Origin of the sequence: Pseudomonas sp. B22(2017) (assembly GCF_002113105.1) — a bacterium.
Lineage (GTDB): Bacteria > Pseudomonadota > Gammaproteobacteria > Pseudomonadales > Pseudomonadaceae > Aquipseudomonas > Aquipseudomonas asiatica.
Map to the genome: position 1 here is coordinate 167,073 of NZ_NEJN01000001.1, position 223,573 is coordinate 390,645.

The 223,573-nt window shown below is 62.9% G+C and carries 227 protein-coding genes, 5 pseudogenes and 1 riboswitch (2 of these 233 only partly in view); of the genes and pseudogenes, 138 read left to right on the forward strand and 94 right to left on the reverse strand.

Annotation, left to right across the window (positions count from 1 at the left end; genetic code table 11):
* Positions 1-287: pseudogene (locus CAG18_RS00855) on the reverse strand (DUF2252 family protein); its annotated part reaches 328 nt to the left of the window's first position; the annotation flags it as partial.
* A gap of 287 nt (positions 288-574) precedes the next feature.
* On the opposite strand from CAG18_RS00855, the gene CAG18_RS00860 reads away from it, so the two are divergent.
* The 11 genes from CAG18_RS00860 (at position 575) to CAG18_RS00910 (ending at position 15,250) form a co-directional block, all read left to right on the forward strand.
* A complete protein-coding gene (locus CAG18_RS00860) occupies positions 575-1,144 on the forward strand; it encodes an acyl carrier protein (protein ID WP_085719838.1) in 570 nt (189 codons plus the stop codon).
* A gap of 11 nt (positions 1,145-1,155) precedes the next feature.
* On the forward strand, positions 1,156-2,430 hold the full coding sequence (locus tag CAG18_RS00865; RefSeq protein WP_085719840.1) for a beta-ketoacyl-[acyl-carrier-protein] synthase family protein: 1,275 nt from the start codon (positions 1,156-1,158) through the stop codon (positions 2,428-2,430).
* A 157-nt stretch (positions 2,431-2,587) separates the two neighbouring features.
* Positions 2,588-3,514: a beta-ketoacyl synthase gene (locus CAG18_RS00870; protein WP_178075688.1), complete on the forward strand. Its 927-nt coding sequence runs from the start codon at positions 2,588-2,590 to the stop codon at positions 3,512-3,514.
* Positions 3,511-4,809: a beta-ketoacyl-[acyl-carrier-protein] synthase family protein gene (locus CAG18_RS00875; RefSeq protein WP_085719844.1), complete on the forward strand. Its 1,299-nt coding sequence runs from the start codon at positions 3,511-3,513 to the stop codon at positions 4,807-4,809. Before CAG18_RS00870 ends, CAG18_RS00875 begins: the two co-directional genes overlap by 4 nt.
* Entirely contained in the window at positions 4,806-6,011 is a 1,206-nt protein-coding gene (locus CAG18_RS00880; protein WP_085719846.1) for a beta-ketoacyl synthase N-terminal-like domain-containing protein, read from the forward strand. Before CAG18_RS00875 ends, CAG18_RS00880 begins: the two co-directional genes overlap by 4 nt.
* A gap of 43 nt (positions 6,012-6,054) precedes the next feature.
* Complete coding sequence (locus tag CAG18_RS00885; RefSeq protein WP_015270140.1) at positions 6,055-8,925, forward strand: aminotransferase class III-fold pyridoxal phosphate-dependent enzyme; 2,871 nt, start codon at positions 6,055-6,057, stop codon at positions 8,923-8,925.
* A gap of 9 nt (positions 8,926-8,934) precedes the next feature.
* Entirely contained in the window at positions 8,935-9,672 is a 738-nt protein-coding gene (locus tag CAG18_RS00890) for an SDR family NAD(P)-dependent oxidoreductase (protein ID WP_015270141.1), read from the forward strand.
* On the forward strand, positions 9,669-10,433 hold the full coding sequence (locus CAG18_RS00895; protein WP_015270142.1) for an SDR family NAD(P)-dependent oxidoreductase: 765 nt from the start codon (positions 9,669-9,671) through the stop codon (positions 10,431-10,433). The genes CAG18_RS00890 and CAG18_RS00895 overlap by 4 nt, the downstream gene beginning before the upstream one ends.
* 2 nt (positions 10,434-10,435) lie before the next feature.
* Positions 10,436-11,719 carry a DUF1302 family protein gene (locus CAG18_RS00900; protein WP_054572920.1) on the forward strand — a complete coding sequence of 428 codons (1,284 nt, stop codon included), beginning with the start codon at positions 10,436-10,438 and terminating at the stop codon, positions 11,717-11,719.
* A 51-nt stretch (positions 11,720-11,770) separates the two neighbouring features.
* Entirely contained in the window at positions 11,771-12,607 is an 837-nt protein-coding gene (locus CAG18_RS00905; RefSeq protein ID WP_015270143.1) for an outer membrane lipoprotein-sorting protein, read from the forward strand.
* Between the two features lie 33 nt (positions 12,608-12,640).
* Complete coding sequence (locus CAG18_RS00910) at positions 12,641-15,250, forward strand: RND family transporter (RefSeq protein WP_015270144.1); 2,610 nt, start codon at positions 12,641-12,643, stop codon at positions 15,248-15,250.
* A gap of 69 nt (positions 15,251-15,319) precedes the next feature.
* Here the strand turns inward: CAG18_RS00910 and CAG18_RS00915 are convergent, their stop codons facing one another.
* The 6 genes from CAG18_RS00915 to CAG18_RS00940 form a co-directional block, all read right to left on the reverse strand.
* Entirely contained in the window at positions 15,320-15,703 is a 384-nt protein-coding gene (locus CAG18_RS00915; RefSeq protein WP_003256870.1) for a MerR family transcriptional regulator, read from the reverse strand.
* 164 nt (positions 15,704-15,867) lie between these two features.
* Complete coding sequence (locus tag CAG18_RS00920; protein ID WP_039612922.1) at positions 15,868-16,446, reverse strand: NAD(P)H-dependent oxidoreductase; 579 nt, start codon at positions 16,444-16,446, stop codon at positions 15,868-15,870.
* A gap of 370 nt (positions 16,447-16,816) precedes the next feature.
* Positions 16,817-17,914, reverse strand: a complete 1,098-nt coding sequence (locus CAG18_RS00925; RefSeq protein ID WP_256573328.1) for an alkene reductase — start codon at positions 17,912-17,914, stop codon at positions 16,817-16,819.
* Between the two features lie 18 nt (positions 17,915-17,932).
* Complete coding sequence (locus CAG18_RS00930) at positions 17,933-18,721, reverse strand: SDR family oxidoreductase (protein ID WP_085719850.1); 789 nt, start codon at positions 18,719-18,721, stop codon at positions 17,933-17,935.
* A gap of 46 nt (positions 18,722-18,767) precedes the next feature.
* Positions 18,768-19,766, reverse strand: coding sequence for an NADP-dependent oxidoreductase (locus CAG18_RS00935; protein ID WP_085719852.1), 999 nt, complete (start codon positions 19,764-19,766; stop codon positions 18,768-18,770).
* A gap of 30 nt (positions 19,767-19,796) precedes the next feature.
* Entirely contained in the window at positions 19,797-20,660 is an 864-nt protein-coding gene (locus tag CAG18_RS00940) for an alpha/beta fold hydrolase (protein ID WP_143492623.1), read from the reverse strand.
* 176 nt (positions 20,661-20,836) lie between these two features.
* Between CAG18_RS00940 and CAG18_RS00945 the strand changes: the two genes are divergently transcribed.
* Complete coding sequence (locus CAG18_RS00945; protein ID WP_232880906.1) at positions 20,837-21,274, forward strand: helix-turn-helix domain-containing protein; 438 nt, start codon at positions 20,837-20,839, stop codon at positions 21,272-21,274.
* A 520-nt stretch (positions 21,275-21,794) separates the two neighbouring features.
* Here the strand turns inward: CAG18_RS00945 and CAG18_RS00950 are convergent.
* Positions 21,795-22,400: a TetR/AcrR family transcriptional regulator gene (locus tag CAG18_RS00950; RefSeq protein WP_085719860.1), complete on the reverse strand. Its 606-nt coding sequence runs from the start codon at positions 22,398-22,400 to the stop codon at positions 21,795-21,797.
* A gap of 334 nt (positions 22,401-22,734) precedes the next feature.
* Between CAG18_RS00950 and CAG18_RS00955 the strand changes: the two genes are divergently transcribed.
* The gene (locus CAG18_RS00955; protein WP_054064768.1) at positions 22,735-23,586 is read left to right on the forward strand and encodes a LysR family transcriptional regulator; all 852 of its coding nucleotides are present in this window, start codon (positions 22,735-22,737) and stop codon (positions 23,584-23,586) included.
* 14 nt (positions 23,587-23,600) lie between these two features.
* Here CAG18_RS00955 and CAG18_RS00960 read toward each other — a convergent pair whose 3' ends face one another.
* Positions 23,601-25,055 carry an MFS transporter gene (locus CAG18_RS00960; RefSeq protein WP_085719863.1) on the reverse strand — a complete coding sequence of 485 codons (1,455 nt, stop codon included), beginning with the start codon at positions 25,053-25,055 and terminating at the stop codon, positions 23,601-23,603.
* 177 nt (positions 25,056-25,232) lie between these two features.
* On the reverse strand, positions 25,233-26,198 hold the full coding sequence (locus tag CAG18_RS00965; RefSeq protein WP_143492613.1) for a DMT family transporter: 966 nt from the start codon (positions 26,196-26,198) through the stop codon (positions 25,233-25,235).
* A gap of 6 nt (positions 26,199-26,204) precedes the next feature.
* On the opposite strand from CAG18_RS00965, the pseudogene CAG18_RS00970 reads away from it, so the two are divergent.
* The 4 genes and pseudogenes from CAG18_RS00970 to CAG18_RS00985 form a co-directional block, all read left to right on the forward strand.
* Positions 26,205-26,828, forward strand: a pseudogene (locus CAG18_RS00970) (LysR substrate-binding domain-containing protein); the annotation flags it as partial.
* 71 nt (positions 26,829-26,899) lie between these two features.
* Positions 26,900-27,202 (forward strand): helix-turn-helix transcriptional regulator, encoded by a 303-nt coding sequence (locus CAG18_RS00975; protein ID WP_003256877.1) that lies wholly within the window; start codon positions 26,900-26,902, stop codon positions 27,200-27,202.
* A 63-nt stretch (positions 27,203-27,265) separates the two neighbouring features.
* On the forward strand, positions 27,266-28,237 hold the full coding sequence (locus CAG18_RS00980) for a zinc-dependent alcohol dehydrogenase family protein (protein ID WP_085719865.1): 972 nt from the start codon (positions 27,266-27,268) through the stop codon (positions 28,235-28,237).
* Entirely contained in the window at positions 28,234-28,539 is a 306-nt protein-coding gene (locus CAG18_RS00985; protein WP_085719867.1) for an antibiotic biosynthesis monooxygenase, read from the forward strand. Before CAG18_RS00980 ends, CAG18_RS00985 begins: the two co-directional genes overlap by 4 nt.
* Before the next feature lie 34 nt (positions 28,540-28,573).
* Here CAG18_RS00985 and CAG18_RS00990 read toward each other — a convergent pair whose 3' ends face one another.
* The gene (locus tag CAG18_RS00990; RefSeq protein ID WP_085719870.1) at positions 28,574-28,933 is read right to left on the reverse strand and encodes a hypothetical protein; all 360 of its coding nucleotides are present in this window, start codon (positions 28,931-28,933) and stop codon (positions 28,574-28,576) included.
* A 193-nt stretch (positions 28,934-29,126) separates the two neighbouring features.
* On the opposite strand from CAG18_RS00990, the gene CAG18_RS00995 reads away from it, so the two are divergent.
* On the forward strand, positions 29,127-29,435 hold the full coding sequence (locus tag CAG18_RS00995) for a chorismate mutase (RefSeq protein WP_085719872.1): 309 nt from the start codon (positions 29,127-29,129) through the stop codon (positions 29,433-29,435).
* Positions 29,436-29,481: 46 nt separating this feature from the next.
* On the opposite strand, the gene CAG18_RS01000 is transcribed toward CAG18_RS00995, so the two are convergent.
* The gene (locus CAG18_RS01000) at positions 29,482-30,099 is read right to left on the reverse strand and encodes a LysE family translocator (RefSeq protein ID WP_085719874.1); all 618 of its coding nucleotides are present in this window, start codon (positions 30,097-30,099) and stop codon (positions 29,482-29,484) included.
* 364 nt (positions 30,100-30,463) lie between these two features.
* Entirely contained in the window at positions 30,464-31,378 is a 915-nt protein-coding gene (locus CAG18_RS01005) for a LysR family transcriptional regulator (protein WP_085719876.1), read from the reverse strand.
* 14 nt (positions 31,379-31,392) lie between these two features.
* Here CAG18_RS01005 and CAG18_RS01010 point away from each other — a divergent pair.
* Positions 31,393-31,926: pseudogene (locus CAG18_RS01010) on the forward strand (lipoyl synthase); the annotation flags it as partial.
* 15 nt (positions 31,927-31,941) lie between these two features.
* Here the strand turns inward: CAG18_RS01010 and CAG18_RS27155 are convergent.
* The 4 genes and pseudogenes from CAG18_RS27155 to CAG18_RS01030 form a co-directional block, all read right to left on the reverse strand.
* A pseudogene (locus CAG18_RS27155) lies at positions 31,942-32,115 on the reverse strand (glutathione-dependent formaldehyde-activating protein); the annotation flags it as partial.
* A 15-nt stretch (positions 32,116-32,130) separates the two neighbouring features.
* On the reverse strand, positions 32,131-33,264 hold the full coding sequence (locus CAG18_RS01020) for an aminotransferase class V-fold PLP-dependent enzyme (protein ID WP_085719878.1): 1,134 nt from the start codon (positions 33,262-33,264) through the stop codon (positions 32,131-32,133).
* 361 nt (positions 33,265-33,625) lie between these two features.
* Entirely contained in the window at positions 33,626-34,087 is a 462-nt protein-coding gene (locus CAG18_RS01025; protein ID WP_085719880.1) for a type II toxin-antitoxin system YhaV family toxin, read from the reverse strand.
* Positions 34,087-34,404 carry a type II toxin-antitoxin system PrlF family antitoxin gene (locus CAG18_RS01030; protein ID WP_085719882.1) on the reverse strand — a complete coding sequence of 106 codons (318 nt, stop codon included), beginning with the start codon at positions 34,402-34,404 and terminating at the stop codon, positions 34,087-34,089. Before CAG18_RS01030 ends, CAG18_RS01025 begins: the two co-directional genes overlap by 1 nt.
* 355 nt (positions 34,405-34,759) lie before the next feature.
* On the opposite strand from CAG18_RS01030, the gene CAG18_RS01040 reads away from it, so the two are divergent.
* Complete coding sequence (locus CAG18_RS01040) at positions 34,760-36,232, forward strand: DUF262 domain-containing protein (protein WP_085719884.1); 1,473 nt, start codon at positions 34,760-34,762, stop codon at positions 36,230-36,232.
* A complete protein-coding gene (locus CAG18_RS01045; RefSeq protein ID WP_218191468.1) occupies positions 36,232-38,190 on the forward strand; it encodes a DUF262 domain-containing protein in 1,959 nt (652 codons plus the stop codon). The genes CAG18_RS01040 and CAG18_RS01045 overlap by 1 nt, the downstream gene beginning before the upstream one ends.
* 83 nt (positions 38,191-38,273) lie before the next feature.
* On the opposite strand, the gene CAG18_RS01050 is transcribed toward CAG18_RS01045, so the two are convergent.
* The gene (locus CAG18_RS01050; RefSeq protein WP_039612947.1) at positions 38,274-39,188 is read right to left on the reverse strand and encodes a LysR family transcriptional regulator; all 915 of its coding nucleotides are present in this window, start codon (positions 39,186-39,188) and stop codon (positions 38,274-38,276) included.
* 206 nt (positions 39,189-39,394) lie between these two features.
* Here CAG18_RS01050 and CAG18_RS01055 point away from each other — a divergent pair, with 206 nt between their 5' ends.
* From CAG18_RS01055 to CAG18_RS01085, 5 genes are all read left to right on the forward strand, one after another.
* Positions 39,395-40,417: a zinc-dependent alcohol dehydrogenase family protein gene (locus CAG18_RS01055; RefSeq protein WP_015270146.1), complete on the forward strand. Its 1,023-nt coding sequence runs from the start codon at positions 39,395-39,397 to the stop codon at positions 40,415-40,417.
* Positions 40,418-40,930: 513 nt separating this feature from the next.
* On the forward strand, positions 40,931-42,316 hold the full coding sequence (locus tag CAG18_RS01065) for a hypothetical protein (protein WP_085719889.1): 1,386 nt from the start codon (positions 40,931-40,933) through the stop codon (positions 42,314-42,316).
* Complete coding sequence (locus tag CAG18_RS01070; RefSeq protein WP_085719891.1) at positions 42,316-43,671, forward strand: GntR family transcriptional regulator; 1,356 nt, start codon at positions 42,316-42,318, stop codon at positions 43,669-43,671. The genes CAG18_RS01065 and CAG18_RS01070 overlap by 1 nt, the downstream gene beginning before the upstream one ends.
* A 311-nt stretch (positions 43,672-43,982) precedes the next feature.
* Entirely contained in the window at positions 43,983-45,632 is a 1,650-nt protein-coding gene (locus CAG18_RS01080; RefSeq protein WP_085719895.1) for a VRR-NUC domain-containing protein, read from the forward strand.
* Entirely contained in the window at positions 45,629-47,890 is a 2,262-nt protein-coding gene (locus CAG18_RS01085) for an ATP-dependent DNA helicase (RefSeq protein WP_085719897.1), read from the forward strand. Before CAG18_RS01080 ends, CAG18_RS01085 begins: the two co-directional genes overlap by 4 nt.
* Before the next feature lie 172 nt (positions 47,891-48,062).
* Here the strand turns inward: CAG18_RS01085 and CAG18_RS01090 are convergent, their stop codons facing one another.
* Positions 48,063-49,244, reverse strand: coding sequence for an NnrS family protein (locus tag CAG18_RS01090; protein ID WP_085719899.1), 1,182 nt, complete (start codon positions 49,242-49,244; stop codon positions 48,063-48,065).
* Between the two features lie 214 nt (positions 49,245-49,458).
* On the opposite strand from CAG18_RS01090, the gene xerC reads away from it, so the two are divergent.
* The 9 genes from xerC to ureG all read left to right on the forward strand — a co-directional run bounded on the left by xerC (position 49,459) and on the right by ureG (position 56,353).
* Positions 49,459-50,373, forward strand: a complete 915-nt coding sequence (gene xerC, locus CAG18_RS01095) for a tyrosine recombinase XerC (RefSeq protein ID WP_015270152.1) — start codon at positions 49,459-49,461, stop codon at positions 50,371-50,373.
* Positions 50,374-50,766: 393 nt separating this feature from the next.
* Positions 50,767-51,600, forward strand: a complete 834-nt coding sequence (locus tag CAG18_RS01105; RefSeq protein WP_085719901.1) for an urease accessory protein UreD — start codon at positions 50,767-50,769, stop codon at positions 51,598-51,600.
* Between the two features lie 9 nt (positions 51,601-51,609).
* Positions 51,610-51,912, forward strand: coding sequence for an urease subunit gamma (locus CAG18_RS01110; protein WP_003256923.1), 303 nt, complete (start codon positions 51,610-51,612; stop codon positions 51,910-51,912).
* Positions 51,913-51,931: 19 nt separating this feature from the next.
* Positions 51,932-52,249: an urease subunit beta gene (locus CAG18_RS01115; RefSeq protein WP_085719903.1), complete on the forward strand. Its 318-nt coding sequence runs from the start codon at positions 51,932-51,934 to the stop codon at positions 52,247-52,249.
* A complete protein-coding gene (gene ureC, locus CAG18_RS01120; RefSeq protein WP_013972449.1) occupies positions 52,246-53,949 on the forward strand; it encodes an urease subunit alpha in 1,704 nt (567 codons plus the stop codon). The genes CAG18_RS01115 and ureC overlap by 4 nt, the downstream gene beginning before the upstream one ends.
* 10 nt (positions 53,950-53,959) lie before the next feature.
* Positions 53,960-54,481 carry an urease accessory protein UreE gene (gene ureE / locus CAG18_RS01125; protein WP_085719905.1) on the forward strand — a complete coding sequence of 174 codons (522 nt, stop codon included), beginning with the start codon at positions 53,960-53,962 and terminating at the stop codon, positions 54,479-54,481.
* Between the two features lie 17 nt (positions 54,482-54,498).
* Positions 54,499-55,044 carry a HupE/UreJ family protein gene (locus CAG18_RS01130; RefSeq protein WP_025339423.1) on the forward strand — a complete coding sequence of 182 codons (546 nt, stop codon included), beginning with the start codon at positions 54,499-54,501 and terminating at the stop codon, positions 55,042-55,044.
* Positions 55,044-55,718 (forward strand): urease accessory protein UreF, encoded by a 675-nt coding sequence (locus CAG18_RS01135; protein ID WP_039612955.1) that lies wholly within the window; start codon positions 55,044-55,046, stop codon positions 55,716-55,718. The genes CAG18_RS01130 and CAG18_RS01135 overlap by 1 nt, the downstream gene beginning before the upstream one ends.
* 11 nt (positions 55,719-55,729) lie before the next feature.
* Positions 55,730-56,353 carry an urease accessory protein UreG gene (gene ureG, locus CAG18_RS01140; protein WP_010953755.1) on the forward strand — a complete coding sequence of 208 codons (624 nt, stop codon included), beginning with the start codon at positions 55,730-55,732 and terminating at the stop codon, positions 56,351-56,353.
* A gap of 183 nt (positions 56,354-56,536) precedes the next feature.
* Here ureG and CAG18_RS01145 read toward each other — a convergent pair whose 3' ends face one another.
* From CAG18_RS01145 to mcpP, 11 genes are all read right to left on the reverse strand, one after another.
* Positions 56,537-57,265 carry a thioredoxin family protein gene (locus CAG18_RS01145; protein ID WP_061552168.1) on the reverse strand — a complete coding sequence of 243 codons (729 nt, stop codon included), beginning with the start codon at positions 57,263-57,265 and terminating at the stop codon, positions 56,537-56,539.
* Positions 57,266-57,359: 94 nt separating this feature from the next.
* Positions 57,360-59,561 (reverse strand): LTA synthase family protein, encoded by a 2,202-nt coding sequence (locus CAG18_RS01150; protein ID WP_085719907.1) that lies wholly within the window; start codon positions 59,559-59,561, stop codon positions 57,360-57,362.
* 135 nt (positions 59,562-59,696) lie between these two features.
* A complete protein-coding gene (locus CAG18_RS01155) occupies positions 59,697-60,977 on the reverse strand; it encodes a transporter (protein WP_015270160.1) in 1,281 nt (426 codons plus the stop codon).
* Positions 60,978-61,023: 46 nt separating this feature from the next.
* Complete coding sequence (locus tag CAG18_RS01160; RefSeq protein WP_085719909.1) at positions 61,024-61,776, reverse strand: hypothetical protein; 753 nt, start codon at positions 61,774-61,776, stop codon at positions 61,024-61,026.
* Between the two features lie 46 nt (positions 61,777-61,822).
* Positions 61,823-62,503, reverse strand: a complete 681-nt coding sequence (locus tag CAG18_RS01165) for a C39 family peptidase (RefSeq protein ID WP_085719911.1) — start codon at positions 62,501-62,503, stop codon at positions 61,823-61,825.
* A gap of 62 nt (positions 62,504-62,565) precedes the next feature.
* Complete coding sequence (locus CAG18_RS01170) at positions 62,566-64,017, reverse strand: heme utilization protein (RefSeq protein WP_085719913.1); 1,452 nt, start codon at positions 64,015-64,017, stop codon at positions 62,566-62,568.
* A 48-nt stretch (positions 64,018-64,065) separates the two neighbouring features.
* Positions 64,066-64,644 (reverse strand): adhesin, encoded by a 579-nt coding sequence (locus tag CAG18_RS01175; RefSeq protein WP_085719915.1) that lies wholly within the window; start codon positions 64,642-64,644, stop codon positions 64,066-64,068.
* Between the two features lies 1 nt (position 64,645).
* On the reverse strand, positions 64,646-65,080 hold the full coding sequence (locus tag CAG18_RS01180) for a hypothetical protein (protein WP_015270165.1): 435 nt from the start codon (positions 65,078-65,080) through the stop codon (positions 64,646-64,648).
* Positions 65,081-65,378: 298 nt separating this feature from the next.
* Positions 65,379-65,948, reverse strand: a complete 570-nt coding sequence (locus CAG18_RS01185) for an AAA family ATPase (RefSeq protein WP_085719917.1) — start codon at positions 65,946-65,948, stop codon at positions 65,379-65,381.
* Positions 65,945-66,511: a nicotinamide riboside transporter PnuC gene (pnuC, locus tag CAG18_RS01190; protein ID WP_015270167.1), complete on the reverse strand. Its 567-nt coding sequence runs from the start codon at positions 66,509-66,511 to the stop codon at positions 65,945-65,947. Before pnuC ends, CAG18_RS01185 begins: the two co-directional genes overlap by 4 nt.
* Before the next feature lie 185 nt (positions 66,512-66,696).
* On the reverse strand, positions 66,697-68,331 hold the full coding sequence (gene mcpP, locus CAG18_RS01195; protein WP_015270168.1) for a methyl-accepting chemotaxis protein McpP: 1,635 nt from the start codon (positions 68,329-68,331) through the stop codon (positions 66,697-66,699).
* Between the two features lie 299 nt (positions 68,332-68,630).
* On the opposite strand from mcpP, the gene CAG18_RS01200 reads away from it, so the two are divergent.
* The gene (locus tag CAG18_RS01200; RefSeq protein ID WP_085719919.1) at positions 68,631-69,461 is read left to right on the forward strand and encodes an undecaprenyl-diphosphate phosphatase; all 831 of its coding nucleotides are present in this window, start codon (positions 68,631-68,633) and stop codon (positions 69,459-69,461) included.
* On the forward strand, positions 69,454-69,867 hold the full coding sequence (locus tag CAG18_RS01205) for a DUF1294 domain-containing protein (RefSeq protein ID WP_085719921.1): 414 nt from the start codon (positions 69,454-69,456) through the stop codon (positions 69,865-69,867). Before CAG18_RS01200 ends, CAG18_RS01205 begins: the two co-directional genes overlap by 8 nt.
* A 322-nt stretch (positions 69,868-70,189) precedes the next feature.
* On the opposite strand, the gene CAG18_RS01210 is transcribed toward CAG18_RS01205, so the two are convergent.
* The gene (locus CAG18_RS01210; protein ID WP_085719923.1) at positions 70,190-70,549 is read right to left on the reverse strand and encodes an MmcQ/YjbR family DNA-binding protein; all 360 of its coding nucleotides are present in this window, start codon (positions 70,547-70,549) and stop codon (positions 70,190-70,192) included.
* Complete coding sequence (locus tag CAG18_RS01215) at positions 70,542-71,444, reverse strand: LysR substrate-binding domain-containing protein (protein WP_015270172.1); 903 nt, start codon at positions 71,442-71,444, stop codon at positions 70,542-70,544. The genes CAG18_RS01210 and CAG18_RS01215 overlap by 8 nt, the downstream gene beginning before the upstream one ends.
* A gap of 133 nt (positions 71,445-71,577) precedes the next feature.
* On the opposite strand from CAG18_RS01215, the gene CAG18_RS01220 reads away from it, so the two are divergent.
* On the forward strand, positions 71,578-72,189 hold the full coding sequence (locus CAG18_RS01220) for an FMN-dependent NADH-azoreductase (RefSeq protein WP_049277030.1): 612 nt from the start codon (positions 71,578-71,580) through the stop codon (positions 72,187-72,189).
* A 154-nt stretch (positions 72,190-72,343) separates the two neighbouring features.
* On the opposite strand, the gene CAG18_RS01225 is transcribed toward CAG18_RS01220, so the two are convergent.
* From CAG18_RS01225 to CAG18_RS01235, 3 genes are all read right to left on the reverse strand, one after another.
* A complete protein-coding gene (locus CAG18_RS01225) occupies positions 72,344-73,546 on the reverse strand; it encodes an NAD(P)/FAD-dependent oxidoreductase (protein WP_085719925.1) in 1,203 nt (400 codons plus the stop codon).
* A gap of 69 nt (positions 73,547-73,615) precedes the next feature.
* Positions 73,616-74,215 carry a helix-turn-helix domain-containing protein gene (locus tag CAG18_RS01230; protein ID WP_015270174.1) on the reverse strand — a complete coding sequence of 200 codons (600 nt, stop codon included), beginning with the start codon at positions 74,213-74,215 and terminating at the stop codon, positions 73,616-73,618.
* A 39-nt stretch (positions 74,216-74,254) separates the two neighbouring features.
* Complete coding sequence (locus CAG18_RS01235) at positions 74,255-76,207, reverse strand: FAD-dependent oxidoreductase (RefSeq protein ID WP_085719927.1); 1,953 nt, start codon at positions 76,205-76,207, stop codon at positions 74,255-74,257.
* 176 nt (positions 76,208-76,383) lie between these two features.
* Here CAG18_RS01235 and CAG18_RS01240 point away from each other — a divergent pair, with 176 nt between their 5' ends.
* The 6 genes from CAG18_RS01240 (at position 76,384) to CAG18_RS01265 (ending at position 80,445) form a co-directional block, all read left to right on the forward strand.
* Positions 76,384-77,427 carry an ABC transporter substrate-binding protein gene (locus CAG18_RS01240; RefSeq protein WP_085719929.1) on the forward strand — a complete coding sequence of 348 codons (1,044 nt, stop codon included), beginning with the start codon at positions 76,384-76,386 and terminating at the stop codon, positions 77,425-77,427.
* Positions 77,428-77,450: 23 nt separating this feature from the next.
* On the forward strand, positions 77,451-78,206 hold the full coding sequence (locus tag CAG18_RS01245) for a class II aldolase/adducin family protein (protein WP_054573126.1): 756 nt from the start codon (positions 77,451-77,453) through the stop codon (positions 78,204-78,206).
* 140 nt (positions 78,207-78,346) lie between these two features.
* The gene (locus tag CAG18_RS01250) at positions 78,347-79,231 is read left to right on the forward strand and encodes an EamA family transporter (RefSeq protein ID WP_023663280.1); all 885 of its coding nucleotides are present in this window, start codon (positions 78,347-78,349) and stop codon (positions 79,229-79,231) included.
* A 114-nt stretch (positions 79,232-79,345) separates the two neighbouring features.
* Positions 79,346-79,666 carry a YbjQ family protein gene (locus CAG18_RS01255; RefSeq protein WP_015270179.1) on the forward strand — a complete coding sequence of 107 codons (321 nt, stop codon included), beginning with the start codon at positions 79,346-79,348 and terminating at the stop codon, positions 79,664-79,666.
* A gap of 138 nt (positions 79,667-79,804) precedes the next feature.
* Complete coding sequence (locus tag CAG18_RS01260; protein ID WP_003253897.1) at positions 79,805-79,993, forward strand: hypothetical protein; 189 nt, start codon at positions 79,805-79,807, stop codon at positions 79,991-79,993.
* A gap of 140 nt (positions 79,994-80,133) precedes the next feature.
* A complete protein-coding gene (locus CAG18_RS01265) occupies positions 80,134-80,445 on the forward strand; it encodes a hypothetical protein (protein ID WP_023663278.1) in 312 nt (103 codons plus the stop codon).
* Positions 80,446-80,491: 46 nt separating this feature from the next.
* Here CAG18_RS01265 and CAG18_RS01270 read toward each other — a convergent pair whose 3' ends face one another.
* Together CAG18_RS01270 and ampC are read right to left on the reverse strand one after the other, a co-directional pair.
* On the reverse strand, positions 80,492-80,824 hold the full coding sequence (locus CAG18_RS01270; RefSeq protein WP_003253895.1) for a hypothetical protein: 333 nt from the start codon (positions 80,822-80,824) through the stop codon (positions 80,492-80,494).
* 301 nt (positions 80,825-81,125) lie between these two features.
* A complete protein-coding gene (gene ampC, locus CAG18_RS01275; protein WP_085719932.1) occupies positions 81,126-82,268 on the reverse strand; it encodes a class C beta-lactamase in 1,143 nt (380 codons plus the stop codon).
* A gap of 119 nt (positions 82,269-82,387) precedes the next feature.
* Between ampC and CAG18_RS01280 the strand changes: the two genes are divergently transcribed.
* A complete protein-coding gene (locus CAG18_RS01280; protein ID WP_085719934.1) occupies positions 82,388-83,380 on the forward strand; it encodes a bile acid:sodium symporter family protein in 993 nt (330 codons plus the stop codon).
* 113 nt (positions 83,381-83,493) lie between these two features.
* On the opposite strand, the gene CAG18_RS01285 is transcribed toward CAG18_RS01280, so the two are convergent.
* Both CAG18_RS01285 and CAG18_RS01290 read right to left on the reverse strand, forming a co-directional pair.
* The gene (locus CAG18_RS01285) at positions 83,494-84,087 is read right to left on the reverse strand and encodes a DUF4157 domain-containing protein (protein ID WP_085616665.1); all 594 of its coding nucleotides are present in this window, start codon (positions 84,085-84,087) and stop codon (positions 83,494-83,496) included.
* Positions 84,074-84,637, reverse strand: coding sequence for a TetR/AcrR family transcriptional regulator (locus CAG18_RS01290; protein WP_015270183.1), 564 nt, complete (start codon positions 84,635-84,637; stop codon positions 84,074-84,076). The genes CAG18_RS01285 and CAG18_RS01290 overlap by 14 nt, the downstream gene beginning before the upstream one ends.
* Positions 84,638-84,726: 89 nt before the next feature.
* On the opposite strand from CAG18_RS01290, the gene CAG18_RS01295 reads away from it, so the two are divergent.
* Positions 84,727-85,458 (forward strand): SDR family oxidoreductase, encoded by a 732-nt coding sequence (locus tag CAG18_RS01295; RefSeq protein ID WP_015270184.1) that lies wholly within the window; start codon positions 84,727-84,729, stop codon positions 85,456-85,458.
* A 31-nt stretch (positions 85,459-85,489) separates the two neighbouring features.
* Complete coding sequence (locus CAG18_RS01300; RefSeq protein ID WP_015270185.1) at positions 85,490-86,101, forward strand: 2-hydroxychromene-2-carboxylate isomerase; 612 nt, start codon at positions 85,490-85,492, stop codon at positions 86,099-86,101.
* Between the two features lie 94 nt (positions 86,102-86,195).
* On the opposite strand, the gene CAG18_RS01305 is transcribed toward CAG18_RS01300, so the two are convergent.
* The 4 genes from CAG18_RS01305 to CAG18_RS01320 form a co-directional block, all read right to left on the reverse strand.
* Positions 86,196-86,741 carry a cupin domain-containing protein gene (locus CAG18_RS01305; protein WP_003248033.1) on the reverse strand — a complete coding sequence of 182 codons (546 nt, stop codon included), beginning with the start codon at positions 86,739-86,741 and terminating at the stop codon, positions 86,196-86,198.
* Between the two features lie 81 nt (positions 86,742-86,822).
* Positions 86,823-88,028: an MFS transporter gene (locus CAG18_RS01310; protein WP_015270186.1), complete on the reverse strand. Its 1,206-nt coding sequence runs from the start codon at positions 88,026-88,028 to the stop codon at positions 86,823-86,825.
* An 84-nt stretch (positions 88,029-88,112) separates the two neighbouring features.
* Positions 88,113-88,646, reverse strand: coding sequence for a cytochrome b (locus tag CAG18_RS01315; RefSeq protein WP_015270187.1), 534 nt, complete (start codon positions 88,644-88,646; stop codon positions 88,113-88,115).
* Positions 88,643-89,695, reverse strand: coding sequence for a catalase family peroxidase (locus CAG18_RS01320; RefSeq protein WP_015270188.1), 1,053 nt, complete (start codon positions 89,693-89,695; stop codon positions 88,643-88,645). Before CAG18_RS01320 ends, CAG18_RS01315 begins: the two co-directional genes overlap by 4 nt.
* Before the next feature lie 124 nt (positions 89,696-89,819).
* On the opposite strand from CAG18_RS01320, the gene CAG18_RS01325 reads away from it, so the two are divergent.
* A complete protein-coding gene (locus CAG18_RS01325; RefSeq protein ID WP_013972484.1) occupies positions 89,820-90,341 on the forward strand; it encodes a sigma-70 family RNA polymerase sigma factor in 522 nt (173 codons plus the stop codon).
* Positions 90,338-91,090: an anti-sigma factor gene (locus tag CAG18_RS01330; protein ID WP_061552185.1), complete on the forward strand. Its 753-nt coding sequence runs from the start codon at positions 90,338-90,340 to the stop codon at positions 91,088-91,090. The genes CAG18_RS01325 and CAG18_RS01330 overlap by 4 nt, the downstream gene beginning before the upstream one ends.
* 308 nt (positions 91,091-91,398) lie before the next feature.
* Here CAG18_RS01330 and CAG18_RS01340 read toward each other — a convergent pair whose 3' ends face one another.
* Positions 91,399-92,406, reverse strand: coding sequence for a GlxA family transcriptional regulator (locus tag CAG18_RS01340; RefSeq protein WP_013972486.1), 1,008 nt, complete (start codon positions 92,404-92,406; stop codon positions 91,399-91,401).
* A 160-nt stretch (positions 92,407-92,566) separates the two neighbouring features.
* Here CAG18_RS01340 and CAG18_RS01345 point away from each other — a divergent pair, with 160 nt between their 5' ends.
* Positions 92,567-93,037: a hypothetical protein gene (locus CAG18_RS01345; RefSeq protein ID WP_054573118.1), complete on the forward strand. Its 471-nt coding sequence runs from the start codon at positions 92,567-92,569 to the stop codon at positions 93,035-93,037.
* A 224-nt stretch (positions 93,038-93,261) separates the two neighbouring features.
* A complete protein-coding gene (locus tag CAG18_RS01350; RefSeq protein WP_013972488.1) occupies positions 93,262-93,474 on the forward strand; it encodes a PLDc N-terminal domain-containing protein in 213 nt (70 codons plus the stop codon).
* Positions 93,475-93,518: 44 nt separating this feature from the next.
* Here the strand turns inward: CAG18_RS01350 and CAG18_RS01355 are convergent, their stop codons facing one another.
* Positions 93,519-93,842, reverse strand: coding sequence for a hypothetical protein (locus tag CAG18_RS01355; protein WP_015270192.1), 324 nt, complete (start codon positions 93,840-93,842; stop codon positions 93,519-93,521).
* A 210-nt stretch (positions 93,843-94,052) separates the two neighbouring features.
* On the opposite strand from CAG18_RS01355, the gene CAG18_RS01360 reads away from it, so the two are divergent.
* Together CAG18_RS01360 and CAG18_RS01365 are read left to right on the forward strand one after the other, a co-directional pair.
* Positions 94,053-94,463 carry a RidA family protein gene (locus tag CAG18_RS01360; RefSeq protein ID WP_054573119.1) on the forward strand — a complete coding sequence of 137 codons (411 nt, stop codon included), beginning with the start codon at positions 94,053-94,055 and terminating at the stop codon, positions 94,461-94,463.
* 108 nt (positions 94,464-94,571) lie between these two features.
* Complete coding sequence (locus tag CAG18_RS01365) at positions 94,572-95,444, forward strand: DMT family transporter (RefSeq protein WP_085719938.1); 873 nt, start codon at positions 94,572-94,574, stop codon at positions 95,442-95,444.
* Here CAG18_RS01365 and CAG18_RS01370 read toward each other — a convergent pair.
* Both CAG18_RS01370 and CAG18_RS01375 read right to left on the reverse strand, forming a co-directional pair.
* Positions 95,441-96,160, reverse strand: coding sequence for a TorF family putative porin (locus CAG18_RS01370; RefSeq protein WP_054573121.1), 720 nt, complete (start codon positions 96,158-96,160; stop codon positions 95,441-95,443). The two genes, CAG18_RS01365 and CAG18_RS01370, sit on opposite strands and share 4 nt — an antisense overlap.
* An 81-nt stretch (positions 96,161-96,241) precedes the next feature.
* Positions 96,242-96,493, reverse strand: a complete 252-nt coding sequence (locus CAG18_RS01375) for a hypothetical protein (RefSeq protein ID WP_015270196.1) — start codon at positions 96,491-96,493, stop codon at positions 96,242-96,244.
* 122 nt (positions 96,494-96,615) lie between these two features.
* Between CAG18_RS01375 and CAG18_RS01380 the strand changes: the two genes are divergently transcribed.
* The 4 genes from CAG18_RS01380 (at position 96,616) to CAG18_RS01395 (ending at position 101,091) form a co-directional block, all read left to right on the forward strand.
* Entirely contained in the window at positions 96,616-97,275 is a 660-nt protein-coding gene (locus tag CAG18_RS01380; protein WP_015270197.1) for a VIT1/CCC1 transporter family protein, read from the forward strand.
* Positions 97,276-97,465: 190 nt separating this feature from the next.
* Positions 97,466-98,923 carry a DUF3300 domain-containing protein gene (locus CAG18_RS01385; protein ID WP_085719940.1) on the forward strand — a complete coding sequence of 486 codons (1,458 nt, stop codon included), beginning with the start codon at positions 97,466-97,468 and terminating at the stop codon, positions 98,921-98,923.
* On the forward strand, positions 98,920-99,813 hold the full coding sequence (locus tag CAG18_RS01390) for a DUF2950 domain-containing protein (protein WP_085719942.1): 894 nt from the start codon (positions 98,920-98,922) through the stop codon (positions 99,811-99,813). The genes CAG18_RS01385 and CAG18_RS01390 overlap by 4 nt, the downstream gene beginning before the upstream one ends.
* A 237-nt stretch (positions 99,814-100,050) precedes the next feature.
* Entirely contained in the window at positions 100,051-101,091 is a 1,041-nt protein-coding gene (locus CAG18_RS01395; RefSeq protein ID WP_256573329.1) for an RHS repeat-associated core domain-containing protein, read from the forward strand.
* Between the two features lie 480 nt (positions 101,092-101,571).
* Here CAG18_RS01395 and CAG18_RS01405 read toward each other — a convergent pair whose 3' ends face one another.
* On the reverse strand, positions 101,572-102,435 hold the full coding sequence (locus CAG18_RS01405; RefSeq protein WP_015270202.1) for a LysR family transcriptional regulator: 864 nt from the start codon (positions 102,433-102,435) through the stop codon (positions 101,572-101,574).
* Positions 102,436-102,527: 92 nt separating this feature from the next.
* Here CAG18_RS01405 and CAG18_RS01410 point away from each other — a divergent pair, with 92 nt between their 5' ends.
* A complete protein-coding gene (locus CAG18_RS01410; RefSeq protein ID WP_085719948.1) occupies positions 102,528-102,956 on the forward strand; it encodes a multidrug/biocide efflux PACE transporter in 429 nt (142 codons plus the stop codon).
* Between the two features lie 230 nt (positions 102,957-103,186).
* Here the strand turns inward: CAG18_RS01410 and CAG18_RS01415 are convergent, their stop codons facing one another.
* On the reverse strand, positions 103,187-104,206 hold the full coding sequence (locus tag CAG18_RS01415) for a branched-chain amino acid aminotransferase (protein ID WP_013972500.1): 1,020 nt from the start codon (positions 104,204-104,206) through the stop codon (positions 103,187-103,189).
* Positions 104,207-104,679: 473 nt separating this feature from the next.
* Positions 104,680-104,893, forward strand: a riboswitch (cobalamin riboswitch).
* 99 nt (positions 104,894-104,992) lie between these two features.
* Between CAG18_RS01415 and cobW the strand changes: the two genes are divergently transcribed.
* From cobW to CAG18_RS01435, 4 genes are all read left to right on the forward strand, one after another.
* Positions 104,993-106,060 (forward strand): cobalamin biosynthesis protein CobW, encoded by a 1,068-nt coding sequence (gene cobW, locus CAG18_RS01420; RefSeq protein ID WP_015270204.1) that lies wholly within the window; start codon positions 104,993-104,995, stop codon positions 106,058-106,060.
* Between the two features lie 3 nt (positions 106,061-106,063).
* Positions 106,064-109,825 carry a cobaltochelatase subunit CobN gene (cobN, locus tag CAG18_RS01425; RefSeq protein WP_085719950.1) on the forward strand — a complete coding sequence of 1,254 codons (3,762 nt, stop codon included), beginning with the start codon at positions 106,064-106,066 and terminating at the stop codon, positions 109,823-109,825.
* Position 109,826: 1 nt separating this feature from the next.
* The gene (locus CAG18_RS01430; protein WP_015270206.1) at positions 109,827-110,849 is read left to right on the forward strand and encodes an ATP-binding protein; all 1,023 of its coding nucleotides are present in this window, start codon (positions 109,827-109,829) and stop codon (positions 110,847-110,849) included.
* Between the two features lie 101 nt (positions 110,850-110,950).
* The gene (locus tag CAG18_RS01435; RefSeq protein ID WP_013972505.1) at positions 110,951-111,517 is read left to right on the forward strand and encodes a VWA domain-containing protein; all 567 of its coding nucleotides are present in this window, start codon (positions 110,951-110,953) and stop codon (positions 111,515-111,517) included.
* Between the two features lie 107 nt (positions 111,518-111,624).
* On the opposite strand, the gene CAG18_RS01440 is transcribed toward CAG18_RS01435, so the two are convergent.
* Positions 111,625-111,891: a hypothetical protein gene (locus CAG18_RS01440; RefSeq protein ID WP_013972506.1), complete on the reverse strand. Its 267-nt coding sequence runs from the start codon at positions 111,889-111,891 to the stop codon at positions 111,625-111,627.
* A 342-nt stretch (positions 111,892-112,233) separates the two neighbouring features.
* Between CAG18_RS01440 and CAG18_RS01445 the strand changes: the two genes are divergently transcribed.
* Complete coding sequence (locus CAG18_RS01445) at positions 112,234-113,559, forward strand: sigma-54 dependent transcriptional regulator (RefSeq protein WP_061302356.1); 1,326 nt, start codon at positions 112,234-112,236, stop codon at positions 113,557-113,559.
* A gap of 124 nt (positions 113,560-113,683) precedes the next feature.
* On the opposite strand, the gene yghU is transcribed toward CAG18_RS01445, so the two are convergent.
* A complete protein-coding gene (gene yghU / locus CAG18_RS01450; RefSeq protein WP_085719952.1) occupies positions 113,684-114,526 on the reverse strand; it encodes a glutathione-dependent disulfide-bond oxidoreductase in 843 nt (280 codons plus the stop codon).
* Between the two features lie 200 nt (positions 114,527-114,726).
* On the opposite strand from yghU, the gene CAG18_RS01455 reads away from it, so the two are divergent.
* Positions 114,727-115,773 carry a dienelactone hydrolase gene (locus CAG18_RS01455; protein ID WP_085719954.1) on the forward strand — a complete coding sequence of 349 codons (1,047 nt, stop codon included), beginning with the start codon at positions 114,727-114,729 and terminating at the stop codon, positions 115,771-115,773.
* Here the strand turns inward: CAG18_RS01455 and CAG18_RS01460 are convergent.
* The 3 genes from CAG18_RS01460 to CAG18_RS01470 all read right to left on the reverse strand — a co-directional run bounded on the left by CAG18_RS01460 (position 115,735) and on the right by CAG18_RS01470 (position 119,914).
* Entirely contained in the window at positions 115,735-116,928 is a 1,194-nt protein-coding gene (locus CAG18_RS01460) for an MFS transporter (RefSeq protein ID WP_085719956.1), read from the reverse strand. The two genes, CAG18_RS01455 and CAG18_RS01460, sit on opposite strands and share 39 nt — an antisense overlap.
* Before the next feature lie 185 nt (positions 116,929-117,113).
* Positions 117,114-118,700, reverse strand: a complete 1,587-nt coding sequence (locus CAG18_RS01465; RefSeq protein WP_013972511.1) for an ABC-F family ATPase — start codon at positions 118,698-118,700, stop codon at positions 117,114-117,116.
* Positions 118,701-118,735: 35 nt separating this feature from the next.
* The gene (locus CAG18_RS01470) at positions 118,736-119,914 is read right to left on the reverse strand and encodes a tyrosine-type recombinase/integrase (RefSeq protein WP_085719958.1); all 1,179 of its coding nucleotides are present in this window, start codon (positions 119,912-119,914) and stop codon (positions 118,736-118,738) included.
* On the opposite strand from CAG18_RS01470, the gene CAG18_RS01475 reads away from it, so the two are divergent.
* On the forward strand, positions 119,899-120,132 hold the full coding sequence (locus tag CAG18_RS01475; RefSeq protein WP_178075682.1) for a hypothetical protein: 234 nt from the start codon (positions 119,899-119,901) through the stop codon (positions 120,130-120,132). The genes CAG18_RS01470 and CAG18_RS01475 overlap by 16 nt on opposite strands.
* Positions 120,133-120,345: 213 nt before the next feature.
* Positions 120,346-121,281, forward strand: a complete 936-nt coding sequence (locus tag CAG18_RS01480) for a YaaC family protein (RefSeq protein WP_158090329.1) — start codon at positions 120,346-120,348, stop codon at positions 121,279-121,281.
* 17 nt (positions 121,282-121,298) lie between these two features.
* Here the strand turns inward: CAG18_RS01480 and CAG18_RS01485 are convergent, their stop codons facing one another.
* The 4 genes from CAG18_RS01485 to CAG18_RS01500 all read right to left on the reverse strand — a co-directional run bounded on the left by CAG18_RS01485 (position 121,299) and on the right by CAG18_RS01500 (position 124,971).
* Positions 121,299-121,697, reverse strand: a complete 399-nt coding sequence (locus CAG18_RS01485) for a phage protein NinX family protein (protein ID WP_085719965.1) — start codon at positions 121,695-121,697, stop codon at positions 121,299-121,301.
* A 187-nt stretch (positions 121,698-121,884) separates the two neighbouring features.
* The gene (locus CAG18_RS01490; protein ID WP_085719967.1) at positions 121,885-122,148 is read right to left on the reverse strand and encodes a hypothetical protein; all 264 of its coding nucleotides are present in this window, start codon (positions 122,146-122,148) and stop codon (positions 121,885-121,887) included.
* The gene (locus CAG18_RS27205) at positions 122,145-122,639 is read right to left on the reverse strand and encodes a hypothetical protein (RefSeq protein ID WP_256573330.1); all 495 of its coding nucleotides are present in this window, start codon (positions 122,637-122,639) and stop codon (positions 122,145-122,147) included. The genes CAG18_RS01490 and CAG18_RS27205 overlap by 4 nt, the downstream gene beginning before the upstream one ends.
* 271 nt (positions 122,640-122,910) lie before the next feature.
* Positions 122,911-124,971, reverse strand: coding sequence for a DNA cytosine methyltransferase (locus tag CAG18_RS01500; protein ID WP_085719969.1), 2,061 nt, complete (start codon positions 124,969-124,971; stop codon positions 122,911-122,913).
* Positions 124,972-125,088: 117 nt separating this feature from the next.
* Between CAG18_RS01500 and CAG18_RS01505 the strand changes: the two genes are divergently transcribed.
* Positions 125,089-125,511 (forward strand): hypothetical protein, encoded by a 423-nt coding sequence (locus CAG18_RS01505; RefSeq protein ID WP_085719971.1) that lies wholly within the window; start codon positions 125,089-125,091, stop codon positions 125,509-125,511.
* A gap of 355 nt (positions 125,512-125,866) precedes the next feature.
* On the opposite strand, the gene CAG18_RS01510 is transcribed toward CAG18_RS01505, so the two are convergent.
* Entirely contained in the window at positions 125,867-126,460 is a 594-nt protein-coding gene (locus tag CAG18_RS01510) for a hypothetical protein (protein ID WP_085719973.1), read from the reverse strand.
* Positions 126,461-126,562: 102 nt separating this feature from the next.
* Between CAG18_RS01510 and CAG18_RS01515 the strand changes: the two genes are divergently transcribed.
* Positions 126,563-126,922, forward strand: coding sequence for a hypothetical protein (locus tag CAG18_RS01515; protein ID WP_085719975.1), 360 nt, complete (start codon positions 126,563-126,565; stop codon positions 126,920-126,922).
* Here the strand turns inward: CAG18_RS01515 and CAG18_RS01520 are convergent.
* From CAG18_RS01520 to CAG18_RS01550, 7 genes are all read right to left on the reverse strand, one after another.
* Positions 126,906-127,268 (reverse strand): hypothetical protein, encoded by a 363-nt coding sequence (locus tag CAG18_RS01520; protein ID WP_085719977.1) that lies wholly within the window; start codon positions 127,266-127,268, stop codon positions 126,906-126,908. The genes CAG18_RS01515 and CAG18_RS01520 overlap by 17 nt on opposite strands.
* An 81-nt stretch (positions 127,269-127,349) precedes the next feature.
* Positions 127,350-127,808: a hypothetical protein gene (locus tag CAG18_RS01525; RefSeq protein WP_085719979.1), complete on the reverse strand. Its 459-nt coding sequence runs from the start codon at positions 127,806-127,808 to the stop codon at positions 127,350-127,352.
* Complete coding sequence (locus CAG18_RS01530) at positions 127,805-128,074, reverse strand: hypothetical protein (protein ID WP_085719981.1); 270 nt, start codon at positions 128,072-128,074, stop codon at positions 127,805-127,807. Before CAG18_RS01530 ends, CAG18_RS01525 begins: the two co-directional genes overlap by 4 nt.
* Before the next feature lie 18 nt (positions 128,075-128,092).
* Positions 128,093-128,476: a response regulator transcription factor gene (locus tag CAG18_RS01535; protein WP_085719983.1), complete on the reverse strand. Its 384-nt coding sequence runs from the start codon at positions 128,474-128,476 to the stop codon at positions 128,093-128,095.
* A 126-nt stretch (positions 128,477-128,602) separates the two neighbouring features.
* Positions 128,603-128,827 (reverse strand): hypothetical protein, encoded by a 225-nt coding sequence (locus CAG18_RS01540; protein WP_085719984.1) that lies wholly within the window; start codon positions 128,825-128,827, stop codon positions 128,603-128,605.
* Positions 128,828-129,168: 341 nt separating this feature from the next.
* Positions 129,169-129,447, reverse strand: coding sequence for a DUF1654 domain-containing protein (locus tag CAG18_RS01545; RefSeq protein ID WP_049798432.1), 279 nt, complete (start codon positions 129,445-129,447; stop codon positions 129,169-129,171).
* Between the two features lie 115 nt (positions 129,448-129,562).
* Complete coding sequence (locus CAG18_RS01550; protein WP_038410363.1) at positions 129,563-130,219, reverse strand: LexA family transcriptional regulator; 657 nt, start codon at positions 130,217-130,219, stop codon at positions 129,563-129,565.
* 105 nt (positions 130,220-130,324) lie between these two features.
* Between CAG18_RS01550 and CAG18_RS01555 the strand changes: the two genes are divergently transcribed.
* The 37 genes from CAG18_RS01555 (at position 130,325) to CAG18_RS27215 (ending at position 158,045) form a co-directional block, all read left to right on the forward strand.
* A complete protein-coding gene (locus CAG18_RS01555) occupies positions 130,325-130,555 on the forward strand; it encodes a YdaS family helix-turn-helix protein (RefSeq protein WP_080563748.1) in 231 nt (76 codons plus the stop codon).
* Positions 130,556-130,691: 136 nt separating this feature from the next.
* Positions 130,692-131,549: a replication protein gene (locus CAG18_RS01560; protein WP_085719988.1), complete on the forward strand. Its 858-nt coding sequence runs from the start codon at positions 130,692-130,694 to the stop codon at positions 131,547-131,549.
* The gene (locus tag CAG18_RS01565) at positions 131,539-132,351 is read left to right on the forward strand and encodes an ATP-binding protein (protein WP_085719989.1); all 813 of its coding nucleotides are present in this window, start codon (positions 131,539-131,541) and stop codon (positions 132,349-132,351) included. Before CAG18_RS01560 ends, CAG18_RS01565 begins: the two co-directional genes overlap by 11 nt.
* Before the next feature lie 37 nt (positions 132,352-132,388).
* Positions 132,389-133,714 carry a site-specific integrase gene (locus CAG18_RS01570; protein WP_085720415.1) on the forward strand — a complete coding sequence of 442 codons (1,326 nt, stop codon included), beginning with the start codon at positions 132,389-132,391 and terminating at the stop codon, positions 133,712-133,714.
* Positions 133,686-134,006 (forward strand): hypothetical protein, encoded by a 321-nt coding sequence (locus CAG18_RS27210; protein WP_371807307.1) that lies wholly within the window; start codon positions 133,686-133,688, stop codon positions 134,004-134,006. The genes CAG18_RS01570 and CAG18_RS27210 overlap by 29 nt, the downstream gene beginning before the upstream one ends.
* Positions 134,007-134,017: 11 nt before the next feature.
* Positions 134,018-134,359 (forward strand): antiterminator Q family protein, encoded by a 342-nt coding sequence (locus CAG18_RS01580; protein WP_085719991.1) that lies wholly within the window; start codon positions 134,018-134,020, stop codon positions 134,357-134,359.
* A 56-nt stretch (positions 134,360-134,415) separates the two neighbouring features.
* Positions 134,416-134,904, forward strand: coding sequence for a hypothetical protein (locus CAG18_RS01585; protein ID WP_085719993.1), 489 nt, complete (start codon positions 134,416-134,418; stop codon positions 134,902-134,904).
* A 222-nt stretch (positions 134,905-135,126) separates the two neighbouring features.
* Positions 135,127-135,447, forward strand: coding sequence for a phage holin family protein (locus tag CAG18_RS01590; protein ID WP_085719995.1), 321 nt, complete (start codon positions 135,127-135,129; stop codon positions 135,445-135,447).
* 11 nt (positions 135,448-135,458) lie between these two features.
* Positions 135,459-136,190, forward strand: a complete 732-nt coding sequence (locus CAG18_RS01595; RefSeq protein ID WP_085719997.1) for a hypothetical protein — start codon at positions 135,459-135,461, stop codon at positions 136,188-136,190.
* Between the two features lie 174 nt (positions 136,191-136,364).
* Positions 136,365-136,910: a terminase small subunit gene (locus tag CAG18_RS01600; protein WP_256573331.1), complete on the forward strand. Its 546-nt coding sequence runs from the start codon at positions 136,365-136,367 to the stop codon at positions 136,908-136,910.
* The gene (locus tag CAG18_RS01605) at positions 136,873-138,942 is read left to right on the forward strand and encodes a phage terminase large subunit family protein (protein WP_371807308.1); all 2,070 of its coding nucleotides are present in this window, start codon (positions 136,873-136,875) and stop codon (positions 138,940-138,942) included. The genes CAG18_RS01600 and CAG18_RS01605 overlap by 38 nt, the downstream gene beginning before the upstream one ends.
* On the forward strand, positions 138,930-139,157 hold the full coding sequence (locus CAG18_RS01610; RefSeq protein ID WP_085720418.1) for a primosomal replication protein PriB/PriC domain protein: 228 nt from the start codon (positions 138,930-138,932) through the stop codon (positions 139,155-139,157). The genes CAG18_RS01605 and CAG18_RS01610 overlap by 13 nt, the downstream gene beginning before the upstream one ends.
* An 8-nt stretch (positions 139,158-139,165) precedes the next feature.
* Positions 139,166-140,710 (forward strand): phage portal protein, encoded by a 1,545-nt coding sequence (locus CAG18_RS01615; protein WP_085720417.1) that lies wholly within the window; start codon positions 139,166-139,168, stop codon positions 140,708-140,710.
* Entirely contained in the window at positions 140,640-142,724 is a 2,085-nt protein-coding gene (locus CAG18_RS01620; RefSeq protein ID WP_178075684.1) for a ClpP-like prohead protease/major capsid protein fusion protein, read from the forward strand. Before CAG18_RS01615 ends, CAG18_RS01620 begins: the two co-directional genes overlap by 71 nt.
* A gap of 66 nt (positions 142,725-142,790) precedes the next feature.
* The gene (locus CAG18_RS01625) at positions 142,791-143,105 is read left to right on the forward strand and encodes a DUF2190 family protein (protein WP_085720006.1); all 315 of its coding nucleotides are present in this window, start codon (positions 142,791-142,793) and stop codon (positions 143,103-143,105) included.
* Positions 143,106-143,140: 35 nt separating this feature from the next.
* Entirely contained in the window at positions 143,141-143,491 is a 351-nt protein-coding gene (locus CAG18_RS01630; protein WP_256573332.1) for a hypothetical protein, read from the forward strand.
* Positions 143,466-144,029, forward strand: coding sequence for a hypothetical protein (locus tag CAG18_RS01635; protein ID WP_085720011.1), 564 nt, complete (start codon positions 143,466-143,468; stop codon positions 144,027-144,029). Before CAG18_RS01630 ends, CAG18_RS01635 begins: the two co-directional genes overlap by 26 nt.
* A complete protein-coding gene (locus tag CAG18_RS01640) occupies positions 144,026-144,586 on the forward strand; it encodes a phage baseplate assembly protein V (RefSeq protein WP_085720013.1) in 561 nt (186 codons plus the stop codon). Before CAG18_RS01635 ends, CAG18_RS01640 begins: the two co-directional genes overlap by 4 nt.
* Before the next feature lie 7 nt (positions 144,587-144,593).
* Positions 144,594-144,896: a hypothetical protein gene (locus CAG18_RS01645; RefSeq protein ID WP_085720015.1), complete on the forward strand. Its 303-nt coding sequence runs from the start codon at positions 144,594-144,596 to the stop codon at positions 144,894-144,896.
* 59 nt (positions 144,897-144,955) lie between these two features.
* The gene (locus CAG18_RS01650; RefSeq protein WP_085720017.1) at positions 144,956-145,165 is read left to right on the forward strand and encodes a hypothetical protein; all 210 of its coding nucleotides are present in this window, start codon (positions 144,956-144,958) and stop codon (positions 145,163-145,165) included.
* A 4-nt stretch (positions 145,166-145,169) separates the two neighbouring features.
* The gene (locus tag CAG18_RS01655; RefSeq protein WP_085720019.1) at positions 145,170-145,496 is read left to right on the forward strand and encodes a GPW/gp25 family protein; all 327 of its coding nucleotides are present in this window, start codon (positions 145,170-145,172) and stop codon (positions 145,494-145,496) included.
* Positions 145,493-146,473, forward strand: coding sequence for a baseplate J/gp47 family protein (locus tag CAG18_RS01660; RefSeq protein WP_085720022.1), 981 nt, complete (start codon positions 145,493-145,495; stop codon positions 146,471-146,473). Before CAG18_RS01655 ends, CAG18_RS01660 begins: the two co-directional genes overlap by 4 nt.
* Positions 146,470-147,192: a phage tail protein I gene (locus CAG18_RS01665; RefSeq protein ID WP_085720025.1), complete on the forward strand. Its 723-nt coding sequence runs from the start codon at positions 146,470-146,472 to the stop codon at positions 147,190-147,192. The genes CAG18_RS01660 and CAG18_RS01665 overlap by 4 nt, the downstream gene beginning before the upstream one ends.
* Entirely contained in the window at positions 147,189-147,875 is a 687-nt protein-coding gene (locus CAG18_RS01670; protein WP_085720027.1) for a phage tail protein, read from the forward strand. Before CAG18_RS01665 ends, CAG18_RS01670 begins: the two co-directional genes overlap by 4 nt.
* A gap of 7 nt (positions 147,876-147,882) precedes the next feature.
* Positions 147,883-148,623: a hypothetical protein gene (locus CAG18_RS01675; RefSeq protein ID WP_085720029.1), complete on the forward strand. Its 741-nt coding sequence runs from the start codon at positions 147,883-147,885 to the stop codon at positions 148,621-148,623.
* A gap of 7 nt (positions 148,624-148,630) precedes the next feature.
* Positions 148,631-149,092, forward strand: coding sequence for a hypothetical protein (locus CAG18_RS01680; protein WP_085720031.1), 462 nt, complete (start codon positions 148,631-148,633; stop codon positions 149,090-149,092).
* A gap of 91 nt (positions 149,093-149,183) precedes the next feature.
* The gene (locus tag CAG18_RS01685) at positions 149,184-150,362 is read left to right on the forward strand and encodes a phage tail sheath family protein (RefSeq protein WP_085720033.1); all 1,179 of its coding nucleotides are present in this window, start codon (positions 149,184-149,186) and stop codon (positions 150,360-150,362) included.
* A gap of 12 nt (positions 150,363-150,374) precedes the next feature.
* Positions 150,375-150,884 carry a phage major tail tube protein gene (locus CAG18_RS01690; RefSeq protein WP_085720035.1) on the forward strand — a complete coding sequence of 170 codons (510 nt, stop codon included), beginning with the start codon at positions 150,375-150,377 and terminating at the stop codon, positions 150,882-150,884.
* A gap of 32 nt (positions 150,885-150,916) precedes the next feature.
* Positions 150,917-151,216, forward strand: a complete 300-nt coding sequence (locus CAG18_RS01695; RefSeq protein ID WP_085720037.1) for a phage tail assembly protein — start codon at positions 150,917-150,919, stop codon at positions 151,214-151,216.
* Between the two features lie 126 nt (positions 151,217-151,342).
* Positions 151,343-154,372 carry a phage tail tape measure protein gene (locus CAG18_RS01700; protein ID WP_085720039.1) on the forward strand — a complete coding sequence of 1,010 codons (3,030 nt, stop codon included), beginning with the start codon at positions 151,343-151,345 and terminating at the stop codon, positions 154,370-154,372.
* A gap of 9 nt (positions 154,373-154,381) precedes the next feature.
* A complete protein-coding gene (locus tag CAG18_RS01705; RefSeq protein WP_085720041.1) occupies positions 154,382-155,227 on the forward strand; it encodes a phage tail protein in 846 nt (281 codons plus the stop codon).
* Complete coding sequence (locus CAG18_RS01710) at positions 155,202-155,408, forward strand: tail protein X (protein ID WP_178075685.1); 207 nt, start codon at positions 155,202-155,204, stop codon at positions 155,406-155,408. Before CAG18_RS01705 ends, CAG18_RS01710 begins: the two co-directional genes overlap by 26 nt.
* A 60-nt stretch (positions 155,409-155,468) precedes the next feature.
* Positions 155,469-156,521, forward strand: coding sequence for a phage late control D family protein (locus CAG18_RS01715; RefSeq protein WP_085720047.1), 1,053 nt, complete (start codon positions 155,469-155,471; stop codon positions 156,519-156,521).
* 26 nt (positions 156,522-156,547) lie between these two features.
* On the forward strand, positions 156,548-157,096 hold the full coding sequence (locus CAG18_RS01720) for a glycoside hydrolase family 19 protein (RefSeq protein ID WP_085720049.1): 549 nt from the start codon (positions 156,548-156,550) through the stop codon (positions 157,094-157,096).
* On the forward strand, positions 157,093-157,596 hold the full coding sequence (locus tag CAG18_RS01725) for a DUF2514 domain-containing protein (protein ID WP_085720051.1): 504 nt from the start codon (positions 157,093-157,095) through the stop codon (positions 157,594-157,596). Before CAG18_RS01720 ends, CAG18_RS01725 begins: the two co-directional genes overlap by 4 nt.
* A 12-nt stretch (positions 157,597-157,608) precedes the next feature.
* Positions 157,609-157,818 (forward strand): hypothetical protein, encoded by a 210-nt coding sequence (locus CAG18_RS01730; RefSeq protein ID WP_085720053.1) that lies wholly within the window; start codon positions 157,609-157,611, stop codon positions 157,816-157,818.
* Positions 157,819-157,838: 20 nt separating this feature from the next.
* The gene (locus CAG18_RS27215) at positions 157,839-158,045 is read left to right on the forward strand and encodes a hypothetical protein (RefSeq protein ID WP_085720419.1); all 207 of its coding nucleotides are present in this window, start codon (positions 157,839-157,841) and stop codon (positions 158,043-158,045) included.
* Here CAG18_RS27215 and CAG18_RS01740 read toward each other — a convergent pair.
* Positions 158,008-158,727 carry an SOS response-associated peptidase family protein gene (locus tag CAG18_RS01740; protein ID WP_085720055.1) on the reverse strand — a complete coding sequence of 240 codons (720 nt, stop codon included), beginning with the start codon at positions 158,725-158,727 and terminating at the stop codon, positions 158,008-158,010. The two genes, CAG18_RS27215 and CAG18_RS01740, sit on opposite strands and share 38 nt — an antisense overlap.
* Before the next feature lie 103 nt (positions 158,728-158,830).
* Here CAG18_RS01740 and CAG18_RS01745 point away from each other — a divergent pair, with 103 nt between their 5' ends.
* Complete coding sequence (locus tag CAG18_RS01745; protein WP_061305543.1) at positions 158,831-159,259, forward strand: LexA family transcriptional regulator; 429 nt, start codon at positions 158,831-158,833, stop codon at positions 159,257-159,259.
* Entirely contained in the window at positions 159,249-160,523 is a 1,275-nt protein-coding gene (locus CAG18_RS01750; RefSeq protein WP_084850717.1) for a Y-family DNA polymerase, read from the forward strand. Before CAG18_RS01745 ends, CAG18_RS01750 begins: the two co-directional genes overlap by 11 nt.
* 422 nt (positions 160,524-160,945) lie before the next feature.
* On the opposite strand, the pseudogene CAG18_RS27425 reads toward CAG18_RS01750, so the two are convergent.
* Positions 160,946-161,314: pseudogene (locus CAG18_RS27425) on the reverse strand (integrase).
* Positions 161,315-161,460: 146 nt separating this feature from the next.
* On the opposite strand from CAG18_RS27425, the gene CAG18_RS01765 reads away from it, so the two are divergent.
* Positions 161,461-161,820, forward strand: a complete 360-nt coding sequence (locus tag CAG18_RS01765; protein WP_085720059.1) for a DUF6713 family protein — start codon at positions 161,461-161,463, stop codon at positions 161,818-161,820.
* A gap of 39 nt (positions 161,821-161,859) precedes the next feature.
* On the opposite strand, the gene CAG18_RS01770 is transcribed toward CAG18_RS01765, so the two are convergent.
* Entirely contained in the window at positions 161,860-162,534 is a 675-nt protein-coding gene (locus tag CAG18_RS01770) for an SOS response-associated peptidase (protein WP_085720061.1), read from the reverse strand.
* Between the two features lie 490 nt (positions 162,535-163,024).
* Here CAG18_RS01770 and CAG18_RS27005 point away from each other — a divergent pair, with 490 nt between their 5' ends.
* The 7 genes from CAG18_RS27005 (at position 163,025) to CAG18_RS01800 (ending at position 176,914) form a co-directional block, all read left to right on the forward strand.
* Positions 163,025-163,180 carry a hypothetical protein gene (locus CAG18_RS27005; protein WP_158090330.1) on the forward strand — a complete coding sequence of 52 codons (156 nt, stop codon included), beginning with the start codon at positions 163,025-163,027 and terminating at the stop codon, positions 163,178-163,180.
* 307 nt (positions 163,181-163,487) lie between these two features.
* On the forward strand, positions 163,488-163,820 hold the full coding sequence (locus tag CAG18_RS01775; protein WP_085720063.1) for a hypothetical protein: 333 nt from the start codon (positions 163,488-163,490) through the stop codon (positions 163,818-163,820).
* A 130-nt stretch (positions 163,821-163,950) separates the two neighbouring features.
* Complete coding sequence (locus CAG18_RS01780) at positions 163,951-164,262, forward strand: hypothetical protein (protein ID WP_085720065.1); 312 nt, start codon at positions 163,951-163,953, stop codon at positions 164,260-164,262.
* A 408-nt stretch (positions 164,263-164,670) separates the two neighbouring features.
* Positions 164,671-172,314 carry an Ig-like domain-containing protein gene (locus CAG18_RS01785; RefSeq protein ID WP_085720067.1) on the forward strand — a complete coding sequence of 2,548 codons (7,644 nt, stop codon included), beginning with the start codon at positions 164,671-164,673 and terminating at the stop codon, positions 172,312-172,314.
* Positions 172,314-173,585, forward strand: a complete 1,272-nt coding sequence (locus tag CAG18_RS01790) for a TolC family protein (protein WP_085720069.1) — start codon at positions 172,314-172,316, stop codon at positions 173,583-173,585. Before CAG18_RS01785 ends, CAG18_RS01790 begins: the two co-directional genes overlap by 1 nt.
* Entirely contained in the window at positions 173,575-175,737 is a 2,163-nt protein-coding gene (locus CAG18_RS01795) for a type I secretion system permease/ATPase (RefSeq protein ID WP_085720071.1), read from the forward strand. The genes CAG18_RS01790 and CAG18_RS01795 overlap by 11 nt, the downstream gene beginning before the upstream one ends.
* The gene (locus tag CAG18_RS01800) at positions 175,727-176,914 is read left to right on the forward strand and encodes an HlyD family efflux transporter periplasmic adaptor subunit (protein ID WP_085720073.1); all 1,188 of its coding nucleotides are present in this window, start codon (positions 175,727-175,729) and stop codon (positions 176,912-176,914) included. Before CAG18_RS01795 ends, CAG18_RS01800 begins: the two co-directional genes overlap by 11 nt.
* Positions 176,915-176,923: 9 nt before the next feature.
* Here the strand turns inward: CAG18_RS01800 and CAG18_RS01805 are convergent, their stop codons facing one another.
* Complete coding sequence (locus CAG18_RS01805; RefSeq protein WP_085720075.1) at positions 176,924-177,781, reverse strand: LysR family transcriptional regulator; 858 nt, start codon at positions 177,779-177,781, stop codon at positions 176,924-176,926.
* A gap of 90 nt (positions 177,782-177,871) precedes the next feature.
* Between CAG18_RS01805 and CAG18_RS01810 the strand changes: the two genes are divergently transcribed.
* The 3 genes from CAG18_RS01810 (at position 177,872) to CAG18_RS01820 (ending at position 180,262) form a co-directional block, all read left to right on the forward strand.
* Positions 177,872-178,285, forward strand: a complete 414-nt coding sequence (locus CAG18_RS01810) for a VOC family protein (protein ID WP_085720077.1) — start codon at positions 177,872-177,874, stop codon at positions 178,283-178,285.
* A gap of 27 nt (positions 178,286-178,312) precedes the next feature.
* Entirely contained in the window at positions 178,313-179,581 is a 1,269-nt protein-coding gene (locus tag CAG18_RS01815) for a cation:dicarboxylate symporter family transporter (protein ID WP_085720079.1), read from the forward strand.
* A 258-nt stretch (positions 179,582-179,839) separates the two neighbouring features.
* The gene (locus CAG18_RS01820; RefSeq protein WP_015270222.1) at positions 179,840-180,262 is read left to right on the forward strand and encodes an anti-virulence regulator CigR family protein; all 423 of its coding nucleotides are present in this window, start codon (positions 179,840-179,842) and stop codon (positions 180,260-180,262) included.
* Positions 180,263-180,290: 28 nt separating this feature from the next.
* Here CAG18_RS01820 and CAG18_RS01825 read toward each other — a convergent pair whose 3' ends face one another.
* A complete protein-coding gene (locus CAG18_RS01825; RefSeq protein WP_080604868.1) occupies positions 180,291-180,512 on the reverse strand; it encodes a hypothetical protein in 222 nt (73 codons plus the stop codon).
* A 164-nt stretch (positions 180,513-180,676) separates the two neighbouring features.
* On the opposite strand from CAG18_RS01825, the gene CAG18_RS01830 reads away from it, so the two are divergent.
* Positions 180,677-181,006 carry a hypothetical protein gene (locus CAG18_RS01830; RefSeq protein WP_015270223.1) on the forward strand — a complete coding sequence of 110 codons (330 nt, stop codon included), beginning with the start codon at positions 180,677-180,679 and terminating at the stop codon, positions 181,004-181,006.
* A gap of 1 nt (position 181,007) precedes the next feature.
* Here CAG18_RS01830 and osmE read toward each other — a convergent pair whose 3' ends face one another.
* Positions 181,008-181,364 carry an osmotically-inducible lipoprotein OsmE gene (gene osmE / locus CAG18_RS01835; RefSeq protein ID WP_015270224.1) on the reverse strand — a complete coding sequence of 119 codons (357 nt, stop codon included), beginning with the start codon at positions 181,362-181,364 and terminating at the stop codon, positions 181,008-181,010.
* Between the two features lie 80 nt (positions 181,365-181,444).
* Entirely contained in the window at positions 181,445-182,680 is a 1,236-nt protein-coding gene (locus CAG18_RS01840; RefSeq protein ID WP_085720082.1) for an NADH:flavin oxidoreductase/NADH oxidase family protein, read from the reverse strand.
* A gap of 111 nt (positions 182,681-182,791) precedes the next feature.
* On the opposite strand from CAG18_RS01840, the gene CAG18_RS01845 reads away from it, so the two are divergent.
* Positions 182,792-183,220: a MerR family transcriptional regulator gene (locus tag CAG18_RS01845; RefSeq protein WP_054571973.1), complete on the forward strand. Its 429-nt coding sequence runs from the start codon at positions 182,792-182,794 to the stop codon at positions 183,218-183,220.
* Between the two features lie 157 nt (positions 183,221-183,377).
* Here the strand turns inward: CAG18_RS01845 and CAG18_RS27220 are convergent, their stop codons facing one another.
* On the reverse strand, positions 183,378-183,584 hold the full coding sequence (locus tag CAG18_RS27220; RefSeq protein WP_015270227.1) for a hypothetical protein: 207 nt from the start codon (positions 183,582-183,584) through the stop codon (positions 183,378-183,380).
* A 229-nt stretch (positions 183,585-183,813) separates the two neighbouring features.
* Here CAG18_RS27220 and CAG18_RS01855 point away from each other — a divergent pair, with 229 nt between their 5' ends.
* The 7 genes from CAG18_RS01855 (at position 183,814) to CAG18_RS01885 (ending at position 190,277) form a co-directional block, all read left to right on the forward strand.
* Complete coding sequence (locus tag CAG18_RS01855; protein ID WP_015270228.1) at positions 183,814-184,794, forward strand: quinone oxidoreductase; 981 nt, start codon at positions 183,814-183,816, stop codon at positions 184,792-184,794.
* A gap of 13 nt (positions 184,795-184,807) precedes the next feature.
* Positions 184,808-185,656 (forward strand): TauD/TfdA family dioxygenase, encoded by an 849-nt coding sequence (locus CAG18_RS01860; protein ID WP_013972530.1) that lies wholly within the window; start codon positions 184,808-184,810, stop codon positions 185,654-185,656.
* 54 nt (positions 185,657-185,710) lie between these two features.
* Positions 185,711-186,763, forward strand: coding sequence for a 3-keto-5-aminohexanoate cleavage protein (locus CAG18_RS01865; RefSeq protein WP_075045141.1), 1,053 nt, complete (start codon positions 185,711-185,713; stop codon positions 186,761-186,763).
* A 220-nt stretch (positions 186,764-186,983) separates the two neighbouring features.
* The gene (locus CAG18_RS01870) at positions 186,984-188,297 is read left to right on the forward strand and encodes an MFS transporter (protein WP_085720084.1); all 1,314 of its coding nucleotides are present in this window, start codon (positions 186,984-186,986) and stop codon (positions 188,295-188,297) included.
* Positions 188,294-188,947 carry a DsbA family oxidoreductase gene (locus CAG18_RS01875; RefSeq protein ID WP_015270231.1) on the forward strand — a complete coding sequence of 218 codons (654 nt, stop codon included), beginning with the start codon at positions 188,294-188,296 and terminating at the stop codon, positions 188,945-188,947. Before CAG18_RS01870 ends, CAG18_RS01875 begins: the two co-directional genes overlap by 4 nt.
* On the forward strand, positions 188,944-189,270 hold the full coding sequence (locus CAG18_RS01880) for a Rieske 2Fe-2S domain-containing protein (protein WP_025338995.1): 327 nt from the start codon (positions 188,944-188,946) through the stop codon (positions 189,268-189,270). Before CAG18_RS01875 ends, CAG18_RS01880 begins: the two co-directional genes overlap by 4 nt.
* The gene (locus CAG18_RS01885; protein WP_085720087.1) at positions 189,267-190,277 is read left to right on the forward strand and encodes a YeiH family protein; all 1,011 of its coding nucleotides are present in this window, start codon (positions 189,267-189,269) and stop codon (positions 190,275-190,277) included. Before CAG18_RS01880 ends, CAG18_RS01885 begins: the two co-directional genes overlap by 4 nt.
* An 82-nt stretch (positions 190,278-190,359) precedes the next feature.
* On the opposite strand, the gene CAG18_RS01890 is transcribed toward CAG18_RS01885, so the two are convergent.
* Entirely contained in the window at positions 190,360-191,418 is a 1,059-nt protein-coding gene (locus tag CAG18_RS01890) for an AraC family transcriptional regulator (RefSeq protein ID WP_085720089.1), read from the reverse strand.
* A 307-nt stretch (positions 191,419-191,725) separates the two neighbouring features.
* On the opposite strand from CAG18_RS01890, the gene CAG18_RS01895 reads away from it, so the two are divergent.
* The 8 genes from CAG18_RS01895 (at position 191,726) to CAG18_RS01935 (ending at position 203,472) form a co-directional block, all read left to right on the forward strand.
* Positions 191,726-192,304, forward strand: a complete 579-nt coding sequence (locus CAG18_RS01895; protein WP_015270235.1) for an alpha/beta hydrolase — start codon at positions 191,726-191,728, stop codon at positions 192,302-192,304.
* A 74-nt stretch (positions 192,305-192,378) separates the two neighbouring features.
* Positions 192,379-194,334 carry a DUF1302 domain-containing protein gene (locus CAG18_RS01900; protein ID WP_015270236.1) on the forward strand — a complete coding sequence of 652 codons (1,956 nt, stop codon included), beginning with the start codon at positions 192,379-192,381 and terminating at the stop codon, positions 194,332-194,334.
* Positions 194,335-194,372: 38 nt separating this feature from the next.
* Positions 194,373-195,731 (forward strand): DUF1329 domain-containing protein, encoded by a 1,359-nt coding sequence (locus CAG18_RS01905; protein ID WP_015270237.1) that lies wholly within the window; start codon positions 194,373-194,375, stop codon positions 195,729-195,731.
* A gap of 21 nt (positions 195,732-195,752) precedes the next feature.
* Entirely contained in the window at positions 195,753-196,748 is a 996-nt protein-coding gene (locus CAG18_RS01910) for a YCF48-related protein (RefSeq protein WP_085720091.1), read from the forward strand.
* A gap of 15 nt (positions 196,749-196,763) precedes the next feature.
* Positions 196,764-199,229, forward strand: coding sequence for an RND family transporter (locus tag CAG18_RS01915; RefSeq protein WP_085720093.1), 2,466 nt, complete (start codon positions 196,764-196,766; stop codon positions 199,227-199,229).
* Positions 199,222-201,000 (forward strand): acyl-CoA dehydrogenase C-terminal domain-containing protein, encoded by a 1,779-nt coding sequence (locus CAG18_RS01920; protein WP_015270240.1) that lies wholly within the window; start codon positions 199,222-199,224, stop codon positions 200,998-201,000. Before CAG18_RS01915 ends, CAG18_RS01920 begins: the two co-directional genes overlap by 8 nt.
* 11 nt (positions 201,001-201,011) lie before the next feature.
* On the forward strand, positions 201,012-202,652 hold the full coding sequence (locus tag CAG18_RS01925) for a fatty acid--CoA ligase (RefSeq protein WP_085720420.1): 1,641 nt from the start codon (positions 201,012-201,014) through the stop codon (positions 202,650-202,652).
* 319 nt (positions 202,653-202,971) lie between these two features.
* Positions 202,972-203,472 carry a methylated-DNA--[protein]-cysteine S-methyltransferase gene (locus tag CAG18_RS01935; protein ID WP_015270242.1) on the forward strand — a complete coding sequence of 167 codons (501 nt, stop codon included), beginning with the start codon at positions 202,972-202,974 and terminating at the stop codon, positions 203,470-203,472.
* A gap of 4 nt (positions 203,473-203,476) precedes the next feature.
* Here CAG18_RS01935 and CAG18_RS01940 read toward each other — a convergent pair whose 3' ends face one another.
* The 3 genes from CAG18_RS01940 to CAG18_RS01950 form a co-directional block, all read right to left on the reverse strand.
* Positions 203,477-203,719 (reverse strand): hypothetical protein, encoded by a 243-nt coding sequence (locus CAG18_RS01940; RefSeq protein ID WP_015270243.1) that lies wholly within the window; start codon positions 203,717-203,719, stop codon positions 203,477-203,479.
* Entirely contained in the window at positions 203,716-204,459 is a 744-nt protein-coding gene (locus CAG18_RS01945; RefSeq protein WP_015270244.1) for a carbon-nitrogen hydrolase family protein, read from the reverse strand. The genes CAG18_RS01940 and CAG18_RS01945 overlap by 4 nt, the downstream gene beginning before the upstream one ends.
* Before the next feature lie 76 nt (positions 204,460-204,535).
* A complete protein-coding gene (locus CAG18_RS01950; protein ID WP_015270245.1) occupies positions 204,536-205,051 on the reverse strand; it encodes a DUF3016 domain-containing protein in 516 nt (171 codons plus the stop codon).
* Between the two features lie 75 nt (positions 205,052-205,126).
* Here CAG18_RS01950 and CAG18_RS01955 point away from each other — a divergent pair, with 75 nt between their 5' ends.
* Positions 205,127-205,834 (forward strand): metallophosphoesterase, encoded by a 708-nt coding sequence (locus CAG18_RS01955; protein ID WP_061302341.1) that lies wholly within the window; start codon positions 205,127-205,129, stop codon positions 205,832-205,834.
* On the opposite strand, the gene CAG18_RS01960 is transcribed toward CAG18_RS01955, so the two are convergent.
* Together CAG18_RS01960 and CAG18_RS01965 are read right to left on the reverse strand one after the other, a co-directional pair.
* Entirely contained in the window at positions 205,800-206,414 is a 615-nt protein-coding gene (locus CAG18_RS01960; RefSeq protein WP_085720096.1) for a LysE family translocator, read from the reverse strand. The genes CAG18_RS01955 and CAG18_RS01960 overlap by 35 nt on opposite strands.
* Positions 206,415-206,618: 204 nt before the next feature.
* Entirely contained in the window at positions 206,619-207,437 is an 819-nt protein-coding gene (locus CAG18_RS01965; RefSeq protein ID WP_085720098.1) for an AraC family transcriptional regulator, read from the reverse strand.
* Positions 207,438-207,568: 131 nt separating this feature from the next.
* Between CAG18_RS01965 and CAG18_RS01970 the strand changes: the two genes are divergently transcribed.
* Positions 207,569-208,195: a LysE family translocator gene (locus CAG18_RS01970; RefSeq protein WP_054571959.1), complete on the forward strand. Its 627-nt coding sequence runs from the start codon at positions 207,569-207,571 to the stop codon at positions 208,193-208,195.
* On the opposite strand, the gene CAG18_RS01975 is transcribed toward CAG18_RS01970, so the two are convergent.
* The 6 genes from CAG18_RS01975 to CAG18_RS02000 all read right to left on the reverse strand — a co-directional run bounded on the left by CAG18_RS01975 (position 208,192) and on the right by CAG18_RS02000 (position 215,128).
* Positions 208,192-208,467, reverse strand: coding sequence for a peptidylprolyl isomerase (locus CAG18_RS01975; RefSeq protein WP_013972552.1), 276 nt, complete (start codon positions 208,465-208,467; stop codon positions 208,192-208,194). The two genes, CAG18_RS01970 and CAG18_RS01975, sit on opposite strands and share 4 nt — an antisense overlap.
* A 202-nt stretch (positions 208,468-208,669) precedes the next feature.
* On the reverse strand, positions 208,670-210,625 hold the full coding sequence (locus CAG18_RS01980) for an acetoacetate--CoA ligase (protein ID WP_085720100.1): 1,956 nt from the start codon (positions 210,623-210,625) through the stop codon (positions 208,670-208,672).
* A gap of 143 nt (positions 210,626-210,768) precedes the next feature.
* Positions 210,769-211,248, reverse strand: a complete 480-nt coding sequence (eco, locus tag CAG18_RS01985; protein ID WP_085720102.1) for a serine protease inhibitor ecotin — start codon at positions 211,246-211,248, stop codon at positions 210,769-210,771.
* A gap of 55 nt (positions 211,249-211,303) precedes the next feature.
* Entirely contained in the window at positions 211,304-212,074 is a 771-nt protein-coding gene (hbdH, locus tag CAG18_RS01990) for a 3-hydroxybutyrate dehydrogenase (protein WP_015270252.1), read from the reverse strand.
* A 10-nt stretch (positions 212,075-212,084) separates the two neighbouring features.
* Positions 212,085-213,476 (reverse strand): GntP family permease, encoded by a 1,392-nt coding sequence (locus tag CAG18_RS01995; protein WP_085720104.1) that lies wholly within the window; start codon positions 213,474-213,476, stop codon positions 212,085-212,087.
* A gap of 269 nt (positions 213,477-213,745) precedes the next feature.
* Positions 213,746-215,128, reverse strand: a complete 1,383-nt coding sequence (locus tag CAG18_RS02000) for a sigma-54-dependent Fis family transcriptional regulator (protein WP_015270254.1) — start codon at positions 215,126-215,128, stop codon at positions 213,746-213,748.
* Positions 215,129-215,271: 143 nt separating this feature from the next.
* Here CAG18_RS02000 and CAG18_RS02005 point away from each other — a divergent pair, with 143 nt between their 5' ends.
* Positions 215,272-216,177 carry an RHS repeat-associated core domain-containing protein gene (locus CAG18_RS02005; protein ID WP_085986362.1) on the forward strand — a complete coding sequence of 302 codons (906 nt, stop codon included), beginning with the start codon at positions 215,272-215,274 and terminating at the stop codon, positions 216,175-216,177.
* On the opposite strand, the gene CAG18_RS02010 is transcribed toward CAG18_RS02005, so the two are convergent.
* From CAG18_RS02010 to CAG18_RS02045, 8 genes are all read right to left on the reverse strand, one after another.
* Positions 216,134-217,150 (reverse strand): ABC transporter permease, encoded by a 1,017-nt coding sequence (locus tag CAG18_RS02010; RefSeq protein WP_015270256.1) that lies wholly within the window; start codon positions 217,148-217,150, stop codon positions 216,134-216,136. The genes CAG18_RS02005 and CAG18_RS02010 overlap by 44 nt on opposite strands.
* On the reverse strand, positions 217,150-218,208 hold the full coding sequence (locus CAG18_RS02015; RefSeq protein WP_015270257.1) for a microcin C ABC transporter permease YejB: 1,059 nt from the start codon (positions 218,206-218,208) through the stop codon (positions 217,150-217,152). Before CAG18_RS02015 ends, CAG18_RS02010 begins: the two co-directional genes overlap by 1 nt.
* Positions 218,205-220,133 (reverse strand): extracellular solute-binding protein, encoded by a 1,929-nt coding sequence (locus tag CAG18_RS02020; protein WP_085720106.1) that lies wholly within the window; start codon positions 220,131-220,133, stop codon positions 218,205-218,207. Before CAG18_RS02020 ends, CAG18_RS02015 begins: the two co-directional genes overlap by 4 nt.
* A 13-nt stretch (positions 220,134-220,146) precedes the next feature.
* Positions 220,147-220,428: a peptidylprolyl isomerase gene (locus CAG18_RS02025; RefSeq protein WP_015270259.1), complete on the reverse strand. Its 282-nt coding sequence runs from the start codon at positions 220,426-220,428 to the stop codon at positions 220,147-220,149.
* 80 nt (positions 220,429-220,508) lie between these two features.
* Positions 220,509-221,564, reverse strand: a complete 1,056-nt coding sequence (locus tag CAG18_RS02030) for a 3-deoxy-7-phosphoheptulonate synthase (protein ID WP_085720108.1) — start codon at positions 221,562-221,564, stop codon at positions 220,509-220,511.
* Positions 221,565-222,119: 555 nt separating this feature from the next.
* Positions 222,120-222,671, reverse strand: coding sequence for a YbhB/YbcL family Raf kinase inhibitor-like protein (locus CAG18_RS02035; protein ID WP_085720110.1), 552 nt, complete (start codon positions 222,669-222,671; stop codon positions 222,120-222,122).
* Between the two features lie 48 nt (positions 222,672-222,719).
* Positions 222,720-223,028 carry a hypothetical protein gene (locus CAG18_RS02040; RefSeq protein WP_039613437.1) on the reverse strand — a complete coding sequence of 103 codons (309 nt, stop codon included), beginning with the start codon at positions 223,026-223,028 and terminating at the stop codon, positions 222,720-222,722.
* Positions 223,029-223,174: 146 nt separating this feature from the next.
* A protein-coding gene (locus CAG18_RS02045; RefSeq protein ID WP_015270262.1) for an endonuclease crosses the window boundary here: on the reverse strand, positions 223,175-223,573 show its final stretch. Its footprint extends 567 nt past the window's final position; only the last 399 of its 966 coding nucleotides appear in the window; its start codon lies off the right edge, out of view; its stop codon occupies positions 223,175-223,177.

Sequence of the window (223,573 nt, forward strand, 5' to 3'; positions counted from 1 at the left end):
TCACTGATCTGGGGATACAGGTAGTCCCCAATGCGCGTCCTGGCCCTGGCTATCAACTCTTGCCGCGCTTTGCGGTATTTCATGCTGGCGAACAAAGTGGCGAATACGCCTACGAAGAAGATGTACCAGCCGATCGGGCCGAAGAACAGTTCTAACGCCTTGCCCGGGTCGCCGAGCGTTTTCACCTCGATGCCGTTGGGCTGCAGGATTTCCGCGCCGACGATCCAGATCGCCAGGTTGATGACGATAGCGACGAATACCGCAAACAGCAGGTCGTTGCGCATGATGCCTCTGGTGCTTGCGGGCACGGTTATATCCCACTTTTGGAACTATCGTGCTGTTTCAAGTAATCGATTTTGTCATTTTACGATCCCTCTCCAAGCACCATTGAACTGCATAAATCAAAGGTTCCAGGGCGCGTCGGGATTTCTCGCAAAAAGCGATGATGGCACGTTGACTCTCCCCTTAGGGGGAGACTTTAGACTCCCGGCCCTCGATATATCTGGCCTGAAAACAGCATTTTTTGGCCCGATGAATTTATTCATTCAATGCGGCTTTTGTAGGGAAACAATCAATGAACAATCCCTTGGAATTGGACAGCGTTATCAGCAGTACACAGGAGATTCTTGCGCAGTTGCTGGTGTTGGACCGGGCCGACGTGGCAGAGCACAGCAGTATCGTTGACGACCTCGGCGCCGACTCGCTGGATATCGTCGACCTGAGCTTCCAGCTGGGCCGTCAGTACGGTTGCACCTTGCCGAAAACCAGCGTGCTGGATCACGCGGTAGCGGTGTTCGGCGACGCCACCCGGTTTGTCGAAAAAGGCCGAATCACGCAGGACGGCGTGGCCTTGCTGGAACAGAGCCTCAGCGCTTATGTGCCGGGCCAGTTGCACGCGGGCATGCAGCCGGGCGATGTCTTCTCGGCCACCACCGTGCGTAACTGGGCGCAGCAATGCCATAACGTTTTCAACTACCTCCCCGAGACCTGCCCTGAGTGTGGCGCGGTGCATGCCCAACTCAATGAACGCAAACAAGTGGTGTGTGGCGGTTGCAGTGCTCGTCTGACCCCTCTGGACGGTGACTCGATCTCGCGTCTGTTGGTTGAGCAGTACGCAGCCACCCAGTTGAAGGCTTCGGTGTAGGGGTTGCCTTGATGCAGGCCCGAGAGGTTCTGGTCACCGGCTATGGCCTGGTGGCTCCCACGGCACTGGATGCAGCCTCGCTGTTCACGACGATCAGCGAAAACCGTTCCTGCATTCGCCAGCACCCGGCGTTTGTCGAACTGGGCTTTGCGAACCCGGCGGCCGGGTTTATCGATGAGCAACAATGGCAGGTGATCGCTGCGGCCTTTCCGGGTGATCTGCAGACCACCTCCCGCCAGGAATGGCTGGCGCATTACGTGGCCCGTCAGGCGTTGGCCCATGCCGGGTTGGCCGACGGCGCATTTGCCCGGGTCGCCAGCGGTATTTTCGTCGGGGCCAATAAATACTGCATGAGCGGTGATTTGCGGGACGCCAGCCGTTACATGGACGATCAGGGGCGGGTCGATCTTGACCAGTACCTGGATAACCACACCCTCAGCGGTGGGGCGTTCGCTCGGCGGGTTGATCAGCAAACCCGCCATCTCGCCGAATGGCTGGGTGTACGTGACCATATCTCCACACATTCCGATGCCTGTGCCGCTGGCACCATGGCCATCGGCAGCGCCTATCGAGCGATCGCCCGTGGCGAGATCGACCTGGCGTTGTGTGGCGCGGTGGAGTTGATGGCCCATGAATTGTCCTACTACAGCTTTGATGGGCTGGGCGCACTCTGCCAGCGAGTGGACTTTTCCCCACAAGAACAGAGCCGGCCGTTCATGCCAGACCGCTGCGGTTTTGTGCTGAGTGAAGGGGCGGCGCTGTTGGTGCTGGAATCCCGCGAGCATGCCGAGCGTCGTCAGGCCCGCTCGCTGGGCCGGGTGCTGGGTTACGCGAATCTGTGCGAGGCAGAGAAAATCACCTCCAGCAGCCGCGATGGCAGCAAGTACGCCGCCTGCATGACCGCGGCCCTGGCCGATGCCGAACTGCCCAGTGCGGCTGTGGACCATGTGAATGTTCACGGTACGTCGACACAGGCCAATGACCGTTGCGAGGCCCTGGGCATGGCGCAGGTGTTCGGCGAAACCCTGGAGCAGATGACGTTCACCGCCAACAAATCTGCCGTAGGGCATTCGTTGGCCGGCAGTGGTGCCATTGAGGCGGTGCTGTCGTTGATGAGCATTCAGTCGGGCGTGGCTTTGCCGACCCTCAATTTTCAGCCGGAAAAATCCGAATTTCCGGAGTTGAAATTCCTTTGCGAACCGTTGCAGCAACCGATCAATGTCGTGCTCTCAAACTCCTTCGGGTTTGGTGGCGTGAACAGTTCGTTGGTGCTGGGCAGGGCATGACATGACCAGATCCAATTCAACTGCTGTTTATATCACTGCAGCGTCGGTACTCAACGCCGCCGGTACTGAATGTGCGCCTCGTGACAGTCAACCTCAGGCCGCGCAACCGCTGGATTTCGACCCGGCACGCCTGGCCCGTTGTGTTGCAGCGCCCGCCTTGCCGGCTGGTGTGTACGACCGCAAATTGTCCCGCAGCCTCGAGCCTCAGGGCGCCCGCCTGCTGTATTGCGCCGGCCGTCTCGCCGAGGCCTTGCGTGGGCTGGAACTGCCCGATGAGCGGATCGCATTGACCGCTGCCATTCCGGAAGTGGATGGCCCCAGTTCGTGCTGGGATGCAGTGCAGGCCATTGGCGCACAACCGGCGGATCTGTTGGCGCAATTCTTTGCCCACACACCGCCGCTGCATGCGCTGATGATGCTCAACAGCAGCGTTATGGCCCACGCGGCTGAGGCCTTGCATTGCAAGGGCCCCATGGGCGGTTTTTGCTCCCAGGGCAATGCAGGACTGGATGCTTTGATGGAGGCCGCCGCCCATCTGAGCGAAGGCCGTGCCGATGCTGCCGTCGTCGTCAGTAGCAGCCCGAACATCACCCCGGCGTTGTACCTGCGTGACGCTACACACCCACCTGTGAACCCCGGCCCGTGGGTTTTCGGCGAAGGTGCTGCGGCACTGTTGCTGACGACCAAGCCGGGCCGCGGTGCTCAATCTGCGTTGCGCATTGCCGGGTTTGCCCGTGGTTACAGCGCGCAACCCGAGCGTGGGCTGGCTGTTGGTCGCGACGTCATCGAGCGTGCTTTGAGCAACGAAAAACTGTGTCTCAGTGATGTCGGGCAAGTCGTCGCTGATGCACAGGACCCGCAGATTGCCGCGTTGTTCACCCTATCGGGGCACACCCTCGAACACTCCAGGGCGTTGGTAGGTGACTTGGGCGCCAGCGCCTTGCTCAGCGAAATCGCTGTGACCTGGGCACTGGATTGCAGCCGTTACACGCTGTTGCTCGAACATAGCCGAGGTGGGCATTGGGGCGCGGTGCTGCTGGCCAGAACGTCGTCGGACACAGAGACAATGGAGAGTTACCCATGAGCCCCAGACGGATCGTGATCACGGGCATGGGCGCCGTCACCGGCTTCGGTTTCGAGTGGCAGTCCATGTGGCAAAAAATGTTGGCCGGCGAGCATTGCATTCGGCCATGGCAACCGGAAGGCGTCGAGGCGGGTGCGTTCCCTGTGCGTTACGCAGCACCCGTGGATATGGGCTTGATGCCGGCACACTTGAAAGACCATCCGGCCTGGGGGTTGTCGCTGGAAAAACGCACCCGTTTTGGTTGGGTCGCGGCCACCCAAGCCATTTCCGACAGTGGCCTGAGCCCCGAACAGTTGCGTGGCGCGGCGGTATTGTCAGCGTCCGGCGCACCTGCTCATCGTTTGCAGGACATGCTGCTCAGCCTGGCGGATGACCCGGCGCAGGCACCGTCCTGGGCTCAATTGATGGCGCGACAGGCGCAGGTCGATCCTGACAGTTCACTGTGTCAGAGCAACGACCGCCTTGCGCGGGTGATTGCCGATGGTATCGGCAGTGAAGGCCCGGTGATCAATATCAGCAGCGCCTGCGCGGGAGCATCCCAGGCCATCGGCAATGCATTCCAGATGATCCGTCGCGGCGAGGTCGAGCTGGCCATTGCCGGGGGCGCCGATTCGGTGCTGAGCCTGGACACCATGACCGCGTTGTATCTGCTCGGCGCCGCCAGCAGCGAGCAGCGTTGGGGCACCGAACTGTGTCGGCCGTTCGACCGCCATCGCAGTGGCTTGATTGCGGGTGAAGGCGGTGGTTTTGTCGTGCTCGAAACCCTCGAACGGGCGCTCGCCCGAGGGGCAACGCCGTACGCCGAAGTGCTGGGTTTCGGCAGCAGCCTGGATGCCTACAAAATCACCGCACCCGACCCGCAGGGCCGGGGAGCGGTGCTGGCGATGCAGGCGGCCCTGACAGATGCCGGGCTGAAGCCGCAACAGGTCGATCTGATCAATGCCCACGGTACGTCGACACCCCTCAACGATGCCGCCGAAACCCTGGCGATCAAGACCCTGTTCGCCGAGCGCGAACATTATCGGCGGTTGCTGGTGACGGCCAACAAATCCCAGTTCGGCCACCTGATTGCGGCCGCCGGAGCACCGGAGTTCATGCTCACGGCCCTGGCCTGCCGGGATGATCGGGTCACGCCGACCCTGAACCTGCATGATGCCGATGAACAATGCGACCTCGACTACTGCGCCCATCAAGCGGTCAAGCGCAAGGTCGACGTTGCCCTGAGCAACTCCTTCGGTTTCGGCGGCCTCAACACTTCACTGGCGCTGGGCAAGTACCGGGAGGCGCCGCGATGAAACAGGCGGTCGCGATTGCCGGTGCGGGTTGCGTGTTGCCCAGCGGCTGGGGTGTCGAATCTTTCTGGGCAGCTGCGAACGAGGGGCGCAGTGCAATTACGGCGCTGAACGCCCGAAGGTTCAGCAGCGAACGCGTGGTGGCGTTCGGGCAAATTCAGGATCAGGACCACCAACGCAGCCGACAAGACCTTGCGCAAAACCTTCAGCGTTACTGCACGCCGGCAGTGATCTGGGGTGTCAGCGCGGTACGTCAGGCGTTGGAAGAAGCAGGCCTGGCCGATGAGCAGCCGGATGTCCGTTTCGGTTTGTATTGCTGTCAGGGCGGCTACACCCATCCGTCTCTGGAATCCTATGCCGAGTTGTTGCTCGGCTGTCGGCAGGACGGCGTCGCCGACATGGCGGCGTTCGCCAAACGGATCCTGCAAGACCGTGCCCAGGACCCTTTTCTGGTGCTCAAAGGCTTGAGCAACTGCTTGCTGGGTGTCACCAGCCTGGCGCTGAGACTGGTGGGTGAGTGCAACGCCTATATGCAAGGTGTCGCCGGCAACCTGGCAGCCTTGCGTGAGGCTACGGCCGCTTTGCAGGATGGCCGAATCGACGCGGCAATCGTTGTCGGTGCGGGCAGCGAACTGGATGCCCTGGCGCTGTCCGGGTTGGTCCAGGCGGGGGTCATCAGCGCCAACGGCTCGAACACTCTGCTGCCGTTTGACCTTCGGGGCACCGGTGGCATTGCCGGGGAGGGCGCGGCAGCATTGGTGCTGCGCCGGCGCGAAGACCTGCCGGCCGGCCCTCAGGCGTGCCTCGCCGACATGACGGCCCATGCCACCCTCGGTCGCTTGAGCCTGCCCGACAGCCCAACCGATCTATTGGTGTGCAGCGGCACCGGCGATGCGCACAAAGACCGCGTGTTGTGCCAGACGCTGGCCCTTGCGCGCGCTTCGCACATCACCAGCGGGTTGGCGATAAACGGCATTCTCAGCGCAGCGCCGAGCCTGGTGGATCTGATGCTTGCGCGTTGCGCATTGCAGGCCCAAAGCGTGCCGCCGATTGCCGGTTTGCAGCAGCCAGTGGCAAACCTGCCGTTTATTCAGGGCGCGCCCCACGCCGCGAGCCTTGAGCATTGCCTGGTGCTGAACCGCGACGACAACGGATTCAGCGCCGCCTATCAAGTGCTCTACAGCGCAAAGGTCACTCAAGACTGACGCTGACTACCGCCTATTTTTTACTTTCAGGGATATGACAGTCATGGATTATCGCGATTTCGTTCGGCCCAAATTCGTCGGCCTGCTCCAGGCACTGGGCCTGGAGTGTGAGTTTCAGCGCGCCCTCGGTAGCCAGTTGTTCTACCGCAACCCCAAGGGCGACATGGTCACGGTCACCGACTTTCTCGGCGGTTACGGTGCGGCACTGTTCGGCCACAACGACCCACAGTTTGTCGATCAGCTCTGTGCGCTGCTGCGCAGTGACGTGCCGTTCAACGCACAAATGTCGATCCGCGGTGCGGCCGGGCAATTGGGGCGAGAGCTCAGCGACGCCTTCAATCGCGAACTGAAGAACACCGAACGTTACATTTCGACTTTCTCCAACAGTGGCGCGGAGGCGGTGGAAATTGCCGTCAAGCACGCGGAGTTCCGTCGCCAGAAGAGCCTGCAAAAGCAGTTCGACGACATCGATTTCACCCTGGCCAGCCTGACCGCCAGCGAACGCGCTTATCGCGAGCTGGATGTGGCCGACCTCGACCTGCCTGCAGGTGTCCTGCCAGCCACTCTGAACAGCGTGACCTTGCGTCAGGTGGTTGAAGCCGTTCGCCAACACAACCTGGCGCAGTTGCACATCGAACCGGTATTCATCGCCCTGCGCGGCAGCTTCCACGGCAAATTGGTCAATACCGTGCAACTGACCTATGGCCGTCAGTACCGCGCGCCGTTTGCCCGTTTTGGTCTGAACGTCGAGTTCATCGACCCCCAGCAGCCCCATCAGTTGCAGGAATTGCCGGCCCGGCACACGCACCATTGGCTGAGCCTGCAATGGGACGGCGAACACCTGAACGTGCTGAAACTGCCGTTCAGCGCGATTACCGCCGTGTTGATGGAGCCGATTCAGGGCGAAGGCGGTATCAACGAGTTCGCGGCCGAGTTCTACCTGGGGCTGCGCAAGCTGTGTAACGAGCAACAGTGCCCGCTGGTGATCGATGAAGTGCAGTCAGGTTTTGGTCGCGCCGGGACGTTTCTTGCCAGCAGCCAGTTCAACCTGCAAGGCGACTATTACTGCCTGTCCAAGGCCCTCGGCGGCGGCTTGATGAAAATCGCCGCGACGGTGATCCGCAGCAGCCACTACGAAGGCGAGTTCAGCTACATCCATAGCTCGACCTTCGCCGAGGACGATCCGTCCTGCCATATCGCGCTGTCGGCATTGCGCCGGTTGTTCGCCAATGACGACGCGATGCTCAAAGACATACGCACCAAGGGCGCCTACCTCAAAGCCTCGCTCAATGAACTGAAGATGGCCTATCCGGATGTGATCGCCGATGTGCGCGGGCGCGGCTTGCTGGTGGGTTTGGAATTGCACGACCTGAGTGTCAGCAGCTCGCTGGTACAGGCGTCGGCCCAGTACAACGATGCCTTGGGTTACTTGATCGCCGGCTACCTGTTGCAATTCGAAGCGTTGCGGGTAGCACCGTCGGGCAGCAACTCCAACGTGATTCGCCTGGAGCCTCCAGCCTGTATCACCCTGGGCGAAATCGACGGGCTGATCGGTGCCTTGCAACGGGTCTGTGACATGCTGCGCCGTGGCGATGCGTTGCCGTTGGCGGCGGGTATCTGCGCGGACTCGATTCCCGCTGTGCCAGCCCGTCAGGACGATTTTCGGATGGCCGAGCCCGTTGAAAACATCGATGCCAAGGTCGAAGTCGTCGCTCGGGTAGCGTTCATCAACCACCTGATCGATGCCGATATCCTCGGTGACGTCGATCCCTCGCTGGCAGCCCTGAGCCCGGAACAGAAACGCACGTTCATCAACCGCACCAAGCCTGAACGCCGCGCTGCGCCAGTCGGCCCGGTGATCATTCGGTCGCGCCTCGGCATGGCGGTGGAGTTCACGTTGTACCCGCTGTGCATGGATTCGGATGCCATGGCCGAGTACATCCTCAGCGGTGACCTGGACAGCATTCGCGAAGAAGTCGGCAGGCGTGTCACCGATGCCCGCGCCGACGGCTGCAGCATCGCCGGTCTCGGGATGTACACCTCGATCGTCACCAACAATTGTCAGGCGCTGAAGATTGCCGACATGGCGCTGACGTCCGGCAATGCCCTGACCATCGGCATGGGGCTCGAAGCCATCGAGCAAGGCTGTGTTCAGCAAGGCCTGGCACTGCGCGAGCAAACCGCTGCCGTTGTTGGTGCCGCCGGTAACGTTGCCTCGACCTATGCCTCGGTGCTGTCCGCCACCGTCGATCACCTGATTCTGATTGGCAGCGGTCGTGACGGCTCGGTTCGGCGCCTGGAGAAAACTGCCCAACTGATTTACGCCGACGCGGCCCGTTCGATCCTCAAGGGCACAGCCGAAAACGACCGGTTGGCGCAGCGACTGCTGAGCCTTGATGGTTTTTGTGACTTGTTGCGCTCACATGGACAAAAAGCCGACCTCGGTTTGCACATCGCCCGTCTGGTGGATGAGCGCCTTGGCGCGAACGCTTTCATCACGGTCACCAACGATCTCGACGCCCTCAAGGGCGCACGGGTTGTCCTGTGCGCGGCCAATGCGCCTCAGCCATTCCTCGGCGCCGAACATTTCGCCGAGCGCAGCGTGATTTGCGATATCGCCGTGCCGCTGAACGTTCATCAAGACATGCCGAGCCAACGCGAGGACGTGCTCTACATGCACGGCGGCATCGTCCAGACGCCGTTCGACGACGGCCTGGCGCCCAACGTGCGGGCCTACCTGAAAAAAGGTCAGCTGTATGCGTGCATGGCCGAGTCGGTGTTGATGGGCTTGTCTGGCATGAGCCAGCACGGCTCCTACGGCGATATCAGCCGTGAGCAAGTTCAGCAGGTCCGCGCACTGGCCGCGACCCACGGCTTCACCCTCGCGCAATTCAAAACTCAAAACTCGCTTTAAGGAGCGGTCATGACTCAGAAAATAGCTGTCGTGACCGGCGGCAGTCGCGGCATTGGCAAGTCCGTCGTGCTGGCCCTGGCCGGCGCGGGTTATCAGGTTGCCTTCAGTTATGTCCGTGACGAGGCGTCAGCTGCTGCCTTGCAGGCACAGGTCGAAGGGCTCGGCCGGGAGTGCCTGGCTGTGCAGTGTGATGTCAAGGATGCGCAGAGCATTCAGGCGTTTTTTGAACGGGTCGAGCAGCGTTTCGAGCGTATCGACTTGTTGGTCAACAACGCCGGTATTACCCGTGACGGTTTGCTCGCCACGCAGTCGTTGAGCGACATCACCGAGGTCATCCAGACCAACCTGATCGGCACGTTGTTGTGCTGTCAGCAGGTGCTGCCCTGCATGATGCGCCAACGCAGCGGGTGCATCGTCAACCTCAGTTCGGTAGCCGCGCAAAAGCCCGGCAAGGGCCAGAGCAACTACGCCGCGGCCAAAGGCGGTGTAGAAGCATTGACGCGCGCACTGGCGGTGGAGTTGGCGCCGCGCAACATCCGGGTCAACGCGGTGGCGCCCGGCATCGTCAGCACCGACATGAGCGAAGCCCTGGTCGGCGCCCATGAGCAGGAAATCCAGTCGCGGCTGTTGATCAAACGGTTCGCCCGGCCTGAAGAAATTGCCGACGCGGTACTGTATCTGGCCGAGCGCGGCCTGTACGTCACGGGCGAAGTCTTGCCCGTCAACGGCGGATTGAAAATGCTATGAGCCAGGCACGCACGATTGTGATTACCGGCGCGGCCAATGGTATTGGCCGCGCCGTCGCGGAAAGTTTTGCAACCCAGGCCGAGCACCTTTTGATCTTGCTTGATCGGGATCTGGCAACCTTGCAGCGGTGGGTCACCGAGGGCGAATTTGCCGCTCGCATCGAAACCCATCAAGCGGACATCGCCGATCTGGCCAGCCTGCAACTTCTGTTCAAGGGCCTGGCCAACCGGGTCGGCTTTGTCGATGTGCTGGTCAACAGCGCCGGGGTCTGCGACGAGAACGAGCCCGAAGACCTGGACAACTGGCACAAGGTGATTTCGATCAACCTCAACGGCACTTTTTACGTCACCTCGTTGTGCCTGCCACTGATGGCGGATGGTGGGCGGATCGTCAACATGTCGTCGATCCTCGGCCGAGCGGGCAAGGTCCGCAACACCGCTTACTGCGCCTCCAAGCACGGCATCATCGGCATGACCAAGGCCTTGGCGCTGGACCTGGCGCCACGGCGAATCACCGTCAATGCCATCCTGCCCGCCTGGATCGATACCCCGATGCTGCAAGGCGAATTGGCGGCTCAGGCGCGCATCGCCGGAATCACCCATGAGCAAATCCTGCGCAATGCCAAGAAGAAGTTGCCCCTGCGGCGCTTCATTCAGGGCGACGAAGTGGCGGCCATGGTCCGTTATCTGGCGAGCCCGCAGGCGAGTGGTGTCACAGCGCAAAGCCTGATGATCGACGGCGGTGCCGGGTTGGGAATGTAGCCATGGCTCGACTGGGATTGAACCGCGGCCTTTTGGCCGCGCTGGTCAGCCTCGGCTCGCCGGTGGCGATCGCCGAGTGGTTGCCGGAGCATCATGAAGCGGAGATCGGCGTAGCCACGGCCGTGCGTCTGCACGGTGACGACCAGGTCACGCAAAAGGCCGTGTACCTCAAGTTCAGCCTGGAGGATGCCTGGGACAGCGGCTACTACAAGGCCAAGGGCCGAGCCCGTTATGACTTCCGTTACGACGGCAACAATCCCTACAGTGCGCAAGCCCGGGACGATTACCGGGCGACCGCCGATTGGCGGCACCTTTACTGGGGGCTCTACGTTGGCGACGGCGAGCTGACGGTGGGCTGGCAGCAGGTGGTGTGGGGGCGTGCAGATGAATTACGAGTGCTCGACCAGATCAATCCGCTGGACTATCGCGAGGGTGTGATCGGTCTGTTGGAAGACAGCCGCATCGCGGTGCCGATGATTCGCCTGGTGCAGCCGGTCGCCGAGTGGGAGCTCGAAGCGCTGGTGATCACTGATTTCGTGAAAAACCAGGCGCCGGCCGTCGGCAGCGAGTTCGATGCACCGATCTTTGCCACACCCGATCCGCAGATGTTTGTGGTCGATTCGCGGCCCGGTTATGACGGTCACAGTGGCTTCGGTTATGGCGCCAGTGCCAACGGCCGGGTCGGCACGGTGGATGTCAGCTTCGTTGTCCTCAACGCCCGCCAGCAGGACCCGGTTTACGCCGTCGAAGGCCAGACCGAAGAGGGCCTGATTCGCCTCGAACGGCAATTCCCGCGCTATTCCATGGGCGGCGCCAGTGTGGCCATCGATGCCGGCCACAGCATCGTGGTACGCAGTGAAGTCGCTTACTTCGACAATTGGCGCGTCACCAATCCTTACCGCGCTTACGGCAGCGACCAGACGGCGATGACCAAGTCGCTGCTGGGCGTCGATTACCTGTTGCGGGACTGGCTGATCTCGACGCAGTGGCAACATCAGCGGCTGCTCGACTGGCAGCCCGGCATGGTCCAGGACAAACGCGACGACCTGTTCACCGTGTCTGCCGAGGGCTCGCAGTTCCAGGATCGCCTCAAGACTCGTCTGGTTTTCGGCATGTCGCCGCCAGCGCAGGACGATAGCTTCGTTCAGGGGATCTTCACCTACAAACCGGTGGACTGGCTCAAGTTGGGGCTCGAAGTCGATGTGTTCTTCGGCAAGCCCGACCGCCAGTTCGGTGCTTACGCCAACCGCGATCAGGTGCGCTTGTCCGCGGGTTATCTGTTCTGACCACACCGGTGCCGGTGTGCGAACCACTCAAACAATGAAAAGGAAATCGCAATGATGCCCATCTTCAAGACCCTGACTGTAAGCGCACTGTTGCTGAGCACCGCTGCCGCCATGGCAGCTGAAACACGCACGGCCGACGACATCATTCGCCAGGCCCGGGACCGCGATGACGGCAAGAGCTTCATGTCCCAGGTGTCCCTGATTCTGATCGACAAGCAAGGTAACAGCCGCATCCGCGAGTTCAGCTACCTGCAAAAGGATTACCCGGACAGCGACAAATTCACCATGTATTTCTCCGCGCCGAGTGATGTGCGTGACGTCGCCTTCCACATCGAAAACCCGCGCGAGGCCCTGGGCCTCGAAGACAGCCAATGGATGTATTTGCCGGTCAGCCGACAGACCCGAAGGATTTCCACCACCGACAAACGCGGGGCGTTCATGGGTAGCGACTACTCCTATGCCGACCTCGACAAGATTCGCGCCGAAGACTATCGCCAAACGCTGGTTGGCGAAGAGCAGTTGCAGGGCCGCGATTGCTACGTGATCGAGCGTGAGCCGGCGACGCCTGCCGTGCTGGCCAAGACCGGCTACAACAAGCTCAAGGTCTGGGTTGACAAGAAAAACTCACTGGTGCTGCGCCAGGACTTCTTCGATGTAAAAGGAGTGATGTTCAAGCAGATGCGCACTCTGAAGACTGAAACCATCGACCAGATCGACAGCATTACCTTCAGCGAAACCGAAGACTTCATCGCCGGTACGCGCTCTCAGCTGCGCTTCAACCAGTTGCAGTACAACGTCGCACTGGACGACCGCCTGTTCACGCAGACCGCGATCAAGCGTGGGCTGAAAGCCGGCGACTTGCCCGAATACACCGTGTCTGCCCGCTAAGCGCCGCGCTCGATTCATCTGGAACCCTCATTCATGGAAAGATACCTGAACTTCGTCGAGCGCTATGCGCGGGCAATTGTGTTCGTGCTGGTGGCGATCACCGCCTACTTCACCTACACCCTCGGCGCGCTGATGTCGGACACCAATCCGTATCTGCTCAAGGACACTCACCCGGCGCGCAAGACGATCATTGATTTGCAGCGCGAGTTCACCGGCACATATGACTCGGTCATGGTGGCGCTGAGCAACCCCGAGAGTGTCTTCAACACCACGTCGCTGAACGCGCAGTTCGAGTTGTCCCAGGCCATACGCCGGCTGATGCTGGCGAACGATGAGGACCGTGTAGAACTGCAGCGCATCGTTGGCCTCCACAGTGGCGATCCCGATGCCCAGGCCTTGCTGGTGCAGATCCTCGCCGAAGGTTTTTCGCAGAACGATTACGCTGCCGCCAAAGCGCTGCGCGACCATGGGATTGCCCGGCACTGGGACAGCCACGACCTGCAGTTCCTGAGCTTTCTTGCCGAGCGGCTCAACCCGATCCAGGAAATGGCCTCGATGGCTGACCTGGAAAACATCAGCTTGAGTGCCGATGGCGAGTTGTGGATCCACAAGACCCTGCACGCCCTGGATATGGACCCGAGCAAGGTCGAAGCGCAGATCATGGGCAACGAGCAGATGGTTGGTGGCGTCGTCTCGGCGGACAAGAAAGTCGCCATGGTCGTCGCCGAACTGGGTACCAAACAGGACGACGCTCAGGCCCAGTTGCGTGCCTATCACCAGGTCCGCGAGATCATCGCGAAGTACCAGGCCGCTCACCCGGAGTTCACCGATGAGGTATTCATCGCCGGCATGCCGATCTTCATTGCGGCCCAGCAGGAGATCATCGATCACGACCTGGCGATGCTGTTCCCGATCGTGTTCCTGTTGGTGACTTCTCTGCTGGTTTTCTTCTTTCGCAAACCACTTGGCGTGGTGCTGCCGCTGTTCAATATCCTGTTCTGCACCATCTGGACCCTTGGCCTGATGGCGCTGCTGCGTGTACCGATGGACTTGCTCACCAGTGTGTTGCCGGTGTTCCTGTTCACCATCTGTTGTGCCGACGCGATCCACGTCATGGCCGAGTATTACGAACAGCTCAATTCGGGCAAGTCTTTCCGCGAAGCCAACCGAGAAACCCAGCGCCTGATGGTCACGCCCGTCGTTCTGACAACGGTCACGACTATTGCGACGTTCTTGATTTCCACCACCAACAACATTGTCAGCATCCGCAACTTTGGCGTGTTCATGTCCATCGGCCTGACGGCGGCGCTGATCATTTCGTTGCTACTGATCCCGGCGTGGATTTCGATCTGGGGCAAAGATGCCGTCCCGCGCAAAGTGCAACTCAAAGAGTCGCTGATCTCCCACTATCTGGTGGTGTTCTGTGCCTGGCTGATTCGCTGGCGCAAGCCGGTATTGCTGGTGACCCTGCCGTTGTTGGCGATGATGACGGTGTTCACGTTCAAGGTGGATATCGAAGACTCGGGCATTGCCTACTTCAAGAAGGACAGCCCGGTGCGGATGTCCGACGAGTTCATCAACCGGGCCGGGGTCGCGGGTACGTCGCCGGGCTGGATCGCTTTCGACACCAAGACTCCGCGTGGTGCGCTGACCACTGAAACCGTGCAGTTCCTGGAACGTCTGGACCAGTTCATCAGGGCCCAGCCGAACGTGAGTTACACCTATTCGGTGGCGACCTACATCAAGCGCATGAACCTCGTGCTCAACGACATGAACCCTGCTTTCCTGCGGGTGCCGCAGGCGGTGGAGCAGGTGACGGTGGTCGATGATGACGGGAAACCGGAGACCTTCGAAGTCGATGGCAACTCGCTCATCGAGCAACACATCATGATGTTCGAGAACGGTGGCGGCACCGACTTGCAGAACGTGCTCAATGCCGATTACTCGAAGGCGGTGACGCTGTTCACCATGACCTCCTCTGTGGCGGGCGATTACCAGGCGATGCTCGATAAACTGGACGCCTGGCTGGCGATCAACAAACCGGCCAACCTGCAAGTCACCCATGCCGGTACGCCGTACATATGGACCGGGGTGTTGCAGGAAATCACCCAGGGTCAGGTGCTGAGCTTCTCGCTGGCGTTGCTGGCCGTGACCTTGATGATGATGTTCTGGCTCAAGTCAGTACGCCTGGGCATCCTCGGCATGCTGACGTTGCTGACCACGTCGGTGACGGTGTACGGCAGCATGTACCTGTTGGATATCGAGTTGAACATCGGTACCACACTGGTGACGTTCCTGGTGGTGGGCGTCGTGGATTACGCCGTTCACCTGCTGTCACGGATCAAGATGCTGGTGCAGAAGGGCGCCGAGATCGACGAAGCCATCCTGGCGGCCATGCAGGGCGTCGGGCGTTCGACGGTGGTCAATGTCGTGATCTTCTCGATGGGCTTTGTCGCGCTGCTGTTCTCCGCCTACAAACCCGTCATCGACCTGGGTGTACTGGTGATACTGGCGCTGTCATCCAGTGGCTTCATGACCATTTTGTTGGTCACGCTGATTTCGCCGTGGTTCTTTGCCTCGATTGTGCCGCAACCAGCAGTGCAAGAGGGCGAGCAGCCGCGGGGTGAGGCTGTGCCAGGCTAAATCGCCGGGGCGCCTGCGTGTTGAAAACGGCACGGGGCGCCATGGCCGTTCAGCGGCGGCGGTGCGGATTCAGCGGGCTTTTTCCAGGTGTTCGAACTGGCATTGCATCTGAGCATCTTTGAGGCTCAGCTCAAACTCGACCAAGCCGTCATGCACTTTCTGCAACGCCTGGATCTGCCCCATCAATTCCTGCTTTTTGTTATCGATGGCCTGCATGGCCAGATCCCAGGGCAGCTCCTGGCCGCGATGATCCTGCAGAATGGCCTGCATTTCCTTGAGTTTGAAACCGAGTTGCTGAGCACATTTGATGAAGGTCAGCAGCTCTACGCTTTGCTGGCTGTAGATGCGGTACTTGCCTTCGCGTTGCGGGGGGGGCAACAGGCCGATTTCTTCGTAATGTCGAATGCTTTTGACGGTGGTGCCCGACAGCTGGGCGGCTTTGCCGATGTACATGAAAATCCCTTTTTGACGCATCAGAAGCGAAAAGATGTCGCGCGCTCGCACAGGCGCGCGACATCTTTGCACAAGCGTCAGGGGGTTGGAAGCCAGTTTGGACAAGGTGTCGCAGCAGGTAGGCTCGGCTGGGCAGTGCAGGGGCACGGCACGACCGGGGCCGATCAGCGGCTGGCGACTGCCTGGACTTGTTTGAGCCAGGCTTCACGCTGTTCCGGCTTGGAGCCCAATACCGGACCGAAGGTCAGGGTTTTCAGGGGCTTTATGCCGCAGAACTCCAGGGTGGTCTTGCGCATTTGGTGCAGGCCCGGCATGCGATACACCCATCGGTAGTACCACGGCGGCGTGTCCATGGTCACCAAAAGGTGAGCCGTGCGGCCCTTGAGCAGCTTATCCGGGAAGGGCGAGCCCTTGCGGTACTTGAAGGCAAAACCGGGCAGAAACACGCGGTCGAAGAACCCCTTGAGCAACGCCGGAATGCCGCCCCACCAGATCGGATACACAAATGTCAGGTGTTCGGCCCAGGTAATGTCGTTCTGTGCGGCGATCAGATCGGGCTCAAGCAACTGGACCTGGTTATAGCCATCGTGCAGGACCGGATCGAAATCCAGGGTGTCCAGGCGCAGCAAGCGCACCTCATGGCCTGCTTGCGTGGCGGCCTCGACGTAACGTTCGGACACAGCGCCGCAAAAGCTGTCGTTCGAAGGGTGGCCGAGGATTACGAGCATGCGTTTGCTCTTCATGACAAACTCCAGGTAATGAAGTGCCAAGGGTAAAGTCTGCCCCTTACGGTAGAGTCAAGCGTTGCCGGTTAGCGGTAATGTACCCCCAGAAATACCCTTCGATACCCTCATCAGAATGCGCGATCGAGAACGGCGATTTATGACAGCTTTCGAACAGGCCCTCGCTGGACTTTAGTGCACCTCCACGGTTGCGTGGCCGATAACGGGACAGGGCTGGGTCCGTTTGGGAATGCTTTCACGAACGGCTGCTATCGACCCATTGCGGACATTGAATACAACGAAGTTAACCAAGATTCAGCAGCAAAAGAGGTCCAAAGCGGTCAGTCGCCTTCCTCGGTTCAATGTGGCAGTTCGGAGGGGACGTCAGACATCAATAATCGGTATATCCCTTTTCTCCAGGGGTGTAAAAGGTAGAGCTATCAGGTTCTACCAAGTTCTGTCCCGATGCTAGCTTGGTGACCAAGTCTGGATTCGAGATAAACGGACGACCGAAAGCCACCAGGTCGCCACGCTGCGCGTCGAGGTCTGCATTGGCGCGAGCGACATCGTAGCCACCGGAGAGTATGTACAAGCCGTTGAACGCGTCACGGATAGCGGATTTCAACTCTGGGCTGACTTCCGGCGCCCCTATGGCGCTGTGATCGACGATGTGAATATAGACCAGACCGAGCGCATTCAATTCCTTGATTAGGTGCAGGTACAGCGCGTCCATATCGGGATCTGGCAGTTGGCCGTTGAAGACCCCATACGGCGAGATACGCATGCCAACCCGCTCCGCGCCAATTGCGTTGACAGTTGCCCTTGCGACTTCGACCGCGAAGCGGATGCGGTTTTCGACCGGGCCTCCCCAGCGATCATCACGCTGGTTGGATGCGGTATTGAGGAATTGGTCAATCAAGTAGCCATTCGCTGCATGCAGCTCGACGCCATCGAAACCCGCCTGTATCGCCAGTTTGGCTGAGGCTGCATATTCGCGGATGCTCTGGGCAATGTCCGCCTCGCTCATGACGTGGGGCACTGGGTGCGGCTGCATGCCTTCGCTGTCGGTCCACATCTCGCCAGGAGCTGCGATCGCCGAAGGTCCCAAGACGCGGGCGCCTGCCGGCAGGTTCGCGGGGTGGCTGATCCGCCCTGTGTGCATCAATTGCACAAAAATCCTGCCCCCGGCCTGATGGACACCATCGGTCACGCTTCGCCAGCCTTGCACGTGCTCGTCGTTGAAAAGGCCAGGGATACGTGGGTACCCCAGGCCATTGTGTGATGGAGAGGTACCTTCGGTAATGATCAGTCCGGCGTCCGCCCGAAGGCGGTAGTACTCTGCCATCAGTTCATTGGGCAGGTTTCCGATCGCGCGGCTGCGGGTCAGCGGCGCCATGACAATGCGGTTCTTCAGCGTGAGGTTGCCGAGCTGGGCAGATGTGAACAAGCGGTCGTTCATAGTGGTTTCCTTGGTGATGGATTCGATCATTCGTACACAATCACGCGCTCAAGGTTGTAGCTGATATCGTTCAGCTGCGTGGGCTTGCCGAATGTCAGACATCAGGCCTTGGCGCGCACCTTCCAGCGCACTCCAGCGTTCAGCAATATGAAGCGGCGGGATGGTTACTAACTCGCGACGGTCAAAACCGATCAGTGCAGCATCGACCAGCTCACCGACCTCCATCACCTCCGGGAGAGTATTGACGTCAACGCCGGCACGCTCCCAAATCTCGGTGCGGGTCGCTGCCGGAAGCACCGCTTGCACGTACACACCCTTGGGTGACAGCTCCTGGCTCAGACCCTGTGACAGAAAAAGCACGAAGGCTTTGGTCGCTCCATAGATCGACATGCCAAACTCGGGCGCAAAACCCACCACCGAACCCACGTTGACGATTGCACCGGTGCCCGACTGCGTGAAGCGCGGCGCGATCGCAGCAGCGAGCCGCGTCAGCGCGGTGATGTTGAGCGTGATAAGGCGTTCGATGGCGTCGGCAGACTGGTCCAGGAACCCACCCGATTGGGCCATCCCCGCGTTATTGATCAATACCCCGATATTCGCGTCATCGCGCAGTCGATTTTCAAGGACGGACAGGTCTGCCGAGCTTGTCAGGTCAGCTGGCAGCACCTCAACGGCCACTTTGCTTTCCTTACGCAAGCGAAATGCAAGCTCATCCATGCGCGATTTGTCGCGCGCAACAAGGATGAGATCGTGGCCGCGACGGGCGAACCGCTCGGCGTAGGTGGCGCCGATGCCACTAGAGGCACCGGTTATAAGTACGGTCGGACGTGTGATCATTGAGATTACCTTTATGTCGATGGTTTTGTGAGCAACAGGGCGGCAATCACATTTGGATTACGACCTTGCCTTTGGAGCGCCCTTGAGCAAGGTACTCAAGCGCATCCTTTGCTTCCTCGAACGGGAATATCCGATCGATCACCGGCTGAATTTGCTGAGCTTCCAGAAGCTTGCCGATTTCGGCGAGTTGGCTACCGTTGGGATGCACGAAAAGAAACGAGTATTTAAGGCTCCGCCTCTTTGCCAGACGCATGATCTTGCGGCTCATCAGCCCGAATACGAAGGTCAAAAAGACATTCAGCCGTTTGGCACGCGCGAATGCAGCATCCAATGGGCCAATGAGTGAGACGATCTGGCTTCCTGGTCTGAGGATGGACATGGATTTTTCAATCGCATCCCCCCTTACGGTTCCGAGTACCGCGTCATAGTCGCGCAGCACCGTCTCAAATTCCTGCGTCTTGTAGTCCACAACTTCGTCCGCACCCAGAGCGCGCACCAGTTCAACGTTGCCTGTACTGGTGGTGGTTCCCACCTTTGCCCCAAGATGTTTCGCCAGTTGGATTGCAAACGTACCAATCCCGCCCGAACCAGCAGGAATGAATACCTTCTGTCCAGGGTGAAGATTGATGCGCTCCTTCAGCGCTTGCCATGAGGTGAGGCCGACCATTGGGATCGACGCGGCCTGCACGAAGCTCAGATTGGCCGGTTTCAGCGCGGCAGCGCACTCTGGCACAACTGCGAAATCAGCAATCGCCCCTGTGCCAAGATCGAAGATGCTGGCGAAGACAGCATCGCCTGGCTTGAAGCGGGTCACGCTACTACCAACCTCGGTCACTATGCCGGCCAGATCGCTACCCAGTGTGGCTGGCAGTTGGAAATGCAATACAGGCTTGAACATCCCCGTCGGAATCATGTTGTCGATCGGGTTCAGGCCGGCAGCGTGGACCTGTACCAATAATTCGTCAGCCTTCAACGTGGGCCGGGGAATGTCGGCTAACCCGATGTCGGGTGATTTGCCATAGCGCTTGAAGGTTAGTGCTTTCATAGTTCGGTTATTCATCATGGTTTTTAATACTTACTGTTCAGAACCGTCAGATAGAAAATCCCGTACCGCAGATACAAAAGCCTGGTGGTGTTGAAAGACGCCTCCATGACCGGAATTGGGATATTTCGTCAGTTGGGCATTCGGTAGGCGGCGCGCCATATCAGCCGAGAGGCTGCTGTCGACCATAAGGTCGTTGTCACCGTTTGCTACGAAAACTGGCTGTTTGATAAGGGTGAGATCGTGAGGTGGGCTCAAGCCCCATTGACGGATAGCTTTCAGCTGGGCGTTGCGCGCCTGAAGTGATATTGCCTTGTCGAGATTCCCACTCCTCGTTTTCAGCGAGGCGAGATAATCGCTTGCAGCACGCTTGCCTTCGGGGGTGCGAGGGAAAAACAGAAAGTTCCTTGGATCGGTCCAGGTCAGCGCGGCCTTGATGTAGGCAAGCGCAGCGACTTTGGTGACCTTATCGATACCACCACCACCCCGTGGGCCCGTTCCAGCGAGGATAATCCGCCGTACGAGATCGGGAGCCTGGAGAGCCACGGCCTGTGCCACACCACCGCCCATCGAGAAACCGAGCAGATCGACCTTGTCGAAACCCAATGTACGGATGAAGGCAATAGCATCCCGTCCCATTTCCTCAATGGTGTGAGGAACTGAGCCTCCCGAAGCCCCGACACCGCGATTATCGAAAGCAATCACCCGACGATGGACCGCTATACCGTCGATAACACGCGGGTCCCAGTCGTCCAGGACTGCCATCAGGTGGTGCAATAAAACCAACGGCACACCAGACTCGACGCCAAGATCACGGTAAGCGAATGCCACCCCGCCAACGTCAATTGTATGGGTGGTGGCATCTTTCCATTTCGCAGCCTCCAGCGGCCGCGCCATTTGGGTGGGGCCGGTGCCCGAAGACGCTGAGTCTGCCGGAGCGTAGGCCGGATTTTTCGCGCTCATCAAGGAAGTCTCCCGAACGGGTGGATGGCTCATCATCGGAGTGTTACTATCAATTTGATACAGACAATACTACCCTTTTGAAGGCAGGTCACTATCAAAATAGTATGGACATGAAAAATAGCTGCGATAACCCATGCCCGATCGCCCGCAGCCTGGCTGTCGCTGGTGACTCCTGGAGCGTGCTGATTCTGCGGGATGCCCATGCGGGCCTCTCTCGCTTTGACCAATTCCGAAAAAGCCTAGGTATTGCACCGACGATGCTGACCCGCCGACTGGCGACATTGACGGAGGAGGGGTTACTGGAGAAGCGACGCTATTCGGAGCACCCTCCACGGGAGGAGTATCTGCTAACCGCTGCGGGTCGCGATTTTCTGCCTGTGCTTTTCATGATCGGTGCATGGGGGCGGCAGCACCGAGGCGGTGGCAAGCTGACTCGCTTCTTTGACGCCGAAACAGGCACGGAAATCAAAGCGGTTGCCGTGGATGAGGTGACAGGCGCAAAGATCGGCACGCGCCCCATGCGCATTGTTGTACCTGACGAAAGCTGACATGACCTCTGAGCCCGTCGGTAGATCATTGGGCTATTATCAGATCGAATATCGACCATCTAGCGATGGCGTACTCCCTCTCAGCAACTGTTAATTGGTGAGAAGCTTTGCTTTGTCACCGCAGCCCAAAGCTCTCTCCTCGCGCGCATAACCCAGTCGTGGATAGCCGCAGTTCCTTAGCAGTACTTTGTAAATTGCTGCTACTGCCGGTTTCCAACCAAGGCATCACGAGCGGTAGGTCTTGTACCCAATAATTATGATCGACATCAAAAAGTTGACTTTATTGATGATGATCGTAATCATTAGGCCGATGGTTTCTGAACCTTAGGACGCTCGATGCGAAAGCCTGTACCTGGTACTACCGAATGTGTAGATGCCCTCCATCCGACTGAGATGACAACTGCTCAGTCATGTGGTGAGAGCGAGGAGAAGGTCAAGCTTGGGGAATTGGCTGAGGACTCCGCAGACGCGGGCGGCATGATCTCCATTCCGGGGCACCCACCTTTCAAGTGGAACGGACTCATGCTTGAGCAGTGATACTCGTGGGAATGAATGACCTACAGTGATCGCCTTTACGGCGTATCTTATCCAGGATCTGCTCACGACATTGGCTGAGCACCTCATCAGCAAGTGGAGAGTCGTCCGGGCAGGCTCGAGACAGAATCAAGGCGCCGAGAGCGTGTGCGAAGGTATTGATGATTTCGGCACGGCCCGCTCCAGCCTCCTCATCCTTGCCTTGTAATACCTCCAGTAATTCTTCGATCCCAGCTTCATAAGCTGCTTTGATGTCATCGGACTGGCGAGCGGCGTCTGCGCCCAGTGCTGCTACCGTGCAACCGTTGCCTCTCTCATCGCGGTGCTCTCGGGATAAGTAAAATTTGACGAAGTCAGCCAACTGGATGCCCTGCATCTGCTCGACCGTCCTGCTGATTCCACAAGTGGTTGCTTCGCCCATCAAATCCGCCTTGGACTTGAAGTGCTTATAAAACCCGCCGTGGGTGAAGCCGGCGGCAGCCATGAGGTCTGCAACACCGACACCGTCGTAGCCGCGCTCACGGAACAGTCTCGAAGAAGTCTCTACGATGTGGGCCCTGTTAGCTTGCACCTGGTCCTTTGTGACCTTCATGTCTCTTCTCTCTTTGATGGCAAGGCAACCAATACCTTACATTGATGACGCGCATCATCAAAGGCGCTTTGGGGTTTGATCTCGATCATCATCTGAATCGCACCTGGTTTCGTAGACACGTCGAACGGTTGCTTTGGGTCGATAGCGGCCTGTCGCGTACGGCAGTTTTCGACCTAAAGCGGATAACTGTCCAATCCTCTGTGGTCAGTACCGGCCTCATCGCTGGCAACAGCGGCTGCCACCGGTACCGCACAGGAATGGCAGCCGCTCAGGGGATTGCAGCCACGCCGTCATTGTTGCACCCTCATCACTCATTCTGGCACGGGAGGGCAGCATGGACTGGAGTGACATGCGGATCTTCCTGGCGATTGCTCGCAGTGGCTCGTTGGGAGGGGCCGCCAGGGCGCTGGAGGTCAGTCACCCGACGGTCGGGCGACGCTTGCAGGTGCTCGAACAGGCCAGTGGGCAAGCGTTCTTCCTGCGCACTGCCCAGGGGCTGGTGCTCACCGACAATGGCGAGCGGATTCTCGACCTGGCGCTGGCCATGGAGCACAGTGCGCTGGCCATCGAACGTCGCCTGGCGGGGCATGGCGATCAGCCGGAGGGGCTGTTGCGCATCTCCTCGGCCGACTGGTTCGCCTGCCATGTCCTGTCGCCGGTGCTGGCCGAACTGGCACGACGGTATCCATTGATCGTGCCCGAAGTCATTGCCGGGCATCGGCTGTTCGACCTTGCCCGCCGCGATGCCGACATCGCTTTCCGGATCGTGCCCTTCACCGAGCCTGACATCGTCCAGCGCAAGTTGACGACCTTGCCGTACGGGCTCTACACCGCAGTGCATGCCCCAGCGCCACACCCGGACGGCGAGGGCCTGGGGTTGATCCTGATGAACATTGCCCAGGCCCATTACCCGGATGTGCACTGGCTGCAGCAGCGTTACCCGCAGGCCCGCACCGTGTTCACCAGCAGCAGCCGGACGGTTCAGGCACAGATGTGCGCGCAAGGGCTGGGGGTCGCCGTGTTGCCACGTATGCTCGGCGACTCGGTACCCGGCCTGCGGCTGCTGGACGAGCACCAGCCACCACCGGGGCGGGACATCTGGATGGGCTATCACCGCGACATGCGTCAACTGGACCGGCTGCGTGCACTGGCCGACCTTGCCTCCAGCATGATCGGCGCAGGGTAGCAGGTTGCCGCCGCTCAGCTCGGGCGCATCGACGCTGCCTCCGCCAGCGGTGCCGGCTGCCGCGCCAACGTCAGGCTCAGCGCAACCCCTACAGCCAGGCAGGCGGCCATGCACAGCACGGCGACCGTGAAGGCGTGGCTGATGCGGGCTGCGGTTGCCTGCTCCCCCAGCACGGTATAGAACACGCCACCGATGACAGCCACGCTCAGCGAGGTGCTGATCTGCAAGGTCGCGCTGGTGATGCCTGCGATCATCCCGGCATACGCCGGTGCGACCCGGCCCGTGACCAGGCGCATCAACGTCGGCAGGGCCAGGCCCTGTCCCAGCCCGATCAGGAACAGGATGACCGCCAGGGACGTGAAGGGCGGGGCAAGGCCAGGGGGAGTCACTGACATCAGCCAACCCAGCCAGAGCAAGCCGATGACCTCCAGCGCCATGCCTACCGGGTTCACGTAACCGCCGAGCACGCGCCTGAGCAGGGGAACCGAGAGTGGTCCGATCAGGAAGCCGGCGCCGAACGGCAGGAAGACCAGGCCGGCATGCAGTGCGGTCATATGCAGTGCACCTTGCAGGTAGATCGAAAACAGCAGGAAGAACACGCCAATGGCGTAGAAGCACAGCGCTATGGATAACGCCCGGCCCAGCCCGGGGGCTTGCAGCGCGGCCGGTGCCAGCAAAGGGGTTCCGCCGGCGCGGTGCAGGCGCGCCTCGTAGCGCCAGAACAACGCCCCCAGTACAGGCGCAGCGGCGAGCGACAGCCACGCCCACCACGGCCATCCCGCTTCGCGGCCCTCGATCAACGGCACGACCAAGGCGCCGAGGGCCAGCATCGACAACGCCGTACCCACCAGGTCCAGTTTGCTTGCCTGCAGCGCACGGGTGTCCTTGAGCACGGGGATACCGAATGCAATCACCAGCAGTGCAATTGGCAGGTTGACCAGGAATATCGCGCGCCAGCCCATGCCGAAGAGGTCGAGCGCTATCAGCACGCCACCCAGCGCCTGGCCGATCACTGACGCCAGGCCAAACACAGCCCCGTACAGGCTCAGGGCCAATGACTTTTCCGCTGCCGGAAAAATCGTCTGTACCGAGGCGAGTGCCTGCGGCGCCATCACGGCAGCGCTAACGCCCTGCAAGGCGCGCCCGAGCACCAGTACCCATGGCGCAGTCGCCACGCCGCACAGCAGCGAGGCAGCGGCGAAGCCCAGCAGGCCGACGAAGAACATCCGCCCGCGCCCATACAGGTCGCCAAGGCGCCCGCCAGTGATCAGCGTCACGGCATAGAGCGTCGCGTAGGATGCGATCACCAGCTGCTCGGCAGAGGCACCTGTGCCCAGGTCGGCCTGTATCGAGGGCAGCGCGACGTTGACGATGAAGAAATCCAGCGGAGGCAGAAACGCACCGACCAGCAAGATGGCGAACATCAACCAGCGCCGGGGTTCGCTGGCTTCGTTTTCGATTCGAGACATGACAGGCATCCTGTGTGGCAACTCAGGTTCGATACGCGTGCAGGCCAGGTTTCCTGGAGCAGGGTTGTCGCCCCGCTCGTGCCTGGCCGATGGGCCACACTCTAGGGAATCACATCCCGGCGCGCGCCTTACGAAACTGCACGGGCAACGTTCATTGCTGTCAGTCTCGCTGGCACCTCAGCGTGGGGTAGGGTGGTTGGGCTTGCGCTCATCGCGGCTGGCTTGCCGGGCCCCGGCGCGTACCACCAGGCAGATGCCGACCGCCGATAGCGCCATCCCCGCTGCCATGGGCCAGGACAACGGCTCATCGAACATCGCCCAGGCCCAGAGCAGGGTGATCGGCGGGCTGAGGTACAGCACGCTGGCGACGCGGGTGGCCGAGGGCCTGCGCAGGCAGACCCAGTACAACCCATAGCCGCCAAGCGTCGACAGGACTGCGGTCCACGACACGCTCAGTGCAAAGCCTGCGCTGGTAACCGGTGCCAGGCTGCGTTGGCTGCCTTCGAGGGCGGCGAAGGCGAAACTGGAGACGAAACACTGCAGCCAGAGGTTGGGCAACAAGCCCATCGCCTGCACCTCGCTGCGTTTTTGCCACAACGTGGCGACCGCCAGCGAGCACATGCCGGCCATGGGCAGGCCATAGGCCCACACCGGTGCAGTGCCCAGCATCAGCGCATCGTGGGTCACCCACAGCACCCCCAACAGCCCGACGATCAGGCCGACCCACACCTGCAGCGGCAGGCGCTCGCCCAGTACCAGCGCTGCGAGCAGCGCCATGCCCAGTGGCAACAGGTCGGCACATAACGCGGCCAGGCCGGCGGGCACACCCAGGGCAATGCCCTGCGTCACGCCGGTCAGGTAGCCCGCCATGGCCAGCAGGCCGATGCCCGCGTGGCTCAGCAACACGGCAAACGGCGTATGGCGCAGGGCGCGCCAGACGAACGGGAACAACAGCAGGCTCACCACCAGGCAGCGCCAGAACACCACCAGCAGGGCGGGGGCATGATCGATGGAAAAGCGTGCACCGATGAAGCCGGAACTCCAGGTCAGCAGCAGCGCGGCTTCAAGCAAGGGCAGCGGCAAGGCCCGCTGCCAGGGGCGACGGGTCGGCGTGGCGGGCGGGATCGGCGGGGGCTGGTTCATACCCCGACACATGATCAGGTGCTGGCAGAGCTGCACGGGCCGGATCTGGCCGGGCGTATCACGCTCGGTGTCCCTGACGAATACGCGGCTCATGTGATTCGCGATATCTTGCCGATGTTCAGCGCTGCCTGGCCGAATGTGGTGCTCGAACTCAGGACCGGGCCGAGCCATGCCCTGAGGGAGCTGGTGCAGCGCGGCAAATTGCAGGCAGCAGTGGTCGCCCAGGCCGAAGGCACGCTCGGGCCCGATGCCGAGCGACTGCTGTCGACCACGCCGGTCTGGGTCGGGCCGATGAACGCGGCGGCGGTCCTGCGCGACCCGTTGCCGCTGGCTGCCCATGCCTTGCAATGCCCCTACCGTGAGGCCATGGTCGAATCACTCAAGGCCTCGGGACGCCGCTCGCGCATTATCCTTGAAAGCCACTCCAACCAGGCCGTCAAGGCCTGTGTGGAGGCCGGCTTGGCCATCAGTGTGATCGACCGGGCCAAGGTCACCGAGCGCATGCAGATCCTCGAGGGGCTGCCGGCCATTCCCGACCACGACATCCTGTTCGTGCGCAGCCCGGCATCGGGCGGGGACGGCGCCGTGACTTTGCTGGCGCGGGCGATGCGGCAATCGTTTCGGTTGTAAGCAAGGGGCGGACGCTTCGATGCGCCGCCAGCGGGTATTGACTTATCGAAGAATCTCGATATCCTCGCGTCATGGAATTGCTAGAAGTCTTCAAAGCCCTGTCGAACCCGATACGCCTTCAGATACTGAAGGGGTTGAAGGATCCCGCAAAGAACTTCCCTCCCCAAGACGAAGGGGACGTTCTGACGGTGGGCGTGTGCGTCAGCAGTATCCAGGAAGGCATAGGGCTTTCGCAGTCTACGGTGTCGAGTTACCTCGCAACGCTGCAACGGGTGGGTTTGGTTGAGGTCCGGCGCATAGGCCAGTGGACATATTACAAACGCAATGAAGCCGCCATCAGCGCGCTTGCCGAGATCATCGGGAAAGACCTGTAACTTTTTTTGCTGCATTATATCGAAATATCTCGATATCCCTTATTCCAGATATGGAGGTTTACCGTGAAGGCGATGTTGCTCAAATCCTACGGCGGGGTAGATGCCTTCGAGCTCTGCGAGGTGCCGAAGCCTGTACCGCTGGCGGGACAGGTGCTGGTCCGGGTACACGCAACATCCATCAACCCGTTGGATTATCAAGTCCGCCGTGGTGACTATCACGACCTGGTGCAGCTGCCCGCAATTACCGGGCATGATGTGTCGGGGGTTGTAGAAGCCGTTGGTGCGGGCGTGACGGCCTTCGCTCCAGGAGACGAAGTCTGGTACACGCCGCAGATATTCGGCGGGCCGGGGAGTTATGCCGAGTACCACGTGGCAGCCGAAAGCATTATCGCCCGGAAGCCTGCGTCACTGAGCCATCTGCAGGCGGCTAGCCTGAGCCTGGTCGGTGGCACGGTGTGGGAAGCACTGGTCGTGCGTGCGGCGCTTCGAGTGGGGGAAAGCATCCTCATACACGGCGGTGCAGGGGGCGTCGGTCATGTGGCGATCCAGCTGGCAAAAGCCATGGGCGCACGGGTGTTCACCACGGTGCGCGAGACCAACGCTGAATTCGTACGTGGGCTGGGCGCCGACGTGGTCATCGATTACGAAAAAGAAGACTACGTTGCTGCCGTGATGCGGGAGACTAACGGACAAGGTGTCGATGTGGTGTTCGACAGCATCGGAGGCAACACCTTGGCAGGTAGCCCTGATGTGCTTGCACAACTGGGCCGCGTCGTGTCGATCGTGGATACGGCACAACCACAGAACCTCATCCAGGCCTGGGGCAAGAACGCCAGTTACCACTTCGTGTTCACCCGCCAGAACCGCGGCAAGCTCGATGAGTTGAGTGCGTTGGTGGCGCGTGGGCAACTGCGGCCGCATATCGGCGCCGTCTACTCCCTTCGCGACATAGCGCTGGCCCATGCCCGTCTGGAGAGCCCCAATAACGGTATCCAGGGAAAGATCGCCATCGCCGTTGTCGAGGAATTGCCATGATCTATGAAATCGCTCTGCTTCCCGTTCATTCGCAACACATCCAAGCGTTCAGGGAGGCATTTGCCGAGGTCGCGCCTTTGCTCACTCGCGCCAAGGGCTACGGCGGGCACATGCTGGCGCAGGGGGTAGAGACGCCACACGTATTCAACCTGATCGTGTATTGGGCGTCACTTGCAGACCACACGCCTGGTTTCGAAGCCAGTGAAGACCATCGCCTGTTCATGCTGGGGCTGGCGCCGTACTTGTCGGAAGAACCGCAGGTTTATCATGTCGACGGTGCCGGCTTTCCCACGGGTGTTTGATCGACTTACAGGGGGGGCGAGCAAGGCCGTCGGGTCAGGACGCACTTGGTTTTTTCTCGAATGCGGCCTCCAGTACTTGCTCGATCTCGGCCAGCTTGTGTTCGGTGCCTGCCACCACGACCGCAGTCTGATTGGCGCAATTCACCAATAGCTCCAGTGTCGCCGGATGGTGATCGCCCGGAAATTTCCGGAGCACGAAATGAACCGTCGCATGACTGCGCCAGGTGGCCTGATCCATGGACCAACGAGGGTCGGCGAATGCAAAAATGACCGCCTGGGTTTGCCTATCAAGGAGCGAGGGCACATACACCCATTGGCTGTTGCGCGCTTCCCAGGCGGCGACCTTGACCGCGAATCTGCCGCCTGGGGCGATGATTTTTTCCATTTCTTCCATTTGCCACAGCTCCTGGGGTAGGTTGTTCAGCGTCTGGAGGTAGGCTGCGGCAATTAGCCGGCAATGATTGCTGGCCTTTGCAACTGTCCGCTTTCGACCCATAGCGGACATTCACCAGAGGCTACAATACAGCCCCAAACCACCAGCGACTGCCTGCCCTAATCCGCAGGCTCATGAAAGGGAAGTCAAGCAAATGGATGTACGTTGCACCTCTCTGGACGAAGTCCGCCAAGGGATCGATGAAATCGACCGCAACCTCGTTTCGCTTCTCGCCAAACGGGGCCGGCTTGTGACGCAAGCAGCTGCCTTCAAGAAAACCACCGATGATGTGCGTGCGCCTGCTCGGGTTGAGCAAGTGATAAGGAAGGTTCGTGAAATGGCTGACGAAACCGGTGCTTCGGCTGAGGTCGTGGAGCAGGTCTACCGGGCAATGATTTCGGCCTTCATCACTGAAGAACTGAGTACCCATGCGAAGCTGACCAGCGAACCTTCAGCATTTTGATGACAACACGGGGCTCATCCGAAGCCCCGCCGCTTTTCCCTACCCACTACCTTTGACTCAAAGCCGCAATCGAAACACCAGATGCGACAAAGGTGAGGCCAGCGCCCACGTTTAGCCCATTTACCAGCCGCGGCCGCTGGTACAGGTAGCGAGATAACACCGTGGCGAAAATGCCCATCAAGGCAAAACCCAAGGCTGTGAGTACAGCAAACCACACCCCGTAAACCATCATCTGCACGCTGACCGATCCGCGAGCCGGATCGACGAACTGGGGAATGAATGCCAACACAAACAAGCCTGGTTTCGGGTTGAGTGCAGCCGAAAGCAGACCCGTCAGAAAAATGCTGGGCAACGATTGCCGGGACGCCGGCTGAAAGCTGATCAAACTGCGCGCGCGCAAGACCTTGATGCCGAGCCAGAGCAGATAGCCGGCACCAATGAGTTTGATCACCCAGAAAGCGACCGCCGAGGTTTGCATCAGAAGGGTCAACCCTAACGAAGCGGCTGCGACGTGAAACAGAATGCCCGCGCCTGATGCCATGCCGGATACGGCCGCTGCGACTTTGCCTTGGCTGAGACCACGACCAATGGCCAACAGGTTGTCAGGGCCCGGCGCCAATACCAACAGCACGCAGGCAGCAGTGTAGGCAAACCACACATTCATTGGAAACACGGCTCTCTCCTTAAGCCTGATGAAGCATCCATCCTGACGGTGGGGTGTACCAATGGCAAGGAGGAATCTCAAGGATTGTTGGCCCTGATGGGTTTAGACCTGCTCAGTTGTCCAAGTCAGCGACAAACGCTATGTCCGCTATGGGTCGAAAGCGGTCGGTCGCGATCAGCTACCTGCGACCTGTAGTCGGTCAGCGGCGACACAGGCGGGGACGTTGTAATCGACGACTCGCTTGACGTTTACCAATACCCTCATAGGTTCTCCAGTCATTGATGTTGGGGCGGCGGGCAGGGGGGCAACGACGGCAGCGCAGTATTGGCGGGTGGGGATCGTCCGTTTCGAGTAGCGGGGTGAATCAAAGGGAGCCGGGCTGGGAGGCGCAGGCATCGAGGTCTTCGAGGAACGCCTGCAGGATGGGTGGGCGCGATACGCCGCGGCGGGTGACCACATCGAACGGCGAGCAGAGATCCAGCAGGCTGGCACCCAGGCGACGCATGTCGCCCGTCTTGATCCATTGCTCGGCGAAGTGCACCGGCAAGAAGCCGATATAAGCGCCGGAAATGATCAGGATCGCCGCTGCCTCGATGTTCTCCACGGTCGCATCGGCCTTGGTGATGCCCAACTGCTCCAGGTCGTACTGCTGCATGTAGCCGCGCACCACGATCCGGCTCTGGCGCACGTCCTCCATCAGCCGACCGTTGCTCGCGTTGCTGGCGAACAGCGGGTGGCGCCGGCCACAGTAGAGTCCCAGGGCCTCGTCATACAGTGGCTGGTAGGACAACCCCGCGACCCGCAATGGGAAGTGGCCGATGGCCAGGTGCAGCCTGCCGTCGAGCACGCGCTCTTCGAGTTCCGCCGGGGCACCGATATAGATGTGCAGGTGGGCATCGTGCCCACGCGAAACAAAGCGCTGGGTGGTGCGCGGCAGGGGCGAGACGGGGTCGGTCAGGGTGGAGTCGATGATGCCCAGGTTGAGCTTGCCGCTGATGTGCTGCTTGAGCACGTCGGCGTCCATGCAGAAGCTTTCCACGGCACTGAGCAGGCGCAGGGTCGCTTCATGGATGGCCACCCCTTGCTCGGTCAGGCGAAAGCCACTGCGCCCGCGCTGGCAGAGCTTGACCCCCAGGCGGGTTTCCAGGTGCGACATCTGTTCGCTTATGGTCGATTGGCCGGCATTGAGCGCGGCCTGTGCCGCAGAAAAGCCGCCGCACCTGACGATCGTGGTGAATACCCTGAGCAGTTTAAGGTCGACATCGTGCAGCTGGATCACCGTAGCCTCCCGGCCGCGATGGCGGCGCCCGCCACTTCGCCGATTGCCTGCGCGAGATCCGCAGGCTGTCGCCGGGTATTCAGCTGGAAACCCTGGTGCCGGATTACCGTGGCCGTATGGACGTTGCTCTGGACATCACTGCGCAAGAGCCGCCAGACGTGTTCAACCACAACCTGGAAACCGTGCCGCGCCTGTACCGGGCGGCACGGCCGGGCTCGGACTTCGAGTGGTCGTTGGACCTGCTGGAGCGCTTCAAGCAACGCCTGCCGGCGGTACCGACAAAGTCCGGCCTGATGCTCGGCCTGGGCGAGACCGATGCCGAGGTGGTCGAGGTGATGCAGCGCATGCGTGAGCATCAGGTTGACATGCTGACCCTGGGGCAGTATCTGCAACCGTCTCGCAGCCACCTGCCGGTGCAGCGCTTCGTGCACCCTGACACCTTCGCCATGCTTGCCGAGCAGGCCTTGGCGATGGGGTTCAGAAACGTGGCCTCCGGGCCGCTGGTGCGCTCGTCTTACCACGCTGACCGGCAACTGCAAGCAGTTTAAGGGTTCAGATCACCATCATTCGCGGTAAGTGCCTTTTTGCTTGGAGGCGTGAACCGCGAGTGCATCCATGAGTGGGGGCGACAAGCAGTCGTAAGGTTCCAGGCCAAGTTCACGCAGACGCTCGCGAATTGCCGCCATCTGTGCCGGTGGCGTGCCGCTTTCGATCACCGAGGGCACGAAAGCGGCAAATGCCAGGATGAGGCCTTAGTTCACCATCACTTCGTCCAGTGCCTGCTCAAGGGTGCTGACCGTGCGCTCGATATTGTGCAGTTTTTCGAGCCCGAACAGACCGATGCGGAAGGTCTGGAAGTCGGCCGGCTCGTCACATTGCAACGGCACTCCGGCGGCTATCTGCAGGCCGTGCTCGACAAATTTCTTACCGCTCTTGATATCGGCATCATCGGTGTAGCTCACCACTACGCCCGGGGCCTGAAAGCCGGCTGCGGCCACGCTTTTGATGCCTTTGTCGGTCAACATGGCGCGCACCCGATCGCCCAGAGCCTGCTGTTCGCCGCGGACCTTGTCGAAACCGTAGGCTCGCATCTCGTTGATTACTTTGTTAAATCGCGCGAGAGAGTCGCTGGGCATGGTCGCATGGTAGGCATGCCCGCCCTGTTCGTAGGCCTGCATGATCTGCAGCCACTTTTTCAGGTCGCAGGCGAAACTGCTGCTTTGCGTCTGCTCGATGCGCTCCAGGGCCAAAGCACTGAGCATCACCAGGGCGCAGCAAGGGGAGGCGCTCCAGCCTTTCTGTGGAGCGCTGATCAGCAGGTCGACTGCGCACTTTTGCATATCAACCCATATCGTGCCTGAGGCGATGCAGTCGAGCACGAACAGGCCGCCCACCGCATGCACAGCGTCGCCGACGGCCCGCAGGTAATCGTCGGGCAGGATAATCCCGGATGAGGTTTCAACGTGGGGGGCGAAGACAATCTGCGGCTTGTGCGCCTTTATCGCCGCCAGCACTTCGTCCAGAGGGGGCGGAGCGTAGGCAGCCTGGCGACCAGTGTCGACCGGTCGGGCTTTCAGCACCGTGGTGGCCGCCGGGATGTTGCCCATCTCAAGGATCTGGCTCCAGCGATAACTGAACCAGCCGTTGCGTATCACCAGGCATTGCTGACCGGTGGCAAACTGGCGCGCTACCGATTCCATGCCGAATGTACCGCTGCCGGGCACTACCGCAACAGCCTGGGCGTTATAGACCTGTTTCAGGGTCTGGGAAATGTTCTTCATCACGCCTTGAAACGTCTGCGACATGTGATTGAGCGAGCGGTCGCTGTACACCACCGAGTACTCGACCAGCCCCTCAGGATCAATGCTGGGATAAAGCTTCGACATGGGTGACTCCTTTGGCAGAGATGTCATTGGTATCGACCCTGTCCTTAGCCTTGTCAAATGGCAAGATTGATCGGGACTGATGAAATCCATGTAATACCGCGGCGCCTGCTTCGCGGCTGAAGCCGCTCCCACACGGGGGCGTGGCGTTCTTGCCGGCCAAGCGTGAAAGCCTTGATCCATAGCTCCTGGGCCATTTGCGCGAGGAGGTGTTGGGGATCGTGCTCAGAGACTGTTTGGATCCCCGAAGAACATTTGGCCCCCCAGATGTACCCCTTTTTACAGCAGCTACGAGTGGATTACAGTGGACGCATCGGGGGCGGGGCTGGCGCAGAACGTGCAATCCCTCACCCATTTGCGCGACTTATGCTCTGGGCTCGTCCCAGTCGCTACGCGTCGCAGCAGTCAGCGCATCCCAGTCATCAGGAGGGTTGCCGCGGCCCAGCATCTTCTCGAATACGGCGTAGGGATCGGATTTGCTGCCTGCGGACCGTAGGGTATTTTCGTCGTTGACCCATGCATAGACGATGACCTTGGACCTTGAGTCGTAGCGAAAGAACAGCCGAAAGCGCCTGCCGATTTTTGCGCGGCGCCAATGTCTGTAGGCGGTGCCCAGCGTGTTGCCTTGGCGGAACTCATCACGGCCTGGGTCGGCAGGCACAGCCTCCATGATCAGATGGCTCAATGCCCGAAACAGCTTGACGTTGGCGTTGCTCTCAAAACCTTGCGGATCGTTCTGCTCGGCTCGGGCGGCGGCTTCTTGCAATTTGCGTAGCTGTAAAGTCACACCTTCATGGAACAACAGTGTCCAGCCATGTCGCAGCATCAGATCGCGACCTCACCGTCGATATCTTCGTCCAGGTTTACAGGGTGGTTTGCATTGGCGAGCATGGTTTGCGCCAAGTCTTCCGGCAGGGTGGTGAGGTTGCGTCCGTTTCGGATATCAGCCTCCAGCAAACCCAGGAACGCACCGATGGCAGGGTCTTCGTGGGTGGTTTCTACGCGGCTGACCACGATTTCACCGCCGCGCACGTCGAATGCAATCTTGCCACCTGTATCAATGCCAAGTAGTTGGCGAACGGATTTAGGCAGTGTGACCTGTCCCTTCGAGGTCAATGTGGCGATTTCGTGGATGGCAGGCATGAATGTTCTCCCGGATATGCTGAGTGGATGGTAAGGAATAATCCTTACTTGGTCAATCTCGGTTCATACGCTGATCAAGCAAAAGCAGGGCGAAGGCTCAGAAGCTTGCCAGGATACGCTACTCCACTCTCCGGGACACGATCCGAAACCGCTCATAAACCGTAGACCAAGGGCCGTATCGCTCAGGCATATCTCGCCAAACCGCGTATGAACTCTGTTCCCACCCGCTGCAGAGCAGGACCGCGCGGCTGCTCTGATAGCGCTTTTGAATTAAATGGCCATATGCCATTATCGCGACTTTTAATCGTTCTCTTCGGGGACGCTGGCCGCCGGAATCCAGTACAAGGACTGTCCTATGAATCAAGCCGTGAGTGAACGGTCGCTTGCCCCGCAATTGCCATTTGACGTGGAGGGTATCGCTGTCGCCTCCACGAGCCTCGACAACCTGTTCAACGGCAAGCGGATCCCCTCCAGCGACGGTGGGGTCATCTTCGGCCGGCTGCATCTTCCGGAGTATCAGCGGCCCTACCGCTGGAGCGAGGAGCAACTGGGGCGGCTGCTCGACGACTTGCGCAGCTTCTTTAGCAGCGATGCGCCGGCCCATGATTTCTACCTGGGCAGCATCATCTTGCATCAGGAGGGGGGCGACGGGCGCAAGCGTGGTCTGCTCAACATCATCGACGGACAGCAGCGAATCACCAGCCTGGCCTTGTTGCATTACCTGCAGCACGGTGAGAAGGGCGCGCCCGAGCTGAAGTTCAACGCACCGGAGAGTCATCGACGCATCCAGCTGAATCTTCGCTGGCTGGAGCAGCAACGGCTACCGCGGATCGACTTCACCCGTATCAACGTGACCCTGGTCGTCACTCGGCGTGAAGACGATGCCTACCGTTTCTTCGAAACCCAGAACACCTCGGGCGTGCGCCTGGGCGGCGCCGACATCGTCAAGGCCTATCACCTGCGCAGTATTGCCGCCGCGGAGCAAGACGATTTCGCCCGGACCTGGGAGGGGCTCGGCGACCTCAAACCGTTGGTCGCGGCTTTCATGAAGTCCCGGCACTGGCAACGTTTGCGCTGGCGCAACGTCGCCAGCGATCGCGATCCGCTGCAGGAGCGCAAGCAGATCGTTACGGAGCTTGCCGAGCGCACGCTCTCCGACACCGGCGACGTCGCTTATCGGTCTCTGCAACTGCACCGCGATGCCTGGGGCAAGGAAACACAGATCGTCCAGCCGGGTTATGCCATGCGCCAGCCGCTGGGCACCGGGGTCAATACCATGCGTGTCGTTAGCTACTTCCAGGGCTTGCGCAAGACCTTGCTTGAAGTCGACAAGACGGCCAAGAAACCCACGTTCTCCTACTACTACAAGCACTTGGCCCATGACGCGTGCGGCAGCGTGTTTCTCAGTCGTGCTTTTGATTGCGCGTTGCTGATGTACGCCAGCCAGTTCGGCACTTCCCGTCTGCTTGAGGCCAGCCTGTGGATGTTCCGGATGATCTTCTCCTATCGCCTGATCAAGGAGGTCAGCGTCCGGGAAGATGGCGTGCAGGCGCACCTCAAGGACAACCCGTTGCTGGACTGGATCGCCAGTGCCCACACCCACCAAGAACTGTTGAATTACTTGCGTGACTACACCTACACGGCCAGTGCTGAACACCTGGACAAGAACAGCATCAAGAAGCGCTTCGTGGAGTCGGTAGGCTTGACGCTGAACCTGCATCTGTCCTGGTCTGATCCGCAGCGGGTGGCCGGTGAATATGACGCGGAGTTGCGCAGTGCCATCGAACGCATCAGCCGAGATGACCTCGCCTACCAAGGAGGCAAATGATGAACGCCCAGGTCCAGTCCCATGTCCAGTCCGCCGCCACGCTGTGCGCGCAAGGCATTTCGTTGACCATTCCCTGCTACCAGCGCCCGTACGTGTGGCCCGGCGATGCCGTGGAGGAACTGCTCGAGCAGATCATCCAGGCCAGCGAACCGGACGCGGACGGCCAGCCGGTGCAGGCCCATTACTTCATCGGGACGGTGCTGAGCAGCGTGGTGCCACCCAACGCCAATCCTGCCGCGAGCATGACCTACGAACTCATCGATGGTCAGCAGCGAATGACCACCCTTATGATCCTGGCGCTTGCGTTCTGCGCGTTGAAAACCGACTCGCCGCTGCGGTCGCTGGTGGTGCTGGGCAATGTTCCGCGCCTCACCTTCAATATCCGCGACGAAGTCCAGGCCCGGTTGAGTGCCTGGGTCGGCTTGACCGAGGAAAAGCAGCTGGACAAGGAGGATGCTGCCAATCCTTATCTGATTCATCTGAGCGCCGCGCGCAAGGTCGCCAGCGATCGCCTCAAACTGTTGCGCGCCACGGGAGGTGAGCAGGCCTTGGAGCGGGTGGGCTATTACCTGTTCAACCAGGTAACGTGGGTCAACAACGTCATGCCGGCTGGCATGGACCTGAACAAGCTGTTCGCCACGCTCAACACCAGCGGCGTACAGCTTGAGCAGACGGATATCCTCAAGGCCCGCTTGATGTCGCGGATCAAACATCACCGCACTACGTATGAAGGGATCTGGCAGGCCTGCGAGAACATGGGCAACTACTTCGAAAGGAACCTGCGTGATGTCTTCGCCAATGTTCGCTGGAACATGGTGGGCATCAATGACCTGCTGAGCCATTCCTTCGATCTCTTCTCCCTCGATCGTCCTGCTGCCGGTATCACCAGAGGCCGGTCTATCGGCGAAATCTCGTCGATGAGAATCCAGGGCGAGCAGGTGGACGAAACCGAGAACAAGGATGAGGCTCGCTATCAATCGATCGTCAGTTTTGGCCTGTTGCTGATGCACGCCTACCGAATCTACCGCCATGCCCAAGGGGCTAAAGACATCGGTTTCCGTGTGAACGACGGTAACCTCAACGCCTGCTTCTCGCGCTTTGTTGAAACTGCCAGCGCAGCGCAAGCCAAGGCATTCATGGAATGCCTGTGGAGCGTGCGCTTCCAGTTCGACCGTTGGGTAGTCAAGTGGGTGCGCCTGGGCGAGGACGATGAGCGGACTTTGCGCCTGAGTTCGCTCAGTCCACGCAAGCGCATCATTTCGGAATGGCGCGCGCATCTCGAGACGTCCGACCTGAGCCAGTTGCAAAGCGTGCGCTACCTCACCGGCGAGCGCAGCGCTCAGTACTGGCTGACCCCCTTCTTGGGCAAGCTGATCGAAACGCCCGGAATGGGCGAGCAGCAGGTATTGAAGTTGCTGGAAAGCATCGACAACCAGCTTTCCCTCACGGAAATGACTCAGAAGGAGGCGAGTTATCAACTGCTCTCCAGCGACACTGCCGAACCCTTGCCAATCAAGGACAAGATCGCCTATCTGAAGGAACACCACGGCACGAGCTTCGAGCACTACTGGTTCCAGAAGCTGGAATACATTCTTTGGCGGGAGCGGCGCTCGTTCGATTGGTTGCACTCGGGACGACTGCACTCGTACCGGATCACATCGAAGAACTCGGTCGAGCATGTGCACCCTCAGAACGAAGAGTTCGGCAGCACACTGGGCGACCACTTACTGCACGGCTTTGGCAATCTGGTACTGCTCAGCCCGGGAGAGAACTCGTCGTACAGCAATCTGGCGGTGATCAAGAAGCAGGCGGCCTTCCGCGCCAAGCCGAAGTACGACTCCTTGAAACTGGCCCACATGTTCCATGTACTGGGGAATGGGGACGACTGGGGTCACACTCAGATCAATGACCATGTTGACGCGATGCTGGCGCTTATAGAAGCGCACTACCGCGGTTGAGCCCGAAGGAGCGGATGCTGGTAACGATAAAGTTCCTGAGGGTTGCAAATGGATGCACCGCAACGTCCTTTGGTGGAGCTCAGTCACAGACTCTCAGGGTCGCCGAAGAACATCTGTATCCGCGACCGCAACCACCGCTCCGCTGGGTCATTGTCCTGCGCCCCGCGCCAGGCCATGTGCAGTTCGAAACTGCGCACGTCCAATGGCAGATCCTCGGCCCGCAACCCACCCGCCGCGGTCAACGCATCCGCCGTGTAGTCCGGCACCGTAGCGACAATGTCGGTGCCCGCCAGCAAGCTCCCCAGCCCGTTGAACTGCGGCACCGCCAGCACCACATGGCGCTTGCGGCCAATCTCTTCCAGCGCCTCGTCGATGAACCCCGACAGGTCCCCGGCAAACGACACCAGCGCATGCGGCCGCGCGCAGAAGTCGTCCAGGGTGATGGCGCCGGGCACGCTGTCGGCGCGCAGCAGTTTCGGCATGCTGCGGCGCAGCACCTTGCGCTTGGCGTTGGCTGGCAGCTCGCTGGTGTAGCTGACCCCCACCGAGATCTCGCCCGAAGCCAGCAGCGTCGGCATCAGCAGGTAATTGACCCGGCGCACCACCAGCACGATACCCGGCGCTTCGGCGCGGATGCGCTTGAGCAGCTGCGGCAGCAGGGCGAATTCGGCGTCGTCCGACAGGCCGATGCGGAACACCGCGTTGCTGGTGGCCGGGTCGAATTCGGCGGCGCGGCTGACGGCGGTGGAAATCGAGTCCAGCGCCGGGGACAGCAGGGCGAAGATCTCGTGGGCCCGGGCCGAGGGCTCCATGCTGCGGCCGGTACGCACGAACAGCGGGTCGTCGAACAGGTTGCGCAGGCGCGACAGCGCCGCGCTGATGGCGGGCTGGCCGAGGAACAGTTTTTCCGCGGCACGGGTCACGCTGCGTTCGTGCATCAGCGTTTCGAACACGATCAGCAGGTTGAGGTCTACGCGACGCAGGTCGTTTCGATTCATCGGTGAGCTTCGCCTGAAGTGGGGCAGAGGTGAATCTTAAGGCCAAAGGCTGGTACCCTGCACGGGTTTAGGGGGACCAATCGCAGGGAAAGTCAGGTGCCCAATCGATGACAGGCATGTCGACTATTAATGACCACTGATGGTCTAACCGGCAAAGCCCGGATAAAGTCCGTGGTAATTAGAGGTTCACAAAGGCGAGGTATGCGATGTCCCGCATGATCCGTTTCCACAAGTTCGGCGCTGCCGATGTGCTCCGTTGCGAGGAGCAGGCCGAACCGTCACCTGCTGCCGACGAGGTGCAAATCCGCGTCGAGGCGGTTGGCGTCAGCTGGTATGACGTGCTCTGGCGCCAGAACCTGGCACCGTCCCAGGCACGTCTGCCGGCGGGTATCGGCCACGAGATGGCCGGGGTGGTGACCGCGGTCGGTGAAGGGGTCGAGGATATTGCGGTGGGTGACCGGGTTGCCAGCTTCCCGGCCACCAGTGCCAACGACCACCCGGTGTATGGCGATGTCATCGTGCTGCCGCGTTCGGCCATTACCCGTTATCCGGATGTGCTTACCCCGATCGAGGCCAGCGTGCACTACACGCCGCTGCTGATCGCCTATTTCGCCTACGTCGACCTGGCCCGGGCGAAAGCCGGGCAGACGGCGCTGGTCACCGATGCCAGCCACTGCGCGGGCCCTGCCTTCGTGCAACTGGGCAAGGCCCTGGGGCTGAAGGTGTTCGCCGCCACCAAGGAGCCGGAACAGCGTGAGTACCTGCTGGGCCTGGGCGCCGACAAGGTTATTGTCACCGAAGAGCAGGACCTGCTGCTGCAGGTTGGCAAGTACACCGATGGCCGTGGTGTGGACATGGTCCTGGATGGCATGGGTGGGCCGCAGATGTCGCTGCTCGGCGATGTGCTGGCACCGCGCGGCAGCCTGGTGCTGTATGGCCTGCAAGGCGGCAATCAGACGCCATTCCCGGCTTGCGCGGCGTTCCAGAAGAACATCCAGTTCTATGTGCACTGCATCGGCAACTTCACCGGCAAGCCGGAGCTGGGTATCAGCCAGGACCAGGTGGCGCTGCAGCGCGCCTTGCGCGATATCAACCAGTTCACTGCCGACCAGTTGCTGACACCGCAGATCATCAAGGTTTACCCGTTCGAGCAGGTGGTCGAGGCGCATCGCTACATGGACCAATGCCCATGCGGCGGGCGCGTGGTGCTGGACATGGCGCAACACTGACAGCGGTCTGCGTCATCAGGAAGCCCGGGCAGAGTCCCGGGTTTTTTGTGCCCGGTACAGAATGATTGATGTTTAAAAAAGGAATTTTCCTACAATAAAAAGAGATGCGGATTATATTTAAGCTATCACTCTGAGGGTGGTCGAAATATTCCGCCAAGCTTTTTGCCTTGAATTGTTATTCCCTCGCGGTCAATGTGTTTTCTCACTTCTTCTGAATGGTTTTTTTACCCTGATCTGTATCTTCTATTCGCCTTGCATCCCTCGATAATGGCTCAATGATAGTTTGCGCAAGGAGCGTGGAATGAGCATGGCTATGCCCAGGCCAGGGCGGTGTATGGCAGCGGCGGGGCGTCGCTACGATGCGTTTTTCTCGATGTCTTGGCGACAGTGACTGGTTACGTCATTACTTCCAATTAGTTGTAGGAAATTTCTTCTGGAAAAGTTCAGGGCATGTTGATGTTCAGGTTCTCTGATCAACGTGCGCTGGCTGCATGAAGTTGATGAGGTGATTTCGTGACTGCTATTCACGACCAGGCAATGCACTATATCTACCAGCAAGTGCTCGAGCGCTTGCTCAGTCATATGTCACAGGCGCAGCGTGCTTCCTTGCAGTTGCTGATACAACGGCTGCTGGTTGCTGCAGGCGGGCCAGAATACATCGGCACCTACCGCTTGCTGGTGCTGCAAGGCAACGATCACCGCAGCGCCCGGCTGCTGGCGATGCTGCGTGCCGCACAACTGAGTATCGCCCTGCGTGCGCCGGTAACCTTCCAGCTGCGGGTGCTGGTAGTGAGCCTGCCCGTGGCTGACAGTGCCACGCTCGAATGCCATGAGCGCGGCTTCAATGCGCTGTTCTTGCAGGATGACCCGCGGGTGCAACTGCAGATGATCAAGGGGCGTGAAGTAGTGCCGTTCAGCCGGCATGCCCCTGCCACACCCGAGAGCTGGCTGTTGGCGAGGGACGCCATGCTGATGTTCGGTCACCTGGTCGACGCCAGCCCCGAAGCGCTGCTAGGCAGTCGCCTGCACCTGGAGTTGGCGGCCGCGGTGGGCTTTGCGCTGCAGGCCCATACCCCTGCGGATGTATTGATCACCGCCATCCCGGCGTGCCAGCGCCGCCGGTACCTTGCCTGGGCACGGCGCAGCTTGCGCCTGGCAGGGGAGCGGGGTTCGCATGCGGTGCACCAGTGCCTGGCGACGCTGGCACAGGGGCTCAGTCGCCTGCACGGCAGCATCGGGGGCCCATCGAGCGCCTTGGCGGAACCGGCCGTGGGGGCGGTGCCGCAGAATACGCCGGTGCGGTTGATTGCCATTGACGACCTGCTGCCGCCGTTGCTCGAAGAACAGCAGCTTGACCTCATGCTCGGTTGCCGCTTCGAGGGGGGCCAGGACGCCCGGCCATTGGCCGCGTTCGTCGAGCCGTTGGCCCCGGCGCAGTTGCAGGAACTGCACGCGCGCAGTCTCGAACCGCAGGCAAGTCGCCCGGCATTGCGGCTGGCTGGCCAGCCGGGCGCCAACAAGCGGCGCGATGTGCATCAACTGCAGTTCGGCAGGGCATACGGCATCAACCAGATCCAACAGGTGTGCCTGCTGTTCAGCCCGTTTGCCAGGCAGGGGAAGAACCTGGAGCGTTTTCTGCAGTGCTGGCATGCCGACATGCTGGTGGCGCTGCCATATCTGCATCGGGCCTTGCAGGGTAAACCCTGCCCTGAAGCGGTGAAAAACTGGCTGGTGAACACCAGCGGCCTGCCGCTGGGGCAACTCAGGTTGATCTATGGCGGGGGCCTGCCGCTGGCCTCCTGGCGCCTGATGAGCCATCTGGCCCGTCGCGATGTACAGCTGAGGTTGCTGCCGCGGCGGGCAGCGGGGCGGCGGCGTGGTCATGCGGGGCCGCCTTGATGGAGCAATCGGGCGCCGGAGAGTTCGCCTATCGCAAGGTCTATCGCTACCTGGAAGCACTGATCGACCAGGCTCCACGAAGTGGCCCCTGCCGTTTGCCGTCGTTGCGCGAGTTGGCCCGGCGGTTGCGGGTATCGTTGGCCACCGTACAGAGTGCCTACAGCCTGCTGGAAGAAGAGGGCCGCGTGCAATGCCTGCCCAGGTCGGGCTATTACGTACAGGGCGCTGCCAAGGATGCTGCTGCAGCCCTGCCCCTGCAGGCACCCCTGCCGGCACAGCCGATGCTGGAGCGAACCCTGCTCAGCCACGAACGGCGCCTGGCACGTCAGCGCACGCACAATGGTGCCCCTTGGGACGCGCCCGGCAGCGCCCGCCTGCGCAATGCCGTCGCAGAACGCTATACCCGTTCCTCCAACCGGTACTGGCGTGCCGAGGACGTTCAGTTGGCTCCGGATGTGCAGGCGTTGCTGGAGACCATGCTGGCGGCGTTGGCCGTGCAAGGAGGAACCGTGGTGGTGCACTCGCCCTGTTGCTGGCAGGTACTGCGCGCGTTGGCCCGCGCCGGCATGCGAGTGTTGGAGGTACCACTGGATACCTGCGGCAACCCGGACCTGCGCGCCCTGGCCTGGCTACTGGATAGCGAGCCGGTGTGCATGCTCGTGATGCCGTCGTGCCTTGGCATGCCGCAGGGGCGGCTGGTATCACCGCACTATCAGCAGCAGCTTGGCCAGATGCTTGGGCAGCACTCTGTATGGGTGCTGGAAAACGACCTGGACAGTGAGCACTGTTACAGCGGGCCGCCGAATATGCGCCTGCGCGATTGGGTCGACCCCCGCTGGTTATTGGTGATGGGGGCGTTCGATGCCGCAGTGGGGAGCGAGGCGCCCTATGCCTACTTGCTGGGCCATGATGCCGGGCTGGCCAAGGCTTTCGCGGAGCGTGCGTTTCGGCTTGCACCGCTTCGCCTGCAAGCGCTGGCGCACATGTTGGGCAAAGGCGAGATCGAGACGCAACTGGTGCGGCTGCGCACGGACCTGCAAAAGCGTATGCAATGCCTGGCGCGTGAGCTGCACCTGCAGTTCGGCCAGCGGGTGGCATTGGAAACGCCGGAGGGCGGTCGGACCCTGTGGGTGCGCTTTCGCCAGCCACTGCCATGGGCGGATATTGCCGCGTCGTTGGCGGGTTCAGCGCTGCATGCAATGCCGGGCGAGCAGTTCAGCTTGCAGGGGCGCTACCAGCAGTGCCTGGCGATGGCGTGGCTGGGTGATCACCCGGGGGAGCTGCAACAAGCGGTAGAGCGCCTGGCCCAGGTGCTGGAACTGCGCTGTGGCCGGCCCGCCGGGGTTACACCTTGAGCCGTCGGGGGATGTCGGGCGGTGCTGTGCGCAAAGAACAGATATCGCTCGCCTGACGCATCCTTTGTAGGAGCAGCCTTGTGCTGCGATGAGGCCGACACCGCGATGTAGTCGAACAGGGCAATGTTCTGCACGTATTCGCACAGGCCGACACCGCCGCCGTGCGGGCCAGTTCGCCGGGGCTGCTGCGCAGCCCATCGCGACACAAGGCCGCTCCACAGACAGCGCCACCGAACTGACCCACGGCACTTGCCAGGCTTACTGGTCTGTATGTATAACCAGTATCCATTCCAGCCGCCTGACCCCAGCCCGTGATCGCCCATTCCGTCGACGACCCGTTCTACTACCTGCACAATTTCCGCCAGGTGCTGCTGTGGGTAGAACAGCGCTACGAAGACCTGCTCGACGATCAGGAACTCGCTTTCATTCACACCTTCAGCCAACTGGACGCCCCGGCGCAGGCCCTGATGGTGCGCATGGTCATGCGCAAGGGCGAGCTGTTTCGCAGCGACCGCCTCGACTATGCCGAAATCGGCGATACCGGGCAGGCCCTGCAACCGTTGCTGGCCCTCGGCTGGGTACGGGAGCCCGCGCAACTGGAACTGGAGCAACTGTTCGCCCTGTTGCGCAAGGACGAACTTGCCCGTTGTTTTGCCCCGCAGCTGAGCCGCCCTCGCGCCGCCAAGCATGACCTGCTTGCACAACTACAACCCTTGGGCCTGCAAGGCCGGTCACTGGCCGAGTGGTTCCCGGACAGTGGCATGCGCATCCTCCATTGGTGCCTGCAACCCTTGTGCGACCGCATGCGCCTGCTGTTCTTCGGCAACCTGTACCAGGACTGGTCGGACTTCGTCCTCGCCGACCTTGGCTTGTTGCGCTACGAACAGGTGCCGTTCAGCCCCGATTCGCGTGCCCTTCAACAACGTGCCGAAGTCGACCTGGCCATGGCCTTGCACCGTTGCGCCGAGCGCCTTGAGCAAGGCGACGACCCGCTGTCGATCCTGGCAGCCATGCAGGACCTGCACAGCGACAACCCATGGCTGGCCCGGCGCCATGCGCGCCTGCAATTCGCCTTGGGCCAGCAATGCGAGCGTCTGGGCGACTGGGCGCAGGCCATGGCTGTGTACACGCAGTGCAGCCACGCCCAGGCGCGCATCCGCCAGGTGCGGGTGCTGGAGCGCAGCGAGCAGTGGCACCAAGCCCATGCGCTGGCGCTGCAACTGGCCGCGGCACCGGCCAACGCCCTGGAAGTGCAGGCGCTGGAACGCATGTTGCCACGCCTGGCACGCAAGCTCGGTGGCCCGCCACAGCGGCGCCAGCGTGTCGCGCCGCTGGAGCTGATCGAGCTGGAGCTGCCCCGGGAACAGGCAGCGCTGGGCGTGGAGGAGGCGGTACGCCAGTACCTGGCCGAAGCCGGTGGGCCGGTGCATTACGTGGAGAACACGCTGTTCAACAGCCTGTTCGGCCTGCTGTGCTGGGAGGCGGTCTTCGCCCCGGTGCCCGGCGCCTTCTTCAACCCGTTTCAGGCCGCCCCGCAGGACCTGCACGACGGCGACTTCCAGCAACGCCGCAGTGCTCTGTTCGAACATTGCCTGGGGCGGCTCGACGATGGCAGCCATCACCGGGCGATTCTGGATTGCTACGCCGCCAAGCAAGGGCTGCAGTCGCCGTTCGTGTTCTGGTCCGTGCTCAGTGAAGAATTACTTGAACAAGCCTTGGCCTGCCTGCCGGCGGCCCATTTGAAACAGTGCTTCCTGCGCCTGCTGCAGGACATCCGAAACAACCGCGCCGGCATGCCCGACCTGATCCAGTTCTGGCCCGGGCAAGGCCGCTACCGCATGGTCGAGGTCAAGGGGCCCGGCGACCGCCTGCAGGACAACCAGCTGCGCTGGCTGGAGTTCTGCCGGGCGCACGGTTTGCCTGTCGCGGTGTGCCATGTACGCTGGAGCGAAACGCCTTGAGCTATAGCGTGGCGGTACGAGCCTTGTGCGAGTTCAGCGCCAAGGTCGGCGACCTGGACCTGCGCTTCACCCCATCACCCACCGCTCAGGAGGGGATCGAGGGGCACCGTCGGGTGGTGGCGCGACGCGCTGCGGGCTATGAGTCGGAAATTACCCTCGAAGGCCAGTTCGAAACCTTGAAAGTACGTGGCCGCGCCGACGGTTACGACCCCACCTGCAACCGCCTGGAAGAGATCAAGACTCACCGTGGCGACCTGTCGCGCCAGCCGGCCAACCATCGTCAGTTGCACTGGGCGCAGGCCAAGGTCTATGGCTGGTTGATGTGCCAGGCTCGGCAACTGCCGAGCATCGAGGTGGCGCTGGTGTACCTGGATGTGGACAGCGATGGCCAGACGCTGATCAGTGAACACTGCACGGCAGCCGAACTGCAGGCCTTCTTCGAAACCCAGTGCCAACGCTTTCTGGCTTGGGCACAAGGGCAGGAGCAGCGCCTGGCCGAGCGTAACCAGGGCCTGCAAGCGCTTGGCTTCCCCTATCCGGCGTTCCGCCAGGGCCAGCGACAACTCGCAGAAACCCTGTACAAGGCGGTAAGCACTGGCCGCTGCCTGATGGCCCAGGCCAGTACCGGAATTGGCAAGACCCTCGGTACCTTGTTCCCCCTGCTCAAGGCCATGGTGCCGCAGCAACTGGACAAGCTGTTCTTTCTCACCGCCAAGACCCCGGGCCGGGCCCTGGCCCTGGATGCCATGCGCCAGATCACCGATGCCACGCCGCAGCCGGCCTTGCGCACGCTGGAGCTGATCGCCCGCGACAAAGCCTGCGAGCACCCCGACAAGGCCTGCCATGGCGAATCCTGCCCCTTGGCCGCAGGCTTCTACGACCGCCTGCCGGCCGCGCGCGCTGCGGCGGCAGCGTTGCCCATGCTTGACCGCGCCCAGCTGCGCGAAGTGGCCTTGGCGCACCAGGTGTGCCCGTATTACCTGGGCCAGGAGATGGCACGCTGGGTAGACGTGCTGGTGGCGGATTACAACTACTACTTCGATGCCCATGCCTTGTTGTTCGGCCTGACCCAGGCCAACCAGTGGCGGGTCGCGGTGCTGGTGGACGAGGCGCACAACCTGGTCGAGCGCGGCCGCGGCATGTACAGCGCCAGCCTCGACCAGGGGCAGTTGTTGGCCCTGCGCCAGAGCAAACCGCCCGGGCTGGTCAGTGCGCTGGACCGGCTGAACCGGCAGTGGAACGCCCTCTACAAGGAGCAGCGCGCGCCGTACCAGGCCAGCGAGTCGCTGCCAGATGCTTTGCTGCGTGCCCTGCAGCAATGCATCGGGCTGATCCAGGAACAGATGAACCAGGCACCCGCGCAAATGGACCCGCAGGTGCTGCAGTTCTTCTACCAGGCGTTGCAGTTCAGCCGGGTTGCCGAGCTGTTCGACGAGCACTTCCTGTTCGACATCAGCCAGCGCCAAGGGCCACGCAAGCGGCGGCTGGCCACCCTGTGCCTGCGCAATGTCACCCCGGCGCGCCTGTTGGGCCCACGCATGCAGGCGGCGCGCAGCGTGACGCTGTTCTCTGCAACCCTGAGCCCACGGCATTTTTACAGCGACCTGCTAGGTATGCCGGCCGATACCGCCTGGCTGGAAGTGGCCGCGCCGTTTCGCGCCGAACAGCTGGAAGTGCGCATTGCCAGCCAGGTATCCACCCGCTACCAGCAACGCCAGGCTTCGCTGGCGCCGATCGTCGAGCTGATTGCCAGGCAGTACGAGCGCATGCCGGGCAACTACCTGGCATTTTTCAGCAGTTTCGAGTACCTGCAACAGGTGGCCGGGCTGCTGGCCGAGCGACATGCGCAGATACCCATGTGGGTTCAGGAACCAGGCATGGACGAAGCGGCCCGGCAGGGCTTTCTCGAGCGTTTTGTGGCGGATGGCCGCGGGGTGGGCTTTGCGGTGCTGGGCGGTGCATTCGGGGAAGGGGTGGATTTGCCGGGTACCCGGCTGATCGGCGCGTTTGTCGCCACCCTCGGGCTACCCCAGGTCAACCCGGTCAACGAGCAGTTCAAGCAGCGCCTGGGGCGGCAGTTTGGTGCGGGGTTCGATTACGCCTATCTCTACCCGGGCGTGCGCAAGGTTATCCAGGCGGCAGGCCGGGTCATCCGGGGCGACCAGGACCGTGGCGTTCTGGTCTTGATCGACGAGCGCTTCGCCGAACCCCGGGTGCAGCAGATGTTCCCGGGGTGGTGGCCGGCGCCGGGAGGTTAACGCGGCCCCGGCAATTTGTGCATCTGTGCTGAAACCTTGGGGCTGCTTCGCAGCCCATCGCCGGCAAGCCAGCTCCCACAGGTACAGCGCAGGCCTTGAGGTCGGCGCGGTCGGTGTGGGAGTTGGCTTGCCGGCGATGGGCCGCAAAGCGGCCCCAATCTAGGCATCAAGGCTAGCCCGGCATACCGTCAGCCCGTGGCTGCAGCAGGATGGGCAGGTAGTGGCGCAGGAACAGCAGCAGCGCCAGGCTCCAGCACATTACTGAAAGGCTCACCCCCAGCGGCGTTAAAAGCGGCAGCACCACCCGCGCCAGCGTCGCCAGTTGGATCAAGGCAAAGGCCCAGGCAATGCTGGTCGGCACCTGCAGCGGCCTGCCGGTGTGGCCCAGGCTGACCCGTGCCATCATCGCCAGGATCAGGCCGCTCATGGCTCCCACGGTCAGGGCGTGAGTCACCAGGCTCGGGCTCAGCGCCACCCCGGCATGCCACAGCGCCATGCCCAGGCAGGCAATGGCGATCCAGGCATAGGCCAGATGCAGCGACCACAGCAGGGGCGCACGCCACAGGCCGCGGTCATGCCACAAGGCCAGGCGGGCCGTATGCAGAGCGAACAAGGCGCCGAACAGCACGGCCAGGTCGATACGCGGCGTATCGGCCAAACCCGCGGCAAAGGCCAGCGGTACCGCCACGCTCAGTAGCAGGCAGGCGCGGTCCAGCCAAGGGCGGGCAGGGGCCGGTGCCATGTTGCCCAGGCCGCGCCGGGTGAAGAACGGGATCACCCGCCCGCCAAGCACGGTCATCATCGTGGCCACCAACCACAACCCGGCAAACAGCCCGCGGCGCTGCCAAAGCTCATCCTGGCGCAGCCAGCCGACCAGGGTCAGCCACTGGCAGGCGGCGATCAGCAATACCAGGCCGACGATCGGGTAGTTGGTACGCAAGCGCCGCTGCACGATCGGCCGTGCCAGCGCCAGCCCCACCAGCGGCAGGAAGCTGCCCTCGATCACTACCAGCAAGCTGTCCGGTAGTGGCAGGAACCAGCTCACCCGGCCCAGCAGCCAAAGCAGGAACAAACCCTGTAGCGCGCGCCCGTTCAAGCCTGGGATGCCGCTCCAGTTCTGCACGGCGGTCAGCAGGAAACCCGCGATGATGGCAGCAGCAAAGCCATAGAGCATTTCGTGGCGGTGCCAGGCGAGCATGCCGCCGGGGGGCGTGGGCTCCAGCGCACCGGCCAGTACGCCGCCCCACAACAGCAAGGCGAGCAGCGCAAACAAACTGCCACCCAGGAAGAATGGGCGGAAACCCAGGCCCCAGACGGCCTGGCGTGGGCGTGAATCGATCGGCTGCACAAGCATGGGCTGACCTTCGTTCGTTCAGTGGGCTCAATTGGGGTAAGATCACGATCCGTGCCAGCTCCGAACCCCTTGTATATCAAGGTGATGGCACTTCTCCGGGTCCGAATGACATGTGTATTCCGCTGTTATTTGGACCTGCTTGTATGTCGTATTGACTTGCTTCAGGGTCTGGCCGGTTCGCCGCTGGCCAACGCTTCGCTACAGGATTCACGTTTTGTCCGATCTCTCGAAAAATCCGCTGCTGCAGTACATGGCCCGCCTGGCCCCATCCAGCCAGCAAACCATGCGCTACATCCTTCAGGACGCCGCCGATCGGCTGGGTTTTGTCGACTGCAATATCGTCGATGTGCCCTGGCATCGGCTCGAGCCCGGCCATGTGATCGCCCTGGTGGCGGCGCTGCGTGCGGACGGTTACGCCCCCAACAGCTCGTCGCTGTACGTCAACGCCATTCGCGGTGTGATGAACGAAGCCTGGCGCCAGGGCCTGATTGATCACGAGCAGTTGCTGCGCATTCGCGAAGTCAAGCCGGCCACCGGCAGCCGCCTGCCGCCGGGGCGCAACCTGCGCCGCAGCCTGATTCGCGAGCTGATGGATGTGTGCGCGGCCGACCCACGGCCGCAGGGTGTGCGTGACGCGGCGATCATCGCCTTGCTGTACGGCACTGGCATGCGCAAGTCGGAATCGGTGGACATCGACCTGGACCAGGTCGACTTCGAGGCGCGCAGCCTGCAGGTGCTGGGCAAGGGCAACCGCCAGCTGATCAAGTACGCCCCGCCATGGGCGTTCGAGAAGTTGCAGGCGTGGCTGGACCTGCGCCGCCAGGACTTGCCCGCAGGGGCCGAAGACGACCCGTTCCTGTTCAACCGCATCCGCCGTGGCAGCCATATAACCCGGGCACGCATCACCAAGCATGCCATTTACTACATCGCCCGCCAGCGTGGTGCGCAGGTGGGCGTGAAGATCATGCCGCACGACTTCCGTCGCGCGTTCATCACCCGGGTGATCGAAGAGCACGACCTGTCCATTGCGCAGAAGCTGGCGCATCACGCCAATATCCAGACCACGGCCATCTATGACCGGCGTGATGACAACGAACGCCGGCGTGCGGTGGACCGCTTCGATTACTGAGGCCTTGTCGCTGTATAAAGGGCTTGCTCTAACCCTGTGGGAGCGGGTTCACCCGCGAACACGGGCGAAGCCCGTGCCATGCACTGGGTTGGATTCTTCGCGGGTAAACCCGCTCCCACAGAGGCCGTGTCGCAGCATCGGGTAATTTTTGCCTTGAGATCACAGCACCGAAACAGGGCCGAAGCACGCCCCTGCCTTGTGCGCCATCTCCCTCTATGCCCGATGCCAGAGCGGCCATGGCAAATCCTTCATCTTCGTTCACCTGCGGAGTTGGCCCGCAACCTGCTATATCCAGCCTGCGAATTTGATCGAGTGGTCAGGGCGCGCACGCCGTAGCCGTGCGTGCCTGCCACTCTAAACGGCCAGCAGGCCACGGATTTCAGGGGCCGCAGGATGTCGCTCGCGGAGCAGATCGAACAACAACACGACGATGCCGGCTGGAGCGCTCACCTGCAGTTGCGCTTCGTCAAACGCGACAAGGTGACCCGCCTTGGTGCGTGGTGGCATTTCGGACCTCTTTTGGTGCAGCGACCGTTCTATCCGGAAGGTGCACCGTGCCATGTCTACGTGCTGCACCCTCCTGGTGGGATCGTCGCTGGCGACCGCCTGGAGCTGGATATCCAGCTGGAGCCGGGCAGCCACGCGCTGCTGACCATGCCCGGCGCCAGCAAGTTCTACCGCAGCATCGGCCCGACCGCGCGGCTGGTCCAGCGTTTCCACCTGGGCGCCGACAGCACCCTGGAGTGGCTGCCGCAGGACAGCATCTTCTTCTCCGGCGCCCGCGCCAGCCTCGACAGCCGTTTCACCCTCGATCCGGGGGCGCGCCTGCTGGCCTGGGAAACCCTGTGCCTGGGGCGCCCGGTGATGAACGAGCGTTTCGAGCAGGGTGCCCTCGACAGCCGCCTGCACATCGAACTGCCCGACGAAGTGGGCCTGCACGAGCGCCTGCGCGTCGAAGGCGGGCGCCTGAGCAAGCTTGGCGGGCATCCGCTGCTGGCCACCTTCTGCGCCGCACCCGCCGACCAGGCCGTGCTGGATCTGGTGCGCCCGCTGCTCGACGAGATGGCCAACCCGGCCGGCGCGACCCTGCTCGGGTCGTTGCTGGTGATCCGCGTGCTCGACCATGACAACCAACACCTGCAACGCACCCTGCAACGCCTGTGGCATGTGCTGCGCCCGGCCGTCCTCGGCCTGCCGGCCTGCCCGCCGCGTATCTGGGCCACCTGAGAGAGCGCCATGGAGCTGACCCCGAGAGAGAAAGACAAACTGCTGCTGTTCACCGCCGCGCTGCTGGCGGAGCGGCGCCTGGCCCGTGGCCTGAAACTCAACTACCCGGAAGCGGTGGCGTTGATCAGTGCCGCCGTGCTCGAAGGCGCCCGTGATGGCCGCACCGTCGCCGAGCTGATGAGCCTGGGGCGTGAAGTATTGAGCCGCGAGCAGGTAATGCCTGGCATCGCCGAAATGCTCCACGACGTGCAGGTCGAAGCGACCTTCCCGGATGGCACCAAGCTGGTGACCGTGCATGACCCTATCGTCTGAAATTGCCCAGGAGCCCCGCATGATCCCAGGTGAAATCCAGGTCGCCGCCGGCGACATCGAGCTGAACAGCGGCCGCGCGACAGTCACCGTCAGCGTGGCCAACCATGGCGACCGGCCGGTGCAGGTCGGCTCGCACTACCACTTTTACGAAGTCAACGAGGCGCTGGTGTTCGAGCGCGCGCCTACGCTGGGCTTTCGGCTGGACATCCCCGCGGGTACCGCCGTGCGCTTCGAGCCTGGTCAGGCGCGTACCGTGCAACTGGTGGCATACGCCGGCAAGCGCGAGGTCTACGGCTTCCAGGGCAAGGTGATGGGCGTGCTGGAGGGCAGGGCATGAGCCGCATTTCCCGCCAGGCCTATGCCGACATGTTCGGCCCCACCGTGGGCGACCGCGTGCGCCTGGCCGACACTGCGTTGTGGGTCGAGGTGGAGCACGACTTCACCATCTATGGCGAAGAGGTGAAGTTCGGTGGCGGCAAGGTCATCCGCGATGGCATGGGGCAGGGCCAGATGCTGGCTGCCGAAGCCATGGACCTGGTACTGACCAATGCCCTGATCATCGACCACTGGGGCATCGTCAAGGCCGATATCGGTATCAAGCACGGGCGTATCGCGGTGATCGGCAAGGCTGGCAACCCCGATGTGCAGCCGGGCGTGAACGTGCCAGTGGGCCCCGGCACCGAGGTGATCGCGGCCGAGGGCAAGATCGTCACCGCCGGTGGTGTCGACTCGCACATCCATTTCATCTGCCCGCAACAGGTGGACGAGGCGCTGAACAGCGGTGTCACCACCTTCATCGGCGGCGGTACCGGGCCAGCCACCGGCACCAATGCCACCACCTGCACGCCCGGCCCCTGGTACCTGGCGCGCATGCTCCAGGCCGCCGACAGCCTGCCGATCAACATCGGCTTGCTGGGCAAGGGCAACGCCTCGCGGCCGGAAGCGCTGCGCGAGCAGATCGCAGCCGGCGCCGTGGGCCTCAAGCTGCACGAAGACTGGGGTTCGACACCAGCAGCCATCGACTGCTGCCTGGGCGTGGCCGAGGAAATGGACATCCAGGTGGCGATCCACACCGACACCCTCAACGAGTCCGGCTGCATCGAAGACACCCTGTCGGCGATCGGCGACCGCACCATCCACACCTTCCACACCGAGGGTGCTGGTGGCGGTCACGCCCCGGACATCATCCGCGCGGCAGGGCAGGCCAACGTGTTGCCGTCCTCGACCAACCCGACCCTGCCGTACACGGTCAACACCGTGGACGAGCACCTGGACATGCTCATGGTTTGCCACCACCTGGACCCGAGCATCGCCGAAGACGTGGCCTTTGCCGAGTCGCGCATCCGCCGCGAAACCATCGCCGCCGAGGACATTCTCCACGACATGGGCGCCTTTGCCATGACTTCGTCCGACTCCCAGGCCATGGGCCGGGTTGGCGAGGTGGTGCTGCGCACCTGGCAGGTGGCCCACCAGATGAAGCTGCGCCGCGGGCCACTGGCGCCGGACACCAGCTACAGCGACAACTTCCGGGTCAAGCGCTACATCGCCAAGTACACCATCAACCCGGCACTGACCCACGGCATCGGCCACGAAGTGGGCTCGGTGGAAGTCGGCAAACTGGCCGACCTGGTGCTGTGGGCGCCGGCGTTCTTTGCGGTCAAGCCGGCCCTGGTGATCAAGGGCGGAATGATCGTCACCGCGCCCATGGGTGACATCAACGGTTCCATCCCCACGCCGCAACCGGTGCATTACCGCCCGATGTTCGGCGCCCTGGGCGCGGCGCGGCATGCCACGCGCATGACCTTCCTGCCCCAGGCGGCGATGGACCGTGGCCTGGCCGAGGAGTTGAACCTGCGCAGCCTGATCGGCGTGGCCCACGGCTGCCGCCGGGTGCGCAAGCCCGACATGGTCCACAACACTTTGCAGCCGCTGATCGAGGTCGATGCGCAGACCTACCAGGTGCGTGCCGACGGTGAACTGCTGGTCTGCGAACCGGCCCGCGAACTGCCGCTGGCCCAGCGTTACTTCCTGTTCTGAAGGAGCACCGATGATTGTCTTGACCCGCCGTATCACCGAGCCCGGCACGCTGGGCGAAACCGGCACCGTTACCCTGGACGTGGACAGCCGCATCAAGAGCCGCCTGCGGGTGACCCTGGATGATGGTCGCGAGGCCGGGCTGATGCTCGAACGCGGCCACCTGCTGCGCGGAGGCGAACTGCTGGCCGATGCCGAGGGCACCCAGCTGATCCGCGTGCTGGCGGCGCCCGAGGCGGTGTCCACGGTGCGTTGCACCGACCCGCACCTGCTGGCCCGCGCGGCCTATCACCTGGGCAACCGCCATGTGCCGCTGCAGATCGAACCCGGCCTGTTGCGTTTCCAGCACGACCACGTGCTGGACGACATGTTGCGTGGCCTGGGCCTGACGGTAGAGGCCGAACAGGCACCGTTCGAGCCTGAAGCGGGCGCCTATCAGAGCGCACCGCACAGCCACAGCCATAGCCACAGCCATAGCCACACCCACACCCACGGCCACGATCACCCGTTCGTGCGCCTGCCTGCCCATTCCTGAACTGCCTGGAGCAACCGATGAAAAAGACTTTCGCCCTGTTTCTGCTGATGCTGGCTCTGCCTGCCTTCGCCCACCCCGGGCACGACGCCAACCCGCTGCAGGACGGCCTGCTGCACCCGTTGACCGGTCTTGACCACCTGCTGATGCTGCTGGGCACCGGTGTGCTCGCCGCGCTGACCCGGCGCAGCCTGACGCTACCCCTGGCAACCCTGGCGGCGATGTTCGGCGGCGCGGTGTGCGGCCACCTGTTCGGCGATGTACTGGGCATGGAAACCCTGATTGCCGTGTCGCTGCTGGTGGCTGCCGGTGCCGTGCTGCTGCCCAGCCGCCAGCTGCTGCTGGCGATGGCGATGCCGGTGTTCGCCCTGTTCCATGGCTGGGCCCATGGCGTGGAAGCCACGCCAAGCGCGTTCTGGCAGTTCAGCGCCGGCTTCGTCACGGTCAGCGGCCTGTTGCTGGCGGCCGGCTTTGCGGTCGGTTGCCTGTTGCGCAGGCATAGCGGCCTGCAGAAGGCCTTTGGCGGCGGCCTGCTGGCCGGCGCCGCGCTGGTACTGGCTGGTTGATGGACAGCGACCTGGCGCTGTTGCGCCTGCTGCAGCTGGCCAGCCCTGGCTTGCCGGTGGGTGGCTTCACCTACTCGCAAGGCCTGGAGTGGGCGGTCGAGGCGGGCTGGGTACGGGACGTGGATGGTTTCGCTGCCTGGCAGCGCGAGCAGATCGACGACACCCTGGCCTGCCTCGACTGGCCGGTGCTGGCGCGCTTGTACCACGCCTGCCAGGCCGAGGACGCCGAAGCCTTCGGCCACTGGAGCCGCTTTCTGCTGGCCAACCGTGAAACCGCCGAGCTGCGCCTGGAAGAACAGCAGCGCGGCGCGGCGCTGGCACGGCTGCTGGACGGCTGGCAACTGGGCCAGGCGCCGGCCTGGCGGGCCAGCCTAGAACTCACCCAGCTGGGCGGTATGGCCTGGCTGGCTGCGCATTGGGCGATCCCACTGCGTCAGTTGGCCCTGGGCCATGGTTTTGCCTGGCTGGAGGGCGCGGTAATGGCCGGGGTCAAGCTGGTGCCGTTCGGCCAGCAGGCCGCCCAGACCTTGCTGCGCGACCTGGGGGCAGGGCTGCCCGCGGCCCTCGACCAGGCACTGGGCCTGGGCGATGACCAGCTTGGCGGCGGCCTGCCGTTGCTGGCCATTGCCTCATCGCGACACGAAACCCAATACACCCGTTTGTTCCGTTCCTGAGGACTGCCTGCATGCAAAGCTATCAACAACCCCTGCGCGTCGGTGTCGGCGGCCCGGTCGGCTCCGGCAAGACGGCGCTGCTCGAAGCCTTGTGCAAGGCCATGCGCGACCATTACCAGATCGCAGTGGTCACCAACGATATCTACACCAAGGAAGACCAGCGCATCCTGACCGAAGCCGGGGCCCTCGAGCCGGAGCGCATCGTCGGCGTGGAAACCGGCGGCTGCCCGCACACGGCGATACGTGAAGACGCCTCGATGAACCTGGCGGCGGTCGAAGCACTGGCTCGCAAATTTGGCAACCTCGAGGTGATCTTCGTCGAAAGCGGCGGTGACAACCTGAGTGCCACCTTCAGCCCTGAGCTGGCCGACCTGACCATCTACGTGATCGACGTGGCCGAAGGGGAGAAGATCCCGCGCAAGGGTGGGCCAGGGATTACCAAGTCGGACTTCCTGGTGATCAACAAGACCGACCTGGCGCCCTATGTGGGGGCTTCGTTGGAGGTGATGGAGCGCGATACCCAGCGCATGCGCCCGCAGCGGCCATGGACCTTCAGCAACCTGAAGAAGGGCGAGGGGCTGCAGGCGGTGATCGACTTCATCGTCGAGCGCGGGATGCTGGGTGTGCGCGGCTGAAGACTATGTGCTGCACTTGAGAATGCTTGGCCGCTGCGCGGCCCTTGTAGGAGCAGCCTTGTGCTGCGAAGAGGCCCGTACTGGCTATGCAGATCTGTTGCCTGTACCGGCCTCTTCGCAGCACAAGGCTGCTCCTACAAAGGACGTGCCAAGCGAGTGATAAGGGATATGTGTTGCCTCACGTTATTTGTGGCAGCAGTTAGGCTTATCCGGCTGCCCTTCATAACGGTCGTGGTGCCGCACCCAGTCCATGGTCCCAGCCTCGTTGCGCCCCAGTGGCGCGATGTCGAGGAAGTTGTAGGTGTTGACCAGGATGTCCAGCCCGCGGGCATAGGTCGAGTAGGTGTGGTACACGCTGCCGTCCGGCTCGCGGTAGAACGCACTCAGCCCGGGAAGCTCGCTTTCATCGCCCTCATATGGCTCATAGTTGTACTGCCGCTGGCCCTCGCTGCCGACGCTGACGCCAAAGTCCTCGTTGAAGCCGCTGCCATGTGACGAATACCAGGGGAACTGCCAGCCCATGCGCCGGCGGAATGCCTGGAACTCGGCATACGGCGCACGTGACACCGCCACCAGCGACACGTCGTGATGGGCCAGGTGCAGGTTGGCGCCGTCAAAGTGGTCGGCCAGGAATGAGCAGCCGTGGCAACCTTCGCTCCAGCCTTCGGCGAACATGAAGTGGTAAACCAGCAGTTGGCTGCGGCCTGCGAACAGGTCGGCCAGGCTCAGTTCGCCGTCCGGTCCCTGGAAGCGATAGTCGTGCTCCACCTTGACCCAGGGCAGGGCGCGACGGGCTGCGGACAGCGCGTCGCGGTGGTGGGTGAAGGCCTTTTCGTGCAGCCACAGCTGTCGGCGGGCCGCCAGCCACTGGCTGCGGGAAACCACCGGGTGCCTGCTTTCGCTCGTGCTCATGGTGTTATCTCCACATTGGGGGGATTCACACACTAGTCGAGCACGGGCGGGTTGAATCGACAGGTCGCGGCGGCCCGGCGATGAGTGGTACCGTTCAGCCCGAATGGGCGATATGCCCTTCGGTCAGCTCATCCGCTGCTTCGTCTTCCCCTGGCAGTGCGGTTATCACACTGAAGTCGCTGATTTCCACCTGACCACCACCATAGCCCAGCAAATGGAAGGAAAACGCCTTGCGCGCGGTCGGGTTGTCGAAGCTGAACTCCATCTCCAGCGGCTCGTCGGCAGTGACTTTCACTTCGTAAGGCAAGCCCAGCGGTACGTCCTGCTCCAGCTGCTTGGCCTTGAGCTGGATATAGGCTGCGCGCTTGGGGTCCAGCGAACGTACCTTGACCCGTACGCGGGTATGCGAACCCTCGGGCATTTCCAGGTACTGGGCGCCGATCAGGTTGTCGGCCCAGTCATCTTTGATGCGCTTGCGCAGCTGGATCGGCGATGGGCCGCCGAACTGGTAACGAAGGTTGAGCGGTGTCTGCAGCAGGGACTGGTCGAGCACCCCGGCGAGGGCACCGATCTGCTGGCCCAGCAGGCTGTCGCCCAGGCCAAGGTAACGTGCCTGGTCGGCGATGAAGCCCTCGCTGGCGTAACGCCGGCAGCGCTGCTGGAAGTCGCACTCGGTGAACACACCCCGGCCGTCGTGATAGCGCAGCATGCCGTTGGTGTAGGAGATCATTTCACGACCGCTGTCGTAATCGCGGTACAGCGAGCGACCGCCGAGCGCCATGGGGATGGGCAGCGCAAAGTAGTCGAGCAGCGAGGTGGCCAGGTCGATATGGCCGTAGGTGCCCCGCTTGATCCGTGGCAACTGCGCCTGCTCCGGCGCCAGGGTGAGGTTGAAGCCCCAGGACGAGGCCAGGCGCACACCGTCGATGCCGTGGGACTCGTCGGAAGTCACTACCACCAGGGTGTCCTTGAGTACGCCCTGGCGTTCGAGGTTGTCGAGAAATGCACCGAGTGCATCGTCCAGGTAGGCGACTGCCGCCTGTTTCGGCGTGTCGTAGCGCTCCATGTACTCGAACGGCGCCGAGTAGGGCTGGTGGGTGCCCACGGTGAGCAGGGTCAGCATCCATGGCTTGTCCTGCTTTTGCAGCTGGCCGACGTAGTTCAGAGCCCCCTCGAAGAAGGAGCGATCATCCTTGCCCCAGGGGAAGTCCAGGTAGTTCTTGTTGCGGAACCACTCCTGGCCGTGCACCGAGTCAAAGCCGATGTGCGGCATGATGCGGTCCTTGGCCATGAAGCGCAGGCCGGCACCCTGCAGGTAGTGGGTAGTGAAACCGGCCTGGCGCAACTGCGCTGGCAGGCAGGCCTGGTTGCGTTCGTTCTGGGTCAGCAGTTCCATGCCCTTGGGCGTGCCGTTGGCCAGCTTGTCATAGTCACCGCACAGCATCGCGTACAGGCCACGGATGGTCTGGTGGGTATGCAGCACGTAGTCCGGGGTGTTCATGCCGCGCTCGGCCCACTGGCTGAGCTTTGGCATCAGCTCTTCGTCGAAGCGGCTGTGCAGGGCCTGGCGGTTGGGCCGCAGGTAGGCCCCAGGGATGCCTTCCACGGTGATGATCAGCAGGTTGCGGGCGTTGCCTGGCCCGGCGAGCAGCCGCTGGCCATGCAGGTCGGATTGGGTCAGGCCGGTACTGGCCAGAGGGGTGAAGGTACGTGTGCGGCCCATCCAGCCTTCGACCTGGCGCTGAAGGTTGCCGGCCCCGGCCGACAGCAACTGGTGAGTGAGGTTGTATTGCCGCCATTGGTCGGCGTCGGAAGGTACCAGTTGCTGGCTGCCCCAGTGGGCGCCAAACAGCAGCAGCGGAATGGCCCAGGCCTTGCGTGGCAGCGGCTGGCTGCGTTGGCTACGGCTGCGCCAGGCGATGGCCAGCCAGCCCAGCAGGCCGGTGCCCATGATCCAGGGCAGCCAGGCATGGGCCAGGCCGCCACCGGTCGAGTTTTCCATGAACTGCGGGTCGAGCAGATATGTCAGGTCAGCGCTGGTGGGCAAACGGCCAACCGCGCTGACCAGTTCGGCCGAAGCCACCCAGAGGGCCGCCCAGGCCAGCAATACGGGGAGCGCCAACCACCACGGCCGACGGTGCAGCAGCAAGACCAGCAGGCTGCCGAGTGCGAGGTCGGACAGGTAACCGAGCGGGTTGGACCAACCCAGCATGGCGCGCGTACCCAGTGGGATCACCAGTACCAGGGTCGCCAGGGCGACAAGCCGGGTACGGGGGTGGTCTGACAGGTTCTTCACGAAAACATCCCTTTTGCCATTAAATCGTCATGCAACTGTGCTTGATGATAACAGGCCGTGGCATGGGAGGCGGTCCGGGACAAGGCTGGTAACCAAAACCGGGCCCTTTAGCGCGGGCCCGGCCAATGGCAAGTATCAGAAGTAGTAGGGGAATTTCAGGCTGAAGGAAAAGTCCGGCGCGTCATCGGTCAGACCAATGGACAGGTTGGGCACGATGGTCAGGTTGTCGGTGGCGGCGAAGGTCATGCCGATGTTGAAGTTGGCTGCGTTGTAGTCGCTGTTGGAGATCGACTGCCAGTCACCACCATCGGGCTTTATCTTGCTCTTGCGGGCGAACTGGTCGGACACCGAGAACGACATGCTCATCTTCTCGTTCAGGGCAAAGGCGATACCGCCGCCGATCTGCCAGGAGTCGCCCAGCTTCACGTCGCCGGGCACCTTGCTGTTGACCTGTGGGCTGATGTCGCTGAACGAGTCTTCCATGTTGTAGGTATAGGACAGGCTGCCGAAGAGCACGGCCGGGTCGAACGTCTTGACCAGCGAGATGCCCGGCGTGATCGACCAGACGCCGTTGCCGGTCGGCAGGCTTTCCGGTACCGACAGGTTGTCGTTGCCCTCGACCTGGCGCAATTTGATGCCATACGGGTCTTTGCCGGTCGGTGCCTTTATGCGCAAGGTAGCGACGGCGTCAGGCCAGGTCTCGTCTTCGTCGAGGAACTTGTAGGCGACGCCGACGTTGACGTCGCCAATTTCCGGGTCGCGGGTTACGGTTTCGTCCGAGGTGCTCGCCCCGGCTCCCCCCGCACCGCCGGAAGAGTAGGTGGATTCGCGGTACACCACCGGGACGTTGATGTCGAACTGCCAGCGCTGGGCGAGGTTGTAGCGAGCAGTCATGTCCAGGGTCCAGTTATCTGCCTTCACCCGGTCAAGGTTGATACTGCCGAGGAAGATCGAGTCCAGTGCCAGGAAGCCGTTGAGCACCAGCGCCCGAGTATCGTAGTGGGTATAGGTGACACCGGTCTCGAAGCTGAACTTGCCGCCGCCGAAGAAGCCGCTGGCCTCGTCATACAGGTTGGACACGCTCTGTGCCGGTTCGGCGTCGGCGGTCAGCGCCTGACCATAGGAGCTGCCGGTGGTGCCCGGTGCACCCGATGCCACCGTCTGTGCGCCCTTGACCCCTTCGGCCGGGGACCTGACCAGGCGTTTGGGCGGTGGTGCTGCCGGGGTTTCCTCGACCTGACGTACGCGCTGCTCCAGCACCATCAGCGCTTGCTGCTGGGCTTCGTAGCGACGTTTCAGCTCCATCAGTTCCTGCTTGAGAGCCTCAACCTGCGGGTCGGAGGCGGCGTAGAGCAATGTGGCCGGGGCCAAGGTGGTCAAACACACAAAAACTTTGAGCGATAAAGATCGGTGCATGGAATTGCCGTCCCTGCCGACTTCTTTTGATGAGACTGAGCGTAGATCAGTATCCGAATGTGCGAAGACCTTTGAGCTGATCGAGGCTACCGTTCAGCGAAGCGGCTGTTGGCACGCTTTCACGCATCACCACATTGAGCGTGGTGACGTTGTTCACCCTGTTGCCATTGCCCAGCAGCGTCGAGTTCTGCATCAAGCCACCCTGCGCCAGACGCTGCACGCTGCTGCCCTGGTTGTTACTGGCATTGATATTGAACTGCACCCCTACGCCGCTGGCAGACACACTCAGCGCACCCGCGCCGTTTTCGCCCGTCAGCGTCTGGCCGTTGGCCAGTGCTTGGCCCTGCGGCTGCATGGCGGGCGCCTGGTTGGCCTTGGAGACATTGATGGCGACATCGTTGTAGGCGGTGTTGTTGTCGCCAGCGGCGCGTACCACCTGGGTAACACCCTCTGTGGTGTTGAGGCCGGCACCGCCCGTGACGGTACCGGTACCTGGTGCGGTGGATCCAGCTGACGCTGTGCCGGTGCCGCTTTCGTCGATCAACGACACATAGAATTGCGGTTTGATGGTTGACTGCTGAATCTGCATCGTGCTCGTGGCACCGATCACGTCCCCTTTGGCATTCTGCCAGGTGCTGGACATGACAATGCCGAAACTCACGATCCGCCCCGGCATCACGTAGCGGCCACGCAGGGTCGCCAACTCATGGTCCTTCAGCTCGATGGGCTTGAACGTTTCGGCATGGGTGGGAAGGCTGACGGCCAGGCATGCGATCGCGAGCCAGAATGGGTTCTTCATTGGGGTGCTCCCCGGAGCCTCGTGCTCCTTGTCGTTGCAAGAGTCGTTAGAAGAAGTCGCTTTTGATGAAACCGAAGTCCAGCAGCTCTGCATCCTGCACCGGGGTGAAGTTGTTCACCCGGCCCTTGGCGGTCAGCGGCAGGGGCGGGTCGAGCAGGATGTTGTTCTTGTCGTAGCCTTGGCCGATGACGGCGAAGATGATGCCGTTCCAGCCCTTGAGAAAATCATCGACCTTGTAACGCTTGTGGCCCAGTACCGGGTCACCGATATACACCCAACCCTTGTCGACCTTCTGCATGACCACGAAGTGCTTGTAGCCGCGCACGTCCATCAGCACCACGACCGGGATGCGCACGCTGTGCAGGGTCTCGGGTGCCACCCGGTAGCCGCGGGCACGCATCCCCAGGCTTTCCACGTAGCGTTTCATGTCGAGCATCGAGAAGCCTTGCGTGCGCACCAGGTCCTGGTCGGCGTGGGCCAGCATGCCTTCGATGATCTGTTGCTCGTCCACATCCAGCCAGTAGGCCTGGCGCAAGATGGTGGCCAGCGCGGCGGCGCCGCAGCTGAAGTCGGTTTTCTGTTGCACCAGGTCGGCGAACTTGCGCTCGCGTACGCTCTGGATGGGCTTGAACACCACGGCGCCGCCCGGCAGGACGGACAGCGGCATTTGTGCAGCTTCGCTCATGCTGGCCAGGCACAGCAAAAACGCCAGGGCAATGATGCGCATGATCGGATGCCTTCCGGTTCTGTTGAAGAAAGGCCCCCCGAAGGGGGCCTCAAGCACAGCGATCAGAACGAGGTGTTGGAGATGGCCAGCGAGTTGCTCTGCTGGTTGCCCACACCGGCTGCCACGTTCACGCCCAGGTTGCCACTGCCGCCATTCACCGAACCACTAAGGGTTGCAGTGTTGGTAACAGGGTTTGCCCATCCGGTCGGGGTCAGCACTTGGAAGGACACGGTATTGCTCAAGTCGTAGGCACTGCTTTCGCTGTAGCTCTTCGACACGTCGTTCGACGATTGAGACGATTTCTCGCCAGACTTTTCAAACGCCGATTCCGATGCATTGGCATAGGACGACTCGTGAGCCTTCTCATACGAGGAGTCGCGAGACTTCTCGTAGCTCGATTGGCGAGCCTTGTCATACGACGAGTCGAATGCCTTCTCGAACGACTTGTCGTAAGAGCTTTCCCGCGAGTGGTCGACATCCACATTGAGCGATGCATTGAGCGAGGCATCGAAGCTGTCGGTGCGAGTGCGCTCGTGACGGCCGTAATCGGTGCTCGTGGTGCGGGTCGCATCGGCTGCCGCAGCCAGGGAGGCGCTCAGGCTGGCACTGCTGGACGAACTGGCGTTGCCGGACATCGAACCACTGGCATTCCAGCTGTTGGAGCCGCTGGCAGTGGAACTGTGCGAACCACTGGCGTTCATGCTGCTCGAACCGCTGGAGTTCCAGCCACTGGAGCCACTGGAGCTGGCACTTCGCGAGCCGGCCACGCTGAAGCTCGATGACGAGCTGCGGTCGTCGGTCGAATTGAACGTGCCCTCACGCGAGCTGGAACCGCTCTTGGTGGTGGTGATGGTCAGCGTATCCACCCGGTAGGTGCGGTCGGCGCCGTTGTTCACCGTCAGGCCTGGGCCGTTCTGGTCGGCAGAGGCGGTGGCAGTGGCATTGCCCAGCGGGGCACCGGTGTTGGCGATGGCCATGGTGTTCTTCTGCTGGTTCAGGTCGCCGCCAGCGATGTTGATGCCGACGTTACCCTCCGCACCATCGGCCGAGCCGGCCATGACTGCCGAGTTCTGGGTGGACCAGTTGTCGACACGGTTGTTGTTGCTGAACTGGCGAACGTCAGCGGTGGCTTCGGCGGTGCCGAACACGAAGCTGTTGTCCAGGCTGGACTCGGACGATGCATTGGCAATAGCCGCAGCATTGTCCTGCTGGTTGCCGTTACCGGCTGCCACGTTGACACCCACGTTGCCGCTTGCACCCGTGGCCGAGCTGCTCATTTCGGCTTCGTTGATGGTGCCTTGGTTGGTGATGGTGTTACCCGTGCTGCGTTGGCTGTCCATGGCGTTGGCTGTGGCATACACAGGGATCCGGGTGGGAGGAGGGGTGTGATGCCCGTTATTGTGGTGACCATTGTGGTGCCCGCCACGCCGGTCGTTCTGATCAGCTTGTACAGCAACAGCCATGACCGCAGCAATTGCGAAAACCAGAGGCTTGATTGCCATCGAGGGTTTCATGGTGATTCTCCGTACTTTTAGGTTAAGTGTTGTTCTTAACTGGATGGGTCAATCCGCGACCCGGATGCTCAAGGTGTTGGCCATTCGGTTTCCCACCCCGGCACTCTGGTTCAACTGAATCACTCCACGGCTACCGGTGAAGGCCTGGTCACTGGTGGTGACCTGGCGATTGCCAGTTGAAGTGTCAATCGGACCGGAGTTGTTGAGCAGCGCCACGTTCTGTTGCATGAGGACGCTGTCGTCGATGCTTTGCGGCTGGGCACCGAGACTGATGCTCAGTGCGTTCGCTTGCTGGGTGTTGGCGCCGGCGCTCTGGTTGACCCCCAGGGCGCCGCTACCGTTGCTGAAGGCGTCGCCCTGTATGGTCGCGCGCGCGTCCATCGCGGAAGTTGCGGGGGCGTTCAGCCGTTGGCGGATCTGCGTGGTGGCGCCAGCCTCGGGCCCTGCGGCGAAGGCGCGCGCGTTGGCCTGTTGCTGTTGGTCGCCGGCTGCCTGGTTGACTGACAGGTTGCCCTGGTAACGGCTGCCCGAGCTGTCGATGTCGGCGTTGTTGATCACGGGGACCGGGGATTGCGCGAAGGCCGATGTACTGCACAGCGTGACCAGGATCAGCAGCGTGTGCTTCATCTCACTTGCCTCCGGTCAGGATCTGCAGCGGCGCCAGGCCGCGCTGCACACTCGAGTTGACCATGTTCGAGATGCCATTTCCCGAGCCTGTACCGCGGCCACCGGCCAGGTTGGGCAGTTGGGACTGGTTATTGAGGTTGCCGCCCAGGTTGTTGGTCTGCTGGGTAATCAGGGTGCTGATGCCCGCACCGCTGCTGATGTTGGCGAAGTCGCCATCACTCAGTTCGTTGGTTTGCTTGAGGATGTGAGCGGAAGGATTGGCATTGACGGTGGTGGGGTTGGGGTCGGGTCTTAACGGCGGGACCACAGCGTTGCGTGTCTGCACATCACGGGTTATCACGATGATGCCGTTGTCGGCCTGGGCCGTCAGGCTCAACGAACCCAGCACATAGCCCATCAGCAGCAGGTGATAAAGGCGTTTGTCAGTTTTCCTCACGACGGCAACTCCTTCAATGAGCGCTGGCCCTGTTCAGCGATGTGAACGAGGGAGCAGAAGGTGTGCCGCTTTCGAGAAGCGGTTTCAGATCAAAAGGTTAAGGTAGGCACCATGACAAGCTGCGGCATATTCTGTCTCAGGGCTGAAACAGGCAGCCGCGGGTGGTGCAGGCAAAGCCAGTGTTGGCCTTGATTGGAAGGGTTTTTGCAGGAGTGTTTCAGCGCCTTGACATTACTTTCGACGCCCCGCAAGACCTCATGTTTTCAGGGGCTTCGCCCCACAAGGGTGTGTCAGTGGGTTAACACTCGGTGGGGCAGGATGGCGTATCGCTATCAATGAGCTTAGCTACTGTTTGCAGTGCCAGCAATTGGCGTTGTGGCCAATTGCCCTCAATTATTTTGTACGCCTGCTCATGCCGTTGCAGCCAGTGCAGGCTGTCGTCGAAAAAGCGCTGGCGGTCGCGCAGTTCGGGCTGGCTGCGCTGGCCATCGGCAACCCAATCCACGCCTTGCGGGCTCAGCAGCAGGTGCAGGTGGTAATGCCGCGCCAGCAACGCCTGTTCCAGCCAGGCCGGGCAGTCGCCGAACAGGGCGTGGCTCCAGAGCATGTTGCTGAGCAGGTGAGTGTCGAGAATCAGTAGCGACGGTGCCTGCTCACGGGCCTGGTCTTCCCAGGCCAGCTGACCACGAGCGATGGCAGGGATATCGGCATAGCAGGTGTCGCGGCGTTCCTGATCGATGAAGTGGCGCACGTATTCGGCCACCACCACGCCGCCGAAATGCGCCTGGATCACACCGCTGAGCCAGCTCTTGCCGCTGGATTCCGGGCCGCACAGCACCAGTACTTTCATGGATTGTGCCGCGCTCATGGCTGCACCAACGCCGGGTCACGGCGCCATTCCAGCCAGCCGCGCACGGCAATCAGTGTGAGCACGGCGAAGAAACCGGCGGTGAAGTACAACTGCTGGTGCAGGTACTGGCCCACGTAGACGATATCTACCACTACCCACAGCGGCCAGCACTGCAGGCGCTTCTGCGCCATCCACAGTTGTGCCACCAGGCTGAAGCCGGTCAGGGTAGCGTCCAGCCAGGGCAGGACGGCGTCGGTCCAGGTGGCCATCGCCGCGCCCAAGGTGGCGCTCAACAGCACCCCGCCGGCCAAACCGACGAGCAATGCCGGGCGCTGCAGGCGGGTGACCTGGCGGGCGTCTTCAGCATGGCCCGGGCGCTTCCATTGCCACCAGCCGTAGACCTGCAGGATGGCATAGGCCAGTTGCAGCAACATGCCGGAGTACAGCTTCACCTCGTAGAACAGCCAGCCATAGATCAGCACCATGACCAGACCGATGGGCCAGCACCAGGCATTCTGCTTGACCGTGAGCCAGACAGCGGTGACGCCGAGGACGGCGGCGATGAGTTCAAGGCCGGACATCGGCGATCCTTGGAGACTGCGGGGGAAGGGCGCGATTGTAGCGGGTCGGCCGGGGAAGGTGTAGGGCGTTGGGGTCTTTGGGGCTGCTTTGCAGCCCATCGCGACACAAGGCCGCTCCTACAGGGGGACGCGATCGTCTGTAGGAGCGGCCTTGTGTCGCGAAAGGGCGCAAAGCGCCCCCGGCATTATACGCGGAACTGCCGCAACAGCTGCTCCAGCTCTTCGCTCAGCTGCCCCAGCGCCATCCCGGCATCGCTGGATTGGCGCGCTGCATCGGCGGTCTGCTGAGACAACCCGGCAGTATCCAGCACGTTGCGGTTGATTTCTTCTACCACGTGCGACTGCTGCAAGGTGGCGCTGGCGATGGAGGCATTCAACGCCGTGAGGTTGTTCAGTGATTGGTTGATGGCATCCAGGCTGGCACCGGCCTCGCGGGCCTGCTCGACCGTCTGGCGCGAGGCCTCGCTGCTGGTATCGATGGCTTTGACCGCGGCGTCCGACTGGCTTTGCAGGTGCTCGATCATGGTATGGATCTCGGCCGTCGACTGCGCCGTGCGCTGGGCCAGCAGGCGCACCTCGTCGGCGACCACGGCAAAGCCACGGCCCTGCTCGCCGGCCCGCGCCGCCTCGATGGCCGCGTTCAGCGCCAGCAGGTTGGTCTGTTCGGCGATGGAGCGGATCACATCCAGTACACCACCGATGCGCGTGCTGTGCCCGGCCAGTTCACGGATCACCTGCACGGCCTGGTCGATGGTCAGCGACAGCCGGTCGATCTGCGCCAGGCTGCCGTGAATGGCCTCCTGGCCGTGTGCCACCTGCTGTTGCGCGGTGCGCATTTCACCGGCGGCCTGCTCGGCGGTCTTGGCCACGTCTTGCACGGCGTAAGTCACTTCGTTGACCGCAGTGGCCACCTGGTCCATCTGCAGCGACTGTTGGGCGCTGTGCTGCTGCGCGGCACCGGCGTTGTCGCCGACATGCCCGGCGGACCGGGCCAGGGCATGGGCCGCGCCTTGTAGCTGGCCGACCACGCCTTGCAGCTTGCCATTGAAGCGGTTGAAGTGCTCGCCCAGGTGGGTGATTTCGTCACGGCCGTGAGTGTCCAGGCGTCGAGTCAGGTCGCTTTCTCCACTGGCGATGTTGCCCATGGCCTGCACTGCTTCCTGCAACGGGCGGGCGATGCTGCGCGCAATCAGCATGACCACCAGCGCCATCAGCAGGGCGATGGCCACGCCCACCAGCGAGGCGTCGCGCAACTGGCGGGTGAATTCGGCCTGCACGTCGTCGACGTACACGCCTGAGCCGATGATCCAGCCCCAGGGCTTGAACAGCTGGATGTAGGACGTCTTGGCCACCGGCTCGCTGGCACCGGGCTTGGGCCAGCGGTAGTTGACCGGCCCGGCGTCCTGCTGCCGAGCCAGGGCGACCATCTCATTGAACACGGCAAAGCCGTCGGGGTCGCGGATGGCCGACAGGTCCTGGCCGTCGAGCTTGGGGTTGGCCGGATGCATGATCATCTTCGGCCCCAGGTCGTTGATCCAGAAGTAGTCATCGTGGTCGTAGCGCAGCGCCCGCACCACTTGCAGCGCCTGTTGCTGGGCCGCTTCACGGCTGAGCGTGCCGGCTGCCTCCAGCTCTTGGTAATAGGCCAGCACACCGGCTGCGGTCTGCACCACGTGGCGGGTTTTCTCCGCTTTGGCCTGGTACAGGTCACCGTGGATCTGGCGCAGCATCAGCAGGCCCAATACCACCAGCATGGCCACCGCCACCAAAAGGATCAGCCACAGACGGCGGCTGATAGACATCGATCTCAGGGTTTTCATACCACAGCTCCCGCATTGTTCTTTTTATTCAGGCGCATCCAAGCATGCTTTGCGCGAGGCCCCCACACGACTAATGGCTAAGTGCTATCCATTCAATAGTCTGCAGCAGTTTGTACAAGGTGATTGCGAAGGCGCTCTGCTAGGATTTCGGCCGCGCAAGATGAAACCTTTAGGCGGCGTGAACTTTTCTACTGGCATTACGCCCAACAGTCGCTGTAAAACAGCCGGGCCGCGCGCGGCAATTTCAAGCAAATCAAGAACAAGGGGCCTGCAACGAGCAGTGCTCCATCGGGGGAACGATGGATTTTTGGACTGCCTTCCAGGCAATCATCTTAGGCGTGGTCGAAGGGCTGACGGAGTTTCTGCCGATCTCCAGTACCGGCCACCAGATCATCGTCGCCGACCTGATCGGGTTTGGTGGCGAACGGGCCATGGCTTTCAACATCATCATTCAGCTGGCGGCGATCCTGGCGGTGGTGTGGGAATTCCGCGGCAAGATCTTCGACGTGGTCTTCGGCTTGGCCAGCCAGCCCACGGCGCGGCGTTTCACCGGTAACCTTTTGCTGGCGTTCCTGCCGGCAGTGGTGCTGGGCGTGCTGTTCGCCGACCTGATCCACGAATATCTGTTCAACCCGATCACCGTGGCGGCTGCGTTGGTGGTGGGCGGGGTGATCATGCTCTGGGCCGAGCGCCGCGAGCACCGTGTGGAGGTAGACCACGTGGACGACATGCGCTGGAGCCACGCGCTGAAGATCGGCTTCATCCAGTGCCTGGCGATGATCCCGGGCACTTCGCGCTCCGGCTCGACCATCATCGGTGGCCTGCTGTTCGGCCTGTCGCGCAAGGCAGCGACCGAGTTCTCGTTCTTCCTGGCGATGCCGACCATGGTCGGTGCGGCAGTGTATTCGGGCTACAAGTACCGCGACCTGTTCCAGCCTGGTGACCTGCCGGTATTTGCCATTGGCTTCGTGACTTCGTTCATCTTTGCCATGATCGCCGTGCGTGGCTTGCTCAAGTTCATTGCCAACCACAGCTACGCGGCGTTCGCCTGGTACCGCATTGCCTTTGGCCTGCTGATTCTGGCGACCTGGCAGTTCGGCTGGGTTGACTGGGCGACGGCCCATGGCTGAGGCGTCACGGGGACAAAGGGGGGAGGGCGTACGTAATGTGCGCCTGAAGCTGCTGCTGTTGGGCCTGCTGTGCCTGCTGCCGGGCCTGGGCGCGGCGCGCATGGCCTGGATCGACCAGGCCTGGTGGCCGCTGGCGCTGTACCCGGCAATGAGCCTGATCAGCCTGTTGCTGTATTGGCAGGATAAACAGCAGGCGCGTACCCAGGCCTGGCGTACGCCCGAGAAGGTGCTGCATGCCAGTGAGCTGCTGGGCGGCTGGCCGGGGGCACTGCTGGCGCAGCAGCTGTATCGGCACAAGACCCGCAAGGTGTCGTACCAGCTGGTGTTCTGGGGGATTGTGCTGGTGCACCAGGTGTTCTGGGCGGACTGGCTGTTTCTTGGTGGGCGGTATCTGCCCTTCAGTTGATATGTGATTGTGCCGGCCTCTTCGCGGGCTAGCCCGCTCTCATAAAACAACACATGACTCATTGGTTCGGCGAGGTTCTGTAGGAGCAGCCTTGTGCTGCGAAGAGGCCGGTACAAGTAACAGACAGGCTTTGTCAGTACCGGCCTCTTCGCAGCACAAGGCTGCTCCTACAAAGGACGCGTCAGACGAGCGATATTTGTTCTCTGCGCGACAGCGCAGCCCAAAAGGGCTGGGTAATCTCCCACAGGTGTTCCACTGGTCTTGAAGGCAGTGAAAACCCTGTGGGAGCGGGCACGCCCGCGAAGAGGCCGGCACAGGCTAGCTAGATTACCAACCCCACCTGCAACCGCTTTGGCAACCGCCGCACCACCAGCTGGTGCGAGCGTTGCAACAGATCACACAGTTCATCACGCCCCATCGGGTAGGGCGGTGCCATGCTGATCCACCGCGCCCGTGCCAGGTACGGCGCAGGCCGCACCCCCGGGCGGTCGCAGTAGCCAAGAAACAGTTCGTCGGCCACTTTGAACGACAACCCCGCACCCGCCAGGTCGAGCACCGCGAACATCTTGTTGCCTGCCACGGAGAACACCCGGATGCCGCCCCATTTGTAGTCTTCCCGCGCACCCGGCAGGCTCAGGCAGAACGCTGCCACCTGGGCTTCGCTCATGTTCCGCTCAGACATACTTTTCTCCACAGGCCTCGAACGACGCCGCCAGGTGGTCGATCCATACCCGTACCGCAGGCAGCAAGCCGCGCCGGTGCGGGTACACCGCCTGCAGGTAGCCACCCGGCAGCGACCAGTCCGGCAGCAGGCGCACCAGTTCGCCACGCTCCAGTTCTTCTTCACAGAACATGCTGGGCAGCGCGGTAAACCCGAGGCCTGCCCGTACAGCAGCATTACGTACTACGAAATCATCGATGGCAAGGCGCGGTTCCAGGGCGATTTCCTGCTGTTTGCCGTGGGGGCCGAACAGCCGGAAGTGTACCAGCCGGTCCGCCTCGGCAGCGCCCAGCACCGGCAATGATGCCAGTTGGCCCGGTTCGCGGATGTGGTCGGCGAAACCGGGCGCTGCAACCAGTTGCATCTGCGCCTGGCGCAGGCGGCGGGTGACTAGGGCCGGGTCTTCATCGCCCAGGTCGCGTACGCGCAGGGCCACGTCGATACCTTCGGAAATGAGGTCTACCCGGCGGTTGAGCAGCACCATGTCCAGTTGCACCAGCGGGTACTGCGCAAGAAAGCGGCTGATCACATCCGGCAGAAAGGCGTGGGCCAATGCCACCGGGCACGACACCCGCAAGCGCCCGCGCGGTTCGCTGCTCATGCTGGCCACGGCCTCGTCGGCGGCTTCGGCTTCCAGTAGCATGGCCTGGCAGTGGTGCAGGTAGCGCTCGCCCACCGCGGTGAGCTTCAGTTGCCGTGTAGTGCGTTGCAGCAGGCGCGTGCCCAGGCGTTCTTCAAGCTCGGCGATACGCCGCGAAAGGCGCGATTTGGGGATGCCCAGCTGGCGGCCGGCTGCGGCGAAACCGCCGGCTTCGACCACGCGGGCGAAGTAGAAAAGGTCGTTGAGGTCTTGCATGGGAATGTCTCACTGTTCTACTAGTAGGACAAACTAACGCATTTTTGCTGCCTTATCAGCCATTGTTGATGTCGGTAGGATTCTCCCCATCGTGATCGCCCAATGTCGCGGTCTTCATTCACAGGAGAATCCCATGAAACTGTTGCACATCGATTCGAGCATCCTGGGCGATAATTCCGCCTCCCGCCAACTGAGCCGTGAAGTGGTCGAAGCCTGGAAAGCCGCCGACCCGAGCGTGGAAGTGGTGTACCGCGACCTGGCCGCTGACGCCATCGCCCACTTCTCCGCGGCAACCCTGGTAGCGGCTGGCACCCCGGAAGACATGCGCGACGCAGCCCAGGCCTTCGAAGCCAAGCTGAGCGCGGAAACCCTGGAAGAGTTCCTGGCTGCCGATGCCGTGGTGATTGGTGCGCCGATGTACAACTTCACCGTGCCGACCCAGCTCAAGGCCTGGATCGACCGCGTTGCCGTCGCCGGCAAGACTTTCCGCTACACCGAAGCCGGCCCGGAAGGCCTGTGCGGCAACAAGAAGGTAGTGCTGGTGTCCACCGCCGGTGGCCTGCATGCTGGCCAGCCGACTGGCGCCGGGCATGAAGACTTCCTCAAGGTATTCCTGGGCTTCATCGGTGTCACCGACCTGGAAATCGTCCGCGCCCATGGCCTGGCCTATGGCCCTGAGCACCGCAGCCAGGCGATCGATGCTGCCCAGGCGCAGATTGCCAACGAGCTGTTTGCTGCTGCCTGATCGAAGGTACGCGATCGAATGTAGGAGCGGCCTTGTGTCGCGATGGGCCGCGAAGCGGCCCCAGGGTTTCAGCGTTGACGCCGAGAATTCTGGGGCCGCTTTGCGGCCCATCGCGACACAAGGCCGCTCCTACAATGACCGCGTCGGCCTGGTGTCAGGCCACTGGAATAGCCGGGTCAGCCGCTGCCAGCGCCGCAGCACGTTCGGCCGCCGGTGGATAGATCCACACGGTATTGATCTGCGCCTTCAAAACCTTGGCTTCGGCCTTGTCCTCCGGTGGCGACACCGTGCGTTCCCACCCTTCGGTATACACCGCCCCCCAGGCCCCAAGGTCCAGGCAGGTCACGTACTTGGGCTGGCTGTAGGTCTTCGGTGCCACGCCAATCAGCTCGGCCGCCGCATTGTTGCCCGCATGACGCCCCAGCGGAATCGCATGCTGGCAGGACATCACCGCATGATTGCCAGCCTCGTCGCAGGCGGCGTAGGCCACATCACCCGCCGCGTACACGGCATCATTGCCTTTCACCTTGAGATTGCCATCGACATGCAAGCGGCCCTGGCGGTCGCGCTCGCCACTGATCTGTTCGGTGAGCGGGTTGGCCTTGAAGCCCACGGTCCAGATCACCGTGCTGGCGTCGATGCGCTGGCCGTTGTCCAGCACCACGCCGGCAGGGTCGACCGAGGCTACCGTGGCGCCACAGATCCACTCCACGCCCAGGGCCTCTGAGGCCTGCTCGATGGCGGGGCGTATGCCGTCACCCAGGGCCGCGCCAATCCCGGCGCCACGGTCGACCACCACCACGCGCAACGCCGCGTCCTCGCCGAGTATTTCGCGCAGGCGGGCTGGCAGTTCGGTGGCGGTCTCGATGCCGGTAAAGCCACCGCCGGCCACCACCACGGTATTGCGTGCCGGTGTGTCGGGCAGGTTGGCCAGTGACTTCAGGTGGGTTTCCAGGCGCGCGGCGCTGTCGAGCTTGTCGACATCGAACACATGCTCGATGCCGACCATGTCGGGCCGGTTGAGCACGCTGCCGCAGGCCATGATCAGGCGGTCGTAGGGCAGGGTGCATTGGGTTCCGCTGCGGGTGCGATAGCCCACACGGCGGGCCGCTTCATCTATATGAAAGGCCGTGCCCTGCACGAAGCGGACGTTGGCGGCATCGAACAGCTCCTGCAACGGCGCGGCCATGGTATGTACGTCGGGTTCGTAGAAGCGCGGGCGCACATGCAGCTCGGCCTGGGGTGCAAGCAAGGTGACCTCGACATCCTTGCGGCCATGGAGGTCAAGCTGGCGGGCGGCGCTGAGCGCGCTCCACAGGCCGGCAAAGCCCGCGCCTATGATCAGGATCTGCTTCATGGTTGTGCTCCTCTAAAGTTCGGTTAACAAGGTAGACCCTGTTGCTGGATATTGGGGAGCGAGCATGCTTCAGAATGTTGGCGGCGTGATCACCCAGATCACCACGGCATCGACTTCACCGGGGTTGCCGTAGCGGTGCGGTTCCTGGCTCGAGAAGCTGAAACTGTCCCCTTCACCCAGCTGGAAATGCCGCTCGCCCACCCACAGCTCGAAGCTGCCGCTAAGGATGTAGCCGGCCTCTTCACCGTCGTGGCTGTAGCTCTGTTGGCTGTAGCTGCCCGGAGGGAAGCGCGAATGCAGGATTTCCAGCTGACGGTTGGGCTGGGGCGTGAGCAGTTGATCGACGATACCGTCTTCGTAATGCACGCTCAGGCGGCTGTTGCGTCGTACCACATAGCCCTGATCTTCGGGCGCAGTGATGGCTTCGCTGGCGAAGAACCACTGGATGGTCACCCCCAGGCTGCGGGCGATGTTGAACAGCGCCGGAATCGATGGATAGGAGAGGTTGCGCTCCAGCTGGCTGATGTAGCCGGCGGTCAGTTCACTGTGCGCGGCCAGCTCCGCCAGGGTCATGCCACGGCGCTTGCGCAGGCCGCGAATGCGGCTGCCGAGAAACTGCGGCGCGGCGCCCCCGGCTTCGCTGGCGGGGGGCTGGGGGAGTTGGCTCATGCACGTCGGTCCATCGCAAAAGCCGCAGTATGTACAGCCTCAGAGCGCCCAGGCAACCGTCAGGCCATCGTGAATCGCTTCTTCGGCGGTACGCGGCGCCAGGCAGTCGCCAATCCGGCGCACCTCGACCAGGCCGGCCAGCTCCGCTGCCAGGCGGTCTTCTGGTTGATGGCCCTGGCACAGTACCAGGGTGTCGATGCCTTCGAAGATCATCGGTTCGCCGCTGGCGGTGTGCTGCAGGTACACCGTGTTGTCGTCGCAGCCATACAGGCGGGCATACGGTGTGATGGGAATACCCAGGCGATGCAGCTCGCCGGCCAGTTGGTCGCGCACGTACAGCGGCAGGCTTTCGCCGCAATGGGTGCCATTGACCGCCAGCTGCACCTGGTGGCCGTCGCGTACCAGGCGTTCGGCGATGCCGGGGCCGATCCAGTCGCAGCGCCAGTCGATCACCAGTACCGAGCGGCCCGGTTTTGCTTCACTGCGCAGTATTTGCCAGGCATCCACCACCTGTAGATCACCGGTGCGCTCGAAGGCCGGCCAGTAGGGGGTGGCACCGGTGGCGGCGATCACCAGGTCGGGGCGTTCCCGTTCGACCAGTGCGCGGTCGACCCGGGTGTTGCGCACCACTTCCACGCCCGCCAGGGCCATTTCCCGTTGCAAGTTGGTGCTGGCGCCACCGAACTCGCTGCGCCGTGGCAGCAACTGGGCCAGCAGCACCTGGCCACCGAGCTGCGGGCCAGCCTCGTACAGCGTGACCTGATGCCCGCGCGCAGCGGCCACGGCGGCGGCTTTCATGCCGGCGGGCCCGCCACCGGCCACGAGGATGCGCTTGGGGCGGGTGGTGGGTGGCAGTTGCTCGTATTGCAACTCGCGGCCAGTCTCCGGTCGCTGGATGCAGGAAATGGGCAGGCCGCGGTGGAAATGGCCGATGCAGGCCTGGTTGCAGGCGATACAGGCACGTACGTCTTCGACCTGGCCATGCTCGGTCTTGTTGGGCATCTGCGGGTCGCATATAAGCGCGCGGGTCATGCCGCAGACGTCGGCCTGGCCACGGGCCAGGATCAGTTCGGCTTCCTGGGGCTGGTTGATACGCCCGGTGACGAACAGCGGGATGCCCAGGTGTTGTTTGAAGGTGCCGGCCTCACGGGCCAGGTAGGCCGGTTGAATAGCCATCGGCGGCACGATATGCACGGCGCCGCCGAGGGACGCCGACGTCCCGGCAACGATGTGCAGGTAGTCGAGCTGGCCTTGCAAGGCAACCGCTGCGGCCAGCGATTCATCCTCGCTCAGCCCCTGGCTGTCGCGCTCGTCGGCACTGATGCGCAGGCCGATGATGAACTGTTCGTCGGTAGCCGCGCGTACGGCGGCCAGCACTTCGCGCAGGAACCGCAGGCGCTGCTCCAGCTCACCGTTGTAGCCATCCGAGCGCTGGTTTACCCGCGGGTTGAGGAACTGCGCAGGCAGGTAGCCATGGCTGGCCACCACTTCAACGCCATCCAGCCCGGCCTGGTGCAGGCGGCGGGCAGCGCTGGCATAGCCCTGGACGATCTCGTCGATCATCGCTTGGTCCAGTGCGCGCGGCATCACCCGGAAGCGTTCATTGGGTACCGCGGACGCCGAGTAGGCCACCGCCAGCAAACCGTCCGCCGACTCCATGATCTCCCGCCCGGGGTGGAACAGTTGTGACAGCACCACGGTGCCATGCTCATGGCAGGCCTCGGCAAGCTGGCGGTAGCCGTCGATGCAGGCATCGTCGGTGGCCATCAGCACATGCGAGGTGTAGCGAGCGCTGTCATGCACCCCGGCCACCTGCAGCACGATCAGGCCCACGCCACCCGCGGCGCGGGCCCGCTGGTAGGCGATGAGCTTGTCGTTGACCAGGTTGTCGGTAGGCAGGCAGGTGTCGTGGCCGGTGGACATGATGCGGTTCTTCAAGCGTTTGCCGCGGATCTGCAAGGCTTCGAACAGATGAGGGAAGGCGGTCTGCATACAGGCGGCTCCGGTGCGATGTTGTTCTTGTTTTTTTATAAAAGTGTAGCGCCAGTAAAAAATCAACTTGTTTTTTTACTGGTCGGCGACTAGGTTTTTTTCACCCTCGTGGCGAGGGCGTGACCTCACAACAACAAGAAAACGGGCCCCTCGGGCACCGGCAGGAGGCAACTACGATGCAGGTATTCCCACGTGTAAGCAGCCTTTGCGCAGCGTTGCTGGCCATGGGCCTGGGCAGTGCGCAAGCGGCACCGCAGATGGTCGTGGTCGGCTATGGTGGTGCCGGCCAGAAAGCTCAGGACGAGGCGATCTTCAAACCGTTCAGTGCCCAGGATGGCAGCAAGCTGATCCAGAGTGAGTACAACGGCGAGATGGCACGGATCCAGGTAATGGCCGAGACCGGCAATGTCGACTGGGACGTGGTGCAGATAGAAGGGCCTGACCTGATGCGCGGCTGCGACGAGGGCATCTACGAGCAGCTGGATTGGCAGCGCATGGGCCATGCGGGTGAACTGATTACCGACGCGGCACAAGCCTGTGGCTCGGCCGCGCTGGTATGGAGCGTGGCCATTGCCTATGACCGCAGCAAGCTGGCACAGGCGCCTGCGTCGTGGGCCGACTTCTGGGACGTGAGCAAGTACCCGGGCAAGCGCGGCCTGCGCAAGCGTGCGGTGTACAACCTGGAGTTCGCCCTGATGGCAGATGGGGTGAAGGTCGAGGATGTGTACCAGGTACTGGCCACCCCGGCAGGGGTCGAGCGTGCCTTTGTCAAGCTCAGCGAGCTCAAGCCGTATATCCAGTGGTGGGACGCCGGCGCCCAACCTGCCCAGTGGCTGGCGGCGGGAGACGTGGTGATGACCTCGACCTATAGCGGGCGCATCGCCGTCGCGGCCCAGCAGGGCAGCCCGCTGGCGGTGGTCTGGCCTGGCAGCCTGTATGGCATGGATTACTGGGCGATCATCAAAGGCTCGCGGCATGTCGACCAGGCCAAGCGGCTGATTGCCTACGCCAACCAGCCGGACACCCAGGTGCGTTATGTGCAGCAGATTCCCTATGGGCCGACCAACACCCAGGCGGCGGCGAAGCTAGACCCGTCCCTGGCCAGCTGGGTGCCTACTTCGCCGCAGAACCTGCAGGGGGCGTTGGCGATGAATGTGGAATTCTGGGTCGACCATGGCGAAGAGCTGGAACAGCGCTTCAATGCGTGGGCCAGCAAATAGCGTACTGCAAAGGTATAACGATGATGACCACAACGGAACAAAGCCTGCGCCAGGAGCTGGCCGCCTGCTATCGGCTGATCGCCCATTTCCGCATGAGCGACCTGATCTTCACCCATATTTCCCTGCGCCTGCCGGGGCCGGAGCACCACTTCCTGATCAATCCGTACGGCTTGCTGTTCGATGAGATCACGGCCTCCAGCCTGGTGAAGATCGACCTGCAGGGCCGGCCGGTTGAAGCGACGCCGCACCCGGTCAACCCGGCCGGTTTCGTCATCCACAGCGCCATCCATGCTGCCCGCGAGGATGCCCGCTGTGTGTTGCACACCCACACCCGGGCAGGTTGTGCGGTGGCGGCGCTGGAATGTGGGCTGCTACCGCTCAACCAGATGTCCATGGAGTTTTATGGCAAGGTGGCATACCACGCCTATGAAGGGATTGCGCTGGACATGGATGAGCAGCGAAGGCTGGTAGCCGACCTAGGCGACAAGCCGGTGATGATCCTGCGCAACCATGGCCTGCTGACCACTGGGCGCAGCGTGGCCGAAGCATTCCTGCGCATGTACTACCTGGAGAAGGCGTGCGAGATCCAGTTGGCGGCACAGAGTGCCGGGCAGGTGATTTTGCCGCCGGCCGAAGTGTGCGCGCATACCGAGCGGCAGTTCAATGAGCCTGGACGAGGGTTGAAACAGGGCGAACTGGCGGATCCGGATGCGTTGCAGCTGGCATGGGCGGCACTGTTGCGGATGCTGGAAAAGGTCGCACCTGGATACCGGAGCTGACGCTCCGCCACCTCGGCAACCCTTGCACGATAACAGTCACTGTTGCGCACCTCTGGGCCGCAACTGTGCTGGTCCCTGTCAAAGGAATAGCCTTATGCTGTAACGAAATATGTCTAGAAAGCTTGAAGAAGGATGTCGCAATGCCACTCAAGGATCTGCTCATCGCCCTGGTGGTGATTGTCGCCTGGGGAGTCAACTTCGTGGTCATCAAGGTTGGCCTCGATGGGTTGCCGCCGATGTTGCTGGGGGCATTGCGCTTCTTGCTGGTGGCATTCCCGGCGATCTTGCTGGTCAAGCGGCCGAAGTTGCCCTGGCGCTGGCTGATCGCCTACGGCGCGACCATTTCGCTGGGCCAGTTCGCTTTCCTGTTCCAGGCCATGTACAGCGGCATGCCGCCAGGGCTGGCCTCGCTGATCCTGCAATCGCAGGCGTTCTTCACCCTCGGCTTCGCCGCGTTGTTCCTCGGCGAGCGGCTGCGCCTGGCCAGCGTGCTGGGGCTGCTGGTGGCCGCCAGCGGCCTGGCGCTTATCGGCAGCGAAGACGGCGGCCATGTACCGATGTTGGCGCTGGTGCTGACCCTGTGTGCCGGCGCCATGTGGGGCATGGGCAACATCATCACCCGGCGCTTTGGCTCGGTTGACCTGGTGGCGCTGGTTATCTGGGGCGGGCTGATCCCGCCACTGCCGTTCCTTGCGTTGTCCTGGTGGCTGGAGGGGCCGGAGCGCATCGGCCACGCCATTGCCAATATCAGCTGGAGTTCGGTATTGGCCCTGGCTTACCTGGCGTTTGTCGCCACCATGCTCGGCTACAGCCTGTGGAGCAAGCTGCTGTCGCGCCACCCGGCCGGCAAGGTGGCGCCGTTCTCGCTGCTGGTGCCTGTGATTGGCCTGAGTTCGTCGGCGTTGTTGCTGGGCGAGCGTCTGACTGCGACCCAGGGCTGGGGCGCATTGCTGGTGATGGCAGGGTTGCTGGTGAACGTGTTTGGCGCAAGGCTTGGGCGCCGGTTAAGGGCTGTCAGCGCGTAGCTGACTCTGTGGGAGCGGACTTGCGTCGCGAAAGGGCCGCTCCCACAAATGCGCGTTGCAAACAGGGCGCTCTGTTAGAATCGGCCTCTTTTGCCAGGCCAATGGAGCGCACCCATGATCATTTCAACCACCAGCCAGCTCGAAGGCCGCCCGATTGCTGAATACCTGGGTGTGGTCAGCTCCGAATCGGTGCAGGGCATCAATTTCGTGCGCGATTTCTTTGCACGTTTTCGCGACTTCTTCGGCGGGCGTTCGCAAACCCTGGAAAGCGCACTGCGCCAAGCCCGGGAGCAGGCCACCGAAGAACTGAAGGCGCGGGCACGCCAGTTGCAGGCCGATGCGGTAGTGGGTGTGGATTTCGAGATCAGCATGCCGTCGGTACAGGGCGGCATGGTCGTGGTATTTGCTACCGGTACAGCGGTGCGCCTGAAGTAGAGCGTCTGCCGCTGGTCGGGTCCAAGGCTTCGGTCTGGGCGGTCCGCAAATGACCAGCTAGTCTCACTTTCACAGGTCGCGTTTGGTAGAGCAACTGTTCTGGTTGCCGACGCGTCCGCCACTGGAGGGAGACAGGGCATGAGCGAATCCTTTTTCGAAGACCTGAACGACGCGTTCCCGATCAACAGCCAGGTGCGTTGCGGCCAAGCGGCATTTCGCCTGGGCTTCGCCCACATGACGCTGGATGATTCCGAACAGCTCCAGCCTGCACATCTGCAGCGCAGCAAAAAAGGCCGCTTCATGCCGCGGGTTCCGCTCAAGAAGTGATCCCGCTCCAGCACAACCCCGCCGAATGGCGGGGTTTTTATTGCCATTTCTTGATCCGCCTCATGGCATTGCCGGGTAGCACTCGCAGGATGGCCAAGGCTGTGGTTTTCTTGCGCGGCATTCCAGCAACGGAGGATTGAATGCTCATGCGAGTCAGGGAAGAGACCTATTGGCAATGGGCCGACGCACAGCTGCACAGCCGCTGCCACGACGAAGCACTCAGTGACGGCACCACGCTGGACGTGCAGGTGCGCCTGTCGCGCCTGGGGGCGACGCAACTGTTTTTGGGGTTGTACGCCGGTGATGGGCGAGCGTTGCTGGAGGAGTATTACCCCGCACGCCCAGGCGAGACCATGACTCGCGCCCTGGTGTGGGGTGTAGACCGCGCCCGGGCGATGGCAACCGGCGCCTTGCCGCTGCCGGAGCCCCGCAGCCAGCGGCGCCAGGCATGAAAAAGCCCGGCCTGTGCGGGCCGGGCTCAGATAAAGGTGGGAACCCTCAGTTGAGCGGTTCGATCACCTTGACTGCCTGCTGCTCACGGGCAGCGGGCCATTCTTGTTGCAGGGTCTGCAGGACGCGGCCGACGAACTCGGTATCGGCGGCGGCCTTCTTGCCGACGTAGCCTTGGCCACGGCGGTAGACCTTGAAGCGGGCACGCATGCTGGGCAGGTGCTCTTCGAATTCATCTTCGACGGTGTTCGGTGGCAGGCGGTCGAGGCGCACTTCACCGGTCTGGCTTACCCACAGCAGATGGTCGTCAAGGCTGTCCTTGCGTACGGCGAACAGCTGGGCCAATTGGTCGATAGTCGGATTGTTGTTCAAGTTCATCATAAAGCCCCCATTACCCATTCGTAGGTGATTTTTCACAGTTGGCGCTACCACGGTGTAGCGCACTACCAAGGCTGCTACAGCAGCATCGCAACAGGGGCTTTCTCACGCTGCCTTTTGGACAGTTTCCCTCTCCACGGACGGCCTGCGTTACCGCGCAGGCCGTCTGGAACACCCTTGCCACCGCTCCCGATCAGGGAGACGGCTTCATCATGCCCAAGGGCGATGAACGGCGTCAACCATTTTGTAGTGAATATTTTTGCTCACTACATTGTGTCGTTTTGTTCGACAATCGCTGCCCGCACTACAGCCCGGAGAGAATGTCGAAGGCTGCGCGCACCCGGGCTTCGTTCGGGTAGTTTCGGTTGGCCAGCAACACCACGGCCAGTTGTTCGGCGGGCACGAACGCGGCGTAGGCGCCGAAGCCATTGGTCGAGCCGGTCTTGTTGTACCAGGCTGCCGGCAGCGGCGGCAGGGCTGGTTGCAAGCGTGTGGTTGCCTGCGGTTCACGGATTAGCTGCGGGCCGTTGCCATCGATCAGTGTGGCCAGCGTGACCGGGTAGGGGTAACGCTCCCAGCCCAGGCCCTGGGTCATGGCGCCGACCTGGAAGTAGCCCCGCTGGGTGATGGCCGTGGCTTGTGCCAGCGCCGGTGGCAACCCCTCCGGCTGCATGTGGAGGCGCACATAGCGCAGCAGGTCGCTGGCGCTGGTCTTGATGCCGTAGGCTTCGTCGGCGTAAGGGCCGGGGCCGACACGCACCGGCTTGTCGGCACTGTCGTAGCCCTGGGCATACAACCCCTGGGCGCTGGCCGGGACCTGCAGATAGGTGTTTTCCAGGCCCATCTGTTTCAGCAGGCCCTCGCTCATCAGCGTGGGAAACGGCTGATGCTGCGCTCGGGCGGCCAGGTCACCGAACAAGCCCAGGCTGGGGTTCGAGTAGCAGCGCTGGGTGCCGGGTTTGGCGCGGGGTTGCCAGTGACGGAAGAAATCGACCACCTGCTGCGCCGTCTGCACCGCATCCGGGAACTGCAACGGCAGGCAGTCGGCACTATAGGCGCCCAGCTCCAGCACGCTTGCGTCGCCGATGGGGGCCCCGGCAAGGGCCGGGTGATAGCGCTTGGCCGGGGCATCGAGGTCCAGCTTGCCTTCGGCACTGGCCAGTGCGGCCAGGGTGGCGGTGTAGGTCTTGCTCAGCGAACCGATCTCGAACAGCGTGTCGCGGCTGACCGGCACATTGTCGGCCTTGCTGGCCACGCCATAGCTGAAGTAGTACGCATGGTTGCGAGCATACACCGCCACGGCCATGCCGGTGATGCCTTGCTCTTGCATCAGCGGGCGGATGATCTGGTCGACCTTGGCCTGCAACTGGTCGTCGGCCTGGGCGGCACTGTAGCCCAAGGTGAGAGTGATGGCGGCTGCAAGTGCAGCCAGGCGGGAGAGGGGCATGAGCGGGTCCTGTGCTGGAGCGTGTCCGTTGAGCGACACCGGTGGGGGTTCCGGCGTTAGCGGCGAAAAGCCGAAGACCTTATCGTCTGCCCTTGCACAATGACAAGACGGAAACTGTGATGAAGTATTTGCGCATGTTATTCGACAATTTCACCCTGGCCTTGCTCGGGGTGGTGCTGATTGCCACCGTGCTGCCTTGCTCGGGCGACGGCGCAGTGTATTTTGGTTGGCTGACCAACCTGGCCATCGGCCTGCTGTTCTTTCTGCACGGCGCCAAGCTGTCGCGCGAGGCGATCATTGCCGGAGCGGGGCACTGGCGCCTGCACTTGCTGGTGTTCTCCTGCACCTTCGTGCTGTTCCCGCTGCTGGGCCTGGCGTTCAAGCCACTGTTCGTGCCGCTGGTGGGCAACGAACTTTACCTGGGCGTGCTCTACCTGTGTGCCTTGCCGGCTACCGTGCAGTCGGCCATCGCCTTCACTTCGCTGGCGCGTGGTAACGTGCCGGCGGCCATTTGCAGTGCGGCGGCATCCAGCCTGTTGGGTATCTTCCTCACGCCGTTGCTGGTAATGATGTTGCTGGGGGCCAGCGGTGATACCGGTTCTGGTCTGGATGCGGTGCTGAAGATCACCCTGCAGCTGCTGGTGCCGTTCGTGGCCGGGCAGGTCGCCCGGCGCTGGATCGGTGCCTGGGTCAAGCGCAATGCGCGCTGGCTCAAGGTGGTGGACCAGGGTTCGATCCTGCTGGTGGTCTACACCGCATTCAGCGAGGCGGTGGTCACCGGGCTGTGGCACACGGTATCGCCGCAGCACCTGGCCGGGTTGTTTGCCGTGTGCGGAATCTTGTTGGCGGTGGTGTTGTACGGTACCCGGCTGCTCGGCAAGCTGCTGGGCTTTGACCTGGAGGACCGCATTACCATCCTGTTCGCCGGTTCGAAGAAGAGCCTGGCTACCGGGGTGCCAATGGCGCAGGTGCTGTTCGTCGGCAGTGGCATTGGCGCGATGATCCTGCCGCTGATGCTGTTCCACCAGATTCAGCTGATGGTCTGTGCAGTGCTGGCGCAGCGTTTTGCCAGCCGTGAGCAGGTGGCTGAAGAAGCTTCGGCGGCGTCCTGACAGGTCCCTGTCGCCGGCAAGCCAGCTCCCACCTCGACTGCATCGATCTCAGGTCATGTGCTGTCCCTGTGGGAGCTGGCTTGCCGGCGAAGGGCTGCAAAGCAGCCCCTGGCTTATCTGGCCTGCCCTGAACCACGCTCGCGCAGCGCCTTGCTTACCTCGCCCTCGATCTTGTAGGCCGGCGCTTCCAGGTCGTCGTAGTTGCGCGTGTAGCGCCGGGCGAACTCTTCTACACCCAGCTGCTGATACTGCTGCACATGCTTGAGCTCATGTGCCCACAACGCCACGTTGTCCTCGGCGTCGGCGGGGCGGCGGAAGATGATCGTGTCGATCAGCGTCACGGCGTTCACATCGGGGTTCTGCAGCAGCGCATTGGCCGCGCTCATCTGCTGTTCGTCACCCACCCGGAAGCGCGCCGCGTCGAGCACGGCAAAGTCGTACCAGGGTTCTAGTTGCGCACGGATATGCAACGGGATCGGCTCGACGCCGCTGGCGGTGGCTTCGTCGCGGGCCTGCTGCAAGGCATAGGTCAGGCTGGACGAAGCCAGTACTTCCACGTCCTTGAAAATCTGCCCGGCCTGGCCGGGGTCGATGGGCGCACAGAAACATCCCATCAGGCACACCTGGTATTGCCCTGGCGGGCAGGCCTGTTCGGCGAGTGCAGGCAAGCTCAGCAGTAGCCCCAGCAATAGACTAATCCGCTTCATGCAGGGCCTTCTCGACAAAGTGGCGGCTGGCCTCCAGTACCTGCGACTGCACGCTTTCCGTGGCCAGCATGCGCCCGACCAGCAAGGCACCGACGCACTGGCTGATCAGCACCCAGGCCAATTCGCTGTCTTCCAGGGTCGCGCTCCAGGCCTGGTGCAGCTCCACCAGCCAATGCTCGGCCACGGCGCGCACGGGTGCTTCGGCCCGGGCAATCTCCACCCCCAATGGCGGCAGCGGGCAGCCACCTTCGGGATTGTGCAGGTGAGCCAGGCTCAGGTACTGCTGCAGGCAACGGCCCAGGCGTTCGCGACTGGCGCCCTGGTTGGCCAGGCGCGCCAGCGGGCTGTTGCACAGTTCCTGTCGCACTACCTCGGTGAACAGGTCGTCCTTGGATGGGAAGTGGTTGTAGAAGGCGCCGCCGGTCAGGCCGATCGCCTTCATCAGCCCGGCTACGCCAGTGCTGGAAAAACCCCCGCGTTTGGCCAGCGCGCCGCTGCTGGCCAGCAGCCGCTCGCGGGTTTGCTGCTTGTGCTCGTTGGTGTAGCGCATTCAGTTGCCTCTGCAGGCGGGCTTGACGGTGGCGGCGATCATAACATAGCGTTCGTTTACTAAACGATCATTCACCAATGGAGACAGGCATGACAGAACAACAAAAAGTGGTGCTCGTGATTGGCGCGGGGGATGCTACCGGCGGCGAGATCGCCAAGCGCTTTGCCCGCGAGGGCTACATTGCCTGTGTCACCCGGCGCCAGGCTGACAAGTTGCAGCCGCTGCTGGACGAAATCCGTGCTGCCGGCGGCCAGGCCCACGGGTTTGGCTCCGATGCGCGCAAGGAGGAGGAGGTGGCGGCGCTGGTCGAAACCATCGAGCGTGATATCGGCCCGATCGAAGCGTTTGTGTTCAATATCGGTGCCAATGTGCCCTGTAGCATTCTTGAGGAAACCCCGCGTAAATACTTCAAGATCTGGGAGATGGCCTGTTTTGCCGGTTTCCTTACCGCCCAGGCGGTGGCCCGGCGCATGGTCCAGCGCGAGCGTGGCACCATCCTGTTCACGGGTGCCACTGCTGGCACCCGTGGCGCGGCGGGCTTTGCGGCATTCGCCGGGGCCAAGCACGCTTTGCGCGCCCTGGCCCAGAGCATGGCGCGCGAGCTGGGGCCGCGGAACATCCATGTCGCCCACGTGGTGGTTGACGGGGCCATCGACACCGCCTTCATCCGTGACACATTCCCCGAGCGCTACGCCCTCAAGGGCCAGGATGGCATCCTAGATCCGGCCCACATCGCCGACAGCTACTGGTTCCTGCATGCCCAGCCCCGCGACGCCTGGACCTTCGAGCTGGACCTGCGCCCCTGGATGGAACGTTGGTAAGCCCCTTTCACCGAGCAAGGACCGTAACCACATGAACAAGACTGTCGATTTCTTTTTTGACCTGGGCAGCCCGGCCAGCTATCTGGCCTGGACTCAACTGCCGGGGCTGTGTGCCCGCCAGGGTGCCACGCTGCGTTACCGGCCGATGCTGCTGGGCGGGGTTTTCCAGGCTACCGGCAACGCCTCGCCGGTGATGATCCCGGCCAAGGGCCGCTACATGTTCACCGACCTGGCGCGCTTCGCCGCGCGCTACGGGGTACCGTTCGGGTTGCCGCCGGGGTTCCCGGTCAATACCTTGACCCTGATGCGCGGGGCAGTGGGCACCCAGCTCCGTTCGCCGGAGCGGTTCGAGGCGTTGCTGGCGGTGCTGTTCAATGGTCTGTTTGCGCAGCGCCGCAACCTGGGCGACAACGCCGTCCTCGACGACACGCTGAGCCAGGGCGGCTTCGACCCGCAGGCATTTCGCGCGCTGGCGGGTGATGACGAGGTGAAGTCCGCGCTCAGGCACGCGACCGAAGTTGCAGTGGAGCGCGGGGTGTTCGGCGCGCCGACCTGTTTTGTCGGTGGCGAGATGTTCTTCGGGCAGGACCGCCTGGACTTTGTCGAAGAGGCCCTGCGTCAGGGTGTCGACAGCCTTACCTGAAGGCGCCTCTCCCACAGGGTTGGCGCGTTTCCTGTGGGAGCGGCTTCAGTCGCGAACACCGGCAAAGCCGGTGCCATCTCCATGCATAAAGCAGTCAGAAGTTCGCCGGGGTGTTGGCGCTGATGATTTCGGCCTCGTCCGGGCCGATGTTCTTGAAACTGTGCGGCAGGGTAGTGGGGATGTAGTAACCGTCGCCCGAGTTGAGCACGCTCACCTGGCCATCGACCCACAACTCGACGGTGCCGCGTGTGACCAGGCCACACTCCTCACCCTCGGCATGCACGATCGGCTCGCCCGAATCGGCACCCGGTGCATACAGTTCACGCAGCATGCGCATCTGCCGGCCTTCGACACTGGCGCCAACCAGCAGCATGCGCAGGCCGTTGCGGCCCAGATCTGGCTGCTCGCCGCCACGGAACACGTAGCGCTCTTCGCGCACCGGCTCGTCGAAACTGAAGAACTCCGCCAAGCTCATCGGAATGCCTTCGAGCAGTTTTTTCAGGGAGCTGACCGAAGGGCTGACGCGATTCTGCTCGATCTGCGAGATCGTCGAATTGGTCAGCCCGCTGCGGCGGGCCAGTTCCCGTTGGGAGAGGTTGTTGCGTTCACGCACCAGTTTGAGTCGCGTCCCCGTGTCCATAGCCGCCTTGTAATCAGAGGTGTCAATAATAATGAGCGATGCGCATTAAAACACACTCTGCGCGCTTGCGCGCTGTGCTTGTCAGGCCCGCTGATCGCGGGGCATTGGCCATGACCCCACCAGCAGCAACAGCGCCGCCACCGCCAGGAATGGCAAGCGTGGATCGACGGCATAAACCAAGGTGCCGGCCAGCGGCCCGATCACTGCACCCATGCCCTGCGCAGCACCGATGGACCCGGCCGTCGCGCCTTGCTCGGAGGCGTGCATGGCATTGGCCGCCAGCGCCGAAAAGGCCGGGAAGACAAAGCCCATGCCAGCCGCCGCGACAAAGTAGCAAGCCCACAGCCATGGAGCCGTGGTGGCCAGCGAGCCGCAGGCAAAGCCCAGGGCCGAAACCGTGGCGCCGACCCGGATCATCTTCAACGGCGGCCATTCCAGCTGGCGCAGCAGCACCTGCGCCAGGATCAGTGCAACGCCTACCGTGGTCAGGGCGATGCCGGCAGCCTGGGCAGCCTCGGCAGGGCCCAGGTGCAGGCGGTCGAGGGCAAAGAAGCCGACGATGATCTGCGATACCGTGACGCTGAGCATGGCGCTGAACGCCACCAGCAAAGGCCGGCGCAGGCGTGGGTCGTTCAGGCGCACCGGGCTGGGAGCATGGCTGTGCGGCAGCGCCTGCGGCTTCAGGGTGAACAGCAGGACCAGAAAGGCACTGGCCGGCAGCAGCGACATGATATGGAACGGCAGGCTCAGGCTATGCCGCGCCAGCAGCGCTGCCAGCGCCGGCCCCACCACCAGGCCGACGGCGTTGGCCGCCCCCAGCGAGGCCATGGCCCGGGCCCGGCGTTGCGGTTCGACATGGTCGGCGATCAGCGCATTGCAGCCCACCGGGATGGCAGCATAGAAGGCGCCGATACAGCCGCGCGCGACCATCAGGCCGATGAAGGCCAGGGTCGCTCCCGGTAGCCAGCGCAGCGCACCTTCTACGAACAGGCACAGCAGCCAGTAGGCCAGGGTGAAGCCGGCGCTGCCCAGCAGCAGGATGCGCCGACGGCCCAGACGGTCTGCGGCGCGCCCCCAAGGCCGGGCCAGCAGCACCCAGACCACGCCCGCCACGGTCACGGCGGCACCGGCTTGCCAGGTGGCCATGCCGAGCTGGCGGGCGATCGGGCCGATCAGGGCGACGAAGGCCATCATCGACATGGTGCAGGCCATGTTGGCCAGCAGCAGGGGGCGCAAGTCCAGGGTATTGGCGGGTGCGAGTGTGGCAGGATCCTTTGCGACATTCATAGGGCAGTCCAGGGCGGTACGGCAAATAGAAAGCCGATCTTGTTGGGAATCGTTATCGGTGTCGAGCCCCCGGCCTGCCGAGCGTCATTGGCTGCGGCGCAGCGGGCCAGGCCACATGCTACGCAACACGCCATCGCGGCGCACCCACGCGTGCATCAAGGCCGCACCCACATGCACCAGCACCGTGGCGAACAGCAAGTAGCCAGCCCAGCCATGGGCCTGGCGCAGCACTGCATACAGTTGCAGGTCATGGGGGGCAATGGCCGGCAAGCCCAAGGGGCGGGGGTAGCCACCGGCCGACAGCATGGCCCAGCCCAGCAGCGGCATGGCAAGCATCAGTCCGTAGAGCACCAGGTGCGAAGCCCCGGCGGCCCAGCGTTGCAGTGCAGGCAGGTCGCGCGGCAGGGCTGGGTGGGGCAGGGCCAGGCGAACGGCGATGCGCAGCAGCACCAGCACCAGCAGGGCCAGGCCGGTTGCCTTGTGCAACCCGATCAGCACGGGGTGGCGCGGCGACAGGTCGGCGACCATGCTCACACCGATGAACAACATGGCCAGGATCAGCACGGCCATGAGCCAGTGCAACAGGCGGGCGAGGGGGTGGAAGGCGTCGGTTTTCATGGGTGGGCTCCGGTGCCGAGCGATTCGCGGCTGCGGCGGTTGAAGGATTCCGAGTAGGCGGCCGAACGGGCGGCGAGGATCGGGTCGGCGGAGGCCTGGATGCCCCGGGGCAGGATCAGCGGGTCGAAGTTGAGGTCGCGGCAGGCTCCTTGTTCGGGGCCGTCGACCTGCTGCAGTACCAGCGTGCCGGCGTCCACGCTGCGTCGTTCGGCAGGCCACGGGCTGGCAGGGTCGTCCACTGCATCGCCGGGTTCCGCCAGTACCAGGCGCAGCGTCCAGCGCAGCGGGCCCTGGGCCAGCCGTTGCTGCAGGTCGTGCTGCAGGAACTGTTTGTCATCGACTTGGGCAGGCAGGGCGGCAAACGCTGTCTGCGGCTCCAGTTGCCAACGCACGGGGTGGGACGCGCCGCTTGCGTCGATCAGGCGGAAGGCGTTGATGCTGTGGTACTGCGTGCTGGCGAAGCTGTTGCTGGGCTTGTACCCCGCCGCCCATTGGCGAAACGCCGCGCTTTCCGGGTGGGCGGCGAAAAACGCCTGCAGTTTGCCCGGGTCCGGTTTGCCGGTGGCCGGGTCGGGTGCCCCCGCCAGTACCTGTTCATAGAAGGCTTGTGGCGTGCTTACCGCCAGCACCGGCGGGTTGTTCATGCCGGTACGCCAGACTTGCCCGTCGTCGGTGCTCAACTCGATGGCCAGGCTGCGCACCGGTATGCCGGTATCCGGCGCGAACGGGTTGGCGCCGCCGATGGCGAAGCGGCCGATCACTGGCACCCGCGGCTGGCTGAACGCCCGCGCCGTGGACAGGCTGACGGCCTGCCCGCTGGGCTGGAAGTAGCCGCTGACGCACAGGCCCTTGGCGTGGTTCTTACGGTAACCCGGGTAATGCCCGGCCTGGGCTTCGAAGGTGTCGATGATGCGTTGTGGGGTCAGGCGGGTATCGCCAACCCAGCCGGCGGCATAGGCAAAGGCGGCGCCCGCGCCCAGCATCACGACGCCGATGGCGGCCAGGCGCAGGGCCTTGGCCGGGCCGTGCAGGGGTGAGTTCATGGTCATTGTCCGGTTCGGTGAAGGTGCCGGTACGACGGCGCAGGGAAAAACTTATTCCCTTGCCGGGAATAGATTTTCCTCACAGGCGTCTGCCTCATACACTGACATCCCCAGAGGCCGGGACTTTGCCATGCATGATCTGGACGACCACCAGTGGCGCGAGCTGCTGGCCCGCCTGCGCCGCTTTGCCGTGTGGCTGACCCGCGAGCCGGGCAGCGCCGACGACCTGGTACAGGCAACGGTCGAGCGGGCCTTGAGCCGGCGCGACCAGCAACGTGATGCCGATGCCCTGCGGGCCTGGCTGTTCACCATCCTTTATCGGCTGTTCCTCGATGGAAAGCGCCGCGAGCGCCTGCACGCGCGATGGCTGTCCTGGTTCGGCCGCGGCGAGCGCGACGACGAGCCGGTTGGCGGCAACCTCGAGGCCATTGTCCTGGCCCAGGCCGACCTGCAGGCTTTCGCCCGGCTCACGGCAGAACAGCGTGCGCTATTGCTGCTGGTCAGCATCGAGGGTTTGAGCTACAAGGAGGCCGCCCAGGCCCTGGGCATCCCTATCGGCACTGTGATGTCGCGCCTGTCGCGCGCCCGCAATGCCTTGCGCGAACTGACCGAGGGCAGCCCCCAGCCCCCGGCCTTGCGGAGACTGAAATGACGCGCCTGATCCCCAGCGAAGACGAACTGCACGCTTATGTCGACGAGCGCCTGGAGCCTGTGCGCCGGGCCGAGGTGCAGGCCTGGCTGGCGGCCAACCCGCAGGCCGCGGCCAAGGTCGAGGGTTGGCGTGCCGACGCCCGCCGCCTGCGTACGGCACTGGCCGGGTTTGGCGAAGTGCCCGGGGCGGCGCAGCTGGACCTGGGGCAGTTGCGCCGGCAATTGCGCCAACGCCGCCAGCGCCGCTGGGCCACGGCGGCGGTGTTGCTGCTGGCATTGGGCGTGGGTGGCCTGGGCGGTTGGCAGGTGCGCGACGCGACCTTGGCGCGTGCCGACCTGCCGATGGCCGATGCTGTCCAGGCACACCGCTTGTTTGCCGGTAGCCAGGCGCTGGATATCCAGGCCAGCGACCCAGGCCAGTTGCGCGACTGGCTGGGGCGCCACTTCAGCCGCGTTGGCCACCTGCCGGACCTGGCGGGCTACGGCTTCAAACCGGTGGGCGCGCGCCTGCTAAGCAATGAGCAGGGGCCGGCGGCGTTGCTGGTGTTCGAGGATGGCAAGGGCCAGCGCATCAGCCTGTTCCTGCGCTCACCAGGTGATCATTATCGGCGCATGCCGGACGGGCAGCGCGTGGACGGGCAGCTGGAGGCGCGGTACTGGTCGCATGGGGCCTACAACTTTGCTCTGGTCAGCGCGGTGGACGATTTGCGTGGGGCGGGGGTGGGGGAGGCGTTGCGCTTGGGTTTGTGAGCCCGCTCTCGCCGGGATCGCACGTGGATGCTTTGGTGATCCTGTGGGAGATAGCCCAGCCCTTTGGGCTGCGCTGTCGCGCAGAGAACCAATATCGCTCGTCTGACGCGTCCTTTGTAGGAGCAGCCTTGTGCTGCGAAGAGGCCGGTACAGCCAATAGACAGGCTTTGGCAGCCCCGGCCTCTTCGCAGCACAAGGCTGCTCCTACAGGACCTCGCCGAACCAATGAGTCATGTGTTGTTCTATGAGAGCGGGCGCGCCCGCGAAGAGGCCTCGCCAGGCCACACATTCCTGCCACTTTTCCCTGTTCACTCGCCCAACCGCTGCTCACGCGACGGCGGGTAGCCAAAGTAAGCCGCATAGCATTTGCTGAAGTGCGACACCGAAACAAACCCGCAGGCCACTGCCACTTCCATCACCGACAGGTCGGAATACTGCAGTAGGCGGCGGCTTTTGGTGACGCGCAACTCCATGTAGTAACGCCGCGGCGAAGTGCCCAACTGGGCCTGGAACAGGCGGTCGATCTGTCGGCGCGAGCGCCCGCTGTAGGCGGCCAACTGGTCGAGGCTGAGGGTTTCCTCGAGGTTGTTCTCCATCAGCTCGACGATGGTGCGCAGGTGCAAACTCATGGACTTCTTCGCGCCCGGGCCGACCTGACGATAGCGGGCACCGGAGAACGACAGGATCTCCTCGACGCCTTCGGCCAGGCCGTCGCCATACAGCCGGCGCACCAGGCCGAGCATCAGCTCCATGGCACCATTGGGGCTGGCAGCGCTGAGGCGGTCGCGGTCGAGAGTGAAGCTGGCCGGGGTGATCCGCGTCTGCGGGCTGCGCTCGGACAGGCTGGCGCGCTGCTCAGGGTGGATACTGCAGCCATAGTCGTCCAGCACCCCTGCGCGGCCGAGGAACCACGCGCCGTTCCACAACCCGCCCAGGGCCATGCCGTGGGCCGCGCAATCGCCCAGCAGGCGGTCAAGCTCGGGGTACTTCAATGGCGTGCGCAGGCCGCCACAGATCACCAGCAGGTCCAACTCCTTCAGGGCCTCGGCGGATAACTCGGTAGCCACCAACTCCAACCCCAGGTCGCTGAGCACGCGGTCGCCTGCAAGCGACAGTGGGGTGAATCGAAAGCTGTCGGCACGCAGCAGGTTGGCCGTGACCAGCACGTCCATGGCCACGGTGAAGCTGGCCATGGAGAAGTGTTCGAGCAATACGAAATCGACCCGATAGGGGGCTTGGGCATTGGCGCTGGTGGACTTCAGCCGCAGCATGTTGCTGGTACTGGTCTTCTTGCTGAACTGGCGTGGCGTGGGCACTCTGGACTCCGCTTCCTGGCTGGCCTTGAGAGTGTGGCGGGTGGCCGGGGGAAAGACAATCTCCCGGGTGGCCGTGTCGTATTCCAGGTCGTGTTCAGGCAACCTGTCTGGCTTGGCCCGTTGCCGCTATGCTGATGCTCCTGTCACTGAGGATACCTTGATGAAGTACGCCGCTGCCCTGTTGCTTTGCCTGATGCCATTGCTGGCCAATGCCCTGGAGCAGGGCGACAAGCTCGCCCCGTGGACGCTGCTCGACCAGTACGACCAGGCCTATAGTCTCGCCGCCGGCACGCACATCCTGCTGGTGGCGCGCGACATGGATGGTGCAAAGCTGGTGAAGGCGGCGTTGGCCGAACAGCCCAAGGGTTACCTGGAGGCGCGCGATGCGGTGTTCGTTGCCGACATCCAGCGCATGCCGGCGCTGATCAGCAAGCTGTTCGCCATCCCCGCCATGCGCGATTACAACTACCGCGTGCTGCTCGACCGCGACGGGCGCGTGGCCAGCCGTTATCCAGGGCAGGATGGCCAGGTGCAGTGGTTGCAACTGGAGCAGGGCAAGCTGGTGAGCCAGCGGGCATTTGCCGATGCGCCGGCGTTGAAGGCGGCGTTGGAGACTGCACCACGGCATTGAGGGCCGTCACTACTCCCTGTAGGAGCGGCCTTGTGTCGCGATGGGCTGCGCAGCAGCCCCAGGATTTTTGCCCTACGAAAGACCGCAGGGGGCTGCTTTGCAGCCCATCGCGACACAAGGCCGCTCCTACAAAGGGCCGTGGTGCCATGCCGCCAGCCAAATCAATCTGAACCCTCGGCAGCCTCTGCAACCCAACCCATTACATGCCAAATGGGAGAGCGCTCATGGAAATCGGAACGATCTGGATCATCGTCGCGGCCTTTGTGATCCTGCTGGAAATCTGGGCCATCTGGCACATCATCGGCAGTGACCGGCGCGCCGAGCGCAAGATGCTGTGGATCGTCTTCGTGGTCTACGCACCGTTCCCCGGCTTGCTGTTCTGGGCCTGGCGCGGGCCTCGGGCGGTGAAGGGCAGGGCGGTACTGCAGGAAAAATGATGGAGAACGGCCTCAGGCGCGGGGGCGCCTGAGGCCGTCGATGTTCACTTGGGCAGGATATCGAAGCGAATGGCTGACCCCAGCCCGTCCACCATCAGGCAACCATAGAACTTCACGGTCGACAGCACACACAGATGCTTGAGCGCTTCATGGATGTAATCGTGAAGCAGCTTTTCGGCATCGCGCCTGCGGTCTGCGAGCGTGGTGCTGCTGAGAGTGATCACCCCGAGCAAGGTGGTTTCAATGTGTTCGACGGTGTCCAGGCCAATTTTTTCGCGCAGGTGCAGGCGCGCCTTTGCCGCATCGTCTTCATCTCGTGCGGTTTTGGGCTTGATGGTATAAGCCAGCTGAAAATCATATTTGCTCATCGCTTTATCCTTGGTACGTGCAGGCCTCCATGCCGGGCCTCGCAATCTAGCGCCTGGCAGCCACCGCGCATACAAACGCGTGGTTCACGCAAGCCAGTGCGCTGTGCGAAACGTCCTACGCAGACAAGCCCGTTTTACGATGCATGCTTGACCTCGAGTTAACTCAAGGTTCGATACTCCGTCCCTCTTCCAACTGATCGAGGGTTTACCGTGAGCCATTCAACCGCGTTCCAGCTGAGCAACCCCGAAGGCCTGTACGACCCCAGCGGCAATGCCTACTCTCATGTCGCCGAGGTTCATGCCGACAGCCGCCTGTTGTTCATCGCCGGCCAGGGCGGGGAGGACCGCAACGGGCAGCTGTCGCCGCTGTTCGCCGAGCAGGCGCGCCAGGCACTGGCCAACCTTGAGATTGCCCTGGCGTCGAAAGGCGCCAGCCTGGCCCAGGTGTTCAAGCTGACCCTGCTGATCGTCGAGCATTCCGAAACGCGACTGCATGAATGGGTAGCCGAGGCTGACAGGGCCTGGGGCCGTAGCATGAAACCGACCTGCACGCTGATACCGGTACCCCGGTTGGCGCTGGACGGCATGCTGGTGGAGATCGAGGCAGTGGCGGCTGTATAGGCCCGGGCGATTCGGTGGTGGCGGCAGATAAACACTATGTTGTATATCGGTGCTGGCCCAACCAGCATGGCCGCTATAACAACAATTGACCTCAAAGGTGACCACACCATGAGCACCGGCACCACCACGCTTGCCGAACCCAAGGCCCGGGCCTGGGTCTGGCCCGCACTTTTCAGCCTGGTGGCCTTCGCTGCCAACTCGGTATTCTGCCGACTCGCGCTGAAGGATGGGGCCATCGACCCGGCATCCTTCACCGTGGTGCGCCTGGCCAGTGGTGCACTGTTCCTGCTGCTGTTGATCCGCCTGCGCAAACCCGCGCTTGCCATGGGGGGGAGCTGGCGCGGCGGCTTGGCCCTGTTCCTCTACGCATTCCTGTTTTCTGCGGCATATCTGCAACTGGGCGCAGGCGCGGGTGCGTTGCTGCTGTTTGGCGCGGTGCAGATCACCATGTTCGGCTTCGCCTGGTACAAAGGCGAACAAATCACCGCGCGGATGCTGCTGGGCATGCTGATCGCCTTCGTCGGCCTGCTGGTGCTGCTGTTGCCCGGTACTGCGGCGCCACCTTTTGCCAGTGCCTTGCTGATGACCCTGTCTGGCGTGGCCTGGGGCGTTTACACGCTGCTGGGCAAAGGTTCACCCAGGCCGCTGGCCGACACTGCCGGCAATTTCACCCGGAGCCTGCCGTGCCTGGTGCTGCTGGCGCCGATGCTGTTGCTGGGCGCCGGCTTGCACCTGAGCCCGCTCGGCGTGCTGTATGCGCTGGGTTCTGGTGTGCTGGCGTCCGGTGCTGGCTATGCCGTGTGGTACGGCGTGGTCAGGCAAGTCAGCGCGCAGCAGGCGGCGACCATGCAGCTCAGCGTCCCGGTGATCGCGGGGTTGGGCGGGGTTGGCCTGATTGGCGAGCCATTGTCGTTGCGCTTGCTGGTGGCCTGCGTGGTGGTGCTGGGCGGTATCGCCCTGGCGCTGGCGCCGCGCCGTTAAAAGAAACGGCGTTGCGCCTTGAGCGTGACCATGCTGTCGCAATAGGTGTTGATGCCCGAATACGCATCACACCCGCCACCACTGAGGTTTGAGTTGCTGTAGACCAGGTTCAGGTCGATGCCGAGCCAAGGCCGGGATAGTTCCAGCGACCAATCGGAAAAGGCATTCACCTCGCTGCCATCACCAATGGTGAATGGCGTACCCAGGCGGTGATGGGCGAGCTTGACGCTCAGGTCGACATCAAACAGCGGCAGTTGGCCGAAGTCGGCGAACAGCGTGGCGGTGCGGTTGTCGGGATTGTCGCGCAGCGCTCCACCGAAACGGCTGCCCAGCACCGAAACACCGCCGTACAGGGCATAGCTGTCGGGGCCCGCAATGTTTGGCTGACTATAATGGATCAACCCCACCTCGTAGCCCAGGCTAGTGTCGAACCGGTGCTTGTAGCCCAGGTAACTGTCCAGCCGCAGGGTGGAGTCGGGCGTCACGCCCATGCTCGGGGCGTACTGGCCAAGGTACCAGCCGCTGGGGTGGCTGAAGTCGAGGCCACCGTGGAACGCACCGATGGCGCTGGGCGATATCAGCCCCTGGGCCATACTGCGTGAGGGGGTGGTGCCGAGTGTAAAGTCGAAGTCGCCCAGTTCGCGTTTGATCTGTTGGGCCAGCAGCATGGGGCTGAACAGCAGTGCAGCACTCAGCAACAGAAGGGGCCTGGTCATGGTCTCCGTCCTGGAAGGCTTGCGGTTGAGCGGTAAAGCATACCTGTGCAGGTAACGTGAGGGAACCGCCGGCTAGCCCATTCAGCCTTTGGTCGAACGGTCGGCGTCTGCAGCTTCGGTCACTACGGGCAGGTTGCCGGCACGCTGGATTACCCGCCGTTGCTGCTCGTAGTCGTCCAGCGACAGGCCACGGCGTTGCAAGGCTTCCAATTGCAGTTGACGGGTTTCTTCGGCGGTGTAGGGACGCAGTTCGGGGTGGCTGGCACAGCCGCTGGTGATGGCGATGGCAATGACGGCAAGGGTGGCGGACAGCAGGCGGGCCAAGGTGTTCATCAGGTAGCTCCAGGGGCCGGGGTGGTGGGCGGCGAGTCGATGGAGCTAGGTTATTCGGCCATGTCGTTCGGCAGAAATTGCCATTCTCGATAGTGACTATCGATGGTTCCTGGGAGGGTGCGATGGGGCAAGACGAGCAACCGCGAAAATGGGGCGTGCTGGAACCGATCGACCGGATCACCGAAGTCATCTTCGGCCTGTTGATGGCGATGACCTTCATCGGCTCGCTGAGCGTGGCCACGGCAGGGCGCGAAGACGCGCGGCTGATGCTGATTGCCGCGCTCGGCTGCAACCTGGCCTGGGGCCTGGCCGATGCCGTCATCTACCTGCTGCGTACCTGGACCGAACGCACCCGCAGCCGGACCTTGCTGGCCCGCCTGCAAGCAGGTGATATCAACCAGGGGCGCAGGCTGATTGCCGATACGTTGCCAGAGCGCATCGGCCTGGCACTGGATGAAGACGGGCTGGAGATGCTGCGCGGGCGCATGCTGCGTGATGCTGGCCGCCCGCTGCCGGCACGCCTGGGGCTGGATGATTTCAAGGCTGCCCTGGCCACTTTCCTGCTGGTGGTTCTGGCAACTTTCCCGATGGTCATTCCGTTCCTGCTGATCGAGACCACCGGTACGGCTATCCGAGTGTCGAACCTGGTTGCCCTGGCCATGCTCTTCCTTGCGGGCTGGTTGCTGGCACGCTATTCCGGTGGCCGCACCCTGTTGACCGGCGTGGTTCTGGCAGTAGTTGGAGCGTCGCTGATCGTGGCGATCATCGCCCTGGGCGGTTGAGCACCGCCGCGGGCGTGCCCGCGAAAGGGCCGGTACAGTCAATTACAGTTCTCAGCCCAACCCTGATATAGATTCAAAAGCAGTAACCACCGCACCCTTAGAGCGCGAAAAGTTCGCGCCCCCGTATCTGGCCAAAAGCAGCGCCATTGCTACCCTTATCCCACGCGGCCTGATCTCACGGAGAGATGCGATGCGCATGCCATTGTCAGCGGTCCTGTCGGTGATCCTGTATCTGAGTGCCACGCCCGGCCTGGTGCTGGCAGAGGATGTACCGGCCCCCGATCCGGCACCACAAGCCGACACGGTCGCGGCCAAGGACCCGGTGTTCACCCAGGAGCAACTGGATCAGATGCTCGCGCCCATCGCGCTGTACCCCGATGCGCTGCTGGCCCAGGTATTGATGGCCTCCACTTACCCGGGGCAGGTGAGCGAAGCGGTGACCTGGTCCAAGGCCAACCCCAAGGCCACCGGCGACGATGCTGTCAAGAAGGTGGCGAACCAGCCCTGGGACCCGAGCGTACAGGCGCTGGTGGCCTTCCCGCAGGTACTGGCGACCCTGGGGCAAGACCCGGTCTGGGTACAGCGCCTGGGTGACGCCTTCCTTGCGCAGCCCGACGATGTCATGGGCGGCGTGCAGCGCCTGCGCCACCAGGCCCAGGCCGCCGGCAACCTGCAGAGCAACCAGTACCAGAACGTGACCGTGCAGACCGCCCCGGCACCGGCCTCCAGTGGTAGCAGTACTCAGGTGGTTACGGCCAGTAGCCCGCCCACCACCATCATCATCGAGCCAGCCGACCCGCAAATGGTGTACGTGCCCAGCTACAACCCGACCACCAGCTACGGCACCTGGGCCTACCCGGCCTCGCCGCCGGTGTATTACCCGCCACCGCCCATGTATTACCCTGGTTCTGCACTGGTGGCGGGCCTGGCCTTCGGGACCGGCGTGGCGATCGTAGCCTCGCTGTGGGGCGACTGTGACTGGGGCAACAACGACATCGACATCGACGTCAACCGCTACAACAACATCAACGCCAACAACCGCATCACCAACAACCAGAACAAATGGCAGCACAACGCCGCCAACCGCGACGGCGTGCCATACCGCGACTCTCGCAGCCGCCAGCAGTACGGTCGCCAGCTGGACGGTGCCACCCAGCGTACTGCCTTCCGCGGTGACGACGCCCAACGCGCCCAGGCGCGGGACAAGGCCCGGGCGTCGATGGACCGGGCCGGCATCGAACGTCCGGCCACCAGCAACCGCCAGGCACGCCAGCAGATGCGCGAGGCGCAGGCAGGCAATTCGGTCGGCAACCGCATGCAGCCTCGTAGCGACAACCCCAGGGCAACCGACCGTCGACAGGAAACCCGCAACACCCAGGCTCGCCAGCAGAACAGCCAGGTGAACCAGCGCAGGCAGGGCGAAGGCCAGGGGCGGCAGCTGGCACAAAATCGGCCTTCCAATACCGCTGGCCGCGCGCGTAACAATGCCTTCGACGGCGTGCGTTCACCCTCGCGCACCAGCGCTCAGGCCAGCCGTGGCCGCACCAGCCAGTCGTTCGCCCAGCGCCCGAACGCATCGCGTGCCGCCGGGCACCAGATTTCCCGGCCCAGTGCGCCCGCACGCCGCGGGGGAGGTGGCCGTCGATGAAACGTCAAACGATAGCGGCACTGGTAATCGCAGCCGGTATGACATGGTCATCCCTGGCCGCTGCGCAGGAAGCCTTCCCGACACCGGAGAAGGCCGTGGAATCCTTTGTTGCGGCGCTGGGCGAGGAGAAACCTGATGAAGCCCGCCTGGCCCGGTTGCTGGGCGATGACTGGCGTACCTACATACCGCGCGGCGGTGTGCAACGCAGTGATGTGGACACGTTCCTTGCGCAATATCGCGCGCAGCACAGCATCAACCTGTCGGGGGCAAACAAGGCCATCCTCGCGGTGGGCAGTGATCACTGGACGTTGCCTATTCCGTTGACCAAAGGCGACCAGGGTTGGCGTTTCGACCTCAAGGCCGGCAGCGCCGAAATCCGCGCGCGGCGTATTGGCCGCAACGAGCTGGGTGCCATGCAGTCGATGCTGGCCTATCACGATGCGCAAATGGAGTACGCCACCCAGGACCACAACGGCAACGGTGCGCTGGAATACGCGCAGAAGATATTCAGCGAGCCCGGCAAGCATGACGGGCTGTACTGGGACGACGATGGCGATGACCAGGTCAGCCCGCTGGGCCCGCTGTTCGGCCAGGACCGGGTTGGCGACGACTGGTATGGCTACCACTTTCGTATCCTCGATGCACAGGGCCCATCCGCCCCTGGTGGTGCCTACAGTTACCTGATCGGCAACCAGATGAGCCGTGGCTTCGCCATGGTCGCCTGGCCGGCCAGGTACGATGACACCGGGGTGATGAGCTTCATGATCAGCCATGACGGCGAGGTGTTCGAGAAAGACCTCGGGCCGCACGGCGACAAGCTGGCCAAGGAGATGAAACGCTTCGATCCGGATGACAGTTGGAAGGTGGTGGATGTGCCGGTGGATGACTGACTCTGCTGGGCCTTTGAGCCGCATCGTTTCGTTTGCGGGTATGGAAGCCGACGACTGAAACTGCGCTGCGCAGAAGGTGGCGCTCATCTGATGGGGCTTCGTTCCTATGGGCTGCAAGGTAGCCCTGGCTTTCATACCGCCAGTTGGCGTTTCACGAAAGCCGTACCTGTCATTTCTGACAGTTGTTTGATGGGGTTCGACGCGAAAATATGGCTACCTCATCCACGGGAGCCAGATATGACCTCGCCAATGAAGTACACGCGCTTTTTCATGCAGCAAGACAGGGTTCATACCGCGTTGTCAGGCAACGCTGCCGTGGTCTGCATGAGAGGGCAGGCAGGCGTTCTGGCAGAAACTAGGCTGGAGCAGGAAACAGCGCGCTCGGCATTACTGGCTGCAGACAGCGGGGATTCAGTGGTGGGCGTCCGATCTCAGGGGCAGCCGGAGGCGGTGACCTACAATGCCTATGGGTATCACAATCCCAATGACATTCCCTTGCATCGACCGGCATTCAATGGTCACCTGTTGCTGTGGTATCTCTATTTACTCGGAAATGGTTATCGTGCCTTAAATCCGGCCTTGATGTGTTTTCAGAGTCCCGATAGCCAAAGCCCATTTGGAGCGGGGGGCTTGAACTGTTATGCCTATTGTGCGGGTGATCCGGTCAATTTCAGTGATCCCAGCGGGCATATGCCCACAAAACGCCCTATTCAGATTCGAAGTATATCGCCAGCAACTCAACATGAAGTATTATTGGACGCAATAAAGACAGGTTTGGAGGCTGGAGGTGGAAAAAGGCGAAGGCTGTCGTCGGCGACTGAGCGAAGAGTCGGGCAAGAGGTTATGAGTACCCAAACGGGTAGGAAGGACTCAGGTGCGCCTGGGCAAAGCAGTTCGCAGCGCTTGGCAATAACCACAGCTCAAAGTCAGTCGTCGCCTATTGCAGACTCTGCTGTTTATTCGGTCGCGTCATCGGCGGGGACGGTAGGTGCGGTGCACACAGTAGATAGCTGGACATTGCGTCGTGACAAGTTGAAGGCTGGTGAATTTGAAAAGCTTCTTGAATTTATCAATAAGAGTAATCATGCTATAGAAGGATTAAGCTCTGAGCAGACTAGGGAGTTGCGCAGAGTTGCAGTGGAAGCTTTTGCTGTCGGTGGTAATGTACAAGCATCTATTAACCGTGCGAATCCTGATCTTTCACTAACTCAGGTGGAGAGAATTCGGCACGGTTTGAGGGGCGTACTCGATCGGTACCGCCGTAAACGCCCTGGCTAGACTAAACGATCTTTTTATGTGTCTGGTGAAACATTTCAGGTGATAAATTTCGCCTCCATCTCCCCCGGATTGTACATGGGTGACACACGTTACAGAGTCGTCTTCATCCAATGCAGGACTCCTGTGGCGTTAAGCATGCGGCTGCCTGGAAATCACTTGGGGAGAGCTAAGCAGGCTGACCAAGCTGTGCGGGTCAAGTTCGCCGTGCTGAACGAGATGAACGAGTATAGGTTTCCCGATATGACGGTTGAAGAAGGTAGAATCGCGTGCCAAGTGGGAATGGGCGCAAGGCAGAGCGGAGCAGTATCGCATTTGCATTAAAATCTGTTTTCCGAGCATTCCACGGGCAGCAGTTGGCTTCATCAAGAAAGTGGCGGTGAGAACAATTAAGCGGACTTCATCCAATGAATAGATATTTGTATTGGGTCAATAATTTGTTCGCGAGTAGTTCCATGTTTCATATTGCTTCTGAATAGAATTTCATTGCGGACTATTTTCCAGCATCTGCCGCACCAGCCACTGCCCCGCGGGCCCCAGCGCGCGCCGGCTGGACCAGGCCACGTCCATATTCACTCGCCGTGGATAGCCCGCGACCTGCAACTCTACCAGCCCACTGCCAAACCGTGCCACCAGTGCCCTGGGCAGTTCGGCCCAGCCGAACCCGCGCACGGCGAACTCCAGCAAGGTGAGGTAGTCCGGTGCCGACCAGGCTTGGCCACGACCGTGGTGCAGGCTGGGAGCATAGGTCTTGATATACAGCTGCCGGACGTTCTCCAGGTGCTGCGTCTGCACCTGGGGCAAAGCCGCCAACGGATGCCCGCTGGCCACGTACACCCCAAACTCTGCCTGCTCGGGCAAGCGTGCCACGGCAACGTCAGCGGGGTAGCTGGGCTGGGTGGCAAGAATGCCGACGTGTGCCAGGCCCTGCTGGATCAGCTCGATCACATCGGCATCTTCCGACGGGCCGCAGCGCAGCTCGGTATGCGGGTAGTGCTGGGCGAAGCGGGCCATCACCGCGCCCTGGAAGGTCACGCTGTAGCTGTCCGACATCACCACCGAGACCAGTGCCTCGATGTTTTCCGCCAGCCGCACCGCCAGGGCATCGAGCTGGGCGCTGGCATCGAGAATCGCCTCCACATGGCTCAGCACCTGCCGCCCAGCCTCGTTCAGTGTAGGGTGGCGACCGCCACGCTCGAACAACGGGCAACCCACATCGGCCTCGAAATTGGCGATGGCAATGCTGATGGTGGACTGGCTTTTGCGCAACTTGCGCGCCGCAGCGGAGAACGAACCCAGCGATGCGGCTTCGACAAAGGCGACCAGAGCTTCGGGTGAGTAGCGCATGGTATTGATAAAATCGATGGTAGCTATGTCGCGAGTATCAGTTCTATCAAAGAAAATAGGAAGCACGACTCACGCACTGGATGGAATCTGCAATGAAAAATGTCTCTTTCACCGAACGCCTGGTTCACGCCGTCGGCTATGAAGTGTTCGCCGTGCTGCTGTGTGCGCCGCTGTTGTCCTGGATCATGGGCAAGTCGCTGGCGACGGCGGGGGCGCTGGCGGTGACCCTCTCGGTGATCGCCATGCTGTGGAACATGGTCTACAACGCGCTGGTCGACCGCTACGTGCAAGCCGAGCGCATCCACTGGAAGGCCAGCGCACGCTTTGCACACGGCCTGGGCTTCGAAGCCGGGCTGGTGGTGTGGTGCCTGCCGGTGGCGGCGTGGATGCTGGAGATTTCGTTGCTGCAGGCGTTCATGGTGGAGTTGGGCTTCTTCGTGATCATCCTGCCCTACACCGTGCTGTACAACTGGGTTTTCGACAAAGCCCGGCACCTGCTGTTGCAGCGTCGCCTTGCATGAAAACCACCAGCCTGCGCTGCGCCTCGATTTGTGCATTGCGCGGATATCCTGGGGCTGCTTCGCAGCCCTTTCGCGACACAAGGCCGCTCCTACAGGGATGGCGCAGGCTTCAGGCTTGCGCTGTACCTGTGGGAGCGGCTTTAGCCGCGAACACCGGTGCAGCCGGTGCACCCAATAAAAAGGGGCATGCCATCGCTGGCATGCCCCGTTTTTCAAACCGTTAAAGCGCCTCAGGCAACCTTGACGATCCAGCCAGCCGGTGCTTCCACGTCACCGCTCTGGATACCGGTCAGCTCGTTGTAGAGCTTCTGGGTAACCGGGCCGACCTTTTCCAGGTCGTGGAACACGTGCAGCTTGCCGTTGTACTCGATGCCGCCGATCGGGGTGATCACAGCAGCGGTACCGCAGGCGCCGGCTTCGATGAAGCGGTCCAGCTTGTTGATTTCCACATCGCCTTCGATCACGGTCAGGCCCAGGCGCGATTGCGCCAGTTCCATCAGCGACAAGCGGGTGATGCCCGGCAGCACCGAAGCCGATTTCGGGGTGACGAACTCGTTGTTGGCGGTGATGCCGAAGAAGTTGGCCGAACCGACTTCCTCGATCTTGGTGTGGGTCAGCGGGTCGAGGTAGATGGCGTCGGCGAAGTTGGCTTTCTTCGCTTCTGCACCCGGCTGCAGGCTGGCGGCGTAATTGCCACCGACCTTGGCCGCGCCAGTGCCTTGCGGGGCTGCGCGGTCGAAGCTGGAGATCTGGAAGTTGTGCGGCTTCATGCCGCCCTTGAAGTACGAGCCAACCGGGATGGCGAAGATCGAGAAGATGAACTCGGGGGCGGTGCGCACGCCAATGTTGTCACCGGTGCCGATCACGAACGGGCGCAGGTAGAGGGCGCCTTTACCATGCGGTGGCACGAACTTCTCGTTGGCCTTGACCACTTGCTTGCACGCCTCGATGAACACATCGGTCGGCACCTGCGGCATCAGCAGGCGGGCGCAGCTGCGCTGCATGCGGGCGGCATTCTGGTCCGGGCGGAACAGGTTGATCGAACCGTCCTTGCAACGGTAGGCCTTGAGGCCCTCGAAGCACTGCTGGCCGTAGTGCAGGGCAGTGGAGCCTTCACTGATGTGCAGTACGTTGTCTTCGGTCAGGGTGCCCTTGTCCCACTCGCCATTGCGCCATACGGACAGGTAGCGTTTGTCGGTCTTGATGTAGTCGAAACCCAGCTTGTCCCAATTAATGCTTTCGTTGCTCATGACACCCTCATTGTCTTGCAAGTGCCCGATTGCTCGGGCTGCTGTTATATGCGCACCACGCCACCATAATACATCCGTGGCAGATCGGGAACGGCCAGTCACGAATTGATAGCCTGCAATGCATTTATTGCGGCACGGCGCAGGTATTGCAGTGGGGCTGCGAGGTGCTCGCCACAACATTTTCAGGGCCTGTGAGATCCAGCGCCGCCCGCGCGGCGCTTCGCAGCACAAGGCTGCTCCTACATCTGTTTCGGGCCAATTATTCCTGAGGCAAAGGCGCGCGGCCCCTTGGTGTCCACCTCGATATCGTGCCGGACAAACAAGGCGGTCGCGCGCATTGGTACAGGCGTTACTGGCCCGAAACAGATGTAGGAGCAGCCTTGTGCTGCGAAGCGCCGCCCGCGCGGCGCTCGATCTCACAGGCGCTACAAGAATCGAGGCGAGCCAATGGTTGACCACCCGCCAGCCACTGCGTAGCCTTGCCACTTCGAGGTTCTTCGGCCAGGCCGAAGCTAAGACGGGAACGCGGTACAAGCCGCGGCTGCCCCCGCAACTGTAAGCACCGACAACGGATCGACACAGCCACTGCGCTCGCGCGCGGGAAGGCGTCATCCCGCCAGCCTGCTGCACCAGCGGGCACATGGAACGGTGCGAGCCAGGAGACCTGCCTCGTCACGTTTTCGACTTTCAACCGGGCGGGGTGATCCGGTGGCGAACAAGCCCGGCCGGCCTGGCCTGCGGCTGTCGTCCTGCATGCCCGCGCCAATCTGCCAAGGGCAATGCGACATGAAAACACTGGCCAAGCTCCCCGTCACCATCGTCACCGGCTTCCTCGGCTCGGGCAAGACTACCTTGCTGCGCCACATGCTCGACAACGCCCAGGGCCGCCGCATTGCGGTAATCGTCAACGAGTTCGGCGAGCTGGGCATCGACGGCGAAATCCTCAAGCAGTGCAGCATCGGTTGCACCGAAGAAGAAGCCACCGGCCGCGTCTACGAGCTGGCCAACGGCTGCCTGTGCTGCACCGTGCAGGAAGAGTTCTTCCCGGTGATGCGCGAGTTGGTGGCACGCCGTGGCGACCTGGACCATATCCTCATCGAAACCAGCGGCCTGGCCCTGCCCAAACCGCTGGTGCAAGCCTTCCAGTGGCCAGAAATCCGCAATGCCTGCACCGTCGACGCGGTGATCACGGTGGTCGACAGCCCTGCGGTGGCCGCCGGCACCTTCGCCGCCTACCCGGACCAGGTCGATGCCCAGCGCAAGCTCGACCCCAACCTGGACCACGAGTCGCCACTGCACGAACTGTTCGCCGACCAGTTGGCCAGCGCCGACCTGGTGGTGCTGAACAAGGCCGACCTGATCGACGCTGCAGGCCTGGCCAAGGTCCGCACCGAGGTGGCCGAAGAACTGCCTCCGGCGGTCAAGGTTGTCGAGGCCAGCAGCGGCAAGCTGCCGCTGGAGGTGCTGCTGGGTGTGGGCGCCGAGTCCGAGGCGCACATCGATGGTCGCCGTACCCACCATGATTCCCACCATGACGGTGATGACCATGACGATCATGACCACGACGCCTTCGACTCCATCTCCATCGACCTGCCCGAAGCCGACGAAAGCCTGCTGCTCGATGCCCTGACCCAGCTGGTGGTGGAGTTCGGCATCCTGCGCGCCAAAGGCTTCGCTGCCATCCCGGGCAAACCGATGCGCCTGCTGGTGCAAGGCGTGGGTACCCGTTTCGACAAGCACTTCGACCGCGCCTGGCGCGCCGACGAGCCGCGCATCACCCGCCTGGTGCTGATTGGCCAGGACCTTGACGCCGCCCAGCTGGAAGCGCGCCTACGCCAGGCACTGGGCGCCTGACCCATGCACCTGCTGCGGACCCAGCCCGGCGGCTTCGTGCCGGATGACAGCATTGCCGACCTCGGCCAGACGCCCGCCGAGCTGGTGATTCTCTGCAGCGGCGATTCGCACCTGGCATTGCTCGCCGATACCGCCGAGCAATTGCCCGAGGATTACCCCAGCCTGCGCCTGGCCAACCCGATGCAGGTACAGAACCATGCCTCGGTCGACCTGTACGTCGACCAGGTGCTGCGCCATGCCAAGGTCATCCTGGTGTCGCTGCACGGTGGTGTCGGCTACTGGCGCTATGGCGTCGAGCAGTTGGTCGAGTTGGCCGGCCGTGGCGTGCAGCTGATCCTGGTGCCGGGTGACGACCGCCCCGACCCGGAGCTGACCAGCCTGGGCAGTGTCAGCGGCGAGCAGGCCGAACGCCTTTGGCACTACTTGCGCCAGGGCGGCAAGGCCAACGCCATCAACCTGTTCAACTGCCTGGCCAGCCAGTGGCTGGGCCGCGACTATGCCTGGGACGAGCCGCAGCCGCTGCCGCGCACTGCCGTGTATCACCCGGCCAAGGGCAGCGCCACGCTGGAGGATTGGTACCCGCAGTGGCACCCCGAGCAGCCGGTGGCGCCACTGTTGTTCTACCGCTCGCACCTGCAGGCGGCCAACACCGCGTTCATCGATGTGTTCTGCCAGCACCTGCAGGCCGCCGGGCTCAACCCGTTGCCGATCGCCGTGGCCAGCCTCAAGGAAAGCGCCTGCCTGGAGCAGGTCGAAGCCTGGCTGGACGAGGTGGGGGCCGAAGTGCTGGTCAACACCACCGGCTTTGCCCTGTCCAGCCCCGAGCGCCCCAACCTGCGCCCGTTCCGTCGCGACATCCCGGTGCTGCAGGCCATCTGCGCGCAAGACAACCAGCCCGGCTGGGAAGCCAGCGAGCAGGGCCTGGGGGCGCGTGACCTGGCCATGCACATCGCCTTGCCCGAACTGGACGGGCGCATCATCACCCGCCCGGTCAGTTTCAAGGACATGGCCTGGCGCAGCGAGCGCAGCCAGTCCGATGTGGTCTGCTACCGCGCCCACCCCGAGCGCATGGACTTTGTCGCCGAACTGGCCCGCCGCTGGGTCGAGCTGGCGCGCCTGCCGAATGCGCAGAAGCGCGTAGCCCTGGTGCTGGCCAACTATCCGACTCGGGACGGCCGTATTGGCAATGGCGTTGGCCTGGACACGCCAGCGGCCGCGCTGAACATACTCAAGGCCCTGCAGGCCGAAGGCTATCCGCTGGCCGACTTGCCGGGCAGCGGCACGCAGCTGATCCATCAGTTGCTCGGTGGCGTGACCAACGACCTCGACCAGCTGGACCTGCGCCCCTGCGCGCAGAGCCTGAGCCTGGCCGACTACCAGGCCGCCTTCGAGCGCCTGCCAGAGGCAAACCGCCAGGCCGTGCTGGAACGCTGGGGGCCGCCGCAGCAGGACCCGATGTACCGCAGTGGCCGGCTGATGGTGGCCGGCCTGCGCTTTGGCTTGACCTTTGTCGGCATCCAGCCGGCGCGCGGTTACCAGGTGGACCCCAGCGCGGTGTACCACGACCCGGACCTGGTACCACCCCACGGCTACCTGGCATTTCACTTCTGGCTGCGCCATGCCTTTGCCGCCGACGCGGTGATCCATGTCGGCAAGCACGGCAACCTCGAATGGCTGCCCGGCAAGGGCGTCGGGTTGTCGGCGCAGTGCTGGCCGGACGCCTTGCTCGGCCCGTTGCCGAACATCTACCCGTTCATCGTCAACGACCCGGGCGAGGGTGCCCAGGCCAAGCGCCGCACCCAGGCGGTGATCATCGACCACCTGATGCCGCCGCTGACCCGTGCCGAAACCTACGGCCCGTTGCGCCACCTGGAGCAATTGGCCGACGAGTTCTACGAAGCGCAGCTGCTCGACCCGCGGCGCGCTCGCGAGTTGCAGCGCGACATTCTCGAACTGGTCAAGGCCAATCACATTGACCGTGAACTGCAGCTGGAAGGCCAGCTGGACGATGCCGCCGTGTGGCTGCCACGCCTGGATACCTACCTGTGCGACCTGAAGGAATCGCAGATTCGCGATGGCCTGCATGTGTTCGGCCAGTCCCCGGAAGGCCGGCTGCGGCTGGATACCTTGCTGGCGCTGTTAAGGGTCGAGCGTGGCGACGGTCGCGGTGGCAATGCCAGCCTGTTGCGGGCCCTGGCCAAGGCGCTGGTGCCAGGCTTCGATCCGCTCGATTGCGAACTTGGCCAGCCGTGGCAAGGGCCACGCCCGGAACAACTGCAGGCCATGAGCAGCGAGCCTTGGCGCACCTGTGGCGATACCCGCGAACGCCTCGAACTGTTGGCGCTGCAGTTGATCGACCAGGCGCTGTGCGGCACCGTGCATTTACCTGCCCAGAGCGAATGGCAGCCGGTGCACGATGTGGTACGGACGCTGCGAGAATCGGTGGCACCCAGCCTGGACGCCTGCGGCAGCGCCGAAATGGATGGCCTGCTGGCGGCGCTGGCCGGGCGTTTCGTGCCCGCCGGCCCCAGTGGCGCACCCAGTCGTGGTCGCCTGGACGTGCTGCCCACCGGTCGCAACTTCTATACCGTGGACGTGCGCAACCTGCCCACCACCACCGCCTGGCGCCTGGGCTTCGCCTCCGCCAACCTGATCCTGGAGCGCCATCTGCAGGACCACGGCGATCACCTGCGCCAGCTCGGTCTTTCGGTGTGGGGCACGGCAACCATGCGTACCGGCGGTGATGACATCGCCCAGGCCATGGCGCTGATGGGCGTGCGTCCGGTGTGGGCCACGGGCAGCCAGCGGGTAGACGATTTCGAGATCCTGCCACTCAGCCTGCTCGACCGCCCGCGGGTGGATGTGACCTTGCGCGTTTCCGGCTTTTTCCGTGATGCCTTCGGCAACCTCATCCGCCTGTTCGATGCCGCAGTGCAGGCCGTGGCCGCGCTGGATGAGCCCGACGATCTCAACCCCCTGGCTGCCCGCGTGCGTAGCGAGCGTGCCGCGCTGCAGGCGCAGGGCGTGGACCCCGAGCGTGCCGCGCGCCAGGCTGGCTGGAGGGTGTTCGGTGCCAAGCCCGGGGCCTATGGCGCCGGGGTGCAGAACGCCATCGACGGGCGCCTGTGGCACAGCCGCGACGACCTGGCCGAGGTCTACCTCAATCACGGCGGCTATGCCTACGGCGCCAGCGACGACGGAACCCCGGCCCGAGCCCAGTTCGCCCAGCGCCTGGCCAAGGTGCAGGCGGTGCTGCAGAACCAGGACAACCACGAACACGACCTGCTCGATTCCAACGACTATTACCAGTTCCAGGGTGGCATGCTGGCGGCGTCGGAAACCTTGTCCGGTGCGGCAGTTGCCAGTTATCACGGCGACCATAGCCAGGCCGACCGGCCGCGCATCCGTACCCTCAAGGAAGAGCTGAACCGGGTCATCCGCGCCCGAGCGCTGAACCCGAAATGGATCGACGGGGCCAAGCGCCACGGCTACAAGGGCGCCTTCGAGATGGCGGCGACGGTCGACAACCTGTTCGCCTTCGACGCCACCACGCAACTGATAGACGACCATCATTACCAGGCGCTGGCCGATGCCTACGTGCTCGACCCGGCGACCCGCGACTTCATGCGCGAGCACAACCCCGAGGCCCTGCGCGACCTTACCGAGCGTTTGCTGGAGGCCCAGCAGCGCGGTCTGTGGCAGGCACCGGGTGACTACCGCGAAGCCCTCGAGGAACAACTGCTCGACGGCGAGGAACAGGCTTGAAATGAGTGAACCCGTGCAATTTCCACTGGCAGCCGTGGTCGGTGCCGATGACCTGAAACTGGCGCTGTGCCTGACCGCAATCGACCCGAAGATCGGCGGCGTGCTGATCGAGGGGCCACGTGGCATGGCCAAGAGTACCCTGGCCCGTGGCTTGGCCGACCTGCTCGGTGAGGGCCCGTTCGTGACCCTGCCACTGGGCGCCAGCGAAGAGCGGTTGGTCGGCACCCTCGACCTGGATGCCGCACTGGGGCAGGGCAAGGCGCAGTTCTCCCCAGGAGTACTGGCCCAGGCCGATGGTGGCGTGCTGTACGTCGATGAGGTGAACCTGCTGCCCGACACCCTGGTCGACCTGCTGCTCGATGTGGCAGCCAGCGGCACCAACCGCATCGAGCGCGACGGCATCTCGCACCGGCACAGTGCCCGCTTCGTACTGATCGGCACCATGAACCCGGAGGAGGGCGAACTGCGCCCGCAGTTGCTCGACCGCTTTGGCCTCAATGTGGCCCTGGAAGGCTTGCCCGAGCCTGAGGCGCGCCAGCAGATCATTCGCCGCCGTCTGGCCTTCGACAGCGACCCGCAGGCCTTTTGCGCGCAATGGGCCGAGGCCCAGGCGCAATTGCGCGAGCGCTGCCAGGCGGCGCGTCAGGCCCTGGCCGGCATTGCCCTGGACGACCAGGCGCTGGCCTGGATCACCGAACGCTGCTATGCCGCTGGGGTCGACGGGCTGCGCGCCGATCTGGTCTGGCTGCGCGCCGCACGCGCCCACTGTGCGTGGCGTGGTGGCGAGGCCATCGAGGAGGCCGATGTCGATGCAGTGGCCGAGTTCGCCTTGCGCCATCGCCGCCGCGTTTCGCCCCAGGCCAACCCGCCTGCGGCGCCGCAGCAGCCTGAACAGCAACCCGGTCGACAAGACGCGGGCAACCCTGGCGAACAGGGCGGGCAGGGCGACTGGGGCGCAATGCCGGCGCAGCCTGTGGCCAGCGGCGCGCGCCGCGAGGTGCCGAACTGGGCAAAAAAGCCCTGAGCATCCCCCAGTCACCTGCCAAAGGGGCGGATGCCAAAGCAGGCGCAGGTAAGCAATACGGTGCCAGCCGAGGCCGGGCGCGCAGTGCTGCGGCCGGGCGGGTGGCCTGGCTGCCGACCCTGCTCAAGGGCCGGCCACGCCAGCGCCAGGACCTGTGCTGGCAGCAACGCCAGGCCAGGCCCGCAGAACTGTGGCTGGTAATCGTCGATGCTTCGGCCTCGACCCGTCGCCACCAGGCGTTGGCGCAAACCAAAGGGCTGCTGGCGGCGCTGTTCGACCAAGCCTACCGCCAACGTGCCCGGTTGGCCCTGCTTACCGCCAGCGGGCGCTCACCGCAGTGGCAGCGCCACGGCCTGAAGGCCTCGGCCGCCTTGCAACCGTGGCTGCAAGCCTTGGGAGCTGGTGGTGGCACGCCGTTGATCGCTGCACTGGAGCAAGCTCGGCACTGGTTGCAGGATCGGCAACGGGCCCACCCCGAAGAAGCGTTACGCTGCCTGGTGTTCACCGACGGTCGCCTGCAACACTGGAATACCGTGCAGCCGATGCCGTGCGCCACTCTGTTGGTGGACATGGAACTGGCGCCGGTGCGCCTGGGCCGTGCGCAGCGCCTGGCGCAGCAACTTCAGGCGGATTACCAGCACCTGCAACAGTTCAGGTTGGTGGATTGAAAAAGCACCGGTGCGACACTATGCCGCAATAAGAAAAGTTGCCAGAACAGCAACCCGGAAGTTGTACAAGTGCGTGGCGACGCACGCACTTGGTTTGCCGGCCGATATTATTTCGGCATTGACCACGGTTGCAGGTCGTAACCTTTTTCGCACAGTTCGGCGCGCACTTCCTCGATCAGGCTGGCCCACTGGGCCGGGTCGGAATAGATGCGGGAAGACACTTGCTTGCTGCCGATGCGGGTGCTGGTCCGGTCGATCACTGCCAGGCTCAGTTCACCAGTACCGTTGGGTGCATCCCAGGCTACGCACTGGAAGGGTTCGAAGGCGTGGTCGGCAATCAGCAGTGCTTCGTTGACACGGAGCGGGGCATTCATGGTTCGGTCTCTCTATGGTCCCAAACATCCAGTTAAAGTCCGCGTTGCTTCGAAGTCGCCTCGGTTATCGCGAAGTGCAGCGCGGGGTTATGTGTACTGATGCTCGTTGTCCGGGGGCGAGTCACACATTGGTTGTAAAAAAATTTGCCAGGGTCGAATCCGTTCTTGCCCATGCCGCCATGTGATGTCGATAAAGTGCGAAAATTCCCGTCACGCATTGTAAAAAAATGATTCGGCAGACAGACGGTACTGGGAACCGTCAACTTAGTTGCTACTGTTAATCGGGCGCCACAACTTACTGTTTTATTTCAAAAAACTGAAAATTGGCGCCAAGGATTGGTCATGCAGCAGCCTGCCGCCCAACGCCGTTTGCTCATCGTCGACCCCTGCGATGACTGCCATCGTTTGTTACCCGGATTGCGCAGCGCAGGCTGGGATGTGCACAGCTGCATGCTCGGCGCCGCGTTGGATCATCCCTGCGATGTGGGCCTGTTGCGCTTGCAGGCATCGCACCTGAGGCGCCCGGACGGGGTCAAGGACTTGATCAAACGCAGCAACACCGAATGGATTGCCGTGCTCAGCGCCGAACAATTGCGCATGCCGGCCGTCGGCGATTTTGTTTGTGAATGGTTCTTTGACTTCCACACCTTGCCGTTCGACGTTTCCCGCGTTCAGGTCACGCTGGGCCGGGCCTTCGGAATGGCGCGCCTGCGCGGCAAAGGGATGGCGAGGGTGGATGAAACAAGCCACGAACTGCTCGGTGATAGCCGCCCGATCCGCGAACTGCGCAAGCTGCTGGGCAAGCTGGCGCCCACTGAATCGCCGGTGCTGATCTGTGGTGAAAGCGGCACCGGCAAGGAACTGGTGGCCCGCACCCTGCATCGCCAGTCGCAACGCAGCGAGCAACCGTTCATTGCCATCAACTGCGGGGCAATCCCCGAGCACCTGATCCAGTCGGAACTGTTCGGCCATGAAAAGGGCGCTTTCACGGGTGCTCATCAGCGCAAGGCCGGGCGCATCGAAGCGGCTCATGGTGGCACGCTGTTTCTCGACGAAATTGGCGATTTGCCGCTGGAGTTGCAGGCCAACCTGCTGCGCTTTCTGCAGGAAAAGCACATCGAGCGCGTGGGGGGCAGCCAGCCGATCCCGGTGGATGTCAGGGTGCTGGCGGCTACCCACGTGGACCTGGAAAGGGCCATCGAGCAAGGGCGCTTTCGCGAAGACCTGTATTACCGCCTGAACGTGTTGCAGGTAGTGACCGCACCACTGCGAGACCGGCATGGCGACCTGTCGATGCTGGCCAGTCATTTTGCCCATTTCTACAGTCTTGAAACCGGGCGTCGACCGCGCTCGTTCAGCGAGCATGCCCTGGCGGCCATGGGCCGGCATGACTGGCCGGGCAATGTCCGCGAGTTGGCCAACCGGGTAAGGCGCGGGCTGGTGCTCGCAGAAGGCCGGCAAATCGAGGCGCAGGACCTTGGTTTGCAGCCCCTGGACCAGGTACAGCAACCGCTGGGCACGCTGGAAGAGTACAAGCACCGAGCCGAGCGCCAGGCGCTGTGCGATGTGCTCAGCCGGCACAGTGACAACATGAGTGTGGCGGCCAAGGTGCTAGGTATATCGCGGCCGACTTTCTATCGGTTGCTGCACAAGCACCAGATTCGCTGAGCAGCAGCCCTCGGCCGTGCCCGAGCCCTGTGGGAACAGGCATGCCCGCGAAGCAGGCGCTGCGGTGGATGGCACCGGGCTACGCCGGTATTCGCGGGTAAACCTGCTCCCACAAGAGGCCGTGTTATTCGTCCAGGTCTGCCGCTGCATGCCGCTCCGGCACCTGGCTGGCCTCATCCCCCCAGGTCCGGTTCACCCGTGTGCCACGCTGTACCGCCGGGCGCAAGGCAATCTCCTCGGCCCAGCGCTGCACATGCTTGTACTCGTCCACCGCCAGGAACTCCGCCGCGCCATACAGGTTGCCGCGTACCAGCTGGCCATACCAAGGCCACACGGCAATGTCGGCGATGCTGTATTCCTCGCCGCCCAGGTAGCGGCTTTCGACCAGGCGCCGGTCGAGCACATCCAGCTGACGCTTGGCTTCCATGGTGAAGCGGTTGATCGCGTACTCGAACTTTTCTGGCGCATACACATAGAAGTGGCCAAAGCCCCCGCCCAGGTATGGCGCCGCGCCCATTTGCCAGAACAGCCAGTTCAGGCTTTCGGTGCGTGCAGCTGGCGCTTTCGGCAGCAAGGCACCGAACTTTTCCGCCAGGTACAGCAGGATCGAACCCGACTCGAACACCCGCACCGGCGGCTCGACGCTGCGGTCGAGCAGGGCGGGGATCTTCGAGTTGGGGTTTACCTGGACAAAGCCGCTGGAGAATTGGTCGCCCTCGCCAATGCGGATCAACCAGGCATCGTACTCGGCACCAAGGTGGCCCAGGGCAAGCAGCTCTTCGAGGGCGATGGTGACCTTCACGCCATTGGGCGTGGCCAGGGAGTACAGCTGCAGCGGGTGCTTGCCCTGCGGCAGGTCCTTGTCGTGAGTCGGGCCGGCAACCGGGCGGTTGATGCTGGCGAACTGGCCACCGGACGCGGCGTCGTTGCGCCAGACCTTGGGTGGCACGTAGGCGGGCTTGCTCATGCGTGAATCTCCTTAAATGGCGCGAAACGGTCACGTAGAGACGTGGACCTGCATCTATGCCACGGGTTCGACGAAAAGCGCAAATGCATAGGGCGCGGGCGTGAAGTGCATGACTTCGGTTTCATTCAGTTTTCATCCTGTGCAGCCCAGGCCGGTTCTATGCTGGGCTATCTCTTCGCCCTGCAAGGAACCGCCGGCCGATGACTCTTTCTCGCTGCATGCTGGCGCTGGCCCTGCTCGGTAGCCTTCTGGCCCATGCCGAGGCCGCACCCTGGGTTGTCGGCCTGCACCACATGACTCTGGCCGACCCGGTCGATGCCCGGCCCATGCAGGCGCTGGCGTTCTACCCGGCCATTGGCAAGACCCGCAGCAGCCGGATAGACAGCTACCCGGTCGACGTGAGTGAAGAGGCGCCGGTAGCATTGGGCCAGTTCCCGTTGCTGGTGCTGTCCCACGGCAATACCGGCAGCCCGCTGGCCTTGCACTACCTGGCGACGTCGCTGGCGCGCCAGGGTTTTATCGTGGTGGCGGTGGTGCACCCCGGCGACAACGCCCGCGACCACAGCCGCCTGGGCACCCTGAGCAACCTGTACGGCCGGCCGCTGCAAGTGAGTGCCGCAATTACGGCCGCCCGCGATGATGCCTTGCTGGGGCCTTATCTGAACGGTGGCAAGGTTGGGGTGATCGGCTACTCGGCCGGTGGTGAAACTGCCTTGATCCTCTCAGGCGCGCGCCCAGACCTGGACCGCCTGCGCAAGTACTGCCTGGAGCGCCCTGACGACGCCGACGCCTGCAAGACCCACGGTGTACTGATTGCCGACCGCAGCGAGCTGGTGCCAGAGGCCGACCAGCGGGTGGGGGCCGTGATGCTCATGGCACCGCTCAGCCTGCTGTTCGGGCGCCATGCCCTGGCCGGGGTGCAGGTGCCGGCGCTGATCTACAGTGGCGACAGCGACCAGCTGGTGGCGGTGGACCGCAACGCCGAAGCCCTGGCCCGCAAGTTGCCGGTGACACCGGACTATCGCCTGCTGGCCGGCGCCGGGCACTTCGTGTTCATGGCCCATTGCGATGCCGAGCAGTCCGTGCGGATGCCGGCGCTGTGCAAGGACGCCGCAGGTGTGGATCGTCGGCACATCCACCATTCCCTGCAGCAGGAAGCCGCGGTGTTCTTCAGCCAGGCGTTGGGCGCGCCGGAGCCGGCCGAGCGTTCAGCCGCGAGTGGCGCGTCGCGCCAGCAACAGCGTTAGACCGACACCGGCCAGGGCGAGCAACGCGGCCACACAGAAGATCGAGGCATAGCCCAGATGTGCGGCCACTGCGCCCATCACCGGCCCGGCGATGGCCAGGGCCATGTCGAAGAACACGGCGTAGGCCCCCAGCCCTGCACCACGGCTGCTGCTGGGTACCTGCTTGATCGCTTCAACCCCCAGCGCCGGGTAGACCAGCGACAGCCCGAAACCGGTAAGCCCGGCACCGATCAGCGCCCACGGCGGCGACGGTGCCAGCCACAGCAGGCTCAGGCCGAGCACTTCGGTGGCCATGCACGCGACCGCCACGTTGTAGCCACCAAAGCGGTTGACCGCATTGACGAACAGCAGCCGGGAAATGATGAAGCACACGCCAAAGGCACTCAGGCACCAGGCTGCGCCCACCCAGCCGCGCTCCAGGTAATACAGGGTGACGAAGGTGGTCAGGGTACCGTAGCCGATAGAGGCAAGGGTCAGGCCCAGACCGCACGGTGCGACCCGGCCGAAGGCCGACCAGAAGGGCAGGCGCTCGCCGCGCACCACCACCACGTCCGGCCGCTTGCGCAGTACCAGCAGGGCAGATACCGCCAGCACCAGCAATGCCGGCCCCAGCACGCTGAAGTCCAGCCCGTCGACGGCCAGTACACCCAAGGGGGCACCAATGGCGATGGCGCCATAGGAGGCGATACCGTTCCACGAAATCACCCTGGCGGTGTGTTCGGGCCCGACCTGGCTGATGCCCCAGCTCAGCGTGGCTACGCCGATCAGCCCTTGGGCGATGCCCAGCAGCAGGCGCCCGCCGAGCAACAGCACGAGGCTCAGCAGCGGAAGCGTCAGGGTCCAGGCCGAGAGCAGGGTCAACACCCCGCAGCCGGCAATCCCCAGCAAGCCGAAGCGAATGGCCTGCTTGCCCCCCAGGGTATCGGCCACGCGCCCGGCAAACGGGCGGCTGAGTAGCGTGGCCAGGTATTGCAGGCCAATGGTCAGCCCGGCGACCACCGCGCCAAACCCCAGTTGGTCATGCACATGGCTGGGCAGCACGGCGATCGGCAGGCCGATGCAGAGGAAGGCGATGAAGGTGTAGAAAACGATCGACAGGATCTGCAGGGTGATTTGCAGCGTGTTACTGGCGGGGGCGGGTTGTTGCGCGGTCATGGGCACGTTCGCGGGCGGGCGGTTGGGCGTGGCCCCATCATGGCCGTTGCGCGAAGGAAATGAAAGCAGGCTAACGAATTATTCGTCGGGCAGTGCCAGCCCGTGGGATCGGCGGTGAATTCTTCGCGGGCGTGCCCGCGAAGAGGCCGGCCCAGCCATACAAGATGGCCAGGCCGCCGCATCAATCAGACCAGCACACCCTGGCTACGCAGGTAATCGTCGTAGGTACCGCTGAAGTCCACCACGCCATCAGCCGACAGCTCGATGATGCGCGTGGCCAGCGAAGACACGAACTCACGGTCATGGCTGACGAACAGCAGGGTGCCCGGGTAGTTCTCCAGCGCCAGGTTCAGCGCTTCGATCGATTCCATGTCCAGGTGGTTGGTCGGCTCGTCCATCACCAGCACGTTCGGCTTTTGCAGGATCAGCTTGCCGAACAGCATGCGGCCTTGCTCACCACCGGAAATCACCTTCACCGACTTGAGAATCTCGTCGTTGGAGAACAGCATGCGCCCGAGGGTGCCGCGGATCACCTGCTCGCCGGAGGTCCACTGGCCCATCCAGTCGAACAGGGTCATGTCGTCTTCGAAGTCGTGGGCGTGGTCCTGGGCGTAGTAGCCCACCTCGGCGCTGTCGGTCCACTTCACTTCACCCTTGTCCGGGGTCATTTCACCGACCAGGGTGCGCAGCAGGGTGGTCTTGCCGATACCGTTGGGGCCGATGATCGCCACGCGCTCGCCAGCCTCGATGGTGAAGCCCAGGTCCTTGAACAGCACTTTGTCGTCGAAGGCCTTGGCCATTTTTTCGACGGTGACGGCCTGGCGGTGCAGCTTCTTGGTCTGTTCGAAGCGGATGAACGGGCTCACCCGGCTCGACGGCTTGACCTCGGCCAGCTGGATCTTGTCGATCTGCTTGGCCCGCGAGGTGGCCTGCTTGGCCTTCGAGGCGTTGGCCGAGAAGCGGCTGACGAAGGTCTGCAGTTCGGCGATCTGGGCTTTCTTCTTGGCGTTGTCCGACAGCAGCTGCTCGCGGGCCTGGGTGGCAGCGGTCATGTACTCGTCGTAGTTGCCCGGGAACACGCGCAGCTCGCCGTAGTCCAGGTCGGCCATGTGGGTGCAGACACTGTTGAGGAAGTGTCGGTCGTGGGAAATGATCACCATGGTGCTATTGCGCGCGGTGAGGATGTTTTCCAGCCAGCGGATGGTGTTGATGTCCAGGTGGTTGGTCGGCTCGTCGAGCAGCAGTACGTCCGGGTCCGAGAACAGCGCCTGGGCCAGCAGGACACGCAGCTTCCAGCCCGGAGCCACCTCGCTCATCGGGCCGAAGTGCTGTTCCAGCGGAATACCCAGGCCCAGCAGCAGTTCACCGGCACGGGATTCGGCGGTGTAGCCGTCCATCTCGGCGAATTCGGTTTCCAGCTCGGCGACGGCCATGCCGTCTTCCTCGGTCATTTCCGGCAGCGAGTAGATGCGATCGCGCTCGGCCTTGACCTTCCACAGCTGGCCGTGGCCCATGATCACCGTGTCGATCACGGTGAATTCCTCATAGGCGAACTGGTCCTGGCGCAGCTTGCCCAGGCGCGTGTTCGGCTCGAGCATGACCTGGCCGCCGGACGGCTCCAGGTCACCGCCGAGGATCTTCATGAAGGTCGACTTGCCGCAACCGTTGGCGCCGATCAGGCCGTAGCGGTTGCCGTTGTTGAATTTGACGGAAACGTTTTCGAACAGCGGCTTGGAGCCGAACTGCATGGTGATGTTGGCGGTGGAGATCAAAGGGCTTACCTATCAGTCACTTACAGAGCTGGCTTTCAACCTGATACCGATTTGATACCAATCTTGAGTTTTTCCAGCTCGCTCCAGTCGGAGCTTGAGTTGAGCCAACGGGCATACGTCGACAGCAGCATTTGAACGCTGTGACCCAGCTGTTGGGCGATAAATGCGGGGTTGAGGCCGGACATTAAGCATATTGTCGCATAGGTGTGCCGGCAGTTATATGGGGGACGACGCCGAATGCCCAGCTCATTCAGCATCGGCACCCACTGTTTGTGCAGATCGGAGGTCTGTTTCACGTGCTCGGCGTTCTTCGACGGCGGGAACAAGAATGGCGTTTCGGTCACCGCTCCCTTCCCATGCCGGCGACGGTCAGCGTATTCCCTGGCGAACTGAATCGCGCGCAAGGCCCGGTCATTCAGCAGCACGAAGCGATCCCTGCCTGTTTTCGTCCTTTCCTCCACCTCGCCCAAGGCGACGGTCCTCTTCACGTGCACAGTCCTCTTTTCCATATCGATCACATCCCAGCGCACTGCCAAGGCCTCCGACAAGCGGAGGCCGGTGAAGAACATAAACTCGAACAGCGCGGCATAGATGAGGCTCGGCCAATGCTTGTGTTCGTAGAGCTTGTTGATGATGGTGTTGGCTTCGGCCAGGGTGAACGGGTCGATCTCCTTACGCGACCGCTTCGGCAACTCAATCACCTCGGCGGGGTTCTTGGTCAGCAGGCCTTCCCGTGTTGCCGCAGCCAGGATCGTCGACAGCCTTGTAATCGCGTTGCGCTTCACGTTTGCCGAGGTCCATTCGGTTTCGGTGATGACACGGCGGAGCAGGGTGGTAGTGATCAGGTCGATACGGACCAGAGCCAGGCGTGGCACCCAATAAAGGTTGAGGGCGCTCTTGTAGTTGTTGTGCGTGCCCTGAGTGATTTCGCGACTGTCCAGCCAGAGCTGCGCATACTCGCCGAATGTCGGCTTTCCTCCGACCGCCGCCTGTGAGCTGGGGAAAAGCTCGGCGTACTTGTCCTGGTCAAGGAGACCGAGCTTGTTGAGGCTTGTTACCTGATCGCGAAGGTTGGATGCAGCCTTGATCCCTTTTTGTGTCGGGGGATAGGGGAGCGTTTCGCATCGACGGATACCGTCCCATGTGAAACGAATGCGGAGGGAGTTGCGGAAGATTTCGACCCCGCGGGGTAAACCCATTGGCTTTCCAGCCATTCGTCATACCTCTTTATGCTGTAAATGATCCGGCCGCCGTGTTTCATCCAGACGCCTGCGGGAATCTTCCCATCCAGGCGCCGGTGTTCCAGGGAGCGTTTGGTGCAGCCGATGAGTTCAGCCATTCGGTGCTCGGTGACCTTGTCTACGTCACCGGTGCTTTCGATATCCATGGGATGGTCTCCACGCCGCCGGTGGCGGCAGCTTGGGTTGATTGATAGTAATTCGGGAGTCGCTCAGTCTTTAGGTAGGGCAGGTGGTGGCGCCTCGGTTATGAATTTTCGGTGCATGAGCGTATGCTTCGGTCCGACTTGACTTGGGTTATTCGAAGGAATGATTTTTTGGCACATAGAGTTCTTACTTACAAAAGCAACATCCTGACTATGCATAAGTCCTTGACCAAGCCGGACTTGCGGAGCAGGACCGTTTTGGTGACGGATACTTGGGATTACATCGATCTTTGGCTGAAGCGCAACGGAACCCAAGAGGCGAGATTTTTTTGGGATCAAGCTCGGCAGTTTTCCGCAGCGACATTAGTGCTCCCTAAAGAGTCTGCTCCGCTCACTGCCTATTACTGCATGCTCAATGCGGTGAAGACGCTGCTAATGGTAAAGAAGTGTGCTCTCTCCAACCGGCACGGCGTGTCGGGTGAAGCTGTCGGTGAGCGGACTTCTATATCGAATGAAATTGTAACGTTTAAAGCTTCAGGGATTTTAACCGACTTGTCTAGATATCTAGGTGAGGACGTTAATCCTGTTGCCTATAAGCTTTCCGATATTTTGTATAATCTCGTTTACATACACCGCGCTTACATTTTAAGTAGAGAGCGTGCCGAATTATTCATCCCGGTCAAAAACCCAACAGCCTGCTGTGCTAATGGCAGTTCTGAGGCGTGGATGAGTTTCGAGCTCGAAGGTCGATATGCAAATGCGAAGACACTAGAACGGCTTCCTGCCCAATTTAAGCGTGACGATTCAATAACGGATAAATTCGTCATCCGTACCAAGAAACGGTTTCGCTGGAAGCGTGGCGGTGACGAGCAGGAAAATGTCAACAGTTTTACTGCCTACCATGCAAAGCTCAGGCGAGACGTTTACTATATACATAGCCCTCAAAAACTTTGGTATATAAAGAGAAATGATAATGTGGAGGGCCATATTCGAAGGTCAAATCTAACTCTGTCATTTGCAGCGATGCATAGGCTTTCAGAGATGGCTCGATATTCTCCAGATGTTCTGGCTAGGCATTTCGAAGGGAGATACAACTGGCTGCTTTCGGAGTTCTTGATGACGTCCACTATTCAATTTCTTGATGAAATATCATCAGAGATGACTGGTCACGACTTCGTCCCTCCTGGAAGGGCTTAGCAAAAGTATGCCTTTGGTCACTCAGTCAACACAGTTGGAATCTCAATTGAAAGTCCAAGCTTGAGCTCCACTAGTGATTTGCAGAAGTGAATCAGTGGGTGCGATCCGTGGAGCCAGGCCACTGACGTGCCAGGGCCGCTACTGTAGCAATACTGGCAACTGGTCAAATGTGAATTCCACTGTACTCCGAAGCAGTGCTTTTCGATTAATGGGCCGCCCAGCGCCCAATCTTCCCACGGGTTGTAGCGCTTGGTGTGCTCGATGGCTTGGCCCCGGTACCGCGCGAAAACACGCCACGGCACGCCGTTGTAGCCCGGAGGGGCCAGTTGCAGGTCCAGGCCTTCCGCCTTGCCTACTGCCCATCCCAAGGCCTCGCCGGCCAGGTCGGCTGTTTTCACTTCGATCATGTCGGTCATGGTCGCCGCTCCATTTGGCGCTGGCGATATGTCGATGGCCGCTCGATACCCCACCAGCCAGAACTGCGCGATAGGGAGAAATACCAACGGCCTTCTGCGTCTGTCTTGTACCAGCCGGCCATGAACTTGGGAGTGCTGGGCGCCCATGCCTCTGCATCGCGAGGTGCGACGTTCCAATTCGTGCTGCTCACAGCTCATACCTCTCATCAATCCAGCGCCCAGGCGCAAGAGCGGGTGTAGGTTCGGGTTGGGTTTCGTGCGGGGAGAGCTGGCGCTCGTTGCCGGCCTGCAGCTGGCTGTCGGGGATGCAGCTGATGCCGACCCCATTGAGCAGGTAGCAGGTGACGCCGCGCTGGCTGTCGTGCTGTACTTCGATGACGTTCTCTTGGGGCTGAGGTGCTGCGCTGGCGCGGGTGGCCAGCAGCAGGAGGCATAGGGCGAGGCGGGTCATTTGCGCAGATCCTCGTCTGGGTCGAAGCCGAAACGCCGGCACAGCGCGTGCGCTACGCCAGAGCCGCAGCAGAAGGCGTCCTTCATCAGCACCCAGCGCGGCTGCTTCATCCTGGTGGTGCCGCTCACCATGCGCACCGCAGTGCGGAGCAGATCGTCTTCGGTGAACTCGCAGCCGGAGAGGGTGATGGTGCGGCTCTTCCCGTTCAGGTGCTCGAGCGCTGCCCGGAACTGCTCGATGTACTCTTCTTGGGTTGATCCCCACCGGTTGACCAGGCATTCATCGTCAACTGGACAGCCTTCATCTTCAGGCTCGTCGGAAGGAGTGCCAGGCACCATCAGGAACTCACTCTCCACAGCCTGAAGAAGGTCGGAGAAGCGCTTTGTATTCCTGACGTTCACCTCAAGAACGCTAATCGGATGCGAGTGATGCAGGCCGAAAATGTCGTAGATGCGCGCTACGTCTGGGTGCAGTTGGCTTTCTTCAGGCATGACTTCGTCCTTGGCCGCCATATCGCGGCAGTGAATAGAGGGGAGAGGGGTTACAGCTGGTTGGCGAGGTAAGGCCGGCGGAAATTGACTTCGGCCAGTTCACTTCGATGCATTCCCTGATGATTTTTGGATGACCAGCCTTGAGTGCCATCCATGAGAAAGCTAATTGAAGAACTCGTATTGCAACTTCTGATTGAACAAGTCCTGAAAGCACTGTATTGGCTCATTGCCTGGGTTAGTGCTTTCCCTTGGGAGCACTGGCTAGTTTGAGTTAAGCGGCCGCCGCAGCATGCGCTGCTACCCTCCAAGGATCGTTTGCCTTGGCCAGGGCGGCCATGGGCGGCGGGCTGACGCTGTTGCCGCACATGTGCACCTGCTCGGTCTTGGTGAACTGCTTGCCGTCGGCGCCCTTGTCGATGATGTAGCTGGCCGGGAAGCCCTGGGCGCGGTAGAGCTCGTGCGGCTGCAACATGCGTAGGCAGATGTCGACGATCACATAGGGCGTGCCCTTCACGAACACCGTGACCAGGCCAAGGCGGTCCTTGGTGGTCACAGTTGGCGCTGGCGCGTCTGCTGCGCTGATGTTCTCCGTGCCGTAGTAGCTGATCAGGAACGCGGCGACGCGCAGGGCGCCTTCCTCTTGCTCTGGCGACAGCTTGTACTCAACCAGGGCGTGATGCTCGGCGCCGGCGGTCATGGTCGGTACCGGCTCATCAACGGCTTGACCCACGCAGTTGCGGCGCAGTGTGGCCAGGCTGGCCGTAACCAGGCGCTGTTGGCTGCCAGTGTTGGTGACAGTGGTCATCGGCTCATCTGCGCCTTTTGCTGGCGTGGTGTTGAAACCGCCATTGGCCTGCTCGATGAAGGCAGTGCACACCCCCATTGCATGGGCTGCGCCGGCCGGGCGCTTGTAGTTTCCGCCGCTAGTGATGGTCGGCACCGGGTCGGTAATGGCCGCACCCTCGCTGTTGAATCTGAACTTGACCAGGTGCGCCGATGCCAGGGCACGGTGGCTTTGGGTCATCAGGGTGCCCATGGGCTGGTCAGCTGGTACAGGCTTGCCGGCATACACCGGGCCGCCGGCCCCGACCATTACCGGGCTGGCCATCATCAACTCGCCGCGGTTGGCGGCGGTTACCGTGGGCAGGGGCTCAGTTGGGTCATTTACCCGCACAGCGCCCTGGTGGGTTGCTGGCAGAATCACCGCGCTCGACAGCGCATGCTTCACGCCGCCGGCTACGACGGTGCCAAGTGGCTGATCCAGACCAGGTACGCGGGGCTGCTGGCCGGTACGTTCTCCGTATCCGGTCTGCACCAGGGTCGGGCTGGCCATTGCGAACGAACCGCCCCGCGGCCAGGAGGTAACGGTGCGCAGCGGCTCGTCGGCAGACTGGGCCAACTCGCCCGACCAGTTCGCGATCGGTACGATGAAGGGCTGGGGGCTGTCCAGCACGAACTTCTTCATGCCCTTGGCCACTCGACGCAGGGTGGCATCGGCCAGCGCCTTCTTGCGCCCGAAGATGCTCTTGCTCGGCACGCTCCAGTCGATGCAGTCCGCGGCGGTGCGCCACTTCTGCTGGCCCTTGGCGGGGTTCTTGGCGTGGGTTGGCTCAGGCCACACGATTGGCTGGCCATCGCAGCGGGCGATCATGAACAGGCGCTCACGGCTGGTTGGTGCGCCAAAGTCGCAGGCCTTGATGATCCGCCATTCCACCTGGTAGCCCATGCCTTCGAGCAGCTGCACGAATCGGCGCCAGGTAATACCGCGGCGTTTCGGGTCGGGCACCAGGAACTGCTGCTGCACTGGTACGCGCTCGCCGATGGCCGCCACGGTGCCGTCCAGCTTCATCACCCGGCCGGTAGCCTTGTCGCGCTTTGCGATCAGTGGACCCCACTGAAGGATCTGCTTCACGTTCTCCAGGCTGATCACACGGGGCTTTTTCTTGCCACCCCATTTGAGACCGATCCACGACAGGTTACGGATCTCGCGCTTGCGCGGCTGGCCGCCGGCGGCCTGGCTGTGGTGGGTGCAGTCTGGGCTCATGTGGAACCAGCCCACGGCACGGCCCTGGCATTCCTCGTCCGGGTCGCCCTCGAAAACGTCTGTGGTGAAGTGACGCGCCGCTGGGTGGTTGGCGGTGTGCATGCTGATGGCCGCCGGGCTGTGGTTCTTGGCCACGGTCACCGGCCGGCCCAGGCCCATTTCCAGCCCGGTACCGGCGCCGCCGCCACCGCAGAAGAAGTCGACAACGATCTCATCGTCTTGCGGATCGAAGCCAAGGCCGTACTGGGTTTTGAAGTCAATGGGGTTCTTTTTTTGAAACGCAGACATGGGCGGTCCTCGCCGGGGTGGCGTGATTTTTGAAAAAAATGCGAATTCTGGTGATATATCTGCTTAACCGCTGCGCTAAGCTGAAAGGGCTTCTTGATAACTAGATCGGGGGAAACCATGGACAGAGATGAGCTAGAGCAGAGAATTGAGCAGGAACTAAAGCAAAGCGAACGTAAGGTGCTAAATCGAAATGCTTTCAGCGCACTGTTCGGGGCCTTCGCGGACCCAGTGGGTGCCCTAGGAAAGATTTTCCTGGGTAGAGCGGATGCTATAGCGGCTGAGAAGCAGCGCATTGAACAGTCTTACGTTCTCGATCTTCTCTGTGCAATTGATACTGCATTGACTGATATGCAGACTAAGGCAGGTGCTCAGGGAATAGTTATCAATGGATTAATAGAAACACGTGTCGATCGCGCGGAGGTGGTAACGGGGGCGCACATCGGTAGTGATGTGAAAAATGTACAGATTCAACCAGGAACGCACATCAAAACTACTGTGGGCCAAGCTAAATCCGTTACTGGGTTCAAAATCGGAGGCTAAGCCTATGCAGTCGGAAGTTTTTTTTGGTCATCATTGCCCTAGATGCAAAACGACTGTAGGGGTTCAGGCAACCGTTGGTGCTGAGGCAAGGTGCCCTGGGTGCGGCGGGCCACTCATGTCCTCGGCTGGAGGCCCAAAAACTACAGCCATTGCCAACTTCCAGTGCGATGATTGCGGGACAAGCGTTGGTCTTCTTTCCGTTGTTGGCGGCGCTGCCACCTGCCCTGGATGTCGAAAGAAGATCCAATCTTAGCCTCCGGCCTAGGCTCATCGCAGATCGCTCCTTGAATGCCTCCTCGCTCGAAGAGGCGTTATCGTTGAATAGGGGAAGGCGCTGGCGGACAGCGCTGGATGGTCAGGCGGCAGCGGCGTCGTCAGTTGCCTGCTTTGGCTGATATACCAGCGTGCCGTCGAGGATGGCGGCCTTGATCGCTTCGAATTCCCAGGCGTAGTACTGGGACTCGACGTAAACCCGTAGCTCGGGGTAGTCGTGCTGCTTGCGGCGAATGAAGGCCTCGGCCGCTTCCTTGGTGAAGTGACTGTTCACGATTTCCCAGTGTTTGTTCCAGCCGGTGACGGTGTGGTCGTCGAGTTCGGCCAGGAACTCCCACTGATCATCCGTATCCAGCTCAAGGAAATCGCATTCGTGGTCGGCTTGGACCGCCTGGTTGATCTCCTGCTGCTCTTCCTCGTCGAGATCTGCCCAGTATTCTTCAGGGCTAAACCATCTGTTGTCCTCCAGGCAGACCACCAGGCCCTCGGCGTAGTCAGCCTCATAGCCGTAGTCGATTCGCTTCTGCTGCACGGTGAACAGCGCGCAGGCCGTGTGGTGCCACTTCACACCTTGGCCATTGCAGTGATGGCGAAGGCGGTTAACGAAGTCCGCCCAGGTTTCGGCGTTCATCGGGTGTCCGGTTGCCAGGCTCGGGCCGGCTTCGGTATCGCTCATGGCTTTCTCCATGCATGCGCCGCACTCCGTGGCCGGATGCGGCATGGTGGCAATTGGTTTACGATTGGAATCCGGCAATGGGGCCGGGTACTGGAGGCTGTGATGACTATTTGGGCTATTGCGTACGATCTGGACGTCAAAGGTATGCACGCTGCGGGGTACACGAAAAGCGCAGTGACTCAGTTTTACACTCGCTTGCGGGGCTGCTTGGCGTCGAACAATTTTGAGAAGATGAAGCAGCTGAGCATCTACACCTCTGAGCGCCCGAATTCGCTTACCGATGCTTTCCAGGCTTCGGTCCAGCTCAAGGCCCTGCCCGACTCTGACAAGTTCATCAAGCGTTTGCACCTGTTCCGCATCGAAGACTTCAACGATCTTCTGCCTTTGGTTGCTGGCCGCCCCTCCTTTGAGACGGACCCAATTGAGCAGGAAATTGAAGAGGTATTCAGCGAGGCGGCGTGAGAGGCCTATCAACCTCGTCGCCAGGGTACCGCTTGATCTCAGCGAGACTCGCCGAGTCGAACTGGCGCGCTAGTTTTGGTGAGATGTAAAAAGCTGGCGCGTCAGGCCGTTTAAGCCGACGCGTCCGCTCCTCGGGATCCTGCGCAATCCACGACAAGGCCAGATCCTGCCAGAGCTCCTGAACCTGCTCGTAGCCGTGGCGCTCGATCTCCACAGCCATTGCAGCCTTGATCCCTTCCGGCATGTTGAAGAACACCTTCTCGATACCGAGCTTCTTCGCTTGGGCCTTCTGCCGGGCCCGGTAGTCCGCAGAGTGTTTCGCGACACCGGTCTTTTGCTCGGTCATCGCAGGTACCTCCCAAGCCGCTGGGCGGCAGATTGATGTGCTGCTGGCGCCGGCCGTGCCGGACGCGTGCGGTGATGCGTTTCATGCTGCTTTCTGCTGATTCCAGGCGCCGACGGCGGCAAAGATCTTGGCGGCCTCTGCTTCGTCGAGCGTTGTGTCGGTGGGGATGGCGATCCAGCCGGCCGCCACCAGGTGATTAGGGTTGGCCGTGGCCCGCAGGTCGGTGTAGGTAGCCTCGATAACGTCGGTCAGGTGCTCGGCCCGGTAGTTGCCCTGCGGCGCGACCTCAACCGACTTGTGGTATCGCTCGCCGAACTCCGTCCGGCACAGCACGCTCAAGTAGATCGTCCAGCGGTGCGGGATGTCGCAGACCGCATCAACCACCTGGCGCACGCGGATCTGCTTGAGTTTCTTCCAGTTGAGCAGCACCTGCTGGCCGCTGGGGTCGATGTTCACCACGGCGGCGTGGTTGGCCGAGACCAGGGCCCTGCAGGTCCGCTCCAGCCGGGCACGCATGTTGTGCGGCTTGCGCTTGCTCATTGCATGCCGCCTTGCTTGCTCGCTGCGCCTGCCTCCATCGCATCCACAAACCGCATTGCGGTGCGGTAGCTGAAGGCGAATCCCTGCTTGGCGCCGGTGGCGATCTCTACCACATCCCACGTTGAGCCCTTGCCGCACGCCTGGTAGCGCGGCGCTGTCTGGCTGGCCTTGGCATGAGCCTCAGCCCTCACTGATTTGCTGCGCTCGAGCAGGGCCGCGAGCACGGCAAGCTTCTGCTCGAAAGCAGGGTGCATTGCTGTCTGCATGGGTGATCCTCGGGTGGGTCAGGCGTGAAGTTCCAAGGCCTCGGCCTTGCGAACAATTCGAACTTGAGCGGTGCGTCGCTCCGGCGCGCGGCGGTCGCGGCGCATGGGGTCGCCGTTGTCGATCACCGCATGCATGGCGATGAGGCCGGCGAGGGCGAGGCAGAGCGGGCTGATGATCTGTTGGCGCATGGCCTTGGTGACCGCCTCGATACGGCGGCCTGCCTCCAGCTTGAACAGCGCGGCCTCGATGCGGTTGGCCACCGTGCCCGGGCTGACCGCCATCTGGCGGGCGATTTCTTTGGTGGTGAGGCCTTGGGCCACCCACAACAGTGCTTCGAGCTCACGGGGAGCCAGCGCCTTGCCGAGCTGGCCAATCCATGAGCCGCAAGTGATCGTTTCCATGAAGAGTCCTCGGTGGGCTGCATTGGTCGTGACGCTCGCTGCCGCTACCTCCCGGACCAGGGGAGGGCGAACGCCACGACCGATGCAGCCTGGTGATGGGGAACCAGGTGGATCGGGCAGTTAACGTCAGGCTGACGTGGAGCAGGCTTCGAAGGCGGCGCGCTCCAGTTCCATGCATTGCTCGTAATGAGCCATCGCGATCGGCATGTGGTAGCTATCCAGCGGCCATTTACTGACCTTGCAGCCTTGACCTGCCGGGCAGTGGAAGACGAACAGCTCGCCTTCGTTTTTGTCCATCTCCAGGCTCACCTGGGCGCCGCTATCGAAGCGGTCTTGGATAATCGTGGTCATCTTCAATTGCTCCGCTACCAGTTGATTTCCCGTCTGGCCCTGTCGCCAAGGCCAGCCAGTGAAATCGAAGTGATCCAGGCGCCCATCGCTCTCTGGGCTACGCGCTTCCCCGCATTGGCATGCGCGCCACTTGGTTACCTGAACCCAGCTCACTGCATGAGGCAGCTGCTGCCCTCATGTGCCGCTGAGGGTGACGGGTGTCGAGTTGTGTAAAGAGCGGTGGCTGCCGTAGCTGCCTATAACCTGTGTTATGGATTGAATCATAACTCATGTTTTCTCCGTGTCAATAACCCAAGTTATAAATCCGGCCACAAAAAAGCCCGCGTTATGCGGGCGCTTGTTCATGCTTCAGTAAATCCTCGCCATCCAATCCTGATGAGGCCTGAATCCAAGGTGTCGATCGTGATACCTGAAGTCTCTTCCAGGTCGGCGAGCAATCGCTGCCAGTCGGCAGGGGATTCATCCGCGCTCGGCTTGACCTCAACAAACTGCCTTTTCTGTACGTGGGGTGATGAGATCGCTTGCTGGATACGGTATCCGAGCCGTTCGTAGGACAACGATGGGGAATGCGAAAAGGCAGGGTGAGGCACGGCATGAAACTCCTTGTACTGTATGTGCATACAGTTATCCTTTGCTGTAAGAATTTTCAATAGCCGCGAGCTAATTTTTTTTAGCTTTCATTCTTCGGGCAAAAAAAAGCCCAGCATTCCGCCGGGCTATTTGGGCCAAGTATTTTCAGAGCTTGATGGTAGCGCGTACCACGACACCCACGATTCTGCAGCCTTCCATACACATCTCCATAGGGTAGGCCGGATTGAGCGGCTTCAAGAACCTCCGCCCGCCGTCTTCCACCAGTTTTTTGAAGGTCGCTTCATTGCTGTCGGCCAGCTTGGCAACGACAAGCTTTCCAGGGGTGGCCTCAGCTTCGGTGTCCACCAGGATGAGCATCCCCTCAGGGATGCTTGTACCGACTGGTGAAGTCATCGAGTCACCTTTGACCTCCAGCCAAAACGCTGCCCCTTTGGAGTCGTAATCAGACATTTCGTAGCGGTCAGAAAACCCGGGTGGAAATGGTTCGACCGCTTCCGCCCAAGCTCCCGCAGCGACCCAGCTAATTACCGGGTACCTGAAGGATTCAGGCTGCTCTTTCAGCGCCCTGACATTGCTCGGCTCTCGCTGCGACCCTTGTCCGGACGCCAGCCATTCGGCAGTCACTCCAAGAGCCCTCGCTATTTCAAGCAGCTTTTTGGAAGTCGAGTTCCGACCACTTTCGAGGTGCTGGATCGTGACCTGGCTTACCCCGGCTTTCTCGGCCAACTGGGCCTGACTTAGGCCAAGCGCCGTGCGACGTTCAAGGATTCGGTCTTTGAGCATTTCGGAAGGTTTGTTCATGCCTCCAAGGTTAAAACACACGTTATTATCCTTCAAATAACATGTGTTTGCCTTATCTATAACTTGAGTTATCATCGAGTGCACGATCCATTGAGGCACGCAGACATGCCGAACACAGAAAGACCAATTGACGAGGTCGTGCGGTTGGCCGGAGGCCAAGCAGAGCTCGCCCGAAGATGCAACACCAGCCAGCCACGTATTTGGCAGTGCGTACACCGGAACCAGAAGGTGCCGGCAGATCTAGTGATTCCGTTTGAGAAGGCGGTTGGTGGTCAGGTTACCCGCCATCAACTGAGGCCGGATCTCTATCCGGCAGAAGATAAGGCAGCTTCGTGATGAGCATTGTGCATCTGAAGGCTTTTCGCCAGTAGATGGCCGAAACACCTGCGAATCCATCCAGTAGAGGAATCGCAGGCGAAAAAAAACCGCCTGGCAGGGCGGCTTTCTCTACAGCTTTAGATCGAGATGAAGCATGACAAACATCGTCCCACTTGACAAGTCCAGGGGGTTTACCCGGATGGACAACCAGCTCATGGATGGCCTGCTGGCTATCGATCTCCCGGCCCGGGAGATGAAGATTGTGCTGTATGTGGCCAAGGCCACCATCAACTACGGCGCGGGCGCTCAGCGCATCCCGGCGACCGACATCGCGAAAGCCATCCATGCCCACCCTGACACCGTATCCAAGGCGGTTTCGAGCCTGCTGCGTCGTCGGGTTCTGTTCCGCGAGGGCGGTGCACGGGGTGATATCGGCGTGAATGACCCGAAAGACTGGGTCTACGTCATTGAGCCGAAACAGACCAAAACAGCCGACTCGGCTGAAGTGGTCCGAATCGGCGACGAGTCGAAACAGACCAAAACCGCCGACTGCCTTCTTTATTCTAAGAATCTAACCCCCTATGTATTTCTTCCTTCGGAAGAGAATACATGCCCCCCCAGCGACGTAGAGCCGGCTCCGGTCAAGGCTGACCGCAAGGTGCCGTTCGGGAAGGCCGCCATGTTGGCCAACAACCCGCACGGCCTGGAGGAGTCGCTGATCGCTGACTACCTGACTGTTCGCAAGGCCGCCAAGGCCCCAGTGACGGCCCGCATTTGGGCAGGCCTCAACCTCAAGCTGGAGCAGTGCAAGGCGTTCGGCATCCAGCCCGCCCAAGCCCTGGAAGTCGCCGTCGAGAACGGCTGGCGCGGCTTCGAAGTGGAGTGGGTCACCAAGCGCATCAGTGCGCAGTTGCCGGCCCAGGCAAAACCTCACAGCCGTCACCACGGCTTCAACGAACGCGACTACACCGCCGGCCTGGCCGAGCGTGAGGACGGCACCTATGCGATCTGAATCGGTGATCACCATGTCCGAGGTGAAAAACGCCGCTGGTTTCCGTATTCAGCCAGCTGACTGTGAGCATCACGGCGCTTTCGAGCAGCGGGTGACCATGCTGATGGGGCGCGAGATTGTTGGGCGCTGCCCTGAGTGCGAGAAAGTTGCCATTGCCGAGCGCGAAGCCAAGCAGCTGGCGGAGGACACCCGCCTGAAGCGTGAGGCGATGACCCGAAAGCTGGGTTCGGCGCTGATCCCGAAGCGTTTCGCCGACCGCACCTTGGCCAACTACTGCGTCGAGCACGAGGGCCAGCGCAAGGCCTTGGCCTACTGCACGCGCTACGTGGCCGCGTTCGAGGAGATTGAGCGCACCGGCCGTTGTCTGATGCTGCTGGGCAAGGTTGGCACTGGCAAAACCCACCTGGGTGCCGGCATGGCCAACGAGCTGATGCGCAACACCTCGGCAACAGCCGTATACCGGACGGTGGGCGCCGTCCTGCAATCCATCCGCGCCACGTACGACCGTCACAGCGAACAGACCGAAGCCGACATCCTGTCCAGCCTGATCGAACCTTCGCTGTTGGTGCTGGACGAGGTCGGGGTGAGCAAGGAGCAGCCGAGCGAATTCGAGCTGACCACCCTGTTCTCGATCATCAACGGGCGCTACGAGCAGATGCGCCCCACGGTGGTGATTTCCAACCTGGAGGCCAAACAGCTGCGCCACGCCATGGGCGAGCGATGCTATGACCGCCTGCGCGAGGGCGGCGGGGTGGTGGTGCCGTTCGAGTGGGAGTCGCACCGCGGCAAGGAGGAATTTTGACTGTGCGGCAATGGCTAAAAATGGGGCTGGGGTCGGTATGAGCGCGACCGCCGCAGTGAAATTATCGGATGCCGAAATTCGTCGACAGGCTACCCAGGCCGGGGTGCGTGATCTGCGCGACCCAAGGCACCCGGGGCTTCGGTTTCGCTTCGACCAGAGCCGCCAGGGTGGCACCTGGTTCCTGGTGGCGCGCCGGAAGTGGAACCGACTCGCTCGCTTTCCGGAGTACGGCTCGGCCGCGATTCTGGCTGAGCTGCCCACTCTGCGGCAGCGCCTACTCACCCAGCCGGATAACGTGATCGCGTTGGCTGGACTGGTGACCTTCAACGATTTGTTGGGCTGGTTCAAAGAGCGGGTGAGCGGTGATGCCAACGTGTCGGATTCATGGAAGCGTACCGTGAGGACAGTCATCCAGCGACACCTGCAACCGCGCATTGGCGAGTTGCCGATTGCTACGCTGACAGCCGCAACGCTGGATAAGCGCTTGATGTGGCCTGCCCAGGCCGAATGCTCGACCTCCTATGTCCGGCAGATCTACCGCGTGTTGAGCCAGGCCGTAGGCAAAGCGCGTGAGCTCGGCCTGATCGGCAGCAACCCCATGGCCGAAATGAAGTTCAACCAGTTCATCAAGACCAAGATTGGGCCGAAGGATGGCAGGCTGCGAGCTGACCACCTGGAGGAGGTGATTCCCGTCCTCGGTGGGCTGTTCGGGGGGGCACCTGCAGACGCGATGCTGCCATTGCTCATGATTTGCCACGGCACCCGCTTGGGCGAAACGCGGCGGGCCGAATGGGCTGATTTCGCACTGGGTCATGCAGAGTGGTTCATACCTGCCAAGCACACCAAGACCCGCACCGAGCACCGGTTGCCGCTGACGCCGCAGGTGTGCGCTTTGTTGCAAAGGTACCGCGCCGTCCAAGTAGAAAACGGCTACAGCGGCAAATACCTGTTCCCAGGCCGGAAGGGACAGCCGTTGAGTCCCAGTCAGGCCTCGGCAGTATTCCGTCGACTGGCTTCAAGTGAATGGTCCAGCCATGACCTGCGCAAGGTGGCCCGTACCGCCTGGCTGGACATGGGGGTGGATGGGTTTATCGGTGAAATGCTGCTCAACCACTCGCTGGGAAAGGTTGCGGATACCTACATCAAATCGAAGGGCAACGGTCTTCGTCGCGAAGCGCTCGAGCAGTGGCACGCCTGGTTAGACGGCATCGGCTTTGCCGCCATTCACGGGTTGACGGGCGTGCAATCCGCAATTTCTCACAACGGGCCGCAGCCCAAGCCACGCAAGGCGCGCAGCCCAATCCACGAATTAGTTACAGGGGAGAATGCAGAACGTGAAAAAGCGCCCTCAGGATGGCTTTAAACGACCGCGCCTTGATCTCGTTCTATGTCCGGTATGCAGGGGGAGGGCGGTCGTTAGGGGAGTGTTTTATGAGTTGGTGTGCACCGACTGCAATGGCTCAGGTTGGGTTGTTGAAGGGTCTTGGTTGGTGCTTCCACTTGATGAGCTGGTGACGCAGTTGAGCTTCAAGTTGCAGGCGGCAGAAAGAGAGATACAGGCGCTGAAAAGCGATGGCGGGATGGCAGGGCCTGAGCGGCACTATAACGAGCCCAACCGGCGAGGCGCTGGCGGGTCGAACTTCACAGGGGATTGAGGGGGTAAGGCATGAGCCATTTGGAGAGAACTGCAGAGGACCTGCTCGAACACTGGGGACGCTGGGTTGTACTGGGGTCGGGCGTGTCTTGCTGCGCTTCACGTGAGAACACGCTGTTAGATCCCATGATTACTGACGATGATGCGCTAATCATTGATCGTCTTGTGGGGCGCCTGCTCAAGCGTTACCCGGAGTGCGGCAAGGTGATCATGAAGTACTACACCAGTCGAGATACCTCCCTGTCCGACGTAGGCAAAAAGCTTGGCTTTAAGGTGGAGAAAACTAGGCAGCTGTGGAAGGCAGGGGTTGCTTGGATCGACGGCGCTCTTGAGATCCGACGCGAGGTAGCGTGACCTGCAAGACCTATGCGAGTGATATCATCATGTCATCACTCACATAGGGATAACCGATGAAACGGAAGTTTGGTGTGTTTTTCTGTCTTTGGCTGGCTCTGACTGCAAATGCCGAGGAAAAACTTAGAGTCATTGACCTGGGATCGGATGAGCCCGTAAGCGCCGAGGCTGCTGAGCGAGGGCGCAAGTACACTGAAGCCCAAGAGGCAGCGGCAAAAATCACTCCAGACGAGGCAATGCAGTTTATGCAGCGCTTGAGTGAAACTGTCGATAAAGGGCATGCGCAGGCGAAAACCGGCGCCATGGACGGGAAGGCAATCCGCAATCAGGCAATCGCTCTGAACAATCTTCAGGAGGAAGGCGCACGCTATCGGGTTATGTTTGCGCGATTCAAAAGTTGCGGAGACGCTTCGTCGGACGCGGCATTTTCTTGGCAAGGACTGATTGGCAGCAACACTGCACAGTTTGTTGAATACCACCAGAAGTACATTGCCGCAGCAACTGAGTGCATCCAGGCCGCTCAGGTGGCTGCGAGTAAAGGTTGAGCTAGGCTCGCCCGATCAAGCTGTTGACAAAACCGGTTTTGATCTATAGCTTTCACGTTACTTTGCGGTTTTTCCGCGTGCAAAGCCCGTCTCTCTAGGCGGGCTTTTTGCTTTCTTGAGCCCAGCCATCGTGCTGGGCTTTTTCGTTTTCGGCCCCATGCCTGCTCCTCGCTCCCAGCGGATGCCAGTGACGTAGGGGCCGACCTAATTTGAGGAATGCAGATGAACAATGAGCATCAGGCGCTCGCTGATGTGCCCCTGTGGCTGTTGGTGCTGTTAAGCATGGCTGGTTTGTCTGGGGAAATGCTGCGGGCCTCGGGGGCCGAACTGAGTCTGCGTCAAATTCTGCAGCGGGTTGCACTTCGCTTCCTTGCATCCGGCTTGCTTGGCATGGCGACTCTGCTGCTTGCCATGGCTCTTTGGAGCAACCTCTATCTCGCAGCAGGGCTGGGGATCGTTATCGCCGTGATCGGCGCGGACGTAGCAGGCGGGCTGTATACCCAGTTCCTGGCGAAGCGTGCTGGAGTTCAGACTGAAAAGTAACCGAGGGCCGCATGATCGACCTGAAACTTGATATCGACAGTGTGCCGCTGGCCCGCGAAGTATCGGACATACAGCGAAAGCAAATCCCTTTCGCCCTGATGCTTGCGCAGACGCGGCTGGGCACCAAGCGCATTAAGCCAGGCATCATCGAGGTAATGGCCAAGCGCCTGGATCGGCCGACCCCGACCACCATGCGCAGCTTGTTTGCAAGGCCGGCGACCAAGAGTCGCGGCGCCATGGTCTGGTTTAAGGATCAATGGACCACAGGCATACCTGCCGACACCTACCTGCAGCAGACGGTGCAGGGGGGGCAGCGGCCGCACAAGCGCTTCGAGAAGTCGCTTATTGCGCACGCCCTGATGAAGGCCGGGCAGTACGCCATGCCCAACGCGGACCTGTTGAACCAGTACGGCAACGTCTCGCGCGGTGTGATGACCCGCATCCTGTCGGGCCTTGGCGCTGCCGAGAGTCGGCGCGGCCACCAGGCCAACGCCACGGGCAGCAAGCGCAGTAAGCGCAAGGGCAATGCCGATCGCTACTTTGTTGGCACGGTGGGCGACGACACCGGTGTATGGGAGCGCAAGGCGCGCAAGCAGGTCGCGCCGGTGTTCCTCTACACCGATGGCGCGCCGCAGTACCGCGTCATTTTCCCGTTCTTCAAAATCGCCGTGAACATCGCCAAGGCGCATGGGCAGGCCGAACTGGCCGGCGCGCTGCGTGAGGCGATCCTGACCGCGAAGTGAGGTCGCGCGAGGCGCGACAGGCCCCCGCCACCCCCTTGGGGTGGCCGCCGGCCCCGGGCCTGGCCCACCCCCGGCCAACGGGTCCTCCCGGGCCCGCCGGGGCTAGGGGGTAATTCGGGCCCCGCCGTTTCGCTATGTATGACCCAAATTCGGAGGTTGGTTGTTGTTTAGTCCATGACAAATCCAACGATTACCCGACAGCCGTTCTGGCTGAACAAGAAACGCATGGCCGAAAGCCTCGGGATTTCGGTTCAAGCCTTTGACAAATGGGGCGTCGAGCCGGTCGCCAAGATCGGCCGTGAGTCGTTCTACGACACCCGATCAGTGCTGGATAACCGGCTAAATCACCAGAGCGGGAAACAACAACTTGGCCTCGAGGACATTGACCCGCTTGCCGAGCAGAAGCTTTTGCAGGAGCGCCTGCGCCTGACTCGCGAGCAAGCCGACGCCCAGGCCATGCGTAACGAGGTTAAGCGGCGCAACCTGGTGCCCGTCGAATTCGTCACGTTTGCCCTGAGCCGAATCACCAGTTTGATCGGCTCGACCCTGGACACCGTGCACACCAAGGTCAAGCGCAAGCATCCCGACATCGAGACGCGACACCTTGAAGCCGTGCAGCGGGAGGTGGCCGTTACGCGTAACGAAACGGCGAAGCTGAACGAGCGTTTGCCGGAGATTCTGAATGAGTTCATTTCCGCCATGGATGACGACGGAGGCTGACCCGCCATGGCTGACGCCGTTAGCCGACGCAATCAAGGTCGGGCTGTCGGCGTTGTACAAAGAGCCGCCCATGACTGTCGTGGAATGGGCGGATAAGCATTTCTACTTGTCGTCGGAGTCCTCCTATCAGGAGGGGCGATGGACAACGGCGCCGTTTCAGGTGGCCATTCTCAATGCGATGGGCAATGACCTGATCCGCGAAGTCAACTTCGTGAAGTCGGCCCGTCTCGGTTACACCAAGATGCTGATGGCGTTCATTGGCTATCTGATCCAGCACAAGAAACGCAACGTGCTGATGTATTGCCCGACCGAGGGTGACGCCGAGGGCGTCATGAAGCGCCACATTGAGGGCATGGTTCGTGACGTTCCGGTGGTCCTCGATCTGGCGCCCTGGTACGGCATGAAGCACCGCGATAACACCCTGGAGGCCAAGTGTTTCTCCAATCGCAAAATGCTGTGGTGCCTGGGTGGCAAGGCGGCGCGCAACTATCGGGAAAAAAGCCCGGACACCGTCATTTACGACGAGCTGTCGAAGTTTGATGAGGATATCGAGGGCGAGGGTGCGCCGACGTTCCTGGGCGACAAGCGCCTGGAGGGTGCCACCTTCAAGAAGTCAATCAGGGGCTCAACGCCGACCGAGGCCGAGAAGTGCCAGATAACCCGTGCCGCCATTGAGTCGCCGCATGACCTGCGGTTCAACATCAAGGCGCCTTGCTGCGGCAATGAGCTGGTACTGGCGTGGGGTGGTAAAGACGAGCCGTTTGGCATCAAGTGGCGGCTCAATGACCGCCATGAGGTCGAGGCGGCCTGGTACCTGTGCCCGCATTGCCAGGGCGGTACGTTCGAGTATCACGAAATGGTCACGGCGGCCGAGGAAACCGGCCGCTGGGTCTGTGAGCGCTCGGGCATCTGGACGCGCGACAGCATGGAGTGGTTCGACGCTGATGGCGCGCCGACCGTAACGCCACGCTCGGTGACATTCAGCGTGTGGACGGGTTACTCGACGTTTACCACCTGGGTCGATATCGCGACCGACTTCGTCAAGGTCGGCAAGGACCGGGGCAAGCTGAAAACCTTCGTCAACACCACGCTGGGCGAGGTGTGGGAGGAAAACCTGGCCGAGAAAGTCGACTGGGAACAGCTGCGCGACCGTCGCGAGGTCTATGCGGCCCAGGTGCCGGCGCGCGCCTTGGTGCTGACAGGTGGCGTTGACACTCAAGACGACCGTTACGAGCTTCGGGTGTGGGCGTTCGGCAAGGACGAGGAAAAGTGGCTGGTTTACCGTCGCGTGTTGACGGGCGACCCGGCCAGTGCCGAGCTGCTGCGACAAGTCGGGCTGGAACTGCATCGACAGTTCACCCGGGCCGACGGCACCAAAATGGGCGTTATGCGGTGGTGCTGGGACTCCGGCGGCCACCACTCTGAGACAGTCCGGGCCCAAAGCCGCAAGCATGGCCTGCACTGGGTGATCCCGATTTTCGGGGCCAGCACCTACGGCAAGCCCATCGCCAACTTCCCGCGCAAGAAGGACAAGAAGTCGAAGACCTACCTGACCGAGGTTGGTACCGACAACGCCAAAGAGGTCATTTACAACCGCCTCAAGCTGCAGCCGGACGGCAATCGTCCGGTGCCGGGCCTGATTCACTTCCCGGCCGACGATTCGATCTGCGACGACGACGAGCTCAAGCAGCTGACCAGCGAAACCAAAAAGTGGGTGCTGGTGAAAGGGCGGCGTGTGTTGCGCTGGGATGCCAGCAAGAAACGAAACGAAGCGCTCGACTGCCTGGTGTACGCCCTGGCGGCACTGCGCATCAGTCAAGAGCGTTTCGGCCTCGACCTCGACCTGCTGGCCAGCCAGAACCCGGAAACGGGGGAGTGGGAGGTGTCAGCAGAACCACCACCAACGGACGAGCCGGACGAACCACCAGCGCCGGCACTTCCGCCGTCGCCGGCGCCGGTGGCGCCGCAACCAGACCACCAGCCTGCCGCCGGCGGCTGGGTTGAAACAGGAGCAAGCGGATGGCTGACGTAAATGCCGTAGAAACCTTGACCCCCCAGCAGATGGTCGCGCTGTACATGCAGGCCGAGGCCGATCTGGTGGCAGGCGGAAAGGATGTGACCTTGAATGGTCGCCGTTTCGTGTATGCCGAGCTGAACCAGATTCGTGACGGCCGACTGTACTGGGAGCGCCGTGTGGCCGCTCAAGCGCGCGCGGGGCGTCCGGGTTATTCCCTGGCGGCCTTCTGATGAGCGGCATGAACCTGCTGGACAGGGCGCTTGCGCCGCTGTTTCCGGGCATGGTGGCCGAGCGCTTGAGGGCGCGGAACGTGATCATGGCGTTTGAAGCGGCCAAGCCTTCGCGGACGCACAAGGCCAAGAAACAGACCGGCAGCGCGGATCGTGCGTTGAATAACGCGATCAAGCCTCTGCGCGAGCAGAGTCGCAATCTGGACGAAAACCACGACATCGTTACCGGCGTGTTCGATCGCCTGGAGGAGCGTGTGGTGGGTGGCTCGGGTATCTCCGTGGAGCCGATCCCGCTTCACCTGGATGGCACCGTGCACCGCGAATTCGCCGCCGCCATTAACGCGCTGTGGGGTGAATGGTCGTTAAGGCCTGAGGCCTCGGGAGAGCTGAGCCGGCCGCAGATGGAACGCCTGGTGTGCCGTAGCTGGTTGCGCGACGGCGAGGCCCTGGCCCAGGAGTTGATGGGCGTTGTGCCGAACTATCAGCACCTGCACGGCGTGCCGTATGCGCTGGAGCTGCTGGAGGCGGACTATCTGCCGGTCGAGTACACGGACTTGTCCAAGGGCATTGTCCAAGGCATTGAGCGCAACGGCTGGCGCCGCGTGCTGGCTTACCACCTGTACAAGGCGCACCCGGCTGGCCTACGCGGCAGCCTGGTGCAGAACACCAAGCGCGTGCCCGCCGAGCAGGTGATTCACATTGCCTACCGAAAGCGCATCGGTCAGAGCCGTGGCCAGCCGCTACTGCATGCCGTGCTGATGCGCCTGGCGGATATCAAGGACTACGAGGAAAGCGAGCGGGTGGCGGCGCGGATCAGTGCGGCACTGGCCATGTACATCAAGAAAGGCACCCCCGACGATTACGTGCCGGCGGGGCCTGGCGAGACGCGCGCCGAGCGCACTTTCCCGATTGCGCCGGGCATCGTGGTCGACACCCTGTTGCCGGGTGAAGACGTTGGGATGATCGAAAGTAATCGGCCCAACCCGTTCCTTGAGGGGTTCCGCAACGGGCAGCTCAAGGCGGTGGCCGCCGGTACGCGAAGCACCTATTCAAGTGTGGCGCGCAGTTACGACGGCACCTATTCGGCGCAGCGCCAGGAACTGGTCGAGGGCCAGCTGGGTTACGACCTGCTGCAGCATGAGTTTATCGACTACTGGTGCCGCCGCGTGTACCGCAACTGGCTGCGCATGGCGATCCTGAGCGGCCAACTCAAGGTGCCCGCCGATGTGGATCAGCGGACCATCTATGGCGCCTTCTACCAGGGCCCGGTGATGCCGTGGATTAACCCGGTTCATGAGGCCGACGCCTGGGAAAAAATCATCAAGGCCGGCGGCGGCGACGAGGCGGAAATGGCTCGCTCGCGTGGCCGCAACCCGTCTGAGCTTAAGGCGTCTCGCAAGTCCGAGATTGCCGCCAACCGGGCAGACGATCTGGTGTTCAGTTCGGATGCCTACCATGAGTATTACGGGAGAAACCAACCCAATGAGCAAACGAAGAAGGCGGGAAAGGCCGCCCGTACTGGGGCCGCGCGCGGCGGTGGCGACGACGGCTGACCCGGCTGCACAGACCTGGTACACGCTGCGCGCATCGAGCCAGCGCGGCGTGGTCGACCTGATGCTGTACGGCGAGATTGGCGCCTGGGGTATCTCGGCTAACCAGTTCGCCCGCGATCTGAAAGCCCTCGGTGACGTGTCACAGATCAATTTGCATGTGCATTCCCCCGGTGGCGATGTGTTCGAGGGCATGGCCATGTACAACCTCCTGCGCAGCCACCCGGCGCGCGTGGAGGGCACCGTGGACGGCCTGGCCGCTTCCATGGGCAGCGTGATCCTGATGGCCGCCGACGTTATTCGCATTCCCGAAAACGCCATGATCATGGTGCACAAGCCCTGGGGCATCCAGGGCGGTGACGCTGACGAAATGCGCCGTTACGCCGACTTGCTCGACAAGGTCGAGGATTCCCTGGTGGCGGCATACACCAACAAGACCGGCAAGACCGCCGACGAAATCAAGTCGCTGCTCTCTGCTGAGACCTGGATGACCGGGGCCGAGGCTGTCGGGCTGGGCTTTGCCGATGAATTGGTGGGGGCCCTGGAAGCCTTCGCCGCACTCAACTCTCAACGCATGCAGGAGTACACCAACATGCCCACCGCTGCACAACCGATGTTCGCCCCGCGCGGTCAGACCCAGCCACCGGCGCCGGTGAACCAGCCGACCCCGCCGGTCAACCAGCCGACCCAGCCGCCGGCGAACGAAACCCCCGAACAGATTCAGGCGCGCGTGCTGGCCGCTGACGCTACTCGCCGCACCGCGATCACCGCCGCGTTCGCCATGTTCGCCAGTGTCGAGGGCTCTGTAGCGCTGCGCGACGAGTGCCTGAGCGACACCAGCTGCACCGTGGAGTCGGCCAACGCCAAGCTTCTGGCCCACATGGGCAAGTCGACCACTCCGACCGGCAGCCAAGTGCCTGGCCAGCATGGCCACATTACCAACGGCAACCTGGTCGGTGACTCGGTGCGGGCCGCCCTGGCGGGGCGTATCGGTCATGCAGCCAACGAGGCCGACAACGCCTACAACCACATGAGTCTGCGCGAGCTGGCCCGTGCTTCGCTGAATGACCGTGGCATTCTGACCGCCTCGCTCAACCCGATGCAGATGGTTGGCCTGGCCTTCACTCACGACACCAGCGACTTTGGCAATATCCTGATCGACACCGCCGCCGTGTCGGTGCTGGCCGGATGGGACGAGGCGCCCGAGACGTTCGATCAGTGGACCCGCCGTGGTCGCCTGAGCGACTTCCGTGTCGCTAAGCGTGTCGGCATGGGGGCATTCCCGTCCCTGCGTGAGGTTCGTCCTGGTGCTGAGTACCAATACATCACCACCGGCGACCGTGGCGAGACCATCAGCCTGGCCACCTACGGCGAGCTGTTCTCGATCACCCGCCAGGCGATCATCAACGATGACCTCGACCTGCTGAGCACCATTCCCTACAACATGGGGCTGGCTGCGCGCGGCACCATCGGTGACCTGGTCTACGCGGTGCTGACCACCAATGCCAAGATGAGCGACAACAAGCCGCTGTTCGATGCAACCCGCAAGAACCTGTTCACTGGCGCCGGCTCGGCGCTGTCGATCGAGGCGATGATTGCCGCCAAGAACGCCATGGCGCTGCAGAAATCGCAGGTTGAAGGTGGCAAGGCCCGCACCCTGAACATTCGCCCAGCCTTCCTGCTGTGCCCGGTGGCCCTGGAAGACAAGGCCAAGCAGCTGATCCGCTCGGCCTCGGTACCAGGCGCCGACGTAAACGCCGGCGTTGATAACCCGATCCGCAATTTCGCCGAGGTGATCGCTGAGCCGCGGCTGGACGACGACAACGCGAAGTCGTGGTATCTGGCCGCCGCGCAAGGCCGTGACACTATCGAAGTCTCCTACCTGGATGGCGTCGACAAGCCGTACATGGAGCAGCAAGAAGGCTTCACCGTCGACGGCGTGGCCACCAAGGTGCGGATCGACGCCGGCGTTGCCGCGCTGGATTCTCGCGGCCTCAACAAGTCTGTCGGCGCGTAACCGCAGACCCCACTCAAACACCCCGCTTAGGCGGGGTTTGTTGTTTCTGGACAGGAGAAAATGGCCATGGCCAAGAACTATGTCAGCACCGGCAGCAGCATCACCTTGCGGGCGCCCACCGGTGGCTCGGTCGCGGGTGTGCCCCAGGTGATCGGCGCCCTGGCAGTGATTCCGCTGCAGAGCGGCCCGAAAGACACCCTCATTACCTATCGCACCTGCGATGCCTGGCGCGTGCCGTCGACTGCAGGTCTCAAGGCCGGCGCCAAGGTCAGCGTGCTGGCTGGGGTGTTGGTCGCTGATGGCACCGCCGACTCGCTGCCCTACGGCAAGCTGTTGAGCGACACCGTCGACGGCTTCGCCGATGTGTTGATTGTGCAGTGATGCGTAGGCCGAGCTTTCGCGAGCGAATGGCCGTGATGAGTGCCCGAATCCTTGATCGCGTGGGCGACCGCGCGACCTTGGAGGACGGTACCGCGATCATGGGCACCTTCGACAACCCGTTTCTTGATCCGCAGTTTGGCGGCAAGAGTGGCGGCAAGGGTCGCGGCCTGGCTACCCAGGTCGACGCGGCTGAGCTGGGCGAGCCGCGTTTTTCGGTGCTGGCTGATGTTGCCCAGCGCTTGCCCGAGGGGGAGGCGCTGACCATCGAGCTGCCGCCGGCCGAGGGTGGCGGTCGCTATACGGTGGTGCGCCATGAGCCAACCGGCGACGGCATGGTCGCCCTGGTACTGGAGCAAGAGCATGCACGAACCGCCGATATCTTCTGACGACCCGCCGGTGATCCCCAGCGAGTTGAAAGAGCTGCACGACGTAATGACCGCGACCATGCGGGAGCGCTTGCCGCTGTTCCAGGTGGTCGAGGCCTACCCGAAGCTCAAAGAGGGCATGAAGCTGCCCGCACTGCTGTACGCGGCGACGAACTTTGCCCCAGGCATCAAGCCTGGCGATGGCCGGTTGTGCATCAAGGTGACGTTCGAGGCGGTGGTGCTGCTGGAGTCCAGCCGGGCGCTAGCGCCGCTGCAGGCGGCCATTCTGGCGGCCAAGGTCATGCAACTGCTCGATGACCAGTATTGGGACCTCGACTTTGTCGGCGGCGTCGAGAACGTCGAGGCCATGCCGGCCGAGGCGGTGCCGGAGCTGGTGCGGTGTGTCGGCTGGGCGTTGCAGTGGCAGCAGGACGTTTACCTGGGTGACACCACTTGGCCTTGGGAGGATCAGCCGCCGGGCACGTTGCTGTTCGCCTTCGACCCCGATAGCGGACCAGGCAGCGAACATCAATACCAGTCACCGGAGGCCATGGCATGAGCTATGTGGCTGGGCAGCTCGACCGGCTGTTGGCCGGCCTGGTGATTCCTTGCTATGTGGTGGGCGTCGACCTGGCGGCCGCCCGGGTGCGCGTTTCCGATGGCGGCGACTGGACCAGCGCCTGGGTGCGCTGGCATGCCCTGGCCGCCGGCAAGGCTCGCCACTGGCGTGCGCCAAGCCTGGGCGAGCAGGGCGCGCTGGTCAGTCCGAGCGGCGAGCCGGCACAGGGCACGTTCGTGCCGGGCCTGTATGGCAACGCCGGACCGCCGCCGGATAACCGCGACCATGTCGAGGTGTGGCGGTTCGATGATGGCGGATCGCTGGTCTACGACTGGCAGGCCAAGAGTTACACCATCACGCTCCCCAGCGGCACGGCCAAGGTCAAGGTTGGCGGCAGCGAGGTGGTCGTTACGGATAACGCGATTGACGCCAAGTCCGGCGCGGTCACCATCACCGGCCCCGTCACCATCAATGGCCCGTTACTCGTAACGGGCGATATCAATGGCGGCGGCCGAATCATCGACACGGCCGGTAACACGGCCAATCACAAGCACTGAGAACGTCATGAGCCAACTTGAAACGCTGCCGGCGAAGCCTGACCGCTTCACGGTGGCCAAGCTGATCGAGCATCAGATTGACCAGGTGTATGACCGCTTTCGCATGCGCCAGGCCTGGGAGCGCGTGGTGGCCAACATTGATCCGGCCGAAATGGCCGAGGGCATGTGTATGGCCCTTTCGCACGGCGGTTTCACGCGCAAGCAGGCGGCGCCGCAGGTCACGCTGAACATATCGGGCAACGTCGACCCCGAGGTGCTGGCCAGCACGCTTAAGAGTGCGCTGACCGGTGGAGCGACGGCGACCCTGTAACCCCACCATCAACCCCTAAAGGCCCGCCTTCTGCGGGCTTTGTCATTTCTGGAGGGCCTATGGCTACCAAGAAACCTGCGGACGCCGCGACCACCGCGCCGGCGGCCGTGACCTACCGCGACAAAACCTACACCTCGCGCGTGCTGATCCTGGGCCAGCGTGAGCTGAAAGTGGCCGGCGGCCAACTGCAGATCGAGGAGGGCGACACCGAGGCGCTGGCCTATCTGGATGCGCGCTCCGACTTCGAGCGCCTGACCCCGGCGGGGTAAGGCCATGATCGGGCTGGATCGTCGCACCGGGCAACCGCTATCCGGCGTGGCCCACCTGAAACAGTCCATTGAGGACATTCTGACCACTGCTGTCGGTAGCCGGCGCATGCGGCCGGAGTACGGTAGCCACCTGCGCCGTTACGTCGACCTGCCGGTTAACGAAGGCTGGAAAAGTGCAGTGCAGGCTGAGGTGGCGCGCGCCCTGGGGCGCTGGGAGCCGCGCTTGAAACTGGAGCGTGTGCGCGTGGTGGCAGTGGTCGGCGGGCAAATCACGCTGTCGCTGTCTGGTGCCTATCTCGGCGACGGCGTTGTACTTGAGGTGAGTGCATGATTGACCTGTCTTTGCTTCCCCCGCCTGATGTGGTGGAAACCCTGGAGTTCGAGACGCTGTATCAGGAGGTGTTAGGCATCTTCCGGGCTCATATGGACGATCAGTGGACCGCGTTGTTGGAATCCGACCCGGTGGTCAAGCTGATCGAGACCATGGCCTACCGCGAGCTGTTGATGCGTGCTCGAGTCAATGATGCGGCCAAAGCTAGTCTCCTGGCCTATGCCAAGCGCGCAGACCTGGATAACCGAGCGGCCGACTACGGCGTGCAACGGCTGACCATTCGGGCAGCTGATCCTGACGCGGTGCCGCCGGTGGAAGCGATCATGGAGGGTGACGATGAGCTGCGTTACCGCACGCGATTGTCGCTTGAGGCGTTATCGGTCGCAGGCAGCAGCGGGGCGTATGAATACCACGCCCTGAGTTCGTCGGCTGATCTGGCGCACGTTTCCGTCGATTCACCCCGTTTTTCCGGGGTGGCGGTAAGTGATGCGGTTAGGGCGCAGTTACCGGCCGGGGCCATCGTGGTGGTGTGTGACTACGCCGCCGGCCTGGACAGCCCGCTGCCTGGCGACGTATCGCTGACTGTTCTGGCGGGGCCGAACAGCACTACGCCCTCGGCGCAGTTGGTGGCCGGGGCTCTGGCCGCTTTGTCGGCGGAGGATGTGCGGCCGGTGACCGACCGCCCGCGTGTCCAGGCCGCAATCCCCACTGACTTTATGGTGGAGGCAGTGCTTTGGGTGGAAAACGGGCCTGACCCTAACGTTGTCCTGGCGGCAGCGCGGGCCAGCCTGGATGCCACCATTGCCGAGGCTCGGCGTCTCGCGGGTCAGTTGCCGCTTTCGGCGGTCTATGCCGCATTGCACGTGGCGGGAATCAACCGTGTGGACCTGGTCAAGCCCGTGGAAGGGGTGGTGTGTGACAAGCGGCATTACCCGCGCGCTACGTCGATCACCCTGACCACGAAGGTGGTTACATGAGCCTGCTGCCGCATAACGCCACGCTCCTTGAGCGAGCGCTGGAGGCGGCCAGCGAGCTGGGGGTAGACCCGGGGATCATCCGGGGAGTGGCGGACTCGGCACGCTGCCCGCCTAGTTTCCTGCCGTGGCTGGGCTGGGCACTCAAGGTCGAGGGCTGGGAAGCGGCGGATGCTGAGGAGCAGCAGCGCGACCTGATCCGCGAGGCCATCCCGGTGCACAAGACCAAGGGCACCGTTGGCGCGATCCGACGGGTGCTCAAGGCCGTGCGGGTTAACGCCGAGTTCAAGGAGTGGCGCCAGATTCCGAATGCCGCGCCGTACACCTTTCAGATCACCGCGTGGGCGAACGATAACCGGGGCGGTGAAGGCTCGATTATCTCGCCGCAACTGGGCGAGCGGTTGCGTGCCTTGGTCGATGCGGCAAAGAACGAGCGCAGCCACTACGAATTCCGCCTTGGCGCGCGATTCGATGGTGGCCTGGTGCTTGCCAATGCCGTGCAAGCACGCACGCTGCAGCGCCGAACGATGGAGCCGGCGCCGGTGCCGCTCGATCCCTCGGCGCAAGCACTGCAGCTTGCCAATGCCGCCAATGTGTTCGGTGTTCACCGGCGTACAGCCGAAGCACAGGGCGTTCCAATCAACGCTGAATCGGGCCTTGTCGCCGCCAACGCGGCCCAGGGTTACGTCGTCGTGCGCGGCACGATGGAGGCTGTTCTATGAGTACTGCTTTACAACCTGTCATTACCAAGGCCGGCCTGGCGGCGATCTTCAACGCGACCAATTCAGGCTTTCAGGCTGAAATCACCCACATCGTTGTCGGTACCGGGAACTACACCCCGAGCAACGAGCAGAAGACCCTGCGAAACCAGGTGGCCAAGTACCCGATTGCGGGCGGCGAGAAGCTGACCAGCACGCTGTTGCACCTGACCGCTGTCGCGGATGGCCCCGCCGCCTTCTGGGTCCGTGAAATCGGCTTTCTGCTAAGCGATGGCACCTTACTTGCGGTCTGGTCGCACGCCACCGAGGCGCTGGCGTACAAGCCCGCCGGTGATCAACTGCTGCTGGCTTACGACCTGTCGCTGTCGGCCCTGCCGGCCAATAGCGTGACGATCAACACCACGGCGGCAGGGCTGAATCTGTCCTTGGCCGAGCCGCTGGCGGCGCTGGCGGCCTCGCTCATGGGCGAGCAGCTGCGCAACTTCCAGCAGCAAGAACAAATCACTGAGCTGACGCGGCTGCAGCGCATCACCAGCGAGCAGCTGGGGCGGCTGCAGGTACGCATGACTGAGGCCGAACGCGTACATGCCGTTGACCATGAGGGCCTGCTGAGCATGGGTATTAGCGCGGCCGATTCGATCCTCTCCACCCAAACCCAACTGACCAAACATATTTACGGAGCATGAGAACCCTATGAGTCTCGAAACCGAAATTGCTGCGCTCACCTCGACAGGCAAGGCCCTGATCGACACGTTCAACGGTAAAAAGGCAGGCATCGATTCGGCGCTGGCCGCTGCTGTAGCCGCCGCCCCGGCCATCAGCCGCACTTTCTACATCGACCAGGTTGCGGGCGATGACGCGGCGGCAGGCACCCAGGCCGCCCCGCTGAAAACCCTCGGCCAGGCCATTGCCAACACGCCTGGTGGCGGCGTGCTCGATGCCGTTTTGCTCAGTGACTACGCCCATGAAACGACCTCGATCATTACAAGCCGCCGGGTCACGATTCGCGGCGACAGCGGCGCGAGCAATACTCGCAAGCTGATCCTGAAAGACTTCCCGGTGGCCGGCGCTGGCACCAAGCGTCTTGGCTCTTTCCAGATTGCCCGCTCGTCCAGCCTGGACTTCGCGGACTTGACGCTGGTTCTGCCGGACAACGCCGGGCTTAACCTGCCGCTCGATGGCTACTACGCCATGATGTACGCGGGCGGCAACACCATGCCCGGGTTTGCATCCATCAAGTTCTACAACTGCGTTTGGGCGTTGACCGGGACCTTTGCCGGGAAAATCTGCGGCGCAAGCTGGGCCTCCCTGAGCCTGACGGCAATCAACACTACTTTCCCAACAGCCTTGGAGGGATCGATTGTTCATTCCGTACCTGCCCTCAAGGACCCGAATACCATTCCTTGGCTGCTGACCAACATTTCGAGACTGTGAGGCTTACATGCGCAAAGAATCCCTGAACATCACGTTTGAAGGCTCCAACTACAACGGCTTCGACTACGCCCGTCTGCCGATCGGCGCGGCCCGCCTGGCGGCTGCCCAGCAGATTGACGAAGCGGCGGACTCGGCCCGCACTGCGGTCGTGGGCAATAACCTGCGCGTGATCGAGTACCAGCTGACCGAGCAAGAGGCGACGGCGTTCAAGGCCGCCGGCTTTGAGGGTGAGGTGCCGGCCACTGTCCAGGCCTGGGTCGATGCGGCCGGGCTGACTCCACAGGCGGCGACCGAGAACATTCTGGCCGAGGCGGCTGAATGGAAAGGCGCGCTCTACACCATTCGCGCGGCGCGCCTCAAAGGCAAGGTTGATGCGCTCAAGGCGGCCACCCATGACGAGGCCGAGGCTATCGCGGATCACGCCATTGCGGCGATCAATGCCAGCGTCGTAGGCGTCGGCAACGCCTGACCCTCTCGTCACCCCTTGAGCGCCCCGATTATCGGGGCGTTTTCGTTTCTGCAGGGCCGCCCAGTGCGGCCCTTTCTTTTGGAGCTATTCCATGGCTGGATTCTTTCACGGCGTTACCGTAACGAACGTCGACAACGGCGCGCGCACCGTCGCCATCCCGTCGACCTCGATCATTGGCCTGGTTGACACCTTCACCCCCGGCCCAGGTGCGGAAAGTACCCCAACCGCGAAGGCGAACGAACTGGTGCTGGTCACCAGCTTGCGCGAAGCCGTCGCGGCTTGGGGGGCTGATTCGGCCATCACCAAGGCCTGCGAGGCGGTCTACGCCCGCGCCAAGGCGGTGATCGTCGCCTGTGGCGTGACCAAGGTGGAGGATGCGGCCGCGCAGACCTCCGCGATCATCGGCGGTGTGCTGGCCGATGGCACCCGTACCGGCCTGCAGGCGCTGCTCGATGGCAAAAGCCGTTTCAACGCCAAGCCGCGGCTGTTGGTGGCGCCCAAGCACAGCGCGACCCAGGCGGTGGCTACCGCGCTGGTGGGCCTGGCTGACAAGTTGCGTGGTCTCGCCATCATCGACGGACCTGGCACTACTGACGAGGCCGCCCAGGCCTACGCCGCCGAGTTCGGTGCTCGGCGCGCGTTCATGGTCGATCCGGGCGTTAAGTACTGGGACACCATCGATTCCGCCACGGTGGATGCGCCGGCCTCGGCCTGGACCGCCGGCCTGTTCGCCTGGACCGATGCCGAATATGGCTTCTGGGCATCGCCATCGAACAAGGAATATGTCGGTGTCACCGGCACCACCCGCTCGGTGGAGTACCTGGACGGCGACGAGACCTGCCGGGCCAACCTGCTCAACAACTCCAATATCGCGACCATCATTCGCGATGACGGGTACCGCCTGTGGGGCAACCGCACGCTGTCGAGTGATCCTAAGTGGGCCTTCGTCACGCGCGTGCGGACCATGGATATCGTCATGGACGCGATCCAGTACGGCCACAAGTGGGCGGTCGACCGCTCGATTACCGCGACTTACGTCAAGGATGTGACCGAGGGCCTGCAGGCCTTCATGCGCGACCTCAAGAACCAGGGCGCCATTATCAACTTCGAGGTGTATGCGGACCCCGAGCTGAACACCGCCAGCCAGCTGGAGCAGGGCAAGGTGTACTGGAACATCCGCTTTACCGATGTGCCGCCGGCGGAGAACCCGAATTTCCGCGTCGAAGTTACCAATCAATGGCTGACCGAAGTTCTCGACTCGGCTGCATAAGGAGCGTTTTACATGGCAATGATTCCCGAAACCCTGGCCAACATGAACCTGTTCGTGGACGGCATCAGCTTTCAGGGTGATGTTCCCAGCCTGACCCTGCCCAAGCTCACCCTCAAGATGGAGGAGCACCGTCCCGGCGGCATGGATATGCCGATTGAGATGGACCAGGGCATGGAGAAGCAGGAGGCCAGTTTCACCACTACCGGCGTGCGCCGCGAGTCGCTGAAGTTCTTTGGCTTGGCCGACGGTACCGCCTTCAACGGCGTGTTCCGGGGCGCCTTCAAGGGACTCAAGGGCCGAATCACCCCGGTGATCGTCACCCTGCGCGGCAGTCTCAAAGAGGTCGACATGGGCGACTGGAAGGCCGGCGACAAGGCCGAGATCAAGCACGCCGTCAGCCTGACCTACTACAAGCTGGAGGTCGACAACCGCCTGGTCTACGAAATCGACGCCCTGGGCATGAAGCGCGTCATTGATGGCGTCGACCAGATGGCCGAGCAGCGCGCCGCGCTCGGCCTGTAACCCCCTTTCCTCGAATTTAAGGACGTACCCGCATGACTACCAAGAAAACCCCGGCCTGGCTGAGCCTGTCGGCCGACCGCGTTACCGTAACGCTGAGCAAGCCAGCCGAACTGAACAGCGTGATGGTCGACACCATCACCATGCGCTCGCCGACCGTGCGCGACGTTCGCGTGGCGCAGCGGGGCGCAGGCGACGATGACGAACAGCGCGAGCTGAACCTGTTCGCTTCGCTGGCCGAGGTCAGCGCCAAGGACCTGGAGGGCATGGACCTCAAGGACTACACCCGTCTGCAGATCGCGTATTTTCGCCTGGTGCAAGACGACGACGTTTGATGCGGCCACGCAGAAGCGGCTGGCCAAGCGGCTGGCCAAGGAGCTGAATTTCTCGGCCGCTGAGATATCCGGCATGTCCTTCGCGGACATGCTGTGGTGGCTCTCGGACTGAGCAGGGGGTAACCGATGGCAAAAATGCAGCTAGCCCTGGTGATCGGGGGTGCCGTCGCATCGTCGGTCGGCGCCGCGTTCAAGAACGTCGAAGGGCGCATTTCCAAGCTCGAGCAGAAGGGCAATAAGGCCAAGGTGCTCAAGAGCACCATTGGCGAGACCATGAAGCTGCAGGCCGAGTGGAAGCGGGCGCACGACGCCGGCGCCGCCGGCGCCGACAAGCTGCTGCGCAAGCTCAATGGCAACCTGGATTCGCTGCGCAAGCAGGGCGTCGAGGTCGGCCGCCTGAGCCGCGAATATCAGCGCCTGGCCCGCGAGGCGAAAGGCGCCGACCTGCAGCTCAAGGGTCACCAGCAAATCGACACCGGCCGCTCGGGGCTCAAGTCCAACGCGGCAGCGGCCGCTGTGGGCGTGGGCCTGGCGGCCGTGCCGACCAAGATCAGCGCCGACTATCAGGCGATCATCCGCGACATTGCGATCAAGGCCGATGCGGTCAACAAGCCCGAAGAAGTGCAGCTCAGCCGCACCGTGATTCAGACGGCCAAAGACACCGGCATGGGCCGCAATGATGTGGCTGACCTGATCAACCAGCTGGTCGGCGCCGGCATGGAGCTGGACAAGGCCATGGCCTACGCGCCGACGGCGGCCAAGTTCGCAGTCGGCCAAGGCGCCTCGGGCGTCGACACGGCCAGCATGATCATGGCCCTGCAGCAGAACGCCAAGATCAGCGACCCCAAGGTCATGCAGCAGGCGCTGGAAGCAATCGCCTACCAAGGGCAGGCGGGCAGCTTCGAGGCCAGCGACATGGCCAAGTGGTTCCCGCAGCTGCTGGCCGGCATGGAGAAAAACGGCAGTACCGGCCTGGATGCGGTGACCTCGCTGGGTGCCATGCTGCAGGTTCAGATGAAGACCGCCGGCAGTTCGGACGAAGCGGCGAACAACTTCAAGAACTGGATGGAGAAAATTGGTTCGGGCGAGGTGGTCAAGGCTTACAGCGATGTGGGCATTGACTATCAGGACTCGCTGAACACTGGCCTGCAGAAGGGCATGAGCGTTATTGAATCTTCCATGGCGCTGGCCATGAAGTACGTCGAGGCGACCGACCCGGCCAAGGCGAAGAAAATCAAAGAAGCCCAGGCCAACATCGACAAGGAAGTCGACCCGGAAAAAGCCAAGGCGGCGCTGGAAGCCCTGGAGAAAACCCTACGCACCGGTGACCTGTTCGCCGACATGCAGGTCAAGGCAGCGCTGACCGCGTATGCGCAAAACCGTGGGCTGTATGCCGACCTGAAAACCGATTCGCAGAAGGCGACGGGCATTCTGGATAAGAACTTGGCCGAGCGCCGCGAAACATCGTCCCAGCAATGGGCCGAGACGGCCCAGGCGGTTGACGATGCCATGCGCAGCATTGGCGATGCCATCCGCCCGGCCACCGACATGGCGGCCAAGGGGCTGACGGCGGTTGCCCAGGGCATCACCACGCTGTCGGACAAGTTCCCGGCGGTGATCATGGGGCTGGCAGGGTTGGCTGCGGGCATCAGCGGGTTGCTGGCTGTCCGCAGCGGCGCCAGGGTTGCGCGGGGCGCGTTCAACGTCGCGCGGGGCCGCGCCTGGAGCGCTCGAGGAGGCGGCAAGCTCGAGGAGGCCCCGGCTGAGGCGGCGCTAACCAAGACCGGCAATCGTGTGCTGGACGCCGGCATGGGCGCGCTGGGCAAGGTGTTCGGCGTGCCGGCCAGCAATGACCCGGCCCCAGGCGTCGGCAGCGAGCCGCAGCGCGTGTTTGTGGTCAATGCCGACGCTATCGGCCGGCCTGGCGGTAGCGTGGCTAATTCGGGTCCTGCAGAGGCTGGTAGCCGTCGTGCGCGTCGTCGTCGCCGGCGCCGTGCTGGGACAATGGCCGATGCGCGCCGCGCGCCGGGTGCGCCAATGGCCGGCGTGGCGGCGCTCGCTGGCGCAGCGGAGGCGGCCGGTGAAGCGAACAAGCTGGGGCGGATGGTGCGCAGCGTGCGCGGCATCACCCGAGCCGCTGGCAAGCTGCCGGGTGGCAAGCTGATTGATGCGGTACCGGGCGCGCTCGATGTGGCGCTTAACGCCGAAACCAAGGACGAAAAGGCCGAGGGTTACGGCGGGGTGGCGGGCGGCATGGCCGGCGCCATGGCGGGTGCGGCGGCTGGTGCGGCGATTGGCTCGGTGGTGCCGATCATTGGTACCGCTGTCGGTGGCGCCATTGGCGCAGCCCTCGGTGGCCTCGGCGGTGAGTCTGTCGGTGGCTGGCTGGGCAAGAAATGGTTCGGTGAGGAACAGCCTGAGTCGGACCAGGTCGCAAGCGCTGAGCCAGCGGCACAGCAGGGCGAGGCGCAGGCTGCGATGCCGGCACCGGTGGTCAAGGGCCTGGCCCCGGTGCCCGCCATGCCTGCGCCGGCGGCCGTCACCACCCGGCCTGCCGCGCCGTCCAAGCCGGTCGACCAGATGGCTGACGCCGAGGTCGAGCAGGCCTATGCCAAGCTGCCGAAGTTCGCCCAGCGCGACCTATTCGACGGGGTTGGCGGGTTCGGTGGTACCGGCGCGGGCCTGGGCGAGGGCTTCGCCCCGACCTTGACGCTGGATGCCAAGCCCGCCAAGCCGCGCCCTGCGCCGCCGGTGGATCAGACCCAAGCGCTCGGCATGGCTGTGCGCGAGCTGCAGAAGGTGCCGCAGCTGCCGCCCTCGATTGCCCCGGTGGTTTCGCAGGTGGTCAAGGGTGGCGGTGAGCCTGGCGCCATGGGCGATGTGGTGCGTTCCCTGGTGGCATCGGTGCAGCCGCCGGCGGCGACCCTCCCGGCGGCTAAGTCCGTCGAGAAGGCCAAGCGCGAGCCGGCGAAGGTTGACCAGTCGTTTACCTTCGCACCGAACATGCCCATTACCGTGCATGGTGATGTGAAAGACCCCAACCAGATCGTGCGCGAGGCCGAGCAGGCGCTGCGCGTGATGTTTGAAGGGTTCCAGCGCGAGGTGGCGGCCCGCCAGGCCTCGGTTAGCTTGTTTGATGCGGCGGATGTCGCTTAAGGAGGTGCCATGGCCTACATGGAGCTGATGGGCTCGACGCTGTCGGCGCTGGTGGCGGCTGGCCAGGCCGGCCGTACCAGTCTCGACGGTATGCTGGGCCCGCTAAACGGGGCTGTCCGTGACATGACGGGCGCCGCCTCAGAGCTGGAAAGCCTGCCGATTATTGGCCCGATGGTGGGTGAAAAGCTGCAGCGCACCATGCGGCAGATCAATGCGGCCCACTCCGCAGTGGGGCAGGTGGCGGCGAAGTACAGCCAGGCCGTTTCGGCGGCCTCCCAGGTGGAGCAGCGCCTGGGTACGCTCAAGGAACAGGCGGCCAAGGCCGGGGCGGCGGTCAATCGCATTGGCGGGAAGCTCAGCCCAAGCCTGGGCAATATCTTCCCGAGCAGTGTGCTCGGCGCCGACATGACGCCGGCGGCCGAGGCGGTGAAGCCGTTCCCGCATCTGCTGATCATCCAGCCGCAAGACCCGAAGCTTAAGCCCTACTACTTCAACCTGGACACGGCCGCGTTTGATGAGCTGACGCGCAAGACCGCGTTCCGCTGGGCCGGGCAGGAGCGCCTGACGCGTGAGATTGCGCAGCAGGCGGTGGGGCAGGGTGAGGACAAGCTGACGATCAAGGGTGCGATCTTCCCGCTGTTCCGGGGCGGTATCGGCCAGCTGAACGAGTTGCGCAGCATCGGCCGGCGCCTGCAGCCGCTGACCCTGACCACGGGTTACGGTGAGGTGCTGGGTACCTGGTGCCTATTGAGCGTGGACGAGGAGCAGGGGGCGCTGCTACCTGGCGGCATCCCGCGCAAGCAGGGCTTTAACCTGGAGTTTGTCGCCTATGGCAATGACATGCAGAACGTCTGAGGGCGACCTGCTCGACAGCCTGTGCCACGCCTACTACGGCACCCTGGTGGGTACCGTCGAGGCGGTGTTGCAGGCCAATCAGGGCCTGGCCGAGGAGGCGCAGCCGTATCGCGCCGGCGTGCTGATCTACCTGCCCGACCTGACAGCGGCCGAGACCGAGCAAGTCACCTTGTGGGATTGATCCCGCGTTACGCGTAACTAACCCCGCCCTGTGCGGGGTTTTTCTTTCTGGAGCATTCCCATGAAGCCCGTTTTTCAAATCGTCGCGGATGGCAAGGACATTACCGCGCTGATCAATGATCGCCTGTTGCTGCTGCGCACCTCGGACAAGCCCGGCATGGAGTCGGACGAATTCGAGCTGCGCATTGACGACCGCGCCCAGGCCGTCACGTTGCCCTCGCGCGGGGCCAAGATCGAGGTCTTTCTAGGCTACAGCGCGCAGGCCATGGCGCGCCTGGGCAGTTACACCGTGGACGAGGTCGAGGTGACCGGCCCACCGGACACCATCACCCTGCGCGGCAAGGCCAGCGACATGCGCGGCAGCGGCAAGACCACCCGCAGCGGCAGCTGGGAGGATGTGGCACTGGCCAAGATCGTCAGCGATGTGGCCGCCCGCAATGGCTGGGAGCCGGGCTGCACGGTGCAAACCAAGGTGCTGCGCGTCGACCAGCGCAACGAATCCGACTTCAATTTCATCACCCGCCTGGCCAAGCAGTACGACTGCACCGCCAAGGTGGCCAGCGGCAAGCTGGTGGTGCTGCCGCGCCAGGGCGGGCAGAGCGCGAGCGGCAAGGCAATCGGTACCGTCACCATCAGCCGCGCCGATGTGAGCCGCTATTCGTTCCGCCTGGGCGACCGCAGCACGCAGAAGGCGGTGAAGACCCAGCACCAGGACAAGGCCACCGGCAAGTTGAACGTGGTGGAGCTGGGCAACGACGACGCCCCCGCCGGCCTGCCGGGCGTGCACACCGACCGCCATATCTACCCCAACAAGAGCGCCGCCGAGCAGGCCGCCAAGGCGCGGCTGGCCGCGTTCAACCGCAGCACCGCCGCCGTGCGCCTGGAAATGGTTGGGCGTACCGACCTGTTTGCCGAACGGACCATCAACGCCCAGGGCTTCAAGAACGGGCTCGATGGCGAGTACCTGGTGGACAGCGTGGAGCAGGTGTTTACCGCCTCGGGCTGGACCACCACCGTCGAATGCAACGGTGGCAAGAAGGGCAAGGCCAAGGCCAAGGGCAAGAAGACGAAAACCGACAAGCCGCTCAAGACCGTGGACGTAGGACCCGCGTGAGCGACCATCATTAGGAGCAAGAGACCATGAGCGTTACCGCACAGCAGCTGCTGCAGATTCTCCCGAACGCCGGCCCGAAAGCCGGCGTTTTTGCACCCGTCCTCAATGCCGCCATGGGCGCGCGCGGCATCGTCACGCCGGCGCGGCAGGCGGCGTTTATCGCGCAAATCGGCCATGAGTCGGGCCAATTCCGCTATGTGCGCGAGCTGGGCAATGACAAGTACCTGGCCAAGTACGACACCGGCACGCTGGCGGCGCGCCTGGGCAACACGCCGGCCGCCGATGGCGATGGCCAGAAGTATCGCGGCCGGGGCCTGATCCAGATTACCGGCCACGATAATTACGAGGCCTGTGGCGAGGCGCTGGGCCTCGACCTAGTCAACCAACCTGAGCTGCTGGAGCTGCCGCAGCACGCGGCCGCGTCGGCGGCTTGGTACTGGCAATCGCGCGGGCTGAACACGCTGGCGGATCGCGGCGATTTCGTCGGCATCACCCGCAAGATCAATGGCGGCGTCAACGGCATTGCCGACCGCATGGCGCTGTGGGAAAAGGCCCGCAAGGTGATGGGCGTATGACCGGCCCTAATCCGCGCCTGGCACTGCTGATACTGGTGCTAGGCCTAGCGTCCCATTGGGGCGTCTACCTGCATGGCAGGGCGGTGGAACGCGCCGAAGCCGCCCGTGCATCAGCAGAGCGTGACAGCAGCGACCGTCTGGCCGAGGTGATCGGCGAACAGGGCGCCCGAAAGGAAGAACAGCGACGCGCCCAAGCGCAGGAGGAGGCAAGAGCCCATGCCCAAGAAGAAAGAACGACTGCTGACGCTGGCAATGCTGGCGCCGATGCTGCTGGCCAGCGGCTGCGCGACCAAGGTGCCAAGCTCGCCGCCGCCGTCAGTTGCCCCGCCACGGATACCGCCGCTATCGCCCGAGGCCAGGCAGCCACCCGCGCCGCCATGGTGCTCTCCGAACTGCGCGACCGGGCTGATGCACGAGCGGGAGAGCTGGCGAAAGCTTATGACCGAGCCAGAATAGCCGGGCAGCTATGTGAATCGTCCTATAATGCTCTGGTCCCATAGCTGGAGCAGACGATGAAACGAACGTTGGAAGGCATAGCTCTCGCCGGCGAACCCCTGCTTCGTCAAGCCTTGGAGGCTATACGTGAGCATCGAGCAGCCGAGGAGAATGGTGCGTCCATTGAAGAAGTTGAGCGCCTAAGTCTGCTGGCCGACTCGCTTTACAATGCGGCCATTGACTACCAGCTGGTCGCAGCTGGTCAGCCACCATCCACCATCCAATGACACCCGCCACGGGGATGCAAATGAGCGACAAACCGCCACCCCTGTTACCCGATCACCCCATGTACGGCGATGCTGTGGCTGCGATGAAGCGGTACCACGAGGCTCAGGCGGCAGGCGAATCTGCCGAAAAGGTCGAGCGCTTGCGGCTAATTGCCGAATCGCAGTTCCAGGCGGTAACCGACTACCAGCTCAGAGCTCTAGGTCGCCCTGGCGGTTCTGTTCACTGACCGGCTCAATCAGCTCATGGCCTTGGTTCTTAACATTCCCCACGGCCTTGCCAACTGGAAACCATCGGAAGTCTTGTGCTCGCCGGCATCCAACCTCGACAATGGCTTCCAAGCGTTCGCCTGATGTGGCTGGATCCAGCCATTCCTTAGCGGTTTCAGGCGAGAGCACCAGGGGTTTTCTGTCGTGGATGTCGACCAGGCCTTGATCAGCAGCGGCTGTGATGACAACAAATCCATCCCGCTCATCTGGCTCTAGACCCTGATGTACTTCTGCGAGTGCGGCAAAAAATAGAGGTCCGCCATCGGCGCTCGTGATGTAGTACGGCTGCTTTCGCTTCGGGTCTGCCGGATCTGGAACCCATTCGAACCAGCCATTTGCCGGCGCCAAAGCCCTTCCGTTCGGCCACAGAGCCTTGAAGAATTTTCCCATCACCACCGTCTCAGCCCGGGCATTGATCGGGTCCGGGCGTTTCCCCTTCGCCCAGATAGGCGACCATCCCCACTTGACCCTATCCACGCTCAACCCCTCGTCTACTCTGCGGATGACCTCGACGCGGGTCGAAGGTGCCACATTGAAGCGACTGATCGGTTCATGGTCGTAACCATTGATTACGACCAGATCCAGCGATAGCTGTCGCAGGTAGTGATCCATCGACTCATAGATCGAGTACCGTCCGCACATAATTTCCCCTCTCGCCCGTCAGAATTTTCATCGCCCAGGATTGACCGAGCAGCTGATGCCGGATTTACTGTATATGCATACAGTTTGCTTCGGACCTTCCACCATGACCATCACTTTCTTGGGTACGCCAACCGGCGGTACCGAACCGCTTCCGCTGTATTCGTTTCGCGTGCCGGCCGGATTCCCGTCGCCTGCTGCGGACCACCTGGAAGGCCATATTTCCCTTGATGAGTTATTCGACCTCCGCGCGCCCCATGTGTATCTAGTGAAAGTCGAAGGCGACAGCATGCAAGGGGCAGGGATCTACTCCGGTGACATCGTCATCGTCGATCGCGGCCGCGAGGCTGAACACGGCGATGTGGTGATTGCCGCAGTTAACAGTGAGCCGGTTTGCAAGCGCCTGCACCGGCGCGATGGCGTGGTCATCTTGAAGTCCGAGAACCCAGCATATCCGCCGCGATACATCATGGAAGGCGACGAGCTCGTGATATGGGGCGTTGTGCGTTACAGCGTTCGTGACCATGCGCAGTGACCAGGTGTTTGCGCTGATTGATTGCAACTCGTTCTACGCTAGTTGCGAGCGTGTGTTTCGGCCGGACCTGGCCAAGACCCCAATCGTCGTGTTGAGCAACAACGACGGCTGCGTGATTGCCAGATCCTACGACGCTAAGCCATTTGTGAAGATGGGCGAGCCGTTTTTCCAAGCGAAGGAAAAGCTGCGCCGACACGGCATCATGGCCTTCAGCAGTAACTATGCGCTCTATGGCGATATGAGCGAGCGTGTCATGACGCTGATCGAATCGATGGTGCCAGCAACAGAGGTCTACAGCATCGACGAGTGTTTCGCTGACCTTTCCGGTATTCAGGAAAACCTGACCCAGTTCGGACGAAAGCTGCGCTCGAGGATCTTCCAGTGCACGGGGATTCCTGTGGGTGTCGGGATCGCCGGAACCAAGACGCTTGCGAAACTGGCCAATCACACCGCCAAGCGCCTGCTGGCGCAGACAGGTGGCGTCGTCGACATCACCGATCCGTTCAAGCGCGATTGGGTGTTGCGCAATACCGAGGTGAAGGAAGTATGGGGCATTGGTCGGCGTATGACCGCTCACCTTGAAGCGATGGGCATCCGCACAGCCATGGACCTGGCCAAAGCTGACGCCTGGACACTTCGCCAGAAGTTCAGCGTTGTGGTTGAAAAGACGGCCCGAGAGCTCGCTGGCACACCATGCCTTGAACTTGACGAGGCCGAACCGCCGAAGCAGGAGATCTGCTGCAGTCGGATGTTCGGAAAGCGGTTGACCGAGCTGGCGCCGATCAAACAGGCCGTGGCCACTTATGTTGGCCGCGCTGCGGAGAAACTGCGGGCTCAAGGGTCAGTGTGCAAGCGCATGCGGGTCAGCATCCGCACAGGCATGTTCAATCCGGAGGAGGCGCATCACGCCCAGGGTGCGCTGGTGGAGCTTCCTTACCCAACCTGCGACACGCTGCTGATGACTCGACTGGCCACCGATGCGGTCGGGAGGATCTTCAGGCCTGGGTTCCGCTACAGCAAGGCCGAGGTGCTGCTGATGGACCTGCGGCAACCAGGTGAGTTTTCAGAGGATTTGTTCGCGCTCAAGCAATCGGTGGCATGTGACCGGCTGATGCAGGTGATGGACAACATCAATGAGCGCTGGGGGAGGGGGACGATGCGAGCCGGCAGCGTGCCGGCGACACCGGACTGGGGGATGAGGAGGGAGATGATGAGCCAATCCTACACAACGCGTATCGATCAGCTGTGGACGGTTAAATGTTGAGCTTGCCATCGGCCTGGCTGGCCGAACTCAATGACCAGCACGCACTGATAGCAGATCCTGATGGCCGGGCCACGGTGCTTACGGAATTGGCGGTATCTGCCCACCGGCGGTGTGACGTTGACGCAGACCAGTTGGCTGACATGCTGGAGTTCGCCGAGTCGGCGAGATTGTGGGCGCTCGAGCATGACCAGCCATGCGGCCCGCTGCGCGTCGATCTGGGTCGACGAGGCGCTGAGTGAAGCGATAGCCATCCGCATGCGATACCAATTCTGATACCAATGATGGGGTATCGTAGGGTACTGGAGGGGCATTTAGTCCAGCAAAATCAACCCTTTATCACCGCCGAACACCCCTAAGAAATCGCATGGTGATGTTGGCGGTAGAAATCAAGTGCTTGTCCTGCGGGGGTTCCAGAGGTGTATTTAGGCCATCTCGTCAGTTTTGGGCCCATTTTGGGCCAATCCGACTCGGGGCGGCAGCTTCTCCAGCTCCCTCCAGTCCGAGGAGGAGCTGATCCATTTCGCGTAGGTAGAAAGCAACATCTCGACGCTGTGACCAAGCTGGTTCGCGATGAACGTGGGTTCATCCCAGACATCAGGCATAGGGTGGCGTAGGTGCGGCGGGTGTCGTACTGACGGCGTTCACGGATGTTCAGCGCCTTGGGCGCCGATTTGAAGTGGCGGATTGTAACACTTGGTTCGTTGATCCACAGCCCACCTTTGCTCGGCTGGAACAGAAATGGGCGGATCGGGTGCGCTGGCTTCGGATGCCATGCGCTGGAGAGTTGCCATCCTCTGGGCCTGCTGGATGGCATTCAGCGCGCGCTCGTTGAGCAGCACTGATCTGCAAATACTTCCAAGCGTCGCATAGAGGCGCGAGATATCATCGTCAGCGCTTTTCGCAGGGATGATCACCACTAGCTGAAGGGATTGCTTACATGGAAAGAAGCTATTTCGTAACGATGCTTGCACTGATTCTTCATCAAATAGATGCCGCGTATTGGCAGGAATGGGAGATGTTTTTCCTACCGGGTGGGGTACAGGGCTTCCTCCTGTTCAATATCTTGGCAATACCCGTGTTGCTGGTTGGTTATCGAAGCGTGTTGCTGGGTACGGTTAACGCGGTGTTCTTCGCCAAAGTTTGTGCCTGCCTAGGCCTGATCACGTTCCTTATCCATGCCGGCTTCGGATTGGCTGGATATCACCAGTTTCACCTGCCTGCTTCGATCTCCATCCTCATTCTGTGCTTGGCCAGCTCTGTATGGCTGATGGCAGGGATACGGTCCTCATCGCAATGATCGCAGGCGCCGCGCTTACGATCCTGCATCGCTGCGCATTCAAATCATACGCTGAAGCGGGTTCATCAGCTCGGCACCTTGGTTACGCACATTCCCCACGGCGATACCCACCCGGTACCACTCGAAGGCTTCGGCCGGCTCACCCAGGTTGAGCACCAGTTGTTCTGCGCGCTCGCTGGGCATTGCTGCCGCGATCCACTCGTACGCCAGTTCTGGAGGCAACACGACAGGCCGGCGGTCGTGAACGTCGACCATTCCGCCCTGAGCGTCGGCGGTAATGATGACGAATCCGTCGTGCTCGGTGCCGGTGAACTGGCCGATCGAGGCGCAAAGGGCAGGGCGCCCATCCTGGCGGCGGATGTAGTACGGTTGTTTCTTCGGCCCACCTTCATCAACCCATTCGTACCAGCCATCGACAGGGGTGATGGCCCGGTGCGGCCAGATCGCCCGGAAGAATGGGCCATGCGCCACCTTCTCGACCCGCGCGTTGATCGGCGCAGCGCGATTGGTTGCCCAGTGCGGCCGCCATCCCCACTTCACCAGGTCCGCTCGTGGGCCTGCGTCATCCATCCGCAGTACTGCCACCGGCGTGGTCGGCGCGATGTTGTACCGGCCAAGCGGCTGGTCGCCGACGTTGTTCCGCCAGGCCTCTGGCAGGCTCAGGGTTTCAACGAAGTCATGTATGCCACGGTACTGGCTGAGCCTTCCGCACATATTCGCTTCCTCCGAAACCATGAGCATAGGCCAGGGCATGGTTCCTCGGGCACATGGCAGCAGGGGGCCGAGCATGGACGGAGCGACCCTGATCGGATGTGTCACGGTTTTGGAACAGCAATTGCTTCGACCCTGGGGCATTGATCATTCGGGGAACGCAAAAATGACTCAGGATGACCGCTATTACATGGCCTTCGTTGTGGTTGCCGTACTGCTCCTGGATCTGGTGGCGACACTGGTGTTCCTGAAGGCCATCGCCTGACCCCGATTGTGGGTTCAGCCCCCCGGAATCGGGGCACCAGCAGGAAGACAATCCGGTCTGGGTCGGGTTTTGCTCGCGCTCTGGCGGGTTCATGGCCATACGGTACCGGAATGTCCTGCGCATGAAATCGCTGGCAAGAAGACCAACGGCCGGCCCCTGCCTGAACATCCCTCCTTTGTGCGGTCCAACGTAAGCAAGGCCTGGTTTCACCTGGCCGGAGGTCCGCACATGAAACGCAAGACTGCATGGGTCGTAGTGTTGTCAGGGTTGCTGCTGCTCGGTGGTTGCTGGCCATATTGGCACCACGGTGGGCATCACGGCGGCGGCCATCACCGGCATTTCAACGATGGACACCATGGTGGTCAGGACTACCGCCGCTATTGATGCAGGCAGCAATCCCTTCCGCTAGCGGCCACGCCTGTGCGAACACACTGCAAGACTACGCATGCTCGCCCAGGCTGGCCTGTCTGGAACTTGCTTATCCATGAACGAAGGTTAACTTCGCGGGGAAAGCTCGCCCTGAAACCGATATAGCAAACAAGCATATTGCCCGGCTGACGTTGAGCAGTAACATGGGCAAACAAAAACCAAAAAAAGGCATGCGGCTTGGCAACACTTTCCCAAGTTAATCGATGGGGCGGCAGGAGCGTGTCGCGTGAAGAGCTCAAGATCGGTAGCAGGTGCAATACTGATGTCCACTTTCGCCACACTGTTCATGGCAGGCTGCGCACATGACCCCGATGTGCGTGAAGGCCATGGGTATGCGGCCGGGGCCACGGAAAGAAGTACGCCGGCGTACCTGGGATGCGTCAAAAGCGAACTTCAAGGGAATGTGAAAACCTACCAGGTTGATGGCGATAACTCGGTCAGACTGTTCGTCGATAGTACCGACCCCGACAAGGCGGGTGGCATGGTCGAGGTGCGGGGCACGGGTAACCAGCGCCAGTTCGCGGTCTATCAACGCGATGCCTGGTACGACCATGGCAGGCTGCTGGACGCCGCGCTGATGTGTTCCAAAGCATGATCAACTGACCCTCGTGAACAAAAAGCCCGCCCTCGAGAGCGGGCTTTTTGCATTTGCCGACCCCAGCGGCAATAATCCGCTCATTTGAACGGAGAGCACCAGGTTGGAAGCAAGAAGCGTTGTCGCGGAAATGTTCATTGGAATGCCGACGCATTTCTGGGTGTTGCCGGTTGCCGGCCTGGTCGCCTGGTTCGGCCTGAAATGGGCGGAGCAATCCGATAACCGCGCCACCATGCTGCGGGCCGTGACCTACCTGCTGCTCATCGCGTTGGCGGTGTTGCCCAACGGCTTTTATGCGCTGTTTCCCCCGACGCCCGACATGCCCGAGCTGTTGTTGAATCGTGAACCGCTACCCAACTACGAAGGCCGCTTCTATCTGGATGCGTTCTACGTGTTCAGTGGGTGGGCACTGAGCAAAGTGGCAAAGCTCAAGTTAAACTAGGGAAACGCTGAACGAGCCGCTCGAAGGCCAGCACCGAGCGGCCTACTGTCTCATGTTGCTCGATTATCTGCCTTGCTGTCGAGCTGGCCCAGGCTCAAGTTGAAAGGTTCGTCAAGAGCTTGAAGAAAACACGATCTGTTTGCATTTATCAAGGTGTGGGGCGGCTACTTTTCAACTAATACCTTCCTGTTAACACCAACTTTAAGTTACGCCATCCTGCAGTGAGGAAAGGGCTAACTCAAAAGTAATAGGTCAAGTAGATTTTTGCGAGCCTTGATGATGATCCTCGCCGCAAGAGACCTTCCTGAAATATTTTAAAGAGCGTCTGGCGTTTTATGGGGGGCGTGCTATTTCTGGTTATACGCGTGCGATCGCTCGGTCGTGCTGTTGACAAAAGGACTGTCACGTATGTCGATTCAGGCCAAGGTATCTCCCCTCGCTCAAAGTGTTAATTCTGCCGCCCCTATCGCAATCCCCGATAACGGAATCCTGACGCTTACTCAGAGCAGTAACATTGTTCTGGATATTGCTCCCGAAAGCGTGACGAGCTACACAAAAAGCGGGGCGGACCTGATCGTACAACTGAAGTCTGGCGAGAGCCTGCGCATTGCCAACTTCTATGTCGAAGGGCAGCCGGTAAGCCAGTTGTACCTGGTAGACCGGGACAAGCTGCTGGCCGTCGACCTGCCCCCGGTCGCTGCCGATGGGCCGCTGTTGGCAGGTTATGTGCCCCAGGAAACTGCGGCCGGGTTCGAGTCGCTCACTGGCGCCGACGGCACCATTGCCGGGCTCAGCCCCGGCGCTGCATTGCTGGCTGGGGCTGCGATCATTGGCGGCGGCGTCGCGATCGCCAACAGCAACGATGGCGGCGGCGGTGGTGGCGGCGGTGACGGCAGTGTGCCGCCTGACACCACGGCACCGGCGCCTGCCAGCGGACTGCAGATTGCCCCAGATGGCAGCAGCATCAGCGGCACGGCCGAGCCGGGCGCCACCGTGGGCATCGACAGCAACGGCGACGGGCAAACCGACGTCAGCGTGGTGGTCGGCTCCGACGGCAAATTCCAGATTCCACTGAATCCGCCACTGACCAACGGCGAAACGGTTACCGTGGTGGTGACCGATCCGGCCGGCAATAGCAGCCCGCCCGCGACCGTGCAGGCCCCTGACTTCCCCGATGCGCCGCAAATCAACCCGAGCAACGGCTCCAGCATCAGCGGTACCGCCGAGCCGGGCAGCACCGTGGTGCTCACCGACGGCAACGGCAACCCCATCGGCCAGACTACTGCCGACGGCAACGGTAACTGGTCGTACACACCCGATAGCCCACTGCCCGATGGCACGGTGGTCAAAGCAGTGGTAGTGGATGCCGCCGGTAACAGCGGCCCGCCCGCCAGCATCATCATCGACGGCGTGGCGCCAGCGGCACCCGTGATCAACCCGAGCAATGGTACCGAGCTCAGTGGTACCGCCGAGCCGAACAGCACCGTGACCCTTACCGATGGCAGCGGTAACCCGATCGGCCAGGTGACGGCCGATGGCAACGGCAACTGGAGCTATACCCCCGCGACCCCGCTGCCCGATGGTACCGTGGTCAACGCGGTGGCCCAGGACGCGGCTGGCAATACCAGCGGGCAGGGCAGCACCACCGTGGATAGCGTGGCGCCGGGCGCTCCCACCATCGACCTGAGCGACGGCAGCAGCCTCAGCGGTACCGCCGAGCCGAACAGCACCGTGACCCTCACCGATGGTAGCGGTAATCCGATCGGCCAGGTGACGGCCGATGGCAGTGGCAACTGGAGCTACACCCCCGCGACACCGCTGCCCGACGGTACCGTGATCAACGTGGTGGCCCAGGATGCAGCTGGCAACACCAGCGCTCCGACGAGCACGACAGTGGATGCGCAGGCCCCGGCTGCACCAGTGGTCAACCCCAGCAATGGCACCACGATCAGTGGCACCGCTGAACCGGGCAGCACCGTTACCCTGACCGATGCCGGCGGCAACCCGATCGGCCAGGTCACCGCCGACGGCAGTGGAAACTGGAGTTTCACACCGGGCAGCCCGTTACCCAACGGCACCGTGGTGAACGCCACCGCGACCGACCCGACCGGCAACACCAGCGCTCCATCGAGCACTACAGTGGACTCGGTGGCCCCGGCCGCGCCGGTGGTCGAGCCGAGCAACGGCAGCGAAATCAGCGGCACCGCCGAGCCGGGCAGCACCATCACCCTGACCGACGGCAGCGGCAACCCCATCGGCCAGACCACCGCCGACGGCAGCGGCAACTGGTCGTTCACCCCAGGCACACCGTTGCCGGATGGCTCCGTGGTCAATGCCACGGCGACCGACCCGGCCGGCAATACCAGCGGGCAGGGCAGCACAACCGTGGATGGCGTGGCCCCGGGCGTGCCCACCATCGACCTCAGCAACGGCAGCAGCCTCAGCGGCACCGCCGAGCCGAACAGCACCGTGACCCTCACCGACGGCAGTGGTAATCCGATTGGCGAAGCCACCGCCGACGGCAGCGGTAACTGGACGTTCACCCCAGCCACGCCGTTGCCCAATGGCACGGTGGTCAATGCCACGGCGAGCGACCCGGCTGGCAACACCAGCCCGGCAGCGACGGTCACCGTCGATTCCAGCGCGCCGGCTGCACCGGTAATCAATCCGAGTAACGGCGCGACCATCGGCGGTACCGCTGAAGCAGGTGCCACCGTCACCCTGACCGATGGCAGCGGCAACCCGATCGGCCAGGTCACCGCCGATGGCAGTGGCAACTGGAGTTTCACTCCGGGCAGCCCGTTACCCAACGGCACCGTGGTGAACGCCACCGCGACCGACCCGACCGGCAACACCAGCGCTCCATCGAGCACTACAGTGGACTCGGTGGCCCCGGCCGCGCCGGTGGTCGAGCCGAGCAACGGCAGCGAAATCAGCGGCACCGCCGAGCCGGGCAGCACCATCACCCTGACCGACGGCAGCGGCAACCCCATCGGCCAGACCACCGCCGACGGCAGCGGCAACTGGTCGTTCACCCCAGGCACATCGTTGCCGGATGGCTCCGTGGTCAATGCCACGGCGACCGACCCGGCCGGCAATACCAGCGGGCCGGGCAGCACAACCGTGGATGGCGTGGCCCCGGGCGTGCCCACCATCGACCTCAGCAACGGCAGCAGCCTCAGCGGCACCGCCGAGCCGAACAGCACCGTGACCCTCACCGACGGCAGCGGTAACCCCATTGGCGAAGTCACCGCCGACGGCAGCGGTAACTGGACGTTCACCCCAGCCACGCCGTTGCCCAATGGCACGGTGGTCAATGCCACGGCGAGTGACCCGGCTGGCAACACCAGCCCGGCAGCGACGGTCACCGTCGATTCCAGCGCGCCGGCTGCACCGGTAATCAATCCGAGTAACGGCGCGACCATCGGCGGTACCGCTGAAGCAGGTGCCACCGTCACCCTGACCGATGGCAGCGGCAACCCGATCGGCCAGGTCACCGCCGACGGCAGCGGCAACTGGAGCTTTACCCCCGGCACACCGCTGGCCAACGGTACCGTAATCATCGCAACGGCAACCGACCCGACCGGCAACACCGGTCCGCAGGCCGCCACCACGGTGGACTCGGTAGCCCCGACCGCACCAGTGGTCGAACTGAGCAACGGCAGCGAAATCAGCGGCACCGCCGAGCCAGGCAGTACCATCACCCTGACCGATGGCAGCGGCAACCCGATCGGCCAGACCACTGCCGACGGCAGCGGCGACTGGAGCTTCACCCCCGGTACGCCGCTGGCCGACGGAACCGTGATCAACGCCACGGCGACCGACCCGGCCGGCAATACCAGCGGGCCGGCCAGCACCACCGTGGACGGCGTGGCCCCGGGTGTACCTACCATCAATCTCAGCAACGGCAGCAGTCTTAGCGGCACCGCCGAGCCGAACAGCACCGTGACCCTCACCGACGGCAGCGGTAACCCCATTGGCGAAGTCACCGCCGACGGCAGCGGCAACTGGACGTTCACCCCAGCCACGCCGTTGCCCAATGGCACGGTGGTCAATGCCACGGCGACCGACCCGGCGGGCAACACCGGCCCGGCAGCGACGGTCACCGTCGATTCCAGCGCGCCGGCTGCACCGGTAATCAATCCAACCAACGGCACGACCATCGGCGGTACCGCTGAAGCGGGTGCCACCGTCACCCTGACCGATGGCAGCGGCAACCCGATCGGCCAGGTCACCGCCGACGGCAGCGGCAACTGGAGCTTCACCCCCGGCTTGCCGCTGGCCAACGGTACCGTAATCATCGCCACGGCAACCGACCCGACCGGCAACACCGGTCCGCAGGCCGCCACCACAGTGGACTCGGTAGCCCCGGCCGCACCAGTCGTCGAGCCAAGCAACGGCAGCGAAATCAGCGGCACCGCCGAGCCGGGCAGCACCGTCATCCTGACCGATGGCAGCGGCAACCCCATCGGCCAAACCACCGCCGACGGCAACGGCGACTGGAGCTTCACCCCGACCACGCCGCTGGCCAATGGCACGGTGGTCAACGCCGTCGCCCAGGACCCAGCCGGCAACACTGGCCCGCAGGACAGCACCACGGTGGATTCGATCGCACCCGCCGCGCCAGTGGTCAATCCGAGCAACGGCGCCGTGATCAACGGTACTGCCGAGCCGAACAGCACCGTGACTCTCACCGATGGCAATGGTAATCCGATTGGCGAAGTCACTGCCGACGGCAGCGGCAACTGGACGTTCACCCCGGGCACACAACTGCCCAATGGCACCGTGGTCAACGCCACGGCGACCGATGCCGCCGGCAATACGGGTGCTCCAGGTAGCACCACCGTGGACTCGTCGCTGCCGTCGATTCCGCAGGTCGACCCGAGTAACGGCTCGGTGATCAGCGGTACTGCCGATGCCGGTAACACCATTATCCTCACCGATGGCAGCGGCAACCCGATCGGCCAGGTCACCGCCGACGGCACCGGTAACTGGTCGTTCACACCCGGCATTCCGTTGCCGGATGGCACCGTGGTCAACGCGGTGGCGCGCAACCCCGGTGGGACCGATAGTGCGCCGGCGGTCATTACCGTGGACGGCGTGGCGCCGGCCGCTCCGGTGGTTGAACCGAGCAATGGCACGGAAATCAGTGGTACTGCCGAAGCCGGCGCCACTGTCATCCTCACCGACGGCAGCGGCAACCCGATCGGCCAGACCACCGCCGACGGCAGTGGCAACTGGTCGTTCACGCCCGGCACGCCGCTGGCCAACGGCACGGTGATCAACGCCGTGGCCCAGGACCCGGCCGGCAATACCAGCGGGCCGGCCAGCGTCACCGTTGACGCCATCGCCCCGGCCGCACCGATTATCAGCCCGAGCAACGGGGTGGTGATCAGTGGTACCGCCGAAGCCGGGACCAAGGTGATCCTCACCGACGGCAGCGGCAACCCGATCGGCGAGACGACCGCCGACGGCAGTGGCAACTGGACCTTCACGCCTGCGCCTGCGCTGGCCAACGGCACGGTGATCAACGCCGTGGCCCAGGACCCGTCCGGCAACACCAGCCTGCCAGCCAGCACCACGGTGGATTCAGTCGCACCTGGCCAGCCGACGATCGACCCGAGCAACGGGACCGTGATCACGGGTAGCGCTGAAGCCGGGGCGAAGGTGATCCTCACCGACGGCAACGGCAACCCGATCGGCGAGACGACCGCTGACGGCACTGGCAACTGGGCCTTCACGCCTGGTGCGCCGCTGGCCAACGGCACGGTGATCAACGCCGTGGCCCAGGACGCCGCTGGCAACACCAGCACCCCACAGGTCAGCACCACGGTGGATGCGGTAGCCCCCGGCCAGCCGACGATCGAGCCGAGCAACGGCACCGAGATCAGTGGTACCGCCGAAGCCGGGGCCAAGGTGATCCTCACCGACGGCAACGGCAACCCGATCGGTGAGACGACCGCCGACGGCAGTGGCAACTGGTCGTTCACGCCCGGCACGCCGCTGGCCAACGGCACGGTGATCAACGCCGTGGCCCAGGACCCGGCCGGCAATACCAGCGGGCCGAGCAGCGTCACCGTTGACGCCATCGCCCCGGCCGCGCCGACTATCGAGCCGAGCAATGGTGTGGTCCTCACGGGTACTGCTGAGCCCGGCGCCACCGTCATCCTCACCGATGATGGCGGCAACCCGATCGGCGAGACGACCGCCGACGGCAGTGGCGACTGGAGCTTCACCCCAACCACGCCGCTGGCCAATGGCACGGTGGTCACCGCGGTGGCCCAGGACGCCGCCGGCAACAGCAGTGGCCCGGCCAGTACCACGGTCGACACGGTGGCGCCGTCGGCGCCGCTGCTGAGCATCAGTGCCGACGGTGCGCTGCTGACCGGTACCGCCGAGCCGAACAGCCAGGTGCGCCTCGTGATCGACGGCGATACCGCCAACCCGATCACGGTGAATGTCGACGGCGCCGGTAACTTCAGCCTGCCGTTGGCACCACCGCTGATCACCGGCGAGCTGATCAGCGGGGTCACCGCCGACGCTGCCGGCAACCTCAGCGGCCCGGCAACGATCAACGCGCCGGACCTGGCTCCGCCGACCATCAGCGTACCGGAGGCCGCTGATACTTGGATCAACGCTGCCGAGATCAGCGACGGCATCCAGGTCGACGTGACGATCCGCCCGACCATGCAGGTCGGCCAGGTGATCACCGTCGCCTTCGCCGGGCAGAACGGCTACGAGACGCAGGCAACGCACACCATCACCGCCGGTGACATCCTGGCCGGCAGCGTCACCGTGACCATACCCCCTGGCGATGGCATGGGGCCGTTCCCGGAGGGCGCCTCGACCGTCACCGCCGATATCAATGGCGGTATCGCGTCGAACCCGGTGCCGTTCACCGTCGACACCATTCCGCCTGCAACACCGGTGCTGTCGCTGGTGGGCAGCATCCTGACCATCTCCACCGATCCGGGGACCGAACTGACGGTCACCGTGGACGTCGGCGGGGTCACTGCCACCGCCACGGTAACTGCCGACAACAGCGGGCTGGCTTCGCTGAACCTGCTCACCGACCTGGACATCGACCTTACCCTGGACCAACTGCTCAATGCTCAAGTCTCCGTGATCGGTGAGGACCCGGCCGGCAACCCGAGCAATGTGGCGACCATCGGCGTCGGCAGCAGCATCGAGCAGCCAGTGACCATCGGCAACTTCGGCGTCGATGTCAGCCTCAACCCGCTGAACCCGCGGTTCGGTTTCAGTGGCACCACCGAGCCGGACTCCAGCGTGGTGATCCGTGTCATCACCCCGGCGCTGAACGTCGAGCTGCTGCCGATCCAGGCGGACAGTTCCGGCAATTTCTCGCTGAACCTGCTGAGCCCGACCGTCCTCACCCAGTTGGGGTTGAACATCACCGATATCCTCAACCTGGGCTCGCAGATCTCGTTCAACGTTGTCGCCACCGACACCAACGGCAATGACAGCTCGGCCTACGGCATCACCCTTGCCCCTAACGGGCTGTCGCTGAATATCGGCCAGATCGACGTCAACGGCACCTCGGGGGACGATGTCATGTCCGGGTCGGACGGCAGTTCGGAGCACATCAATGGAGGCGATGGCAGCGACCTGATCTTCAACGTGGGGACCGGCGATCAGGTAGTGGCAGGCGATGGCAACGACGCCATCCAGATCACCGCGACCGACTTCACCAGCATCGACGGCGGTGCGGGCTTCGACACCCTGATCCTGGCCGACGGCATCGACCTCGACTACAACGCCGTCGGCGTTGGCACGCTCTCGAACATCGAGCGTATCGACCTCGGCAAGGGCGACTCGGGGAGCGTGCTGACATTGACTGCGGCGGAGGTCGACGCCATCACCGATGGCAACAACATCCTGCAGATCACTGGCGAGAGCAACGACACCCTCAACGTGGTGGGTGCCGTGAACACAGGAACCACCCAGCAGGTCAACGGCATTACCTACGATGTCTACAACTTTGGCAGCAGTACCCTGCTGATCGAGGACAACACGGTACAGGTCGTGGTCTGATGCGCGGCCTGTCCGTGCTCAAGGGAAGGCGCCGTGGCGCGGGAGCCCTTTGGCTCCTGTGCTTCGGGCTGCCGCTGTCCGCGCCGGCCATTCCTCTCGACCAGGCGGTGCGGGCGGGGTTGGCGATCCACCCGCAGGTGCGTTCGGCGATGGCCGAAGCGGACCGTGCGGGTACCGAGGTAGAGATCGCCAAGGGTGGTTACTACCCCTCCGTCACCATGTCCGGGGGGCCGCAGGAGTTCGACGTTGGCGAGGTCGTCTACGACGTCACCGTATCGCAGATGCTGTATGACTGGGGAAGGGTGACGAGCAAGGTCGACAGCGCCAGCGCCACCCGGCGCAAACTGTCCGAGGCGGTGCTGGTGGCGCGCGACGATGCTGCACTGGATATCGTCGAGACCTACCTCGACGTGCTTGCCTCGGAGCGCCGGGTGGAAACGGTGCGCCAGCACATCCAGCGTCTGGACGGCATCCGCGAGATGACCCAGGCGCGCGGCAGCGATGGTTACGCCGACCGCAGCGAACTGGACCGCGCCAACCTTGAACTGGCGCGTGCCCAGGAACAGCTGTCGCTGGAGAAGGGCAACCTGCAGGACGCGCGCAACCAGTACGCGATCCTGGTTGGCCAGGACCCCTCCGAGCTGGTGGAGCCCGAGCCGATGTCGCTGCAGCGCTACCTGGCTGCCAGCGACATGACGCGGGTGATCCGCGAGTCACCGTTGCAGCGCAAGGCGTTGGAGGACGCCAATGTCGCCGAGGCGCAAGTCCGCGAGGCCAAGGCTTCATTGCTGCCGCAGTTGAACCTGGAGGCCTCCGCATTGCGCCGGGAGATCGGCGGTCGCCCGGAAAGCGACTCGGTGATGTCGCTGCGCTTTCGCATGGATACCTTCCAGGGGCTTTCCAACTTCCGTCGGCCGACTGCTGCGCAACAGCGTCTGGAGTCGGCGCAATGGACGGCCGATGCGATGCAGCGTGACATCCGCCGGCAGTTGCAGACGCTGTTCGACAACGGTGACACGCTACGGTGGCGGGAACAGTCCCTGAGCCAGCAGGTGACGGAGTCGGAGCAGGTTGGCGAGCTGTACCGCGAGCAATTCGAGGTCGGCCGACGCGACGTGATCGACTTGCTCAACGTGCAGCGCGAACGCTTCGAGGCCGAGCGGCAATTGATCAATCTGCACATCGAGCGCAAGCGCATCGAGTACCGGGCGGCCGCGCAGGTCGGGCTGTTGGGGGCATTACTGGAGAATCGGTTGAATCATGGAAGTTGAACAATCCCCGGATAATGTCGTGACCCTGAACCACGACGACCCGCTGCGCCAGGGCCTGCTGCTGCTGTGTCGGCAACTGGGCCGGCCGTTGGGCGACGCCGAACTGGTCGACGGCCTGGCACTGGAGCACGGACGCCTGCCGCTGCGCCTGGTCGCCCGCGCCCTGCGTCGCGCCGACATAACTGCCAGGGTCGCGGAGCTGCCGTTGCGGCAGATGGACGCCTACCTGCTGCCGGCCCTGCTGTTGCTCGACGATGGCCGCAGCCTGCTGCTGGTTGGCATCGAGGGTGAGCAGTACGAGGTGCTGGTGCCGCAGAGCGACGGCGGCCGTGAGTGCATGGCGCGGCCCGCTCTGGAGGCGCTTTACAGCGGCACGGCGGTGTTCGCCAAGTGCCGCTACCGCCCCGATGGGCGGGTGGGCGACTACGCCAGCGGCCTGCCGGAGCACTGGTTCTTCGGGCCGCTCAAGCGGCTCTGGCGCTCTTATGCGGAAGTCACGGCGGCGGCCCTGGTGGCCAACGTCCTGGCCGTCGCCTCGGCGCTGTTCGCCATGCAGGTTTACGACCGCGTGGTGCCCAACGCAGCCTTCGATACCCTGTGGATACTCGCCAGCGGCGTGGCCTTGGCGATCATCGTCGACGGGGTATTGCGGATCCTTCGCGGGCACCTGCTGAACGTTCTCGGCAAGCGCCTGGACCTGCAGTTGTCGAGCCTGCTGTTCGCGCGCGTGCTGAGTACCCGGATCGCCGCCAAACCGGCGTCGATGGGCGCGTTCAGCACCCAGGTGCGTGAGTTCGAGTCGGTCCGCGAGTTCTTCACTTCGTCCAGCGCCGCACTGATCAGCGACCTGCCGTTCGTGGCGATCTTCCTGTTGATCATTGCCGTGATCGGCGGCCATGTGGTCTGGGTGCCGCTGGTGGCTTGTGTGCTGATGCTGCTGCCAGGGCTGCTGACCCAGCGCCTGCTGGGGCACCTGTCGCGGCAGAACCTGCGCGAGGGGGCGCTGAAGAACAGCGTGCTGCTGGAAGCCTTCGAACACCTGGAGACGGTCAAGGCCGCGCGTGCCGAAGGCCGCTGCCAACAGCAGTGGGAGACGCTCACCGGGGAACTGGCCGGTACTGCAATGAAGACCCATGCGTTGGCCTCGACCCTCAGCTATTCGGCGAGTATCGTTCAGCAGCTGTGCTATGTCGGGGTGGTGGTGTTCGGCGTCTACCGGATAAGCGACGGCGCGATGACCGTCGGTGCCCTGGTGGCCTGTTCGATCCTGGCCTCGCGGGCCATCGCACCACTGTCCCAGGCTGCCGCCATCCTTGGCCGCTGGCAACATACCAAGGTGGCGCTGGAGGGGCTCGACCAGCTGATGTCCGCCGAGCAGGAGCGGCCCGCCGGCAAGCGCTTCGTGCACCGCGACCGGCTCCACGGGCATTACCGCCTGGAGGCGCTGCGCCTGGCCCACGGCGACAGCCCACCGGTGGTCGACGTGCAGGCGCTGAACATCCAGGCCGGCGAGCGGGTAGCGCTGCTCGGTGGCAACGGCGCCGGCAAGTCGACCCTGCTGCGGCTGCTAAGTGGCCTGCTCGACGCGCAATCCGGCCGGCTGCTGCTGGACGACATCGCCCTGAGCCAGCTCGACCCGGCCGACCGCCAGCGCGGCATCGGTTACTTGCCGCAGGATGTGGCGCTGTTCCACGGCAGCCTGCGGGAAAACCTCAACCTGGCCAACGCCGCGCTGGGCGACGAGGAATTGCTGGAAGCCCTCGATGGCGTAGGGCTGGGTACTTTCGTGCGCGCCCACCCGTTGGGCCTGGATATGCCGATCCAGGGAAATGCCAGCCTCTCCGGCGGCCAGCGCCAGGCGGTGGGGTTGGCCCGCGTACTGTTGCAGGACCCGCCGATCCTGCTGCTCGACGAGCCGACCGCGGCCTTCGACCAGAACAGCGAGAAACAGGTCATCGACTACCTGCAGAAATGGCTGGGCCGGCGCACCCTGATCATCACCACCCACAAGAAAAGCGTATTGGCGCTGGTGGACCGTGCAGTGGTGCTGCGCAACGGCCAGGTGATCATGGACGGCCCGCTGAACCAGGTGGTGCTGGGCAACCAGGTGCAGGCGCCGCAGGTCGCCGAAGGAGTCGGCCATGGCAGCTGAAAAAAGTTCTGTAGTGCTGCGCCGGCAACTGGCCGACCCCTTGCTGGCGACCACTCACCCGGTCTATCGCCCGCTGCTCTGGACCCTGCTCGGCAGCGTCTTGCTGTTCGTTGCCTGGGCTGCCTGGGCGGAGCTCGATGAAGTGACGCGCGGCGATGGGCGTGTGGTGCCGTTCAGCCGCATCCAGAAGATCCAGAGCCTGGAAGGGGGCATTCTCGACCGCCTGCTGGTGCAGGAGGGCGACCTGGTGGAGGTCGGCCAGCTGCTGCTGCGCCTGGACGAGACGCGCTTTCTCACCAACTTCCAGGAGTCGGCCAACCAGGCCGGCGTGCTGCGCGCGGCCATCGCCCGGCTGGACGCCGAGGTGCTGGGCAAGGCGGCGATAGAGTTCCCGCCGGACATCGACCCGCAAGGGCCGCTGGCGCGTTCCGAGCGCGAGCTGTTCAAGTCGCGGCGGGACAAGCTGCTCGAAGGCAGCCAGGCGATCCAGAGGCAGATCAGCCTGGCCCAGAGCCAGCTCGACCTGGTCCGCCCGCTGGTGGCCAAGCGTGCGGTGAGCCAGATGGAGGCGCTGCGGCTGAGCCAGGACATCGCTACCCTCAACGGTAAGCTGACCGAGCTGAAGAGCAGCTACTTCCAGGATGCCTATACCGAACGCTCACAGCGCAAGGCCGACCTCAGTGCCCTGGAGCCGATCGTCCAGCAGCGCCAGGACCAACTGCGCCGTACCGGGATCGTTTCGCCGGTGCGTGGGCGGGTGAACACCGTGCTGATCAACACCCGTGGCGGGGTGATCCAGCCCGGCGAAGCGATCATGGAAGTGATCCCGGTGGAGGACCGCCTGCTGGTCGAGGCCAGGATCAAGCCGCGCGACGTGGCCTTCCTGGTACCGGGCATGCCGGCCAAGGTGAAGATCACTGCCTACGACTTCAGCATCTATGGTGACCTCAAGGGCACCCTGGAGCAGATCAGTGCCGACACCATCGAGGAGGACACGCCCCATGGCAAGGAGTCGTACTACCAGGTGCTGATCCGCACTGACGGCAGCCAGCTCAAGCGCGGCGAGGAGGTGCTGCCGATCATCCCCGGCATGGTTGCCGAGGTGGATATCCTCAGCGGCAAGCGCAGCGTGCTCAATTATTTGCTGCGCCCGCTGATCAAGGCCCGTCTGTACTGAGCTGGAGCGTCAGGCCATCAGTACGGATGCCAGCAGCTTGATTGCCGAGGTGCGGTGATGGCCGGCACTGTAGGCCAGCACTATGTCGCGGCAGTATCTTGGTTCTTCGCTCAGAATCCGGGCGTTTGGCGATTGCTCCAGCAATGACGGCCATTGCGGTACCAAGGAAACGCCTTGCCCCAGCGACACCAGCAGGCTGATGGCTTCGAGCGCATCAAGGTCGCAAGCCACGCTTGGCGCGAGGCCCAGATCGTCCAGATAGCGCTGGGTTATCAGGCCGCCCCAGGAATCGACGGCATATCGGATATAGGGCCCGGTGGCCAGCATTGCCTGTGCTTCAGCCCGGGAGGCCGCGGCAGGTGCCAACAAGCACAGCGGTTCGCTGCGCAAGGTGAGCGTTCTCAACGATTTTGCGGTCTTGAAGGGGGGCGCGACCAGGATTCCCGCATCCAGTTCCTGATTGATCAGCTTGTCATGAAGCAGTTTCGAGTCACCGGGCGTGATGGTGAGCTTGAGGTCGGGCGCGGAGGAAGACAAATGCTCCAGTGCTGCCGGTACAAGGCCGGTGAGGGCGGTTGATATGGCGCCAATGCGCAGTTCCCCGGTCAGCGTGTCGGCGTTGAGGTCGTTCCTCAGCTGATTGGCATGCTCGACGATGCAACGTATCCGTGGAATTAATGCCAGCAGCTGTTCTGTCGGCCTTATCGCGTGTGCCTCTCTATTGAAGAGAGTGCAGCCCAAGTGTTTCTCCAGATTTCGAATGCGCAAACTTATTGCAGCGGCTGAAACATTTGCTTTCTTTGCCGCACCCGCAATGGAGCCGCATTCAACAACAGATATGAGGCTTTCCAGATTTTGAATGTCCATAAGTAATGCTTATGCTCAGACCAAGTGTCAGTTGGTGTACATGAATGCCGGGCGGTGTGAGGATAGTGGCTCCGTTCGAGGAGTACCATCATGTTGACACCCTTTCATGTTGCTTATCATGTCAAAGATCTGGATGAAGCAAGAAAATTCTATAAAGAGGTTCTTGGCTGTGTCGAGGGGCGTAGCACTGATACGTGGGTAGACTTCGAGTTCTTTGGTCACCAGATATCTCTGCATGTGGGCAAGCCCTTTGAAACCAGCCGCACTGGCAAGGTCGGCCCGCACCTTGTACTGATGCCTCATATCGGGGTGATATTGCCTCTGGATCGCTGGCAAGCCTTGGCTGAACGCCTTGAAGTTCTGGGTGTGCAGTTCGAAATTCCACCGGTTGTACGTTTCGAGGGTGAGCCTGGCGAGCAGAGGACAATGTTTTTCCTGGACCCAAGTGGTAATCCGATCGAAATCAAGGGGTTCAAGAACTTGAGTGCAATCTTTGCCTCCTAGTGTTTTATAAAAGCAGAGATCAGTCCTGTGAGAATAAAAATAAATTTAATCACGCAAATTGCAATTGGTCTGGCTGTCGGTATATGCGTTGGCCTGCTATTGAATCATTTTCCCGATTACAAGGGTTGGTGGACCGAGCAAGTGCTACAGCCGGCGGGCGATGCGTTTATAAAACTGATGAAAATGATCATCGTGCCGCTGGTGTTTTCCTGCATGGTGGTAGGCATAGCCGGTTCTGGCAAGCGCGCCTTGGGGCGGGTGGGAACAAAGAGCCTTGTCTATTTCTTTGCCGTGACCGGGGTCGCAATCATTTTCGGCCTGCTGGTCGGTAACGTGCTCCAGCCAGGCGCCGGTGCGGGCTTCGCCGTTTCATCGGCGAGTGAAGCAGTGCCACCGGTGCAAAATGGTTCGGCAGGGCTCGGCAAGGTACTGTTGGGCATCATTCCTGACAATGTAGTGGCGGCAATGGCAGAGGCGAAGCTGTTGTCGGTACTGTTCTTCGCCATCTTGTTCGGGGTGGCACTGTCTACGCTGGATGAACCCAGGAAACAGCCGTTGGTTGCGGTGCTGCAGACGGTGGTGGATACCATGTTCAAGGTCACTCATATGGTTATGGCCTACTCACCGATCGGCATCTTTGCCCTGATCGCCGTCACCGTGTCCACCTTCGGGATTGACTCACTGCTGCCGTTGGCAAAACTGATTGCCATCACTTATGTGGCGGTACTGTTCTTTGCAATTGTCGTGCTGGGGCTTGTTGCCAGAGCTGTTGGAGAGAATATCTTTGAGATCATCAAGGCCTTCAAGGGTGAACTGATACTGGCCTTCAGCAGCGCGAGTTCTGCCACCGTCATGCCGCAATTGATGGCCAAGACCGAAGCAAGGGGTATACCGCGTACGATCACTTCGCTGGTGATCCCATTGGGTTATTCATTCAACCTGGATGGCGCGTCGCTGTTTGCGGGCCTGGGTACACTGTTTATCGCGCAGGCTTACAATATTGAACTGGCCTTGGCAGACCAGGTCATGCTGGTATTCATCATGGTATTGACGTCCAAAGGCGCTGCCGGAGTGCCCGGGTTTATGTTTGTGATTCTCACTGCAACCCTGACGGCGGCAGGTTTGCCTTTGGAAGGCGTGGCCTTGATTGCAGGGGTATATCGATTGATGGACATGCCCGTTACGGCACTGAACGTGCTCGGCAATGCGCTGGCGCCGATCGTGGTCGCAAAATGGGAAAGCCGCGCTGGAACATTACCGGCTGATGTCGTGGTTACGGAGCAATCATCTCGATAGCAGATGGGCAGGCTCGTTCAGCGAGGTGTTTGGAACGGGAATTGCTGCATCCCTGAAAACCTGCCCATTCGGGGATACGGCCATGCTTCCAGAAGATCTTTGTTTCATGTTTCTCTTCGCCATTGGCGTGCTGGCCCTTGATGTGGCAGCCATCATGCTCTATCGGAGTGCCAAGCCCTGACCCGGGTTTGGGGACTTCCACCCTGAACCGGGTTTTGGTCTACAGTGCTGGGACGTCTCTGGTGTAAGGAAACAGCTATGGCAAAGCGTCGATGGGCAGTTATCGCTACCTCGATCGCGCTGGCAGTGGGGCCGGCGCTCACTTATGCCGACCCGGGTAATGGTAAAGGGCAGGGCCACGGCAAGGACAAGGGCCAGCATGGTCAAGGTCACGGGGGCTCGTATGGTGGCCCGTCGATAAACCGTGGCGATGTGCTTGGCATTCTTGACGGGCACCGTGGCTACTGGAGCGCAGGGCCGGCGCTGCCCCCCGGCATTCAGAAGAACCTGGCCCGTGGCAAACCTCTACCGCCAGGTATCGCCAAGAAGCTGGATGGCAGGCTGCTGGGGCAACTCCCTCATTATGATGGCTATGAGTGGATGCAGGCGGGGGCGGACCTGATCCTGGTGGCAGTCGCTACGGGGATCATCTACGAGGTGTTGAACGGCGCACTGGATTGAAGCCTGGCGCTGGTGTCAGCCAGCGCCTTCATTCTTGTCGATCCTTGCCGCTACTATTTTCCAGAACGTTAAGTACTGAGCCTTTGTCGTCCGTCACCAGCAATTCGCTCGAGTGCGTGCCCTCTGTTTGTAGTTCGGCCAGTGGCATATCTGCATTACGAAAAATGCTGCGACCTTGTTCACCAACACTCAAGGTGATGAGTTTTCCATTCTGATAAAAGAAGTGCGTGCGGTTGGTGTTCTTTTGCATGGTGCGTGCTCCGAAGGCTATTGGCAGGGTTCACTTTCCCAGCCTTCACGCACCCAGGCTACTGGCAGAAATATCAGGTGGGCCTGTGCTGCGAGACTTTGGTTGATTGGTAAGCCAATACAACCCCCGTTAGAATGCAGCGTATCCTTGATGGCTAATTGCAAATGTCTATGTTTCGTATCTTTCTCTTCGCCGTGGTGGTCACCGGTGTTGCCGGCTGCGCAACCCCTGGCAAACCCACTGCCAGCAAACTGACTCACAAATCGCCACAGCAATACGCCGCTTGCGTACTACCCAAATGGCAAGCACTGGCGCCTCAAGCCACGCAGAAATCGATCGCCCACGGCTATCGGCTGACGGCACCCAGCCCCGTGGCATCCGATGATGTGCTGGACGTAGTCGATTCCCACGAGGGCAGCCGCGCGACTTTCTACAAGGGCAGCTTCCTGTCTGGCGACAAATTGCGCCAGGCAGCCAGGGAATGCCTGGACTGACTCAGTAACCTGATCCGCTAGAGCCGCCCATGCTGGGCAGGCGGGCCCTGCGCTGAGCATTGCTCCACTCGGCGCAGGTCATGAACGCGGTATTGTCCACTTTGCCTGTGCCGTCGAAACTTACGCTGTAGGGCTGCCGGTTGTCGGCCTTGGTCAGCATGTAGTCGAAACAGGTGCCGGGCACCACGGTGCGTTCGGTCTCCGCAGCGGGCTTGCCGCCTACCTGCATGACCTGGTCTCTGCTCATGCCGTTGGTGACTTTCGCCACCAGCGGCTGGTCGTGGTACAGCGCGGAGTTGGACGAGCAGGCAGAAAGCGCTGCCAGTGCAAGGATCAGCGCGTGAAAGGGTTTGTTCATGGCAGTGCTCCGGTAGAGGATGCCGATGAAGGCAGTGCTCCCAGCGCGAATGTGCGACGCCTGGCTCTGCGATCACACCATCAATCCGCTCGGCTTTTCATCATACGCCTGTACTGCCGCACCCGCAGTAACGTGCAGCCTTGCTCCAGCAACAAGGCGCGCAAGGGCGACGCATGCGCCTTGGGCCGGCTGCCGGCCGCCAGGCGGCGCATCTGCAATTTCACCAGTGCCATGTAGGCCAGTGCGGCAAAGGCCTTGCGCTTCCAGCGAATGGGCTGCAGTTCGGCGGTTGCCGTCGGCTCGCCGTTCTGCCAGCGCCGGGGCAGGGCAGGCTCGACTGCCAACGCCGTGGCAATCCCAGCCATGGCCACACCGCTGGCCAGCACCTGCTCGACCACCGGCAACCGCCGGATACCGCCGGTGACCATCACCGGCATCTTCGCGATAGCGGCGATTTCCCGGGCAAACTCCAGGAAGTAGGCCTCGCGAGCCAGGGTGCGCCCATCGCGGGCATCACCCTGCATCGCCGGTGCCTCATAGCTGCCGCCCGACAGCTCCACCAGGTCCACCGACAATTCATTCAGCCACAGCACTACCTGGCGCGCATCCGCCGGTTCGAAACCGCCGCGCTGGAAATCCGCCGAATTCAGTTTCACTGCCACGGCGAAACCGGGCGAAACCACCTCGCGCACGGCCTTGACCACTTCCAGCAGCAACCGCGCGCGATTTTCCAGGCTGCCACCCCAGCGATCCTGGCGCTGGTTGCTCAGTGGCGAAAGAAACTGGCTCAGCAGGTAACCGTGGGCAGCGTGGATCTGTACGCCACTGAAACCAGCTTCTTCAGCCAGCGCCGCAGTGCGGGCGAAGCGCTGGATCAACGCGCCGATCTCGGCTTCGTCCAGTGCCTTGGGCAGGGGGAACAGCTTTGACAAATCGCCCATGTCCAGGGCAATGGCCGAAGGCGCTACGGTGGGCTGGCCGAGGTTGGCCTGCATCTGCCGGCCCGGGTGGTTGATCTGCATCCAGAACTGCGCGCCGTGGGCGCGGCCGATGCGCGCCCAGTCGCGAAAACGTTGCAGTGGCTGGCTGGCATCGAGCATCACGCCACCTGGGCCGGTCATGGCGCCAGGGTCGACCATCACGTTACCGGTCAGCAACAGCCCGGCACCGCCCTTGGCCCAAGCCTGGTAAAGGCGCAGCAGCTGGTCGGAAGGGGTCTGGTCCGGGTTGGCCAGGTTTTCCTCCATCGCCGCCTTGGCGATGCGGTTGGGGATGACACTGCCATTGGGCAGGTGCAGGGGCTGGAACGGCGTCATGGCGATCTCCGGAAAGGGTTGCCACGCATCGGTTTTTGCGCACGTGGGCTAGGTTCGGGAAAAGGCTAAGGTTAAAGTCAGCTTTAAGGTCAAGAGGGGAATGCTGCCGCAATGAAAATTGGTGAACTGGCGCGACGCACGGGGCTTAGTGCATCGCGTATCCGCTTTTACGAAGCCAGCGGACTGATTGCTGCGCGGCGCCTGGGCAATGGTTACCGCGATTACCCGGAGCAGGTGGTGCGGGCGCTGGAGATCATCACCTGCGGCCAGCAGGCCGGGTTCAGCCTGGAAGAAATGCGCAAACTCACCGATGCCTCCGGGGCTGCGGCGGGTGGGCATGATTTATTGCTGGGCAGCCTCAAGCGCAAGGTGGCGGAGATCGAAGCGATGCAGCAGCGGCTGGCGCACAACCGCGCGCAGTTGCTGGCGGTTATTGCAGGCATGGAAGACAAGCCGCAGGGGATGGATTGCGAGGAGAATGCCCAGCGCCTGATTGCCGGTTGGCAGCAGGGCGAGGCCACGAACACGGGACCCCTGTAGGAGCGGCCTTGTGTCGCGATGGGCTGCGTAGCAGCCCCGGCAATCTGTGCATCAACGCAAGAGCCGGGGGCTGCTGCGCAGCCCATCGCGACACAAGGCCGCTCCTACAGGGATCGCACAGGCGTCTGGATTCTGGGTAAGACAGTTGCGCCCGCGATCAGCCTACATCACCGCGCTTGTTCAGCTGCTCGCACTGCACCTGCGCATCCGACCTGCTTGGATAGCTGGGCTTGAGCCGCTCCTTCGCTTGGTTGTCGTAAATGTCGAACCCCCCACAAACGGTAGCGGCGTAATAGCGGCTACCCACGCGGAACGACTCCTTTTCGATCGGCACAGCGGGAACGATAACGAATCTTGGTTGCATTTTTCGTGCCTCCCCAGGCAGAGACTTAAGTATTAGTCTGGCCATGGATAACCATCAAGGATACTCATGAATAAAACCTCGTTTTGTTGAACGGCAGGTCGACGCACGTCCTGTCATCAAATGAAAACCCGCTGTCGTCCGATGCGAAGCACCCCGCACATCAAGGGCATACAGTCCAATCACCCAGAACTGACGCCATGCGTCCAGATCGATGATTGGAGAGACAAGCATGTCCAAAGTCGTACGTTTCCATCAGACCGGTGGCCCCGAGGTGCTGCGCTACGAGGACGCCGAGGTCGGCGAGCCCGGCCCGGGGCAGGTGCGCTTGCGCCAGGTGGCGGTGGGCCTGAACTACGCCGATACCTATTTCCGCAACGGCACCTACCCGATCCCGCTGCCCAACGGCATTGGCGTGGAAGCGGCCGGCGTGGTCGAGGCGGTGGGCGAGGGCGTGACCCAGGTGGCAGTCGGTGACCGGGTCACCTACACCGGCTTCCTCAACACCCTGGGCGCCTATTGCACCGAGCGCCTGATCCCTGCTGCCGCGCTGATCAAGCTGCCGGATACCATCGCCTTCGAAACCGCCGCCGCGATGACCATGCGCGGCCTGACATCGGCCTATCTGCTGCGTCGGCTGCATGACTTCAAACCCGGCGACAGCGTGCTGCTGCATGCCGCTGCTGGCGGGGTCGGCCTGATCGTCGCGCAGTGGGCGCAGCTGCTGGGGCTTAACGTGATCGGCACGGTGTCCACCGAGGCCAAGGCCGAAGTGGCGCGCGCCCATGGCTGCAACCACGTCATCAACTACAGCGTCGAGGACGTTGCCACGCGCGTGCGTGAGCTGACCGACGGGGTGGGGGTGAACGTGGTGTTCGACAGCGTTGGCAAGAACACCTTCATGGGCTCGCTCGATTCGCTCAAGCGCCGCGGCCTGATGGTGTGCGTCGGCACGGCGTCAGGCACCATCCCGCCGTTCGACCCGCAGTTGCTGGCGATCAAGGGCTCGCTGCAGCTCACCCGCCCGGCACTGGCCGACTTCATCGCCGACCCGGCGGAAAAGGCCGACCTGGCCGGTGAGCTGTTCGATCACGTCGGCAGCGGGCGCATCCGTATCGAGATCAACCAGCACTACGCACTGCAGGATGCCGTCCAGGCCCACCGTGACCTGGAAGCGCGCAAGACCACCGGCTCGTCGATCTTCGTCATCTGAAGAGGGCAACAGCATGCACATCGAACAACTGACCTGCGCGATCGGTGCCGAGGTAAGTGGGGTCAACCTGGCCGACGCGATCCACGACGACGACCTGTTCGCCCAGCTTCGCGCGCAGTTGCTCCGGCACCGTGTGCTGTTCCTGCGCGACCAGCACTTCAGCCGCGCCGAACATGTAGCGTTCGCCCGCCGCTTCGGCGACCTGGAGGACCACCCGGTGGCCGGCAGCGACCCGGAGCATCCGGGCCTGGTACAGATCTACAAGCGCCCGGACCAGCCCAACGACCGCTATGAAAATGCCTGGCACACCGACGCCACCTGGCGCGAGGCCCCGCCGATGGGCTGTGTGCTGCGCTGCATCGAATGCCCGCCCGTGGGCGGCGACACGATGTGGGCGAACATGGTGCTGGCCTATGAAAACCTGCCAGGCGATGTGAAGGCCAAGATCGAAGGCCTGCGCGCCCGCCACAGCATCGAGGCGAGCTTTGGCGCCGCCATGCCGCTGGAAAAGCGCCTGGCGCTGAAGGCGCAGTTCCCCGATGCCGAGCACCCGGTTGTGCGCACCCACCCGGAAACCGGCGAGCAGGTGCTGTTCGTCAACGCCTTCACCACCCATTTCAGCAACTACCACACCCCGCAGCGGGTGCGCTTCGGCCAGGACGCCAACCCCGGCGCCAGCGACCTGCTGCGCTACCTCATCAGCCAGGCCTACCTGCCGGAGTACCAGGTGCGTTGGCGCTGGAAGCCCAACAGCGTGGCGATCTGGGACAACCGCAGCACACAGCATTACGCCGTCATGGACTACCCGCCGTGCCATCGCAAGATGGAGCGCGCCGGGATCAAGGGCAGCCCCACGTTCTGAGTTCGTCGCCGTCGCTGGCGGCAACCGCACAATAACAATAGCGAGGACTACAGCATGCAATTCTTCGACGATTCGTTGCACCCGGAAAACATGGAAAAGGTGGTGATCACCGTGGCCCCCTATGGGCCGGAGTGGATGCCCGAAGACTTCCCTGAAGACATTCCCCTGACCATGGACGAGCAGGTGCAGAAGGCTGTCGACTGCTACGAGGCAGGTGCCACCGTACTGCACCTGCACGTGCGCGAGCTGGACGGCAAAGGCTCCAAGCGCCTGTCCAAGTTCAACGAGCTGATCGCCGGGGTGCGCGAAGCGGTGCCGGACATGATCATCCAGGTTGGCGGATCGATTTCCTTCGCCCCGGAAAGCGAGGGCGAGGCGGCCAAGTGGCTGTCGGACGACACCCGGCACATGCTCGCCGAGCTGACGCCGCGCCCCGACCAGGTGACCGTGGCCATCAACACCACGCAGATGAACATCATGGAGTTGCTGTACCCCGAGTACCTGGAAGGCACCTCGCTGGCCAGCCCGGCGATTCATGCAGCCTACAGCGAAATGACCGTGCCGGCCGGCCCGGCCTGGGTCCGCGAGCACCTGCGCCGCCTGCAGGCCAGCAACATCCAGCCGCATTTCCAGCTGACCGGCATGCATGCCCTGGAGACGCTCGAGCGCATCGTCCGCCGTGGTGACTACATGGGCCCGCTGAACCTGACCTGGATCGGCATTGGCGGCGGTTTCGACGGCCCCAACCCGTTCAACTTCTTCAACTTCATCCACCGCGCGCCGGACGGCTGCACCCTGACCGCCGAATCGTTGCTGAAGAACGTGCTGCCGTTCAACACCATGGCCCTGGCCATGGGCTTGCACCCACGCTGCGGTAACGAAGACACCATCATCGACCAGCATGGCAAGCGCTTCACCTCGGTGCAGCAGATCCAGCAGACCGTGCGTGTGGCCCATGAGCTGGGCCGCGAGATTGCCAGCGGCAAGGAAGCACGCGCCATCTACCGCATCGGGCAGCAGTACGACAGCATCGAGCAGACCCTCGAGGCCAACGGCATGGCGCCGAATCGCCAGCCGGGTGTGAAGGGCGTGCCGCAGCGCGGCTGATACAGCAGGGTGCCACGGTCCTGATGCTTTTTGTGGGAGCGGCCTTGTGTCGCGAAAGGGCTGCGGAGCAGCCCCAGCAATTACTGCTCTGTCGCTGATTTCTGGGGCTGCTCCGCAGCCCTTTCGCGACACAAGGCCGCTCCCACAGCGACCGAGCAAGGCTTTGCAGTAGTTCATAACAACAAGAACAACCTCACACCCTACACCCCAAGGAGGCAACATGGCCACCTATCTCGCCAGTGCCGAAGATTCCGGCACCGACACCGCCCACAGCGTCCCCCGGCGCTATGCCTGGGTGGTCTTCGCCCTGACCTTTGGCCTGTTGATCTCCGACTACATGTCGCGCCAGGTGCTCAATGCGGTTTTCCCGCTGCTCAAGGGCGAATGGGCATTGAGCGACAGCCAGCTCGGCCTGCTCAGCGGTATCGTCGCGCTGATGGTCGGCCTGCTGACCTTCCCGCTGTCGCTGCTGGCCGACCGCTTCGGCCGGGTGCGCAGCCTGGTGCTGATGGCAGTACTGTGGAGCCTGGCCACCCTCGGCTGCGCCCTGGCGGAAAACTATCCGCAAATGTTCGTCGCGCGTTTTCTGGTGGGGGTGGGCGAGGCTGCCTACGGCAGTGTCGGCATCGCCGTGGTGGTCGCCGTGTTCCCCCGCGACATGCGCTCGACCCTGGCCGGGGCGTTCATGGCCGGTGGCATGTTCGGCTCGGTGCTGGGCATGGCCCTGGGCGGTGTACTGGCCCAGCACCTGGGCTGGCGCTGGGCATTTGCCGGCATGGCGCTGTTCGGCCTGGTGCTGGCGATGCTGTACCCGGTGATCGTCAAGGAGGCACGTATTGCGCCTCGGTGCGCGCAGCAGTCGCAAGGCAGGGCCGGCCGTCCGCTGCGCACTCTGTACAGCAGCCGTTCGGTCATCGCGGCCTACGTCGGCAGCGGGCTGCAGCTGTTCGTCGGCGGCACCGTGATCGTCTGGATGCCCAGCTACCTGAACCGCTATTACGCCATGGGCACCGACCGCGCCGGGGCAATTGCCGCAGTCATCGTGCTGTGCAGCGGTATCGGCATGATCCTCTGCGCCATGCTCTGCGACCGCCTCGGGCGGCAGCGCCCGGACCGCAAGATCAGCCTTGCCATCGCCTACTGCCTGGGCAGTTGCGCGCTGTTGTCCATCGCCTTCGCACTACCGGCCGGCACCGCCCAACTGGTACTGATCTGCCTGGGCATGATGATCGCCGCCGGCACCAACGGCCCGTCCAGTGCCATGGTCGCCAACCTCACCCACGCCTCGGTGCACGGCACAGCGTTTGCCACCCTGACCCTGGCCAACAACCTGTTGGGCCTGGCGACGGGGCCGCTGATCACCGGGCGCGTTTCCGACCTGATCGGCTTGCATGCCGCCTTCCAGCTGGTACCGCTGATGAGCATCGGCGCGGCGGCAGTGTTTTTCCTTGCCAAACGTCATTACCACCGCGACATGGAGCGTCTGCATGCACCGGCAGGCGACGCTGCCGCACCCCGGGAGTTGAAACCGTGAAACAGCTGTTGTCCGTCGAAGTGTTCTTCGATTTCGTCTGCCCCTGGTGCCTGATTGGCCAGCGACACCTGCAGGCCGCGCTCTTGCACTTGCAGCGTGAACAACCGCAAGTGCAGGTACAACTGCAATGGCGAGGTGTGCAGTTGTTGCCTGGCTTGCCAGCCAGTGGCGTGCCGTTCCATGCCTTCTATCTGCAACGCCTGGGCAGCGAGGAAGCGGTACGTGAGCGCCAGGCCCAGGTGCGCGCCGCTGCCCGCGTGGTGGGCGAGGACATCGACTTCTCGCGTATTCGCCGCATGCCCAACACCGGCAATGCCCATCGGTTGCTGCAACGGGCTGCTCAGTTGCTCCAGGCAACGCAACTGGAAGCCTTGCTTGCACAGCTGTTCATCGCCTATTTCCACCAGGGCCGCGACCTGGGGGATAGTCGCACCTTGCTCGACATCGCCCAATGTTGCGGGCTGGATGCCGCGCAGGTGGTCGACTGCCTGCGTGACGACGGCAGCCCGTTCCTCGATGGGGCCGGGCGCGCTGGCAGTGCCGTGCCGCGTTTCCGTTTCAATCAGGGGCCGCTCGTTGCGGGTGCGCAGCCTGCCGAGGTGCTGTATGCGGCCATGACCGAAGCGCTGCAAGAGGTTGAAAGGGCATGACCCGGCGCATCGCATTGGCCCCCCATCAGGTGCCGGAACGTGACGGCCGTGTGCTGTTGGCCTGTGAAGGGCGCAGCGTGGCACTGTTCAATGTTGCCGACTCGCTCTATGCCATCGAAGACAGCTGCCCGCACCAGGGCGCGTCGTTGTGTGGCGGCCGGCTGGAAGGCCGTGTCATCCAGTGCTGCGCGCATGGCCTGCGCTTTGACCTGGCCAGCGGCTACCTGGTCAATTCCAGGGCCTTGAAGGTTGCCAGCTACCCGGTCGAGCAGCAGGGCGGGCAGGTTTACATCGTGTTTGACAGTGAGGAAGCGGGGCAATGAATACACTGGCACTTGGCGCTACCCATCAGCGTATCCGCACCCTCGCCCCGGGGGTGGTGGTCAGCCTTATCGTCGGTGCGGCCGCCAGTTTCCTCAGTGAGCATTACGCGGCGCCGGTCATGCTGTTTGCCTTGCTACTGGGGATGGCGCTGAACTTTCTCGCGGTCGATGGCCCCTGCAAAGCCGGTATCGAGTTTACCGCCCGCACGGTACTGCGCCTGGGCGTGGCGTTACTTGGCATGCGCATCACCCTGGACCAGATCGCCAGCCTGGGCTGGAAGCCCGTGGCCCTGGTCGTGGCCCTGGTGGTGGTGACCATCCTGGTTTCGGTGGTGGTGGCCAAGGCGCTGGGGTTTTCACGGCTGTTCGGCATGCTCACCGGCGGTGCCACGGCCATTTGCGGTGCCTCGGCGGCGCTGGCGCTGGCAGCTGCCTTGCCCCAGCACCCGCGTAAGGAGCATGCAACGCTGTTCACCGTGATCGGCGTGTCGGCGCTGTCGACCCTGGCGATGATCCTGTACCCAATGATTGCCCAGTGGCTGCACCTGTCCCCAGCGCAGGCCGGGGTGTTCCTCGGTGCGACCATCCACGACGTGGCGCAGGTGGTGGGCGCGGGCTACAGCATGTCTACCGAGACCGGCGACATTGCCACCGTGGTCAAGCTTATGCGAGTGGCCATGCTGTTGCCGGTCATTGTCTGCGCGGCCATGATCACCCGGCGCCAGGGCCTCGAGGCCGGTGGCCAGCGGCCGCCCTTGCTGCCTTGGTTCGCGGTCGGCTTCCTGCTGCTGGCGTGCGTCAACAGCACAGGCTGGGTACCCGCCGCGGTGCAGGGCGGTATCAACGACCTGTCGCGCGGCTGCCTGGTGGTGGCGATCAGTGCCCTGGGCATGAAAACCCAACTCAAGGCGCTGGCCTCGGTCGGGGTGAAACCCATTGCGCTGATGGTGGGGGAGAGCGTGTTTCTTGTGCTTTTGGTGCTGGCGTTGATGCACTGGGGCCTTTAGAAAGTGACCGTGGGTGACAACACTCCGCGGCGCCTGCTTCGCGGGCATGCCCGCTCCCACAGGGATAGCGCATGGCTTGAGGTCAATACGGTCGAGGTGGGAGCTGGCTTGCCGGCGATGGGCTGCATGGCAGCCCCAATGGGTCAGCCCGCTGTGCCCGCCAACTGGCCGGCGGCATGCCGAACTGGGCGATGAACCAGCGGGTGAACGAGCTGGGCATCGAATAACCCAGCATGTCGGCGATACGCCCCAGCGAATAGCCGGGGTTCTCCAGGTAGCGCATCACCAGGTCACGGCGCACGCTGTTGATCAGGTCCTTGAAGGTCAACCCGCTTTCCTCCAGGCGACGCTGCAGGGTGCGTACGTTCATGCCCTGGGTCTGTGCCACCTGTTCGATGGTGGCGCGGCCCATGGGCAGCAGCAGGTAGATGGTCTTGCGCAACTCCAGCTCCAGGGACGGCGTGCCGCCCGCCGGCAGGCTGTCCAGATAGCGCTGCGCCAGGCGCGCCATGGCCTCGTTGGCCTGCGGGCTGGCGCTGTCGAGGTCGGCGGCCGCGCAGACAATACCGTTGAATTCGCTGCCGAACACCAGCGTGCAGCCGAAAATGCGCCGGTGGGTGGCCAGGTCGGCGGGAGGCGCGTGGGTGAAGTTGGCGCTGATCGGGTGCCAGTGCGCACCCAGCAGCGCGGCGCACAGGCGCATCATCACGCCGATGGCCAGCTCGGTGGCCTGGCGGCTGCAGGGCGCGCGTTCGTTGATCACCTCCTCACGGATGACCACGGTCTTGCCGGCTTCCTCGATATGAATGGCCAGGGCGTCATTGAGCAGGTGACGGTACTGCACGATCACCTGCAGTGCATCACGCAGGGTGCGTTGGTGGCTGAGCAACAGGCTTATCTCGCCGAAGTCCGACAATTGCCGCAACTCGGCCATGCGCAGGCCGAAGCTTTCGCAGCGGGTGGCGCTGGCGGAGGCTTCCAGCAAAGCGATGACGCTGGCAACCGGAATACGCCGATTGGGGTCTTCGAGCAACGCGGCGCTGAGGCCAACCTGTGCCAACAGCGCATGGGGATTGAGGCCCAGGTGGCGGGACACCTCAAGGTAATTGGTCAAGCTGGCGGCACGGACTAGGGCAGGCATTTTTTGTTGTTATCCATGTTTTCCAGGCTAACTGCTGCTTTTTTGTAGGAGCAGCCTTGTGCTGCGAAGAGGCCGTAAAGGCCATAACAGTGATGTTCGTCGTACCGGCCTCTTTGCAGCACAAGGCTGCTCCTACAAAAAGTGAGCGGCTGATTGGTTTTATAGCCTGCGTGTCATGAATTGAAAAGCAAAGCCCCGTCATGGCCATTGTCATCAAATGAAAAGCCCCTGACGCCCAATGTGAAGCACCCGGTGGGTGGGCTGTTTACTGTGAACCTCAAGAGCTACACCGCACACGAGGTTCACCGTGGAAAAACTGCAAACCACCGCCACCGTGCTGATCGTCCCCGGCCTGCGCGACCATGTTGCCGAACACTGGCAGACCCTGCTCGCAGGCCGCCTGGCCAAGGTGCGCAGCGTGCCGCCGCTGCAGGTCGACGGCCTGAGCTGCACAGCCCGGGTCGAGGCGATCCAGCGCGAGCTGGACCAGATCCATGGTGAAGTGATTCTGGTGGCGCACAGCGCTGGCGTGCTGATGGTCGCCCACTGGGCGGCGCGCTACCGGCGGCCGATCAAGGGTGCATTGCTGGCGGCGCCGCCTGACCTGAACGCGCAATGGCCGGCCCACTACCCGAGCCCGGCCAGCCTGGCCGAGCATGGCTGGTCGCCATTGCCCCAGCAGTTGCTGCCGTTCCCCAGCATTGTCGCGGCCAGCAGCAACGACCACCTGGCCAGCTTTGCCGCAGCCAGCGCCCTGGCCCATGGCTGGGGTAGCGAACTGGTCGCACTGGGGGCCGTCGGCCACCTCAACCCGGCCTCCGGCTTCGGCCCCTGGCCGCAGGCCGAGGCCTTCATCCAGCGACTGGACCAGCCCAACCTGCAATAGCGCATGGACGCCCCAGCCACGCTCGCAAAAGACGGGCGGCGAAAAAAACAATAACAATACGTGGAGCCATCGTAATGCCAGAACACCGCATTTACCGCGCTGTGAAACCACAGCGCTGCCTGCTTGCCTGCGCCATCGGCCTGCTCACGCTGCCCGCCGCCCAGGCGTTCGAAGTCGATACCGGTAATGAAAACTGGGCCGTGCGCTTCGACAACACCGTCAAGTACAACTACGGCGTACGCACCGAAAGCGCCGACAAGCGCATGCTGGGCACGCCCAACAGCAACGACGGTGACTACAACTTCCGCAAGGCCGGCACCAACATCACCAACCGGGTCGACCTGCTGACCGAACTGGATGTGGTCTACCAAGGCAACACCGGCTTCCGCGTCAGCACCGCCAGCTGGTACGACAAGGCCTATGACAACACCGGCTCCAACAGCAACCCGTTCGTCAACGGCAACGGTGACCAGTCCGGCATCAACCCCAGCCTCAATGGCCTGCCTGGCACTGGTGTGCCGCTGGGCAGCCCGCACCTGAGCAACTACGCCCAGCGTTACTACAGCGGCCCGTCCGGTGAAGTGCTGGATGCCTTCGTGTTCTTCAGCCGTGAAGTTGGCGAGGCCTCGCAGGTCAGCGCCAAGCTGGGCCAGCACAACCTGTTCTGGGGTGAAACCCTGCTCAACCCGGTGCACTCTTTGAGCTACGGCCAGTCGGGCCTCGACCTGGCCAAGCTGGCCGCCTCGCCGGGCACCGAGGCCAAGGAGCTGTTCGTGCCGCGCAACCAGCTGTCGACCTCGTTCCTGGTCAACTCCGAACTGACCCTGGGGGCCCAGTACTTCTTCGACTGGGACGCCGCCCGCCTGCCCGAAGCCGGTACCTACTATGGCGGCTCGGATGTGGTAGGCGAGGGCGCCCAAAGCTTCCTGCTCGGCCACACCGGCACCCCGGGGCTGATCCCGGTGCGCGGCGCGCTGACCACCATCCGCCGTGGCCATGACCTCAAACCGGGCAAGAGCGGCGACTGGGGCATCATGGCCAAGTGGTCGCCGGAGTGGCTGGGCGGCACCCTCGGTTTCTACTACCGCAAGACCTCAGAGATCCTCCCGCAGGCCTGGCTCGACGCGCGCGGCATGACCGTCGCCAACGGCCCGTTCGGCAACCCGCCGGGCAGCCGCCAAGGTGCAGTCGGCAACCTGTACAACTCGCTGCAAAGCACTACCTACCAGTTCGCCTATTCCGACGACATCGACATCTATGGCCTGAGCCTGTCCAAGGATGTGGGTGGCATCAGTGTCGGCAGCGACCTGAACATCCGCCACAACATGCCGCTGGCGAGCATCCCGGCAATCGTCAGTGCCCCCGGCCAGGGTGGCCTGGGCGGCGGCTTCGGCCTGCTGCCGGCACGCCTGCCCAGCAGCGGGGTGATCTACGACGTACCCAAGGATGGCGACGGCCTGAGCGCCACCGGCGACACCTTGCACTGGACCTTGAACGGTCTGATGACCATTGGCGATACGCCGCTGTTCGATTCGGCAACCCTGCTTGGCGAGCTGTTCTACAGCAACCTGCTCAAACTCGATAGCCACAACGAGGCCTTGTACAAGGGCAAGAGCAGCTACCGCGGCATCGACAAGGCCACCCGCGACAACTGGGGCATCGCCGTCAACTTCACCCCTACCTGGTACCAGGTGCTGCCGGGCATGGACCTGAGCATGCCGCTGTCGGTCAACGTCGGCCTCGACGGCGTGTCGCCGGTGCAGGGCGGCGGCGCCGAGAACACTGGCAACTATGCGGTGGGCGTAAGCGCCGCGATCTACAACCAGTACTTCGTCGACCTCAAGTACGTCGACAGTTTCGGTGAGACCAAGGCCTGCAAGGACGGCCAGACCGACGGCAGCACCCCCAACGCCCTGGACGGCGAACAGGATTACACCTGCTACGGCGGCGGCTACGCCTCCTTCTCCGGCGGTGGTGCCACCACCGAGGACCGTGGCGCCCTGTACCTGACCGTCAAGACGACCTTCTGAGTCATGTTTCCTACAGCCTACACAGGAAGACAACCATCATGAATTTCGTACGTACCCTGCTGGCCTCGTGCCTGTCGCTGGCCGCCCTGAACGCTGCCCAGGCCGCCGTTTCCACTGACCAGGCCGCGCGCCTGGGCTCCAGCCTGACCGCCATCGGCGCGGAAAAGGCCGGCAATGCCGATGGCTCCATCCCGGCCTACCAGGGCGGCCTGCTGACGCCGCCAGCCAGCTACCAGAGCGGCGCCAGCATGCGCCCCGACCCGTTCGCCAGCGACAAGCCGCTGCTGGTCATCGATGGCAAGAACGCCGAGCAGTACAAGGGCCAGCTGACTGCCACCACCCTGGAACTGCTCAAGCGCTACCCCAGCTACCGCGTCGATGTATACCCGACCCACCGTAGCGTGGCGCTGCCGCAAGCGGTACTGGACAACACCCGCAAGAACGCCACTGCCGCCAACAGCAAGGAGGGCGGTACGGCGGTGGACAACGTGCTGCCGGGTATCCCGTTCCCCATTCCGCAGAACGGCGCCGAGGCCATGTGGAACTTCCTGCTGCGCTATCAGGGCGTGAGCATGACTGCCAAGTACGACTCGTGGAACGTCGACGCTGCCGGCAAGCCATCGCTGTCGACCACCGGCCAGGCCAATATCAGCTACCCGATCTACGAGGACATGACCAAGCCGATCGGTGCCAAGGACACCTACTACCAGATGAAACTGGTGTACACCGGGCCCGCACGCCGTGCCGGCGAAGCGATGATGCTGCGTGATGCCGCCAACCCGCTGGTGCAGCCACGCAGCGCCTGGCAGTACCTGCCGGGCCAGCGCCGGGTCAAGCTGGCACCGAACCTCGCCTACGACACGCCCAACCCGGGCACTTCGGGTTCGGGTACCTACGATGACGTGTTCGTCTTCAACGGTGCGCTGGACCGCTACGACTGGACCTTGGTCGGCAAGCAGGAAATGTACGTGCCGTACAACACCTACCAGCTGACCTACAACACCGACGTCAAGCAGGTGATCACCCCCAACCACCTGGCGCCGCAGTTCGTGCGTTGGGAGAAGCACCGGGTGTGGGTGGTGGAAGGCAAGCTCAAGGACGGTGCGCGCCATATCTACCACAAGCGCCGCTTCTACCTCGACGAAGACAGCTGGATCGCCCTGGCCTCGGACCAGTACGACGCCCGTGGCCAGCTGTACCGCGGCTCGTTCGCCTTCCTTACCCAGAGCTATGACAAGCAGACCCCGGACGCCACGCCGTTCATGATCTACGACCTGATCGGCGGCACCTACAACCTCAATGGCGTGGTCGGTGCCTACGGCGGCATCCGCTATATCGACCCACTGTCGAAAACCCAGTGGTCGCCCGAGTCGCTGGCCGGCAACGGCATTCGCTGAACGCACGGAGCAGAGGTGGCAATGTCTGTCTTCAAACGATGCAGCGTGGTAGTTCTGGCTTTGGCCGCGCTGCAGGGCGCGGCCCAGGCTGCGCCCTTCACCGATGTGCTGGACCTGCCCGCCAGGCCCAGCGCCCTGGTCGCCAGCAGCGCCTTGCGCGATGTCATCCTGGCCGGCCAGCGCCTGGTCGCGGTGGGCCCGCGAGGGCACATCCTGTACTCCGACGATCACGGCGCGCACTGGCAGCAGGCCCAGGTGCCGGTCAGCGCCGACCTGAATGCCGTGAGCTTCGCCACGCCCGAAGTGGGCTGGGCGGTTGGCCACGATGGCGTGGTGCTGCACAGCCGCGATGGCGGCGTGCACTGGCAGAAGCAGCTGGATGGCCGGGCACTGGCTGAACAACTGCCCGGCACGGGTAGCGACAATGCCTTGCTCGACGTGTGGTTCAGCGATGCCCGCAATGGCTATGCGGTCGGCGTGTTCAACCTGCTGTTGCGCACCGTTGATGGCGGCGAGCACTGGCAGCCCTGGCTCGACCACAGCGATAACCCGCAAGGCCTGCACCTGACCAGCCTGGCCGCGGTGGGTGACGAGCTGTACATCACCGGCGAGCAAGGCCTGCTGCTGAAGCAGGACGGCGAGCGCTTCAGCCGTGTCGTGACACCCTACGCCGGCACACTGTTCGGTGCTGTCGGCAAGCCCGGCGTACTGCTGGTCTACGGCCTGCGTGGGCATGCCTACCGCAGCACCGATGGCGGCCGGCAGTGGCAACCGGTCAGCACGGGTGTGAACACCAGCCTCACCGCCGCCGGTGTCGACCGTGACGGCCAGCTATGGCTGGCCAGCCAGGCTGGCGACCTGCTGCTCAGCCGGGATGATGGCGCCAGCTTCAGCCCGGTGCCGCAAAGCGCCCGTGGCCCGGTGACCGCGCTCGCCACCGATACCGGCAACGGCCTGGTACTGGTGGGCGAGCGGGGCGTGCGCAACCAGCCCGGTAACCCCACGCTGCACCCATAACAAGAGAAGACCCTGATGGCCGCTACCCGCCAAGACACCCTGCCGGTAATCCGCAACCTCGACGATTTCGACCCACGCTCGGGCAATTGCCTGGAGCGCCTGGTGTTCAACCATCGCCTGCCGTTCCTGCTGTGCATGCTATTGGCGACCCTGGTGCTGGGCTACATGGCGCTGACCCGCCTGGAGCTGCGCCCCAGTTTCGACAAGATGCTGCCGCAGAGCCACCCCTACATCCAGAACTACCTGGAAAACCGCCCATCACTGCGTGGCCTGGGCAACGCGGTGCGGGTGGTGGTGGAGAACACCCAGGGCGACATCTTCGAACCGGGCTACCTGCAGACCCTGCGCCACATCAACGACGAGCTGTTCCTCAGCCAGGGCGTGGACCGGGCCTGGGTGAAGTCGCTGTGGAGCCCGGCGGTGCGTTGGACCGAGGTGACCGAGGAGGGCTTCCAGGGTGGCCCGGTGATGCCCGACGGCTACCAGGGCGCTGCGGGTGACATCGAGCAGCTGCGGCAGAACATCGAGCGCGCCAACATCGTCGGCAGCCTGGTGGCGCGCGACTTCAAGTCGAGCATGCTGGTCGTGCCGCTGCTCGACCAGGATTCGGCTACCGGCAAAGGCCTCGACTACCACGCCTTCTCGCAGAAGCTCGAACAACTGCGCAGCCAGTACCAGGCCAGCGGCCAGTACCGCATCCATGTGATCGGCTTCGCCAAGCTGATGGGCGACCTGATCGACGGGCTGATCCAGGTGATGGCGTTCTTCGCCCTGGCGGTGCTGACCAGCCTGCTGATCATCTACTGCTACACCCGTTGCGTGCGCAGCACCCTGCTGGTGGTGCTGTGTTCGCTGACTGCGGTGGTGTGGCAGCTGGGCATCGTCGCCTGGCTGGGCTACGCCATCGATCCGTATTCGATCCTGGTGCCATTCCTGATCTTTGCCATCGGCGTATCCCACGCGGCGCAGAAGATGAACGGCATCCTTCAGGACATCGGCCGTGGCACTCACCGCCAGGTGGCAGCGCGCTATACCTTCCGCCGCCTGTTCGTGGCCGGGGTGACTGCATTGCTGGCCGATGCGGTGGGCTTTGCCGTGCTGATGCTGATCGACATCCCGGTGATCCAGGACCTGGCGATCACCGCCAGCATCGGCGTGGCGGTGCTTATCTTCACCTCGCTGCTGCTGATGCCGGTGGCGCTGTCTTATGTTGGTGTTGGCCGCAAGGCTGCCGAGCGGGCCCTGCATATCGACGCCCGCGCAGCCCAGCACCGAGGTTTCGGCCGGCTGTGGGACCTGCTCGACCGCTTCACCGAACGCAAATGGGCCAGCGTCGCACTGCTGGTGGCGCTGGCCCTGGGCGCCCTTGGCATCTGGGGCAGCCTGCAACTGAAAATCGGCGACCTCGACAGCGGTGCCCCCGAACTGCGCGCCGACTCCCGCTACAACCTCGACAACGCCTACATCACCCAGCACTACGCGCTGTCCAGCGACACCTTCGCGGTCATGGTCAAGACCGCGCCGGAAGGCTGCCTGCAATACCAGACGCTGGTGCTTGCCGACCGCCTGGCTTGGGAGCTGCAGCAATTGCCGGGTGTGCAGACCACCGTGTCGCTGGCCAATGCCGTGCGCCAGATCACCGCTGGCACCTATGAAGGCAACCCGCGCCTGAACAGCCTGCAGCGCAACCAGGACGTGCTCAACTACGCCGCCCAGCAGGCCTCGGTCAACGCCCCCGAGTTGTTCAACAACGACTGCTCGCTGATGCCGGTAATCGCCTACCTCAAGGACCATCGTGCCGATACCTTGGCCCAGGTTGCCGCCGTGGCCGAGCGTTTTGCCCAGGCCAACAGCAGCGCCGAACAGCAGTTCCTGCTGGCCGCCGGCAGCGCCGGCATCGAGGCTGCCACCAACGTGGTGGTCCGCGAGGCCAACCAACGCATGCTGTTGCTGGTGTACCTGGCGGTCACGCTGTTCTGTCTGTTCACCTTCCGTAGCTGGCGCGCGACGCTGGTGGCGATCCTGCCGCTGATGCTCACCTCGGTGCTGTGCGAAGCGCTGATGGTAGCCATGGGCATTGGCGTCAAGGTCGCCACCTTGCCGGTGATCGCCCTGGGCGTAGGTATTGGCGTGGACTACGCGCTGTACCTGCTCAGCGTGCAACTGCACTACCAGCGCGCCGGGTTGAGCCTGGCCCAGGCCTACCAGAAAGCCGTGGCCTTCACCGGCCGGGTGGTCGGGCTGGTCGGCATTACCCTGGCGGCCGGTGTGGTCGGCTGGGCCTGGTCGCCGATCAAGTTCCAGGCCGACATGGGCCTGCTGCTGACCTTCATGTTCCTGTGGAACATGCTCGGTGCGCTGGTGTTGATCCCCGCGTTGTCGCATTTCCTCCTGCGTGGCCAGGCCGCCCCGGCGCCTGCCGAGGCCCCGGCCACGTCGCTTCCGCAAACCCAAGAAACCGAGTGTTCGCCTCATGTCTGATTACCTTCCGCCACTGCGCGACATGGATTTTCTGTTCAACGAAGTGTTCGACATCCCGGCCTGGTGGGCGCAAACGCCCGCGCTGGCCGAGCAGGTAGATGGCGACACAGCCCGGGCCGTGCTCGAACAGGCCGGCCGGCTGATTGCCGAGGTGGTGGCGCCGCTCAACCGCAGTGGCGACGAGCAGGGCTGCCGCTGGGAGGCCGGCCAGGTACACACCCCCGATGGCTTCGCCGACGCCTACCGGGCATTTGCCGCGGATGGCTGGGTGGGTGTGGCCGGTGCCCCGGAATATGGGGGCATGGGCATGCCGAAAGTGATCGGTGCCCAGCTCGAAGAAATGCTCAATGCCGCCAACCTGTCGTTCGGCCTGTACCCGATGCTGACCGCCGGGGCCTGCCTGGCGCTGCTCAACCATGCCAGCGAGCCGTTGAAGGCGCTGTACCTGCCGCCCATGTACCAAGGGCGCTGGACCGGTTCGATGTGCCTGACCGAGCCGCACGCTGGCACCGACCTGGGCCTGATTCGCACCCGCGCCGAGCCGGTTGCCGATGGCCGCTACCGCATCAGCGGGACCAAGATCTTCATCACTGGCGGTGAGCAGGACCTGACCGAGAACATCATCCACCTGGTGCTGGCGCGGCTGCCGGATGCGCCCGCCGGGCCCAAGGGCATCTCGCTGTTCCTGGTGCCCAAGGTGCTGGTTGACGCCGACGGCGTGCTGGGCGAGGCCAATGCGGTGAGCTGCGGGTCGATCGAGCACAAGATGGGCATCAAGGCCTCGGCCACCTGCGTGATGAACTTCGACGGTGCAATCGGCTATCTGGTCGGCGAACCGAACAAGGGCCTCAACGCGATGTTCACCATGATGAACTACGAGCGCCTTGGTGTAGGAATCCAGGGCCTGGCCCTGGGCGAACGCTCCTACCAGGGCGCCATTGCCTATGCCCGTGATCGCCAGCAGGGCCGTGCGCCGACGGGTGCCGAAGCGCCGGGGCAAGCCGCTGACCCGATCGTCGTCCACCCGGATGTGCGGCGCATGCTGCTGACCATGAAAGCGCTGAACGAAGGCGGGCGGGCCTTCTCTACCTATGTGGCACTGCAGTTGGACCTGGCCAAATACAGCGAGGCCCCGGTCGCACGCGCCCAGGCCGAGGCCAAGGTGGCAATGCTCACGCCAGTGGCCAAGGCCTTCCTCACCGACATGGGGCTGGAAACCACCGTGCATGGCCAGCAGGTGCTGGGCGGTCATGGCTATATCCGCGAATGGGGCCAGGAGCAGTTGATCCGCGACTGCCGCATTACCCAGATCTACGAAGGCACCAATGGCATCCAGGCCCTCGACCTGGTGGGGCGTAAACTGTTTGCCGATGGCGGCCAGGCCTATCGCAGCGTGTCCGATGAAATTACTGCCTTTGTCGAGACGCTGCCCGCGGCGTGCGCCGAGTTCGGCGCGCCGCTGCTGGCTGCCGTGCGCAACCTCGACGAGCTGACCGCCTGGTTGCTCGATCGGGCCCAGGGCAACCCGCGTGAGCTGGGCGCGGCGGCGGTGGAGTACCTGCAGGTGTTTGGCTACACCTTCTACGCCTACCTGTGGGCACGCATGGCCGTGGTTTGCCAGTGTCATGCAGCTCCCGAGCCGTTTCACCTGAGCAAGCTGGGCACCGCGCGTTTCTACTTTGCCCGCCTGCTGCCACGTATTCATTCGCTGAGCGCCAGCGTCAGGGCCGGTAGCGACAGCCTGTACCTGCTCGAGGCCGGGCAACTGTGAAGGCCGCCGACATGATCACCACTCGCATCATGCCTGCGGCCGAGCAGGCCTACGCCTATCCGCTGCTGATCAAGCGCCTGCTGCTGTCGGGCGTGCGCTACCAGCCCAACCAGGAAATCGTCTACGCCGACAAGCTGCGCTACACCTACACTACGCTGCTTGAACGCGTTCAGCGGCTGGCCAATGTGCTGACCGCCGCGGGGGTCAAGCCTGGCGACACCGTGGCCTTGCTCGACTGGGACAGCCATCGGGCCCTTGAATGCTTCTTCGCCGTACCGATGCTGGGTGCGGTGCTGCACACGGTGAACGTACGGCTGTCCACCGATCAGGTGCGCTACACCATGAACCATGCCGAGGACCGCCTGGTACTGGTGCATGACGACTTCCTGCCGTTGATGGCGCAACTGCGCGATGACTTGCCGACGGTCGAGGGTTTCATTCGCCTCGGCGAAGGCGGCCCGGCAACGCAAGATGTGCCGTTGTTGGGTGAGTACGAAGCGCTGCTGGCGGCTGCCGAGCCACAGTTCGACTTCGCCGATTTCGACGAGCACTCGCTGGCCACGCTGTTCTATACCAGCGGTACCACCGGCAACCCCAAGGGCGTGTACTTCAGCCACCGGCAACTGGTGCTGCATACCCTGGTCGAGCAGGGCACCCTGGCTGCCTGCGGCGAGGTACCGCTGCTGCGCAGCGGCGACGTGTACATGCCCATTACGCCGATGTTCCATGTGCACGCCTGGGGCGTGCCCTATGTGGCCACGGCACTGGGCATCAAGCAGGTCTACCCGGGGCGCTACGAGCCCAACCGCCTGGTGCGCTTGTACCGCGACGAGGGCGTGACGTTCTCCCATTGCGTGCCCACGGTGCTGCAGATGATGCTCGACAGCGACGAAGGGCGCCGCGCCGACCTGAGCGGCTGGAAGATGCTGCTGGGCGGCAGCGCCCTTACCCTGGGCCTGGCGCAGCGTGCCAGTGAGCGCGGCATCAGCGTGCATTGTGGTTACGGCATGTCGGAAAGCTGCCCGCTGCTCAGCATCACCCACCTGAGCGCCGAGCTGCTGGCACTGCCCATGGCGCAACAGCTGCCGCTGCGTATCGATGCCGGCGTGCCGATTGCCCTGGTGGACCTGCGCATCGTCGACGCTGAAGGCATTGATGTGCCCCGCGACGGCGAGAGCCTGGGTGAAATCGTGGTGCGTGCCCCGTGGCTGACCCAGGGCTATCTGCATGAACCGGAGCAGGGTGCCGCGTTGTGGCTGGGGGGCTGGATGCATACTGGCGACCTGGCCTGCATCGACCCTGCGGGTGTGGTGCGTATTCGTGACCGGATCAAGGATGTGATCAAGACCGGAGGCGAGTGGGTCAGCTCGGTGGCGCTGGAAAACCTGATCAGCCAGCACCCGGCTGTCGCTTCGGTGGCGGTGATCGGCATCCCGGACCCGCAGTGGGGTGAGCAACCCTTGGCCTTGGTGGTCCGTTGTGACGGCATGCAATTCGACCAGGCGGCATTGGCAGGGCATCTGCAGCCGTTTGTCGACAGCGGGCACCTGAACAAATGGGCGATACCGCGGCAGTTGCGTTGCGTGGACGAGATCCCAAAGACCAGCGTTGGCAAAATCGACAAGAAGCGGATTCGCCAGGCATTTCTCTGAATGCTGGCAGGGCCCGGCTGATGGGGTCCCTGTGGGAGCGGGCATGCCCGCGAAGCAGGCGACGCGGAGGATGGCACCGGCTACGCCGGTGTTCGCGGGCGCGCCCGCTCCTACAGGTACGGCGCATTCCTTCAGCTGGTGGGGCTCCTGTGGGAGCGGGTTCACCCGCGAAGCAGGCGACGCGGTGGAGGGCACTCTGGTCCGGGCAATATGCCGACGCCGATGTTCCGCTTGCGTGATTGCCTGAGCAAGAAAGCGGATGCAGGCAGAACTGGGGATGCGTACAGTAGGTTGATCGCAACCTGGCAGGAGCCTGCTTATGTCCAGCGCATTCACCTTCATGCAGTCGCCCGTCGGCACCTTGACCCTAATAGCCCGTGGCGAGTGCCTGGCAGCCGTACTCTGGGAAGAGGAGCGGGAAAACCGCGTGCGCCTTGGCGCCCTGCACCGCGATGACCAGTGCCCGGTACTGCTGGAAACCGCCCGCCAGCTCGGCGAGTACTTTGCCGGCAAACGCCAGCGCTTCGAACTGGCGCTGGATTTTGCCGGCACCGAATTCCAGCGACAGGTGTGGGCCGCGCTGTTGGCGATACCGTTCGGTGAAACCCGCAGCTACAGCGACATCGCCCGGCAGATCGGCAACCCCAGCGCGGTGCGTGCGGTAGGCGCCGCCAATGGCCGCAACCCGATCTCGATCATCGCCCCGTGCCATCGGGTGATCGGTGCTTCGGGCAGCCTCACCGGCTTTGCCGGTGGCCTGGCGGCCAAGCAGTACCTGCTGGCGCTGGAGGGCCGGCAAAGCCTGGCACTGGACCTGTAAGGCGTCAGTAGAACCAGCTGGCGACCAGGCAGACCAGCACGGCCAACGCCGAGCCGGCCATCAGGGTGTACTGCCGATGGGCCCGGCGCGCATGGGGCTTGACTGCGCGCAGGTACTCGCCAGGTGTCGGCGCGTCGGGCCGGTGGCGCAAACCCTCGGCCACATCGGCCAGTTGCCCCTGGATGAGCAGACCCGTCAGGTAGTAGGTACAGGCATAGCTCAGCAACGCCAGAAACAGATAGATCATGCCGGGTGTGGGTTCAGGGGCACTGCCATGGCACTGGCGTTGACGGTGTCCAGCACGATCAGACCTTCGCTGTGGTCGTCCAGGCTGGCCAGCAAGCGCCCCTGGCTGTCCCACGCCGCCGAGCCGCCAGCGCCGATGAAGGTGTCGGCCGGCCCCACGCAGTTGGCCAGCAACACTGGCATGCCCAGCTCTCGAGCCACCTCGGAGTAGTGCAGGTAACCCTCGCGAATGCCGTTGGCAGTTTTCGCCACACTGACCAGGTACAGGTCGGCGCCGTGTTCCCGCGCGGCTGCCGCATGCGCCATGAACATCGATTCGTAGCAGATCGCAGGCGCTACCCGGTGCGCGCCCACCTGCAGCAGCAAGGCTTGATCGCCTGGGGTGAACCAGGGCAGTTCATCATCATGCAGGCGCCGCTTGGCATAGGCCTGGCGCGCCACACCGGGGCTGAGGATTGGCATGCCGATACGAATGCCATCAGGGGTCGGCAGTGGCAGGCCCGCTGCGACAGTGATACCAAACCGGTCGCAGGCTGCCTGCAGCGGGTCCAGCCGTGCCGAACTGACTGGCAGGGCGGCCTGGCGCGCGAGGGTTGGCTCATAGCCGGTCAGCGACAGTTCGGGAAATACCACCAGTTCGGCACCAAGGGCCGCGGCCTGTTCGATGCAGGCCAGGTGGCGTTCGAGGTTGGCTTGCACATCGCCCTTGAGCGATGCCAGTTGCACGGCGCACAACTTCATGAAAAACCCTTCCCTGGTACAGGTTGAAGGGCCGAGCATACTACCGGCACCAACGCCTGTACCAGTGAAGGGATTTTCAGGATGCCGGGTGGACGGCGAAACGCTGGCGGAACCAGTCGTCGAGCATGGCCTTTTCGGCATACAGGCGGTCGCTGCTGCTCGTGACCCGGCCCGGGCGGCTGAGGTACATCTTGTCGCTGACCCGTTCCTGCGCCTGCTGGTCGGGTTTGCCCGGTTGGCTGAGGGTGTAGCTGAGGTCGATGGTCGGCCAGGTGATTTCGCGCATGAAGCGTACATCGTAGGCCTGGCTGTGCCAGGGCTCGAAACGCCCGGCCAGGTCGATGTCGCGGATGTCGATGACCAGTTGCTGGCCAGGTTGCAGGTAGCGCTGGCCAAGCTTCTGAAGGTACTGGGTCAAGGTTTTCATCACATAGGCGTCGGCACCACGCTCGTACCCGTGGCTGTCGAGGCTGGCATCGCGGAATTTTTCCGGATGGTCGAAACGTACCTCGACCTGCGCGGCCGGGGCACCTTGTGCCATGCTGTCCAGTGACAGCGCCATGAGCACGGCACACACGAGGGCGGTACGCATGATGCACCTCCGGGGCAGACTGCGTGTGCGTCCATTTTACCCCTGGCATGGCGGCGCCAGCAGAGGAAGATTGTAATGGCACGGTTTCGGCGTCTGATTGCCAACCTGCGGGGGCGTGACCTGGCCGTGGGCGATATCCATGGTCACTTCCAGCGCCTGCAGCAATGCCTGGATGGGGTGGGGTTCGATCCGGCCGTGGACCGCCTGTTCAGCGTGGGGGACCTGGTCGACCGTGGCCCGGACAGCGAGGCGGCGCTGGATTGGCTGGCGCAGCCCTGGTTCCATGCCGTGCAGGGTAATCACGAGGCCCTGGCGATTACCCGCGTGCGCGGCGGGCGGCTCGATCTGGACATGTACCGCGCCGCCGGGGGTGGCTGGTTTCTGGACCTGCCGAAGGCTCGGCAGTTGCGTTTCGTGGAGCGATTCGAGCAGCTGCCGATTGCGATAGAGGTTGAAAGTGCGGCGGGCTTGGTAGGGCTGCTGCATGCCGACAGCCCATATGCCGACTGGACGGTGTTGAGGACCTGGCTGGAACTGGATGACGACCCGCAAGTACGGGAAGTGTGCCAATGGTCGCGGCGGCGGTTGAAGGTAGGTGATACCGAGCCCGTGCAGGGCCTGCGTGCCTTGTTGGTGGGCCACACGCCGGTACTGGAAGCCAAGCTGCTGGGCAACGTCTGGCACCTGGACACCGGGGGCTGGGCCAGTGGCCATTTCACCTTGATGGACATGCGGACCCTGCAACTGGTCAGCCCCAGGCCAGGTGAAACAACAGTGCCGTAGCCAATAGCACCAGCATGGCCCCGGAGGCCCGTTCCAGCCAGGGCAGGCTGCCGGCGAAGCGCCGCAGCACCAGCGGGTTGCCGATGGCCACGGCAATCAGCAAGTCCCACAGCAGCACGATGCTGAACATCCACAGGGCACAGGTTGCTTTCCAGGCAAAGCTAGCGCTGGCGACCATGCTTACCAGACTGGCATAGAACAGCGCATTCTTGGGGTTGAGGATGCCGGACAGGAACCCCATGCCCAATCCACGCCACCACCCTTGGGCGGTCTGCTTGCCAGCGACTGTGCCCAGGCTGGTTTGCCCGGCATGGCGCAGGAACAGGGTGCCGATGTACATCAGGTAGCCGGCGCCGGCCAGTTGCAGGGCGGTGAACAGCAGGCTGCCTTCCTGCAGCACCGACAAACCGGTGAAAGCCATGGCGATGAACACGCCATTGGCCAGGGCGATACCCAGGCAGGCGCCGCTCGCGACGCGCCAGCCGGCGTTGACCGAAGTGCGTGCGACCAGGAAGAAGTCCGGGCCGGGAGAGAGCAGGGCGAGGAAGTGGGCGAGGGCGATGATCAGGAACTGTTGCATTGGGGTGTGGCTGCTCTGGCGGAAAAGCCTGACTCTGCCCCTCAGCGCAAATGCCGTATTGAACAATATTGCAGGCCAAGCCAGCAGGCGCGGTACCTGTGGGAGCGGGCGTGCCCGCGAAAAATCCAGCGCGGAGAATGGCACCGGCGTAGCCGGTGTTCGCGGGCGCGCCCGCTCCCACAGGTACAACGTGAGCCCAAAACCTCAAAGGCCAAGCCGATCCCGATACTGCCCCGGTGTCACCCCCACATGGGCCTTGAACACCCGCTGGAAATGGCTTTGGTCGGCAAAACCGAGCCGATAGGCCACCTCCGCCAGGGCCTGCCCTTCACCCAACAATTGGCGCCCACGGTTGACCCGGGCATTTAGCAGGTAGGCATGCGGAGTGAACCCGGTGGCCGCGCGAAATGCGCGAATCAACTGGTAGCGCCCAAGCCCGGCCTGCCGGGCGAGTACCGCCAGGCTCAACTGCGCCGGGTCCTGGCCTTCGATGTGCGCAATCAGCCCACTCAACGCGGTCGCCCCCAGGGCCGGTGCCGGTGTCAGCGGCGCGTGCCTGGCAAAGTCCAGGTCACCCAGAAAGGCAATCAGCGCCGCATCTTTCTCTCCGTTGCTGGCGCTGGAAAACAGCAAACTGTTCAGTTCGCAGAACTGCCGATATACCTCCGGCTCCTGGCAGATACGTGCCGGCTCGCCGGGCCCGGCACCATCCAGCCCGGACTCCAGGTGCAGCTGAGCCAGCCAGTCGGCATCCACGTGCAGCATCTGGTAGCTCCACGCCTGCCCGGGCTCGGGGTTGCAGGCATGTACCCGGCGGGCCGGGACCAGCACCAGAGTGCCAGGCGTCAGGCGTTGCTGGCCGTTGCCGGCACCGGTGAAATGACTGTGGCCGGCATCCACCACACCGATGGAAAACGTTGGGTGGCTGTGGGCCTTGTAGCAGGCGCGGCTATGGCAGGCGCGGCGGCTTTCGACATGCGGCAGGGCCGGGTCGCGCCACAGCGCGGCATGGGAACGGGGCATCACAGGGTCCTCGATATGCCAGGCAGCTTATCAGGCGCCGCGCACCCATACAGTTTTTTCCACTGGCTGTAACTTGACCACCAGGCCAGCTACGCGCCGAAATAGGCGCCTGTTGCCAAAGGAAAACGATAATGGACCTTTCAAGCCTGCTGCTTTTCATCCCCGCCTGTTTCGCCCTGAACATGGCGCCGGGGCCGAACAACCTGCTGTCGCTGCACAATGCCAGCCGTTACGGCCTGCGTACGGCCTGCGTGGCCGGTGGCGGGCGCATCGTCGCCTTCAGCGGCATGATCGCCCTGGCGGCGATGGGCCTGGCAGTGGTGCTGCACACCAGCGAATACCTGTTCCTGGCCATCAAGTTGGCGGGGGCGGCCTACCTGTTCTATATCGCCTGGCAACTGTGGCGGGCACCGGTGGGCGAGGCCGCGGTTGCAGGTGATCAGCCGCACGGCACTTGGCGTCTGATACGCCAGGAGTTCTGGATGGCTGCTGGTAATCCGAAGGCTATCCTGATCTTCACCGCGTTCCTGCCGCAGTTCGTTTCGGTCGGCAGTACCACTCCGGTGAGCGAGCAGTTCCTTTGGTTGGGTGCGTTGTTCCTGTTGCTGGAATGGGCCGCCATCGCCATCTACGCCGGCCTGGGGGCGTACATGCAACGCTGGTTCAGCCAGCCCGGCCCACGCCGGCTGTTCAACCGGGTCAGCGCCTCATTGCTGGGTTGCGCGGGTCTCGGGCTGCTGGCTGCGCGGCGCGCTTAATCGCGGTAGAACGTCTGCACCAGGTGATAGCCGAACTTGCTCTTGATCGGCCCGTGCACCACACGCAGGGGTTTCTTGAAGATCACCTGGTCGATGGCGCCGACCATCTGCCCGGGGCGGATTTCACCCAGGTCGCCGCCACGTTTGCCCGAAGGGCAGGTGGAGAACTTTTTTGCGAGCACGTCGAAAGCCTCGCCATTGGCGATGCGCTGCTTGAGCTTTTCGGCTTCGTCAGCGGTCTTGACCAGGATGTGGCGGGCTTGGGCTTTCATGGAGTACCTGTGCTTCGGGGGCGAAAAAGGTGGGCATTATGCCTGATCGAGTCGAGTGGAGGCCATTGTGGGAGCGGCCTTGCGTCGCGAAAGGGCCGCAAAGCGGCCCCAGAAATCTATGCTTCGCTGCTGAAATCCCGGGGCTGCTTTGCAGCCCTTTCGCGACGCAAGGCCGCTTCCACAATGACGGTGAATACCTTCATTACGGGGTGCGCAACTCCTCGCGATCCCGGAACTGCTCCAGTGCCTCGGGGTTGGCCAGGGCGTCGGTGTTCTTCACCGGCAAGCCATGCACCACATTGCGAATCGCCAACTCCACCAGCTTGCCGCTGATGGTACGCGGGATGTCATCGACCTGGGCGATCACCGCCGGTACATGGCGGGGCGTGGTGTACTGGCGGATCACCTGGCGGATGTGCTGGCGCAGGGCCTCATCCAGCTGCAGGCCGTCACGCAGGCGAACGAACAGCACCACCCGCACGTCGCCTTGCCAGTCCTGGCCGATGGCCACGCTTTCCAGCACCTGCTCGACCTTTTCCACCTGGCGGTAGATCTCCGCCGTGCCAATGCGCACGCCACCGGGGTTGAGCACGGCATCGGAGCGGCCATGAATCACCAGCCCGCCGTCGGCACGCTGTTCGGCGTAGTCGCCCTGGGCCCACACCCCCGGGAACTGGCTGAAGTAGGCGTCGTGATAGCGGCTGCCGTCCGTGTCCTTCCAGAACCCCAGCGGCATGGACGGGAAGTTGCGCGTGCACACCAGCTCGCCTTTTTCGCCCAGCACCGGCTGGCCATGCTCGTTCCATACTTCCACCGCCATGCCCAAGCCCTTGCACTGGATCTCGCCACGGCGCACTGGAAGGGTCGGGTTGCCCAGCACGAAGCAGGAGACGATATCGGTACCGCCGGACATCGACGCCAGGCACAGGTCGGCCTTGATCTTGCGGTACACGTAGTCGTAGCTGTGTGGCGACAGTGGCGAGCCGGTGGACAGTAGCAGGCGCAAGCGCGCCAGGCGGTGGCTTGCCGCAGGCTCCAGGCCCGCCTGCTCCAGTGCCGCCAGGTACTTGGCGCTGGTACCGAAGGCCTGGATATCCTCGGCGTCGATCAGGTCCAGCAGCCGCTCGGGGCCGGGATGGAAGGGCGAGCCGTCATACAGCACCAGCGTGGCGCCCACCGCCAGGCCGCTGACCAGCCAGTTCCACATCATCCAGCCGCAGGTGGTGTAGTAGAACAGTACGTCATCGGCTTTCAGGTCATTGTGCAGGCCATGTTCCTTCAGGTGCTGCAACAACACGCCGCCGGCGCGGTGGACGATGCACTTGGGTACGCCGGTGGTGCCGCTGGAATACAGGATGTACAGCGGGTGATCGAAGGGCAGCGGGGTGAAGCGGGGCTCGCCGCCGGGCTGATAGAACTCGTCCCACAGGCTGACATTGGCGGCCTGGAATTCGTCGACACGCGTTCCGCTGCGGGTGTGGGGTACCACGATCAACTGTTCCAGCCCGGGCAGCTGCGCGCACACCTGGTTGACCTTGTCCACCTGGTCGATGGCTTTGCCGGCGTACTGGTACCCGGCGCAGGCGATCAGCAGCTTGGGCTCGATCTGGCCGAAGCGGTCGATGATGCCGTGCACGCCAAACTCGGGCGAGGAGCTGGACCAGACCGCACCGAGGCTTGTGCAGGCAAGCATGGCGACAAGGGTCTGCCAGGTATTGGGCATGATGGCGGCTACGCGGTCGCCGGGGGCGATGCCGGTGGCCTTCAAGGCTGTTTGCAGGCCGGCCACCTGGGCGGCCAGCTGGGCATGGGTGAACAGCTGACGCTGGCCGTCTTCGCGCACGGCGACCAGGGCCGGGCGGTCGTCACGGCGGCGCAGCAGGTGTTCGGCGAAGTTGAGGGTGGCGTTGGCGAACCACTGGGCATCGGGCATCTGCGGCCCTTCGCTGAGCACCTGGCTTGGCGGGGTATGCCAGTGAACGTGGAAGTAGTCGGCAACGGTTTGCCAGAAGGCAGGGCGCTGCTCGATGCTCCAGCGGTGAAGCGCGTGGTAGTCGTCGAGTTGCAGGTTGTAACGCAGGTTGACCCGGCGGCGGAAGGCATCCATCCGGCTGGCCTCGATCTGCGCCGTGGAGGGGCGCCAGAGCACATCGTTCATGCCGAACCTCCTGTTGCCTGCAAGGGCCCCATCGCCGGCAAGCCAGCTCCCACAGGAACCTCACAGGTCTTGAGTGCAGTGACCAACCTGTGGGAGCCGGCTTGCCGGCGATGAAGGCACCATCAAGGCCAAAGGCTTGCGTTTTACTCTACTTTAGCCTTTTGCACGTCCTGCGACGCGGTCCACACGCGGTAGCGCACTTCGACGTCCTTGGGCACATACACCACCACCGGCAGCTTGCTGTTGTAGCGCAGCATGAAGCCTTCACCGACCACAGGCACGAAGGCCTCGGTCTTCTTGCCATCGGGGCAGGCCATCAGCGTGCTGGCCGGGCCGCTGACCTTGTCCAGGCGGTAGTAGCTGTAGCCCCAGCCTTCCAGGGTACGTTCCTCCAGGCTGCCGCCCAGGCGCTGGCGATTGCAATCCACCCTCAGGGTCTTGCCGGCGAGGATTTCCAGTTGATAGGCCGACTCATCAGCCTGGGCCGGCAGGTGGATGACCTGCCGGGTAAAGCCTTTTTCCGCCTCGGGGTAGGGCGCGACGTCCTTCAGGCTGGCTGCCATCGCGGGTGCGGCGGCAGCCAGGGTCAGGGCCAGAATCGCGGTCATCGGGGTTGGGCGCATAGGGCCTCCTTGCAGATAAACGAATGCAAGACCGCCGCCAGGCCCAGGCCGCCCGTCACTGGGCCAACCAGCCACCATCGACGTTCCAGGCGGCACCGCGAACCTGGCTACCGGCCTCGCTGCACAGGAATAGTACCAGCTCACCCAGGTGCTCGGGGGTGACGAAGGCCAGCGACGGTTGTTTTTCTGCCAGCAGATCGTGCTGCGCTTGCAGCGGATCGACACCGTTGGCAGCACGATCGTCGATCTGCTTCTGCACCAGCGGGGTTAACACCCAGCCAGGGCAGATGGCATTGCAGGTGACGTTACTGGTGGCGGTTTCCAGGCCCACCACCTTGGTCAGGCCGACCACGCCGTGCTTGGCCGCCACATAGGCCGCCTTGCCGGTAGAGCCGACCAGGCCGTGCACAGAAGCGATGTTGATGATGCGCCCCCAATTGCGCGTGCGCATGCCAGGCAGGGCCAGTCGCGTAGCGTGGAACACGGCCGACAGGTTGAGGGCGATGATCTTGTCCCAGCTTTCCAGCGGGAACTGTTCCACTGGCGCCACGTGCTGGATACCGGCGTTGTTGACCAGGATGTCGACGTCGCCGAACTCGCGCGCGGCCACGGCGAACAGCGCTTCGATCTGGGCCACGTCCGAGAGGTCGGCCGGGTGATGGACTGCCTTCACCCCGTGCCGGGCGATCTCGGCCAGCGCCGGGGCAGGGTCGCCGAAGCCGTTGAGCACGATGTTGGCGCCTGCGCGGGCCAGCACCTGGGCAATGCCCAGGCCGATGCCGCTGGTGGAACCGGTGACGAGTGCGGTCTTGCCTTTGAGGGTCATGCAAAGCTCCTTAGACGATGCCGGTGGCGTAGAACGTGGCGATGACCACGAACACCGCCAGGGTCTTGATCAGGGTAATACCGAAAATGTCCTTGTAGGCCTCGCGGTGGGTCAGCCCGGTCACGGCCAGCAGGGTGATGACCGCACCGTTGTGCGGCAGGGTGTCCATGCCACCGCTGGCCATGGCGGCCACGCGGTGCAGTACTTCGAGCGGGATGTTGGCGGCATTGGCGGCGGCGATGAAGGTGTCGCCCATGGCCGCCAGGGCGATGCTCATGCCGCCCGAGGCAGAGCCGGTGATGCCGGCCAGCAAGGTCACGGTAATCGCTTCGTTGACCAGTGGGTTGGGGATGCCGCGCAGGGCGTCGGCCAATACCAGGAAGCCCGGCAGCGAGGCGATCACCGCGCCAAAGCCGTATTCCGAGGCGGTGTTCATGGCCGCCAGCAAGGCGCCGCCCACGGCGCTTTTGGTGCCTTCGGCCAGGCGGGCACGGATGGCGCCGAAGGCACACACCAGCACCATCAGGATGCCCACCAGCAACGCTGCCTGCACCGCCCAGATGGCAGTGAGCTTGGCCACATCGCTTTGCACCGGTGCGCTCATGCCGGGCAGTTGCAGGCTGTGACTGGGGCCGTACCACTGCGGGATCCAGTGGGTGAACAGCAGGTTCATCACCCCCACCAGCAGCAGCGGTGACAGAGCCAGCCAGGGGTTGGGCAGTGCCAGGTCGGCAGCGGTCTCCGGTTCGTTGTGCAAGTCGCTGCCATAGCCTTCACCGGCGCGCTGGGCCTTGTTGCGCTGGCGCTGCAGGTAGGCCATGCCGGCGCAGAACACGAACAATGTGCCGATCAGGCCCAGCCATGGCGCTGCCCAGGCGGTGGTGTTGAAGAAGGTGCTGGGGATGATGTTCTGGATCTGTGGGGTGCCGGGCAGGGCATCCATGGTGAACGAGAACGCGCCCAGGGCGATGGTTGCCGGGATCAGGCGCTTGGGGATATTGCTCTGGCGGAACATCTCGGCGGCGAACGGGTACACCGCGAACACCACCACGAACAGCGACACGCCGCCATAGGTGAGCAGCGCGCAGACCAGCACGATCACCAGCATCGCCTGGCGGGTGCCGAGCACGCGGATGGCGGCGGCGACAATCGAGCGCGAGAAACCGGACAGCTCGATCAGCTTGCCGAACACGGCGCCCAGCAGGAACACCGGGAAGTAGAGCTTGATGAAACCGACCATTTTCTCCATGAATACCCCGGTGAATGCGGGGGCCACGGCGGACGGGTCGGTGAGCATTACTGCACCGAGGGCGGCGATGGGGGCGAAGAGGATTACGCTGTAGCCGCGGTAGGCAGCCAGCATCAGCAGGGCCAGAGCGGCGAGGGCGATGAGCACGGTCATCGGGGTGGGTCTCCTGGGTGAGTCTTGTTTTTATCGGTGAGCAGGAGATAGCGGGAATCGTGCCAGTTTTTAACTCATTGATTTATATGGTTATTTTGTTTTCTTCTGAATTTTTGTCTCTGTCTTGAGATTTTGGGGCCGCTTTGCGGCCCATCGCGACACAAGGCCGCTCCTACATGTGCACCGCGATCTCCTGTAGGAGCGGCCTCGTGTCGCGATCGAGGGCAAAGCCCTCGCGACAGTCTCTAAATGGAAACAAAAGTCTCCACTCAGAGACCGAGCGCTACCATCTTCTTATATAGCGTTGACCGCCCCAGTCCTAACGCCGACGCAGCTTCCGGCACATTTCCCCCATGTTCGGCCAGTGCCCCGACAATCAGCTCGCGCTCAAATGCCTCACAGGCCTCACGGTAAGTCTGCCGCATAGGTTCACCCGCCACCGGGCTCAACGGCCCCAATGCCGCCCGAAGATCCGCCACCCCCAGCCGCGGCTGATCCGCCAGCAGCGTGGCCCGCTCCAGCACATTGCGCAGCTCGCGAATGTTCCCCGGCCATGCATGCCGCGCCAGTAGCTGCTGCGCTTCGGCCTCGAGCTCATACTGGCTGCCCAGTTCGCCCAGGATGGCCTCGCACAGTGCCGGCAGGTCCTCCAGCCGTTGCCGCAGTGGTGGCACCTCGATCGGCAGCACATTCAGCCGGTAATACAGATCGGCGCGGAATGCCCCGCGGGCGATGGCGGCCTGCAGGTCGATGGAAGTGGCGGCAATGATGCGCACATCACTGCGCAGCATCTGGTTCGAGCCTACCGGCTCGTACTCCTTCTCCTGCAACACCCGCAGCAGCTTGCTCTGCAGGGCCAGCGGCATGTCGCCGATCTCGTCGAGGAACAGCGTGCCGCCTTCGGCCAGTTGCAGCTTGCCGCTGCGGCCCTTGCGGTCGGCGCCGGTAAAGGCGCCGGGGGCGGTACCGAAGAATTCGGCTTCCAGCAGCGTCTCGGGGATCGCCGCACTGTTGATGCTGACAAACGCCTTGTGCGCCCGCGCCGACGCCGCATGGATGGCATGGGCCAGCAGTTCCTTGCCGGTGCCGGTTTCGCCCAGCAGCAACACCGGCGAATCACTGCTTGCGCCACGCCGGGCGCGGCGCTTGGCCTCCAGGCTGGCGGCGCTGCTGCCGACGAACTGGGCGAAGCTGTACTTGGCCTGGCGAGCGCGCAACTGCGAGCGGGTCGAGGCCAGTTCCTGCTGCATGCTGGAGTAGCGTTTGAGCAGCGGCGACAGGCTGCGCAACTCGTCGAACAGGGCAAAGCCGATGGCACCGATTAGCGCGCCCTGGTCGTCGTGGATGGGCAGGCGCATAACCACCAGCGGCTCGTTCGGGGTGTCGAGCATGTCCAGCAGGATTGGCCGGCCATTATTCACCACCTCGCGCATCAGGCTGCCCGGGATCACCGCCTCGCAGGGTTGGCCAATAGCGCTTGCCGCGTCGGCCAGGCCAAAGCGCCGGGCGTAGCGTTCGTTCATCCAGACGATGCGCGCCTGGCGGTCGACGATTACCGTGCCTTCGCTGGACTGTTCGATGATTTCGAAAAGCGAGCGGATCGCCAGTTGTCGTACCTGGGGGTAATCCTTGAGGCTGTCGCTGTCGTGCATGGGGCTCCCCTTTGAGTAACAAGGGAGTATGCCTTGTTCCCCTTGTCATTAGAATGGTGCGTGGCACTAGTAAAACTGCCAGTTTTAATTGTCGCGTAAAAAATATATGTTGGGGTAGTGCGGCCAGATATCAAGTGAAGGAAATGCATACTCGCCGATTTTACAAAATTGATAAAATGATTACCCTTTTAGTGGCGGGAGAATCAGTCTCGCTATTTCAGGTGAAGGCTGCATGCTTGGCAACGTTGTCCGGCAAGAAGTGTACGATGGTAGTTAGTGATGCGAAGCATACGGGATTGGCGTTTCTGTGTAATCGCACGCTTGATATTCATACGTATTTACCCTTCGGGTATTCTGCCCAGGCGCTTATCCATCCGTTGAGGCCTGGATATAATGGAGAATGGTTGTGTTCAGCTTCAGGTGGGTATCTGTTAGGGAATGGTCATCGCGTATTCAAGCCACAACGCATGGGTTTCGAATCGCCAGACGCATTAAGCCCCTTTGGGGCCGGAGGTATTAACGCTTACACTTATTGCCAAGGCGACCCTTTAAACTATGTGGACCCGTCCGGACAGTTCAGGATTGGCCGGCTAAAATTTTCTAATCTCTTCAGGTGGCCATTCAGAAAACGTGTGCGAGTCAGCGATCGTCAAGTGAGCAAGGGCGTCGCGGCTGTTACGAAAGCGCTGGTGGGTGGCTCAGAGCAGCAAAAAGCATCGCTTCGAAAACTCAGTGAGGATCGCCGTGCTTTTAATGAACTCTCAAATGAAGTATTAGCGCTCGGTTCGACTGCCTTTGGCATCTCATGGCGTGGCTCTGATTATCGTGGCATCATTACGGATATTGGTGTTGAGCCGTTTTATTGGCAGCAAAGAAAATTTTCGTATGCACATCAAATTAGTCTGCTGGAGGATCGAAAGGCCTTCCTAACAGCATTTGTGGGGGCTGGGCCGGATCAAGACCTTATTCCTTTGGCACAAGCTGTAAGTGCCAGTCAGGCGTTGATCAGGTCCGGGGGTCAAAGGCCTCCCGCAAGGCATCCCCAATAAAAACCAGCAGCGACAGAATCACCGCCAGGGCAAAGAACGCGGTAAAGCCCAGCCACGGCGCCTCCAGGTGCTGTTTGCCCTGGGTCACCAGCTCTCCCAGCGAAGCGCTCCCGGCCGGCATGCCGAACCCGAGAAAATCCAGTGCAGTCAGGGTGGTGATCGCCCCGGTCAGCATGAACGGCACATAGGTCAGCGTCGCGTTCATGGCATTGGGCAGGATGTGCCGCAGCATCACCTGGCTGTCTGGTAACCCCAGCGCCCTTGCGGCCTTGACGTACTCCAGGTTGCGACCGCGCAGGAACTCTGCGCGCACCACGTCGACCAGCGTCAGCCAGGAGAACAGCGCCATGATCCCCAGCAGCCACCAGAAGTCCGGCTCGACGAACCCGCTGAGGATGATCAGCAGGTACAGCACCGGCAACCCCGACCACACCTCCAGCAGGCGCTGGCCGACCAGGTCGATCCAACCACCGTGGTAGCCCTGCAGGGCTCCGGCCGCCACCCCGATCAGCACGCTGACCACGGTCAGGGCGAAGGCGAACAGCAAAGATACCCGCGTGCCATATAGCACCCGGGCCAGCACGTCGCGGCCCTGGTCGTCGGTACCCAGCCAGTTGCTTGCGCTCGGCGGGCTGGGGGTGGGCACCTGCAGGTCGTAGTTGGGGGTATCGGCGCTGAACGGGATGGGGGCGAACAGCATCCAGCCACCTTGCTGCTCGATCAACTGGCGTACATAGGCGCTGCGGTAGTCTGGCTGGAACGGCAGCTGGCCGCCGAACTGCTGCTCGGTGTAACGCTTGAGCGCCGGCACGTACAGGTCGCCCTTGTAGCCCAGCAGCAGCGGTTTGTCGTTGGCCACCAGCTCGGCGCACAGGCTCAGCAGCAAAAGGGCGGTGAACAGCCACAGCGAAACCCAGCCGAGGCGGTTGCGGCGAAAGCGTTGCAGGCGACGACGCGAGATCGGCGAAAGCATCAGTATGCCCTCGCGTCGAAGTCGATACGCGGGTCGAGCAGGGTGTAAGACAGGTCACCGATCAGGCGGATCAGCAGGCCCGCCAGGGTGAAGATGAACAGCGTGCCGAACACCACCGGGTAATCGCGCGACACGGCCGCTTCGTAACTCATGCGGCCAAGGCCATCGAGCGAGAAGATCACCTCGATCAGCAACGAGCCGGCGAAAAACACCGTGATCAACGCCTGCGGCAACCCCGCCACCACCAACAGCATGGCATTGCGCAGCACGTGGCCATACAGCACCCGGCGTTCGCTCAGGCCCTTGGCGCGGGCGGTAACCACGTATTGCCGGGAAATCTCGTCGAGGAAGGCGTTCTTGGTCAGCAGCGTCAGGGTGGCGAAGCCGCCGATCACCAGGGCGCCGACCGGCAGCACCAGGTGCCAGAAGTAGTCGGCGACCTTGCCCAGCAGGCTGAGCTCGTCGAAGTTGTCCGAGACCAGGCCGCGCACCGGGAACCAGCTCAGCGAGGTGCCGCCGGCGAACAGCACGATCAGCAACAGGGCGAACAGGAACGAGGGCAGGGCATAGCCGACCACGATCAGTGCACTGCTCCAGGCATCGAAGCGGCTGCCATGGCGCACCGCCTTGCGGATGCCCAGCGGGATCGACACCAGGTAGGTGATCAGCGTGGCCCAGAAGCCCAGCGACAGGGTTACCGGCAACTTGTCGAGGATCAGGTCGGTGACCTTGGCGCCGCGGAAGAAGCTGTTGCCGAAGTCCAGCCGGGCGTACTGGCCCAGCATCAGCCACAGGCGCTCGGGGGCGGACTTGTCGAAGCCGTACTGGCGTTTGATCTCCTCGATCAGTTTCGGGTCCAGGCCACGGGTGGCACGTGACTCGCCGTGCACCACCTCGGCCCGGGCACCGGGAGCGCCACCGCCGATACCTTGCAGGCGTGCCACTGCCTGCTCCACCGGGCCTCCCGGTGCGGCCTGGACGATCAGGAAGTTGACCAGCAGGATCGCCAGCAGGGTCGGGACGATCAGCAGCAGGCGGCGCAGTATGTAGGTGGTCATGGCGAGGATTTCCGGCGTTCGGCCATTTGCGCGTTGGTCAGCGCGGCAGGGCTGACTTCCCACCAGGTGTCCAGGCCTTCGTCATAGGCAGCCTGGACCTTGGGCAGGCCGAAGCGGTTCCACCAGACAGTGGAGCTGCCCGGTGGGTAGTAGTTGGGGATCCAGTAGTAGTTCCATTGCAGCACCCGGTCCAGGGCATGGGCGTGGTACAGCATGTCGGCCTGGGTGTCGGCGCGCACCAGGCCGTCGATCAGGCGGTCCACGGCAGGGTCCTGCAGCACCATCAGGTTGTTCGACCCAGGATCGCGGGCTGCTACCGAGCCGAAATAGTTGTACAGCTCGGCGCCAGGCGACAGGGTGACCGGGTAGCCGGTAACGATCATGTCGTAGTCACGTGCCATCAGGCGGTTGACGTACTGGGCCGAATCGACGTTGCGGATGTCCAGGGTCACGCCAATCTGGGCCAGGTTGCGCTTCCAAGGCAGCAGCAGGCGCTCCATGCCTGCCTGGCCGTTGAGGAAGGTAAACGCCAGCGGCGTGCCCTGGCTGTTCACCAGGCGGTCGCCTTCGGGGCGCCAGCCGGCTTGTTCGAGCAGCGCCAGTGCCTGCAGCTGCTGCTTGCGGATTATCCCCGAACCATCGGTGACCGGGGCGGTGAACACGGTGCTGAAGACTTCGTCCGGCACCTTGCCGCGCAACGGTTCGAGCAGTTTCAACTCGCCGGCATCCGGCAGTTGGCGGGCGGCCAGCGGGGTATTGGAGAACACGCTCTGCTGGCGGATGTACATGTTGCGCATCATCTGCCGGTTGCTCCACTCGTAGTCCCACAGCATGCCCAGCGCCTGGCGCACGCGACGGTCCTTGAACTGCGGCCGGTCGAGGTTGAACACGAAGCCTTGGGCCACCTGCGGTTTGGCCGGGCCCAGGTGGGCGCGCTGCAGGCGGCCGTCGTCCAGTTGCGCGCCGTTGTAGCCCAGGGTGTAGGCGGTGGCGGAGAACTCGCGGTTGTAGTCGTAGCCGCCGCCTTTGAGCACCTGCCGCGCCACTTCGGTATCACCGAAGTACTCGATGCGCAGCTTGTCGAAATTGTAGCGGCCACGGCTGACCGGCAGATCGCGCGCCCACCAGTTGGCGTCGCGCTGGAAGGTGATGCTGCGGCCGTTGTCGATGCTCCCGATACGGTACGGCCCGCTGCCGACCGGCTTGTCGAAGCCGGCGCCGTTGGCAAAATCGCGCTGCTGCCAGTCGTGTTCGGGTAGTACCGGCAAGCTGGCGAGGTCCAGTGGCAGGGTGCGGCCGTGGTCAGGCTTGAAGTCGAAGCGCACGCTGTGTGGGCTTTCCACCACGACGGCGGCAACATCGGCGAACTGGGTGCGATACCTCAGGCTGCCCTTGCTCATCAGCAGCTCGAAGGTAAAGCGTACGTCCTCGGCGCGCACCGGCTTGCCATCGGCGAAGGTGGCGCGCGGGTCGATCTCGAAACGCAGCCAGGCATCCTCCGGGCCGCGCTCCATGCGCCGGGCGATCAGGCCGTAGACGGTGTAGGGTTCATCGAACGAGCGCACGGCCAGTGGCGCGTACAGCAGGCCATCGACCTCGCTGACACCGATGCCTTTGTCGATGTACGGCAGGATATGGTCGAACTGGCCAATCTCGATGGCCGAGCGGCGCAGGATGCCGCCTTTGGGGGCGTCGGGGTTGACGTAGTCGAAATGCTGGAAGCTGGCGTTGTAGCGCGGGGCTTCGCCGTAGACGGTGAGGGCGTGGGTGGAGGCGGCGTGGGCGTTGAAAGCCAGGCAAAGCAGGAACAGGCACCACAATCTCTGTAGGAGCGGGCGTGCCCGCGAATGCGTCAGCTCAGGCAACGAGGCTGCATGCTCGGACGCATTCGCGGGCACGCCCGCTCCCACAGGGGATCTCATCACCTGAACAGGTGAATCAGTCCTGGCGGCTGGTCACTTCCAGCAGGTGGTAGCCGAACTGGGTCTTCACCGGGCCTTGCACGGTATTGATCGGGGCGCTGAACACCACGGTGTCGAACTCCTTGACCATCTGGCCCGGGCCGAACGAGCCCAGGTCACCGCCCTGGCGGCTGGACGGGCAGGTGGAGTTGGCTTTGGCGATTTCAGCGAAGTCGGCGCCTGCTTCGATCTGGGCTTTCAGTTCGTTGCATTTATCGATGCTGCTGACCAGGATGTGGCGGGCGGTTGCACGGGCCATGGGTACTGCTCCTTGGGGTAAAAAAGGCAAGCCTAGCGTACTTGTCCAGGGTATGTCTCGCCAGGCTTGCGTCCCGCTGCCTAGAGTTTTTGTGCCGCCTCGCGCAACAGGGTTTCGGTCGAGGCCCAACCCAGGCAACCGTCGGTGATCGACACGCCGTATTTCAGCGCGCCCTTGCCCAGCGCCTGGCAGCCGTCGAACAGGTGCCCTTCGATCATCACGCCGACGATCGAGCGGTCGCCGGCCAGGCGCTGCGCCAGCACATCGTTGAAAACCGCCGGCTGACGCGCCGGGTCCTTGCCGCTGTTGGCATGGCTGCAATCGACCATGATCCGCGCCTGCAGCCCGGCCTTGGCCAGCGCCTGGCGGGCCATGGCGATGCTGTTGGCGTCGAAGTTCGGGCCCTTGTGGCCGCCGCGCAGCACCAGGTGGGTGTCCGGGTTGCCCAAGGTCTCGATGATGGCCGGGTAGCCCTGCGCATCCATGCCGAAGTGGCGGTGCGGGTGGGCGGCACTGCGCATGGCGTCGCTGGCGATGGCGATGCCGCCGTCGGTGCCGTTCTTGAAGCCGACCGGCAGCTCCAGGCCACTGACCATTTCGCGGTGGATCTGCGACTCGGTGGTGCGCGCGCCAATCGCGGCCCAGGCCAGAAGGTCATCGAAGTAGCCGGCGGCCATTGGCTGCAGCAGTTCGGTGGCGACCGGCAGGCCGCGTTCGATCATGTTCAGCATCAGCCCGCGGGACAGGGCGATGCCGGCGTGCATGTCGTCGCTGCCATCGAGGTGCGGGTCGTAGGCCAGGCCTTTCCAGCCGACCGTGGTGCGGGGTTTTTCGACGTAGGCGCGCATCACCAGCAGCAGCTTGTCGTCGACTTCGCGGCTGAGGGCTGCCAGGCGGTCGGCGTATTCCAGGGCCGAGCGCGGGTCGTGGATCGAGCACGGGCCAACGATCACCAGCAGGCGCTGGTCGCGGCCTTCGAGGATGTCGCGAATGGCCTGGCGGTGGGCATGGACTTGCTGGGTAAGTTCGCTGGACAGCGGCATTTGCTGCTTGAGCAGGTGCGGGCTGGGCAGGCGCTGGCTGACGGTGGTGTTGGCTGCTTGCGGCTGGGTCAGGGCGAGGCTGGAGGCGTGCATGGCGTTTTTTCCCTGGGCGGACGGCGGGTTCTGGCCCGCGTCGTCGGCCCTATCGAGGTGTTCGACAAATCGTTGAATTCGTATTGGCTGCTGCATTGCCACCTGTGGAAGACCGAACGGAGGCGGCAGGCTGGCCCGAACGGGATTGGCTAAATCGCCAGGCGTAGGTGTTTGCGTAGTAATAAGTGGCGTAGTTCATGAATCTGTCCTCAATGTGAATCGGTGTTGTTCAAAGGCCTGAAAAGCAAAACCCCCGGTCGGGGAGCCGACCGGGGGTTTGAGTATTCTCATGTTCGGCGGCCCCTCGAAGGTGGGCGCCGTGTGGGTATCGGCGCCTAGTGGCTAAACCAATACCCAAAGTAATAGCTGGCAGGTGCCACGCAGCCGGCAACGGCCAGCACAGGGCGCAGGGTGCGGCCGGTGTGGTTGGCGTGGTTGCGGGTGTGTTTCGGCATGTTGCTCTCCAGTGAATGAGCCCGAGCTTACTTCAGTTCGGCTGGGCCATTCAATGGATAAATGCTATGGGGGTGTTTAATTGTTCCGGTACGGCCAGGCTCAGTGGCCATAGCGCCCGACCAGGCTCTGCGCCCCCAGCGCGTGGCCTTGCAGCAGTTGCAGCAGGCCGCTGCGGTCCAGGCCTTCGGGCAGGGTACCCAGTGGCAGGTCGGTGGCGATCAGCGTCAGCGCGTAGTGGTGCGGGTTGTCGCCGGCGGGTGGGCAGGGGCCGCGGTAGCTGAGCGTGCCCCGAGAGTCGCGCCCTACGGTCACGCCTTGCCCGGTCAGCCCGGCGACGCCTTCCTTCAGCCCATCCTGGGCCGGGTCGATGTTGTAGGCGATCCAGTGGACCACGCCAATACCCTTGCCGCCGTCCGGATCGAACATGATCAGTGCCAGCGACTGAGTGCCTTCGGGGAGGTTGTCCCAGCTCAGTTGCGGGGTGCGCTCTTCGCCAGCACCACAGGCCGGGTCCGGGCCAACCTGCTGCAAGGCGATCACGCCGCCATCGGTGAACGACGATGAGCTGATCGACATCGCGCCCTGGCTGCCAGCGACGGCCAAGGCGCTGCACGGCAGCAGGGCGGCGAGCAGCCAGGGTTTGAGGTTCATGGTGAATCCTTGGCAGGGCGTTCCGGCGCAGTGTAGCCCAGGCCGGCCTCAATGGCTGTCCTGGTCCTCGGCGGTGCCACCGGTGTGCCCGGCGCCGGAGCCGGTTGCTTCGCCGGTGCTGTTGGAGCCACCAGCGGCGCCGTCGGCGGCATCGCTGTTGCTGCCGGTGTCGCTGCTGTCATTGGTTTTGCTGCTACCTGGGCTGTTTACGCTGCTGTCTTCACCGGCGGTCTTGCCACCGTGCTGGTCGGTTTGCGGGCGGCTGTCGGTGTCTGTGTCGGTGGCGGCGAAGCTGGTGCCAGTGACGCTGACCAGGGCGAGGGCAAGGCACAGTGAAAGTGGGCGAATGCGGATCATGGAACCTCTCCTTTACGGATGATCTGTCATTCGTTGGGCTGGGGGCGGGGAGTGGGGTGCCGTCTGGGCGACGGATGGTCATTGTTGCGGGCTGCTGTGCAGCCCGCTCGATTGCAAGGGGGCCGCGCAGGCCCCGAGGAAGGCGATCAGCGGCAGTTGCCCGCCTTGCGATAACCCGCCGCCTGCGCCTCACCCTCTGTGGCGAAGGTGACCTGGTTCTTCGCGGTAACCTGGGTATAGCCTGGGCAGCCGACGGAAAGGTGATAGACATGGCTGTTGCGGTTGCCAAGCACCGCCCCCACCGACCCGGCACTGGCCAGGCTCGGCTTTGCCTCTGGCTTGGCAGCCTTCGCCGGCACCGCTTGCACCACGCCACTGCCGACTGGCTTGTAGTTGGCGGTCCATTTGCGTTCCCCGGTCACGAAGGGGTTGGCATGCCCCATGATCGCGGCAATGCGCCGGTCACGCTCTTTCTCCCAGGCCGACACCGGGTGCTGTTTGTCCCAGGCCATCAGCAACTGCTGCTGTTGGCGCGACATGCTCAG

Bases quoted from the DNA above. Each gene is read 5' to 3' on its own strand.
- CAG18_RS00860 (WP_085719838.1), top strand. From the start codon at position 575: ATGAACAATCCCTTGGAATTGGACAGCGTTATCAGCAGTACACAGGAG.
- CAG18_RS00865 (WP_085719840.1), top strand. From the start codon at position 1,156: ATGCAGGCCCGAGAGGTTCTGGTCACCGGCTATGGCCTGGTGGCTCCC.
- CAG18_RS00875 (WP_085719844.1), top strand. From the start codon at position 3,511: ATGAGCCCCAGACGGATCGTGATCACGGGCATGGGCGCCGTCACCGGC.
- CAG18_RS00880 (WP_085719846.1), top strand. From the start codon at position 4,806: ATGAAACAGGCGGTCGCGATTGCCGGTGCGGGTTGCGTGTTGCCCAGC.
- CAG18_RS00885 (WP_015270140.1), top strand. From the start codon at position 6,055: ATGGATTATCGCGATTTCGTTCGGCCCAAATTCGTCGGCCTGCTCCAG.
- CAG18_RS00890 (WP_015270141.1), top strand. From the start codon at position 8,935: ATGACTCAGAAAATAGCTGTCGTGACCGGCGGCAGTCGCGGCATTGGC.
- CAG18_RS00895 (WP_015270142.1), top strand. From the start codon at position 9,669: ATGAGCCAGGCACGCACGATTGTGATTACCGGCGCGGCCAATGGTATT.
- CAG18_RS00900 (WP_054572920.1), top strand. From the start codon at position 10,436: ATGGCTCGACTGGGATTGAACCGCGGCCTTTTGGCCGCGCTGGTCAGC.
- CAG18_RS00905 (WP_015270143.1), top strand. From the start codon at position 11,771: ATGATGCCCATCTTCAAGACCCTGACTGTAAGCGCACTGTTGCTGAGC.
- CAG18_RS00910 (WP_015270144.1), top strand. From the start codon at position 12,641: ATGGAAAGATACCTGAACTTCGTCGAGCGCTATGCGCGGGCAATTGTG.
- CAG18_RS00915 (WP_003256870.1), bottom strand. From the start codon at position 15,703: ATGTACATCGGCAAAGCCGCCCAGCTGTCGGGCACCACCGTCAAAAGC.
- CAG18_RS00920 (WP_039612922.1), bottom strand. From the start codon at position 16,446: ATGAAGAGCAAACGCATGCTCGTAATCCTCGGCCACCCTTCGAACGAC.
- CAG18_RS00925 (WP_256573328.1), bottom strand. From the start codon at position 17,914: ATGATCGAATCCATCACCAAGGAAACCACTATGAACGACCGCTTGTTC.
- CAG18_RS00930 (WP_085719850.1), bottom strand. From the start codon at position 18,721: ATGATCACACGTCCGACCGTACTTATAACCGGTGCCTCTAGTGGCATC.
- CAG18_RS00935 (WP_085719852.1), bottom strand. From the start codon at position 19,766: ATGAAAGCACTAACCTTCAAGCGCTATGGCAAATCACCCGACATCGGG.
- CAG18_RS00940 (WP_143492623.1), bottom strand. From the start codon at position 20,660: ATGGCGCGGCCGCTGGAGGCTGCGAAATGGAAAGATGCCACCACCCAT.
- CAG18_RS00945 (WP_232880906.1), top strand. From the start codon at position 20,837: ATGAAAAATAGCTGCGATAACCCATGCCCGATCGCCCGCAGCCTGGCT.
- CAG18_RS00950 (WP_085719860.1), bottom strand. From the start codon at position 22,400: ATGAAGGTCACAAAGGACCAGGTGCAAGCTAACAGGGCCCACATCGTA.
- CAG18_RS00955 (WP_054064768.1), top strand. From the start codon at position 22,735: ATGGACTGGAGTGACATGCGGATCTTCCTGGCGATTGCTCGCAGTGGC.
- CAG18_RS00960 (WP_085719863.1), bottom strand. From the start codon at position 25,055: ATGTCTCGAATCGAAAACGAAGCCAGCGAACCCCGGCGCTGGTTGATG.
- CAG18_RS00965 (WP_143492613.1), bottom strand. From the start codon at position 26,198: ATGAACCAGCCCCCGCCGATCCCGCCCGCCACGCCGACCCGTCGCCCC.
- CAG18_RS00975 (WP_003256877.1), top strand. From the start codon at position 26,900: ATGGAATTGCTAGAAGTCTTCAAAGCCCTGTCGAACCCGATACGCCTT.
- CAG18_RS00985 (WP_085719867.1), top strand. From the start codon at position 28,234: ATGATCTATGAAATCGCTCTGCTTCCCGTTCATTCGCAACACATCCAA.
- CAG18_RS00990 (WP_085719870.1), bottom strand. From the start codon at position 28,933: ATGGAAGAAATGGAAAAAATCATCGCCCCAGGCGGCAGATTCGCGGTC.
- CAG18_RS00995 (WP_085719872.1), top strand. From the start codon at position 29,127: ATGGATGTACGTTGCACCTCTCTGGACGAAGTCCGCCAAGGGATCGAT.
- CAG18_RS01000 (WP_085719874.1), bottom strand. From the start codon at position 30,099: ATGAATGTGTGGTTTGCCTACACTGCTGCCTGCGTGCTGTTGGTATTG.
- CAG18_RS01020 (WP_085719878.1), bottom strand. From the start codon at position 33,264: ATGTCGAAGCTTTATCCCAGCATTGATCCTGAGGGGCTGGTCGAGTAC.
- CAG18_RS01025 (WP_085719880.1), bottom strand. From the start codon at position 34,087: ATGCTGCGACATGGCTGGACACTGTTGTTCCATGAAGGTGTGACTTTA.
- CAG18_RS01030 (WP_085719882.1), bottom strand. From the start codon at position 34,404: ATGCCTGCCATCCACGAAATCGCCACATTGACCTCGAAGGGACAGGTC.
- CAG18_RS01040 (WP_085719884.1), top strand. From the start codon at position 34,760: ATGAATCAAGCCGTGAGTGAACGGTCGCTTGCCCCGCAATTGCCATTT.
- CAG18_RS01045 (WP_218191468.1), top strand. From the start codon at position 36,232: ATGAACGCCCAGGTCCAGTCCCATGTCCAGTCCGCCGCCACGCTGTGC.
- CAG18_RS01050 (WP_039612947.1), bottom strand. From the start codon at position 39,188: ATGAATCGAAACGACCTGCGTCGCGTAGACCTCAACCTGCTGATCGTG.
- CAG18_RS01055 (WP_015270146.1), top strand. From the start codon at position 39,395: ATGTCCCGCATGATCCGTTTCCACAAGTTCGGCGCTGCCGATGTGCTC.
- CAG18_RS01070 (WP_085719891.1), top strand. From the start codon at position 42,316: ATGGAGCAATCGGGCGCCGGAGAGTTCGCCTATCGCAAGGTCTATCGC.
- CAG18_RS01090 (WP_085719899.1), bottom strand. From the start codon at position 49,244: ATGCTTGTGCAGCCGATCGATTCACGCCCACGCCAGGCCGTCTGGGGC.
- CAG18_RS01105 (WP_085719901.1), top strand. From the start codon at position 50,767: ATGTCGCTCGCGGAGCAGATCGAACAACAACACGACGATGCCGGCTGG.
- CAG18_RS01110 (WP_003256923.1), top strand. From the start codon at position 51,610: ATGGAGCTGACCCCGAGAGAGAAAGACAAACTGCTGCTGTTCACCGCC.
- CAG18_RS01115 (WP_085719903.1), top strand. From the start codon at position 51,932: ATGATCCCAGGTGAAATCCAGGTCGCCGCCGGCGACATCGAGCTGAAC.
- ureC (WP_013972449.1), top strand. From the start codon at position 52,246: ATGAGCCGCATTTCCCGCCAGGCCTATGCCGACATGTTCGGCCCCACC.
- ureE (WP_085719905.1), top strand. From the start codon at position 53,960: ATGATTGTCTTGACCCGCCGTATCACCGAGCCCGGCACGCTGGGCGAA.
- CAG18_RS01130 (WP_025339423.1), top strand. From the start codon at position 54,499: ATGAAAAAGACTTTCGCCCTGTTTCTGCTGATGCTGGCTCTGCCTGCC.
- CAG18_RS01135 (WP_039612955.1), top strand. From the start codon at position 55,044: ATGGACAGCGACCTGGCGCTGTTGCGCCTGCTGCAGCTGGCCAGCCCT.
- ureG (WP_010953755.1), top strand. From the start codon at position 55,730: ATGCAAAGCTATCAACAACCCCTGCGCGTCGGTGTCGGCGGCCCGGTC.
- CAG18_RS01145 (WP_061552168.1), bottom strand. From the start codon at position 57,265: ATGAGCACGAGCGAAAGCAGGCACCCGGTGGTTTCCCGCAGCCAGTGG.
- CAG18_RS01155 (WP_015270160.1), bottom strand. From the start codon at position 60,977: ATGCACCGATCTTTATCGCTCAAAGTTTTTGTGTGTTTGACCACCTTG.
- CAG18_RS01160 (WP_085719909.1), bottom strand. From the start codon at position 61,776: ATGAAGAACCCATTCTGGCTCGCGATCGCATGCCTGGCCGTCAGCCTT.
- CAG18_RS01165 (WP_085719911.1), bottom strand. From the start codon at position 62,503: ATGCGCATCATTGCCCTGGCGTTTTTGCTGTGCCTGGCCAGCATGAGC.
- CAG18_RS01170 (WP_085719913.1), bottom strand. From the start codon at position 64,017: ATGAAACCCTCGATGGCAATCAAGCCTCTGGTTTTCGCAATTGCTGCG.
- CAG18_RS01175 (WP_085719915.1), bottom strand. From the start codon at position 64,644: ATGAAGCACACGCTGCTGATCCTGGTCACGCTGTGCAGTACATCGGCC.
- CAG18_RS01185 (WP_085719917.1), bottom strand. From the start codon at position 65,948: ATGAGCGCGGCACAATCCATGAAAGTACTGGTGCTGTGCGGCCCGGAA.
- pnuC (WP_015270167.1), bottom strand. From the start codon at position 66,511: ATGTCCGGCCTTGAACTCATCGCCGCCGTCCTCGGCGTCACCGCTGTC.
- mcpP (WP_015270168.1), bottom strand. From the start codon at position 68,331: ATGAAAACCCTGAGATCGATGTCTATCAGCCGCCGTCTGTGGCTGATC.
- CAG18_RS01200 (WP_085719919.1), top strand. From the start codon at position 68,631: ATGGATTTTTGGACTGCCTTCCAGGCAATCATCTTAGGCGTGGTCGAA.
- CAG18_RS01205 (WP_085719921.1), top strand. From the start codon at position 69,454: ATGGCTGAGGCGTCACGGGGACAAAGGGGGGAGGGCGTACGTAATGTG.
- CAG18_RS01210 (WP_085719923.1), bottom strand. From the start codon at position 70,549: ATGTCTGAGCGGAACATGAGCGAAGCCCAGGTGGCAGCGTTCTGCCTG.
- CAG18_RS01215 (WP_015270172.1), bottom strand. From the start codon at position 71,444: ATGCAAGACCTCAACGACCTTTTCTACTTCGCCCGCGTGGTCGAAGCC.
- CAG18_RS01220 (WP_049277030.1), top strand. From the start codon at position 71,578: ATGAAACTGTTGCACATCGATTCGAGCATCCTGGGCGATAATTCCGCC.
- CAG18_RS01225 (WP_085719925.1), bottom strand. From the start codon at position 73,546: ATGAAGCAGATCCTGATCATAGGCGCGGGCTTTGCCGGCCTGTGGAGC.
- CAG18_RS01230 (WP_015270174.1), bottom strand. From the start codon at position 74,215: ATGAGCCAACTCCCCCAGCCCCCCGCCAGCGAAGCCGGGGGCGCCGCG.
- CAG18_RS01235 (WP_085719927.1), bottom strand. From the start codon at position 76,207: ATGCAGACCGCCTTCCCTCATCTGTTCGAAGCCTTGCAGATCCGCGGC.
- CAG18_RS01240 (WP_085719929.1), top strand. From the start codon at position 76,384: ATGCAGGTATTCCCACGTGTAAGCAGCCTTTGCGCAGCGTTGCTGGCC.
- CAG18_RS01245 (WP_054573126.1), top strand. From the start codon at position 77,451: ATGACCACAACGGAACAAAGCCTGCGCCAGGAGCTGGCCGCCTGCTAT.
- CAG18_RS01250 (WP_023663280.1), top strand. From the start codon at position 78,347: ATGCCACTCAAGGATCTGCTCATCGCCCTGGTGGTGATTGTCGCCTGG.
- CAG18_RS01255 (WP_015270179.1), top strand. From the start codon at position 79,346: ATGATCATTTCAACCACCAGCCAGCTCGAAGGCCGCCCGATTGCTGAA.
- CAG18_RS01260 (WP_003253897.1), top strand. From the start codon at position 79,805: ATGAGCGAATCCTTTTTCGAAGACCTGAACGACGCGTTCCCGATCAAC.
- CAG18_RS01265 (WP_023663278.1), top strand. From the start codon at position 80,134: ATGCTCATGCGAGTCAGGGAAGAGACCTATTGGCAATGGGCCGACGCA.
- CAG18_RS01270 (WP_003253895.1), bottom strand. From the start codon at position 80,824: ATGATGAACTTGAACAACAATCCGACTATCGACCAATTGGCCCAGCTG.
- ampC (WP_085719932.1), bottom strand. From the start codon at position 82,268: ATGCCCCTCTCCCGCCTGGCTGCACTTGCAGCCGCCATCACTCTCACC.
- CAG18_RS01280 (WP_085719934.1), top strand. From the start codon at position 82,388: ATGAAGTATTTGCGCATGTTATTCGACAATTTCACCCTGGCCTTGCTC.
- CAG18_RS01285 (WP_085616665.1), bottom strand. From the start codon at position 84,087: ATGAAGCGGATTAGTCTATTGCTGGGGCTACTGCTGAGCTTGCCTGCA.
- CAG18_RS01290 (WP_015270183.1), bottom strand. From the start codon at position 84,637: ATGCGCTACACCAACGAGCACAAGCAGCAAACCCGCGAGCGGCTGCTG.
- CAG18_RS01295 (WP_015270184.1), top strand. From the start codon at position 84,727: ATGACAGAACAACAAAAAGTGGTGCTCGTGATTGGCGCGGGGGATGCT.
- CAG18_RS01300 (WP_015270185.1), top strand. From the start codon at position 85,490: ATGAACAAGACTGTCGATTTCTTTTTTGACCTGGGCAGCCCGGCCAGC.
- CAG18_RS01305 (WP_003248033.1), bottom strand. From the start codon at position 86,741: ATGGACACGGGGACGCGACTCAAACTGGTGCGTGAACGCAACAACCTC.
- CAG18_RS01310 (WP_015270186.1), bottom strand. From the start codon at position 88,028: ATGAATGTCGCAAAGGATCCTGCCACACTCGCACCCGCCAATACCCTG.
- CAG18_RS01315 (WP_015270187.1), bottom strand. From the start codon at position 88,646: ATGAAAACCGACGCCTTCCACCCCCTCGCCCGCCTGTTGCACTGGCTC.
- CAG18_RS01320 (WP_015270188.1), bottom strand. From the start codon at position 89,695: ATGACCATGAACTCACCCCTGCACGGCCCGGCCAAGGCCCTGCGCCTG.
- CAG18_RS01325 (WP_013972484.1), top strand. From the start codon at position 89,820: ATGCATGATCTGGACGACCACCAGTGGCGCGAGCTGCTGGCCCGCCTG.
- CAG18_RS01330 (WP_061552185.1), top strand. From the start codon at position 90,338: ATGACGCGCCTGATCCCCAGCGAAGACGAACTGCACGCTTATGTCGAC.
- CAG18_RS01345 (WP_054573118.1), top strand. From the start codon at position 92,567: ATGAAGTACGCCGCTGCCCTGTTGCTTTGCCTGATGCCATTGCTGGCC.
- CAG18_RS01350 (WP_013972488.1), top strand. From the start codon at position 93,262: ATGGAAATCGGAACGATCTGGATCATCGTCGCGGCCTTTGTGATCCTG.
- CAG18_RS01355 (WP_015270192.1), bottom strand. From the start codon at position 93,842: ATGAGCAAATATGATTTTCAGCTGGCTTATACCATCAAGCCCAAAACC.
- CAG18_RS01365 (WP_085719938.1), top strand. From the start codon at position 94,572: ATGAGCACCGGCACCACCACGCTTGCCGAACCCAAGGCCCGGGCCTGG.
- CAG18_RS01370 (WP_054573121.1), bottom strand. From the start codon at position 96,160: ATGACCAGGCCCCTTCTGTTGCTGAGTGCTGCACTGCTGTTCAGCCCC.
- CAG18_RS01375 (WP_015270196.1), bottom strand. From the start codon at position 96,493: ATGAACACCTTGGCCCGCCTGCTGTCCGCCACCCTTGCCGTCATTGCC.
- CAG18_RS01380 (WP_015270197.1), top strand. From the start codon at position 96,616: ATGGGGCAAGACGAGCAACCGCGAAAATGGGGCGTGCTGGAACCGATC.
- CAG18_RS01385 (WP_085719940.1), top strand. From the start codon at position 97,466: ATGCGCATGCCATTGTCAGCGGTCCTGTCGGTGATCCTGTATCTGAGT.
- CAG18_RS01390 (WP_085719942.1), top strand. From the start codon at position 98,920: ATGAAACGTCAAACGATAGCGGCACTGGTAATCGCAGCCGGTATGACA.
- CAG18_RS01395 (WP_256573329.1), top strand. From the start codon at position 100,051: ATGACCTCGCCAATGAAGTACACGCGCTTTTTCATGCAGCAAGACAGG.
- CAG18_RS01405 (WP_015270202.1), bottom strand. From the start codon at position 102,435: ATGCGCTACTCACCCGAAGCTCTGGTCGCCTTTGTCGAAGCCGCATCG.
- CAG18_RS01410 (WP_085719948.1), top strand. From the start codon at position 102,528: ATGAAAAATGTCTCTTTCACCGAACGCCTGGTTCACGCCGTCGGCTAT.
- CAG18_RS01415 (WP_013972500.1), bottom strand. From the start codon at position 104,206: ATGAGCAACGAAAGCATTAATTGGGACAAGCTGGGTTTCGACTACATC.
- cobW (WP_015270204.1), top strand. From the start codon at position 104,993: ATGAAAACACTGGCCAAGCTCCCCGTCACCATCGTCACCGGCTTCCTC.
- cobN (WP_085719950.1), top strand. From the start codon at position 106,064: ATGCACCTGCTGCGGACCCAGCCCGGCGGCTTCGTGCCGGATGACAGC.
- CAG18_RS01430 (WP_015270206.1), top strand. From the start codon at position 109,827: ATGAGTGAACCCGTGCAATTTCCACTGGCAGCCGTGGTCGGTGCCGAT.
- CAG18_RS01440 (WP_013972506.1), bottom strand. From the start codon at position 111,891: ATGAATGCCCCGCTCCGTGTCAACGAAGCACTGCTGATTGCCGACCAC.
- CAG18_RS01445 (WP_061302356.1), top strand. From the start codon at position 112,234: ATGCAGCAGCCTGCCGCCCAACGCCGTTTGCTCATCGTCGACCCCTGC.
- yghU (WP_085719952.1), bottom strand. From the start codon at position 114,526: ATGAGCAAGCCCGCCTACGTGCCACCCAAGGTCTGGCGCAACGACGCC.
- CAG18_RS01455 (WP_085719954.1), top strand. From the start codon at position 114,727: ATGACTCTTTCTCGCTGCATGCTGGCGCTGGCCCTGCTCGGTAGCCTT.
- CAG18_RS01460 (WP_085719956.1), bottom strand. From the start codon at position 116,928: ATGACCGCGCAACAACCCGCCCCCGCCAGTAACACGCTGCAAATCACC.
- CAG18_RS01470 (WP_085719958.1), bottom strand. From the start codon at position 119,914: ATGGCTGGAAAGCCAATGGGTTTACCCCGCGGGGTCGAAATCTTCCGC.
- CAG18_RS01485 (WP_085719965.1), bottom strand. From the start codon at position 121,697: ATGACCGACATGATCGAAGTGAAAACAGCCGACCTGGCCGGCGAGGCC.
- CAG18_RS01490 (WP_085719967.1), bottom strand. From the start codon at position 122,148: ATGACCCGCCTCGCCCTATGCCTCCTGCTGCTGGCCACCCGCGCCAGC.
- CAG18_RS27205 (WP_256573330.1), bottom strand. From the start codon at position 122,639: ATGCCTGAAGAAAGCCAACTGCACCCAGACGTAGCGCGCATCTACGAC.
- CAG18_RS01500 (WP_085719969.1), bottom strand. From the start codon at position 124,971: ATGTCTGCGTTTCAAAAAAAGAACCCCATTGACTTCAAAACCCAGTAC.
- CAG18_RS01505 (WP_085719971.1), top strand. From the start codon at position 125,089: ATGGACAGAGATGAGCTAGAGCAGAGAATTGAGCAGGAACTAAAGCAA.
- CAG18_RS01510 (WP_085719973.1), bottom strand. From the start codon at position 126,460: ATGAGCGATACCGAAGCCGGCCCGAGCCTGGCAACCGGACACCCGATG.
- CAG18_RS01515 (WP_085719975.1), top strand. From the start codon at position 126,563: ATGACTATTTGGGCTATTGCGTACGATCTGGACGTCAAAGGTATGCAC.
- CAG18_RS01520 (WP_085719977.1), bottom strand. From the start codon at position 127,268: ATGACCGAGCAAAAGACCGGTGTCGCGAAACACTCTGCGGACTACCGG.
- CAG18_RS01525 (WP_085719979.1), bottom strand. From the start codon at position 127,808: ATGAGCAAGCGCAAGCCGCACAACATGCGTGCCCGGCTGGAGCGGACC.
- CAG18_RS01530 (WP_085719981.1), bottom strand. From the start codon at position 128,074: ATGCAGACAGCAATGCACCCTGCTTTCGAGCAGAAGCTTGCCGTGCTC.
- CAG18_RS01535 (WP_085719983.1), bottom strand. From the start codon at position 128,476: ATGGAAACGATCACTTGCGGCTCATGGATTGGCCAGCTCGGCAAGGCG.
- CAG18_RS01540 (WP_085719984.1), bottom strand. From the start codon at position 128,827: ATGACCACGATTATCCAAGACCGCTTCGATAGCGGCGCCCAGGTGAGC.
- CAG18_RS01545 (WP_049798432.1), bottom strand. From the start codon at position 129,447: ATGCACATACAGTACAAGGAGTTTCATGCCGTGCCTCACCCTGCCTTT.
- CAG18_RS01550 (WP_038410363.1), bottom strand. From the start codon at position 130,219: ATGAACAAACCTTCCGAAATGCTCAAAGACCGAATCCTTGAACGTCGC.
- CAG18_RS01555 (WP_080563748.1), top strand. From the start codon at position 130,325: ATGCCGAACACAGAAAGACCAATTGACGAGGTCGTGCGGTTGGCCGGA.
- CAG18_RS01560 (WP_085719988.1), top strand. From the start codon at position 130,692: ATGACAAACATCGTCCCACTTGACAAGTCCAGGGGGTTTACCCGGATG.
- CAG18_RS01565 (WP_085719989.1), top strand. From the start codon at position 131,539: ATGCGATCTGAATCGGTGATCACCATGTCCGAGGTGAAAAACGCCGCT.
- CAG18_RS01570 (WP_085720415.1), top strand. From the start codon at position 132,389: ATGAGCGCGACCGCCGCAGTGAAATTATCGGATGCCGAAATTCGTCGA.
- CAG18_RS01580 (WP_085719991.1), top strand. From the start codon at position 134,018: ATGAGCCATTTGGAGAGAACTGCAGAGGACCTGCTCGAACACTGGGGA.
- CAG18_RS01585 (WP_085719993.1), top strand. From the start codon at position 134,416: ATGAAACGGAAGTTTGGTGTGTTTTTCTGTCTTTGGCTGGCTCTGACT.
- CAG18_RS01590 (WP_085719995.1), top strand. From the start codon at position 135,127: ATGAACAATGAGCATCAGGCGCTCGCTGATGTGCCCCTGTGGCTGTTG.
- CAG18_RS01595 (WP_085719997.1), top strand. From the start codon at position 135,459: ATGATCGACCTGAAACTTGATATCGACAGTGTGCCGCTGGCCCGCGAA.
- CAG18_RS01600 (WP_256573331.1), top strand. From the start codon at position 136,365: ATGACAAATCCAACGATTACCCGACAGCCGTTCTGGCTGAACAAGAAA.
- CAG18_RS01605 (WP_371807308.1), top strand. From the start codon at position 136,873: ATGAGTTCATTTCCGCCATGGATGACGACGGAGGCTGACCCGCCATGG.
- CAG18_RS01610 (WP_085720418.1), top strand. From the start codon at position 138,930: ATGGCTGACGTAAATGCCGTAGAAACCTTGACCCCCCAGCAGATGGTC.
- CAG18_RS01615 (WP_085720417.1), top strand. From the start codon at position 139,166: ATGAACCTGCTGGACAGGGCGCTTGCGCCGCTGTTTCCGGGCATGGTG.
- CAG18_RS01620 (WP_178075684.1), top strand. From the start codon at position 140,640: ATGAGCAAACGAAGAAGGCGGGAAAGGCCGCCCGTACTGGGGCCGCGC.
- CAG18_RS01625 (WP_085720006.1), top strand. From the start codon at position 142,791: ATGGCCAAGAACTATGTCAGCACCGGCAGCAGCATCACCTTGCGGGCG.
- CAG18_RS01630 (WP_256573332.1), top strand. From the start codon at position 143,141: ATGAGTGCCCGAATCCTTGATCGCGTGGGCGACCGCGCGACCTTGGAG.
- CAG18_RS01635 (WP_085720011.1), top strand. From the start codon at position 143,466: ATGCACGAACCGCCGATATCTTCTGACGACCCGCCGGTGATCCCCAGC.
- CAG18_RS01640 (WP_085720013.1), top strand. From the start codon at position 144,026: ATGAGCTATGTGGCTGGGCAGCTCGACCGGCTGTTGGCCGGCCTGGTG.
- CAG18_RS01645 (WP_085720015.1), top strand. From the start codon at position 144,594: ATGAGCCAACTTGAAACGCTGCCGGCGAAGCCTGACCGCTTCACGGTG.
- CAG18_RS01650 (WP_085720017.1), top strand. From the start codon at position 144,956: ATGGCTACCAAGAAACCTGCGGACGCCGCGACCACCGCGCCGGCGGCC.
- CAG18_RS01655 (WP_085720019.1), top strand. From the start codon at position 145,170: ATGATCGGGCTGGATCGTCGCACCGGGCAACCGCTATCCGGCGTGGCC.
- CAG18_RS01660 (WP_085720022.1), top strand. From the start codon at position 145,493: ATGATTGACCTGTCTTTGCTTCCCCCGCCTGATGTGGTGGAAACCCTG.
- CAG18_RS01665 (WP_085720025.1), top strand. From the start codon at position 146,470: ATGAGCCTGCTGCCGCATAACGCCACGCTCCTTGAGCGAGCGCTGGAG.
- CAG18_RS01670 (WP_085720027.1), top strand. From the start codon at position 147,189: ATGAGTACTGCTTTACAACCTGTCATTACCAAGGCCGGCCTGGCGGCG.
- CAG18_RS01675 (WP_085720029.1), top strand. From the start codon at position 147,883: ATGAGTCTCGAAACCGAAATTGCTGCGCTCACCTCGACAGGCAAGGCC.
- CAG18_RS01680 (WP_085720031.1), top strand. From the start codon at position 148,631: ATGCGCAAAGAATCCCTGAACATCACGTTTGAAGGCTCCAACTACAAC.
- CAG18_RS01685 (WP_085720033.1), top strand. From the start codon at position 149,184: ATGGCTGGATTCTTTCACGGCGTTACCGTAACGAACGTCGACAACGGC.
- CAG18_RS01690 (WP_085720035.1), top strand. From the start codon at position 150,375: ATGGCAATGATTCCCGAAACCCTGGCCAACATGAACCTGTTCGTGGAC.
- CAG18_RS01695 (WP_085720037.1), top strand. From the start codon at position 150,917: ATGACTACCAAGAAAACCCCGGCCTGGCTGAGCCTGTCGGCCGACCGC.
- CAG18_RS01700 (WP_085720039.1), top strand. From the start codon at position 151,343: ATGGCAAAAATGCAGCTAGCCCTGGTGATCGGGGGTGCCGTCGCATCG.
- CAG18_RS01705 (WP_085720041.1), top strand. From the start codon at position 154,382: ATGGCCTACATGGAGCTGATGGGCTCGACGCTGTCGGCGCTGGTGGCG.
- CAG18_RS01710 (WP_178075685.1), top strand. From the start codon at position 155,202: ATGGCAATGACATGCAGAACGTCTGAGGGCGACCTGCTCGACAGCCTG.
- CAG18_RS01715 (WP_085720047.1), top strand. From the start codon at position 155,469: ATGAAGCCCGTTTTTCAAATCGTCGCGGATGGCAAGGACATTACCGCG.
- CAG18_RS01720 (WP_085720049.1), top strand. From the start codon at position 156,548: ATGAGCGTTACCGCACAGCAGCTGCTGCAGATTCTCCCGAACGCCGGC.
- CAG18_RS01725 (WP_085720051.1), top strand. From the start codon at position 157,093: ATGACCGGCCCTAATCCGCGCCTGGCACTGCTGATACTGGTGCTAGGC.
- CAG18_RS01730 (WP_085720053.1), top strand. From the start codon at position 157,609: ATGAAACGAACGTTGGAAGGCATAGCTCTCGCCGGCGAACCCCTGCTT.
- CAG18_RS27215 (WP_085720419.1), top strand. From the start codon at position 157,839: ATGAGCGACAAACCGCCACCCCTGTTACCCGATCACCCCATGTACGGC.
- CAG18_RS01740 (WP_085720055.1), bottom strand. From the start codon at position 158,727: ATGTGCGGACGGTACTCGATCTATGAGTCGATGGATCACTACCTGCGA.
- CAG18_RS01745 (WP_061305543.1), top strand. From the start codon at position 158,831: ATGACCATCACTTTCTTGGGTACGCCAACCGGCGGTACCGAACCGCTT.
- CAG18_RS01750 (WP_084850717.1), top strand. From the start codon at position 159,249: ATGCGCAGTGACCAGGTGTTTGCGCTGATTGATTGCAACTCGTTCTAC.
- CAG18_RS01765 (WP_085720059.1), top strand. From the start codon at position 161,461: ATGGAAAGAAGCTATTTCGTAACGATGCTTGCACTGATTCTTCATCAA.
- CAG18_RS01770 (WP_085720061.1), bottom strand. From the start codon at position 162,534: ATGTGCGGAAGGCTCAGCCAGTACCGTGGCATACATGACTTCGTTGAA.
- CAG18_RS27005 (WP_158090330.1), top strand. From the start codon at position 163,025: ATGAAACGCAAGACTGCATGGGTCGTAGTGTTGTCAGGGTTGCTGCTG.
- CAG18_RS01775 (WP_085720063.1), top strand. From the start codon at position 163,488: ATGTCCACTTTCGCCACACTGTTCATGGCAGGCTGCGCACATGACCCC.
- CAG18_RS01780 (WP_085720065.1), top strand. From the start codon at position 163,951: ATGTTCATTGGAATGCCGACGCATTTCTGGGTGTTGCCGGTTGCCGGC.
- CAG18_RS01785 (WP_085720067.1), top strand. From the start codon at position 164,671: ATGTCGATTCAGGCCAAGGTATCTCCCCTCGCTCAAAGTGTTAATTCT.
- CAG18_RS01790 (WP_085720069.1), top strand. From the start codon at position 172,314: ATGCGCGGCCTGTCCGTGCTCAAGGGAAGGCGCCGTGGCGCGGGAGCC.
- CAG18_RS01795 (WP_085720071.1), top strand. From the start codon at position 173,575: ATGGAAGTTGAACAATCCCCGGATAATGTCGTGACCCTGAACCACGAC.
- CAG18_RS01800 (WP_085720073.1), top strand. From the start codon at position 175,727: ATGGCAGCTGAAAAAAGTTCTGTAGTGCTGCGCCGGCAACTGGCCGAC.
- CAG18_RS01805 (WP_085720075.1), bottom strand. From the start codon at position 177,781: ATGGACATTCAAAATCTGGAAAGCCTCATATCTGTTGTTGAATGCGGC.
- CAG18_RS01810 (WP_085720077.1), top strand. From the start codon at position 177,872: ATGTTGACACCCTTTCATGTTGCTTATCATGTCAAAGATCTGGATGAA.
- CAG18_RS01820 (WP_015270222.1), top strand. From the start codon at position 179,840: ATGGCAAAGCGTCGATGGGCAGTTATCGCTACCTCGATCGCGCTGGCA.
- CAG18_RS01825 (WP_080604868.1), bottom strand. From the start codon at position 180,512: ATGCAAAAGAACACCAACCGCACGCACTTCTTTTATCAGAATGGAAAA.
- CAG18_RS01830 (WP_015270223.1), top strand. From the start codon at position 180,677: ATGTCTATGTTTCGTATCTTTCTCTTCGCCGTGGTGGTCACCGGTGTT.
- osmE (WP_015270224.1), bottom strand. From the start codon at position 181,364: ATGAACAAACCCTTTCACGCGCTGATCCTTGCACTGGCAGCGCTTTCT.
- CAG18_RS01840 (WP_085720082.1), bottom strand. From the start codon at position 182,680: ATGACGCCGTTCCAGCCCCTGCACCTGCCCAATGGCAGTGTCATCCCC.
- CAG18_RS01845 (WP_054571973.1), top strand. From the start codon at position 182,792: ATGAAAATTGGTGAACTGGCGCGACGCACGGGGCTTAGTGCATCGCGT.
- CAG18_RS27220 (WP_015270227.1), bottom strand. From the start codon at position 183,584: ATGCAACCAAGATTCGTTATCGTTCCCGCTGTGCCGATCGAAAAGGAG.
- CAG18_RS01855 (WP_015270228.1), top strand. From the start codon at position 183,814: ATGTCCAAAGTCGTACGTTTCCATCAGACCGGTGGCCCCGAGGTGCTG.
- CAG18_RS01860 (WP_013972530.1), top strand. From the start codon at position 184,808: ATGCACATCGAACAACTGACCTGCGCGATCGGTGCCGAGGTAAGTGGG.
- CAG18_RS01865 (WP_075045141.1), top strand. From the start codon at position 185,711: ATGCAATTCTTCGACGATTCGTTGCACCCGGAAAACATGGAAAAGGTG.
- CAG18_RS01870 (WP_085720084.1), top strand. From the start codon at position 186,984: ATGGCCACCTATCTCGCCAGTGCCGAAGATTCCGGCACCGACACCGCC.
- CAG18_RS01880 (WP_025338995.1), top strand. From the start codon at position 188,944: ATGACCCGGCGCATCGCATTGGCCCCCCATCAGGTGCCGGAACGTGAC.
- CAG18_RS01885 (WP_085720087.1), top strand. From the start codon at position 189,267: ATGAATACACTGGCACTTGGCGCTACCCATCAGCGTATCCGCACCCTC.
- CAG18_RS01890 (WP_085720089.1), bottom strand. From the start codon at position 191,418: ATGCCTGCCCTAGTCCGTGCCGCCAGCTTGACCAATTACCTTGAGGTG.
- CAG18_RS01900 (WP_015270236.1), top strand. From the start codon at position 192,379: ATGCCAGAACACCGCATTTACCGCGCTGTGAAACCACAGCGCTGCCTG.
- CAG18_RS01905 (WP_015270237.1), top strand. From the start codon at position 194,373: ATGAATTTCGTACGTACCCTGCTGGCCTCGTGCCTGTCGCTGGCCGCC.
- CAG18_RS01910 (WP_085720091.1), top strand. From the start codon at position 195,753: ATGTCTGTCTTCAAACGATGCAGCGTGGTAGTTCTGGCTTTGGCCGCG.
- CAG18_RS01915 (WP_085720093.1), top strand. From the start codon at position 196,764: ATGGCCGCTACCCGCCAAGACACCCTGCCGGTAATCCGCAACCTCGAC.
- CAG18_RS01920 (WP_015270240.1), top strand. From the start codon at position 199,222: ATGTCTGATTACCTTCCGCCACTGCGCGACATGGATTTTCTGTTCAAC.
- CAG18_RS01925 (WP_085720420.1), top strand. From the start codon at position 201,012: ATGATCACCACTCGCATCATGCCTGCGGCCGAGCAGGCCTACGCCTAT.
- CAG18_RS01935 (WP_015270242.1), top strand. From the start codon at position 202,972: ATGTCCAGCGCATTCACCTTCATGCAGTCGCCCGTCGGCACCTTGACC.
- CAG18_RS01940 (WP_015270243.1), bottom strand. From the start codon at position 203,719: ATGATCTATCTGTTTCTGGCGTTGCTGAGCTATGCCTGTACCTACTAC.
- CAG18_RS01945 (WP_015270244.1), bottom strand. From the start codon at position 204,459: ATGAAGTTGTGCGCCGTGCAACTGGCATCGCTCAAGGGCGATGTGCAA.
- CAG18_RS01950 (WP_015270245.1), bottom strand. From the start codon at position 205,051: ATGCGTACCGCCCTCGTGTGTGCCGTGCTCATGGCGCTGTCACTGGAC.
- CAG18_RS01955 (WP_061302341.1), top strand. From the start codon at position 205,127: ATGGCACGGTTTCGGCGTCTGATTGCCAACCTGCGGGGGCGTGACCTG.
- CAG18_RS01960 (WP_085720096.1), bottom strand. From the start codon at position 206,414: ATGCAACAGTTCCTGATCATCGCCCTCGCCCACTTCCTCGCCCTGCTC.
- CAG18_RS01965 (WP_085720098.1), bottom strand. From the start codon at position 207,437: ATGCCCCGTTCCCATGCCGCGCTGTGGCGCGACCCGGCCCTGCCGCAT.
- CAG18_RS01970 (WP_054571959.1), top strand. From the start codon at position 207,569: ATGGACCTTTCAAGCCTGCTGCTTTTCATCCCCGCCTGTTTCGCCCTG.
- CAG18_RS01975 (WP_013972552.1), bottom strand. From the start codon at position 208,467: ATGAAAGCCCAAGCCCGCCACATCCTGGTCAAGACCGCTGACGAAGCC.
- CAG18_RS01980 (WP_085720100.1), bottom strand. From the start codon at position 210,625: ATGAACGATGTGCTCTGGCGCCCCTCCACGGCGCAGATCGAGGCCAGC.
- eco (WP_085720102.1), bottom strand. From the start codon at position 211,248: ATGCGCCCAACCCCGATGACCGCGATTCTGGCCCTGACCCTGGCTGCC.
- hbdH (WP_015270252.1), bottom strand. From the start codon at position 212,074: ATGACCCTCAAAGGCAAGACCGCACTCGTCACCGGTTCCACCAGCGGC.
- CAG18_RS01995 (WP_085720104.1), bottom strand. From the start codon at position 213,476: ATGACCGTGCTCATCGCCCTCGCCGCTCTGGCCCTGCTGATGCTGGCT.
- CAG18_RS02000 (WP_015270254.1), bottom strand. From the start codon at position 215,128: ATGCACGACAGCGACAGCCTCAAGGATTACCCCCAGGTACGACAACTG.
- CAG18_RS02005 (WP_085986362.1), top strand. From the start codon at position 215,272: ATGCATACTCGCCGATTTTACAAAATTGATAAAATGATTACCCTTTTA.
- CAG18_RS02010 (WP_015270256.1), bottom strand. From the start codon at position 217,150: ATGCTTTCGCCGATCTCGCGTCGTCGCCTGCAACGCTTTCGCCGCAAC.
- CAG18_RS02015 (WP_015270257.1), bottom strand. From the start codon at position 218,208: ATGACCACCTACATACTGCGCCGCCTGCTGCTGATCGTCCCGACCCTG.
- CAG18_RS02025 (WP_015270259.1), bottom strand. From the start codon at position 220,428: ATGGCCCGTGCAACCGCCCGCCACATCCTGGTCAGCAGCATCGATAAA.
- CAG18_RS02030 (WP_085720108.1), bottom strand. From the start codon at position 221,564: ATGCACGCCTCCAGCCTCGCCCTGACCCAGCCGCAAGCAGCCAACACC.
- CAG18_RS02035 (WP_085720110.1), bottom strand. From the start codon at position 222,671: ATGAACCTCAAACCCTGGCTGCTCGCCGCCCTGCTGCCGTGCAGCGCC.
- CAG18_RS02040 (WP_039613437.1), bottom strand. From the start codon at position 223,028: ATGATCCGCATTCGCCCACTTTCACTGTGCCTTGCCCTCGCCCTGGTC.